Origin of the sequence: Victivallis lenta (assembly GCF_009695545.1) — a bacterium.
In the GTDB taxonomy this organism is placed as follows: Bacteria; Verrucomicrobiota; Lentisphaeria; order Victivallales; family Victivallaceae; genus Victivallis; species Victivallis lenta.
Genome location: NZ_VUNS01000004.1, coordinates 113,309 through 297,420, shown reverse-complemented (window position 1 = coordinate 297,420; position 184,112 = coordinate 113,309). Strand labels below are relative to the sequence as shown.

The 184,112-nt window shown below is 61.8% G+C and carries 150 protein-coding genes, 2 tRNA genes and 1 pseudogene (1 of these 153 cut by a window edge); 90 read left to right on the top strand and 63 right to left on the bottom strand.

Going from position 1 to position 184,112, the window contains the following annotated elements:
* Positions 1 to 471, top strand: a 471-nt coding sequence (locus tag FYJ85_RS06395; RefSeq protein ID WP_206212999.1) for a transposase, incomplete at its 5' end; no start/stop codon positions are given.
* 342 nt (positions 472 to 813) lie between these two features.
* A complete protein-coding gene (locus FYJ85_RS06390; RefSeq protein ID WP_154417356.1) occupies positions 814 to 3,027 on the top strand; it encodes a hypothetical protein in 2,214 nt (737 codons plus the stop codon).
* A 188-nt stretch (positions 3,028 to 3,215) separates the two neighbouring features.
* Here the strand turns inward: FYJ85_RS06390 and FYJ85_RS24000 are convergent, their stop codons facing one another.
* The 3 genes from FYJ85_RS24000 to FYJ85_RS06380 all read right to left on the bottom strand — a co-directional run bounded on the left by FYJ85_RS24000 (position 3,216) and on the right by FYJ85_RS06380 (position 4,256).
* Positions 3,216 to 3,341: a hypothetical protein gene (locus FYJ85_RS24000; RefSeq protein WP_268878719.1), complete on the bottom strand. Its 126-nt coding sequence runs from the start codon at positions 3,339 to 3,341 to the stop codon at positions 3,216 to 3,218.
* A gap of 190 nt (positions 3,342 to 3,531) precedes the next feature.
* Complete coding sequence (locus tag FYJ85_RS23995; protein WP_154417354.1) at positions 3,532 to 4,077, bottom strand: integrase core domain-containing protein; 546 nt, start codon at positions 4,075 to 4,077, stop codon at positions 3,532 to 3,534.
* Positions 3,969 to 4,256: a transposase domain-containing protein gene (locus FYJ85_RS06380; RefSeq protein ID WP_154417352.1), complete on the bottom strand. Its 288-nt coding sequence runs from the start codon at positions 4,254 to 4,256 to the stop codon at positions 3,969 to 3,971. Before FYJ85_RS06380 ends, FYJ85_RS23995 begins: the two co-directional genes overlap by 109 nt.
* 387 nt (positions 4,257 to 4,643) lie before the next feature.
* Here FYJ85_RS06380 and FYJ85_RS06375 point away from each other — a divergent pair, with 387 nt between their 5' ends.
* From FYJ85_RS06375 to FYJ85_RS24375, 5 genes and pseudogenes are all read left to right on the top strand, one after another.
* Positions 4,644 to 5,660 (top strand): IS110 family RNA-guided transposase, encoded by a 1,017-nt coding sequence (locus tag FYJ85_RS06375; protein WP_154417372.1) that lies wholly within the window; start codon positions 4,644 to 4,646, stop codon positions 5,658 to 5,660.
* Positions 5,661 to 5,681: 21 nt separating this feature from the next.
* Complete coding sequence (glmS, locus tag FYJ85_RS06370; protein ID WP_154417350.1) at positions 5,682 to 7,028, top strand: glutamine--fructose-6-phosphate transaminase (isomerizing); 1,347 nt, start codon at positions 5,682 to 5,684, stop codon at positions 7,026 to 7,028.
* Between the two features lie 143 nt (positions 7,029 to 7,171).
* Positions 7,172 to 8,518 (top strand): phosphoglucosamine mutase, encoded by a 1,347-nt coding sequence (gene glmM / locus FYJ85_RS06365; RefSeq protein ID WP_154417348.1) that lies wholly within the window; start codon positions 7,172 to 7,174, stop codon positions 8,516 to 8,518.
* A 73-nt stretch (positions 8,519 to 8,591) separates the two neighbouring features.
* On the top strand, positions 8,592 to 10,481 hold the full coding sequence (locus tag FYJ85_RS06360) for a hypothetical protein (RefSeq protein WP_154417346.1): 1,890 nt from the start codon (positions 8,592 to 8,594) through the stop codon (positions 10,479 to 10,481).
* Positions 10,482 to 10,765: 284 nt separating this feature from the next.
* Positions 10,766 to 11,113, top strand: a pseudogene (locus FYJ85_RS24375) (DUF4432 family protein); the annotation flags it as partial.
* A gap of 530 nt (positions 11,114 to 11,643) precedes the next feature.
* Here FYJ85_RS24375 and FYJ85_RS06350 read toward each other — a convergent pair.
* The 6 genes from FYJ85_RS06350 to FYJ85_RS06325 form a co-directional block, all read right to left on the bottom strand.
* The gene (locus tag FYJ85_RS06350; RefSeq protein WP_206212996.1) at positions 11,644 to 12,927 is read right to left on the bottom strand and encodes a tyrosine-type recombinase/integrase; all 1,284 of its coding nucleotides are present in this window, start codon (positions 12,925 to 12,927) and stop codon (positions 11,644 to 11,646) included.
* 125 nt (positions 12,928 to 13,052) lie between these two features.
* A tRNA-Leu gene (locus FYJ85_RS06345) sits at positions 13,053 to 13,136 on the bottom strand.
* Between the two features lie 90 nt (positions 13,137 to 13,226).
* Positions 13,227 to 15,341, bottom strand: coding sequence for a heavy metal translocating P-type ATPase (locus tag FYJ85_RS06340; protein ID WP_154417340.1), 2,115 nt, complete (start codon positions 15,339 to 15,341; stop codon positions 13,227 to 13,229).
* Positions 15,338 to 15,700, bottom strand: a complete 363-nt coding sequence (locus tag FYJ85_RS06335; protein WP_106054409.1) for an ArsR/SmtB family transcription factor — start codon at positions 15,698 to 15,700, stop codon at positions 15,338 to 15,340. The genes FYJ85_RS06340 and FYJ85_RS06335 overlap by 4 nt, the downstream gene beginning before the upstream one ends.
* A gap of 109 nt (positions 15,701 to 15,809) precedes the next feature.
* Positions 15,810 to 17,051 carry a Gfo/Idh/MocA family oxidoreductase gene (locus FYJ85_RS06330; protein WP_206212995.1) on the bottom strand — a complete coding sequence of 414 codons (1,242 nt, stop codon included), beginning with the start codon at positions 17,049 to 17,051 and terminating at the stop codon, positions 15,810 to 15,812.
* A gap of 17 nt (positions 17,052 to 17,068) precedes the next feature.
* Entirely contained in the window at positions 17,069 to 17,947 is an 879-nt protein-coding gene (locus FYJ85_RS06325) for a hypothetical protein (RefSeq protein WP_154417336.1), read from the bottom strand.
* 109 nt (positions 17,948 to 18,056) lie between these two features.
* Here FYJ85_RS06325 and FYJ85_RS06320 point away from each other — a divergent pair, with 109 nt between their 5' ends.
* Positions 18,057 to 18,875 carry a helix-turn-helix transcriptional regulator gene (locus FYJ85_RS06320; RefSeq protein ID WP_106054412.1) on the top strand — a complete coding sequence of 273 codons (819 nt, stop codon included), beginning with the start codon at positions 18,057 to 18,059 and terminating at the stop codon, positions 18,873 to 18,875.
* Positions 18,876 to 18,901: 26 nt separating this feature from the next.
* Here FYJ85_RS06320 and FYJ85_RS06315 read toward each other — a convergent pair whose 3' ends face one another.
* From FYJ85_RS06315 to FYJ85_RS06295, 5 genes are all read right to left on the bottom strand, one after another.
* Entirely contained in the window at positions 18,902 to 19,936 is a 1,035-nt protein-coding gene (locus FYJ85_RS06315) for a glycoside hydrolase family 43 protein (protein WP_154417334.1), read from the bottom strand.
* Positions 19,937 to 19,952: 16 nt separating this feature from the next.
* Complete coding sequence (locus tag FYJ85_RS06310; RefSeq protein ID WP_106054414.1) at positions 19,953 to 20,711, bottom strand: sulfite exporter TauE/SafE family protein; 759 nt, start codon at positions 20,709 to 20,711, stop codon at positions 19,953 to 19,955.
* A 69-nt stretch (positions 20,712 to 20,780) separates the two neighbouring features.
* A complete protein-coding gene (locus tag FYJ85_RS06305; RefSeq protein WP_106054415.1) occupies positions 20,781 to 21,677 on the bottom strand; it encodes a phosphoribosylaminoimidazolesuccinocarboxamide synthase in 897 nt (298 codons plus the stop codon).
* A 19-nt stretch (positions 21,678 to 21,696) separates the two neighbouring features.
* A complete protein-coding gene (rplU, locus tag FYJ85_RS06300) occupies positions 21,697 to 22,011 on the bottom strand; it encodes a 50S ribosomal protein L21 (RefSeq protein WP_106054416.1) in 315 nt (104 codons plus the stop codon).
* 76 nt (positions 22,012 to 22,087) lie between these two features.
* Positions 22,088 to 22,813 (bottom strand): glycosyltransferase family 2 protein, encoded by a 726-nt coding sequence (locus tag FYJ85_RS06295; RefSeq protein ID WP_154417332.1) that lies wholly within the window; start codon positions 22,811 to 22,813, stop codon positions 22,088 to 22,090.
* A 183-nt stretch (positions 22,814 to 22,996) separates the two neighbouring features.
* On the opposite strand from FYJ85_RS06295, the gene FYJ85_RS06290 reads away from it, so the two are divergent.
* The 5 genes from FYJ85_RS06290 to FYJ85_RS06270 all read left to right on the top strand — a co-directional run bounded on the left by FYJ85_RS06290 (position 22,997) and on the right by FYJ85_RS06270 (position 29,056).
* Positions 22,997 to 23,521: a carbohydrate binding domain-containing protein gene (locus tag FYJ85_RS06290; RefSeq protein ID WP_154417330.1), complete on the top strand. Its 525-nt coding sequence runs from the start codon at positions 22,997 to 22,999 to the stop codon at positions 23,519 to 23,521.
* A gap of 36 nt (positions 23,522 to 23,557) precedes the next feature.
* Positions 23,558 to 24,079, top strand: coding sequence for a hypothetical protein (locus FYJ85_RS06285; RefSeq protein ID WP_154417328.1), 522 nt, complete (start codon positions 23,558 to 23,560; stop codon positions 24,077 to 24,079).
* A 456-nt stretch (positions 24,080 to 24,535) separates the two neighbouring features.
* A complete protein-coding gene (locus FYJ85_RS06280) occupies positions 24,536 to 26,611 on the top strand; it encodes a cellulase family glycosylhydrolase (protein WP_106054420.1) in 2,076 nt (691 codons plus the stop codon).
* Between the two features lie 127 nt (positions 26,612 to 26,738).
* Positions 26,739 to 27,746 carry a Gfo/Idh/MocA family protein gene (locus tag FYJ85_RS06275; RefSeq protein WP_158704159.1) on the top strand — a complete coding sequence of 336 codons (1,008 nt, stop codon included), beginning with the start codon at positions 26,739 to 26,741 and terminating at the stop codon, positions 27,744 to 27,746.
* Between the two features lie 101 nt (positions 27,747 to 27,847).
* Positions 27,848 to 29,056 (top strand): glycoside hydrolase family protein, encoded by a 1,209-nt coding sequence (locus FYJ85_RS06270; protein WP_106054422.1) that lies wholly within the window; start codon positions 27,848 to 27,850, stop codon positions 29,054 to 29,056.
* Between the two features lie 7 nt (positions 29,057 to 29,063).
* Here the strand turns inward: FYJ85_RS06270 and FYJ85_RS06265 are convergent, their stop codons facing one another.
* A complete protein-coding gene (locus FYJ85_RS06265) occupies positions 29,064 to 30,281 on the bottom strand; it encodes an FAD-dependent oxidoreductase (protein ID WP_106054423.1) in 1,218 nt (405 codons plus the stop codon).
* An 82-nt stretch (positions 30,282 to 30,363) separates the two neighbouring features.
* On the opposite strand from FYJ85_RS06265, the gene FYJ85_RS06260 reads away from it, so the two are divergent.
* On the top strand, positions 30,364 to 31,266 hold the full coding sequence (locus FYJ85_RS06260) for a helix-turn-helix transcriptional regulator (RefSeq protein WP_106054424.1): 903 nt from the start codon (positions 30,364 to 30,366) through the stop codon (positions 31,264 to 31,266).
* Here the strand turns inward: FYJ85_RS06260 and FYJ85_RS06255 are convergent.
* The 7 genes from FYJ85_RS06255 to nifS form a co-directional block, all read right to left on the bottom strand.
* On the bottom strand, positions 31,259 to 32,425 hold the full coding sequence (locus FYJ85_RS06255; protein WP_106054425.1) for a type III PLP-dependent enzyme: 1,167 nt from the start codon (positions 32,423 to 32,425) through the stop codon (positions 31,259 to 31,261). The genes FYJ85_RS06260 and FYJ85_RS06255 overlap by 8 nt on opposite strands.
* Positions 32,426 to 32,838: 413 nt before the next feature.
* Complete coding sequence (locus FYJ85_RS06250) at positions 32,839 to 32,997, bottom strand: hypothetical protein (RefSeq protein ID WP_154417327.1); 159 nt, start codon at positions 32,995 to 32,997, stop codon at positions 32,839 to 32,841.
* The gene (locus FYJ85_RS23990) at positions 32,994 to 33,122 is read right to left on the bottom strand and encodes a hypothetical protein (RefSeq protein ID WP_268878717.1); all 129 of its coding nucleotides are present in this window, start codon (positions 33,120 to 33,122) and stop codon (positions 32,994 to 32,996) included. Before FYJ85_RS23990 ends, FYJ85_RS06250 begins: the two co-directional genes overlap by 4 nt.
* A 20-nt stretch (positions 33,123 to 33,142) precedes the next feature.
* A complete protein-coding gene (locus FYJ85_RS06245; RefSeq protein ID WP_106054426.1) occupies positions 33,143 to 34,348 on the bottom strand; it encodes a hypothetical protein in 1,206 nt (401 codons plus the stop codon).
* Positions 34,349 to 34,546: 198 nt separating this feature from the next.
* The gene (locus FYJ85_RS22975; protein WP_158704160.1) at positions 34,547 to 34,828 is read right to left on the bottom strand and encodes a DUF493 domain-containing protein; all 282 of its coding nucleotides are present in this window, start codon (positions 34,826 to 34,828) and stop codon (positions 34,547 to 34,549) included.
* Positions 34,825 to 34,947, bottom strand: a complete 123-nt coding sequence (locus FYJ85_RS23985; RefSeq protein WP_268878716.1) for a hypothetical protein — start codon at positions 34,945 to 34,947, stop codon at positions 34,825 to 34,827. Before FYJ85_RS23985 ends, FYJ85_RS22975 begins: the two co-directional genes overlap by 4 nt.
* The gene (nifS, locus tag FYJ85_RS06235) at positions 34,944 to 36,140 is read right to left on the bottom strand and encodes a cysteine desulfurase NifS (protein WP_106055763.1); all 1,197 of its coding nucleotides are present in this window, start codon (positions 36,138 to 36,140) and stop codon (positions 34,944 to 34,946) included. Before nifS ends, FYJ85_RS23985 begins: the two co-directional genes overlap by 4 nt.
* A gap of 159 nt (positions 36,141 to 36,299) precedes the next feature.
* On the opposite strand from nifS, the gene FYJ85_RS06230 reads away from it, so the two are divergent.
* From FYJ85_RS06230 to FYJ85_RS06210, 5 genes are all read left to right on the top strand, one after another.
* Positions 36,300 to 37,397, top strand: a complete 1,098-nt coding sequence (locus FYJ85_RS06230; protein WP_154417326.1) for a cysteine desulfurase family protein — start codon at positions 36,300 to 36,302, stop codon at positions 37,395 to 37,397.
* Positions 37,398 to 37,461: 64 nt separating this feature from the next.
* Positions 37,462 to 38,664, top strand: a complete 1,203-nt coding sequence (locus FYJ85_RS06225) for a TolB family protein (protein WP_154417325.1) — start codon at positions 37,462 to 37,464, stop codon at positions 38,662 to 38,664.
* A 1-nt stretch (position 38,665) separates the two neighbouring features.
* A complete protein-coding gene (locus FYJ85_RS06220) occupies positions 38,666 to 39,970 on the top strand; it encodes a bifunctional folylpolyglutamate synthase/dihydrofolate synthase (protein ID WP_177995123.1) in 1,305 nt (434 codons plus the stop codon).
* Positions 39,971 to 39,990: 20 nt separating this feature from the next.
* The gene (lon, locus tag FYJ85_RS06215; protein WP_154417323.1) at positions 39,991 to 42,459 is read left to right on the top strand and encodes an endopeptidase La; all 2,469 of its coding nucleotides are present in this window, start codon (positions 39,991 to 39,993) and stop codon (positions 42,457 to 42,459) included.
* Positions 42,456 to 43,172: a LolA-like protein gene (locus FYJ85_RS06210; RefSeq protein ID WP_154417322.1), complete on the top strand. Its 717-nt coding sequence runs from the start codon at positions 42,456 to 42,458 to the stop codon at positions 43,170 to 43,172. The genes lon and FYJ85_RS06210 overlap by 4 nt, the downstream gene beginning before the upstream one ends.
* A gap of 13 nt (positions 43,173 to 43,185) precedes the next feature.
* On the opposite strand, the gene FYJ85_RS06205 is transcribed toward FYJ85_RS06210, so the two are convergent.
* A complete protein-coding gene (locus FYJ85_RS06205; RefSeq protein ID WP_154417321.1) occupies positions 43,186 to 43,944 on the bottom strand; it encodes an HD domain-containing protein in 759 nt (252 codons plus the stop codon).
* A gap of 120 nt (positions 43,945 to 44,064) precedes the next feature.
* Between FYJ85_RS06205 and lpxK the strand changes: the two genes are divergently transcribed.
* Genes lpxK through trpS form a run of 4 tightly spaced genes read left to right on the top strand, consistent with a single transcriptional unit; the run spans position 44,065 to position 47,917 of the window.
* On the top strand, positions 44,065 to 45,243 hold the full coding sequence (lpxK, locus tag FYJ85_RS06200) for a tetraacyldisaccharide 4'-kinase (RefSeq protein WP_106054434.1): 1,179 nt from the start codon (positions 44,065 to 44,067) through the stop codon (positions 45,241 to 45,243).
* Positions 45,244 to 45,260: 17 nt separating this feature from the next.
* A complete protein-coding gene (galK, locus tag FYJ85_RS06195; RefSeq protein ID WP_154417320.1) occupies positions 45,261 to 46,415 on the top strand; it encodes a galactokinase in 1,155 nt (384 codons plus the stop codon).
* Positions 46,416 to 46,456: 41 nt separating this feature from the next.
* Positions 46,457 to 46,900: a hypothetical protein gene (locus tag FYJ85_RS06190; RefSeq protein WP_106054436.1), complete on the top strand. Its 444-nt coding sequence runs from the start codon at positions 46,457 to 46,459 to the stop codon at positions 46,898 to 46,900.
* Positions 46,901 to 46,951: 51 nt separating this feature from the next.
* Positions 46,952 to 47,917, top strand: a complete 966-nt coding sequence (trpS, locus tag FYJ85_RS06185) for a tryptophan--tRNA ligase (protein WP_106054437.1) — start codon at positions 46,952 to 46,954, stop codon at positions 47,915 to 47,917.
* Between the two features lie 113 nt (positions 47,918 to 48,030).
* Here trpS and FYJ85_RS06180 read toward each other — a convergent pair whose 3' ends face one another.
* Entirely contained in the window at positions 48,031 to 48,954 is a 924-nt protein-coding gene (locus FYJ85_RS06180; protein WP_154417319.1) for a PTS sugar transporter subunit IIA, read from the bottom strand.
* An 18-nt stretch (positions 48,955 to 48,972) separates the two neighbouring features.
* Entirely contained in the window at positions 48,973 to 50,265 is a 1,293-nt protein-coding gene (gene mtaB, locus FYJ85_RS06175) for a tRNA (N(6)-L-threonylcarbamoyladenosine(37)-C(2))-methylthiotransferase MtaB (protein WP_154417318.1), read from the bottom strand.
* 149 nt (positions 50,266 to 50,414) lie between these two features.
* Between mtaB and FYJ85_RS06170 the strand changes: the two genes are divergently transcribed.
* From FYJ85_RS06170 to FYJ85_RS06155, 4 genes are read left to right on the top strand one after another with little or no spacing between them, the layout of a single operon-like run.
* Positions 50,415 to 50,981: a hypothetical protein gene (locus FYJ85_RS06170; RefSeq protein WP_154417316.1), complete on the top strand. Its 567-nt coding sequence runs from the start codon at positions 50,415 to 50,417 to the stop codon at positions 50,979 to 50,981.
* A 15-nt stretch (positions 50,982 to 50,996) separates the two neighbouring features.
* Positions 50,997 to 51,800, top strand: a complete 804-nt coding sequence (locus tag FYJ85_RS06165) for a metallophosphoesterase family protein (protein ID WP_154417314.1) — start codon at positions 50,997 to 50,999, stop codon at positions 51,798 to 51,800.
* Between the two features lie 14 nt (positions 51,801 to 51,814).
* Positions 51,815 to 52,783, top strand: coding sequence for a LacI family DNA-binding transcriptional regulator (locus tag FYJ85_RS06160; protein ID WP_106054442.1), 969 nt, complete (start codon positions 51,815 to 51,817; stop codon positions 52,781 to 52,783).
* Positions 52,784 to 52,838: 55 nt separating this feature from the next.
* Positions 52,839 to 53,819, top strand: a complete 981-nt coding sequence (locus FYJ85_RS06155) for a LacI family DNA-binding transcriptional regulator (protein ID WP_154417312.1) — start codon at positions 52,839 to 52,841, stop codon at positions 53,817 to 53,819.
* Positions 53,820 to 53,845: 26 nt separating this feature from the next.
* Here FYJ85_RS06155 and FYJ85_RS06150 read toward each other — a convergent pair whose 3' ends face one another.
* On the bottom strand, positions 53,846 to 54,676 hold the full coding sequence (locus FYJ85_RS06150; protein WP_154417310.1) for a helix-turn-helix transcriptional regulator: 831 nt from the start codon (positions 54,674 to 54,676) through the stop codon (positions 53,846 to 53,848).
* A 92-nt stretch (positions 54,677 to 54,768) separates the two neighbouring features.
* Here FYJ85_RS06150 and FYJ85_RS06145 point away from each other — a divergent pair, with 92 nt between their 5' ends.
* On the top strand, positions 54,769 to 57,918 hold the full coding sequence (locus FYJ85_RS06145) for a glycoside hydrolase family 2 TIM barrel-domain containing protein (protein ID WP_206212994.1): 3,150 nt from the start codon (positions 54,769 to 54,771) through the stop codon (positions 57,916 to 57,918).
* Positions 57,919 to 58,046: 128 nt separating this feature from the next.
* Here FYJ85_RS06145 and FYJ85_RS06140 read toward each other — a convergent pair whose 3' ends face one another.
* Complete coding sequence (locus tag FYJ85_RS06140; protein WP_106054446.1) at positions 58,047 to 59,351, bottom strand: citrate synthase; 1,305 nt, start codon at positions 59,349 to 59,351, stop codon at positions 58,047 to 58,049.
* Positions 59,352 to 59,651: 300 nt separating this feature from the next.
* Here FYJ85_RS06140 and FYJ85_RS06135 point away from each other — a divergent pair, with 300 nt between their 5' ends.
* The 3 genes from FYJ85_RS06135 to FYJ85_RS06125 all read left to right on the top strand — a co-directional run bounded on the left by FYJ85_RS06135 (position 59,652) and on the right by FYJ85_RS06125 (position 63,368).
* A complete protein-coding gene (locus FYJ85_RS06135; protein WP_106054447.1) occupies positions 59,652 to 61,418 on the top strand; it encodes an alkaline phosphatase in 1,767 nt (588 codons plus the stop codon).
* Between the two features lie 12 nt (positions 61,419 to 61,430).
* A complete protein-coding gene (locus FYJ85_RS06130; RefSeq protein ID WP_106054448.1) occupies positions 61,431 to 62,429 on the top strand; it encodes a DNA/RNA non-specific endonuclease in 999 nt (332 codons plus the stop codon).
* A gap of 69 nt (positions 62,430 to 62,498) precedes the next feature.
* Positions 62,499 to 63,368, top strand: a complete 870-nt coding sequence (locus FYJ85_RS06125; RefSeq protein ID WP_154417306.1) for a hypothetical protein — start codon at positions 62,499 to 62,501, stop codon at positions 63,366 to 63,368.
* 10 nt (positions 63,369 to 63,378) lie between these two features.
* On the opposite strand, the gene FYJ85_RS06120 is transcribed toward FYJ85_RS06125, so the two are convergent.
* Complete coding sequence (locus FYJ85_RS06120; protein ID WP_106054450.1) at positions 63,379 to 64,308, bottom strand: helix-turn-helix transcriptional regulator; 930 nt, start codon at positions 64,306 to 64,308, stop codon at positions 63,379 to 63,381.
* A gap of 116 nt (positions 64,309 to 64,424) precedes the next feature.
* On the opposite strand from FYJ85_RS06120, the gene FYJ85_RS06115 reads away from it, so the two are divergent.
* The 5 genes from FYJ85_RS06115 to FYJ85_RS06095 are packed head-to-tail and all read left to right on the top strand — an operon-like array spanning position 64,425 to position 69,350.
* Positions 64,425 to 65,510, top strand: coding sequence for a uroporphyrinogen decarboxylase family protein (locus FYJ85_RS06115; protein ID WP_154417304.1), 1,086 nt, complete (start codon positions 64,425 to 64,427; stop codon positions 65,508 to 65,510).
* A 21-nt stretch (positions 65,511 to 65,531) separates the two neighbouring features.
* Positions 65,532 to 66,152: a cobalamin B12-binding domain-containing protein gene (locus FYJ85_RS06110; protein WP_154417302.1), complete on the top strand. Its 621-nt coding sequence runs from the start codon at positions 65,532 to 65,534 to the stop codon at positions 66,150 to 66,152.
* The gene (locus tag FYJ85_RS06105; RefSeq protein ID WP_154417300.1) at positions 66,152 to 67,576 is read left to right on the top strand and encodes an ASKHA domain-containing protein; all 1,425 of its coding nucleotides are present in this window, start codon (positions 66,152 to 66,154) and stop codon (positions 67,574 to 67,576) included. Before FYJ85_RS06110 ends, FYJ85_RS06105 begins: the two co-directional genes overlap by 1 nt.
* Complete coding sequence (locus FYJ85_RS06100; protein WP_154417298.1) at positions 67,573 to 68,304, top strand: DUF1638 domain-containing protein; 732 nt, start codon at positions 67,573 to 67,575, stop codon at positions 68,302 to 68,304. Before FYJ85_RS06105 ends, FYJ85_RS06100 begins: the two co-directional genes overlap by 4 nt.
* Positions 68,301 to 69,350: a uroporphyrinogen decarboxylase/cobalamine-independent methonine synthase family protein gene (locus tag FYJ85_RS06095; RefSeq protein WP_154417296.1), complete on the top strand. Its 1,050-nt coding sequence runs from the start codon at positions 68,301 to 68,303 to the stop codon at positions 69,348 to 69,350. Before FYJ85_RS06100 ends, FYJ85_RS06095 begins: the two co-directional genes overlap by 4 nt.
* A 7-nt stretch (positions 69,351 to 69,357) precedes the next feature.
* Here the strand turns inward: FYJ85_RS06095 and FYJ85_RS06090 are convergent, their stop codons facing one another.
* Both FYJ85_RS06090 and hydF read right to left on the bottom strand, forming a co-directional pair.
* Positions 69,358 to 70,350: an acyltransferase family protein gene (locus FYJ85_RS06090; RefSeq protein WP_206212993.1), complete on the bottom strand. Its 993-nt coding sequence runs from the start codon at positions 70,348 to 70,350 to the stop codon at positions 69,358 to 69,360.
* Positions 70,347 to 71,600: a [FeFe] hydrogenase H-cluster maturation GTPase HydF gene (hydF, locus tag FYJ85_RS06085; protein ID WP_154417292.1), complete on the bottom strand. Its 1,254-nt coding sequence runs from the start codon at positions 71,598 to 71,600 to the stop codon at positions 70,347 to 70,349. Before hydF ends, FYJ85_RS06090 begins: the two co-directional genes overlap by 4 nt.
* A gap of 156 nt (positions 71,601 to 71,756) precedes the next feature.
* Here hydF and FYJ85_RS06080 point away from each other — a divergent pair, with 156 nt between their 5' ends.
* The 5 genes from FYJ85_RS06080 (at position 71,757) to FYJ85_RS06060 (ending at position 75,436) form a co-directional block, all read left to right on the top strand.
* Positions 71,757 to 72,290, top strand: coding sequence for a DUF2062 domain-containing protein (locus FYJ85_RS06080; RefSeq protein ID WP_106054458.1), 534 nt, complete (start codon positions 71,757 to 71,759; stop codon positions 72,288 to 72,290).
* A 73-nt stretch (positions 72,291 to 72,363) separates the two neighbouring features.
* Positions 72,364 to 73,062 (top strand): phosphatidylserine decarboxylase, encoded by a 699-nt coding sequence (locus FYJ85_RS06075; protein ID WP_154417290.1) that lies wholly within the window; start codon positions 72,364 to 72,366, stop codon positions 73,060 to 73,062.
* Positions 73,059 to 73,892, top strand: a complete 834-nt coding sequence (locus FYJ85_RS06070; protein ID WP_106054460.1) for a CDP-alcohol phosphatidyltransferase family protein — start codon at positions 73,059 to 73,061, stop codon at positions 73,890 to 73,892. Before FYJ85_RS06075 ends, FYJ85_RS06070 begins: the two co-directional genes overlap by 4 nt.
* Positions 73,893 to 73,898: 6 nt before the next feature.
* A complete protein-coding gene (locus FYJ85_RS06065) occupies positions 73,899 to 74,864 on the top strand; it encodes an NAD-dependent epimerase/dehydratase family protein (protein ID WP_154417288.1) in 966 nt (321 codons plus the stop codon).
* Positions 74,864 to 75,436: a hypothetical protein gene (locus FYJ85_RS06060; RefSeq protein ID WP_106054462.1), complete on the top strand. Its 573-nt coding sequence runs from the start codon at positions 74,864 to 74,866 to the stop codon at positions 75,434 to 75,436. The genes FYJ85_RS06065 and FYJ85_RS06060 overlap by 1 nt, the downstream gene beginning before the upstream one ends.
* A 1,037-nt stretch (positions 75,437 to 76,473) precedes the next feature.
* Here FYJ85_RS06060 and FYJ85_RS06055 read toward each other — a convergent pair.
* Entirely contained in the window at positions 76,474 to 77,505 is a 1,032-nt protein-coding gene (locus tag FYJ85_RS06055) for a lysophospholipid acyltransferase family protein (protein ID WP_158704166.1), read from the bottom strand.
* 132 nt (positions 77,506 to 77,637) lie between these two features.
* On the bottom strand, positions 77,638 to 78,306 hold the full coding sequence (locus FYJ85_RS06050; protein ID WP_206212992.1) for a type II secretion system protein: 669 nt from the start codon (positions 78,304 to 78,306) through the stop codon (positions 77,638 to 77,640).
* A gap of 216 nt (positions 78,307 to 78,522) precedes the next feature.
* Between FYJ85_RS06050 and FYJ85_RS06045 the strand changes: the two genes are divergently transcribed.
* From FYJ85_RS06045 to rpsO, 3 genes are all read left to right on the top strand, one after another.
* Entirely contained in the window at positions 78,523 to 79,230 is a 708-nt protein-coding gene (locus FYJ85_RS06045) for a prepilin-type N-terminal cleavage/methylation domain-containing protein (RefSeq protein ID WP_154417282.1), read from the top strand.
* A gap of 35 nt (positions 79,231 to 79,265) precedes the next feature.
* Entirely contained in the window at positions 79,266 to 79,643 is a 378-nt protein-coding gene (locus FYJ85_RS06040) for a carboxymuconolactone decarboxylase family protein (protein ID WP_154417280.1), read from the top strand.
* A 192-nt stretch (positions 79,644 to 79,835) separates the two neighbouring features.
* Complete coding sequence (rpsO, locus tag FYJ85_RS23980; RefSeq protein ID WP_106055764.1) at positions 79,836 to 80,105, top strand: 30S ribosomal protein S15; 270 nt, start codon at positions 79,836 to 79,838, stop codon at positions 80,103 to 80,105.
* Positions 80,106 to 80,372: 267 nt separating this feature from the next.
* Here rpsO and FYJ85_RS06030 read toward each other — a convergent pair whose 3' ends face one another.
* Complete coding sequence (locus FYJ85_RS06030) at positions 80,373 to 81,644, bottom strand: MGH1-like glycoside hydrolase domain-containing protein (protein ID WP_206212991.1); 1,272 nt, start codon at positions 81,642 to 81,644, stop codon at positions 80,373 to 80,375.
* Between the two features lie 840 nt (positions 81,645 to 82,484).
* Here FYJ85_RS06030 and FYJ85_RS06025 point away from each other — a divergent pair.
* Together FYJ85_RS06025 and FYJ85_RS06020 are read left to right on the top strand one after the other, a co-directional pair.
* Entirely contained in the window at positions 82,485 to 82,691 is a 207-nt protein-coding gene (locus FYJ85_RS06025; RefSeq protein WP_154417277.1) for a hypothetical protein, read from the top strand.
* Positions 82,692 to 82,696: 5 nt separating this feature from the next.
* Entirely contained in the window at positions 82,697 to 83,677 is a 981-nt protein-coding gene (locus FYJ85_RS06020; protein WP_154417276.1) for a hypothetical protein, read from the top strand.
* A gap of 177 nt (positions 83,678 to 83,854) precedes the next feature.
* On the opposite strand, the gene FYJ85_RS06015 is transcribed toward FYJ85_RS06020, so the two are convergent.
* From FYJ85_RS06015 to FYJ85_RS06005, 3 genes are read right to left on the bottom strand one after another with little or no spacing between them, the layout of a single operon-like run.
* Positions 83,855 to 86,995: a hypothetical protein gene (locus tag FYJ85_RS06015; RefSeq protein ID WP_154417275.1), complete on the bottom strand. Its 3,141-nt coding sequence runs from the start codon at positions 86,993 to 86,995 to the stop codon at positions 83,855 to 83,857.
* A 10-nt stretch (positions 86,996 to 87,005) separates the two neighbouring features.
* Complete coding sequence (locus FYJ85_RS22970) at positions 87,006 to 87,713, bottom strand: type II secretion system protein (protein ID WP_206212990.1); 708 nt, start codon at positions 87,711 to 87,713, stop codon at positions 87,006 to 87,008.
* Positions 87,710 to 88,759 carry a LacI family DNA-binding transcriptional regulator gene (locus FYJ85_RS06005; protein WP_154417274.1) on the bottom strand — a complete coding sequence of 350 codons (1,050 nt, stop codon included), beginning with the start codon at positions 88,757 to 88,759 and terminating at the stop codon, positions 87,710 to 87,712. Before FYJ85_RS06005 ends, FYJ85_RS22970 begins: the two co-directional genes overlap by 4 nt.
* Positions 88,760 to 89,012: 253 nt before the next feature.
* On the opposite strand from FYJ85_RS06005, the gene FYJ85_RS06000 reads away from it, so the two are divergent.
* The 7 genes from FYJ85_RS06000 to FYJ85_RS05970 all read left to right on the top strand — a co-directional run bounded on the left by FYJ85_RS06000 (position 89,013) and on the right by FYJ85_RS05970 (position 99,407).
* Entirely contained in the window at positions 89,013 to 89,348 is a 336-nt protein-coding gene (locus tag FYJ85_RS06000; protein ID WP_154417273.1) for a hypothetical protein, read from the top strand.
* A gap of 28 nt (positions 89,349 to 89,376) precedes the next feature.
* Complete coding sequence (locus tag FYJ85_RS05995; RefSeq protein WP_154417272.1) at positions 89,377 to 91,917, top strand: DUF2339 domain-containing protein; 2,541 nt, start codon at positions 89,377 to 89,379, stop codon at positions 91,915 to 91,917.
* Complete coding sequence (locus FYJ85_RS05990; RefSeq protein WP_154417271.1) at positions 91,907 to 93,274, top strand: hypothetical protein; 1,368 nt, start codon at positions 91,907 to 91,909, stop codon at positions 93,272 to 93,274. The genes FYJ85_RS05995 and FYJ85_RS05990 overlap by 11 nt, the downstream gene beginning before the upstream one ends.
* Positions 93,275 to 93,504: 230 nt before the next feature.
* The gene (locus FYJ85_RS05985; RefSeq protein ID WP_106054477.1) at positions 93,505 to 94,512 is read left to right on the top strand and encodes a LacI family DNA-binding transcriptional regulator; all 1,008 of its coding nucleotides are present in this window, start codon (positions 93,505 to 93,507) and stop codon (positions 94,510 to 94,512) included.
* Positions 94,513 to 94,563: 51 nt separating this feature from the next.
* Entirely contained in the window at positions 94,564 to 95,232 is a 669-nt protein-coding gene (locus tag FYJ85_RS05980; RefSeq protein ID WP_154417370.1) for a type II secretion system protein, read from the top strand.
* A 27-nt stretch (positions 95,233 to 95,259) separates the two neighbouring features.
* On the top strand, positions 95,260 to 97,434 hold the full coding sequence (locus FYJ85_RS05975; protein ID WP_154417270.1) for a hypothetical protein: 2,175 nt from the start codon (positions 95,260 to 95,262) through the stop codon (positions 97,432 to 97,434).
* On the top strand, positions 97,431 to 99,407 hold the full coding sequence (locus tag FYJ85_RS05970; RefSeq protein WP_154417269.1) for a hypothetical protein: 1,977 nt from the start codon (positions 97,431 to 97,433) through the stop codon (positions 99,405 to 99,407). The genes FYJ85_RS05975 and FYJ85_RS05970 overlap by 4 nt, the downstream gene beginning before the upstream one ends.
* 20 nt (positions 99,408 to 99,427) lie before the next feature.
* On the opposite strand, the gene FYJ85_RS05965 is transcribed toward FYJ85_RS05970, so the two are convergent.
* Complete coding sequence (locus FYJ85_RS05965; protein ID WP_106054481.1) at positions 99,428 to 100,498, bottom strand: uroporphyrinogen decarboxylase family protein; 1,071 nt, start codon at positions 100,496 to 100,498, stop codon at positions 99,428 to 99,430.
* A gap of 218 nt (positions 100,499 to 100,716) precedes the next feature.
* Between FYJ85_RS05965 and FYJ85_RS05960 the strand changes: the two genes are divergently transcribed.
* The 5 genes from FYJ85_RS05960 (at position 100,717) to FYJ85_RS05940 (ending at position 106,478) form a co-directional block, all read left to right on the top strand.
* The gene (locus FYJ85_RS05960; RefSeq protein WP_106054482.1) at positions 100,717 to 101,790 is read left to right on the top strand and encodes a M42 family metallopeptidase; all 1,074 of its coding nucleotides are present in this window, start codon (positions 100,717 to 100,719) and stop codon (positions 101,788 to 101,790) included.
* Between the two features lie 13 nt (positions 101,791 to 101,803).
* Positions 101,804 to 102,019, top strand: a complete 216-nt coding sequence (locus tag FYJ85_RS05955) for a hypothetical protein (protein WP_106054483.1) — start codon at positions 101,804 to 101,806, stop codon at positions 102,017 to 102,019.
* 195 nt (positions 102,020 to 102,214) lie between these two features.
* Entirely contained in the window at positions 102,215 to 103,270 is a 1,056-nt protein-coding gene (locus FYJ85_RS05950) for a substrate-binding domain-containing protein (protein WP_154417268.1), read from the top strand.
* Between the two features lie 42 nt (positions 103,271 to 103,312).
* Positions 103,313 to 105,778, top strand: a complete 2,466-nt coding sequence (locus FYJ85_RS05945; protein WP_154417267.1) for a sugar-binding protein — start codon at positions 103,313 to 103,315, stop codon at positions 105,776 to 105,778.
* Positions 105,779 to 105,791: 13 nt separating this feature from the next.
* Positions 105,792 to 106,478 (top strand): type II secretion system protein, encoded by a 687-nt coding sequence (locus tag FYJ85_RS05940; RefSeq protein ID WP_106054486.1) that lies wholly within the window; start codon positions 105,792 to 105,794, stop codon positions 106,476 to 106,478.
* Positions 106,479 to 106,509: 31 nt separating this feature from the next.
* Here the strand turns inward: FYJ85_RS05940 and FYJ85_RS05935 are convergent, their stop codons facing one another.
* The 8 genes from FYJ85_RS05935 to FYJ85_RS05900 all read right to left on the bottom strand — a co-directional run bounded on the left by FYJ85_RS05935 (position 106,510) and on the right by FYJ85_RS05900 (position 117,835).
* Positions 106,510 to 107,517 carry a LacI family DNA-binding transcriptional regulator gene (locus tag FYJ85_RS05935; protein ID WP_106054487.1) on the bottom strand — a complete coding sequence of 336 codons (1,008 nt, stop codon included), beginning with the start codon at positions 107,515 to 107,517 and terminating at the stop codon, positions 106,510 to 106,512.
* Positions 107,514 to 109,451 (bottom strand): glycoside hydrolase family 36 protein, encoded by a 1,938-nt coding sequence (locus tag FYJ85_RS05930; RefSeq protein WP_154417266.1) that lies wholly within the window; start codon positions 109,449 to 109,451, stop codon positions 107,514 to 107,516. Before FYJ85_RS05930 ends, FYJ85_RS05935 begins: the two co-directional genes overlap by 4 nt.
* Positions 109,452 to 109,467: 16 nt before the next feature.
* Positions 109,468 to 110,850 carry a glycoside hydrolase family 38 N-terminal domain-containing protein gene (locus FYJ85_RS05925; RefSeq protein WP_154417265.1) on the bottom strand — a complete coding sequence of 461 codons (1,383 nt, stop codon included), beginning with the start codon at positions 110,848 to 110,850 and terminating at the stop codon, positions 109,468 to 109,470.
* 20 nt (positions 110,851 to 110,870) lie between these two features.
* Complete coding sequence (locus FYJ85_RS05920) at positions 110,871 to 111,701, bottom strand: sugar phosphate isomerase/epimerase family protein (protein ID WP_154417264.1); 831 nt, start codon at positions 111,699 to 111,701, stop codon at positions 110,871 to 110,873.
* The gene (locus tag FYJ85_RS05915; protein WP_106054491.1) at positions 111,701 to 112,747 is read right to left on the bottom strand and encodes a zinc-binding dehydrogenase; all 1,047 of its coding nucleotides are present in this window, start codon (positions 112,745 to 112,747) and stop codon (positions 111,701 to 111,703) included. The genes FYJ85_RS05920 and FYJ85_RS05915 overlap by 1 nt, the downstream gene beginning before the upstream one ends.
* Before the next feature lie 108 nt (positions 112,748 to 112,855).
* Complete coding sequence (locus FYJ85_RS05910) at positions 112,856 to 116,014, bottom strand: beta-galactosidase (RefSeq protein ID WP_154417263.1); 3,159 nt, start codon at positions 116,012 to 116,014, stop codon at positions 112,856 to 112,858.
* Positions 116,015 to 116,031: 17 nt separating this feature from the next.
* Entirely contained in the window at positions 116,032 to 116,649 is a 618-nt protein-coding gene (locus FYJ85_RS05905) for a prepilin-type N-terminal cleavage/methylation domain-containing protein (protein ID WP_106054493.1), read from the bottom strand.
* A 46-nt stretch (positions 116,650 to 116,695) separates the two neighbouring features.
* Positions 116,696 to 117,835 (bottom strand): substrate-binding domain-containing protein, encoded by a 1,140-nt coding sequence (locus FYJ85_RS05900; RefSeq protein WP_106054494.1) that lies wholly within the window; start codon positions 117,833 to 117,835, stop codon positions 116,696 to 116,698.
* Between the two features lie 253 nt (positions 117,836 to 118,088).
* Here FYJ85_RS05900 and FYJ85_RS05895 point away from each other — a divergent pair, with 253 nt between their 5' ends.
* From FYJ85_RS05895 to FYJ85_RS05865, 7 genes are all read left to right on the top strand, one after another.
* Positions 118,089 to 118,520 (top strand): MarR family winged helix-turn-helix transcriptional regulator, encoded by a 432-nt coding sequence (locus FYJ85_RS05895; protein ID WP_106054495.1) that lies wholly within the window; start codon positions 118,089 to 118,091, stop codon positions 118,518 to 118,520.
* A 118-nt stretch (positions 118,521 to 118,638) separates the two neighbouring features.
* Positions 118,639 to 119,754: an efflux RND transporter periplasmic adaptor subunit gene (locus FYJ85_RS05890; protein WP_106054496.1), complete on the top strand. Its 1,116-nt coding sequence runs from the start codon at positions 118,639 to 118,641 to the stop codon at positions 119,752 to 119,754.
* A 12-nt stretch (positions 119,755 to 119,766) separates the two neighbouring features.
* Positions 119,767 to 122,877 carry an efflux RND transporter permease subunit gene (locus tag FYJ85_RS05885; RefSeq protein ID WP_106054497.1) on the top strand — a complete coding sequence of 1,037 codons (3,111 nt, stop codon included), beginning with the start codon at positions 119,767 to 119,769 and terminating at the stop codon, positions 122,875 to 122,877.
* A gap of 335 nt (positions 122,878 to 123,212) precedes the next feature.
* Complete coding sequence (locus tag FYJ85_RS05880; protein WP_106054498.1) at positions 123,213 to 124,271, top strand: substrate-binding domain-containing protein; 1,059 nt, start codon at positions 123,213 to 123,215, stop codon at positions 124,269 to 124,271.
* Positions 124,268 to 124,945, top strand: coding sequence for a DUF1559 family PulG-like putative transporter (locus tag FYJ85_RS05875; protein WP_106054499.1), 678 nt, complete (start codon positions 124,268 to 124,270; stop codon positions 124,943 to 124,945). Before FYJ85_RS05880 ends, FYJ85_RS05875 begins: the two co-directional genes overlap by 4 nt.
* The gene (locus FYJ85_RS05870; protein ID WP_154417262.1) at positions 124,942 to 128,391 is read left to right on the top strand and encodes a hypothetical protein; all 3,450 of its coding nucleotides are present in this window, start codon (positions 124,942 to 124,944) and stop codon (positions 128,389 to 128,391) included. Before FYJ85_RS05875 ends, FYJ85_RS05870 begins: the two co-directional genes overlap by 4 nt.
* Positions 128,392 to 128,491: 100 nt before the next feature.
* Positions 128,492 to 129,679, top strand: a complete 1,188-nt coding sequence (locus tag FYJ85_RS05865; RefSeq protein ID WP_158704171.1) for a polysaccharide pyruvyl transferase family protein — start codon at positions 128,492 to 128,494, stop codon at positions 129,677 to 129,679.
* A gap of 16 nt (positions 129,680 to 129,695) precedes the next feature.
* Here FYJ85_RS05865 and FYJ85_RS05860 read toward each other — a convergent pair whose 3' ends face one another.
* Positions 129,696 to 130,535 (bottom strand): helix-turn-helix domain-containing protein, encoded by an 840-nt coding sequence (locus FYJ85_RS05860; RefSeq protein WP_154417261.1) that lies wholly within the window; start codon positions 130,533 to 130,535, stop codon positions 129,696 to 129,698.
* A 151-nt stretch (positions 130,536 to 130,686) separates the two neighbouring features.
* Between FYJ85_RS05860 and FYJ85_RS05855 the strand changes: the two genes are divergently transcribed.
* Together FYJ85_RS05855 and FYJ85_RS05850 are read left to right on the top strand one after the other, a co-directional pair.
* Entirely contained in the window at positions 130,687 to 131,451 is a 765-nt protein-coding gene (locus FYJ85_RS05855; RefSeq protein ID WP_154417368.1) for a DUF1559 family PulG-like putative transporter, read from the top strand.
* Positions 131,452 to 131,469: 18 nt separating this feature from the next.
* Positions 131,470 to 134,370 (top strand): glycosyl hydrolase, encoded by a 2,901-nt coding sequence (locus FYJ85_RS05850; protein ID WP_154417260.1) that lies wholly within the window; start codon positions 131,470 to 131,472, stop codon positions 134,368 to 134,370.
* 36 nt (positions 134,371 to 134,406) lie between these two features.
* Here FYJ85_RS05850 and FYJ85_RS05845 read toward each other — a convergent pair whose 3' ends face one another.
* Positions 134,407 to 135,177 carry a type II secretion system protein gene (locus FYJ85_RS05845; protein WP_206212989.1) on the bottom strand — a complete coding sequence of 257 codons (771 nt, stop codon included), beginning with the start codon at positions 135,175 to 135,177 and terminating at the stop codon, positions 134,407 to 134,409.
* Positions 135,178 to 135,430: 253 nt separating this feature from the next.
* Between FYJ85_RS05845 and fabD the strand changes: the two genes are divergently transcribed.
* The 9 genes from fabD to FYJ85_RS05800 all read left to right on the top strand — a co-directional run bounded on the left by fabD (position 135,431) and on the right by FYJ85_RS05800 (position 144,450).
* Positions 135,431 to 136,345, top strand: a complete 915-nt coding sequence (gene fabD / locus FYJ85_RS05840) for an ACP S-malonyltransferase (RefSeq protein WP_154417258.1) — start codon at positions 135,431 to 135,433, stop codon at positions 136,343 to 136,345.
* A gap of 87 nt (positions 136,346 to 136,432) precedes the next feature.
* A complete protein-coding gene (fabG, locus tag FYJ85_RS05835) occupies positions 136,433 to 137,185 on the top strand; it encodes a 3-oxoacyl-[acyl-carrier-protein] reductase (RefSeq protein WP_154417257.1) in 753 nt (250 codons plus the stop codon).
* Positions 137,186 to 137,367: 182 nt separating this feature from the next.
* Positions 137,368 to 137,607 (top strand): acyl carrier protein, encoded by a 240-nt coding sequence (locus tag FYJ85_RS05830; protein ID WP_106054508.1) that lies wholly within the window; start codon positions 137,368 to 137,370, stop codon positions 137,605 to 137,607.
* Between the two features lie 176 nt (positions 137,608 to 137,783).
* The gene (fabF, locus tag FYJ85_RS05825; RefSeq protein WP_106054509.1) at positions 137,784 to 139,037 is read left to right on the top strand and encodes a beta-ketoacyl-ACP synthase II; all 1,254 of its coding nucleotides are present in this window, start codon (positions 137,784 to 137,786) and stop codon (positions 139,035 to 139,037) included.
* Positions 139,038 to 139,246: 209 nt separating this feature from the next.
* Positions 139,247 to 139,849: a LysM peptidoglycan-binding domain-containing protein gene (locus FYJ85_RS22965; protein WP_206212988.1), complete on the top strand. Its 603-nt coding sequence runs from the start codon at positions 139,247 to 139,249 to the stop codon at positions 139,847 to 139,849.
* A gap of 96 nt (positions 139,850 to 139,945) precedes the next feature.
* On the top strand, positions 139,946 to 140,908 hold the full coding sequence (locus FYJ85_RS05815) for a PhoH family protein (protein ID WP_106054510.1): 963 nt from the start codon (positions 139,946 to 139,948) through the stop codon (positions 140,906 to 140,908).
* Between the two features lie 3 nt (positions 140,909 to 140,911).
* Positions 140,912 to 143,320 carry an HD family phosphohydrolase gene (locus tag FYJ85_RS05810; RefSeq protein ID WP_106054511.1) on the top strand — a complete coding sequence of 803 codons (2,409 nt, stop codon included), beginning with the start codon at positions 140,912 to 140,914 and terminating at the stop codon, positions 143,318 to 143,320.
* Positions 143,244 to 143,729, top strand: a complete 486-nt coding sequence (gene ybeY / locus FYJ85_RS05805) for an rRNA maturation RNase YbeY (RefSeq protein WP_154417256.1) — start codon at positions 143,244 to 143,246, stop codon at positions 143,727 to 143,729. Before FYJ85_RS05810 ends, ybeY begins: the two co-directional genes overlap by 77 nt.
* 298 nt (positions 143,730 to 144,027) lie before the next feature.
* Positions 144,028 to 144,450, top strand: coding sequence for an LURP-one-related/scramblase family protein (locus FYJ85_RS05800; protein ID WP_154417255.1), 423 nt, complete (start codon positions 144,028 to 144,030; stop codon positions 144,448 to 144,450).
* 24 nt (positions 144,451 to 144,474) lie between these two features.
* Here the strand turns inward: FYJ85_RS05800 and FYJ85_RS05795 are convergent, their stop codons facing one another.
* The 9 genes from FYJ85_RS05795 to gltX all read right to left on the bottom strand — a co-directional run bounded on the left by FYJ85_RS05795 (position 144,475) and on the right by gltX (position 155,584).
* Positions 144,475 to 145,380, bottom strand: coding sequence for a sugar phosphate isomerase/epimerase family protein (locus FYJ85_RS05795; protein WP_154417254.1), 906 nt, complete (start codon positions 145,378 to 145,380; stop codon positions 144,475 to 144,477).
* Positions 145,381 to 145,534: 154 nt separating this feature from the next.
* Positions 145,535 to 146,296, bottom strand: coding sequence for a tyrosine-protein phosphatase (locus FYJ85_RS05790; RefSeq protein ID WP_158704173.1), 762 nt, complete (start codon positions 146,294 to 146,296; stop codon positions 145,535 to 145,537).
* A 98-nt stretch (positions 146,297 to 146,394) separates the two neighbouring features.
* A complete protein-coding gene (locus FYJ85_RS05785) occupies positions 146,395 to 146,814 on the bottom strand; it encodes a pyridoxamine 5'-phosphate oxidase family protein (RefSeq protein WP_154417366.1) in 420 nt (139 codons plus the stop codon).
* Complete coding sequence (locus FYJ85_RS05780) at positions 146,814 to 147,098, bottom strand: hypothetical protein (protein WP_154417253.1); 285 nt, start codon at positions 147,096 to 147,098, stop codon at positions 146,814 to 146,816. The genes FYJ85_RS05785 and FYJ85_RS05780 overlap by 1 nt, the downstream gene beginning before the upstream one ends.
* Before the next feature lie 16 nt (positions 147,099 to 147,114).
* The gene (priA, locus tag FYJ85_RS05775) at positions 147,115 to 149,343 is read right to left on the bottom strand and encodes a replication restart helicase PriA (RefSeq protein WP_158704174.1); all 2,229 of its coding nucleotides are present in this window, start codon (positions 149,341 to 149,343) and stop codon (positions 147,115 to 147,117) included.
* A 125-nt stretch (positions 149,344 to 149,468) separates the two neighbouring features.
* On the bottom strand, positions 149,469 to 149,849 hold the full coding sequence (locus tag FYJ85_RS05770) for a hypothetical protein (protein ID WP_106054519.1): 381 nt from the start codon (positions 149,847 to 149,849) through the stop codon (positions 149,469 to 149,471).
* Between the two features lie 45 nt (positions 149,850 to 149,894).
* Entirely contained in the window at positions 149,895 to 150,296 is a 402-nt protein-coding gene (locus tag FYJ85_RS05765) for a hypothetical protein (RefSeq protein WP_106054520.1), read from the bottom strand.
* Positions 150,297 to 150,482: 186 nt separating this feature from the next.
* On the bottom strand, positions 150,483 to 153,347 hold the full coding sequence (gene uvrA / locus FYJ85_RS05760) for an excinuclease ABC subunit UvrA (RefSeq protein WP_106054522.1): 2,865 nt from the start codon (positions 153,345 to 153,347) through the stop codon (positions 150,483 to 150,485).
* A gap of 782 nt (positions 153,348 to 154,129) precedes the next feature.
* The gene (gene gltX, locus FYJ85_RS05755) at positions 154,130 to 155,584 is read right to left on the bottom strand and encodes a glutamate--tRNA ligase (RefSeq protein WP_106055767.1); all 1,455 of its coding nucleotides are present in this window, start codon (positions 155,582 to 155,584) and stop codon (positions 154,130 to 154,132) included.
* Positions 155,585 to 155,791: 207 nt separating this feature from the next.
* On the opposite strand from gltX, the gene FYJ85_RS05750 reads away from it, so the two are divergent.
* Positions 155,792 to 155,867: transfer RNA gene (locus FYJ85_RS05750), tRNA-Glu, on the top strand.
* Positions 155,868 to 156,111: 244 nt separating this feature from the next.
* On the opposite strand, the gene FYJ85_RS05745 is transcribed toward FYJ85_RS05750, so the two are convergent.
* Complete coding sequence (locus FYJ85_RS05745) at positions 156,112 to 156,990, bottom strand: AraC family transcriptional regulator (protein WP_154417252.1); 879 nt, start codon at positions 156,988 to 156,990, stop codon at positions 156,112 to 156,114.
* A 177-nt stretch (positions 156,991 to 157,167) separates the two neighbouring features.
* Here FYJ85_RS05745 and FYJ85_RS05740 point away from each other — a divergent pair, with 177 nt between their 5' ends.
* Entirely contained in the window at positions 157,168 to 157,947 is a 780-nt protein-coding gene (locus FYJ85_RS05740; protein ID WP_106054524.1) for a ThuA domain-containing protein, read from the top strand.
* A gap of 24 nt (positions 157,948 to 157,971) precedes the next feature.
* Complete coding sequence (locus FYJ85_RS05735; protein ID WP_106054525.1) at positions 157,972 to 159,039, top strand: Gfo/Idh/MocA family protein; 1,068 nt, start codon at positions 157,972 to 157,974, stop codon at positions 159,037 to 159,039.
* Between the two features lie 335 nt (positions 159,040 to 159,374).
* Here the strand turns inward: FYJ85_RS05735 and larE are convergent, their stop codons facing one another.
* From larE to FYJ85_RS05720, 3 genes are read right to left on the bottom strand one after another with little or no spacing between them, the layout of a single operon-like run.
* On the bottom strand, positions 159,375 to 160,166 hold the full coding sequence (larE, locus tag FYJ85_RS05730) for an ATP-dependent sacrificial sulfur transferase LarE (RefSeq protein WP_106054526.1): 792 nt from the start codon (positions 160,164 to 160,166) through the stop codon (positions 159,375 to 159,377).
* Positions 160,135 to 161,316, bottom strand: a complete 1,182-nt coding sequence (locus tag FYJ85_RS05725) for a glycosyltransferase family 4 protein (protein ID WP_154417251.1) — start codon at positions 161,314 to 161,316, stop codon at positions 160,135 to 160,137. Before FYJ85_RS05725 ends, larE begins: the two co-directional genes overlap by 32 nt.
* Entirely contained in the window at positions 161,303 to 163,519 is a 2,217-nt protein-coding gene (locus FYJ85_RS05720) for a ComEC/Rec2 family competence protein (protein WP_154417250.1), read from the bottom strand. The genes FYJ85_RS05725 and FYJ85_RS05720 overlap by 14 nt, the downstream gene beginning before the upstream one ends.
* Before the next feature lie 204 nt (positions 163,520 to 163,723).
* Between FYJ85_RS05720 and FYJ85_RS05715 the strand changes: the two genes are divergently transcribed.
* Positions 163,724 to 165,277, top strand: coding sequence for a hypothetical protein (locus FYJ85_RS05715; protein ID WP_154417249.1), 1,554 nt, complete (start codon positions 163,724 to 163,726; stop codon positions 165,275 to 165,277).
* Between the two features lie 59 nt (positions 165,278 to 165,336).
* Here FYJ85_RS05715 and FYJ85_RS05710 read toward each other — a convergent pair whose 3' ends face one another.
* The gene (locus tag FYJ85_RS05710) at positions 165,337 to 166,290 is read right to left on the bottom strand and encodes a LacI family DNA-binding transcriptional regulator (RefSeq protein WP_158704175.1); all 954 of its coding nucleotides are present in this window, start codon (positions 166,288 to 166,290) and stop codon (positions 165,337 to 165,339) included.
* Between the two features lie 167 nt (positions 166,291 to 166,457).
* On the opposite strand from FYJ85_RS05710, the gene FYJ85_RS05705 reads away from it, so the two are divergent.
* Genes FYJ85_RS05705 through FYJ85_RS05695 form a run of 3 tightly spaced genes read left to right on the top strand, consistent with a single transcriptional unit; the run spans position 166,458 to position 170,485 of the window.
* Positions 166,458 to 167,000 (top strand): hypothetical protein, encoded by a 543-nt coding sequence (locus tag FYJ85_RS05705; RefSeq protein ID WP_154417248.1) that lies wholly within the window; start codon positions 166,458 to 166,460, stop codon positions 166,998 to 167,000.
* Complete coding sequence (locus FYJ85_RS05700; RefSeq protein ID WP_154417247.1) at positions 166,997 to 169,768, top strand: hypothetical protein; 2,772 nt, start codon at positions 166,997 to 166,999, stop codon at positions 169,766 to 169,768. Before FYJ85_RS05705 ends, FYJ85_RS05700 begins: the two co-directional genes overlap by 4 nt.
* Positions 169,769 to 169,792: 24 nt before the next feature.
* Positions 169,793 to 170,485, top strand: coding sequence for a DUF1559 family PulG-like putative transporter (locus FYJ85_RS05695; protein ID WP_106054533.1), 693 nt, complete (start codon positions 169,793 to 169,795; stop codon positions 170,483 to 170,485).
* Positions 170,486 to 170,677: 192 nt separating this feature from the next.
* Here FYJ85_RS05695 and FYJ85_RS05690 read toward each other — a convergent pair whose 3' ends face one another.
* Positions 170,678 to 171,952 (bottom strand): FAD-dependent oxidoreductase, encoded by a 1,275-nt coding sequence (locus tag FYJ85_RS05690; protein WP_158704177.1) that lies wholly within the window; start codon positions 171,950 to 171,952, stop codon positions 170,678 to 170,680.
* Positions 171,953 to 172,112: 160 nt separating this feature from the next.
* Here FYJ85_RS05690 and FYJ85_RS05685 point away from each other — a divergent pair, with 160 nt between their 5' ends.
* The 4 genes from FYJ85_RS05685 to FYJ85_RS05670 all read left to right on the top strand — a co-directional run bounded on the left by FYJ85_RS05685 (position 172,113) and on the right by FYJ85_RS05670 (position 180,559).
* Positions 172,113 to 173,471, top strand: a complete 1,359-nt coding sequence (locus FYJ85_RS05685) for a trypsin-like peptidase domain-containing protein (protein WP_154417245.1) — start codon at positions 172,113 to 172,115, stop codon at positions 173,469 to 173,471.
* Positions 173,472 to 173,475: 4 nt separating this feature from the next.
* On the top strand, positions 173,476 to 175,650 hold the full coding sequence (locus FYJ85_RS05680) for a Do family serine endopeptidase (protein ID WP_154417244.1): 2,175 nt from the start codon (positions 173,476 to 173,478) through the stop codon (positions 175,648 to 175,650).
* Positions 175,651 to 176,268: 618 nt separating this feature from the next.
* Positions 176,269 to 176,991, top strand: a complete 723-nt coding sequence (locus FYJ85_RS05675; protein ID WP_154417243.1) for a type II secretion system protein — start codon at positions 176,269 to 176,271, stop codon at positions 176,989 to 176,991.
* Positions 176,992 to 177,010: 19 nt separating this feature from the next.
* Positions 177,011 to 180,559 (top strand): GH39 family glycosyl hydrolase, encoded by a 3,549-nt coding sequence (locus FYJ85_RS05670; protein ID WP_177994767.1) that lies wholly within the window; start codon positions 177,011 to 177,013, stop codon positions 180,557 to 180,559.
* 79 nt (positions 180,560 to 180,638) lie between these two features.
* Here FYJ85_RS05670 and FYJ85_RS05665 read toward each other — a convergent pair whose 3' ends face one another.
* A complete protein-coding gene (locus FYJ85_RS05665; RefSeq protein ID WP_106054537.1) occupies positions 180,639 to 181,532 on the bottom strand; it encodes a LysR family transcriptional regulator in 894 nt (297 codons plus the stop codon).
* 135 nt (positions 181,533 to 181,667) lie between these two features.
* Between FYJ85_RS05665 and FYJ85_RS05660 the strand changes: the two genes are divergently transcribed.
* The 3 genes from FYJ85_RS05660 to FYJ85_RS05650 all read left to right on the top strand — a co-directional run.
* On the top strand, positions 181,668 to 182,681 hold the full coding sequence (locus FYJ85_RS05660; protein ID WP_206212986.1) for a YeiH family protein: 1,014 nt from the start codon (positions 181,668 to 181,670) through the stop codon (positions 182,679 to 182,681).
* A gap of 353 nt (positions 182,682 to 183,034) precedes the next feature.
* Positions 183,035 to 184,093, top strand: a complete 1,059-nt coding sequence (locus FYJ85_RS05655) for a Gfo/Idh/MocA family protein (RefSeq protein ID WP_106054538.1) — start codon at positions 183,035 to 183,037, stop codon at positions 184,091 to 184,093.
* 18 nt (positions 184,094 to 184,111) lie between these two features.
* Position 184,112, top strand: a 1-nt sliver of a protein-coding gene (locus FYJ85_RS05650) for a sugar phosphate isomerase/epimerase family protein (protein ID WP_106054539.1). It continues 785 nt past the right edge of the window; just 1 of its 786 coding nucleotides falls inside the window; its start codon straddles the right edge of the window (only 1 of its three bases is visible, at position 184,112); its stop codon lies beyond the right edge, outside the window.

The window sequence follows — 184,112 nt, the reverse complement described above, 5'->3', positions numbered from 1 at the left end:
GTCAAGCAATATCCCGGAACCGTTTTGAGCGATGAAGTCATTTTTCTGCGTGGTTCGCAAGACAAATATCCGGAACGTCTCCGCAAAGTGGTCGTCTGCGATGTGGAAAACCATCGGACATTGACCTTGCTAACCAACAATTTTGAGCTGGACGCACAAACGATCGGCGACATCTATAAGGCTCGCTGGCAAATCGAAAGCTTTTTCAAGATGCTCAAGCAGAACTTCAAGATCAAAACGTTTATCGGCACCAGCGAAAACGCTGTCCGGATTCAAGTTTGGACAGCGCTTATCGCTATTTTGCTGACAAAGTATCTGAAGTTTTTATCGAAGGCCAAGTGGCATTTCTCCACGCTGGTGACATTTCTGAAGTGGAATCTTTTCGTCTATCGGGATTTACAGCAATGGTTGGATCAACCATTCACAAAACCGCCGGAGCCGGATTTATTTCAACCAGAGTTCGCTTTTTAGGACAGCTGATTTACAACAAAGGGGGGCTACTTTTGAGAATTGGTGTGAAATAGATGAAAATGAGGGGGCGTAATCAGAAAATTACGCCATTTTGAAAATTGTTAGGACAGGTGTGACAAACACTCTGAAAAATGGTTTTTTAGAGGTAGCCTGAATATCGAGAACATCCCGCGTTGACAGGAAAGGAGGGAAACGGCCCAAAATTTGATTTTTCGTGGCTTTTTGTGAAAAAGTCGGAGTTGGTGCGCCAAAACGGTTTTGACGCACGAAAAAACGAGTCATCAACAAGGATGAGCCAATACTTTTGAAATTGGCTCGTCAGACTTACAAAGGAAGATTCAGATGTTAAAATGCAGATGGAGTAAAATACTCACCGCAACCGCGCTGCTTCTCGGCGCCGTCGCGGCGGAGGCGAAAGTGGAAGTCGCTCCGGTCTTTTCCGACAACGCGGTACTTCAGCGCCGGATGGCCGTTCCCGTGTGGGGCAAGGCCGATCCGGGCGAAAAAGTCACCGTGAAGTTCGCGGATCAAACCAGGGAAACCACCGCCGGGAACGACGGCAAATGGTTCATAACTCTCGATCCCATGGAAGCGAGCAAAGAGAACCGCGTTCTCACCGTCTCAGGCCCGGCCAATTCCGTCGCCGTCAACAACATTCTTGTCGGCGAAGTGTGGCTCGCCAGCGGCCAATCCAATATGCAGCAGCCGCTCTGGACCGGCGGACGGTTCTGTCATCGCAACGCGAACGCGACCGGCAAGGAAGTCGCCGACAAGACCGACATCCCCACGCTCCGCTTCGTTAAAATGCCGAACCGCTGGAGCGAAACCCCATCCGATAACGAAAAGGTGGTCTGGCACGTCGCCAAACCCGGCGCCGCCCTGGAACGCGCCAGCGCGGTCGCCTTCTTCTTCGGCCGCGAACTTGCCCTCCAACTCGACGTGCCGGTCGGGATTCTCGGGGCTTACTGGAGCGGCACCCGCATCGAACCGTGGATCCCCCCCGAAGGCTTCAACTCGGTTCCCCAGGTTGCGGACATCGCCCGGCGCGTCAACTCCAAAATCGGCGGCACCAAAGAGAACAAGGAGATCAGCGAAAAGGTGATCTCCGAATATTCCGCCTGGCTGGAACGCTACAAGCAAGCTCTCGCCAAAGGCGAACCGCCCCCGGTTCCGCCGGAATTTCCGAGCGAACAGCTGCCCTACCGCGACCATCAGCAGCCGACCGTGCTCTACAACAAAATGCTCCGCGCCTTCGTTCCCTACGCGATGCGCGGCGGCATCTGGTATCAGGGCGAAAGCAACCGCGGCGAAGGCATGCTCTACCGCTATAAGATGCAGGCCCTCCTGAACGGGTGGAAAGACGTTTTCCGCAACCCCGCATTCAAACTTTATTTCGTCCAGCTCGCTCCCTACAACTATGGGAACAACCCCTCCGCGCTCGCAGAAATCCAGGAGGCGCAGCAGGTGTTCGCCGACAATGAAAAAGACGCCGGCATGGCCGTCATCAACGACGTCGGCGACGTGAGGGATATCCACCCCGGCGATAAGGAAACCGTCGGCAAACGGCTCGCTTACCTCGCACTCAACCGCGACTACGGCAAAACCGATATCAAAGCGGATTCGCCGAAACTCAAATCCCGCAGGAAGGAGGGCAAGGCCTTCATTCTCGACTTCGATCACCTGGAAAGCTGGAAGGTGATCGGCGGCAACGACATCCCGCACTTTGAAGTCGCCGGCGCCGAACAGGAATTTTTCCCCGCCAAAGTTGAAATCAAGGGAACGCAACTCGTCGTCTCCTCCGACAAAGTCGAGAAACCGGAACATCTCCGCTATCTGTGGAACCATGTCAACGAAGGCAAGCTCGCCAACGAAGCCGGTCTGATGCTCGGCGCTTTCCGTTTCGGCGAAGCGCCGACCCGGGAAAAATTGTTCGACGCCCTCAAAACCAACCACAAACTCGTCTACGAATACAACCTGAAAAGCGGTTACGGTTCCGTCGACAAGACCCGGGTCAACTACGTCATCGACAACAGTGACGGCATTACCGGCAACATCTCCCGCGTGACTTACTTCGTCGTGCTGGAGAAGCTGGATGGATCCATCCAGTTCGTTTCCGCCGCCATGGACCCCTTCACCCAAAACGCGAAACAGCTCGGCGTGCCGGTGAAATCCACCGGAGCAACCTTCCAGCAGCGCGTCAAAAACCTCCACGTCCTCAGCAACGTCGATGGCGTCAGCAACGGAAACTTCACCGAGGGAAATATCGAATTCTGGCCGAACAACTATGGCAAACGCAACGCGGCGAACGTTCCGGGCGCCGATGACGGCAAATATGATTTCGGCGATGAAAAGAGCGCTCCCGAAATCGGTTACGGCTGTATGCAGATCCATAACTTCCAACAAAAACAGACTGTCTTCGCCTACAATTGCTTCGGAGCGAACGCCAACGCCGACATCGGCATCGGCAACAACGCCGACGGCAACCCCGACTGGACCTTCAGCAATTCCGGCAAAAACCTCAAAAAAGCGACACTCTACGTCTTTGTAAAAGAATAGGCATGGGGAAGCAGGGGAGTGTTGCGGGGGCCGGGCCTATGCAAAGATTTCCGGATGCAGCAACGCGCCACTGCCACTTTTGCTGATTGGATGGTAAAGTACGCCGGGGGAGCGACCAGCGGTTTCGCCGCTGGACCGCGACCCCACTGTAGTGGGGATTTTAACCGCTTCGCGGCTTTTTTTCTTTTTTAAAGAATCGGCGTGAAAAGCGCGAAGATATTTTCGCCCAGCTTTCTTACAAACCCCTTCGCCAGCTCGCCCTCCGGGGTCGCCTGGTCAGACTTCTCCAACTCCTCCTCAAACTGCTTTCGCATCACTTCCGAAAATTTGCTGGAGGGTTCTTTTTAAACCTGAAAGTCGTCTATTTTTGTTTTAGCCTCAATTTTTTATGTCCGCAGTTTCCGCGATTCAATATTCCTGCGGGAAACAGCTATTTTCGGGAGTACCGACACGGACATAGAAACATCGCGGCATACGGAGGGTGTTTTAATTCCTTTTTGCCCATCATGCCGCCAAAGCCTCTCGCTTGTAGCCGTGAAGCAAGCCGCCGAGGAATGATACTTCGACAAGGTTGCCGCCGGGATTCTGCGGATAGGGCTGAATCATTTTTCCTCCGAGTCCTTCGTGCGGACGGTAATGATTCCAATACTCCAGAAATTCTGTAACGGCAAGCCGAATCTGCTTCCGCGTCCTGAATATGATTTTGTCCATACATTCCGTTTTCAAGGCGCGAATGAAGTTCTCGCAGCGGCTGTTCATCATCGGGCAGAACGGCGGCAAGCGCTTGGTAAGCCAACAGTCACCCCCATGGGATAGGTGTGGAGAGCAAAATTTTTGGTCGTGATTTTTTGCCTTTGAATGCGTCAGGATGGATTTTTCGTCTTGACCGGCAGAGATGCGGGATTCCAGTTGAAATTGCTCAGAGGCGCGTTCGTGTGGCTTTAACGGGATATTTCGGAGATGGGTTGAGGTTCCCAGTTTTGAGGAAGCAAAGAGTCGATCTGCGATGCGGGAGTGGTATTGATACGGATCAGAACGTCTTCCAGCCATTGACGGTAGTTGACGGCGTTGGCCTTGCAGGTCGCCGCGAAGGAAAACAGGATGGCCAGATTCTGTCCGCCGGTCTCGCTTCCGGTGAAAAGCCAGTTACGTCTTCCGATTGAAATTCTCCTCATTTGAATCTCAGCGGGATATTCTAATGTTAGAATATCCGGCTTTATCCTCATCATCTGGCTACTCTCAGGATTTGGCGATTCCTGCTTAATTTATCTGTTTTTCATGCCAAATCCTGAGGATAATGTTTTTGTGTGGTATAGTAAATCACCTAATTTTACAGGAGATGGTATGATAAATGACTGACGTTCGCGGTTTCTGCTTGCGGCGTGTAATTTATGGCGATTAACTTACACGTATGGAAGCGGACAGGTTGCAGACTGAATTTTTCAATGAGGCGCCTCGGAGACGAGAATGACCCCGGACAGGAGATTAGTCAGATCTGTAAACCAGAGCGCCACCGTAGAGAGCGATGTAGAATCGACTACTCTGTATAGGAGGATGGTGAGGCCGTGACAGCAGTTCCGCTTCGATTCGTGAAAAACGAATGGAGGCAAATTATGATGACAAGTTTTGTGGGAGTGGATTTGCACCGGAACAACTTCACCTATTGTATCCGGGAAAACGGCGAAGAGAAGAAAATCGGCAAGTGCGAAATCAGTGATCTGAAAGGTTTTGCTTCACTGCTCGGAAAGAATACGGTCATGGCGGTGGAGGCGACCGGCAACACGTTTATGTTTTGCCGTTTCCTGAAAGCTCATGTGGGACGGCTTGTAGTGGTGAATCCGTCGCAGTTTAAAGTGATCAGCATGTCCACGAAAAAAACGGACAGGCACGACGCGAAAGTGTTGGCGGAGTTTCTGGAAAAGGATATGCTTCCGGAGGTAAGAATGAAAGACGATTTACAGGCGAAGATTTCAAGTCTGACGCAGACCAGGGAAAAGCTGGTTCAGTTGCGTACCGTCTTGAAAAACAAGGTCAACAATCTGCTGGCCGCCAATTTCATTGTTTTGAAGCGAGAGGAGTTATCCACGGAGACCGGGCTTCGGAAAGCTCTGAGCTTTCACTTTGACCCGATCACCGATACGGAAATGTTCGTGGTCGTCGAACAAATTCGCAGTTTGAATCAAAGCATTGAAAAATTGGATAAGGCGATTGAGGATCATGGCAGTAAGATGGACGGGTTCAAGAACCTGAAATCCATTAAAGGAATCGGATCGAAAGGCGCGGCGACTTTGCTCTCGACAATCGGCAATATCCATGACTTCCGTTCTTCGAAGCAGCTTGCGGCTTATATCGGAATCGTCCCGAGAGTAAGCAATTCAAATGATACGGTCTGTCATGGACGAATCACGAAGAACGGCAGCAAAATCGCCCGGACTACATTGGTTCAATGTGCGCTGATCGCAAAACGGTACAGCCCGTATCTCCATGCCTTTCATGAATCTGTTAAAAGTCGGCGGGGAGGAGCGAAAGCCAATATCGCCTTGGCTCGCAAATTCCTCGATATCGTGTATCGAACATTAAAAAACAATTGGATGTTTGAGGATTTTACTCAATTCAAACTCGTAAAAAATTGAGTTTTTCTCGGCATCGAAGTGGTGTCGGATCGGCATCCGGGGCTGATTGTCGCGGTCAGGAAAGGCAGTCCGATCGTCGTCGGGATCGGAGAAGGGGAGAACTTTGTTGCGAGCGATATTGCCGCGCTTCTGGCTCATACCCGACAGGTGATCTATCTGAATGACGGCGATATCGCTGCCATTACCCCGGAAAAAATTGAGTTGCGTGATATTCGAAATGTGCCGATCGAACGTGAAATTGCGAAAATCGACTGGGAGACGGGAGCGGCTGAGAAGGGAAATTATCCGCATTTCATGCTCAAGGAGATTTTCGAGCAGCCGGAGACAGTCGAAAATGCAATTCGCGGTCGGCTTGATCACGAAATGGCTTCCGCCATTCTCTCCGGCATTGGATTATCGCCGCGTGAGCTGCTGCAGATCGGTCATATCGTCATCGCCGGCTGCGGGAGCAGCATGCACGCGGGACTGGTGGGAGAATACTATTTCGAGGACCTCGCTGGTATTTCGACCTCAGTTGAGCAGGCGGCGGAGTTCCGTTACCGCAATCCGATCATTGAGCCGAATACGCTGGTGATTCCGATCAGCCAGTCGGGGGAGACTGCCGATACGATCGCGGCGGTGCGGGAAGCGGCTGCCAAAGGTGCGATCGTCACGGCGCTCTGCAACGTGGTCGGTTCGACTATCGCCCGTGAGGCCGGGCGCGGTATTTACCTGCATGCCGGACCCGAAATCAGCGTGGCGTCGACCAAAGCGTTTTTGAGTCAGGTGGTGGTTCTGCTGCTGTTTGCACTGCTGCTCGGCCGCAATCGGCGGCTCAGCCGCAGTCGGGGAGCGGAGCTTGTTGCGGAAATCGAACAGATTCCGGATCTGATCCGGGAGGTGTTGGAACAGGCGCTGGAGATTAAAAAAATCGCTTCCCGCTACGCGCATGTCGATGATTTCTTTTTTATTGGGCGCGGCTGCCTCTATCCGACGGCGCTGGAGGGCGCGCTCAAGCTCAAAGAGATCAGTTACATCCATGCTGAAGGATACCATGCCGCTGAACTCAAGCACGGACCGATTTCGCTGCTTGACGAGAAGCATCCGGTCATGGCGCTGGCGAATGACATTCCTGGCCGGGACAAGATACTTGGCAATATTCAGGAGTGTCGTGCACGCAAGGCGCCGGTTGTGGCGATTGCCACCCGCGGCGACCGGGCGATCCGCGACCTGACACAGGATGTCATCGAAATTCCGCCGTGCAGTCGCTTTGTCGCGCCGTTGCCGACGGCGGTTGCACTGCAACTTTTTGCATATTACATCGCCGCGGAACGTGGATGTGAAATCGACCAGCCGCGCAATCTGGCCAAGAGTGTGACTGTGGAGTAAAGACGTGAAAAGCATGGATTCGAGTAAGGGGCACATGGTCGGGAGGAAACCGCAAATCATCCTTGATGAAGGAATTGAGCGGACTGTTCGGGATATATGATTTTGAATTTGTCATGATGTATTTTGACGGGAGAATGTAAGCTATGAAAAAGAAACTGTTTGGTACCGACGGAATTCGAGGGGAAGCGAACCGTTATCCGATCACCGCCGATGTGGCGTTGCAGGTCGGTCAGGCGGTTGCCCGCGTTCTCGGAACAGCCCGTTCTAGGCGTGGCAGAGCCGTACTTGGCAAAGATACCCGGATTTCGGGTTATATGCTTGAACACGCTATTACGAGCGGACTGCTTAGTATGGGAATGGATGTGCTTGAGGTCGGGCCGATGCCGACACCGGCGGTCGCTCATCTGACACGATCGATGGGTGCCGACTGCGGCATCATGATTACCGCGAGTCACAATCCCGCCGGCGATAACGGGATCAAGATTTTTGCCGCCGACGGCTTCAAACTGCCGGACGAGGTGGAGCTTGCAATCGAAGCGGCCATAACTGCCGGGGGAGATGGAGTCACGGTCGACCGGATCGGCAAAGCGTATCGCCTGGACGATGCCCGCGGTCGTTATATTGAGTTTGCAAAAGGCTCCATCGGCAACCATGCGCTTCGCGGGCTTCGGGTGGTGGTCGACTGCGCCAACGGCGCCGCTTATTCGATTGCTCCGCTGATCCTGCGTGAACTCGGAGCGGAGGTTATTGAAAGCGGTGTTGCTCCCGACGGACTCAACATCAATGAAAATTGCGGAGCGATGCATCCGGCGAATATCGGCCGTCTGGTTCGGGAACATCACGCCGATGCCGGTATCGCCCTCGACGGCGATGCCGACCGCGTCATCTTTTGCGATGCCGACGGCTGCGAAGTCAACGGCGACCGCATTATTGGCATGGTTGCGCTGGATTTCAAAAACAGAGGTCGGCTTGCCGGTGATACGGTCGTCGTTACCGGTATGAGCAATCTGGGATTGCATCGTGCGATGAAGCAGCATGGAATCCGGATCGAAGTTACCGATGTCGGTGATCGTTATGTCATCGAACGTATGCGTGAAGGAGGCTTCAACGTCGGCGGCGAACAGTCCGGACACATCATCTTCATGGATTATGCCACCACCGGCGACGGGCTCATTTCCGCGCTGCATGTGCTGCAATTGATGGTTCGGACCGGCAAAACTCTTGCGGAACTTGCAGCCTTTATGGATGTTTTTCCGCAGGAAATTCGTTCGCTTCCGGTGGCGCGCAAAATCCCGTTGGCACAGCTTGAGGCACTGCCGGCCGCCATTGAGGCATGCCATGCCGAGCTTGGAGAGTCCGGCCGCACGATTGTCCGTTATTCCGGAACGGAAAACAAAATCCGGATTCTGGTCGAAGCGGAGGAACAGCTTCGTGTCAATCACTGGATCGACACGCTCTGTACAACCGCAAGCCGAGAATTGAACGGTTAACCGTTCTGCGCTTTTGTCTGAAATACCGTTGAAAAAACTTCATTGATACAGATGTGAAGGAAAAGACGTATTGATGACTATGTCGTTTGATTTTTTCTCTTCTCACGGGGGATTCGTGTTGTATCCGCTGTTCGGCTGCTGCCTGTCGGTGCTGCTGACGCGGGTCTGCATTCGTGTGCTGCCGCGCCTGGGCTATGTGGACAAGCCGGGCGGACGGCACATTCATGAGCATGCGGTCCCGCGCGGCGGGGGCATTGCGGTGATTCTGGCGTTTTTCACGGCGCTCGGCTTCTATGCGCTTCATTCTCCGTTGCCGGAATCCCGGGAGCTTCTGGCGCGGCTGCTGGTTCCGGCGGCACTGCTCGGTGCGCTCGGCATTGTGGACGACCGCCGCGAACTGAAGTCGAAACTGAAGCTCGCGGTTCAGATCGTCGTGGCATTGATCGTCTGGTTCAACATGGATTGCGACTACACGATTCTCGGCTGGCCGGTCCCGTGGTTTCTTTCGCTGGCGCTGACGGTCGGCTGGGTGATCGTCATCCTGAACGCGTTCAACCTGATCGACGGACTCGACGGGCTCGCTTCCGGACTCGCGATCGTGTCGGCGGGATGCATGGCGATCTGGTTCCTGCCGGCGGGCGGACACGCGCCGGAGGCGATGAGCATGCAGATTCTGGCCGGCACATGTTTCGGCTTCCTGCGCTACAACTTCCATCCTGCGCGGATTTTCCTCGGGGACACCGGCAGTACGTTCCTCGGGCTGATCTTTGCGATTACCGGGCTTTCGACCATCGACCGTGCGGTGACGGCGACCTCGCTGCTGCTGCCGCTGCTGGCGATCGGGGTTCCGCTCTTCGACGTGGTTCTCGCCATCTGGCGGCGCAGCGCCCGGAAACTGCTTGATCCGCATTCCGGCGGCATCATGGACGGCGACCAGGACCATCTGCACCACCGGCTGCTGCGCGAAACGCGCAAGCAGACCACGACCGCCCTTCTGATGTATCTGATCGGCTGCGGATTCGCGGCCGCGGCGCTGCTTTTGCTCTTTCTGCGCCATTCGACTCTGGCGATCGGCTATATCCTGCTGCTGCTCGGCGTCCTGATCGCGATCCGGCAGCTGGCCGGGGTCGAACTGTACGCTTCGGCCCGGCTGATCCGGAACGGGCTGATCAAGCCGCGGCGCGGACTGCTGATCAACCTCGTACATCCGTTCATTGACTTTTTTCTGATCGGCGTGTCGTTCGTGACGGCCTGCTGGACGACCTGCGGAACGGCCGGCAATCTGCGGATTTTCCTCTGCACGTTCGGACCGCTCGCGCTGCTGCTCTGCCTCTCCGGCACTTACCGGGTCTACTGGCTGCGGGCCGGAATCAACGACTACTGCCGGCTGAAAATGCTGCTGCTTCTCGGTTCGGTCCTGGCCTGTTCGCTGCTGTTTCTGCTCGAATATCGGAATATGGCGCAGCTGTACAGCATTGATCTGCGGCAGTTTATCGGCGGATCGATCGTTTTTTCGGCACTGAGCGTGCTGCTGATCGTCGGGGAACGGCTGCTGATTCACTATGCGGAGTGGTTCTGGTTCCGGAAGCTCGATCTGCAGCATCAGGCGCCGGACCGTCTGCGGTTGCTGATTTACGGCGGCGGACTCAACTGCCGGGTTTTCATCAGCACGCTGTATTGCGCGCAGAAATCCGGCGACAGGGAGCAGATCGTCGGAATCATCGACGACGACCCGGTGCTGGCCGGACTGCACGTCTACGGTTTTCCTGTGTTCGGCGGCAGCCGACAGCTCGGGGAGGTCTATGAGAAGCAGCCGTTCGACAAGCTGCTGGTCACCACCCGCGGCGACGATCCGGAGAAGATGCGGCAGCTTGCGGAATTCTGCTGCCGCCGCCGCGTCATCCTGAGCAAACTGGTCATCGGCGAAGAAACGGTATCGGAGAGCGATCGGCAAATCGCCTGACAAATGCGGTACGGAAAATTCCTGCTATTGAATCAGGAAAAAAGTCGCATTCCGGAAACAGGCGACCGGGTGAGGCGTGATAAAATCCTGATGTTCCGCTCAAACGGGAAAGCGTAAAATGAATCTGGAGTTTGAAACGGCACGCCCCTATCTGGCCCATCCAGACCAGCTTTGCTACGTACGCCTCTCCCGTCCAGAAGAAGGAAGCGGCCGGAGACAACACATTGTCGATGTCTGTAGCGGTAGCGGATTGAAATTTCCGGCATTTTGCGCAAAGGCATCTTTTCAGCTCCAATCTTTCATTGGGACGTTCTATTCACACCGCCTATGGCGACAACCGGATTTACATCGCAGACCGCGTAACCAATCATGGCGAAGCGGCCGAGTTTACCGAAATACTTCATCACTGCAACTTAGGTTATCCGCTCATCAGTCCCGTCTTGGAATTTGAAGCCCCTCCCCATCGGATTGAACCGCGTAACGCCTACGCCACAGCCGGAATTGCAGAGTGGAACCCTTATCCGCCGCCGCTGATTGGCTTCGTGGAATATTGTTTTCGGCACAAGTTGCCTCCGATGCAGCCGGATGGGCACAGATGCGTATTCTCAACCGGCCTCTCGGGATTGCCGTAATAGTCCGTTATGATACAGCGGTCCTACCGTATCTGGTACATATGGAAAAGGCCTTCACGCAACGCTTACGTTCTCGGTTTGGAACCGACCAATGCCTCGTTGAATGGTTGCGACTCCGACCGTAACAATCAATCAATTCGGCAAACTGCTGGCTCCCGGAGAAACAATCTGTTATCAGATGGGGTTGCTTTTCGATACTCTGGTCCATCCTCTTGAGAAATAATCAGAAGCGGGGTAAATTTATAGATATTCGCCATTGTTGCCATCATCTGTTATTGCACTTTTGACCTGGGGCTTTGCTTGAGTCACCGTTGAACTGAACGAAAAAGGATATGCGAATGAAACTGGATTTCCGGATAGATTGGGGATATAAATATCTGTTGAGATTTTACGCTCAAAATCTCAAAATCGTTGTTTCAAATTCTCCGCTTACAGACTCATTTCAAGGGTGAAACGTTTCAAAAAGCAAGCCCCCCAGTTTCATTTTCTGGAGGCTCAGTTTCAACTAATAAGCTATCGTAAATAAGCATTTATGCTTTCAGTACGTGCCGGACACGGTTCAAAATTTCCTCGGTAGGGATATCGGGAGTATCGAGCAACTTCAATGCTTCTTCGATCCGCTGGCGATCGGATTTGGTCGTGATGGACGCGACAGCGGCAATCGCTTCCATTTGGGCCTCCTCTCCAATATGAATATAGTATTTATCAGCTATATCAGAATCGGTGCCGAGGATTGAAAGCAATACGGCTTTCGGGACACCAGCTTCAGCACAATGACTGGCAAAGCTGTGGCGCAGGGAATGAAAGCCGTAGACCGTTGCCTTCTTCTTGCGGCCCGGCACCTCCACGGATGGCTCCAACCCGATCCAGCGGATCACCCGGAGGATATCCAAGCCGACTTTATTGCATCCGACATCTTTGCCGTTGGCGTCTTTCTGCTTATATCGAGCCGCACAGTTCGGACAGATATATTCATCTCGTTTCCATGCCAATGCTTCCTGAAGCACCGTCAATAGCTGATCAGCAATTGGAATCGTGACTTCTTTTCCGGTCTTGAATTGCTTGACCCAGATGCGCCGCCGTTCAAGATCAACCTTATGCCATTGCAGCAGAACGCAGTCTTTCAGCCGTTGGCCAGTAAACATCCCCAAATGATAGATGACCCGGATTTCCGGTTTGTTCTTCACCTTGTGCGTAGAATCGGCCAGTACGTCCAGCAATGCCTGTTCCTGTTCGCGAGTAAAGGCGAGACGACGTGTATTGTGTTCCTGCTCCTCGCGGTCTTTACGCCAGAGTACAGAAGAATGAAAGGGATTACCATCGGGACAATACTCGGTAAGCGTAGAGAAGATTTTCCGCAGCCGTTTGATCTTGCGGTTGTGCGTATCAACGGCCAGTTGACGTTCCCGGAGCTTTTGTGCGTAGGCTTCGGCCAGTTCCGGCGTCACTTCGTGGAGATATTGACAGCCTTTCGGAAGAGACTTCAAAAAATCTCTCCAGTCTGCTTCGTAGGCGAGACGTTCGTTAACAGTCGCAGGAGTGGCACGGTTCGGGTGTTTTGAGTAAACATTCCACGTTTCGGTAAGCAACAATACATTTACAGGCTCAATCAGATTGCGCGCGTGAGCGACGTGCGCCGAAACGACTTCCATGCTGGTCGCTTTCAGAACCGGAAGCAGCTCTTTGACTTTCCGCTTCGCTTCTTCCTGATTTTTAGTTTTCAGGCTGATCGACTTGCGTTCACCGTTGATCTGATAACGGTAATGATATGTCCCGTTCGGTTTTTGGTAGATGGTACCGACTTCCTGCTTCATGACTTTCCTCGCCATTGCCCTGTTTCCTCATAACTATCCTCGTGAGCTAAAATACCACTGATTTCGAGGATTGAAAGGCAAGAGTGGCACAAAACGGCACAAAATCTTACATTCTGAGGTTAAAATGGTACCCGGGACGGGACTCGAACCCGTAAAGGTTTCCCTAACTGATTTTAAGTCAGTTGCGTTTGCCATTTCGCCACCCGGGCTGAGGGGAGGCGTTCATAAAATAGCCTCCCATCGGTCAAAAATCCAGTCGGCTTCGGAAAAAAACACATCTTCTCCGGGCGGCCGGCGTTTCAGCGGGATTTTACGCCGCCCAGCGCGCGGAGGGCGTTCAGGATCGCCAGCAGCGTTACACCCACGTCCGCGAAAACCGCTCCCCACATCGAAACGAAGCCGAACGCCCCGGCCAGCAGCACCGCGCCTTTGATTCCAAGCGCGAGCGCAATGTTGCCGCGCACGATTCCAAGCGTCCGGCGCGCAATCCGGATCGCCGGTGCGATGCGCGACGGTTCGTCCGTCATCAGCACCACGTCGGCCGATTCGACCGCGGCGTCCGAGCCGAGCCCTCCCATCGCAATGCCGACGTCGGCCCGGGACAGCACCGGCGCATCGTTGATTCCGTCCCCGACGAAAGCGAGCTTTTCATCCGGCTTCAGGTGTTTCATGATCTCTTCCAGACAGGCGACTTTTCCGGTCGGGAGCAGTTCGGCGCGGACTTCGTCGATTCCAAGTTGCCGGGCCACCCGTTCCGCCGTTTCGCGATTGTCGCCGGTCAGCAGAATCAACCGGTCGACGCCGCACCGGCGCAGCTCCTTCATGGCGGAAACCGCGTCCGGCTTCAGCGCGTCGGCGATCGCCACGCAGCCGAGGTAACGTGTGCCTTCAGCCAGGTAGATAAGCGTCCCCTCCGCACGGATTTCCGGAACCGCGATTCCGGCTTCCTCGAGCAGCAGACGGCTGCCGGCCCGGATTTCAGAACCGTCCACAGTCGCCCGGATTCCTCGCCCGGCGATCTCCTCGGCCGCACCGACGCGGCCGGGATCGACCGCTCCCGGCCAGGCTTTGCGCAGCGAGGGCGCGATCGGATGGCTCGAGCTGAGCTCCGCATGCGCAGCGAGCTCAAGCAGCCGGTCCGGATCGGCCCCTGCCGCCGGGAACACTTCGCGCACTTCGAACCGGCCCTGCGTCAGCGTGCCGGTTTTATCGAACGCAATCGCTTTGACGCTGGCCAGCGTCTCGAGGTAGTTGCCGCCTTTGAACAGGATGCCGCGGCGCGACGCCCCGCCGATTCCGGCGAAGAACGAAAGCGGCACCGAGATCACCAGCGCGCACGGGCAGGAGATCACGAGAAAGACCAGCGCGCGGTAAATCCAGACACCCCACGCCGCACCGGCGAGAAGCGGAGGAAGCACGGCGAGCAGAATCGCCGCGCCGAAAACCGCCGGTGTGTAGATTCTGGCGAAACGGGTGATGAAGTTTTCGCTCTTCGACTTGCGGTTTGCGGCATTTTCGACTTCGGCCAGAATCCGGCTGACCGTCGAATCGGCACTGCGGGCGGTCACTTCGATTTCCAGCACGCCGGAGAGGTTGATCGTCCCGCTCAGGACCGCATCTCCGGCATTGATGCGGCGCGGCTTCGATTCGCCGGTCAGCGCCGCCGTGTCGAGCTGCGAGGAGCCGGAGCGGACCACGCCGTCAAGCGGCACACGCTCCCCGGGGCGGACGAGAATCCGGTCGCCGGGCTCGACTGCTTCCGGCGCGACCACATTGACCGTGCCGTCTTTCAGCAGATTGGCGAAATCGGGACGGATATCCATCAGTTCCGCAATCGACCGCCGCGAGCGTTCGACCGCCAGCGCCTGAAAATATTCTCCGATGTGGAAGAAAAGCATGACGGCCGCCGCTTCGGCGGATTCGCCGACCGCCCACGCGCCGAACGTGGCCAGTGTCATCAGCAGATTCTCGTCGAAGAGATCGCGTGTGAACAGATGGCGGAACGCGGTCAGCAGCACCCGCCAGCCGGAGAGCAGGTAGACGGCGACGAACAATCCGGTCGACACCGGTTTCGGGAGGTCGTATGCCGAGCAGATCCAGCCTGCCGCGAACGCCGCCGCCGAGATGCCGATCACGATCAGGGGCAGTATCCCGGACGGATGCGCATGGTCGTGAGCATGAGCGTGCTCCTCCGCATCGTGCAGTTCGGCATCGGGCTCGATCTGCCGGACCAGCCGGGCCAGCCCGTCCCGCACCTTCCGTTCGGCGGAGCGGTCGTCGAGTTCAAGCGCAATCCGGCCGGAAGCGAAGTTCAGCCGGGCGCTGCGGACCCCCGGAAGCCGATGGGCTCCGGCCTCGATCTTGCCGGCGCACTCCGCACAGGCAAGGTTGCGAATGTAGAAAACCTGCTTCATTCTTCCCTCACATGAGTCTGGCACTGGTCGAAAAGCATGCCGACATGCCCGTCGCACAGCGAATAATAAACCACTTTTCCCACCTTGCGGCATTTCACCAGGCGGGTCTGCCGCAGAATTTTCAGATGATGCGCCACGGCAGGCTGGCTCATCCGCATGATCGCCGCGATGTCGCAGGCGCAGAGCTCCGAGAGCAAAAGCGCGTTGATGATTCCCAGCCGGGTCGCATCCCCCAGCACCTTGAACATTTCCGCCATGCGCGCGAGCATCAGCTCCGAATCGAGCTGTTTTTTTACCGCTTGAACTGCATCCTCATGAATTACGGTACAGCTGCATACGGGTGTTTCCTGCATTGCCATCGGCCTCTCCCTGATTCAACGATTAAACAATTGTTTATATGTTTAAATATAAAATAACCGGCTTTCCGGAAAAGTCAAGCCGGTTATGACGGAAAAATCGGGAGGAAAATCAGAATTCGGGTGCGAATCCCCAGTCCTGAACCGGAGTCAGTTCGCCGTCGCGGCGGGCGGAACGGTTGGCGGCCATGCCCATCGCCATATAGTGGCCGGCCTCCCATGCGTTCACGAGCGGCTGGCGGCGCTCGTAAACGCTTGTGACGAACTCATGGACGAGGTACGGGTGCGAGCCGCCGTGACCCTGCGGCACGAAGTCGCGGTTCTGCAGATCGCCGGACGAACGGTTCTGGACGGTGAGAAACGCTTCGCGCACCTCCGGCGGGAGCGGGTCGAAAAGCTCCGCATCGGTGTAGCGGGTCCTCTGCTCCGGGCGGATTGCATCGGTCTCGTCCGTGCGTCCGTTGTAATACCAGACGTTTTCGGAGAACGATCCGCGCGTGCCGATGATCCGGAACGTCTCGTTTTCGAGCGGACTGATCTGCCCGGCAAGTTCGCGCATCTCGGCCACACGCATCGAAGCGCCGTTCGCAAGCTCGAAGAGCGCGGTCACATTGCTGAATTCGTCATGGCGGAAATACGAATCGCCGGTACGGTTCCGCCAGCCGAACGCCGCGACCTTCCGCGCCCGTGTTCCCATGCAGAAGACCGGCCCGCTGACGGAGTGGGTCGGGTAATTCATCGGCGTCGACAGCTTGCCGCTGCGCGCGTACTGCTCCTCCTTCGCCGGCCACTCGCTGCCGATCCGGCCGGCGGTGCGGCGGCGCATCACCTCGCGCAGGCTGCATGCGCTGTCGACGTCGTGCATATACTCGCCCTCGGCATAGACGAAGTCGCCGAACTCCCCGGCCAGCGCCTTCCGGCGGCAGAACATCGCCTGCGGGCGGAAGCAGGTGGTTTCGCCGAGCATATAGTGTCTGCCGGTCCGCTTCGATGTCTCGATGATCCGGCCGCACCAGTCGAGCACTTCGTCCGAGTCCGGCAGGCAGGTCAGCGGTACCGCGCTGTAAACCTCCTTCCCGGACTCCATCGCCTGAATGCACTGAGGCGCATGGAGCCACGGCTGCGTGATGACGACGAGCGCATCGAGGTCGCTTGCGCAGATTTCGTCGAGCGACCCGTAAGCGTCGCGCGGATTGAATTTGTCGGCGAAGAACGGATCTTCGGCGAACTTCCTGATCCGTTCCGGCTCGCAGTCGCAGAACGCGACCCGGTCCACCAGCGGATGCGCCTTGAACAGCTGCGCGAACGCACTGCCGAAACTGCCGAGGCCGACAAGCCCGATACTGATACCCATAACCGTATTCCTTTCCTTTAACATGCCAGCAGCAGAATGCCGAGCACGGCAAGCAGAATTCCGGCAGTCCCCGTGACCCCGGTCTTCTCCCCGCGAATCCATTTTGCATAGAGAAAGAACAGCGCAATGCAGCCGCCGATCGCAACCGGATAAGCGACTCCCGCCGCACCGGCGTGGCTCAGCAGGTCGATCGCCCGGAACATCGTCCACTGACCGGCCGCCACCAGGACGCCGTACAGCAGCGCGAGCGGCAGGACGCTCCGGAAACCGAACTCTCGACGGCGGATTACGACGACGATCCAGATAAGTCCGCCGAGGCTCAACAGCGGAATCCGCCAGCTGAGCGCCGCGGGGCCGAGTCCGGGCAGCCGGTTCGGCACGAGCGTCAGCGTCTGCTGCGCGCCGAGCAGCAGAAAGGCGAGAAACGCGAACAGCAGAAAGATCCGGTGCGCCCGCCCGGCCGCGCGCTTTGTGCAGGAGGGCCAGCCGAGCGGCACGAGGCTGCCGAGCAGAATCGCCATGCCGGCGAGCCGCCAGGGCGTCGCGGCTTCCCCGAACAGCAGGATTCCGGCCGCAAACGGGCAGAGCATGGCCGACTGCGCAATCCCCCAGCTGACGCCGTGGCTGCCGCGACGCATCGCTCCGCAGAGCGCGAGAAATCCGAACTGGCTCAGGAGCCCGGCAGGAATCATCAGTGCGGCAACCGTCAGAAGCTCCCGGAGCGGAGCCGCTCCGGGCCTTTCGGCCCCCCAGCTCGTCAGCAGGAAGCAGAGTGCGCTCAGAAGGAGAAACAGATGGAAGCCCTCTTTTTTCTCCGCCGCCCGGCTGTACGCCACACCGACGCCGCACCAGATCGCACCGGTGACCAGCGCAACAAGAATTCCCTGCCAGAACATATGAAACACCTTTCTTTTTCAGAAAGTATACTTGAAAAGTTATAAATCTGCAACTATCTTTTCAGCATCATTATTACAGATACGGCATCATTATTATAAAATTCGAATCATGCAGCTCGAAATTGTCCATCCGGGGCGGTATACCGCTCCGGAGACCTTTGTCCAGACGACGCTGTTCGTCCATGTCGGGCTTTGCCTCGGCGGGCTCGACTATATGAATATCGCGCCCCCCGGCGGCGGGGAGCAGCTGAAGCTGACCGGCGCGGCGGCGCCGTTCCTGACCATGATTCCGCCCGGCGCCCGCGTCGACTTCCGGTTCGGGCGCAAACGTGAAAACTGGGTGATTCAGTGCCGCATGCCGGAGTTGATTCCGGTCGCCGGAGCATGCCGGCAGCAGCTGGAGCAGGACGGCTCCCTGTTGTGCTTCCCGTACATGCGCCGGATCAAGGCCGGGCATGCCCTGCCGCTGCGGGAACGGTTCGCGCTGGTCGTCTCCCTCTGGCAGAGCGGCACACCGGCGAACCGGATCGCCGCCGAGTGGATGACCGTCGGAATCTGCGGAGAAATGTTTGCCGAAGAGGAACCGCCGGACCGGGAAGGCACGACTCCGGCCGCCCGCCTGCGCCTCGCCATTGATGCGGATCGCGGATTCCGCAAGACCCTCGCGGAATTGAGCCGCGAAGCCGGCGCAAGCGCCGGATTCCTGAGAAAATGTTTCCGCCGGGCCTATCAGCTCGAGCCCGCCGAATACCGCGCCCGGCGCCGTCTCGGCCGGATTATGGAGCTGATCGACCGGAACGAGCTGAGTCTGAAGGAGATCGCAGAGGAGGTCGGCATGCGGCACGTGACCCATTTGCACGCTTTCGTCCGTGAACGCTGCGGCGTCACTCCCGGCGAGCTCCAGAAACAGCGCGGCAGGAGCTCCTGAGTGTATCGCGGGGGACAGGACCGGGGTCAGCCGAACTGAATCTCGTCCGTCCAGTCGATGCGGTAGCCGCCGTCGGAGAGAAAACGGATTTCCAGCCAGACGTAGGTACTGCGGTCGAAGCTGGCCGGATTCCAGCGGTCGAACATTGCAATCCAGCGTTCTCCGGCCCGGAATACCGCGCTGCTCTGGCAGCCGAAAGTCGTTTCGGCGCCGGGGCCGCGGCACGGGTTGCCGCCGGGAGTCCAGGGGCCGAACACGCCCGGAGCGCTCGCCGACCGCGCCGCATTCGGCTCCCAGCTCGTGCAGCCGGACATCAGCAGGTGACAGGCGTCTCCCCGCCGGAACAGCGCCATCCCCTCGTTCCAGCCGCACGGCAGCACGCGGACGTAGCGGCCGCTCCAGCCGAGGCAGTCCGGCGTCAGTTCGGCGATGTGGATTGTGCTGTTGTGTTCCGAGGAATAGATGTGATAGGCCGTCCCGTCCTCATCGACGAAGAGGTTCATGTCTCGCGCCATCTGTCCGGCGGCAAGGTCGCGGCGGAAAATCGGGTAGCGTTTCACCTCGTCGTTCTCCCCGTTCGGCAGCTGCGGCTCCGGCGGAATCGTTCCGGCCGGGAACGCGGCCTCTTCCGCACTCATGTTAAGCGGTGCAAAACCGGCGTTGACGCGGGCGGCGCCGAGAAAGACGAACGGTCCCTCCGGAGAATCCGCCGCAGCCAGGCCGCGCTTTGCGATGGTGTGGTTCTCATCGGTCGAATGGAAATACATGACGAACTTTCCGGTCGTCCGGCAGTAAATCACTTTCGGACGCTCGATCCGGCAGCCGCGGACGATCGGGCTGGCCGGATCGTCCGAGACCGGCAGGACGATGCCGCAGTCGCGCCAATCCGTCAGGTTTGCTGACTCGTAGCAGTGAACGCCGTGGAACGCGAGCCGCCCGGCCCACCCTTCCGTCTTGTGTTCGCCGTACCAGTAGAAGCGGCCGCCGTATTCGAGCATGCCTCCGCCGTGGGCGTTGATCGGCTTCCCCGCCGTATCGAACCAGAATTCACGGTTGTTCATGCTTCTCCCCGGGTCGTCAGAAAAAGAGGTAGACGGCGCAGAGCACGACGATCACCTGGATGATGTTCTCGAACAGCTTCTGCGGCATCTTTGACAGGATCAGGATGCCGAGCGCGCCGCCGATCAGCAGGAACGGTATCATGGCGAGGTCGACCTTCAGCGCCTCGAATGTGACCCGCCCGTCCGCGATGAAGAGCGGCATCTTCGTCCAGTTGATGATCAGGAAGAACCAGGCGTTGCATCCCATGTACTTGTCCTTCGGGAGCTTCATGGCCAGGAAATAGATCGCGGCGACCGGCCCGGCCGCATTGGCGAGATGGGTCGTGAAGCCGAGCAGAGTGCCGTAGAAGCCGGCCGCGACTTTGCCGGCCGGAATCCGGTCCGGCGCAATGCGCGAGCGGATGAAGTTAAGCAGTGCGAGACCGAGGACGATTCCGCCGATCAGCATCCGCATGAGCCGGTCGTTCCCCTCCGGCAGCAGCCAGAGCACAAGCGCTCCGACCGCCAGCCCGGTCCACGCCCACGGCAGCAGCCGCCAGATGATTTTCCAGTCCGCCTTCCTCCGGTACCAGGCGACCGCCATGAGGTCGGCCATGACCAGCATGATCAGCTGCAGCCCGGTCGAGAGCCTGCCTTCGAACGCCATCGTCAGCATGATGACCGGCAGCACGCCGATTCCCGGAATCGCCGTTTTGTTGATGCCGATCAGGATCGCGCTCACGATCAGCACCGCAAGCTGCGTTACATCCATGCCGGCGAAAATATCCGCAAACATCGTTCCTTCTCCCGTAAATGAAAAGAGGCGGCATCGAGCCGCCCCTTTTTCTTCGCTCCGGCACTCTCGTTACAGGGATCTGCCGGTCAGCATCCGATAAGCTTCGAGATACTTCTCGGAGGTCTTCTTCACCACGTCGGCCGGGAGTTCCGGGCCGGGCGCGGTCTTGTTCCAGTCGAGCGTCTCGAGGTAATCGCGCACATACTGCTTGTCGAGGCTGACCGGGCTTGTTCCGACCTTGTACTGGTCGGCGGGCCAGAACCGGCTCGAATCCGGGGTCAGGACCTCGTCAACCAGAATGATTTTGCCGTCGAGTTCGCCGAATTCGAATTTCGTGTCTGCGACGATGATGCCGCGCTTTTCGGCATAATCCCGGGCCGTCGTATAGATTTTGAGCGAAAGGTCACGCAGCGCGGCCGCCTTGCCGGCGCCGATCAGCTTCGAGACCTCCTCGAAAGAGATCGCTTCGTCATGGGCGCCGATTTCGGCTTTGGTGGACGGAGTGAACAGCGGCTCGTCGAGCTTCGACGCCTGCTGATAACCGTCGCGCAGCCTGAGGCCGGAGACGGTGCCGCTTTTCTGATAGTCCTTCCAGCCGCTGCCGACCAGGTAGCCCCGCACGATGCATTCGACCGGCATGACCTTCGCTTTGCGGACGATCATCGACCGCCCCTGCAGGTCCTTCGCGTACGCCGCCAGCTCCGGACGCGTCGTGACGTCGGCCGAAATCAGGTGGTTCGGAATGTCGCGCATCAGGTCGAACCAGAAGAGCGAAATCTGCGTCAGAACCTCGCCCTTGCGCGGCACACCGCAGGGCATGACCACGTCGAAGGCGCTGATCCGGTCGGTCGCAACGAAGAGCAGCGCGTCGCCGAGGTCGTAGACATCGCGCACCTTGCCGCGGTTGACGAGCTTCACGCCCGGAATTTCGGTCGTGAGCAGCGCTCCGTTCGCATCGTACTGCATGGCGCCCTTCTTTCCGCTGTTACGCTTTGATCTCGCCGATTTCGACGCGGGTCAGGCTCTGCCGGTGACCCTGGGTGCGGCGATAGCCTTTGCGGCGCTTCATCTTGAAAACGACGATCTTCTTGGCGCGGAACTGGTCCTTGACTTCGGCCGCGACGGTCGCTCCCTCGAGCATCGGGGTGCCGACGTTCAGCTTGCCGCCCTCTTCGCCGACCGCGAGGACCTCGCTGAAGGTGACTTTGCCGCCGACTTCCACGTCGAGCTTCTCGACTTCCACAATGTCGCCGGTTTTGACTTTCAACTGCTTGCCGCCGGTCTTGATAATCGCGTACATTTTATTCTGCTCCTTATCGTTGTCAGTAAGTTCACTCATTCAATCACATACATCCGGTTAATATATCCGCGTTTCATCATTTTGCAAGCAGGATTCGCGGCAGATTCTTGATTAACTTCAGAAAATATTCGGTTTTCGCCTTGGCCGGGTTCTGTCCGTAACGGAGTTTTACCTTCAGTTCGTCGCGCAGGCAGCCGGCGATGTGGCGGTCGGAACAGCCGCCCTCGCGGTAGAAGGCCACCGGCTCCGGAACGTAGATGACGTCGAGCTTGTGCACGTTGACCGCCCGGTACATGAAGTCGTAGTCGCCGAGGTAGCGCATCGAGGAGTCGTAGACGCCGATCCGCTCGTAGACCCGGCGCGGCACGAACATCGACGGGTGCGGGGCAAACGCGCCGCGGAACAGGTTGTGCGGACGGAAGCCGCGCACGAGTCCCTGCTTTTCGTAGATCACGTCGCCCCAGAAGATCGAATGGTCGAGCTCGCGTCCGCGAAAGCTTTTTTCGACCAGTGCCAGAGCGCCGGGGCGGTAGGAGTCCCCCGCGTTGATGAGGCCGATCACGTCGCCGGTTGCCCGGGCGATGCCTTTGTTCATCGCGTCGTAGATGCCGCCGTCCGGCTCGCTCACGAAGGCGGCGAGACGGTCGCCGTACGCTTCGATTTCCCGGACCGTGCCGTCGGTGGAGGCGCCGTCGATGACGATGTATTCAAGATCGGGGAATCCCTGATTCAGCACGGAATCCATGGTCTCCCGGATCTGGGACGCATTGTTGCGGACAATGGTGACGATCGATATTTTCACTGGCGCATCTCCTGAAACTGAACTTGCAAAGGCAGGAACATACACGCCGGAACCACGTTTTTCAAACCCGATGCGCGCTTTCCCGCCGGAAAATCGATGCGGGACGGGAAAACCGATTTGACTTTTTGCGGAAATGCGGTTAGCTTAATGTTACCTGAGAAACCAACAGAGGAGGGAATCAGTATGAAATTTTTCAGAACCGCAGTACTCGGCGCCATGCTGTTCGGCGCGTTCGCCGTCAGCGCGGACGACATCTACGACAACATGATCGACACCGAGGCCGCCCTCAAGCAGTGGAGCAACGCCGCCGCCATGACTTTCCTGCCGAACGGCGGGCCGGAGAGCGACGAGAGCGCGGTCAGAATCACTGCGACCGATGCGGCCAAGCCGGTCATGGCTTTCTTCAAGGTGGATATCGACAAAGTCCGGGGCAAGACCGTCAAGCTCTCCGCCAAAGTCAAGGGGGAAAACATCTCGAAGCCCGACAAGCCGTATCTCGGCATTAAGATGATGATGACCGTGACCATGGCCGACGGCAGGATCGACTATCCGGATACGACCCGTCTGACCGGGGATTTCGGCTGGCGCGAGCTCAAAACCGTCACGACCGTGCCGCCCGATGCGAAGTCCGTCACCATCCAGATCGGTTTGCAGGGCTCGACCGGAACCATCTACTTCTCGGACCTCGAGCTCGACGAAGAGGACTGACCTGCAGGGTGACGCTTCAACGGAAAGGGTGAACGCATGAAACGCAAGTTCCTGACATTTGCGGCCGCCGCGCTCGCTTTCGGAACGCTCTCCGCGGGCGAGGTGCTTTTCGAGGAGACCTTCGCCGATGCCGAAAGCACGGCGAAGAACTGGGGGCAGGCCGGCGCGGCCGCCTTCTCCGCCGACGGCTTTGAAAACGGCGGGCTCAGGATTGCAAATGACAATCCGAAAGGCGCCAGGCTGCTGCCGATCAGAATCGACGCCGCCAAAGTCCGCGGTAAAAAACTCAAGGTAACCTCGATGGTCCGGGGCGAAAACGTCTCGAAGCCGGAGAAGCCGTACCTCGGAGTCAAAGCGATGATCTACTACAAAGCCGCTTCCGGCGACCGGCAGTGGATCGAGCACAAGCCGAAAAAAGACGGTACGTTCGGCTGGGAGGAGGTCGTGACCCAGGCGGATATTCCCGCCGATGCGGAAGACGTGAGCTTCCAGGTCGGCCTTCAGGAATCCTCCGGAACCGTCTGGTTCGACGACATCAAAGCTGAAATCGTCGAATAGTCTTATCCCGTCTTCCCGCCGCCATCCGGCGGGAAGGCGGTTTTTCCCGAAAAATTATTTTTCAGATTACCGGTATAAGTTAACATATTAACTAAATGGAGATGGTATGTCAATGCCATCGAAATATCAACAATGCCTTTCTCTGAGGTGTGAGTACGGCGGAGCCGCACGGAACACCGAAGAGCGGGGCCCCCGAAAAGTATCATCCGTCGCGCAGGCGCTGTGGATGACAAGCCCGACTTGTCCTCCGCAGCCTCGGCGAAGGAGGAAGGGTGGCAACTTTTTGGAAAAATATCAACAATGCCTTTCTCGAAGGTGTGAGTACGGCGGAGCCGCACGGAACACCGAAGAGCGGGGCCCCCGAAAAGTACCCGAAGCTTTTGGGCATTCGGCCCAAAAGACCCGAGGCCCGTGGCCGAAGGGTGGCAACTTTTTGGGGAACATAGGAGATTTGCCATGAAACACCTGTCCCGTACCCTGACTGCGGCCGCTCTGGCCGCGGCGCCGGCGCTGTTTGCGGCCGGTCCGGCCGTCATCACCGTCGATGCCTCAAAGGTGGTGGCTCCGGTCAACGAGCTCGGCTTCGGCAACAATATCGAGGCGGCGGACGGCCGCGGCATCTTCAGCGAGCCGGCTGATGCCAAAACTTTCAATGTGAACGGCGTCAAATACGGGCAGGGCTTCTGGGACCCGGACAAAAACGCGCCGAATCCGGTCACGACCGGCCTGGCGAAGACGCTCAGAATGGGCATGATGCGTTATCCGGGCGGCTGTCTTGCGCACAACTACAACTGGACGCACGCCGTCGGGCCGCTCTCCGAACGCTCCGACTGGAAATTCGGCATCGACCAGTTCATGGAGCTCTGCAGAAAGATGAACTGGGAACCGCTCTTCACGCTGACCGACTACGCGCTCCCGGCCGAGGAGCTGCCGCAGCACCTCGCGAACCTCGTCGAATACCTGAACGCTCCGGCTACGCCCGAACATCCGTGGGCGATGAAGCGTGCCGAGTGGGGTCATAAGGAGCCGTACGGCGTCAAGTACTTCGAGCTCGGCAACGAGACCGATCACGGCAGCCATAAGACCAATCCGCGCCGCTCCTACACGCCGGAACAGTACATCAAGTATGCGACCGATTCCATCAAGGCGATCCGCAAGGTCGATCCGACCGTGAAGCTCGGGCTCGTCACCGTGCCCGGCAACGGCACCGACTGGAACTGCGACTGGAACCGCAAGGTCATCGCCGGCGCCGGCGCGCTGACCGACTTTCTCGTGATCCACTTTTACGGCCCGGGCATCGGCGGGCAGGATGCGGATACCGCGCTGCGCCGCGTGCTCGCCTATCCGGATCAGCTCACGCTGCGCATGAAACAGTACCGTGATCTCACGAAAGAACTCGCCGGAAAGGAGCTGCCGCTTGCGATCACCGAATACAACATCGGCGGCTCCGGCAACGATCCGTTCCCGGTCCGCTTCACCTATCTGGCCGGGCTTATGAACGCGGACCTCATGCGCCTCTGGCAGCAGCCGGAGAACAAGGTTGAGTTTGCGAACTACTGGCACATCCTGAACGGCTGGTGGGGAGCCTACCGCTCCAACGATGCGGACGGCAAGATCACCGAGCGGAAGGCGACGCTGCCGTTCTTCGAGGTCTGGGGCAAATACCGCGGCACTGAAATCGTCGCCTCGAGCGTAGCCGGAAATCCGCGCGTGACCGCGGCCGCCGGTCCCGGACTCATGCCGTCGATCGGGGACGTCTACTCCGCCGGCACGAAAATCGGCGAGCAGACCAGCTTCAAGTTCAACTTCACCGGCTTCAACCGCAGCGATATCGTTCCGCGCAGCACGGGCCGCAACAGCCTCGAATTCACGCTGAACAACGCGAAGGGCAACTGCTACACTATTTTCAGCAGGATCAACCGGCCGAAAAACCTGCCGAACGGGGAATCGCTTGCGATCACGCTGTCGTTCGAAATGCGTTTCGTGCCGGATAAGAAGGGCGAAGTTCCGCAAGCCACGATGGGCCTCGGCCTCTGCGACCCGCGCGGCTGGGACAAAACCATGTCCGCCGCCGCCTTCACCCACGCTTCGCTCTCCGATCAGTGGACAAAGGTAAGCAAGAGCTTCACGACGCTCTCCGACGCGGACGGCTCCGATATGCTGCTCCGCTTCGAGGAGGCGAAAGCCCCGGTCTCCGGCAAGCTTGAATTCCGCGACATCAAGGCGGAGCTCGGCGGCGGCGAGAAGTTCCCGGCTTATCCGGCCATCGCGACCTTCGCGACGAAGTCGGCCGACGGCAAGAGCCTCTATCTGCTCGTTTTCAACAAGGACCCCGACAACGCGGTCAATGCCGAAATCGAGCTGAAGAACTTCAAGACCGCTTCCGGCGAGTCGATCCAGCTCTATCAGGAGAAGGTCGAGGCGACCGATTACTTCAGCGGCCTGGCCGGAACGGTCACCGTGAAGGACGGCAAATTCAGCGCGACTTATCCGAAACACTCGCTGACCGCTTACGAGTTCAAGCTCCAGTAAGCCGGAGAAACGTTCCGAATTCCCGCCCCGGTGCGCCGCGGGCGGGAATTTTTGTGCCGTTTTCCCGGCTTGACTTCTCCCGAAACGGGGGTATTGTATGAAACAGGATTACAGAGGAGAGGCTTTCATGATCAATTGGGGAATCGTCGGTACCGGCCGGATTGCGGCAACCTTCATCCGGGCGCTTTATGCCGGGCAGAGCGGGCGGCCGCTGGTGGTCGCCGGACGCGATCCGGCCCGGACAGACCGGTTCGCCGCCGATAACCGCGTGCCGGAATCCGTGGTCAATCCCGGTGCGGTGTTCGCCGATCCGCGCATCGACGCGGTCTATATCGCCACGCCGCACATCACGCATGCGGAACTTTCGATCGCGGCGCTCGAGGCGGGCAAGCCGGTCCTCTGCGAAAAGCCGATGGCGATCGATCCGGAGTCGCTTGCGGCCGTCCTCGCTGCCGCGAAACGGTGCGGCAGCCTCTTTCTGGAAGGGTATATGTACCGCTGGCATCCGCAGACGGCGAAGCTGCTTGAACTCCTGCGCAGGAATGTCGTCGGCGAAATCAACCTTATCGAAAGCGCCATGGGCTTTGCGGCGAAATACAATCCGGCCGACCGGCTGTTCAATCCGGCGCTCGGCGGCGGCGCGGTCTGGGATATCGGCGGCTATCCGCTTTCGATGGCGATGCTGGTTGCCGGAGCGGCGCTCGGAACCGATCCGGCTCCGCCTGACTGCTTCACCTGCGGCGGCGTGACCGCCCCCGGGAACATCGACCTCTCCTCCTGCGCAATAGCGGTCTGGAAGGACCGGATCGTGGCGCAGCTTGCCTGTTCGTGCGGCGCGACCCTGGACCCCGCGCTTCGCATCCACGGTTCTGCCGGACGCATCGTCGTTCCGAATCCGTGGGTCTGCAACCGGACCGAACCCGAGAACGGGCTGATCCGCATTGAGCGCGAATCCGGCGTCGAGGAGATCCGCGTTCCGGCCGACCGGACCAGCTTCGGCTATGAGGCCGACGGGTTTGCGCGCCTGCTCGCTTCCGGCGCCCGCGAAGCGGCTGCCGCGCCGTTCACGAATGCCGAGAGCCTTTCGCTGAACCGGCTGCTCTGCCGCTGGCGCGAAACGGTGACTGCCGGCTGATTCATTGCTTTAATCACTTCTTTCGTTTGCATTCCGCCCGCTTTCCTGCTATATTGTACGGAACGATATTGCGTCAGAACAGTTACGGCGGAGGATGAATCATGACAGAGACGGCATTTCCCGGCGGCGGCTCCCCGGACCCGAATTCCTATCCCGGTACGGACAGCGAGCGGATCGAACAGGCGGCGCGGGCCGCTTTCGCCGCCGGGCGGCCGCTGCGGATTCCGGCCCGCCGCCCTGATGCGGTTTCGCCGCGCAGCTTCTGGCTGATCGACGCGGCCATCCTGCTGCCGGGAAACGCGACGCTGATTCTGGACAACTGCACCATCCGGCTGTCGGACCGCTGCCGCGACAACTTCATCCGCAGCGCGAATTGCGGGCCCGGCATCGACCCCGTTCCGCCGCTGGACAATATCCGCATCCTCGGCGTCGGCAGCGCCGTGCTGGAAGGGGCTGTACATCCGCGTTCGACCGGGGACTCCGCCAAAACGCTCGGGGAACGGACCTTCGGGACCGATGCCGGGAAGCCGGGCGAATCGCAGACCGGCGACTGGCGCAATATCGGCATCCTGCTGGCGAACGTGCACCGCTTTTCGATTGCGAATCTCACGATCCGCGATTCGCATGCCTGGGCGGTGTCGCTCGAATATTGCACGGAGGGCGATATCCGGCGCCTCGCATTCGATTCGTCCGGCTGCCGGGAGATCGACGGCGAACGGCGGATTGTCCTGAATCAGGATGGTTTGGACCTGCGGCGCGGCTGCCGGAACATCACGATCGACACGATCAACGGAACCACCGGCGACGACCTCATCGCGCTGACCGCGATCGGCGGCGCTCCCCGGCCGTGCGGAATTTTGGGACGCACCGAAGTCTGTTCGCCGCGGATGGGGGGATTGGACGAAGACGTGAACGGCATTGTGATCCGCAATGTCGTCGGCCATTCGGCGGGCGGCCATCACATCGTCCGCTTTCTGAACACCGGCGGCATCCGGATGCGGAACATTTTGCTTGACGGCGTTGTCGACACCTCGCCGGACGGTTTCCGCGACCATGCGGCGGTCCGTATCGGCGACTCGAATCCGGCCTGGGGCGGCGTGACGCCGCTCGGGGAGACTGCGGCTTTTCAGATCGTCAATATCCAGTCGCGCGCGAAGGCTGCCATCCTGATTGCGGGGTCGCTCGCCGATTCGATCATTGCGAATGTCCTGAACGGCAACCCCGGAACGGAACCGGTCGTCTGCACTTCCGGTCCCGGAAACACCGCCAATCTGGAGATCCGCTCCGCGCTGACGCTGCCGGAGTGCTGAACGGCGATCACCCGATCAGGGAGCGGACGCTGCACTTCCTGCGGACGGCCCTGGCTGCCGCCCGTCCGGCCGCTTCGCCCATCGCCAGGCAGTCCCCCGTGACCCGGTAGGCCGCGTGTGCCGCAAAGCTGCCCGAAATGCACCGTCCGGCTGTCAGCAGGTTTTCGACCTTGAGCGGAACCAGCGACCGGTACGGAATATCGAAGCCCGGGTGCTGCCAGCAGTTCTGCTCCGGCTTCTCCGGTTCGTGGATATCGACGCCGAATTGGACCCGGCAGACCGCGTCGGGCTGCTTCCGGCCGCTTTTCACGTCGTCGTCGGAGATGACGTACTCCCCGGTGATCCGCCGCGTCTCCCGGACGCCGATCATCGACGGGAGGTCCAGCAGATACACATCGCCGAGCTGCTCCTTTACGAGCTTGAAGCATTCGAGCGCCCGGCGCACCTGCCGGCGCCCCTCCAGCGTCGCCGCAGTCAGTTCGTCGGCGACCGTGCCGAGCGAGCGTTTGACGTGCGTCCACTGAATCAGCGCCTCTCCCTTGCGCGGCAGCGTGATGAGCGCCGGATTGTTGTACGGGATGTCGGCCAGGATTTCAGCCTCCGGCAGCTTCTGAATCAGTACGTCATACCAGCTGCGCAGGTCGTCCCGGCCGTAGTCGGGACGGAGGCCGCCGATTTTGAACATCATGGTCATAGGCTGGAACACCCCGTCGCTTTCGCGTCCGATTTCAAAGGGCGCGCCGGAGCGTGCCGCGATATCGCCGTCCCCCGTGCAGTCGATGACCACGTCGGCCAGAACCGCCTGCGTGCCCGATTTATTCTGGATGTAAATCCCTTTCAGCACGCTGTCCTCGACGATCGGCTCGCTCCCCATGGTATAGAGCAGCAGGTCGATGCCGCATTTCGAAACATATTCGTCGAGCAGCAGCGCCATTTCGCACTGATCGAACGAGATGTCCCAGAGTCCGCCCCATGCGTCGCGCGCCCTGAGCGCTTCGCGCAGCTCGCGGTTCAGGCCATCCTTGTTCTGATTGTCGAAAAACGGACTCAGCAGCCCGAGCGTCCACATGCCGCCCAGCAATCCGCCCTGTTCGACCAGGGTCACCTTCGCCCCGGCCCGCGCGGCCGAAACCGCCGCGCCGAAACCGGCCGGCCCGGCTCCGACCACCAGCACCTCCGTCCGGTTCCGCACCGGAATCTCACACGCCTTGCGCACAATATTCATACCATCTCCTTTGTATTTTCCATAGTATACCGCGGAACCGGCAGTTTGACAATGGAGCGTTCTGCTGTATATTTACATTATCATGCTGAAAACGGTATTTCTGGATAAATTTGACCCGGGCAGCCCCGGAAGTTATCTGGCGGAGGCGATCTATGCGGCGGAACGGCTGTTCGGCGTCACGATCACCATTCACGACCACCGTGCGCTGCTGTTCGATGCGGACGGCAAGCCGCTCCTCCCTGGACGCGACCATCACACGCATCCGTATTGCCGGGCCGGACGCTACGCCGTTCCCGAGTGGAATCGCTCCTGCCTGGCGGAGTGCGCGTTTCAGGCCGAATCGGCCGCCCTCTGCGAACTGCGTCCGTTTCTGCATCATTGCTGGAAGGGGGTGACGGAGCTTGTCGTGCCGGTCGAACGCGGCCGCACGCCGGTGCTGATCTTCTACGCCGGTGCATTTCGCGGACCCGGCGCACCGCCTGCCGGCTTCGAGGCTGCCCATGCCGCTCTGCCGCCGGCGGATGAAAAGAGTGTCTCCGACCTTGCCCGGTTGCTGACGCTGGTCGGGCAGGGGATTCTCAGGGCTCTTGAGAGTTCGCGGGAGTCCGAACGGCGGCAGCCGCCGTCCCGCAAGCAGCAGATCCGGAAGTTTCTCGACGAGCACGCCCATGAACCGGCCGCGTTGTCCGACCTTGCCCGGGCGCTGCATGTTTCGCCCTCCCGGGCAGGCCATCTGGTGACCGCGGCCTTCGGCTGCCCGTTTCAGGAGCTGCTGCTTGCCGAGCGCATGACCCGGGCGCGGAACCTCCTGCTTTCGACCGATTACCCGCAGAAGGAGATCGCGCGCTGCTGCGGCTTCGGAACCGTCCACTATTTCAGCCGGATGTTCCGCCGTTTCTACGGCATGCCCCCCGGCCGCTGCCGGGACGCGAAAAAAAACGGGGTCCCCGGCCGGGATCCCCGCAAGAGAACGGAATTTATTTGATGATGTAGACCGGCAGCGGCGGAAAGCCGTTGAACTCCACCGAGCAGTAACTCGAGGTGTATGCCCCCGTGCTGAGCCAGTAGACCCGGTCGCCCGGCTTGATGTAGGCCGGCAGCGGATTCCGGAAATATTCGTACATGACGTCCTGACTGTCGCAGGTCGGCCCGGCGATGATGAAATCCTCGCACGGTTCACCGCGCGCTTCGCAGTAGAGCGGATACTTGATCGATTCATCCCAGGTCTCGATCAGCCCGTTGAATTTACCGGTGTCGAGATAGAGCCATTTGTCGACGCCCATCGAGGACTTCTGGCTGATCAGCACGACCTCGCTGACCAGGATGCCGGATTCGGCGGCGAGCGAACGGCCGGGCTCGAGAATGATTTCCGGAGCGTCTTCGCCGAAGTCCTCTTCCAGATACCGCGTGATCTCTTCGGAGTAGACCGTCATCTCGTTCGTCTTGGAGATGTAATTGGCCGGAAAGCCGCCGCCCATGTTGATCAGATTGAGCTTGAGCCCTTCGCCTTCGAGATAGTCGAAAATATAGCGGACTTTGGCAATCGCCGAGTCCCAGGTGCCGATATCGCGCTGCTGGGAGCCGACGTGGAAACTGATTCCGCACGGCTTGAGCCCGATCTCGCGGGCCAGCAACACCAGATCGATCGCCATGTCCGGGTGGCAGCCGAACTTGCGCGACAGCGGCCAGTCGGCCGTCTCGCTGCCTTCGGTCAGAATCCGGCAGAAGACCCGGGCGCCCGGCGCCTCCTTCGCAATGTTGCGCAGGTCCGCTTCGCTGTCGGTTGCGAAAAGGGAGACGCCCTTTTCATGGAAGTAACGGATATCCGCGGCCTTCTTGATCGTATTTCCGTAGCTGATGCGGTCCGGGGAAATTCCGAGAGACAGCACCCGGTCCAGCTCGTAGCGCGACGCGATATCGAAATGGGAACCCAGGTCGCGCAGCAGCTCGAGCACCTCAATTGCCGGATTCGCTTTCACCGCATAATAGATTTTGGCGAACGGAAAATGCGCCAGCAGCTCTTCGTAATTCCGCTTGATAATATTGAGGTTCACCACCAGAAACGGAGTGGGATGGCGGTCGGCCTCCTGTTTCATGAGGAGCCAGTCTTCTTTGGTGTAATAGTCCAGAACGTCAATCCGCATTGTTTCTTCGACCTTTCATAATCACAAACGTTCTTGTTCTCCGGAGCCGCCGCTTTTATGCGGGGGCGGCCCTGCTCGCCCGGGGCCAACCGGGACCCGGGTCAAACGAAAACCGGGGAGGCCGTCAGCGCTCCCCGATTTTTGACAATCATAAAAAGTAGCCCCATTCTCGGGTATTTCAACGCTGAAACCAAAAAAACAACCGATTTTTATATTCGTTGGAGATGAAAATTTTAAAAAATGCGAAATTGATTTTTCTGAGCGGATTTCCTGCTGTTTCCTGACGACCGGTGCGAACATCGGACAGGAAAAACAACCGGGAAGTTCCGGAAATCGCGTCCGGCAGGTTTCTGCCGGAACGGGCATGGCGTAAAAAACAGCTTCAGCGTAAAAGGGCTGAAGCTGCCGGAGAGTCAATTGCGCACCGGGCCGTAGGGCTGGAGTTCCCACGACGGCGGTGTGTTATGCGGAATCGAACTGAATCCCAGCCGCTCCTGCTCGGTGCAGCCGGAAAGCAGACAGAAAAAGGCCGCCGCAGCAAGTACGGCGGCGGCGGTCAGAAGAGTTCTCATTTTCCGGAGAACATCGTGCTGAACAGGTTGTACTCGTTCATCTCGAGCACCTGGAAGGCCACGGTGGCGGCCATCGCCAGGAAGCTCACAATGATGACGCCGGTGAAAAACTTGGAATTGAACACTTTCGCGTCCTCCTTCACTCTCAGTTGATGTCGAACCAGACCTTGTCGCCGACCTGAACCGTATCCTTCTGCTCGCCGATCGGTTCCGCGATCGAGCAGTTCTTGTCAACCTTGGTCAGCTTGACCTTCGTGACGAAATCCGAAGTCGGGACGGCGAGATCTCCGCGGGAGACGACCATTTCGAGGCCCGGAGTCAGGTTCACGTTGATTTCGCCGACCTTATTGCCGAGTTCCTGCTGAACAGTGGATTCGGTGCCGAGGTCGATCGCGATGTAGCCGTACTTCGAGCTGACGTCGGCGACATGGCCGACGATGCGCTTGCGGGCCTCGGGCGAACCCGGCTTCCACGGCATCGGCAGCACGTCATTCTTGTCGAGGCCGAGCGCTCCCCGGAGGCCGTCGAGCTGGTAGATCTTGTCGTCGAGCGATTTCTTCAGGGTAGCGATCTCGTTGTTTTTGCCGTTGAGCTCGTTCTTCTGGCGCTGGATCTCCTGGTTGCGGGCGCCGATGGTGCGGTTGGCTTCGTCGAGCTTGCCCTTCAGGCCGTTCACCGCCTGGCGGGCCTGATCAAGCGCGCCCTTGAAGTTGTTGCCGGAGAAGTTGAGGCTGCTGCCGCCCGCCTGGCGGACGATTTCATTGAGGGTGTTCTCGAAATCGCGGCGTTCATTGCCGAACTGGGTCAGGCGCTGCGAGAACTGGTTCAGCGCGGCCTGGTCGGCGGCGCGAAGCTTGTTGGCGTCGATCGTGAGCTGGAGATTCCGGCGGACCGCTTCGACCACGCTCTGCACGATCTTGTTGCGGCGGTCGATCAGGGCGCCGACGCCCTGCACGACGTCGTCCTTGCTGGTCGAGTAGGTCGCCATGTTCTTGAATGCGTCGGAGGAGCCGACGTTGTTCATCTCGGCCACGGTGCCGATGCTGCGCAGCGTTTCGGCCAGCTCGTCGCGCTGCTTGATCAGCTGCCGGCTCTGCGTCGTCAGCTTCGCCAGCTTCGCGTCGAGATCCGCGTAGTTTTCGTGGGAGAGCGCGGCAACGGTCAACTCGCCGCCGACTTTGGTGCCGCTCCCCTTGTCCATCTCGGTCGCGCTCTGGTTGATCGTAGTTGCCATCTTCTTCCAGCCTTCGACCAGCTGACTGCGTTTGTCAAACAGGAAATAAGAGAAGACTGCGCTTGCGATTGCAAGCAGAAGAATCAGGATACTCAATACGACGTTGACTACTTTCATCGGGGCTCTCCCACTCTGATTGGTTGATAATTTGTCGTTATATATTGCTAAACCCAAATTGACACACTTACGTCCGGCATGACGTTATTGAACATTAGCACCACAAAAATATATTGTCAAATGCCGAAAAGCGGAGAACCGGCAAATAAATCAATTTTTTTTGAAAAATTCCGCCTCTCCCCCGCAGCCCCCGCTTTTTCAGAGCAGGAACTTCACCCCGTCCACCGCCGCCAGGGCCGCGCTCAAGGCATTCATCATCTCGCGGCCGGTCAGGACGACCGGCGCCTTGAGCGTACGGTAGCGGCCGCCCTCCGAGCGCAGACCCTCGTGGACCGCGGCGGAGACCCCGTGTTCGCGCAGGCACTGCCCGATCGCGGCGCGTGCCGCCTCGAGCTTGTCGGCTTCGACGATGATCCGATACTCCCAGTCAACCGGAAACTTCAGCTCCTGCCCGTTGATTTTTTTGTTTGCACTGCTCATTTTCCGCAAGAGGTCCTTCCGCCTTTGGAGTGATGGTGCGCCTGGCAGGCGGCGCAGTCGCCGTGACGCGCGCACCCCGCATTCGAGCACGGGCAGCTCCCGTTCTTTTCGCCGTTCATTTGTTCCGTTCCTCCCAGTAGGGAGAAATTTCCCGCAGCCGCTCGATGATCGGCGGCAGGGACTCCGCCACGAAATCGATCTCATCTTCCGTGTTGTATTTCGACAGACTGAAGCGGATCGTTCCGTGGGCGGCTGTGTAGGGCAGGTTCATCGCCCGGAGCACATGCGACGGTTCGAGGCTCCCCGTCGTGCAGGCGGAGCCGCTCGAGGCGCAGATGTTCAGCATGTCGAGGAGCATCAGGATCGATTCCCCTTCGATGTATTCGAAGCTGACCGACGAGGTGTTCGGCAGCCGGTTCGCCAGGTCGCCGTTGATGCGGATGTGACTGATCCTCTCGCGGATTCCGGCCTCGAGCCGGTCGCGCAGGCGCGTCAGCTGCACGCTTTCGACCGCGAGGTTGCGGGCAGCCAGCTCGCACGCTTTGCCGAGGCCGATGATCGAGGCGACGTTTTCGGTGCCGCCCCGTCTGCCCTTCTCCTGATGGCCGCCGAAGATCAGCGGCTTGAACCGGGTCCCGCGGCGGACGAACAGAGCCCCGACGCCCTTCGGCGCGTGGAGCTTATGGCCGGAAATGGTCAGGAAATCGATTTCGCTCGAATCGAGGCGGATCGGCACTTTGCCGGCGGCCTGCACCGCGTCGGAATGAAACAGCGCGCCTTTCGCATGCGCCATTCCGGCGACGGTTTCGACCGGAAAAATCGTGCCGGTTTCGTTGTTCGCCCACATGACGGAGACTACGGCCGTCGCTTCGTCGATCGCCCGTTCGGCATAAGCGAGGTCGAGCCGGCCGCGCTCGTCGACCGGGATGTATTCGATCTCGAAGCCGCGGCGCGAAAGCTCCTTGCAGTAGGCCAGCACGCCGGGGTGTTCGACGATGGTGGTCACGATCTTGTTCCGACCGGGGCGGGCGTAAACCGCCGCGTTGATCGCGGCGTTGTCGCCCTCGCTGCCGCAGCTCGTGAAGATGATTTCGGAGGCGTTTCCGTCGCTGTCGCGGAAACTCGAGCCGAGCAGATCGGCCACCCGGCGCCGCGCCTCCTCGATCTCGGCGGCGACGCTGCCGCCGAAACGGTGGATGCTCGAAGGATTGCCGTAACGTTCGCAGAAAAACGGACGCATCGCCTCGAACACCTCCGGGTCGACGGCGGTCGTGGCGTTGTTGTCCAGGTAAATGACTTTATTTTTATTCATGGAAACCGGAGCCCTCCCGTACTGAAAAACATGATTTGCCTTTATAAAATAAACCATATTTTTCCGAAAAGTCAATCCGCTCCGGTTGAATAATGGCCGGAAGTTGCGTAGATTAGGATGCCGGACGGGTGAAACCGGCGAAAGGATGCAAATACGGCGATGATCTATCTGGACCATGCGGCGGCGGCGCGGCCGCCGCGCGAAATACTCGATTTTTACCGGGCGTGTCTCGAGGAATCCTATGCGAACCAGGAGGCGGCGCACCGGCTCGGTTACGACGCGCGGCGGCGGCTCGATGCGGCCGCGGAACAGCTTTCGACCGCCCTCGCCGGCGGCCGCCGGTACGACGTCGTCTGGGGGATGAGCGGGACCGAACTTTTCAATCTGATCGCCGACTCCCCGTTCGCCGCGGGGAAGCGGGTGGTCTCCTCCCGGCTCGAGCACCCGGCGCTCACGGCGAACCTGCGCCGGACCGCCGGAGCCCTGACGCTGCTGCCGGCCGGGCGGGACGGCGGCATTTCCGCCGGGAGCGTTCCGGCCGACTTCACGGCTTTCCATCTCGTGCAGAGCGAGCTCGGCCGGATTCAGGACGTCGCAGCCCTCGCCGGAATCGCTCCGGGGGCAGTCCGCATGCTCGATGCGATCCAGGCGGCGGGGCGGTTCCCGATTCCGGCCGGAACGGCGGAGCTTATCGTCGTTTCGGGGCATAAATTCGGTTCGCCGGGAGGTGCGGCGATTCTTGTCGACCCGGCGGCGAAGTGCGCCCGGCCGTTTCAGAAATTCGCGCGCCGCTACCGGCATGAGGACTACCGCATCGGCCGGCCCGAGGCGCCGGTTCTTCTCGCCATGGCTTATGCGGCGGAGCTGCGCTGCCGGGAGCTCGAACGGAATGCCGCAAAGGCGCGCGGACTGAACCGGCTGCTCCGCTCCGGTCTTTCGGGGCTGCTTCTGCCGGGCGGGAAGCGGAGTTTCTGCACGATCCCCGAAGAGGTCGCTTCGCCGTGGATTCTGCATGTGACGCTGCCCGGAGTCGAAACCGGCGTTCTCGTCCGCATGCTGTCGGAGGCCGGAATCATGGCGGCCGCCGGGAGCGCCTGTTCCTCCGAAAGCCGGGAGCCGTCGCCGGCGCTGCTCGCCATCGGCTTCCGCCGCGCCGACGCCTGGTCCGGGCTCCGCGTCAGCCTCGGGCCGGACTCCTCCGGCGGCGATGCGGAAAAGTTGATCAAAGCAGTTCGGAACGTGTTGAAAAACTGGTAAATACGGGGTATGTTACCTTATCACGGTTGTTTATTCATTTTTTACGGATAAGGAGTCTTTTTTCATGTACAAAACTCTCTCACTTGCCGCCGCCGCGCTGTTTGCGTTTGCTCCGGCCGCCATGCTCACCGCCGCTCCGGAGCCGATCGTGGTCACCAAGACCGTCCGCACGAATCCGACGCTTTACTTTCAAGGGGTTCCCAGCGACGGGGAACTGACCCGGCAGATGCGTTCGTTCCTCGGCGCCTGCGGCTGGTTCGACCTCTCCGGCGACCCGAAGGCCGAATATGTGCTCTCCGGCCGCCGGGAGAGCGGCCGCGCCGTATTCACGCTGACGACCGGCGGCGCTCCGGCCGGTTCCTGGGGGATCCCGCTTACCGGCAACAGCCGCCGGATGGCCCAGCAGATGGTCGACGCGATCATCCAGAATACCTTCAAGGAGCTGAAAGTCAAAGGTTTCTGTTCGACGAAGATCGCGTTCTGCGCCGAGACCGCCTCCGGCGTCAAGAACATTTACGCCTGCGACATCGACGGCGGCAACGTCGAACAGATCACGAATTACAACGCGCTCTGCGTCGAACCCTGCTGGTTCCCGGACGGGAAGGCGATCGGCTACTCCAAGTACAACCGGACCGGCATTGACGTGATCGAAACCCGGCTGAATCCGAAGCGCAGCCGCGTGCTGACCGCCTTCCGCGGCATCAACACCGGTGCGGCGATCAGCCCGGACGGGCGGAATCTGGCCGTCATCCTGAGCCCGGACCACAAGGTCGACCTCTATGTCATGCCGATCGGCGGCCGGACGCCGCGGCGGCTGACCAACAGCATCGCGGTCGAAGCGTCGCCGTGCTGGAGCCCCGACGGCCGCGAGATCGCTTTCGTGAGCGATGAGACCGGAGTTCCCAAGATCAATATCATCTCGGCTGACGGCCGGAACCGCCGCGTTCTGAAGTCGGTCGGCTCCGACGCCGTGACGCCGGACTGGTCCGGCGACGGCAAGATCGTCTATGCGACCCGGGTTGAAGGGGTCTACACCATCGCGGTCTACGACCTCAAAACCGGCGAGAATACCCGGATCACGCAGGAGCCCGGCGTCTGGGAGTCTCCGGCCTGGGCGGCGGACAACCGGCAGGTCGTCTGCAAACGTTCCGACGGCCGCCGTTCGGCGCTCTACGTCATCGACAGCTGGACCGGCAAGACCCGGCTGCTCGTGTCGACCCCCTACAACCTCTCCATGCCGGCCTGGTCGCGTGCCGGGAGCCGCTGACATGACCGGCGGAAAGGCCGGGGGCGGCTACCTCGATTCGCTGTCGATGTTCGGAATCAAGCCGGGGCTCGAAGCGACCGCCGAACTCATGCGGCGGGTCGGGAATCCGGAGAAGGAGCTCTCCTTTCTCCATATTGCCGGAACCAACGGGAAAGGCTCCACCGGCGCCATGCTCGAATGCATGCTGCGCGGCGCGGGGTTCACGACCGGATTCTACACTTCCCCGCATCTGGTCGACATCCGGGAGCGTTTCCGGGTCAACGGCATCGCGGTTTCGGAAGAGGATTACGCGGCGTTTTCCGCCGAGCTTGCGGCGGCGGCGCGGGCCGAAACCGGACGCGACTTCACTTTCACCTATTTCGAGTTCACGACCGTGCTGGCGGCGATGATTTTCGCCCGCGCCGGAGTCGACGTCGTCGTCTGGGAGACCGGCATGGGCGGCCGGCTCGATTCCACGAACGTGGTCCGTCCGCTCGCGTCGGTCATCACGAACATCGCGCTCGACCATCAGGCTTACCTCGGCGACACCATCGAAAAGATCGCGGCGGAAAAGGCCGGGATCGTGAAGCCGGGCGTCCCGGTCTTCACCGGCGTCATGCCGGAGGAGGCGCGCAGGGTCATCGCCGAAAAGGCGAGGGCGGAAAAAAGCCCGTGCTTCGGGCCTCCCCCGGAAATCGCCGGGCCGGTTCATTACCGTCTTGACGGCGGCCGGACCGTGCAGGAGTTCGAATACGGCGGGAGGCTGATCCGTCTGCCGCTGCCCGGCGCCATGCAGCGGCGGAACTTCCGTCTCGCGGCGCAGGTCCTGACCGAACTTGCTCCGAAACTCGGGCTCGATTCCGGCCGGGCGTTCCGCGCCGTCGCCGGTTGCCGCTGGCCGGGGCGCTGTCAGCAGGTCAATTCGCGTTTGATCGTCGACGGCGGACACAATCCGGACGGGCTTGCGGCGCTTGCCGAATCGCTGGAAGAGGCGTTTCCGGGAGAGACGTTCTCGGTGGTCTTCGCCGGTTTCAAGGATAAGAACGTGGCCGGCAGTCTGCACATGCTCGACAAGCTCGCCGCGCGTTTTATCTTCGCTCCGCTTTCGGAGTCGGACCGGCCGAGCTACACCGGCGCCGAGCTTTGCGGCCTTGCCCGGCGCGAAGGTCTCTCCGCTGAAACGGCTGCGGCCGGAAGCGCGCGGGAGGCGCTCGAACTCGCTTCGCAGGATCAGGCGCACAAAACGCTGGTCGCCGGTTCGCTCTATCTGGCCGGGGAGGTCCTGTCGCTCACCATGGACAAACCGGCGATCCTGAACCTCGATTAATCACATGCATAGGATAACACATGGCTGAATCTTCGAATATTTCCGTCACCGGCATCGGGCCGGTCAAGCCCGAACAGGCCGCGCCGCTCTTCCTGATGCGCGACCCGGTGATCTTTCCGTACAGTCTGACGCCGCTCCTGGTCGACGAGGAGAATCTGGCGGCCCTGCGGCAGACGATGGAGCGCGACCGGCTCCTCGCCATCTTCCCGGAACTTCCGGGTGACGAGGAGCTTGGCGTCCTGCCGCTCCAGGTCACGCTGAAGCTGTTCAATTACCGTGAGAAGCGGCGCAGCGGCGTCGGCATTCTGGTCCGGGTGGTCAAGGAGCTGAATTTTCCGGACGGCTCGGTGCGGATTCTGGTCCGCGGGCTCAAACGCATTTTCTGCCATGCGATCGAAACCGCCGGCGGCGTGCCGTCCGCCCGGTATGTGATCTGCAATGAGTCTGCGTCCGAAAACGAGGATACCGAAAACAAGGCGCGCCAGAAATCGGCGGTGGCCGCGTTCCAGGAGCTGGCCGGGGCGATGCCCGGCATCCCTGAAGAGCTGCAGGTCGCGGTGCTGAATGCGGAGTCTCCGGGCCGCCTGGCGGACCTGATCTCCGATGCGCTCAATTTGAATTACGCCGAAAAAATTCTCCTGCTCTCCATGACCGACGTGCGCAGGCGGTTCGAGGTGCTGGCCATCCTCATGAACCGCGAGCTCGAAGTGCTGAAGCTCGGCATGAAGATTCAGAGCGAGGTGCATCAGGCGATGAGCCAGCAGCAGCGGGAGTTCTTTCTGCGCGAACAGCTCCGCACGATCCAGCAGGAGCTCGGCGAGGACAGCCGCAATCCGGACATCATCGAAATCGAAGAGCGGCTCGAAAGCACCGAGCTGCCGCCGCATGTGCTCGAGGTCGTGCGCAAGGAGCTCTCCCGGCTCGAGGTGATTCCGCAGGCCGCCCCCGAATACCATATCGCCTACACCTACATCAACTGGCTGCTGGACCTGCCGTGGTGCATCTTCACCGAGGACCGGCTCGACTGCGCCGAGGCCGAAAAGGTGCTTGATGCCGATCATTACGGGCTCGAGGACGTCAAGCAGCGGATTCTTGAATTTCTTGCGGTGCTGCAGCTGAAGCCGGACGACGAGCGGCGGGCGCCGATCCTCTGTCTCGTCGGGCCTCCGGGCGTCGGCAAAACCTCGCTCGGGCAGTCCATCGCGCGGGCGATGAACCGGAATTTCATCCGGGTTTCGCTCGGCGGCGTGCGGGACGAGGCCGAAATCCGCGGGCACCGCCGCACCTATGTCGGGGCGCTGCCCGGCCGCATCATCCAGAATTTGAAAAAGGCCGGCAGCGGAAACCCGGTCTTCATGCTTGACGAGATCGACAAGCTCGCCAGCGATTTCCGTGGAGATCCCGCTTCGGCGCTGCTCGAGGTGCTTGATCCGGCCCAGAACAATTCGTTCAACGACCACTATCTCGAGGTCGATTACGATCTGTCGAAGGTCTTCTTCATCGCGACGGCGAATCTGCTCGAAACGATTCCGGGGCCGCTGCAGGACCGCATGGAGATCATCCGGCTGCCCGGCTACACATCGTTCGAAAAACGCGAGATCGCACGCCGTTATCTGGTCGGCCGGCAGGTGAAAGCCAACGGCCTCAAGGCGAAGCAGGTGCGTTTTCAGCTCGGCGCAGTCGACGAACTCATCGACCATTATACGCGCGAGGCCGGCGTCCGCGAGCTCGAACGCTGCATCGGGCAGGTCTGCCGCCGGATTGCGCGGCGCATCGTCGAAGGAAAAATCGCGCCGGACGAAACCGTCTCCGTCACGCCGGCGCTCGTGCAGGAGCTCCTCGGCGCGCGCAAATTCCTGATGGACGAAGCCGACGCCAAACTCGGTCCCGGCTGCGCCACCGGCATGGCCTGGACCAGCTGCGGCGGCGTGATCCTGCCCGTCGAAGTCATTTCGCTGCCCGGCAAGGGCGGCCTCAAGCTGACCGGCTCGCTCGGCAAGGTCATGCAGGAGTCGGCGGAGGCCGCCTTCAGCCTGGTCCGCGCCCACGCCGCCGGCTGGGGGATCGGACCGGAGTTTTTTGCCGAACACGATTTCCACATCCATGTGCCGGACGGGGCGACGCCGAAAGACGGCCCGTCAGCGGGCGTCACCATCACGATGGCGCTTGTTTCGCACCTGAAAAACGAAGCGCTGCGTCCGCGTCTCGCCATGACCGGGGAGATCACGCTGCGCGGCCGGGTCACGGCCGTCGGCGGCATCCGGGAGAAGGTCATCGCCGCGCTGCGGGCCGGTATTGACACCGTCATGCTGCCGGAAGAGAACCGCAAGGATGCGCTCGAATTGCCGGAGGAGGTGAAGTCGAAGCTCGAATTCCACTTCGTCTCCGACTTTGCTGAAGCCGCGAAGGTCGCCTTCTCCCCGGCCCGGAAACGCGCGAAAGCCAAAGCTCCGGCTCCCGGAGCGAACCGGAAGGAGAAAAAAAGATGAAGCGGATTCTGATTTTGTTCGCGCTGCTCTCGGCGGTTCTGCTGCCGGCGGCGGAAAAGCTCCCGCTCGACGAATTCATGCAGCGGGTGCGCCACCCGAATCCGATGGCGACCTACGCCGCCCTCGACGGCCGCATCCAGCACCGCCGCAGCGGGGAAGCCGCGAAGTCGGAGACGCTCTATTTCGCCGTGATTCTTCAGCCGGAGCGCATGACCGGGCAGATCATCATCGGCGGCCGCGAGGGCTACCTGATCGGCCAGACCCGGAAGACCGGCGATTCCGAAACCAGCGTCATTCCGATGCGCGGGACGGCGGAGGAGAACAAGCTGCTCGGCTATATGGGTGTCCGCCCCTCGGATCTCACCATGAGCTTTCTGTTCTATCCGGTTCTGAAGGAGCTCGACTCCGCCACGGTCAAGGGGGCCGGCTGCCGCGTCGTTCTGCTCGAAGCTCCCGACAAGAGCGAGCAGGCGAAGGTCTACATCGCAAGCCGGTACTGCTTCCCGCTCAAGGCCGAGTTCTTCAAAGCGGGGGAAAAAGAGCCGTACCGGACGCTCGAGGTCAACAGCTTCCGCCAGTCCAACGATCTGTACTACACCGACGAGATCAGTCTTTACGGTCCCGGCTGGCGCACCCGCATCAATTTCGACAAATCGGCCGACGTCGGGCCGTACGATGCTGCGAAACCGCCGGCGATCATCCGCAAGCTCTGACCGCCGGCGCGCTTTACGGCTGCGGCTGCAGCGCGTTCCGGGCGTTGTCGTAAATCTGCCGGATGAGCGGCGTATCCGGCAGGAAGCTCCGGATCGATTCGAGGTAGCCGCGTTTGCGGAACTCGTCGCGGCTCCAGTTGAAATTCAGGTCGTGCGCCCAGAGCAGCTTGCAGCTGACGAAGTCGCAGACGGTCCGCATGTCGCGGTGGCGCGGGCATTCGCCGCGCAGCATCGTGTCGCGGACGACCGGAGAAAGCTCCGGCGTGGAATCAAGTCCGAAGACGATCGATTTGTTTTCGGGGTCCTTCAGGTAGCCGATCAGGATCGGCAGGATGTCGAGCTTGTCGGCGTCGCGGACCGCCCGGGCCAGCTTCCCGGCGCGCAGCGTCAGCCCCGGCGGCACCGCGACCTTGTTGTGGACGCGGATTGCCGCAAGCACATCGTCCTGCTCCGGCTGCGTCAGGTCGTCCAGGCAGCGGCGGGAGACGGCCAGCTCGGCCGAGCGGTCGCCGTGGTCGAAGCTCTCGGCGTCGTTGAAGCTGCGGAAGCGGCTGAATTGTTCGAACCGGCTCAGGTCGTGCAGCAGCGCCGCGCGGACGGCGAGCCGGGCCTGCTCCGGCGGAAACGCCTCGGCCGCCGCGAGGGCCGTCGTTTCGTCGCGTACCCGGAAGGTGTGGGCGAGCTTCAGCCGCAGATTCCGGTTCAGTTGTTCGTCGTCGGTATAAAAGCTCTCCGCGTAGGCGACGAGCTCTTTTTCGAGTGTGGATAACATTGTTCCCTCATCGGTTTCCGGTCAATTTGATTAATATAATCCAAGAAAGTAAGAGCGCCAGCTTGAAGGAACGGCAAAACGGCATTAATTTATAGGCTGTAACCGTTTTCTGGAGTTTACATGCATTCTCGATTCAAATTCAAGGGGGAGGACTTCGAACAGTACTTCCTCGAGCTCATGGACGGGCGCCGCAAGGAGTGGTACGACCGGATTCTGATCGATATTCTGTTCGTCGCCTCGCGCTTCTACCGCATGGCGATACAGTTCCGGATCTGGATGTACGACAAGCGGGTGATCCGGAACCATGCGCTCGGCTGCCTGGTGGTCAGCATCGGCAACCTCTCCTGCGGCGGCACCGGCAAGACGCCGGTCGTCGAGGTGTTTGCGCGGACCCTCAGCGAAAAGGGGCGCAAGGTCGCGATCCTGTCGCGCGGTTACCGCAGCAAGAAGCGTTCGTTCCTCTTCCGGCTCATGCAGCGTTTCCGTTCGCAGAAGATCGAGCTGCCGCCGAAGGTTGTTTCGGACGGGCACAACCTCCTGCTCGAATCCGACTACGCCGGCGACGAGCCGTATATGCTGGCTTCGAATCTGCGCAAGGTTGCGGTGCTGGTCGACAAGGACCGGGTCAAATCCGGTCTCTACGCGGTCGAACAGTATCAGAGCGATGTCATCATCCTCGACGACGGCTTCCAGTACCTGATGCTCAAGCCGCATATCAATATCGTTCTGGTCGATTCGACCGATCCGTTCGGCAACGGCAACACGCTGCCGCGCGGCATCCTGCGCGAGCCGATCAAGAACATCCGGCGCGCCGACTACATCTTTCTGACCAAGTCGGACGGCAGCCATAAGCTCCGGCACCTGAAGAACTTCCTGCGCCGCCATACGCGCCGCGCCGAGATCATCGAGTGCTGCCACAAGCCGAAGCACCTCGTCAAGATGTTCTCGAGCGGCGAAGTGGAGCCGCTTGAAAAGCTGAAGGGGGCGAAGGTCGCCGCGCTTTCAGCCATCGCGAAACCGGAGAGTTTCGAGCGCTTCCTCGTGCAGCTCGGCGCCGAGCTTGTGCTGAAGGACCACTATGCCGACCATCACCGCTACACGCAGCAGGAGATCATCGACTTCATCAATCAGGCGAAGGCGGCGGGCGCGGAGTTCATCGTCACCACCGAGAAGGACGGCGTTCGCATCCCGAAGGTGGACCGCTGCGACGTTCCGCTCTATTATCTGCGGATTGAGATCGACATCCTGAGCGGCCGGGAGAGTTTCGACCAGTGTATTTCAAGAATCTGTTTTTTATAACATAAGGGAGTTGAGACATGCAGAAGCTGATTGAGAAGTTCGAAAAGTTCTACGGGAAGAAACCGACGGTAGCGGCGCAGGCGCCGGGGCGGCTCGAAATCCTCGGCAACCACACCGACTACAACCAGGGTTTCGTGCTTTCGTGCGCGGTCGAGCAGAACACGAAGTTCGCGCTGGCCCCCGTGGACGGCAAACACTGCCGGATCAAGGATTTCCGGGACAACAGCGTGCGCGAGTTCGATCTCGGCAACATCGCGACCGCGATTCCGCGGGACTGGAGCAACTACATCAAGGGCGTGATCGTCGAACTTGAAAAGCGCGGCATCCGGGTCGGCGCCTTCGATGCCGGGATGGAGAGCACGGTTCCGCTGTCGGCCGGCATGTCGAGCTCGGCGGCGCTCGAAACCGCGGCCGGTTTCGCGTTCGCCGAAGCGTTCGGCATCGAACTGCCGAAGGCCGACTGGGCGCGGGTCGGGCAGGGAGTCGAAAACAACTATATGGGGCTCAAGAGCGGGCTTCTCGACCAGTTCAGCTCGATTTTCGGCAAGAAAGATTCGATGATTCTGTCGGACTTCCGTTCGGTCGAAGTGCTCCGCACGGTGGCGCTGCCGGCCGGATATTCGATCGTGGTGGTCAATTCGATGGCGAAGCACAACCTCGTCGACTCGGAGTACAACGTCCGCCGCCAGGATTGCGAATCGGCCGCGCACAAGCTGGCCGGGATGTATCCGGACGTCAGAACCCTGCGCGACGTGTCGCTTGAACAGCTCGAAGTCGCCAGGCCGGTCCTGACCGAACGCGAGTACCGCCGCGCGCTGCATGTGGTCGGCGAGTGCACCCGGGTCATGGAGGCGGTCCGGCTGCTCGAAGCGAACGACGTGGCCGGGTTCGGCCGCCTCTGGTTCGAGTCTCACGAGTCGAGCCGGGTCAACTTTGAAAACAGCACCGAAGAGCTGGACTACCTCGTCGAGCTTGCGAAGTCGGTTCCGGGCGGCCTCGGCGCGCGCCTCTCCGGCGGCGGCTTCGGCGGGATCACGATCCATCTCGTGAAGAGCGAGGGGGCCGAAGAGTACGCGAAGCGCGTGCTCGCCGGCTACAAGGCCCGCACCGGCGTCGATGCCGAATTCATCATCTGCGCGATCGGCGACGGTGCGAGCGCTCAGAAACTGTAACGTGGAAAGACAAAAACGCGGAAACACGAAAGGAGCAGGAGATGAAAGAAGTTGATTTCAACGCTGTTGTATTCAAAGTCGCGATTCTCCTGCTCTTCCTCCTGCTTCCCGACAGCCTGATGTGGCTGAGGAATGAGGAGTGGGGGGGCATAGGCTGGATCTCGTTCGCGCTGGTGGTGCTGATGTTTCCGGTCTGCTGCTTCTTCGCGGTGCGGAAGACGCCGGAGACAGAGGAGACCCGGAGATTTTCGGAGTTTCTTTTCCGGCTGTTCGGCCTCTATCGGACGATCATCGCGCTGGGGACCCTCCCGTGGACCATCAAGTTCCTGACCTGTCCCCCTGAGGAATTTGTGTGGCAGCATATGTTTCCGCCGGAGTTGGGATGGTACGTTCTCCATCTGCTGTTCGCTGTGACACTGCTGGTACTTCCGAACTTGTGGAATCGTTTGATCGTGCTGGTCGGCCGGCTGTTGCGGAGGTATTGAACAGGAGCGATGGAATTTTGAATTGATTGCTATGGAAAAGTGAGTGAAACAATGAGAATCTTAACGGGAATCCAGCCTTCGGGCACGCCGCATATCGGCAACTATTTCGGCGCGATGCGCCAGATCATCAATATCCAGGAGAAGGGCGAAACCTTCGTGTTTCTCGCCGATTACCACTCGCTGACCACTTCGCCGGAGCCGGAGCAGTTGCGGAAGAACGTGTTCGAGCTCGCGCTGAACTTCCTCTCGTGCGGCGTGAACACCGAAAAAAACACTGTGCTTTTCCGGCAGTCCGATGTTCCGGAAGTCTGCGAGCTGACCTGGATATTGAACAATGTGACGCCGGTCGGCCTCCTCGAACGCGCCCACAGCTACAAGGATAAGATCGCGAAAGGGTTTGCGCCGAACAACGGGCTGTTTTCATACCCGGTGCTGATGGCTTCGGACATCCTGCTTTATCAGAGCAACCTCGTTCCGGTCGGCAAGGATCAGAAGCAGCATCTCGAGATCACCCGCGATATTGCGATCAAGTTCAACAACCAGTACGGCGACGTGTTCACGATTCCGGAGGAGCTGATTCCGGAGGAGGTTGCGATCGTGCCCGGAACCGACGGGCAGAAGATGTCGAAGAGCTACAACAATACGATCCCGATCTTCGGCAAGGAGAAGGAGATCAGGAAGGCGATCATGAATGTGGTCACCGACTGCAAACAGCTCGAGGAGCCCAAGGACCCCGAAAACTGCAACGTGGTGGCGCTCTATAAACTTGTGGCGACGCCGGAGGAGCTTGAGGAGATGAAAGCGAAGTATCGCGCCGGCGGCTACGGTTACGGACACGCGAAACTCGCGCTTTTCGACAAGCTCTGGGCCTACTTCGAGCCGATGCGGAAGCGCCGGGCGGAGCTTGAGCGGAATCCCGATTTTGTCTGGGAAGTGTTGCGCAACGGCGCGGAAAAGGCGCGGATCGAAGCGCGGAAAACCATGGCGAAGGTCCGCGAAGCGGTCGGTCTCCGCTGAAAAAACACCGGGCCGGATGCGATATCCGGAGGAATATGCCGCAGGAGCCGCAGGAAGGCGAAGTGCCCTCTCCTCCGGCTCCCGCGATACTGCTTCCGGGCTGTGCGCCGGGATTATTCCCAGAACAGCCGCGCCGCGAATTTCCTGAGCTGGACGATCCCGGCGAGCCGTCCGGCCGAATCGACGACGATGAGCTGGCCGATCTGATTGACCAGAAACAATTTGGCGATCTGAACCGCCGGTACCGATTCGCTGACGCTGGTGAATTCGGTGCGCATGACATCCGCGACCTTCGTGTCATTGGCGCCTTTGAGCACCTCCGAAAACGGCTGGAAACGGTACATCGGCGTCAGATCCTCAAGCCAGAGCACATGCTCCGGCATGCTGAATTTCAACAGTTCAAGCAGCGACACGACGCCGCGCAGGTCGCCGTCGTCGTCGAGAACCGGCATTTCGCTCTCTCCGGTCACCGCGAAGAGTTCGATCGCGCGCTGCAGCGTATCCTGCTCGAGCACGGTCGTCACCTTGCGCGTCATGACGTCGCGCACGCGCAGATAGTCCGGGATGGTGAGGTCCGACCCGTTGAAGTGGGCCATGACGGCGCCGGCGTCCGGCAGATTCGCTACTTTGTCGATCTCGCCGGGTGTGCTGAAGTCTTTGGCCAATGCCGACAGGAGCTGCAGGTGAAGCCCGGGGTCGTCGCCCGGCGTCAGCAGCATGAGGACGACTTTGACCGGACCCGTCTCCGGCGCCTGGAAATCGATTCCGTCCCGGCTGGAGGCCAGCGCGACGAGCGGCTTGTCGAGCTCGGCCAGCCGTGCGTGCGGCACGGCGAGGCCCGGCGCGATGACGGTCGGAAAGACCGCTTCGCGGGCCAGTACTTCGCTGACGATGCTTTCGGCGGAGAGCCCCGCGTTGTTGCGCGCCAGCAGCCGGGCCAGTTCGCTGACGACCTCCGCTCCGGTTCGCGCCTTGCATCGGCAGATGATGTTTCCCTCGGCGAGATAGCTGTAGAAATGGGTCGCGTTGTCGGTCATGGGGCTCCTCCCGTATGGTTAGGTTTCGAGATTCGATGCCGTGTTTTCCGCCGTCGCTTCGACGGGGACGATCCGGTTCAGCGGGACCGTTCCTGCCGGAACGCGCAGCTCCAGGTAGTTGTCGCTCCAGCCCCGTGCGAAGCCGCCGGAGTCGACGCGTTCGAAGATCACCGGCAGGAACGCGCCGCACTGGCTCTCGACGAAACGCCGCTTCGATTCCGCCGCGGTCGCGGCCAGACGGCGGTAACGGCTTTTCGCTTCGGCGGCCGGGACCCGGCCCGGGAACGAAGCCGCCGGCGTCCCGCTCCGCGGAGAATAGGTGAAAATGTGCAGATTGGCGAAAGCCATCGCTTCGACGAACCGGCGGCTCTCCTCGAAGTCCGCTTCGGTTTCGCCGGGAAAGCCGACGATGAGATCGCTGCCGAGATGGATTCCCGGGATTTTTTCGCGGGCGGCTTCGACGAAGGCGGCGTATTCGTCCGTCGTATAGTGACGGTTCATCAGCTTCAGAATCCGGTTGCTGCCGTGCTGCAGCGCGAGATGCAGAAAGCGGCAGACCTTCGGCTCGGAGGCCATGACGTCGAGCAGCCCCCGGTTGTCGGGCGCCGGTTCGGTCGAGCTGAGCCGGATGCGGAAATCTCCGTCGATTCCGGCCACGGCATGGACCAGCTCACCGAGGCCCCGCCCGGCGTCGGAGTAGGCGCAGGTGTTGACGCCGGTCAGCACGAGTTCGGGGAATCCGTCCGCGACCGCCCTGCGGCAGTCGGCCAGGACTTCGTCGAACGCGCGCGACCGCTCCGGCCCGCGCGCATACGGGACGATGCAGTAACTGCAGAAATTGTTGCACCCCTCCTGAATTTTCAGAAACGCCCGGCTGCGGAACGGAAAACTGCCGAACGCCCTTTCCCGGAAAGGCGTTATCGGCTCCTCGCTGCTGCGGGCCGCGCCGCCGGGATCGGTCCGGCCGGCCAGGTATTCGAGCACGAGCTCCGGCAGGGACCGTTTTTCGGGGTTCGACAGCACGACATCGGCCGCGCCGTCGGTCAGGAACGCATCGCGGTCGAGCTCCGCGCTGCAGCCGGTGACGACGATGACCGCCTCGGGATGGGTCGCGCGGAGCTTCCGCACCGCCTGTCGGCTCTTGCGGGCGGCTTCGGCGGTCACAGTACAGCTGTTGACCACTGCCAGCGCGGCTTTTTCGGCCGATTCGGCCACCTCGTACCCGGCTTCGGCCAGGCGGGAGACCAGCAATGCGCTGTCGGCGGTGTTGAGCCGGCAGCCGAGCGTGAGAACGATCGCTTTACGATTCAAGATTACCCTTCCTTTCCTGCGGGTAACATAGAGCTGTTTTGCGTTTTTTGCAACTCGAAGCGGGTGAATTTCTTGCACAATCCGGAGTTGGGGGGTATATTACCGGACTGGATACGGCGAACGCAATACAGACGCGGGGAGGGCGCAGCATGCCGAAAAACGATTTTATCAGCGACAATCTGGTCCATATGCGCGACCGGCTCAAGGAGAATGCGGCGAAGGCGGCGGTTTCCGGAGCCGTTCCGCCCGCCGTCCGCGAACCGGAGCCGGAGAAGCCGAGGCTCTCCGCCCGGCAGCCGATGCGTTCCGCCTCCGGCGGCGATGACGATTTCCTGCGGCAGAAGCGCGAATTTGAGGGGTATCTCGAACGCGACCGCGCCGCCGCCGCCGCCTCGCTGGAAGTCGAAACGCGCCGGCTCGAAGAGCTTCAGCGGTTCGCCGCCGCGCTGGAGGAGCTCGACCGGGCGTTCCGGCAGCTCGGCCCGGCCGAGTCCGCCGAGACCCGGCGCGAGCTCGAAAAGCTTCGCTTTGCGCACTATCGCGCCGCCGGAAGGGCTTCGGCGTTTCTGCGGGAAAAATCCGGCGGCCCGCTGCCGGGGGCGGCCGCGGCGGAGAAGCCGTTCCGCCGCAGTGTGTCGGAGTCGCTCCCGCTCGCGGCGGCGGTCGTCGTGTCGGCGCTGATCGTCGCGTCGGCGTTGTTCATTCTGTTTCACTGAGTTGGAGGGACACCGATGAAAATCCTCCATTTTTCCGATCCGCACGCCGGAGGTCCCGCCGAGGACTGGATGGCCTATATCGACAAACGCTGGGTCGGCGTGTTCAACTACCGCTTCCGGCGGCAGTTCCGGCACGATCTGACCAAGCTCGCCCGTGCGGTCGAATATATCCTTGACGCGAAGCCGGATCTGGCCGTCTGTACCGGCGACCTGACCAGCTCCGGCCAGCCCGGCGAATTCGAAAAGGTCCGTCCGATTCTCGCGCCGCTGCGCGATTCGAAGATTCCGCTGCTGTATCTGCCCGGCAACCACGACTGTTATGTGAAGCGCCCGAAGTGCGTGGCGGCGGTGCGGGAGATGACCGAATATCTGTCGCGCGGCGACTACCGCTTCACGGATCTGCCGCTGACGCGGGTTTACGGCGGGCTTGAATTCCTGCTGCTCAACACGAGCCGTCCGTCGAACCTGCTCTGTTCGTGGGGATTCGTCTCCCGGCAGGATTCGGCGTGGGTTGAGAAGGTCTGCTCGGAACCGAAGACGATGCCGCGCATTCTGGTATCGCACTATCCGATGATCGAGGAGCATCCGCTCCTGCGGACGCGTCATCGGCTGTTCGGGCAGAAGAAGATCCTCGAACTCATGAAATCGCGCGAGATCGACCTGTCGCTCTGCGGGCACGTCCACAAGCCGTATCTGAAGGTCGATCCGACCGGCCGCGGCGAGTGCTGCGCCGGCTCGGTCACCCGGAACGGCAGCATGGTCGAGATCGATTATTCTCCCGAAAGCCGGAATTTCACATTTCACACCATCAATCTTTAAAAGGGTACAGGGGCATGGCGAGCGACATCAATCAGCTTGCGAAGAAGTGCGGGGTCTCCAAAGCGACGATTTCGCGCGTGTTCACCGGGCGCGCCCGGGTCAGCGAGGCGATCCGGACGAAGGTGCTGGCCGCCGCGCGTGAGCTGAATTACCGGCCGCAGCAGGTCATGGCGCGCGACTGCGTGGCGATCATCGTGGCCGATGCGCCGAGCCCGCAGCGGCGCACGAGCTTTTCGGAGCGGCTGCTGACCTCCGCGGTCTTCGAGATCACGCGGCGCAATCTCCTGACCGAGGTGATTCCGGTGAAGGAGCTGCCGAAGCTTTATGACAGTTACACGAAGGCGGTCCTGCTGCTGCTTTCGGAGCCGGAGATCGAGGAGCACCGCGGGGAGTTCGAACGCCTCTCGATGCCGATCGTCACGGTCAACAAGCAGTATGCTTTCAGCAGCTCGGTCAACACCGACCACGGGCAGGGGGTCACGCTGGCGCTCGAGCATCTTTATTCGTACGGGCACCGCCGGATCGGGCTGACGGTCGACCGGGTCGAAAATCAGGCCGGGCGCGAGCGCATCGGCGCTTACCGGGCCTTTGCGGCGGCGCGTGTTCTGCCCGAGCTGCCGATCGGGCATTTCCGCGACCTCGACGTCGAGGACTCCTGCCGGGAGCTCGACCGGGTCCTGGCGGAGAAGCCGACCGCGCTGGTCGTCTGCGGCGAGAGCGTGGCGCTCCAGGCCGCCTATGAGCTGAAGAAGCGCAACTACCGGATTCCGGAGGATATTTCGCTGATCACTTCGGAATTGACTGACATCTGCTGCTGGATGACGCCGGAGCTGACCACGATCAATCAGAATCTCGATGCGCTGGCGGCGGAGACGGTCGCCCAGCTTCTGGCCCGGATCCGGGCGCCGCACTCCCCGCGGGCCAACAGCTGGCTGCCGACTGCGCTGATCGTCCGGAACAGCGTCGGCAGGTGGAATGGATAACGCCGGACGATTGCGGAACCGGCCGTATTGAGGAACACAGGAACAGGAGGTCGCCGTGGAACCGGAAGGAAAACGGGCGTCGTTGTCCGATATTGCAAAGGAGGCCGGGGTCGATGCCTCGACCGTGTCGCTGGTGCTGAACCGGAAGCCGCTGGCCGAACGCCTGCGGCCGGAGACCCGGCGGCGGATCATCGAAATCGCCGAAAAGCTGCGTTACCGCCCGTCTGCGGCGGCACGGAGTCTGCGCACGGGGCGCAGCGGCATGATCGGCATGGTTGTCGGTGACATCGCTTCGCTTTTTTACTCCGAACTGACCGCGACGGCCCTGGCGAACGCCGAAAGGAACGGCAGGCGGCTCATCGTCTCCGCGACCGAGTGGTCGAAGGAGAAGGAGCTCAAGGCGCTCGAGAACCTGCTCGCGGCCGGAGTTGACGGCATCATCTTCCTGCCGGGCAGCCTTTCGGAAGAGCATCCGCTGTTCCGGACGATCCGGAGCGAACGGATTCCGCTCGTCACCTTCGACCGCAAACTGCCCGGAACTCCCGCCGTGCATTGCGATTACCGCCGCGGCTTCGCGGAGGCCGTGGCGCGGCTGGCCGCCCGCCATCGCCGCATCGGCTACCTCGGCGCGCGGGGCGAGATTTCGAACAAAATCCCGTCCTTCCGCGAGGCGTGTTCCGCCTGCGGCTGCGAGGGGATCGTCTGTGAGTTCGAGGGAGACGATTTTTCGAATTTCAAGCTGGAGCCGGCGCTTTTTCTGGGGGACGGCGCGCCGAAGGCGTGGCTGGTCGGCGCAGGGGAGGCGTCGATTTATCTGCTGAACCATCTGCTGCGGCAGGGGATCGGAATCCCCGGGGAGATCGAGCTGGTCGGGACGAGCGTTCCGCGGATCGGGGAGCTCTGCACTCCCTCCGTCAGCCATGTCGAGCTGGACTGTTCCGCCCTCATGCGCGCGGCGTTCGAATTGCTCGGCGGCGGCGAAGAGCGCGAAATCTTCGTGCCGACCGGTTTCCGGCCGCTCGGAAGCTGCCGGTAGCCGGCCGGACCGCCGCCGCTCCTTATTTACTGGCGGTAACCGGAGGGCGGGCAGCCCATATAGCGTTTGAACTGGGCGGAGAATTCATACTGCGACGCGTAGCCGAGCCGTTCGGCGATCTCGCCGATCGACAGCTCCGGCCGGATCAGAAGCGCGCAGGCCGCATCGAGCCTGCGCCGGATCCGGTAACGGTGCGGCGAGATGCCGAGTTCCGCTTTGAACCGTTTGCGGAAGTTCTCGTAGCCGCAGCCGTTTCGGCGGCAGAACTCCCCGAGGTCGACCGGTCGGCGGAAGTCGCGGCCGAGCAGCGCGCAGGCCGCCGCGATCAGTTCGCGCGGAATGCCGCGCGGCGCCGGCTCCTCCTTTCCCCCGAGACAGAGCATGGCCAGCTCCACGATCGACGGCAGCTGCCGCAGCAGCTCCGCGTCGGAGGCGGTCCGGAACGACTCACCGAGCCCGGTGAAGCGGTCGACGAGCGAGGATACCGGTGAAATGCGCCGTACCGGTTCGGCCGGATCGGCCAGGGCGTAATTGGCCAGCAGCGCCGCCACCGACTCCCCGAGTTCGATGAAGCACTCGAGCCAGTTGCTCGACGGATCGACCTCGGTCGTGTGCGGCACGCCCCGGAAGCGCTGGAATACCGAGCCGGGTTCCAGCGCGAATGCGTCTCCCTCCGCCGTGCGGTAGACGCCGCGCCCGCGGAGCAGCAGCACGAGCACGTAGCCGGGATGGGCCCGGTTGGTGTAGTCGCTGCTCAGCCCGGACTTGTCCATGACGCCGACGCCGAACCGTTCGCCGGCCGGGGCGCCGATGGTACGGAAGACGATGAACGGCTCCGGGAAATTACCGGAAAACATATCCAACTTCCCCAAAGATCATATTTCATTCCTCAGAAAGCGTGTTATCTTAATAGATAAACGCACACAAATCAAATATGGGGAAATATACCATGAAATTGTTCGATTGCAAATCGGTCCGGCTCTGGGAGAAGCCGCTCGCCACGAGCATCAACCGTCTGCGCAGCCGCTCCACGCTGTTTCCGTTCCCGGACGAGCAGCAGGCGAAAAAGGTGTCGTTCGAGCCGTTCGACTGTCCGCAGATCATGAATCTGAACGGCGAATGGAAGTTCCGCTGTCTGGCCTGTCCCGAGCAGGTCGAGGAGGCGTTCACCGGCGAGCGTTTCGACGACTCCGGCTGGGACGGGATCACCGTTCCCGGCAACTGGACCATGCAGGGGTATGACAAGCCGCATTATACGAACGTTCAGATGCCGTGGCCGCACCAGCCTCCCTTCGTCCCGAAGGAGAATCCGACCGGTGTCTACCGGCGCACGTTCGAGGTTGACGCATCGCTCGCCGGACGCCGTTTCGTGCTGCATTTCAGCGGTGTCGAAAGCTGCTTCTTCGTCTATGTGAACGGCGTCGAGGTCGGCATGTCGAAGGATTCGCGCACCTGCGCCGAATTCGACGTTACCCCGTTCGTCCGCACCGGCGAAAACTCGCTCGCCGTCATCGTGATCCGCTGGTCCGACGGCAGCGTCCTCGAGGATCAGGACCACTGGTGGATGGCCGGCATCTACCGGGACGTCTATCTGTATCACACCGCGCCGCAGTACATCGCCGACGTGTTCGCCAGGACGAAGCTCGTGAACGATTACACCGACGGCGTTCTCGAGCTTCAGGTCGATGCCGGTTTTTCCTGCGAGATCCACCCCGAGGGCTACACCGCGGTTGTCCGCCTCTACGATTCGGCCGGGAACATGGTGTTCGACGAGCCCGAGACCGTCGAATTCGTCGTGAACAAGGGGATTCCGGTCGGGTTCCGGAAAATCGCCGTTCCGGCCCCGGCCCTCTGGTCCGCCGAAACGCCGAATCTGTACCGGCTGACCGTGACGCTGCTTGATCCGGAAAAGAGAGTCGTCGAAGCGACCGGGTGCGACATCGGCTTCAAGTCGGTCGAGCTTAAGGGCGGCAACATCCTCGTGAACGGGCAGCCGGTCAAATTCTTCGGCGTGAACCGGCACGACTTCGACCCGGTTCACGGCAAAACCGTTCCGTTCGAGCTGATGCGCCGCGACGTCGAGCTGATGAAATCCTTCAATTTCAACGCCGTGCGCACCTGCCACTACCCGAACGACCCGCGTTTCTGCTCGCTCTGCGACCACTACGGACTCTATGTCATCGACGAGACGAACATCGAGTGCCACGCCTTCTACGACTTCATCACCGACGACCCCGAATGGCTGCCGGCCATGATGGAGCGGGTGACGCGCATGGTCGTCCGCGACAAGAACCATCCGTGCGTTTTCGAGTGGTCGCTCGGCAACGAATCCGGCATGGGGGCTAACTTCGGCGCGATGGCCGGCTGGATTCGCCGCTACGACCCGACCCGCCTCGTTCACTATGAAGGCGCCATGCGCAGGCATATCTGGGAGCGCGAAGGAGAAGAGTGGGGCGCGTGGGCGACGCTCGAAGGGCTCAACGCCGAAATCAGCGACTCGATCTGCCCGATGTATGCGTCGTTCGATTCGATCGACCAGTATCTGGCCCACAACGATCCGCGCCCGTTCATCATGTGCGAATACACGCATGCGATGGGCAACAGCAACGGGTCGCTCGTCCACTATTTCGAGTTGTTCCGCCGCGAGCGCCGCATGCAGGGGGGCTTCATCTGGGACTGGGTCGACCAGGGCATCGAAAAGAGCGATGCGAAGGGGCGGAAATTCTACGCCTACGGCGGCGATTTCGGCGATTTTCCGAACGACTTCGATTTCTGCTGCAACGGCATGATCTGGCCGGACCGCGTGCCGCACCCGTCGATGTTCGAATTCAAATATCTCGCCAAGCCGTTCACGATCCGCGCCGCGGAGCTGTCGGCCGGAGTGTTCGAGCTGGTGAACTATCACTATTTCAAGACGCTGGACGAACTCGCCTTCTCGTACCGCATCGAGGTGGACGGCGAGGTCGTCGACCGGGGGACGCTCGAACTGCCGTCCGTTATGCCGCAGTCGCAGGCCCGCTTCACGGTGCCGTGGCATCTGCCGGAGCTCGGCCGCAACCAGGAGGCGTTCATCATCTTCACTGCCGCGCAGAAATCGGCTGCGCCCTGGGCGGAGGCCGGTTTCGAGGTCGGGCATGAGCAGTTCAAGCTCGAGCTGCCGCCTCCGGCAGGAGCGGCTTCGGCTCTGCCGGCTGCGAAGCTCGAACGCTCCGGCGATACGGTCGCCGTCGGCGATTCGGTTCTCGTTTTCGGCGCCGCCGGCGTTCCCGAGTCATGGAAGTTCCGCGGCGTTGAACTGCTGGCGGCCGCGCCGGCCGAGCAGTTCCTGCGCGGCGCGACCGACAACGACGCGATCCGCTGCTTCATCCATACCGATGAGCGCAAGGTCGGCTTCCGCTGGCTTGAGGTCTACGGGCTTGACGGACTCGAAGCGGAGTCCTCCCCTGCGGAATTCCGGATGGAGAACGGCGTCTTTACGGCCGAATCCGCCGCCGTCTATACCGCGAAGAACAAGGCGAAACTGACCGTGAAGCGTTCGCTCGCGCTGCTCGAGACCGGAGCGCTCGCCGTCAATCTCGAATTCGATGTGCCGCCCGAACTCGACGACCTGCCGCGCCTCGGCTGGAGCATCGCCCTGCCGGCCGGTTTCGAGAACTTCACGTTTTTCGGCAACGGTCCGCACGAAAACTACTGCGACCGCCGTGCCGGAAGCCTCGTGTCGCTCTACAGACAGACCGTGACGGAACAGTATGTGCCGTATATTCTGCCGCAGGAGTGCGGCAATCACACCGCCGTTCGCTTTGCGGCCGTCGACAACGGCGTCGCCGGACTGCTCGCCGTCGCGCCGCAGGGGATGGAGTGCTCGGCACTTCATTTCACTCCGGCGGACTTCCTGGCGGCGAACCATACGAACGAGCTCGAAGCGCGGCCCGAAACCTGCTTCAACCTCGATCTCGGTCAGCGCGGACTCGGCACTCACAGCTGCGGTGAAGACACCCGGCCCCGTTACCGGATTCACTCCGGCACGCACCGGTTCGGCTTCTGCCTGATGCCCTTTGCCGTTCAGGAACGGGTGGAGAAGCTGGCCCGCCAGCTCTGACCCGCATCGCCTCCCGGCCGGATGGCCGGGAGGCCCGTTTCCGGCCGTGCCGGAAGACGATAAAAAACCGGAGGAAGCATTTCGCCCCCTCCGGTTATTTTTATCGGGTTTGTCTGGCGCGGCGCGGATCAGTTCAGCAGTTCGCGCCGGGCCAGGACTTCGGCGGTCTCCGCCGGGGTCTTGCCGATATAGACCTGGCGCGGCCGCACGATTTTCGTCGTTCCGCCGATCATCTCCTTCCAGTGCGCGACCCAGCCCGGCAGGCGGGCGAGGGCGAACATCACCGTGAACATGTTCTCGGGGATGCCGAGAGCCCGATAGAGGATTCCGGTGTAGAAATCGACGTTCGGGTAGAGGTTCCGCTCGATGAAATACGGATCGGTCAGAGCGACCTCTTCGACCTGGCGCGCCACATCGAGCAGCGGATCGCTGTAATTCGTCTTTTCGAGGTAGGCATGGCACTCCTTCTTGATGATCGCGGCGCGCGGATCGTAGGTTTTGTAGACCCGGTGCCCGAAGCCCATCAGCCGGAACGGGTTGTTGCGGTCTTTCGCCATGTCGATGAATTTGCGGACGTTGCCGTCGGCCTGGATCAGCTTCAGCATTTCGATGACTTCCTGGTTCGCGCCGCCGTGCAGCGGACCGGAAAGCGCCGAAATACCGGCCGAGATCGTTGCGTACAAGTTCACCTGCGCGCTGCCGACCGTGCGGACGGTCGTCGTCGAACAGTTCTGTTCGTGATCGGCGTGCAGGATGAAGAGAATGTTCAGAATCCGCACCGCTTCGGGGTGGATCTGGTACGGCTTCACCGGCGAGTCGAACATCATGTTCAGGAAGTTCGCGCAGTACGAAAGGTCGTGCCGCGGGTAGACCACCGGGTCGCCGATCGACTTCTTGTAGGCGAACGCCGCCATGGTGCGGACGATCGAGATCAGCCGCGCGGTCGACACGTCGATGTCGTCGGCCATCGATTTGAGGTCCACGTTCGGATAGAAGGCCGCCAGGGCGTTGATCATCGTCGAGAGGATGTGCATCGGGTGCGCTCCGGCCGGAAAGTGGTCGAAGAAATGGCGCATATCCTCGTGCAGCATCGAATTCACGTTCAGGAGTTCGGAGAATTTCTGACGTTCATCCTCGGTCGGCAGTTCCCCGTGAACGAGCAGGTACGCGACCTCGACGAACATGGTTTTCTTGACCAGATCCTCGATCGGAATGCCGCGATAGCGCAGAATGCCTTTTTCCCCGTCGATATACGTGATCTGGCTGTAGCAGGCCGCTGTGTTCATAAAACTCGGGTCGAGTGTGACATAACCGGTTTCCCGGCGCAGATTCGCGATGTCGATCGCCTTTTCGCCCTCGGAGCCGACCACGACCGGCAGCCGCACCATTTTGTCTTCGATCTGAAGCGTCACAAATTCGGGACTCTCGTTCATGTGGGAATCCTCCTTCTCAATAATCGATTACCGTTGCAAACCTCCCGCGGGAACGCACCGTCCCTGCCTCCGGTTTTTTCTTTTATGTAAACTTAAACTTTATAATATGCCACAAAAACGGCCGTATTTCAAGCGGGGAATGCGGGAAAACGTTCTGAATCGGACCGGCAAAGAGCATTCCGGCGCTTTTTATGAAATTTTCCGGAGAAAAATTCCGGGAACGGATTGGATTTTGAAATGGACCTGTGTTATACTTTCCCAATGCACTTGTAAAAACAGTAAACAGGAAGAAGGTTCGACATGCGCATTTTTACACTCGTTCTCTTCGCCGCCCTGCTGGCCGGAAGGCTCCCCGCGGCGGACATCCGGCCGCTCGATCTCTCGTCGGGCGCCAATTCCGCATTTGCCGATGAGACGGCCGACGACCGCAGAGGCGGCTGGACCGACCAGGGGGCCAATGACCTGCGGCTGCTGAAATCCGGCGTGCAGACGCTGGGCGGCGTTCCGTTCTCCATTCTCGACGACGGCAGGAGCGGCGGAAAATCCTGCATCGTGCTTGCCGCCGCCGAAAACCGGAACTACCTGCCGAAGCAGGCGCGGGTCGAACTTTCCGAGCCGCTCTCCGGCAGGAAGCTTTATCTGCTGCATGCCGGGGCCTGGCTGAACCCGAAGAAGAATCTGGTCGGCCGGCTGACCGTCGAGTATGCGGACGGCAGGACGAAAGAGTTCCGCATCCGCGCCGGCCGCGACGTCGCCGACTGGTGGAGCAACGCCGGCGAAAAAAACGCGGTCCGGATCTGGAGCGTCTACAACAACAACTCCCAGGTTTCGCTGTACGGCTCGCGGTTCGACCTCGATGAAAAGCCGGTGAAAGCGGTCCGGTTCGATGCCGGGGAAGACGCGGTCTGGATGGTCGCGGCCGCCTCGATCGGCGATGCGGTCTCCCTGAAGCCGATCTACGTGAAGAAAGAGCTGCGCGGCACCTATCCGGCGCCGGAGCCGGTCGATGCGGCCGAACTTGCGGAATATCCGCGCACCGGCACGCCGAAGAACATCATCTTCATCATCGGCGACGGCATGGGGCAGGGGGCGGTCAAGTTCGCCGGGCTCCACGCCCACGCCAGACCGCAGTCGCTGGTCATGGAGCAGCTGCCGGTGAACGGCATGGCGCTGACTTATTCCGCCAACAGCCCGGTGACCGACTCGGCCGCGAGCGGAACCGCGCTTTCGAGCGGATACAAAACCAACAACGGCTTTGTCGGCATGACGCCGGAGAAGGAGGCGCTCCGTTCCATCGCGGAAGAGGCGCGCGACTCCGGCCGTTCGGTCGGCATCATCACGACCGATTCGCTGACCGGTGCGACTCCGGCTGCTTTTTCCGCCCACGTCCCGAGCCGCGGCATGGCGTCCGAAATCGCTGCCGACCAGCTCGGCACGAACTATCAGCTTCTGATCGGGAACGGCATCAGGGCGTATCTGCCCGAGGCTGAAAAGGGCAGCCGCAAGGACGGGCGCAGCATCGTCGACGAGTTCATCGGGAAGGGATATATCCGGATCGACAGCCTCGACAGCTTCCGCAATGCGGAGAAGCTTCCGGTTTTCGGCTTCATCGACGGCTGGCAGCAGGATACGAAGCTGCTTTCGCAGATTGCCGCCGAGGCGTTCGAACGGCTTTCGGCCAACCCGAAGGGATTCTTCATCATGATCGAGGGGCATTTTCCGGACTACGGCGGCCACGGCAACAACCCCGAGCTCAGTGCGAACGGTCCCCTCATGGTCGATTTCACGGTCAGGGCCGCGCTCGATTTCGCAAAGCGGAACAGCGACACGCTGATTGTGGTGACGGCCGACCATGAGACCGGCGGCCTTTACTGCGCCCCGAATTACCGCGACCCGCAGCGGCCGTTCATCCACTACACGACGCAGAGCCACACCGGGGCCCCTGTGCCGGTTTTCGCCTTCGGTCCCGGTTCCGACCGGTTCTCGGGCGTCATCGAGAACATCGCGATCCCGAGCACGATGGCCGAACTCTGGAAGCTGCCGCTGCATCGTCCCGTCGTGAAGTAAGGGACCGGCGGCATGGCGACACGAAAACGCGCGGCGGCCGGGAAATCCGGCGCCGCGCCGCGAAAGAAGGCCGCTTCGGCCGGAAAAAAGGCGCCGAAGCGGAAGCATCCGCTGCTGAAGCTGTTCAGCTTTCTGGCCTTCCTGACGGCCGCGACCGGTGCCGGTCTCTGGCAGATCGGGGAGAAGTACGCCGACAGCCTGCCGTACTACCAGCAGCTCCGGGCGCAGGCGTATTTCCTGAAGGACCGGCTCCTGATGGTGCCGGACCCGACCATTTCGATCAGAACGCCGGAGGATGCGCTCAACTCCCCGTACGATAATCTGTCGCTCGGCGTGCCGGGTATGACCGACGCCGTCATCGACCGGCGAGGCTATGCGCTCGGCTACTCCGAGCAGTATGAGCAGCCGCTCTGGGTCGCCTACACGCTGACTGCGGAGGAAGTGCTCGAGAAAACCGTTTCCCGGACCGACGACTTTCGGGTCGATCCCTACATTTCGACCGGCTCGGCCCGGGCCGAGGATTATGCGAAGAGCGGCTTCGACCGCGGCCATCTCGCCCCCGCCGCCGATATGGGCTGGGCGCGGAAGGCGATGTCGGAGAGCTTTTACTACTCGAATATGTCCCCGCAGCAGCCCGAATTCAACCGCGGCATCTGGAAGAAGCTCGAAGAGAAGGTGCGCGACTGGGCGGTCGATCACGGTGAAATCCATGTCGTCACCGGGCCGGTGTTCGCCCGTTCAAACAAGGTGATCGGGCGCAATAACGTCGCGGTGCCGCAGGCCTGCTACAAGGTCGTCTACGCGCCGAAGGCGAAGCCGCCGGCCATGATCGGCTTCATTCTCCCGAACGCCGGAAGCGACCGGAAGCTGTACGAGTTCGCGGTTTCGGTCGATACGGTGGAATCGGTCACCGGGCTCAGCTTCTTCACCGCCGTCGACGGCAATCTGCGCAGGCGGCTCGCCTCCGGTTACGATATCGATGCGTGGAAATGGACGCCGAACCGGCAGTGACGGTTTGCAACGGCCCCTTTCTTGTGGTATATTGTCCCAAACGATCATTGTCCAGCGAGGAGGTTTGCCATGTCCGTTGAAATTATTCCCGTCAAAGTTCCCGGCCTCTGGCCGATCACGCGCGAAGCCGGTTCGATCAAGGTGGCCGGGAAGCTGGTGCGCGACCTGATTCTGGAGCGTTTCCCCGAGCTCCCGGCTGACCGGAAGCTGACCTGCCGGGCCGATTTTCTGCCGTCCCCGGCGTTTGCGGCGCTCGTCGCGCTCGGCTCCGGCAACTGCGCGGTCGTCGACCCCTCCGACGGCGCGACGGTCATGGAGCTCTGCATCCCCGGCGTATCGGGAGCGCCGGGGCAGATTCCGATCGACGCCGATTCGTTCCGGATTCGCCACCCATGGGACCTGCTCGCACTGAATGAGCAGCTGGTCGGGGCGCTGACCGGGAACCGCATCGAGGGAACCGTCCGCGCCGGTGCGACGTTCGACGGCTTTGTGCATCTCGGTCGCGGCAGCGTGATTCTGCCGGGCGTCTACATCGAGGGCAACGTCGTCATCGGCGAGGACTGCAAGATCGGGCCGAACTGCTACATCCGCGGCAACACCTCGGTCGGCGACCGCTGTCATATCGGCCAGGCGGTCGAAATCAAGAATTCGCTGCTCGGCGACAAGGTCAGCGTCGGGCATTTGAGCTATGCGGGCGATTCGGTCATCTGCGACCGGGTCAACTTCGGGGCCGGGACGATCATCTCGAACCTGCGCCACGACGGCCGCAACCACCGCTGGCTGGAGAACCAGGCGTTCGTGGACACCGGCCGCCGGAAGTTCGGCGCGATCATCGGTGAAAACGTCCACACCGGAATTCACACCGCGATCTATCCGGGCCGCAGCCTCTCCGAGAACAGCATGACCGTTCCGGGCGAGGTCGTCTCGCATTCGAAATAGGCTGCTGCCTTCAGAGCAGGCGTTTCGCCGACAGCGCCCGCCTCCGGTATTCGGCCGGGGTGCAGGCGTACTGTTTCCGGAACAGGTGGTAGAACCGGCTCAGGCTCTGGAAGTTGAGCCGGTACGAGATCGAAGCGATCGGTTCGTCCGTGTCGGCCAGCAGCCGGGCGGCGTGGTTGATCCGCAGTTCGTTCACATATTCGGTCGGCGATTTGTCGAGATACTTCCGGAACACCTTGCAGAGATGCTCCGGCGTGTAGCCGGAGAGCTGCTGCATGCGGTGCAGTCCCGGAATGAAGTTTTCCGGCTTCCGCATAAGTTCGCAGAGCGTGTCGAGCCACTCCGGCGCCCGCGACGCATGTTCCGCATTGTCCGGCGCGAGAAAGAAGCGCGTGAACAGCTCGACCAGAATCACCTTGAAGCGGATCTTCCGCACCGCCGGGGTCGAGTTCCGGCTGTTCAGGTTCAGCAGCTGGAGCGACAGCTCGTTCATCCGGCTCTCCGGCAGCCGGAACACGGCGGGCAGGACCCCTTCGGTATAGCGGTGCAGAAAGCCGTCGTCCTCGAGGTAGCGGCTGATCGTTACGAAAAATTCGAGGTGAAACGAGAGCAAAAGAAGCTCGCAGTTCGGGGCGTCCGGCGCCGGCAGGAAGCCGTGGCGGTCGTCCGGCCGCACGAAGGCGATCGAGTTCGCTTCGAGCAGCTGCCGTTCGCCGTTGACCCGGTGGACGATCGATCCGGAGAGGATCAGGATCAGCTCGCCGAACTCGTGGGAGTGCTCCACCGTCCCTCCCGACGGCAGCGAGTGATAGTGCAGATTGCCGCCGCTCGGGATCGAAGACTGTTTCCGCCCCGCATTCCACGAAATCGAGTGGAACGAAACTTCGGCCCCCACCGCCGGATTGATGAAATTGTCGAGTTCGAGTGTGATTGGTCTCATGATAGATTAATATAGAGCAAAAGTTTTCAAAAGAAAAGAAGAATAAGCCATTATTTCAGGGTAAAATATAAGAAAGCGTTTTTCAGGCGCCGTAAACAACCGGGAACAGGAAAGCCATGGAACCATTGACCGGAAAGGAACGGGTGTGCCGCCAGCTGCGGCATTTGCCCGTGGACCGCATTGCGGTGATGGAGCAGTTCTGGAACTTCACGATTCGCAACTGGGTCGAAGCCGGGAAAATGCCGGCGGGAGTTTCCGCATCCGAACACTTCAATCTCGACATCGACCTCTCCTGGAGCTTCAACCTCAAGGTGGAGCCGCATAAACGGGACGAGCTCGTCGCGGAGGACGAAGACACCTGCACGTATCTCGACGGCAACGGCGCGACCCTGCGGCGGTACAAGACGCACGACAGCACACCCGAACACATCGGCTACCGCGTCGCGGATCGCGCCGGCTGGGAGGAGTTCGCCAAACCGTTTCTGACCCCGTCGCCGGACCGCATCGATTTCGAGGGCTACCGGCGCACCCGCCGGATCTGCGAGGAGCAGGGGCGCTTCTTCTGCTGGGCCGGCGTCAACATCTTCGAATCGATCCACCCGCTTTGCGGGCACGAAAACTACCTGATGGGCATGGCGCTCGATCCGGAGTGGGTGCTCGATATGGGCAGAACCTATGCCGACATGTGCATCGGCATGTGGGAGATATTGTTCGAACGCGAGGGGCTGCCGGACGGAGTCTGGTTTTTCGAGGACATGGGGTTCAAGAACCGTCCGTTCATGTCGCCTGAGATGTACCGCGAACTGGTCATGCCGTTCCACAGGAGGACCATCGATTTCGCGCACGCGCACGGCCTGCCGGTCATCATGCACTCATGCGGTTTTGTCGAGCCGCTGCTGCCGGGCATGGTCGAAGCCGGCATCGACTGCCTGCAGGCGATGGAGGTCAAGGCCGGCATGGACCTGCTGCGGATCAGCCGCGACTACGGCGAAAAGATCGCCCTGATGGGCGGGCTCGACGTGCGCCCGGTGGCTGCCAACGACCGTGACGGCATCCGGCGCGAGCTCGAAAGCAAGATACCGGCCGTCATGCGGAACAACGGCTTTATTCTTCATTCGGACCACTCCATCCCGGAATCGGCCGAATACGATACCTACCGCTATTTCCAGGATGTCGGATTGAAACTCGGAACATACCGATAACAACATACAGGAGAATTCACCATGACTGACTTCGAAGCATTGAAGGCGGCGGTCATCAAGGGCGACCGCAACAAGGTCACCGCGATGGTCCAGGCCGCGATCGACGGGAAAGAGGACATCAATGCGATCCTCGACCGGGGGATGATTCCGGCCATGCGCGAAATCGGCGACAAGTTCTCGCGCAACGAGGCGTATGTGCCGGAGCTGCTGATCGCCGCCCGCGCCATGCAGGCCGGGCTCGCGCTCCTCGAGCCGCTCATCGCCGCCAGCGGCCGCAAGTCGCTCGGCAAGGTCGCGATCGGCACGGTCAAGGGCGACTTGCACGATATCGGCAAGAACCTCGTCGGCATCATGCTGAAGGGGGCCGGTTACGAGGTGATGGATCTCGGCGTCAACTGCGATATCGCGAAGTACGAGGACGCGGTCGGCAAGGGCGCCCAGATCATCGGCTGCAGCTCGCTGCTGACCACGACCATGCCTTATATGAAGGATGTCGTCGAGCACTTCAAAGGCAAGGGCGTGAAGGTCATCATCGGCGGTGCGCCGGTGACGCAGGCCTACGCCGACGAAATCGGCGCCGACGGTTACAGCGACGACGCGAACGGCGCCGTGAAGCTGGTCGATTCCCTGATGGCCTGCTGATGAAGGTGACGGTCCGCCGCGGCGGGGAGGGCCGCTTGACCTCCCTTCTCGCCGCCGCCGGTTTCCCGCTCGACCTGCGCTGCGGCGGCAAAGGGACCTGCGGCCGATGCCGGGTGCTGCTGACCGCCGGTTCCTGGCTGGTCAACGGAAAGACGGTCGATATCGCCGGTGAGCCGATGGCGGTCAACGCATGCCGGACAACGCTGGCGGGAGAGACGGGCGAGGTCGAAGTCCCGGAACTCTCGCTCGCGCGCGGCGACGCGAAGAGCACGGTCGAATGGAGCGCATCTCCGCTGCCGGTCCGCGCCGAAACCGTGATCGGCATCGATCTCGGCACCACGACGGTCGCGGCGGTGAAAATCCGGAACGGCGAAGTCGTCGCGCGCTCCGGCTGCTTCAACAGCCAGAACCGGTTCGGCGACAATGTCGTGACCCGGATCAACCATGCGGGCACCGCGGAGGGAGTGCGGGAGCTGCAGGCCGCCGCCGTCGCCGACATCAACGTCCTGCTCGGCGAACTCGGCTGCGACGGCGTGAGCCGCATCGCCGTATCGGGCAATACGGTTATGAGTCTGCTGCTGCACGGAATCGACCCGACGCCGATCGGCATCATGCCGTTCACGCCGCCGCAGCGCATTTTTCCGGTCTGCGATGCGCGGGAGCTCGGCATTGAATGCGATGCCGGTCTGCTGACCGTTCCGGCCATTGCCGGTTATGTCGGCGGCGACCTGACATCCGGTATCGCCGAAGTCGGGCTCAAGCCCGGCGAGATGCTCGTCGATATCGGCACGAACTGCGAAATCATCTTTCGCACGCGGGAGAAATTGTACTCCACGGCCGCCGCGGCCGGTCCGGCTTTTGAAGGGGCCGGCATCGAGTGCGGCTGCCGCGCCGCGCCCGGTGCGATCGACCACTGGTTTGCGGACGGGAGCTGGTCCGTGCTCGGCGGAGTCGATCCGGTCGGGCTCTGCGGCTCTGCGCTCATCGATTTTCTGGCGGTCATGCGCGAAGGCGGCAGGCTCAATGAGTTCGGCAGGCTCGAACCGGCCGCGAAATCGTTCCCGGTTGCGCCGGGGCTGGCGATCCACGAGTGGGAAATCGCCCAGCTGCTGAAGGCCAAGGCCGCCGTATTCGCCGGAATCCAGACGCTGGCGGAGCATTGCGGGGAACCGGTCGGCCGGATCTGGCTGGCCGGCGGCTTTGCGCGGTACATCGATCTCGGGCACGCCGTCCGCATCGGCATGCTGCCGGAGTGCGAATACACGGTAGTCGGCAATACGAGCCTGGCCGGGGCCGCGCGGCTGGCGGCTGCGCCGGAGCGGCTGGCGCAGCTCGAGCGCCTGATCGACGAGCCGGAGGACATTCCGCTTAATCTGCTGCCGGAATTCGAGGACAATTTTATCGGGGCTTTGTTATTGCCATGAAATTCAAGCTGATCTCCTGCAATGTGTTCAAGCGCGAAATCGAGTACGCCGCCGCTCGGACGAAACACGAATGCGAAATCGAGTTTCTCGAGCTCGGCGAGCACGCCCGCCCGTCGAAGCTGCGCGAAATGCTTCAGCAGCGGATCGATGCGGCGGAAGGATGCGATGCGGTCCTGCTCGGCTACGGGCTCTGCGGCCGCGCAACCGACGGGCTGGCGGCCCGGAACCGCCCGGTTGTCCTGCCGCGCAGCCACGACTGCTGCGGCATCCTGCTCGGCAGCCGGAAACGGTTCGAGGAGCTGTTCCGCGACATGCCGAGCACGCCGTTCAGCTCGGTCGGCTATATCGAACACGGGGAATACTACTTTGCGGACGGCGAAATGATGTTCGGCGACAGCTATGCCGCTTTGGTCGAGCAGTACGGCGAGGACAACGCCCGCTATATCTACGAGGCGATGCACCCGAAGCTCGACGGGGAGTACCAGCCGGTCTGCTTTATTTCGATGCCGGAAATTCCCTGCGCCGAAGCGCTCGGGAAGTGCCGCGCCAGGGCGGAGGAGGAGGGGCGGCCGTTCCGCCGGCTCGACGGCGATATCCGGCTGATCCGCATGTTGCTCGACGGCGACTGGCCCGCCGGCGAATTCCTCGTGCTGCGGCCCGGGGAAACCAGCCGCCAGACCGGCGACTGGGATGAGATCCTGAAGGCTGTGCCCGGAGGGCAGTCATGATCGAACCCTTTCTCGAAGAGCTGGAGAACCGGCTTGACCCGCAGACGGAAGAGGCGCTCGAAGCGGAGTGGAATCGCTTTCTCGACCGCCGGTTCGACGGAGGAATTTTTCGTCCGCGGCGGCGTGCGGCCGCGCCCGCCCGCCTGGAGTGGCCCTCCATCCTCATCAACCATGCGCTGAGAGACCCGGAACTGCTTCTGCTGCGCGAACTCAGGTCCGTATCGGATACGCTCGCCGCCGGCAGCGGCAATCTCCTGAACATCCGCTGCAATTACGGCACGAGCATTCTGCCGTCGCTCTTCGGCGTCGAACCGTTTTATCTCGACGACGACTGCGATACGCTGCCGACCTCCATGCCGCTCGCCGACGGGAGAGACGGAATCCGCCGGCTTGTCGATGCCGGTGTTCCGCCGCTCGACCGCGGGCTGGCGCCGAAGGTGTTCGACACGGCCGCCTTTTTCCGGGCGCGGCTCGAGCCGTATCCGAAACTGCGGGAGTATGTCCGGCTCTACCACCCCGATCTGCAGGGGACGGCGGATGTCGCGGAGGTGGTCTGGGGCAGCGGTATTTTTATGGAATTCTATGACGATCCCGCCCTGATCCGGGCGTTTTTCGAGCTGATTACCGCAGCTTACCGCGAGTTCATGGATCGCTGGGAGCGTGAATTCCCGCCGCTGTCGGACCGCTTCCGCTGCCACTGGGGCTGGGGGCACTGCGGCAAAATCGTGTTGCGCGACGATTCGGCGATGAATCTCTCTCCCGACATGTATGCGGAATTCGTTCTTCCCTTCGACCGCGCGCTGCTGGAGCGGTACGGCGGCGGCGTGGTCCACTTCTGCGGCCGGGGGGACCACTACATCGACCTTCTCGCCGGGGTGCCGGAGCTGACCGGCATTCAGCTTTCGCAGCCTGAGTGCAACGATATGGAGAAGATCTATCGGCATACGGTCGACCGCGGCATTCCGCTCTTCGGGCTGCCGCTTGAAGCGGCTGAACAGGCGCTCGCCTGCGGCCGGCCGCTTCACGGGCTCGTCCACTGCTGCTGAGCCCAGGTCAGAGACCGATGATTTTCCGCACTCCCGGCACGCGGCTGATGCCGAACGCCGCCGCCAGCGACAGGAGCAGGACCGGTCCGGCATACCAGAGCGGAGCGGTTTTCCAGCACTGTTTCAGGAGCCAGATCAGGAACGGGTGTATCAGGTAAACCCCGAAGCTGAGCTGGCCGAGCAGGCGAAAACCGCGCGTCAGTCCGAGCCGTCGCGCCGCGGGAAGCAGGAGCACCGCACTGAAAAACGCGGTCGACTCGAGCAGGACCAGCGGGCTGGCCGGAGTCTGCCAGAGCGCATAACTGCCGAATCCGGTTGTGCTCCGGCATGCCGCGGCCAGCGGCGGGTATGCCGCGACGCATATCGCGCCGGCCAGCCAGAACGGCGCGGAACTGCGGGTGCGCGGCAGGGCGTCGTACAACACTTTGCCGATCAGCGCATAGCCGATGAACGGAATGGTTTTGAGCGGGAAGAACAGCACCGGGAAACGGTGGAACACCAGGAGATTGTACGCGTAACTCAGGAATGTCGAGCCGATCAGTCCCAGAGACAGCAGGACGAGCCATCCCCGGTTCATCGAACGGTACGCTGCTGAAACTGCCGGCAGCACGAAATAGAGGCAGAGCAGCATATAGAGATACCAGAGGTGCGGGTAGGGCGTTCCGCCGTAAATGGTTGCGACGATGCGGCCGGAGAGCCCCCTGGTCGAAATGAGCTGATAGAACAGCATCCAGAATATGAGCGGGACCAGAATGCGGGAGGCCCGGCGGCGGTAAAACGCCGCGAGGTTCTCCGTCTCCGGCCCGATCAGGAGCGCCCCCGAAATCATGACGAAGAGCGGCACCGCCGAACGCGTGAATGCCTGCAGCAGCGCGGTTCCCCACCACTCCGGCCCGAATTCGGCAAGCGGCCGGAGCGAGCCGGAACAGTGCAGCAGCACGACGAGGACGGCGGCCCCGGCCCGCAGGACGTCGAGCGAACCGTCCCACGGCCGCTTCACTCGGCGACGCCCCCGTCCCGGAATGCGGCCAGCGCTTCGGGAAACGGGGAGAGCACCCGTTCGAGCACGCCGTGACAGGCCGAAATCGCCATGCCGTAATTGGTGATCGGAACTCCGGCCCGGCGGGCGAGTTCGATGCGGCGCAGCGTTTCGCGCCGGTTCAGCATGCAGCTGCCGCAGTGGACCACCAGTTTGTAGCTCGACAGGTCCTGCGGGTAATCGCGTCCGGCGCCGACCGTGACGTCGAGCGCGCCTCCGGCCGTATTCGCGAGCCAGCGCGGAATCTTGACCCGCCCGATGTCATCCTCGCTTGAATGGTGCGTGCAGGCTTCGGCGATAAAGACCCGGTCGCCCGGCTTCAGGAAGCGGATCGCTCCGGCGCCGCCGGCCAGCAGCGGCATATCGCCCTTCAGCCGCGCGAAGAGGATCGAGAACGTCGTGCAGGCGATATCCGGCGGCGTTTCGCGCACCATGAGATCGACGACCTGCGAGTCGCAGACGACGAGCGCCGGTTTTTCGCGCAGGTTGCCGAGCGCACGCCTGTAGTCGCTTTCCTTGACGACGTAACAGAGCGCGTCGGAGTCGAGTGCGTCGCGGACCGCCTGCACCTGCGGCAGGATCAGCCGCCCCTTCGGAGCCTGGATATCGACCGGAACGATCAGGATGACCGTGTTCCCGGGCTTCACGAGGTCGCCGAGCAGCGGCGGCGGTTCGAGGAAGTCGTCGGGGCACCCTGCCAGCAGCGCGTCCTTGAGCTGCGGCAGGATGCGTTCGCGCTCGGCGTCGCCGCCGGCAGCCGATACGCGGAGCGGTTCGAAGCCGGTCGCCTCCCGGAGCTTTGCGATGAATTCCGGAGAGGGTTCGGCGAGATCGGTTTTGTTGATGACCGGAATCAGGCTGACTTTGCGGTCGCGGGCGGCCTCGAGCAACCGTTCTTCGGGCTCGCCCCATACGCCGGCTTCGGTCACGAGCAGGATCACGTCGGCGCGGTCGAAGGCGCGCCCGGAACGCTCGACCCGGCGGTCTCCGAGGACGGTCCGGTCGTCGATTCCCGCCGTGTCGAGAAAGAGGACCGGCCCGAGCGGGCGCAGCTCCATCGCCTTCTCGACGACGTCGGTGGTGGTTCCGGGGACCGGGGACGTGATCGCCACATCCTGCCCGGAGATCAGGTTCAGGAAACTGGATTTGCCGGAATTCGTGCGTCCGGCCACAACAATCTGAAGCCGCAGGGAGCGGGGTGCTGTTTCCATCGTGAATTTCCTCCTCTGCCGCGCAAACGGCGGTAACGGTTTTGCATAAAATACCACAAGAAAGCTGAAAAGTAAAGCCGTGGAACGGTTGCATTTTTCCGAATTCGCCGTTATAGTGTACAGGTTTGGTTATTTTGAATCCCGGGAATAGTGACAGTGACGGAGACACAGCGGAAATCCGGCTGGCTGAATCGAAGCCGCCGGATCGTGAAATACTACTATCTGAAGGTGATGCGCAACAGCGGGTCGCCGGAATATATTGCGCGCGGAGCCGCGCTCGGCATTTTTATCGGATTCGCCATCCCGATCGGTTTCCAGATCGCGGCGGCGGTGCCGCTTGCGTTCCTGCTGAAGGGGGCGAAAATTCCGGCGGTCGTGCTGACTTTCATCAGCAACTATGCGACGGTGCTGGTGATCTATCCGCTGCAGTGCTACATCGGCGGTTTTCTGATCTTCCGGCCGTTCCGCTGGGCGGTGCTGGTCGAGAAGCTCCACGGGCTGCTTGAAGAGAGGACGCTTGCGTCGCTGATGGAGCTTGGGACGCCGATCATCCTGTCGTTTTTCGCCGGCGGGCTCCTGTTCGGCATCCTGACGGCGGTTCCGGGTTATTATCTGACCCTTCGCCTTGTGGCCGGTTTCCGCCGCCGCCGGGCCGAAAGACGCGCAAAAGAGGCGCCCGGAAAGTTGTAAATCGCTTTCGGGCCGACTATATTATAGAATGTGGAAAACGTAACATTATTTGGGAAACGGAGCCGGTGACGATATGATGACATTGACGAAATACGGAATCAGGGAGTGGGGCGTCGGCCTAGTTGCGGCGGTCGTGCTGCTGGCCGGCTGCTGCTGGCTCGGCGCGGCGGGGCATCCGGGCTGGGGCGCGGGTGTCGGCGTGGTGGTCGTTGTCCTTTTTCTGGCGCTCGCCGCCTTCTTCCGCAATCCGTCCCGCCGGCTTCCGGAGGACCCGCGGCAGCTCGCCAGCCCTGCGGACGGCGTTGTGCGCGACATCGGCGAGGTGGAGGATTTCAACTTCCCGCCGTTCAACGGCAGGGCGGTCCGCATCGGCATCTTCCTGTCGGTGCTGAACGTCCATGTGAACCGGACGCCGGCCGAGCTTGAGGTCGAGAGCAAATATTACCGGGAAGGCGAATTCCTCGACGCGCGCCATCCGGAGTGCGCCGTCCGCAACGAGGCGATGACCATCGCCGGAACCGCGAAGGCCGGGGACGTGCGTTTCCCGCTGGCGATCCGGCAGATCTCCGGCAAGATCGCCCGCAAGATCGTCTGCCCGGTCGATCCGGGCCGCACGCTCAGGCGCGGCGAAGTCTACGGCATGATCAAATTCGGTTCGCGGACCGAGCTCTATCTCCCGGTCGACCGGTTCGATATCAAGGTCGGCATCGGCGACAAGGTCCGCGGCGGCGAAACGGTCGTCGCCGCAATCCGGCAGGAGAGTGCGAAATGAAAAGGCGTTTCCGGGATATGCTCCAGGCCAACAAGTGGCTCAAGTACGTGCCGAACTCACTGACGCTGTGCAACTCCCTCTGCGGTTTCCTCGCGATCCTCATCACGCTGCGCGCCTATGAAGCGCGCACGGTGGAGGATTCGCTGACCGTGTTCTTTTCGTGCGCGGTCATCATCTGCTGTGCGATGATCTTCGACTCGCTCGACGGCCTCGCCGCCCGGATTTTCAATGCGGCGAGCATGCACGGAGTTCAGATGGATTCGCTGGCCGACATGGTCACCTTCGGCGTTGCTCCGGCAACGCTCGTCGCGATCATGACCCACTCGCTGCGGGCGCCGAGCAACATCGGGCGCACCGAGGAGGTGCTGATCTACCTGCTCTGCTCGGTCTACCTCGGCTGCGCCGCGCTGCGGCTCGCCACCTACAACGTCCATGCGATCCTCGAGAAGAAGTCCAGCGAGAAGTTCAGCGGACTGCCCTCTCCCGGCGCCGCGGCCGGCATCTGCGTCGTGGTCGCCTACGCCTGGAAGTGCGACTTCGACCTGACGAAATACGCATTTTTCCTGCCCGCCTATGCGGCCGTGCTCGGGCTGCTGATGGTCAGCCCGATTCCCTACACGCACGCCGGAAAGTGGCTTCTCTCGGTGCGGCGCAACCGGAAGCGGATGGCGGTTTTTGCGGCAATGCTGTTTATCGTCGGCTTTTTCCGGATTCCCGGCATTGCCGCGCTCGTCACGCTTTATATTCTCGCCGGTCCGGCGCTCGCAGTCTGGCGCGGGGTGCGCAAGCTCTTTGCCGCTCCGGCCGGCCCGAAACCGGCGGAAAGGTAGGTTATCATGCATTATCTCATCACCGGCGGCGCCGGTTTCATCGGCGGTCACCTGACGGAGGCGCTGCTCGCCTCCGGCCATCGGGTTACGGTCATCGACAACTATTCGACCGGTTCGCCGGAGAATCTCGCCCGGGTGGCGGATCATCCGGGACTGACTCTGATCGAGGCGGATATTCTCGACTGTGCGGAGACGCTCGAAAACTGCATCGCCGCCTGCGACGTGGTCTTTCACCTCGCCGCCGCGGTCGGCGTCGAGCTGGTGGTCAGGGACCCGGTCCGCACGATCACCACGAACGTCCACGGCACCGAGAACGTCCTGAAGCTGACGGCGAAATACAACCGGCGGGTCATCGTCGCCTCGACCAGCGAGGTGTACGGCAAGTCGACCAATCCGCTGTTTTCGGAGACGGACGATCTCCTGATCGGTTCGCCGTTCCATTCGCGCTGGTCCTATGCCTGCAGCAAGCTGCTTGACGAGTTTTACGTCATGGCGTTCCACCGGTCGACCGGCATGCCCGGAACCGTGGTTCGCTTCTTCAACACGGTCGGGCCGCGCCAGACCGGCATGTACGGCATGGTCATCCCGCGCTTTGTCGGGCGGGCGTTGCGCGGGGAGCCGCTTCAGGTCTACGGCGACGGGACGCAGTCCCGCTGCTTCTGCCATGTGGCGGATGTGGTGCGGGCGCTGCAGCTGCTGGTCGGCCGCACCGAGTCCTGCGGGCAGATCTACAACATCGGCAGCCAGCGGCTGATCACGATCGAGGAGCTCGCACACCTTGTCATTGAACGCACCGGCAGCAGATCGGCCATTGAGTTCGTTCCGTATGAAAAAGCCTATGCGAAAGGCTTCGAGGACATGCAGCGCCGCATGCCGGATACCGCGGCGATTCACGCCTTGACCGGCTGGAAGCCGGAGCGGTCGCTCGAAGAGGTCATCGACGATGTGCGGGACAGCCTGAAAGGGCGTTGATGGATACGCTTGCGCATGCGGCGATCGGCGGGCTTTTCTTCAGCAGGTCCGGGGTACGTGCGGTAAAGCACCCGACCGGAAAACCGTTCTGGAGGGACTGGACATTCTGGGCCGCCGCCGGTTTCGGCAGCATGCCGGATCTGGCCAGTTTCGGGGTGCACTTCTGCGGCATGCTGTTTTCGGGGGAGCTCCGGGAGATGCTGCGGCGCTTTCTGGCGGGCGACGTCATGGCGGCGGCGCCGCCGGTGGAGATGCTGCCGCACTACGTCATCCTGAATTATCAGCTGACCCACAGTCTGGTGATTGCGCTGGCGGCGGGAGTGCTGGTCCGGCTTTTCTGGAAACCGGGTTTCCTGCCGTATCTGGCATGGCCGGTTCATATTCTCTGCGACATTCCGGTGCACGGCAGGAGCTATTTTGCGACGCCGGTTTTCTGGCCGTTGTCGGACTGGAGCTTCGACGGCTGGAGTTTCGGGAAGAACCTCTGGATCGTGGCAGGATACTGGGGCGTGATCCTCGCAGTGCTCGCCTGGCGTATAAAAAAGAGAAAAAGCGGCGTGGCCAGGACATGAAAGTAAAGGCGGCGTAAGCCGCCGTCGGCACCGGCACCCTGTCGGTCGGGTTCCAAGGGCGAAGCGCCTTGGCCGCCGGAGGCCTCTGTACGCGGAGCGGGAGAGCTACACCAGCAAAATGAAATTTTGCCGCGTAGCGTACACGGTCTGTTGCGCCGGAGGCGCATAAAGACCACGTCTGCCCCAAAGGGGCGGACATCTCCGGAATATATCACAAAGACAGCTCGCATTTTAACATCGTTTGCGGCTCCGGTCTACCATTGTTTGCCGGAGTCACCGTGGCGATAGGCCTTTTGGGTCGCTTCGCAGCCTTTGGCCGCTTTCGCTCACACCGGTCGAAGCGCCGCAACTTCGTTGCGGTCTTCTGAGCTGGAGCTTCGCCCGGGTCAGCTTGAGGCTTTGCCTCAAACTCCACCAAAGGCCTTCGCGGCCTTTGGAATCCCGCCAGGGCCGAATGGCCCTGAACCCGGTCGCGCAGGCGCTCCCTGCCGGCGTGTTGTGGCATCAGGGGTTCGCATTCAAACAATGTCTGCGATTCCGGTCAATCGTTGTTGACCGGAACTGCAAGGCGGCAGAGCCGCCGTCGGCACCGGCACCCTGCCGGTCTGGGGTTCGGGGGCGAAGCGCCCCGGCCGCCGGAGGCAACCTGCGTGCGTACCGACCAGCTCACAAACCGAATCGAAGATTCGGACGGGGAGCCCGCACGGTCTGTTGCGCGGATGCGCAAAAAGACCGCGCCCCGGAAGGGGCGCGCATCCCCCTGTCTACAACCTTGATAGCTCGCATTTTAACAATGTTTGCGGCTCCGATCAACCCTTGTTTGTCGGAATTGCAAGGCGGCAGACCCTTTGACCGCTCCACGGCGTTCGCCGCGTCGCTCACACCGGTCGAAGCGCCGCAACTTTGTTGCGGTCTTCTGAGCTGGAGCTTCGCCCGGGTCAGCTTGAGGCTTTGCCTCAAACTCCACCAAAGGCCTTCGCGGCCTTTGGAATCCCGCCAGGGCCGAATGGCCCTGAACCCGGTCGCTTCGCTCCCCCTTACGGCTGGCGGCGTTCCGCTTTCTCGGCTTTGATATCGCGGCTCGTCTTGCGGTAGAAGTGCGGCCCCACCACCTTCGAATAATAAGGATACCGCTTTTTGAGCTCTTCCGGGCAGGTCGGCTCGATGTTCTGAAAACGGCGGTAGAACCACAGATACTGGTCAGGGTAGCGCCGGATGTACTCCTCGGAGATGTTCATCAGGTCCTGAAGCACTTCCGTCTCGTCGCCGTACTCGGAGAACGGCTTCGGCAGATAGGCGGAGTGGGCATGGACCCGGCCGTCCTCGTGCCGCACGCTCGTGCCGTAGATGATGACGGCCGGAATTTCGTGGGCGATGCAGTATTTCATCAGGTGGGCCGGGGCGGTGCTGCTCGATACCGGCAGCCCGAAAAAGTTCACGAAGCTGCCGCCGTCCCGGACCCGGGTGTTCTGGTCGATCAGGGTGCCGACGCCGCGGCCGTCGCGCAGCGCTTTCGTCGCCGCCCGGATCGCTCCGCTCGAAAAAATGATTTCAAGCCCCCGGACCTTTTCCCGGTTGCCGCTGTTGATCATTTTGTTCAGATACGGGTTGCGGACCGGCTTCGCGATGGCGACCATATCGACTCCCGCATAATACGGGGCCATGACGCCGGACGCCTCCCAGCTGCCGAGGTGCGGATTCACGAAGATGATGCGCTCCTTCCGGGCGACGTGTCCCTTCAGCCGCTCCGTCACGTCGGGGGGCAGGAAATAACAGCGCTCGATCCGGTCCGGCCGGCCGTTGAGCCAGATGAATTCGGCCATGTTCAGCGCGAGGTTGTAGAGCGAGCGGCTGCCGACCCGTGCAACCTCCGTTTCGGAATATTCCGGGAAGGCGGTCCGGATGTTGGCCCGCACCAGGTTGCGGATCGACGGAATCAGGTTCATGGTTCCGCCGCAGAGCCGCGCCATGCCTTTGACGACCGGATACGGCATAAGCCGGATCGCCTGATAGGGGATCAGCACCGCCAGATAAACCAGAAAATCACGCGATCTGCCGAATGAACTCATGCCCTGCTCCTTGTGTACATGTCCTCTTTCTTGTGTGGGGAATATACACGCAAAACACATTTTTTCCAGTTTCCCGGACAAAAAAACGGCGCGGAATCAACTCCGCGCCGTCCATGTTCCGATTCGGAACAATTACTTCCAGCTGACGATATCGTCTTGTCTGTCGGTACCAGTGCCTTCCGACGCATTGGCTCCATCGTCGTTTGTTCCATTCGGTCCCAGCGAATAAATCGCAAGCTTGGTGGCCAGTTTTTGGCTGGTTTTATACGGAACTTCGATCTGGTCGTTGAATTCCACATCTATCAGGAACACATAGCGATTTCCCCAGGGATCGCGCCAGAGAAACGGCAGGTTGGCGGCATCGTCGCCGTCCTGAGTCGGGTCGTAGCCGGACTTTGGTTCAAGGAATTGAATTCGGCGCTTATTGATATTAAGCTTATCGGGATCTTTGAAAATCTGATTCTTCGGGTCGGAAAGCTCTACGATGTATTTATCATATTCGCTTGTGTTGAAATCTGTTCCACCGATTTTGATATAATTTTTACTTCCCGATGGTTTGGACATATAAGCCTTGCCGTTTTTGACCATCTGCTGATAAGTCCCTTCCATCGATTTGATGGCGGTTTCCAGTGTTTTCATATCCGCCTTGGCTTGCGTGATGCGTCCGCGCTGCTGGCCGAGAATCACGGCTGGGATCAGCAACCCGGCAAGAATGGCGATGATGGCGATGACGACCAGAAGTTCGGTCAAAGTAAATGAATGTCGCGTTTTCATAATCTTAAAGATTCCCGTATTTTTCATGATTGTTGCCGGATATCAAAATCGAAACATACGTTCCTATATGATATAGTAAGTTACTTTCGACGATTTTTCAAATGACAATCGTTTTTTTTTGCGAAAAATAGCTCTGATGACCGGAAAAGGCTTGACAAATTCTCCTTGACCTATTAGGTTAATCATCGGAGAGCCATGTGAATCCATGTTCAAATACGTATTGTCATTCAGAAGGGACGAAATATGAAACAGAAGCGTTTGAACTTCACGCTTACGGAGCTTTTGGCGGTCATTGCGATCATTGCGATTCTTGCCGGGTTACTGATCCCCGCGATCAATGGTGCGAGAGAGCGCGCCAAAGCTGCAAAATGCCTCAATAATCAGAAACAGACGACGGCATTCATCAGTGCCTATATGAATGAATCCGACCAGCATCTCATATCAGCGGATACCACCGGTAACCAGTATATCTGGGGAATTGCGCTTTATTGGCGCAAGCTGAATCAGGACCCGAACGTTCTGCGTTGCCCCTCCGTCGTCAATTACAGCAACTCCAATTCGACAAACGACGAGACCCGGATCACTTCCGACCTAAAGCAGACCTATGGTATGGTTTTTGCTTCGGCCACTGATTTGAAGGGGTTTGATTTCCGAGGAACCCGGCATCTTTATGCGGACAATTTTCAGGTGTCGCCGTCAGCTCTGGTTATGGGAGGTTGTTCTGTCACCGGCACGGATACCAAAACGGCATCGCATTTGTTGGACCTTGCTGACGGTAGTGGCGGCAAGCCGTTCTTGATTCATGGAAAGGGTACGAATTTCTTCTTCCTTGACGGGCATACGGAAACGTTGTCGGAAGGAGATTTGACCAATCAGAAGAGATATTATCCAAAGCAGAACGGCAAGGATGCCGAAAAGATCGATTCGTCTTATAAATTTGCGACGGAATAGAGGTTGTTCCGTATTTGAAAGAGGAGGAAGAGAAAATGGCGGGTGTGAAACTTTACAACAAGACCGGCGATGCGAAAGCGGTCAAGATTCAGGAAGGCATCGAGAAGAAGTTCGGGTTCGTCCCCGAAGTGTTTCAGGCGATGGGGCGGAACGGCGACTTTCTCGATCTGGCCATGCGGATCGCCGAGGCGGCCGGCAAGGGGCTCGATCCGAAAACCAAGGAGCTCATCATCATCGCGGTCAGCGCGGTCAACGGCTGTGAATACTGCCTCGACGCGCACCGTTCCGCCGCTCTTGCGGCCGGCGTGACCGACGAGGAGATTTCCGCTGCGATCGAAGTCGCCGCGTCGATCAGTCTCTACAACAACTTCAACAAGGCCATCAGCCTGAACTCCGACCTGAAGTCGAAGTAAGCGCCGGTTTTGAGAACGACGCATCCGGAAGAAACTCCGGATGCGTTTTTTCTTTTCGATTTCTGCGGTTCCGCGCTTGAAAAATGGGGCGCGGCGGGATATTTTAACAGAATCATCAACGGTTCAGGTGGTCTTTCGCTCTTTGTCCGGGCGGAACGGCTGCCGGACGCGCAACAGCGAAAGGGGATTCTTATGGACAAGGCGAAAAGAAGCGAAATCATCAGCAAGTACGGCCGCAAGGAAGGCGACACCGGTTCGCCGGAAGTTCAGATCGCGCTGCTCTCGGCTCGCATCCTCGAGCTCACCGAGCACCTGAAGGCCAATAAGAAGGATCACAGCACCCGCCGCGGCCTGCTGGCCATGGTCAGCCTGCGCAAGAAGCTGCTGGCGTTCCTGATGCGCGAAAATCTCGCGAAGTACATCGAGCTTACCGACGCGCTCGGCATCCGCCGCGCCAAATAACGGTTCGATTTCAGAAAGCTCCCGGACGTTGAAGCGCCGGGAGCTTTTTTTATTCTCTTCAGGGCCGTCCGGTTCGGAGCCGGGCAGTATATTCGGCTGACCGGATTTGACGTATAATCCGGTTGCTGCATGGAAACGCGAAAAAGCAGAAAGGATTGCAAATACCGCAGACGGTGACGAAAAGCTGCCGGCGAGGATTTTGCCATTTCTTTCAGCTCATATGAAATTCCGTTCCCGCCCGGCGGCGTGAATCGGGATGACGCATTTTCACTGCAGAAATTCGCGGGCGATCGTCACGGGAACCAGCGCTCCCCAGCCGCAGAAATCCGGCGCGGACACCTTTTTCGGACAATCATACTGTTCCGGTGAAATATTCTCCCAGATGGTGCCTGTGGAACGGTAAAGTTCCGCATATGCGGCATAGTATCTTTGCGCGTACTTTTTCGCCGCCGCTTCCCGGCCGATGTTTCGCAGGCCGCACAGCGCCACATAGTTGGTGCAGGGCCAGACGGAACCGCGCCAGTACTCCGTCTCCGGGCGGAATGCGGGGTCATCCGCCGCGAGAGCCGGGAAAGGCACCTTCCGGTTGAATTTTGCCGGGTCGGCAAGCGCCGCCGCCACAATTTCCGCCCGTTCCGGGGGGACGATTCCGGCAAACATCGGCCAGAATCCTCCGGCATGAAAACGCGGAATCACGGAACCCTGATAAAAATCGAAATAGAAACCAAGTTTTTCATCGAAACACTTTTCGTTGATGATTTCTCCGAGTTCCCTGTGCTCTTCCAGCCAGGCGGCTTCGCTTTTGCGGTCCTCGAGGGCTGCTGCGATCCGGCTCAGATTCAGAGCGTCGAAGGCCATCTGGGAACTCATGTCGACCCAGCCCATCTGGCGGTTCCATTGATAAAGCGGGTTGTCGCGGATCAGGGAAAAGTACTCCTGTCCTTTTCGGCAGACCATGGAACTTTCCAGCTTGATCCCGTCTGTGATATCGTACCGGGCATTGACCGGAAAACGCGGTAAATCGTCCATTCCGCAACCGAGTGCGTCCCCGAAGTACAGACCGTCGGGACGCCGCCAGTTCCGGCGATTGAATTCATGCAGCTTTTTCAGGGAAGGATATACCTTCCTCAACCGTTCCGTTCCGGTCAGCCCGTTTTCGTGGAGCGAAACCTCCGCCCAGCTCAGGAGCGGAGGCGCAAAGGAGACCGGATGTTTTTTCGACCAGAATGCCTCTCCGTCGCTTGTATACTCCCGGCAGATGAAACCGTCCTCTTCCTGCAGGTCATAAAAATTGTCGAGGGAATCCGTAACGGGAAAGCGTTCCATGGCATATTTCGCCCATTGGACGCAGAAAGCGGTATCCCACAGAAAGAGACCGGTAAAGTTGCCGCCCGTCGGCAGATGTTTTTTCAACTTTCCGGAAGGGGACTGGCCGCTGCGGCTGTATTCGAGCTGTTTCTGTTTTTTCTCGGCGATGCGGAACGCGGCTTCTTCAAACTCTTTCTGGAATTCGCGGGAAAAGTAATCTGCGTTTGTCATCTGAAATCTTTCCAAACTGAAATAGGTGGCCGCCATTTTGACGTTTGGATAATATAGCACGTATTCTCGATGACGCAATCCGGCTCGCGGGCTTGAACTGTCGTTATGGAAACAGGCATTCGGGGGGGCAGGCCCGCTCGCTCCTGGCGGGATTTCAGAGGGGGCGGGACCGGGCGGCCGCTGCGGGCGGAACGGTGCGGGGACACGAAACGGGGAAAATAGCCGGAAGCGATTTGCAAATGGCAAGTTCAGCAGTTAAATTATTGAAAAGCATGATTCAAGACCGGGAGGCATTATCGACAGCAAGTAAATTTTGATCTGAAAACCGTATATTTTTTTCTTGTTCATTTTCTGTCCTCGAAATCCGGCAAAATTTCCTATGTCATGTGAAGTGAACAAGGGTGTCCTTTGGGGCACCCTTGTGCATATCATGACAGGGCGCTTGCCGGTGCCTCGAGGACTATGCAGGAGGGTTGCCCCTCTTTTTATTCTCGGAGGTACAGCGGAACCATGTTGACTGTTTTTTACGGATTGATCGCCGCCCGGCGCGTAAATATATTGCGCCGCGAGAGCTGCCGTGTCTCCTGCGGGCGCATTCACCCCTGCTTTATGATTCGCCCCCCCGGAATCGAAACGGCGGTGCAGACGCCGATCCGGAACGAACCCCATATTGAGCAGCGAAAGAGAAAATGACGTTTTCGGGTTGAAATCATGAACCGGTCGGAGCTGAAGTATTTACACGTGCGAATGATCTGCGGACCCGCAGCACAAAATCGATCGACCGATGAAACATTCCACGGAGAGATCGAAAAAACGCTCGTTTCCGTCAAAGAGTCCGGCATGATCGACGCACTTCGCAGCATGATCGACACCATGCAGCGGCAGGGGGAATTCTTCGTCGCCGCGCTGGTGGTGGTCCAGATCGAGGGCGACCCGGATACGGACCTGAGGCAATTTGACTACCGCGCCGGAAACTATACCGGGCTTGTCACCGGCTCTGGCCGGTATCAGGCCGCAAACCATATCATCGAACTGTTGAGGATCTGAACCGCATGAAAAAGCTCTGTCGCATCGCACTGTCGGCAATTACCGCCACGCTCGCCGTCACCACAATCATGTATGCAAACAAGCTCGCGAAAAGGACATTCGGGGGCGAGGAGATCGTCAGGGAAGATCTGCAATACGACGTGTTCCGGCAGATCGTCAGCCAGAGCGACGATTATGACACTCTGCGGGTGGACGCCGCCGGGGCGATTACCGGCATGGATTCCGTTTTCATCGTTTCCATGGTTGAGGATGCGGACGAAGAGACCGCGATCGTCCGCTCCGAGGCCGGCCCGGAGGGATTCGCGGTTGAAAAGGCGGCGCTCCGGGCCCTGCTGCCGATGCAGGCGGATGCAGAAGAGCTGTACATCCTGTATCCGTACCGGGTCAACGGATGGTTTTTATCCGAAGAGGAGCTTGCCGGGACCTGTCCGCTGCTGTATGCTTATCTGCTGGAGCACAAGGACAGGCTCGCTGCCCGCAGCAATGTCAGGGCGTGGTATGCCTGGTATAATGTGCTCGGCACATCTGTCCCGACCATCCCGGCGGAGATCCGGGAGATATCCGACATCCGGGCGGCGATGGATGAACTCACCTGCCAGAAGGATGTGGAGCACTGGTTCGCAAACGTGTATACGGGCCGCCGCCGGCTGGATGCCGGCACCGAGCGCCGGGTCGAAACCGGATGCGGCACTATGGACATCACGGAAGCGTATATCGAAGGGAATTACGCGCGATACACGATACGCCTGCGCTGCGACATGGGGCAGCTTGTCGGCAACACCTGCGAAAAGCTCGAATACGAAGCATCGCGTATCGCCGCCGCCTGCGTCCGCCGGCAGTGGAACGGTGACCGGGACGGCGCGCTCGCCGCCCGCCGGCAGCTCTGCGGAGTGATGCAGGAGCTGCTCGCATTCGGCTACGAGTGCCGCAACCGGCCCTCGTGGGTCACGTCGGAGATCATCATACAGAACGAGCAGGGATTATGAATTTCCCCCGGACGATTCCTTTGATGTCCCCGCCGGGCCGGTCAAGCCATCGGCAATGCCGGTGATCCGGCAAACGATTTTCAGAACCAGTACATCCTTCGTTGTATTCCGGGAAGCAAAAACGGAGGACCCGCCTCCGGGAAACTCGGAAGCGGGTCCGGCTGAGGCGGCCTGCGGTTAAAACGTCCAGCGGAGCGTATGGCGGCCGGGCGGCAGAACCTGTCCGCTCCCGGGGCCGCTGCGCGGTTTCGCAGTCAGCTCGAAGGCGGGCGTAAACGGTTCCGCCGATTCGAATTCCGCTTCCACCGTTCTGGCCGCTTCGTCCCAGTCGAACCGGAGCAGCTTTGCCCGGCCCTGGTCCGAGAGCCGGACCGGGGAGGTGCCGCCGAAGTACAGCGCATAGAATCCGGCATTCTCGGCCGCCATGCGCGGATCGGGGGCCAGCATCTTCTGGGCTTCGAGCTCCCGGCGGACCGTTTCCGGCTTCTCCCCGAGCAGCAGCCGCAGGTAGAGGTGCGGCGCGATGTTCGCGTCGTGCCAGTTGCGGTGGCCCGGGTGCCGCTTGCGCCAGTTGTCGAGCTTTTGTTCGACATAGGTGTATTCGAAGAAACGCCAGAACTCCTCGCCGTTGCCCGCCAGCAGCATCGCGTAGAAACACGGATAACTGCCGATCCAGGCCAGAGACAGCGCGATTTCGCTGTTGATGTGGTTCGGGTTGCCGCCGCGGGCGCTCATGACCTCGAACCCGAAGTGTTCCGAAAAGCCGATGCCGATGCTCCGGTACTCCTCCCTCGGCACTCCGGGGCGGCGGTAGCCGGGCGCCTTCCACTTCTGGGTGTCGGCCAGCGCATAGCGGGCGAGCAGCATCGCGGCGGCGGCCTCGTCGTCGCCCTTCCCGAGCGTTTTCGCCATGCGGAGGAGTCCGGCGACGCCCTCGTAGGAGATGACATCCATATCGATCGCCGAGGCGGCGGTGTGCTCGCGGCAGCCGGACTGCATCATCGTCCAGTCGTGCGACAGGTAGAAGAAGAGCGGAAAGCGGCGGATCGTCTCCCAGTTCTCGTCGATCGTCCGCCAGTCCCCCGTGAAACGGGCGTAGTTCGCCAGCCCCGAGAGCGCCCCGCCGATGCCGGAATTCGGGTCGCCGAGGATCTCGTTCGCCCGGTCGGTCCACGCGAACGAGACCGGGTAGCGCCGGCTGCTGAACGGCTCGGTCCTGGCATACCACGGCCGCGGGCCGAGCACGAATCCGACGTCGTGTTTCCAGGCGGCGGCGATCGCGTCGCGCTGCTCCGGCGTAAAGAGGCTCTGCGCGAGACTGCTGGAGGCGTACATCCACCAGCAGGAGAGCGAATCGCCTTTTCCGCGCGGCTTCGGCTCGCCGCCGATGTGCCGGGCGACGGCCTCCGCGACCCGCGCCGCCTCCGCATTGCCGGCCGGGCGCGGGTAGAGCGTGTTGTCGGCCGGCGGCAGCGGCAGGGCATAGCGCCCGCGCTTCTGCTTCGAAAGCCTCCAGACCCGGTACGGGCCGTATTTCGTATCGAGTCCGAACGGTTCCGGCTCCCCGGCCGGGAACGTGACCGGATATCCCTCGTCCGCTCCGAAGGCGGCCAGCGGCGGGCAGGGCAGGAACGGTTCGCCGCTCTCCCCCCATGCGTTGCTCCAGGCCAGATGGCGGAACGATTCGGCGAAATCGACCCGGTCGCCGTCAACCCGGAATTTCATCTCGCTCTGGAGCGGATAGCAGCGCAGCAGAGACGCGAGCCGCCGCGAAACGGTCGCAAGGCGACGGGTTTCGGCGTCGCCGGCGCCGGGTTTCCCGGTGAACGGACGGTAACCGGCGGGCGTACCGAAGCCGACCCAGCCGCGCGGCCGGCCGAACAGGAAGCCGAGCGTGCCGCCGTCGGCGACGGCCTTCTGCGGCTTCTCCTCGAAGGCCAGCAGAACCGGCAGTTCCGGACGTTTTTCGAAACTGACGACGGCCCACCCCTCCGAAAGCGCGGTGAGATCGGCTTCGGCCGCTTTGCTCCAGACCATCGCGCCGTTCCTGCCGGGGAACAGCAGATACGGGGCGCCGAGGTCCGATTCCGGCTTCAGGGTCAGGACCGCATCCTGCGAATGGATCAGGAAGCCCGGCGCGAGAATGCTCGCCACATAGCGCTCCGGCAGGCGGCTCGCGTCGAACTCCCCGAATGCGCGGCTAGCGACCTTGTTCTCCTTCACGCCGGGGAACCTTTTGAGCTGCGTGACGACCATGTGGTCGCTGCCGACATCGACCCGGCGCCACGCGGTCCGCTGCGCGCCGCCGTTGCCGACGGCGAGTTTCAGGTGAGCGCCGTCGGAGGTCTGGTAGAAGAAGGCGTCGTTTTCGAGATTGACGGTCAGCAGCCCGTTGCCGGCGTGGTAGCCGAAGCGGCCGAAGCCGTCGGCCGGGATGCCGTTCCGCCAGCCGTCCGGCCCGGCCGAAAAATCCGGCATCGGGAAGCGTTCCGCGAATCCGGCAGCGCGCCTGGCCGGAAGCGGCGCGCACTTCAGCGATACGCCGCCGGCCGGGGGATGTGGAAATGAGAGTTCAAGCAGATGGAGATTTTCCGGCGCAAGCGGTGTCTGGGGTTCCTCCGGGCAGCTGAATTCGCTCCAGAGGAGCTCGACCCGGTTGACCCCCGCCGCGAGTTTCGGCAGCGGCCGGGTCCAGACGATATCGCTGCGGAAGCGGTAGGCCGTTGCCGCCAGTTCCGCACCTTCGACCTCGGCCGGAACGGTGATTTCGATTGCGGCTCCGACCGAATCGGTCCACTCCTCCCCGAGTGGGCAGGAGAGGACGGCGCGGCCCGGAACCGCCAGCTTGATTGCGCCGTGCCGGTTGACGCGGGTTTCGATCGAGGCGACCTTGAATTCGAGCGATTTCACCGGGTCGCTGCCGAGGATGAGCAGATCGGCCGGGACGGACGGCGCTTTGCCGTTCGGCGCGATCCGGGCCGCCCTGAGTTCGAGCGTCCGTGCCGGGCCGCCGTTTACTTTGTATTCGACGGTTTTCGGCAGCGCCCAGTCGCCCCAGCCGACGCGCGGGATTGCGAGCCTCGGCAGCCGGACCGGTTCCGGAAAGTCGATGCGGAAGTGAAACTTTTCCACCGCGCCGACAGAGAGGTCGCCGATCTGCGGCGAGACGATCCGATCCGGCTCTTTGATTCCGGAACCGAGGTCGGTGACGGCCGCCTCCGGCAGCGGATGAAGCGAATAAAGCAGCTCCGGCGCGGCGGCGGGCGCGGCGAGCGCAAGGAAAAGGAGCGCGAAGGAGAGGGAAAACGGGATGTTCATGACTTTCCTTTCAGTTCCAGACGGTTGCATTGGCCGAATCGTAGCGCCACGGTTCCCCGGTGGCGCGGTATTCGAAGAGAAGCCGCCCCGGCACCGACTGCACGTGTCCGTCCAGGAACGTCGCGTTGACCCGGTCGCTGTGGCGCGGGTCGGCGGCATTTTTGCTGGCCGGGTCGATGCCGTGGCTGAACAGGAAGTCGAGCCCCCACCAGTCGCCCTTGTTGCCGTCGAGGATATGAAGCCTTGCGGAAGGAACCGGGATGCCGCCCGCCTTGAACGCCTTCTCCGTCCAGCCGGAACCTGTGAAGAAGTTGTTGTGGTGCAGCGCATAGCTGAGTCCCTGCTTTTCGCCGTTTGCGGGCGGCACCCGGTTGGCCGGGCAGAGGAAAATCTTGTGCTTGAACCAGTCCTCGTCGGTGAATGCGCCGTTGATGCCGAGGTACCGCTTGATGAAATTCGGCCAGAAACGTGTGCAGTCCTGCCAGTTCGGACGGGATTGCGTCCAGTTCGTATGGCGCGAACGGAGCAGAAAGTCATTGTTGTCGCCCGCGTACATGGCTGCGGCGTGGGCGATCTGCTTCAGGTTGCCGGCGCATCCCGAACTGTGCGCCCGCGCCCGCGCCTGGTTCAGCGCCGGCAGCAGCATGGAGGCCAGAATGGCAATGATCGCGATGACGACGAGAAGTTCGATCAGAGTGAAGGCAGCGGATTTTCTCATTTGGTTTCCTCCCTGACAGGCTTTGCATGGATGTGGCATGGACCGGTACTTTCACGGATATTCAGCGCGTAATCGAGCTGAAGCTGCCGCTCCGCGGGCTGTCCGCGCAGCAGCCGGAACAGGAGCTCGACCGCCTTGAATCCCATCTGGCGGGTCGGCTGGGCGATCACGGTGACCGGCGTCGGCAGGTATTGCAGCTCATTGCTCTCTTCGAAGGAGATGATCGAAAAATCACCGGGCGGCCGCAGCCCGAGCCGATGGAGCTCCGCCAGCAGCTTCTGGGTCATGAAGCTGTTGGTCGAGAAGAGGGCGGTCGGCCGCTCCGGGAGACGGGCGAATTCGAGCGCGGCCAGTGTGGCGGAGTCGCCGAGGTCGCGGAACTCCTTTGTCCAGATCCGTTCGGGGCGGCCGCCGGCTTCGCGGATGGCCTCCGAAAATCCGGTCAGGCGCTGGCGCTGGCTGATGTCGTAGTGGGACATGCCGATAAAACCGAACCGGCGGTGGCCGAGGCTCCAGAGGTAGGTCGCCGCGTCGCGCCCGGCGGCCGGGTCGTCGACGAAAATGCAGCAGCGCGACTCGCTGCCGTTCAGATTCCCGATCGAGACGATCGGAATGCCGAAGCTGTTGAGTTCTCGCGACACCCGGTAGGAGGTGTCGAACTCCGGGATGATCAGCCCTTTCAGGCGGTAGGCGCGGATGCAGTTGCGGAAAAAATCGGCGTTCATCTGCTCCGGTTTGCGGGTGATGAGCTGCGCGACGAATCCCTCCGTAGTCAGCGACTCCATGATCGCCGTCAGGAGTGTGCTGTTGTAGCTGGTATTCAGAAAGTCGGTGTAGGAGGCCATTGCGATGCCGATGCACTCCGGCGCGCGGACCGCGGCGGCCGCCTGCGAAGCTTCGCGGTCGATCTCGGAGACGATGCGGCGCACCGATTCGACCGTCGCGGCGCGGTGGCCGCTTTTTCCGTTCAGGATTCGTGAAACGGTCGCCGTGCTGACCTTGGCGCGTTCGGCGACCTGCCGGATGGTTGCGTTTGTCAAAACCATGGATCTCTCCGTTGTTGCGTTTGTTATTATTATGATCGAAATGGAACGGGAAAGCAATTTCGCCGTTAAAAAAAGATACAGAAAAATGATTCCGGGAGTGGTCAAGTTTGATTAAATTGTTACTCGCGAACAGATTGTGGATTGTATACTTTTGTAACTCCGGAAAAGGCGGATTTCCGGCTTGATTTTCGCCGGGAACCGTGGTACGTTCTTATCGGAACGAACCGGGAGGACGGGGCGATGAAAATCAGAATTGCGGAACTGCTGCGGCCGTCCGGCGCCGGAGTACCAGAAAGCCGTTCTGCCGCTGCTCGAAGCCGAATTCGACCTGTTTCCGAATCTGAAGGCGGTCATGCTGATGGAGGATGTCGTGAAGAAAATGTTCAACCGGATCGCTAAGAAACGGAGCGGCCGGAACGTCATACCCTCCGGATCGACTTATAAACTGCGCGGCGGCGCTTTTTATTTCGGAGATGTCCGGGTGTTCCCGTCCTGCATCATGACCGGCGGGAATCTGCTGATCGAAAGGTCGAAGTTCGAAATGGCATCCGCGGATATCGCCCGGATGCCGGCACTGCTCAAGGCGTAATGCGGCATGTACGCGGAAAGGCGGAAAAATGGAGATCATGATCCTGATTGCGGTCCTGTGCTTCCTCTGCGTTTTTATTCTTCTGATTGCGAATCTGGCCGCGCTGGCCAACTGCTGCGGCAAGCTGAGAAGCCTGAATCGACGGCTGGACCGGTTTGAACTGCAGTGGCTGCTTCACCCGCCCCCGCCCGCCCCGCCGCCGGAACGGCGGCAGCCGGAGCCGGGAGTGCAGAAACCGTCCGCCGGTCCGCCGCTGTCCCTTTCGGAGCCTGCCGGGCCGGTTGCGGCGATGAATCCGGACACGGCTCCTGCGCCGGAACTGCCGCCGGCCGTTCCGGAGACGCCCGCGGCCGGGCGGGCCGGAAAGTTCGCCGCCGCGCTGGCGGCCGAATCGGCGCCGAAGCCGTTTCCCGCCGCCCCGGTTCCGTCGCCTCGGCCGATGCCTTCGCCGTTGTTCTCCGCAAAAGAGGAGCCGGTGCCGCCGCTGCCCGAATTCGATCGGAAGGCGCAGGAGGCGCTGCAGAAGATCTGGAACTGGATCAGCGTCGGCGAGGAGTACCGGCCGGGCAAGGTCGCGGTCGAATACGCGGTCGCAACGGTCTGGCTCGTCCGCAGCGCCGTGCTGCTGCTGCTGATCGGCATCGGTTTCTTCGTCAAATATTCGCACGACAACAACCTGTTCCCGCCCCAGTTGCGCATCGCGGGCGTCATCCTGCTCGGGCTGGCGGTCATCGCGGCGGGCTGCCGGCTCTCCCGGAATCCCCGCTACCGGCTGCTCGGCTTCGGGCTGGCCGGGATCGGCGTCGTCACGCTCTACTTTTCGATTTTCGCTTCGGCTTCGATTTACCGGTTCCTGCCGAACACGGCGGCGTTTCCGCTCATGATCCTGATCACCGTGGCCGGGGCGCTGCTCTCGCTGCGGCTGAACTCGCTCTTTGTGGCGCTTGCGGCAGTGCTTGGCGGCTACGCGACGCCGGTCCTGCTCTCGACCGGGGCGAAACAGCTGCCGGAACTCTTCGGCTATCTGCTGATGATCGGGGCGGGTTCGCTGTTCCTCGCCTTCTACCGCAACTGGAGACTGCTGAATTTCGTCGCATTTGCTTCGAACGGCGCGCTCTTCTGCGGAGCGGTCTGGAAATTCTACGATCCGCAGCTCCCCGCCGACTGGCGGGCCGTCGTCGGCTTCGGCAGCGGGTTCTTCGTCCTCTTCAGCGTGCTGCCGTTGCTCTACTCGCTGCTGCACCGCCTGAAGATCACGCTTCTTGAAACCCTGCTGCTGGCGGTCAACACGGCAGGTTTCCTGTGGATTGCGGTCCGGTCGACGCAGCAGGCGTTCCCGGGGATGCGTTACGAGGCGGGCGTCACGGTTTTCGCGGCGCTCGTCTTCGCGGCCGAATTCCTGATCTGTGTGCGTTGCCGGGTGCGTGACCGCAATCTGTATTTGAGTTTGCTGACCTTCTCGTCTCTCGCGGTCGCGCTGACCGTGCCGCTGCTTTTCTCCGCTAGCTGGATCACGGCGGCATGGGCGATTCAGGCAGCGCTGATGCTCTATCTCGGAGTCCGTTCCGGCAGCCGCTTCCTGCAGCTGTTGGCGTCGGTTCTCTATGTGGTGGCGGGGGGCTACGCGGCAGCGCTGCTCGGGGGAGGCGGCGCATATGTCTCCTATCTGGCCGGCCTGACCGACCGCCTTGTTTCGCTCGGCACTTTTTCGCTCTCGCTCGTCGCCGGCTGTTTCGTCATGAGGCGGGGCTCCGGCAGCCCGCCGTCGGAGGCGGTGACGGCGAACGAACCGTCCGTGTTCGGAGAATGGAAGAGCACGGCCTTCGCCTGCCTCTTTTTCTGGGGGGCGGCCGTCTCCGTCTTCCTGCTCTGCCGGATCGAGATCGGGAAGCTTCCGGACGTGGTTCCGACGCTGCGGCTGCTGCTCTGCGCCGTGCTCTACCTCGGCACGCTTGCATTCCTGCTTCGGCAGGACCGGTTCTGCGCCACCTCCGCCATACGCCGCATCATGGCCGTGGCGATGATCGCTTCCGGCTGCGACCTCGCGCGCCTCGCCCTGACCGCCCGGTATGCGGACTACCCGGCGCTGGCCGGGTTCCGGCTGGCCGGATTCCTGATCTTCAGCGCCGGTGCGGCGGCTGTCGCCCTCGTGCTGCGGAACCGTCACTCCCGGGAGAGCATGGCCGAGCTGTTCGGCAGCTTCGCCGGGGCGGTCTGGTTCGTTTACAGCAGCGCCGAGCTTTACCGGGCGTTGAATCTGTATCTGCCGGAGTTCGCGACGGGCGGGCTCTCGGTGCTTTGGGCGGTCTATGCGCTGGCGCTGCTGGCCGGCGGCATCCGTTACCGGAAAAAGCCGCTGCGGATGACCGGGCTCGCACTCTTCGGCGTGGTGGCGGCCAAGGCGATTTTTCTCGACCTCGCCCGGCTGCCGTCGCTTTACCGGGTGCTCGCCTTCCTGGCGATGGGGCTGTTGTTTTTCATCGGCGCTTTCGCCTATATGCGCGTGGAACAGTTGTTCCGGCCGCACGACGGGGAGCCGGAGAGGGGAGGCGGCGGTCATGAAGCGTAGCATTTGGTCGGCGGTGCTCTCGGCGGCGCTGTTTCCGGCATTGTTTCCGGCGCTGCCGCTGACGGCGGCGGAGCCGGAGGATTTCCGGTATTTCGAGGAACTCGTGCCGCCGGCTACGATCTCTCCGGAGCGGTTGAACTCGGTCCGGCTGAATGCGGACGTTCTTTCGGCGATTGCGTCGCCCGACGACCTGCGGCTCTTCTCCGCGGACGGGCGGGAACTGCCGTTCAAGCGCGAGCCGGTGTTCACTTCGCGGGAGCTTTTCCGGTCGAATCCGGTCCGGAGCCGGGTCGAATCGTTCGATGTGGAGAGCGGCCGGGCGGTCCTCGTCGTCGAGGTCGGCGTGCCGGGGGAGAACGGGGCGGTCCTGAACCATGTGGCGATCCGCACAGGGGAGCAGAACTTCGAGAAACGGGTTTCGATCAGCGGCCTGGACGATATCAGCTGGAGGCCGCTGGCCGATCATCTGCCGTTCTTCGACCGGAACCCGCGGTTTGCGATCGGCAGGAAAGAGTTCTCCATTCCCGAGGGACGTTACCGGAAGCTCAGAATCGAAATCGACAATTACGGCGAGGATTATGTCTCCCCCCTGCGGAAGCTCACGGCCGGGGATGATCCGGCCGTCCGCCGGGAAGAGCGGGAGGTCCTGTTCCGCGAATTGAAGATCGACGGCGTGGAGCTGAGCCGCTCGGTTTTCGACCGGGTGTCCGTTTCGCCCGTGCTGGCGCGGTATACGCCTGAAATCCGCAGTGTCGTGGTCGACCGCGGCAGAAAGACGACCGTGATCGAATTCGACTGCGGCAACCTGCCGCTGGCCTCCCTCACGCTGACGACCCGGAGCACGAATTTCAGCCGGAAGGCGGTGCTGACCGAGGAGGATGAGAATTACACGCGCCCGTGTCAGTTCGAAGATGTTTCGCTGCCCGGGTTCCGATGGAGCGCCATGAGTGTTCCGCTCGACGGCGGGCGGCGGCTCGGCATCTGCAGACTGACCATCCGGGACGGCGACAATGCGCCGCTTGAGCAGCCGGCGCTGACGGCGGAGTACCTGGTCTACCGGTTGATGACCTGGCCGAAGGATATTCCGGCCCGGCTTTGTTTCGGCGGCGACGGCGTCCCTCCCGGGGAGTACGATCTGCCGGCCACCCTTGCGTCGATCGATTCGGCCAGGCTGGGCTTCAACGAGTTCCGGGCCGGAATCCGGAAGACGAATCCCGACTGTCGCGCCGGGGGATTTCCGGACCGGCTGGATCTGCGCTGGATTTTTTTCAGCGTGATCGGCATCCTCGTCCTGACGCTCGTGATCTTCATCGCCAGGAATTTTTCGAAGATCGGGGAGGAGGGGCCGGACGAGTAGGCCGTGCGCGCCTGTGTTTGTCCGCCGGCGGCCGAACCGTATCCGTCCCGTCTGTCCTGTCCGCCAAGTCCATTTGATTCGTCAGATCGATGGCATTCATTTTCAACGGCTTATTATTTACGTAAATAAAAGTTGGAAAATTTTCCGTTTCCCTCTTGACAAACGTTGGAAAGTTTGTCATAATTATTTACGAAAATAAAGATCGCAACGAAAACGGAAGGGATCATCCGATGCGGAGAAGCCAGGGAGTCAACATCACACGGATCGCAAGGGAAGCGGGACTTTCGATTGCGAGCGTGTCGCGGGCGATGAACGGCCGCAACGGCGTGAGCGAGGACGTCCGCCGCCGCGTCAACGAGCTTCTGCGCAAGCACAATTACATCGGGAACAACCACCTGAACCGGGAGAAGCGCATTGCGATCCTGCAGAACAGTTGCAGCTTCGGCGGCTACCAGACCGAGCTCTACTACGGCTTCACGGACGCCGCGGCCGAGCACGGCATCGACTTCTGCTCCGTGATCCGGGCATGCAATGACAGGCGCACGCTGCTTGAGGAGATCCGCGAGCTTCAGTGTTCCGGCGTGATCGTCATTCTGCCGGCCCAGTTCGAGAGCGATTTACCCTCTCTCATCGATTCCGAACTCAAGGTGATCCTGATCGACAGCACTCCTTCGCCGCTCGAGGGCGAGGTCGGGTTCGTCGATCACGACGCGTACGCGGGTTCGCTCGAAGCGGTGCGCCATCTGACCGGTCTCGGCCACCGCGCGATCGGCTACGTGCGCCACCCGTCCCGGACGCTGAACCATCTTCAGCGTTACAAGGCCTACGAGGACGGGCTCCGCGAGGTGGGAATCGTGCCGGAGCCGGGCTGGGTCATCCAGCCCGGCGGTTCCTGCGAGAAGATCCGCGGCGCGACGAAGGAGCTGCTCTCGTCGCATCCGGAGCTGACCGCGCTGATGGTTACGAGCGACGAGGTTGCCCCCGGCGCCATGCGGGCCGCCTGGGAACTCGGGAAGCGGATTCCGGACGACCTGTCGCTCGTCGGCTTCGACGATCTGCCGCAGAGCTGCTGCTTCGTCCCGTCCCTGACCACGGTACGCCACCCGATCTACGACATCGCCTCGAAGGCGATCCGGGAGCTCGACCTGTGCCTGAAGGATCCCGGGCGGCCGCTGCCGCGCGAGGTGTTCCCGGCGCCGCTCGTCGTCCGGGAAAGCACGGGCAAAGCGCCCCGGTAGCCGTCTCTCCGAATAAACCGTAAAATCGACAAACCCAGGAGAATTGTGCCCATGAAACGCCCTTTTACACTGATTGAACTTCTGGTCGTGATCGCGATCATCACGATTCTGGCTTCGATGCTGCTGCCGGCCCTGAACCGGGCGCGCGAAAGCGCGAAAAAGACCGGCTGTCTGAATACGCTCAAGCAGCTCGGCTTCGTCTGCCAGACTTATGCGGAAAACAACCGCGACCTGCTGCCGTGCGCCCGTCAGTGGGACGGCGCGACCATGCCGTCCGACCCCGATTACAATGCGACGAACTACGCGGCCAGCCGCATGGGCAGGGAGTTCCAGGCGCTCGGCGGCTCGTACTGGGTCTGGAAGCAGTACGGCGGAACCGACGGCTGGTACAACTCGAAGCTGTTGAACTGCCCCTCGCACATCGCCGGAAAAACCGGTTTCTTCAACAGCTATCACCGCAGCGACTATCAGTTCAACTACCGCTTTTCGGAGGCGAAAATTGCCGGAACCATGCGCGAGACTTACGACCGGGGCTCCTGGGGCTACGGCCGTCCTCTGCCGGGGTCGCAGGTGTTCCTGTTCCGCGACTTCCATTTCGGCGACCGGACCTTCGGACACCATAACCGGACCGGGAACGTCGTTTTCGCCGACGGCCACGCCGAAAATCTGAAAACCCTCCCGGCGCGTTACCGCAACGACATCGCCGAAAGCTACTGGTAAAACCAACAGAAAGGTGCATTTCCAGCCATGAAACAGAAGCTGAAGATCCGACTTATGAGTATGCTTGCCGTCCTCGCCGCGGCCGCCGGGAGCGGCCTCTCCTGCGCCTCTCCCCGGGATGGTGCCGGCGACATTCTGCCGTCCGGCAGCCTGGTCCGCAACGGCGACTTTGAAAACGGCCTCGAAGCGTTCACGCCGCACCTGCTGCCCGGGGCCCGGGGCGGCATCGCGCCGGAAGGGTTCGAATCCGCCTCGCTCCTGACCGTGTCAGTCCCCGCGGCGCTGTGTGAAACCGAAAACTACTATGCGCAGACGGTTCCGGCCGATCCGGCCGAGCCGTGCCGCAGCTACCGGCTGACCTACTGGCTGCGTTACAAGGTCCTCGGCGGCGAAGGCGGCGGCGCCGGCATCCTGGTCACGTTCCTCGATGCGGAGGGCCGGGCCGTCGGCCGGACCCCCGGCAGCCACCTGCGGCGCACCGAGGACGCGAAAAACCAGTGGCAGGCGATCGACCGGATCAAGGACGGCTGGTGGGACAACTACGAGCTTGAGTTCACGCTGCCGCCCGAAGCTGCCGCATTCCGCATCGAATGCGGACTCTTCCGCGCCGCCGGAACCGCCGATTTCGACCGGATCATCCTCGAGCTGCGGCCGCCCGTCGCGGAGGCGCTCGCCGAAGCGAGTCCGATCCGGGCGAAGGTCGGTGCGAAGATCGTCAAGCCGCGGCTGTCGGAGCTGCTGTTCGGTGTCAACGCCGAATTCCGCTACCCCGGCATCACGCGCGGAACGCTGCCGGCGCATGACCCTCGGAGCTTGAACCGCGAATTCGCTTCGGCGCTGCACGAAGCCGGAGTCCGGGTGCTGCGCTTTCCGGGCGGCATGCCGACCCACCAGTATTTCACCGAGGGACCGGAGGCGCAGGCGAAGCTGTTCCGGCTTTTTCCGGCGCAGTCGTACTATTACCGCGGCATGGGCTATCCGCGCTTTCCTGACGTGCTCGATTTCTGCCGCCGGAACGGATTCGAACTGCTGTTCGAGGTCAATACGATGTTCTTTGCGGACGAAAACGGCGACGTCTGGCCGGTTTCGGAGAACAGATATAAAGAACAGCGTCCCGAACTCTATGCGGAAAGCCGCATCGGGGAGGCGGCCGCCGCGCTCGGACGCTTCATCGACACGCTGCCTGCCCCGGATGCGATCCGCTACTGGGAGATCGGCAATGAGGAGTTCGCGCTGATGCCGCTCAGGGAGTATGCCGCGATCGTGACCGCCTTTACCCGGGTCATCAAAGCGAAGAATCCCGGCGCGGTCATCACGGTCACCGGCAACACCTGGCCTGCGGCTCTCTGCGAGGCGCTCGACCGGAGCGGCGCACTCGACCGCGTCGATTACCTCTCCGCCCATTATCCGTGGGGCGATCACTTCCGCCCCGAGCCGGGCGGAGAGAAGGACCTCGAACGCTTCGTCTGCGGCACGCTGCACTGGGGCGTCAACACAAAGGCCCACCTCAAGATGCTGCGCGACGCCGGATTCGACCGCATCCGGATGGCCGGCAACGAGACCAGCGTATTCAAGTTTCACACCTGGGATGCGCACCGGGTCATCTACACGCCCGCGCACGGTCTCCTTTTCGCGGCGAACTGGATGGAGGCGATGAAGATCGACGACATGGACGTGCTGACTTTCCATGACCTCGAATCCCCGTTTTTCGGCATGATTCTCTCCGGGCAGTATTTCAATCCTGCAACCGGCCGCTTCGAGCTGCTGAAGCCGGATATGACGGCCTGTCCCGCCGGTGTGCCGCCGGAATACTTTTTGCGGGACCGCTGCCTCGTGCTCCCCTCCGGGCACGCCATGAAGCAGCTTTCACGCCACTGCGGACTCGGCGTCCTTGAGGATACGGTGGAGACTCCGGCTCCGAAGCGTGTGCTCTTCGACCTGCTTGCCTCTCCGGTCGGCGAAGGGCTGCTCGTCAGCTGCGTGAACCGGGGAGCGGAGGAACGCCGGCTTACGCTCGATGTGTCGGAACACTTCGCCTCCGGCCGCGCGGAGCTCGGCGGCATCCGCTGGCCCGGCCTCGACGGCCTGCCGCAGCCGCCCCTCGCCGTCGGCGGAGCCGCCCCGGTGCGGAACGGTCTCGTCACCGTCACGCTGCCGCCCTTTTCAATCACCCGGCTCGAGATAAAGGATGGTGCCAGATGATGAAAATAACCGGATTTCTCCTCGTTCTTCTTCTTGCCGCTCCCGGTTTTGCGGCTTTCGAACGCCGCTGGAACGCAGCGGAAATCGCCGGATGGCCGGGCGCCGTTCCCGAAGCTCTCCGCCGCGACGGAAATGCGTTGCGGGCCCGGAAACCGGTCCTGCTCGAAACGAAGGTCCACTTCGGCCGGGGACAATACCGGCTGCTCCGGCTGACCGTGCGGACGGCGGAATCCGCTCCGGTCGCGCCGTTCACCGTGATCGCGCTCTTTCAGGGCGGCCGCGAGGCCGGCAACCACTACTGGAACAGCGTCGTCAGAGCCGGAATCACGCCCGGAAGCGACTGCTACGACAGTTTTCTCACCGTTCCGGCCGACGCGACCGAGCTCGGCATCAAGCTCCGGCTCGGCGATCGCGGCGGCACGGCCGGAATCACAGATGTCACGCTCGCCGAAGTGACGCCGGAACAGCTGACCGGGTCTGAGGTGACGGTCAGCGTCGATCCGTCGAAGCGCCTGGCTTCCCCGACCGCATTCCACTTCGGCGCGAACGTGGTCGGCAACTTCCCCGGCATTCTGGCCGGAACCCGCCCCGCTTCGGAGCCGGGCTCGCGGAGAAGCGATTTCATCCGCTTCGTACAGTCGACCGGGCTGCGCGCGGCCCGTTATCCGGGCGGCACCGAGAGCCACTGGTTTCTTCCCGAGAGCGTCGGGGCGACCCGGCGGCTCTTCCGCCTGACCGAGCGCCGCGACCCGGCCTGCCCGGTCGGCTGGCAGGAGTTCAAATCGACCATGAAGGAGGCCGGGATCAAGATCATCTATCAGCTCAACACGAGTTTTTACCTCGACGACGGCAACGAAATCCGCCCGATTGACGACACGTATTTTCCGCGCAAAGCCGGTTTCAGGGAAAGTCCGCCGCGTTACGCCGAAGCCGCCGCCGCGCTTGAGCGGAATTTCCGGAACGGCGTATTCGTTCCGGGCGATGTAGACTACTGGGAGATCGGCAACGAGGAGTTCGCATATATGGATTCCGGGCGCTACGCGAAAGTCTGCGCCGCCTTCATTCCGGTCATCGCCAGATACGACCCCGGCAGGCCGATCTGCGTGACCGGGATGAAGGAGCTGCCGGAGAAGCTCAAGGCGCTCGGCGTCTGGGATCAGGTTACCGGAGTCACGACGCACTACCCGTATGCGGCCTGGCCCCGGCCGACTCCCGGCTACCTGACCGCCGACTACCGCAGCTTCGCGAATGCCGACGTTCGCTTTTCGAAGAACCTCGCCCATTCCGCCGGGAGCGAAAAGAACATTTCGGTCAGCGAAAGCAGCGTCTACAACCTCTTCACTTACGACTTCAACCGGATGCAGCCCTCCTTCGCGCTCGGGCTTGCCCTTGCCGGGAACTGGCCCGAGCTGCTTAAAAACGGCAAGGTCGATATGGCCGTCTTTCACGATTTCGAGTCGAACTACTTCGGGCTGACCCGCTACGACGCCGGTTTCGACGAGGTCGGCCGCCGTTTTCATTCGCTGGACGGAAAGACGCCGCCGCCCCGGCAGGAGGGGAGTGACGGCAACTGGTTCGTGAATCCGGCCAAGTCGAATTCGGTCCGCTGCTACCCGAAGGAGTATGTGCCTTCCCCCGGCTCCGAAGTCATGGCCATGCTGTCGGCCTTTGCGGGCGGGAGCGTCTGCGCCGCCGGGACGGAGTCAGCGTTCGGCTTTCCCGGCACGGTCCTCGCCGGAACCGGCGCCGGCGGCCGGCCGCTGCTGTTCGTTTCGAATCCGCTGGAAATTCCGGTTCTCGTCCGGCTGCGCTGGCCGGGGTTCCCTGCCGAATGCGCGCTCCGGCGGATCGATGCGGACAGCTTCGCGGCGGCGGCCCCCGGCGAATACCGCCGCCGGAACGCCGATATCACGCTCTCCGGCGGCCGGTTCATCCTGCCGGCCCGCTCCGTCACGCTGCTCGCCGGAAAGTAGAGCGGTATTCCCGGCCGCGGTCAGGCGAGGCGGAATTCGCGGCAGGCTTCGACGTAGGCTTCGATATTCTCCCACGGAACTTCGGGTTCCAGCAGGTGGGTCGGGGTGCAGAGCAGCCCGCCGGCTTCTCCGGCGATCTCGAGGTTGCGCCGGACGACGGCCTTGACCTCGTCCGGCGTTCCGAACGGCATTGTGCTCTGGGTGCCGACGGTACCCCAGAACGAGAGCTTTTTTCCGTACTCGGCGTGGATTTCGGCGAAATCCATGCACTCGGGCTGGACCGGGTTCAACACCTCGACGCCGGCCTCCATCAGGTCGGTGATGAACGGCGTGACGTACCCGCAGGAGTGGTAGGTGATGACCATATCCGGCTTGGCCGCTTTGGCCGCCTGCACCACGCGGGCGAGACGCGGTTTCAGGTGTTTCCGGTAAAGCTCATGCGACATCATGATCGTCTGCTGCATGCCGATATCGTCGCCGAGATGCAGCAGGTCGGCGCCGCAGGACGCAAAGGCGGCGGCTCGCTGTTCAGCCAGGACGGTGATGCGTTCGAAATGCCGTTCGGTCAGCGGGTCGTCGGTCATCATGCCGACCATCATCTCCTCCATGCTGCGCATGTACCAGGCGGTCTCCCAGATCGTGCAGTTCAGCGGAACCATGGCGGCAATTCCGCGTGCATGGAGCGCCTCGACCTCCCGGCGGCACTCCTCCGCCTGCGACGGGTCGAATTCGGGGTAAGGGTACGAGGCGAACTCCTCCTCCGTCGTAAAATTCTGCATCGGGTGGTACATCCGGCTCATATGCATCGACTCCGGCGTCGGCTCGTGCGCCACGCCCCAGATCGAGAAGCTCGTGCCGGGCAGGAACTCCCGGCCGGAGTAGCAGCGCTCGTTCCAGTCGCGGAACTCCTGGCGCAGGAACCCGGTCCGGAGGTTGCGGAACGGGAATTCGAACACGTCCCGGTAATCGGCCTCCTCGCCGTAAACCTCGTGGAATTTTCGCTCAAGCGCCGGGCAGAGATCGAAATGCACCGGCTGAAATTCGAACCCTTCGCGCCGCCACAGCTTCAAGATATTTTCCCGCTGATCCATCGTATTGCCTCCGCATATGCCGATTGTTGACCTGATTCCGGTAAACATAGCATCGGCCGGAACGGATTTCAACCCGGAATTTGCGGGCGGCCGGTGTTCCGGCGAAGAAAATAATCCACGATTTTGTGGTCTGCCCGTCTGGAAATTCAGGGAATACGCATTATGTTGTATAAATAATAAGATTGAGCGGCATTCACGTTTTTGCGAGGAGTTTTTCCATGCTTACCAGGGAAAGTCTGAAGTTTTTGAGTGATTTCATGAATGCGTCGAGCCCCTCCGGCTTCGAGGAGGAGGCGGCCGGCGTGTTCCGTTCCTATGTATCCGGCTTCTGTGCGGAGGTCCGGACCGACGTGCTCGGCAATACGATGGGCATTCTGAATCCGGGCGCGCCGCTGCGGGTCATGCTGGCCGGCCATTACGATGAGATCGGCTTCCAGATCGTCTACATTTCCGACGAGGGGCTGCTTTATTTCCGTCCGAACGGCGGAATCGACAAGCTGAACGTCCCGTCCACCGAGGTCGAAGTCCTGACCGCGAACGGCCGGGTTCACGGTGTGATCGGCAAGAAGCCGATCCATCTGCTGAAGGCCTCCGAGCGCGACGTTCCGCCCGAGCTCTCCGACATGTGGATCGATATCGGCGCGGCCGACCGGAAGGAGGCCGAGAGCCTCGTTTCGATCGGCGACCCGGTCGCGGTCTGCCCGAATTTCCGGATGCTGAACGAGCATCGTTTCATCTCGAAGGGGACGGACGACAAGGTCGGCGCCTTCGTCGTCGCCGAAACGCTGCGCGAGCTCTCGAAACGGAAGCTGAATGTCGCGGTCTACGGTGTCGGCACGGTGCAGGAGGAGGTCGGCCTGCGCGGCGCGCACACGAGCTGCTTCGGCATTGACCCGCAGGTCGGCTTCGCCGTCGACGTCGGCTTTGCGACCGATCTGCCGGATATTCCGAAGAAGCTGCTCGGCGAGATCAAGCTCGGCGGCGGCCCCGAACTGAACCGGAGCTGCGACAACAACCCGGTGCTCGGCCGCCTGATCCGGCAGGTCGCCCGGAAACATAAGATCGCTTATCAGGAGACGGCGGCGCACCGCGCGTCGGGCGGGACCGACACGGCCCAGATGCAGATGACCCGCGCCGGGGTGGCGACCGCACTGGTCAGCATCCCGAACCGGTATATGCACTCTCCGGTCGAGATGTGCGACCTGCGCGACGTCGAGGGGGCGGTCAGGCTGCTGGTTGAGTCGATCGCGGCGCTGAAGGGCGACGAGAGCTTCATCCCCGGAATCGATTGAAGGGAGGAACCCGATGACCCAGTCGGAGCTTTCCGCCGCCCTGCAGAGGCGGCAGCATACGAAAAAGAACCTGAAGCGTTATATGCATACCCGCAGTTTCAACCAGCTCGCGGGCAAACGTACGGCGCCGGGCAGCGAGCGTGTGGACAGTCACATCTTCGCCCGGGTCGTGCTCGGCATTTTCACGCTTGGTTTTCTGCTGACCGGCCTCTACTTCGTCCTGTTCTGACGCATTCCGCCGCCGCCTCCATACCGGGCGCGGCGGTATACTATCCCGTACGGTATTTGTCGTAGCGACTGCCCGTTCTTTTTTTGGGAAACGGAATTTTTACGATTATTTTCATCCCGCTCTTGACAAAGCGCATTTTTTTTGTCATAATATATAGCAAAATTGATATAGTTCAAATTTGCTATAGGTGATTTCATGGATGCAAAATATCTCCAGATCACGGAGTCGATCAAGCGGCAGATCCGGAATGGTGACTACCTGATCGAGAAGGTGCCTTCCGAGCGGAAGCTCGCGGACTCGTTCGGGGTCAGCTACATGACCGCCCGGCGCGCCGTGCAGCAGTTGATCGAGGATCGTTTCTTCCTGCGCTGCGAAAACGGCCGGCTGGCGATCGGCCCGGCCGCCGTGGAAAACGCCGGGCGCCTGAACGTTGTCCTGGTTCTGCCGAACTGGCCGATTCCGTCTCTGGACAAATGGCGGAAGGCGCTGTACGAACTGGTGCGGGAACGGAACGGCGTGCTGAAAACAGTCTATTTCGACCATGAGGACGACAACGTCATTCAGGAGGCGCTGACGGGAGACTTCTCCCGCGTATTCCTCGAACTGCCGGTCATTCCGGAGCTGACCCGGCAGCGGCTCTGCGGAATGAGAGACAAAGTGGTTTTGCTGCAGCATGACCTGACCGACTTCGGGCTGACCTGCCTCGACGCTGCTTCGCCGGAAAACATGGGGCTTCTGGTCGATCACCTGCATATGCTCGGACACCGGAAGATTGCGCTGCTCAATACGCAGCCGCTCAACGAAGTCATCACCGGGCGCATCGAGGTGTTTCGCCGCAGGAGTGCTGAACTGGGGCTCGAGCATCAGTTCTTCAATGCTCCCGTCAATACTTTCGAGCGCGCCGACCATAAAGCATACGAGCTTGCCGGCGGGATCATCCGCCGGAACTGCTTCTCCGGAACAGGCATTGTCACGACTACGATCGAAGCGGCGATCGGCACGCTCCGCGCGGTTCACGACAACGGGATGCGGCCGGGAAAGGAGATATCGGTCTGCGCGTATGGCGGGCTGGAGAGCGCCCGGCTTTCGATTCCGTCCATCACGGTCATCTGTGCGACGGATATCGAACGGCAGTGCCGCAATCTGCTGTGCGACATCCTCGACAGGAGAACACCGGAGCGGCTGCTCTATTCCTGGGAGAAGATGAGCATCTGGCAGGGGGAATCCTCCGGGCCGGTCCTGCCGCGGTAGAAAAGCCGGATTTATGCAGCAATCAAGATTCAGGGAGACGTCATGATCCGTTCGACATTCATCGTGCTTATTCTCGCCGCCGGTTTTCAGCTGGGGGCCGCGCTGCTGCCGGTCGACCCGAACGCATTCTTCACCGTTCCGGGCAAGCCGTTGCGGCTTAAATTCAAAGGAAGTGCCGGAAACGCCGCACCGCAGGTCGGGCTGACTGCCTTTTCCGGGCAGAAATACGGCACCGTCCGCCTTGTCCCTCTCGGGGGAGAGTTTGTTTTCGAACGGAAAGAGGGACTTCCGGCCGGTTATTACACGCTCACCGTTGACGGAGCAAAGTTCGGGCTGCTCGTCCAGGAGGCGTATCCGGGTGAGCCGGATTTCTTCTTCGGCATCGACTGCTTTTTTTCGTGGAACGAAATCACCCATTCGGAAATGTATGAAGCGCTGAAGCTGCTGCGGCGCTATGGCGTTGCGGCGGTCCGCGACCGTTTCGAGTGGAGTGCGATCCAGAAAGATCCCAGGGTTTACCTGTTCCGCAATCGTTATGACGAAAACCGGCGGCTGTATCCGCGTACCGGGGTCCGGCTGCTGGACGTTCATCACGGCGCGCCGGACTGGGCGCACCCGAATCTTCCGCGTTTTCCGGAGCAGCTTCAGGCCGCATCCGTTTTCTGGATGACGCTCGGGGCGAACTGGAGCAGCTGCTGGAACGCCGTCGAAACCTGGAACGAACCCGAAGGCGGATTCGGCGCGAATCTTCCGGCCGATCAGATGATGCCGGGCGCCAAGGCAATGCGGTACGGGCTTTATCATGCGGCTCCCGCCGTCAAACTCGGCGCGGCGGGTTTCACTTCGATCGCTCCCTCCGGCAACTACCACCGGACTGCGGCGAAGAACGGCCTTCTGGACAATGCCGATTTTGTGAGTTTTCACACCTACGGCGATGCGGAGTCGCTCATTACCCTCACCCGGCAATACCGTGAATGGCTTGCCGCCAACGGAAAAAGCGGCATGCCGCTGCGCCTCACCGAGGTTTCGCGCGTCGCCTGGGATAATTTCCGGACCGGTGAGGAGTCCTTGAAAATCGCGGCGGAACTTGCGATGCAGGCTGCTGTCGGACGCGCCGTCGGGCTCGAGCAGCTCTATTTCTTCGCCTACTATGAACTGAAAGAGGGGAACAAGACGTTCGGATTTCTGGCGCCGGACCGGACGCCGCGCCTTTCGTTCGCCGCGTTCCTGCAGAGCGTCCGTCGTCTCGGCCACACCCGGTACGCCGGCAAGCTCCGGACCGGGAACCGGATGATCCGTTCCGCCCGTGTCTACACGGGGGACCGCGGCTGTGTGACCGTTCTCGAAACCGCCGGCGGCGGGACATTCGCGCCGCCGTATCCCGTTTGCAGGGTCGAGGGATTGGACGGCAGGGTCATCGCAGGAAACGCCGACGGTTCCGTCCCGCTGCCGGACCCGGTTGTCTATCTGCTTTCCGACACGGTTCCGGAAGAGCTGCTTGACACCGGCACGCCGGAAAACCGCCTGGCCGCGCTTGCCGGACTGCCTGCGCCGGACCGGACGCCGCCTTCCCCGCTCGTGCTCTTTCCGCATCCTGATTTTCAGGCGATCAGCCGTTACAGTTCCGCCGGCGGCTATACGATTGCGGCGGGAACTCCGGTCCCGGTCGGTCTCGACATCTGGAATCTCTCCGCCGAGGCGCAGGAGGCGGAGCTCTCCGTCGACACCGGGCTTATGCTGGTTGCGGGGGAAGCCGCACAATCCGTCATCGTGCCGCCCTGCGGCAAAAAGCGGCTGGATTTCACGGTCATGATGCCGGAAGGGGCAGCCGCTCCGCTCGATCTGGATTTCACGGTCGAATCCGCGGCGGGAACGGACCGCGCTTCCCTCGCGTTCCGGCCGCTCGGCGCGGTGCAGAGGCTTGAGGTTCCGCGCGGTGGAATGGCACAGGTCGGATTCGGAGGTTTGGAGAACTGGCAGATCCGCATCAAGGATCAGCCGTGGAACAGCCGCGCTGATCTCGACGCCGCATTCCGCCTGAGTTATACGGATGAAGCCCTCACACTGACCGTGGAGGTTGAGGACGACCGCCATTTCTGCAGTTTTCCGCCTGCGGAAATGTGGAAGGGGGATTCCGTTCAGATCGGCCTTCAGGCCGGAAAACCGAAGAGCCTGGCCGAGCGGGCGAAGTTCACCGAGTACACCATCGGGCTTACACCGGAAGGGGGGAAAGCCTGGCGGACCGGCGGCCGCTCCGGCAACAACCCCGAACAGAATCTGCGTGATGTCCCGCTTCAGATTGTTCGCCGGGGAACCCTTACGCGCTACACCCTCACGCTGACCGCGCATGAACTCGGGCTCAGGGCGTTCCGGCCGGGAGACTCGATGCGTCTCGCGCTCGTGGTCAACGACAACGACGGTGCCGGCCGCAAAGGCTACCTTCACTGGGCGGACGGGATCGGCGTCAATAAGAATCCCGAAGAATTCAACACCATTGTTCTGAAATAGAAAGGACCCGACCATGAAAAAGCGTTTCACCCTGATCGAATTGCTCGTCGTGATTGCGATCATCACCATTCTTGCGGCCATGCTGATGCCGGCGCTGAACAAAGCACGTCTGGCCGCGAAAATGTCGAACTGCGTGAACAACCTGAAGCAGAACGGGCTCTTCCTGCACATGTATGCGGCGGACAACAAAGGAATTTATCCGAACAGCAATCAGGAGTATTATCCGTTCGACGGCTACTGGAATTACGAGTACGTATGCTATCAGCAGAATCCGGCCGCTTTTTTGCGGATGATCAAGCCGTATACTCAGACCTGGAAAACTCTGTTCTGTCCCGTCGACCGGATTTCCACGCGCACGCCGGTGATCAATAACTGGGATGTGCTCAGCAACAGCGTCAACATGACGCAGCAGAGGGGGATCAGCTACAACTACTACGGGACCCTGACGCCGGAAAGCAATCTCTGGTGGGCCAGGCCGGCGCCTCCGAGAATTGCCGGGAAATTTTCCAATGCCCTGATGAGCGACAGCGCTCTCTGGGATTCCGCGGCCGGAGGGTGGGCGTTCCGCCATATGCCGTATGAGTTCAACTACCTGATGGATGACGGCCGCGTCGTCATGCGGATCAGGGTCGGTTCCGGCATGGACAGCGCCAGTCGCAATAACGTTCTGGTTTTCGCCCAGAGGGAGACGCTGCCGTAACCGCCGCGCATTGCGGAGGCGGAGCGCGCACTCAGCAGACGAAGCGGGAGGGCAGGACCGTCTGCTCGGGCGTGATGCCGCCGCGCAGCCGGGCGACCAGCATCCGCGCGGCCGCTTCTCCGGCGGCGCGGCGCGGCAGCGCCACGGTCGGCCAGGCCGCGAAAGAGAGGCCGTCGCAGCCGACGACCGGAAGGCGCATCCCCTTTCCCTTCAGGACCTTTTCAATATACGGAACCTGATGGTCGCCCGCGACGAAAATCGCGTCGGGCATTGTGCGCGCGAGCAGGAGCCGCAAGGCATTTCCGGCCGCCTCCGGCAGCGGGCGCGTGTGCTCCGTCAGTTCCGGATCGTACAGCCCGAGCGACTCCAGCGAACGGCGGTAGGCGTGAAATTTGTTGAGCAGCATCGGGTTGTAGCTGTCCTTCACTTCGCCGAGAAATGCGATTCGCCGGCAGCCGCGCCCGGAGAGGAACTGCATCGCCTCCCGAATGCCGGGCTCGTAATCGAAATAGACCTGCGGAAACTCGGGGTCGGCGATGCGGTCCCCTGCACTGACGACCGGAACGCCCTGTTCCTGAATCAGTTCCAGGAAGCGGGGCTGGGTGATGCCGAGCAGGATTTTCCCCTCCGTCCGGCTGAAGCGGAAATCGTCGAGCAGAAGCTCGCCGGTTCCGTCGTCGGCGTGAAGCTGGGTCAGCACGGGGCGATAGCCGGAGTCGAGCAGCTGCGTGATGCAGCCGTTCCAGATTTCTCCCCAGAACGGGTGCTCGAAAAGGGCCGAATAACCTTCGAACAGCACCTCTATCTGGTGTTCTCCCGCACTGCGCGACAGCACGAAGGTGCCGACGCCGCGCTTGCGGGCCAGCCGTCCGGCTTCGACCAGCTGGTTGATCGCCTTGTTGATCGTTTTGATGTTGACGCCGAACTCGGCGGCGAGATCCGCTCCGACCGGAAAGCCGGACGTGTAGATTCCGGCATCGAGCCGGCGCTCGAGCTCCGCGACGATATCGCCCTGTTTGTAGACCGCTCCTTTGCTCATGGCGTCACACCGAAAAACAGCCGGCAGCCGTGGGGCGGCACTTCCGCTTCGATCCGGCCGGAATCGGCTTCCAGCAGCTGCCCGCTCCAATGCTCTTTGAATGCCGTTTCCGGGCCGTCGTGCCGGATTGCGAACCGGCGCGGCTCTTCGCCGAAATTGAAGAATCCGTAGACCGGCGCGCCGGTTTCGGCGAAACGGCCGAACCAGACGGAGGGCACGGTGCTGTCGCGGAAATCGAGCGGACGCACGTCGCGGAACGCATCGGTCCGGCGCAGCAGCAGTTTCGAAAGCTCCGCCCGCTCCGGCGCCAGCGATTCGAACCGGTCGCACAGCAGCAGCAGGCCGCCGGCCAGCCAGAGCGCGGAACTCCAGAGCTGGACCTCCTCCTCCGAAAGGCGATTGTTGTCGAGCCGGGCGATATGGACGTCTGGATCGTTGATCCACAACGCCTTGTGCATATATCTCCGGTTGATGACGTTCCGGCAGACATTCGGGACGGTCGGCGCTTCGGCGAAATCCTCGCGGTTGTCCGGGCGCCAGTACGGCGTGATGTCGGTGCTGATCCGCTCGGCATCGACCAGTCCGGCCGAGGCGCCGAGCACGGTCGTGCAGCCGAGGATGAAGCGGTCGTCGCCGAATCCCTCGCGGATCGCGGCAAGCCCGCGCCGCAGCGCCTGCACCCGTGTCGCGCCGGGATCGTGAAAACGGCCGTCCTTCGCTGCGCAGGCGTACATCATGAAGTCGAGTTTCACATATTCGAAGCCGATCTCCGCCAGTGACCGGAAGAGCGTCCGCAGATACGCCTGCGCTCCCGGATGGGTGCCGTCGAGAACCGCGACCCGGCTGCCGCGCCACTCAGTCGTCCAGGCGATGTCTCCTCGGGAATCGTGCACGACATAGTCGGGGTGTTCGACGAGTAAACTCGAACGCTCTTCGACCATGAACGGCGCGAGCCAGAGCCCGGGTTTGATTCCCGCCGCGCGGATCTGTTCCGCCAGAAACCTGAGCCCGTGCGGGAACTTTTCGTTCGTGACCAGCCAGTCGCCGAGCGCAGCCTGGTAACCGTCGTCGATCTGGAGGTATTCGAGCGGCCACTCCGCGCGATGTTCCTTCATGTACGCAAGGTTTTCGAGCACGTCCGCTTCGGTCACCTTCGAGAAGTAGTAATACCAGCTGCACCAGCCGGTCGGCGTGTGGTCCCGGCGGCGCAGCTGCATGCGGTCGCCCCAGATTCCGGCGTATTTCCGCAGCAGCGCCCAGGCGTCGGGACCGGGCAGCAGGAGCAGCTCTTCCGCCCGGAACGTCTCGCCCGGCAGCAGGCGGGCGCGGTCGCCGCACGAAACGGCGTCGAAGCCGGCCGGCGCTGTTTCGCCGAGCTCGATCTCGAACCGGCAGACCCGGTCGGCGGTCGTGACGAAGCCGGCCAGCAGGGAGTCGCCCTCGTCCGGCAGCAGGACGGTCACATACTCCGAGGTGAAGCGATTCGGCTTCGGCGGCTCGAAACGCTCCGGAACCGAAACCGCAAACGGCAGGTAATCGGGGTTGCAGCGGAAATCCGTCTCGCCCCAGCCGACTGTTCCGCAGGCGCTGGCCATGGTCCACCCTTCGCGGTAGACGCGCAGGCGGGGACCCGGGACGGCGAGCGAATCCCGCTCCGGCGACCGCGACCAGCGGAGAAAATCGACTTCGACCGGCGAACCGGTTTCGTTGGTGAATTCCGACTTCAGGAAAAGCCCGCCGTCGTCCGGAGATACGCCGGCCCGGAAGCGGATGCCGCCGTTTTCCGCCTCGAACCGGTCCGGCCCGCAGCTGCGCCAGTTTTTCGCTTCAACTTTTCGCCCGTTGAATCCGGCTGTGAGCCGGAGTTCGGCAATCAGCGGAACGCCGCCGCCGTTTTCGATCCGGAACCCGTCTTTTTCCGCCGTTATTCTCATGCCCGCCCCCGTTGTTTCATACTTCGCCGAAATACTTGCGGCTCATCAGATTCTCCTCGATGCAGCGGATCTGGGTCCGCATAAGTTCCGGAGAATATAGCGCGCGGAGCTCCCGAATGCCGGCCTTCTCCATCGCTTTTTCGAGAAATCCGTTCGCCCGGTACAGGTCGTCGAGCGTTTCGCGGACGTTGAAGCGGCCCGGGGAGGTCGGCAGCGGCGGCCAGCGCGAATCCGACACCCACGCGCTGGTCAGCGCCTTCAGCGCGTCGTCAAGCTCTTTCCGGCCGCCGGTCCGCTTTTTCAGGAGCGCGATGCCGTCGAAGATCGAACGGCAGACCGGGTCGAGCAGCCGCGAATATTCGGTGTTCGCCCACGCCTTCGCCGTGCCGCCGTGCCAGGCGACGCCGTTTTCGATCTGCTCGATGAGATCGTTCTCGATCGGGGGGCCGGCATTCTCGATGACCTCGGAGGGAGTGGAGAGCTCGTAGCCGAGCGATGTCGCCGTGTCGAGCAGCTCGCGGAAGCGCGCCACGCTGGACGGCTCCGGCTCGAAGAAGCGCGCCTGGTTGAACTGCTTGACGTAGAAGTAGGCGGAAGTTCCGATATACTCGGCATCCTCGGCGTACGGCATGATGAAGCTGCCGGAAGCTGCGATGCGCGATTTCCAGTTTTCGAGCATGGCGCGGATTTCGCCGGACGAAACCGGTTCGCTGCGCATCCCCTCGGTCGCTCCCATCAGGTACCAGAGCATCGGGTTGGCCATGCAGTCGGAACGGAAGATCATGTTGAGCCCGTTCGGGGCGGCCGACGGATTCGTCAGGTAGCGCAGGAATTCCGGCTTGTCCCTGATGTACTCCTCGATCTTGAACAGGTGATTCTTGTTGCTGTGCCCCTGCACGTCGTACGAAAGCCCGGTCGCTTCGCGGATCTCGGGGAACGACAGGAAGAAGCTGTCCGCATCCATCACGAGCGATTGGAAACCGGCCTCGCGGTAGAGCTCGGGCAGGAACGACGCCCAGCCGCACTCCGGGTTCCATCCGGCGGCCGGGCGCACGCCGGTGTATTTCTCCCACGCATCGAGGCCGTGCCGGAGCGTGTCGAGCCCGATTTCCGGCGGGATGTTGGCCAGCATGACGTGGATGAAGGGAGAGCCGACCGGCTCGATCCGCCCGGACTGGACGAGTTCGCGCAGCAGGGCGAGCACTTCCGGCGCCTCCTGCGCCATGACCTCGAGCGTGCGGCCGGAGGCTTCGAACGCGATCCGGTATCCGCCGTCGCGCACGAGTTCGAACAGCGGACGGTAGGAGTGCTCGCACACCCACCGCCGCCGCGCCGGGTCGAGCTGGGAGTACTGGATGTTCGCGTGCGGCATAAAGATGATCCGCGGTTTCTTCGGCATGGTTTAACTCCTTGATCCTGTTATTGATTCTGTTTGAGGAAACGCAGCGAGCGCCGCAGCCCGTCCTCCACGTCGGCCGGCAGTTCGTATTCGATCAGCGCGGGGCCGTCGTACTCTTTCAGGACGGCCGGCAGCGCCTTCCAGTCGAGCCGTCCTTCGCCGCAGCCGGCCGGGACGATGCCGCCGGGCACGTCCCGGAAATCCTTCAGGTGAACGAGGACGATCCGGTCCCGGAAGAGCCCGAACCACCGTTCCGGAGCGGCGTCGCCGACCGCCGCGAGGTTGGCCGGGTCGTAGTTCATGCCGATTTCGGCGGCGGGGAGCGATTCGAGCAGTTTCCGCATCGTGTCGATCCGGGTCGTGACGGTGGCGGAGTGGTGGAGCACATCTCCGGTTGCCGCCACGCCGCCGTGCGTCTCGATCGCGAGCCGGACGCCGGTGCCGCGCACGTGTTCCGCCGCGAGCTGCAGCGCCTCAAGCGCGCGGTCGAACCGTTCGCCGTAAACGAGGCTGTCGGACGTGAAGCCGGCGAAGATGCGCAGCACCTTCACTCCCAGCGCGGCCGCGATATCGGCCGCCCGTTTCACGCGGTCGAGCGATTCCCGCACATCCGCTGCCGAACCGGCGGTGAAATCATTGCCGGTCGCGCCGCAGTCCGGACGCACATCGTATTGCGCGAAAAGCGCTTTGACCTGCCGGATCTGCTCCGCCGATGCGTCAGGCTGCAGCACATCCCGGTGATAGTTCGCAATCGACAGCTCGAGCAGATGCAGCCCCATCGCCTGCGTGAGTTTCAGCTGTTCCTCCAGCGGGAGCTCGCGCAGCCCCCATGCCGCGTTTCCGTACTCCATTATTTCACCTCGCGCCAGTCGAGCAGGATTTTGAACACGTTGTAACCCTTCCGGTTCTGGTATTCGAACGCCTCCTTCACCTTCTGCACCGGCCAGATTTCGCAGGGCAGGTGCGACGTGTCGAACTTCCCTTCCGCCATGTACTTCAGAATCTCCGCCTTGCCGCGCGCCTTGATTGCGCAGCTCATGGTGATCGTGCAGTTTTTCGTGAACCAGCGGTGATAGTGGTCGAAAAGCAGCTTTTCGGGGTAGTCGCCCTGCAGGTGGATGTGTCCGGGCTCGTCGTCGTCGCCCCAGCCGCCGTCCTTGAGGTAGCGGTGCAGGATGCCCGGCACCGCCGGGTTGCCGCTGCACTCCATGATCTTGTCGGCTTTTTTTCCGCCGGTCAGGTCGAGCAGCTTCCGCTCGGTCGTGTCGTCGTGCGGCAGGACCACGTCGGCGTAGTGCTGCGCGATCTCGCGGCGGAAACCGTTCTTCTCGATCGCGATGACCCGGATTCCGGGACATTTGATCTTCAGCAGCTGCATGGCCGATATGCCGACCATGCCCGCCCCGACCACGACGACCGTGTCGGTCGGGCGCAGGTCGAATTTCTCGAGTCCCTTGAGCGGCACGCAGGCGAGATAGGCCAGGACGGCGTCCGTATCCGAAACGTTGTCCGGAACCTTGCACATCGGGTCGCCGGCTCCTCCGGCGTTGTCCGAATCCTTGTGAACGAGGCGGGTTCCTCCGCCCCAGGCTGCGCAGACGTCGCCGTATTTGCGGCATTCGTTGATCATGACCCGGTCGCCGGCCTTCAGGTCCGGCGCATACGATCCTTCTTCGAGGATCACGCCCATGTTTTCGTAGCCCGGCACGAGCGGGTAGTAGCACTGTTCGGGGTGCTGTTCCCCGCGGTAGGTCTTCATGTCCGTGCCGGTCGAAATCGCGCTCCACAGCGTTTGGGCGACCACTGTGTCGGCACGTTTCGGGGTCAGAGCGACGGGACGGAACGCCGCTTCAAACGGCCGCTCGATCACCACGGCGGGGGTTCTGATCAGATCCATGGAAAAACCTCTCTTCTGTTGACAGGTGAATGGCTTTACTATGGTTATTTTACGAAAAGACCATACCGGATGCAAGCGCGAAATGGAAAAAAATGCGAATTTTTCCGGTTACGGAGCGCTCAGCCCTTCCGGATTGGCGTGGACACGGGCGAAGGCGCGGGCGTCGCCGTCGTAGGTGATCCAGACGTACCACGGCAGGCGTTCGCCGCGTTTGTCGCGCAGCAGGGCGGCGTCGAAACCGCGGTCCGGCTCCAGCTCGAAGCATTTCTCCTCCCCCGGGGAGAGCGTAAACGCGAGCGGTTCCGACAGCGGTGCCGGAATTCCGTCCACCCGGAGCTGCAGCGTTCCCGCCGCCTGTTCCGGCAGGAAGTTCATGACCCGGACCGCGACCGGTTTGCCTTCGCCGGGCTGCGAAGCGACGGCCAGCAGCGGTCCGGCATTCCGCATCGCGATCAGCACCAGGCTTTTGTCGAGCTGCGGCAGCGTCGTCGACAGCACTCCTTTTTCACAGCGGAACGGAAGTTCTTTGAGCGTTTCGCGGACCGTGTCCATTACAAAGAGCCGCCGGATTTCAAACGGGACATCCGCTTCGAATGCAACCGCATGCCGCTCGTGCGGCCCCCAGTTGGCGATGCCGAAGAGAATGCACTCCGCATTGCCGAAGCGGGAGAGGATCTGGAATGGCGAATCGTCCGTTTCGACATCGTCGGAACCGAGCGCCGGCCGCATCGGCGGACGCACTTCGCAGCGGTCGAGGAATGCGCGGAGCAGCCGGCGGTACGCCGGGTCTCCGACGTTGATGATCTCGTTTCCGCGCGTCGCCGGATTCGGCAGCGTGTTCAGCGTGTAGAAGTAATTCCGGTACGAATTGAAGAAGGTCGCGGCAAAGTAGAGCACCCGCCCTCTGCCGGCCGTCCGTTCGATCGCCGCCGGGGAGCCGTCCGGGAAGCGGGCCGGTATTTCCGCATCGGCGGCGGCGGCGATTCTTTCGGCCCGGTCGATCGGCTCGACGTTCGGGCGGTGCCGCCAGCCGAACGGCGTCTCCTTCGTGATCGGCGCGTAAAGCCTGATCCCTTTGTCATCTCCGGCGTCGAAGCTCTTGAACGCATCGGTCGTGCCGAGCGATTTTCCGCCCAGCAGCCCGCGGAGGGAATCCGTTTCGCGGTGGAACTGGTCGAAGCGCCCGGCCTGGTATTCGGCGATCAGGATTCCGCCGGCCCGGACGAATTCCGCGATTCTCTGCGCCGTCTCCGGCCGCAGGTGGCGGGAGAGCGGCAGCAGCAGGACCCGATACCGGGTCAGCTCTCCGGCCGCAATATTGTGATGGCTGATGATATCGGTCGGGTAGTGAAGCTGGGTCATGAGCTTGTAGGCCCCGCGCATGGCCGATATCGGCGCGACGTTCGGCGTCTGAGAGATCTCCTCCCACGGAAAATAGACTGCCGCCGTCGCCGGCGGAACCCGGCCGGTCATCAGGACCGGGGCGAGCGTCTGGGCGGCCTTCGCAACCTGCGCCGCGCCGCGTCCCTGCGGCGTCAGCACTCCGTCCGGTCCGCACAGCCAGAAGCCGCGGTGATTCTGCGTCCACGCCTGATGCCAGCAGTAGAAATAGACCCCTTTGAGCCCGCGCAGGAAGGCGGGCATATACAGCAGGTGCATATCCGCCGAACTCTTCTCCGTCTGGTTCACGCGGCGGAACTCAAAATTCGATTCCAGAAATTTCAGCGGCCGTTCCCCGACCTGCGTGCGGTGAAAATCCAGGCTCATCGCCGGATCGAGATATCCTTCGCGCTGAAAAGGATAGATGTCGTATCCATAGACATCGCACGCATCGCGCAGCAGCCACGGGTCGGCGGCTGTGCTGACGGCGTAATAATCGAAATTGATCGGCTTGGGCATAATCGGCGTATCCGGCAGGTGCGGCTTGATCAGGCTGTAGGCCTCCCGGAAATATTGTGCGACGCTGTAACGCCGGAACTCCATCCAGTCGAACCAGGCGGCGGACGGGCCCGTGAATTTGCGCGGCGGTTCGATCCCGGAGAAATCGCGGCAGTTTGTGCCGTAGAGCCGGTTCAGGGCAGAGATGTCCCGGTAACGCTCTTTCAGCCAGTCGCGGTAGAGCCGCAGCGTGTGTTTGCTGTAATCGGCCAATCCTCTGACGTGCCAGGTGTGATAGCCGTGTTCGTTGTAGTAGACGATCTCCTCCAGGCCGGGGTGGCCGTTCAGCTCATCGAACACCCCGGCGGTTTCGGCGCCGAGGCGCCGCGGCACATGCATGGCGATGTTCTTCAGCGTCTCGCCGTCGGCGTTGACCATGTAACGGCCGTCTTCGGCGGTTTCGAAGGTCACGCCGCAGTTGCTGCGGCTGAGCGACTGCTCCCGGACGATCGAACTCAGCACCCGGTCCGAGAGCCCGGACGCATCGCTCCAGTCGTGGCGGACGGTGAAGCCGAGCGCGGCCGACTGCGCCGAGCCGTGGGCGGTTCCGACCGACATGCGGTATCGGCTGCGCTTCGGCAGAATCCGGAGCTCACCCGTGGAGTGCGCCGCCAGTTTCGCATCCGATTCGAAGCGCGGAGTCAGGCGGAACGTTTCCGGCTTGGCCGCCGGGAACGACCAGACTCTTTCGCTTTCTCCGGGCGGAACGGCCAGTGCGCTCTCCCATACGCAGGTTTCCCCCGCGAACAGCTTCAGTCTGCCGGAAACGGGGGAAGGAAACGGGTTGTTCAGCTTCACCGTCCCGGAGACTGTTCCGCCGGCCCGGAAAAGCGTCCGTTCCGGCCGGATTTCCGCCTGCAGCCGGCCGGCGAAAACGACGTTCAGCTCCGAGAGCTCCATATGGAGGAAGCCGTGCGGACGGCGCAGCGAGAGCCGGTACTCGGAGAACCCCTCGGCACCGGGATTCAGCTTGATTGCAAACACCTTCGGCGTGTCGTCTTCACCGCGCACGAACCACGGCTTCGCGGCCAGTTTCACGGTTTTCCCGTCCCGCACCCCTTCGAGCGTGACGCCGGAAATCACCCACCACCGGTTGATCGAGCGCGATTTGAGCGCGATCTCCGACAGCGGCTCTCCGCCCGGAATCCGGATCGTCAGCATTACTGTGGAAGGTCTGCCTTCTCCGCCTTTCCAGATGGCCGGCAGCTCCGAAACCGTCCCCGTATCCGGCGCCGGAAGTGCCGACACGCCGATGTTTTCATCCCCGCCGCGGAGCAGCGGCGCGGCGGCCAGCGCCGCCAGGACAAGCCAGTGTTTCAACAGGGTCATCGGTCCGTCCTTTCCTTTCAGAGTCCGAGATAGGGCCAGATCCGGGTGAAGTTCTCGTGCTTCTTGATTTCACCGGCCCGGAGTCCCTCGACATGGCCGTCCAGAAACACCATGTTTGCGATGCCGGAGTGGCGGAAGATCACCCGCTGGGGATCATCCCAGCCCGGATTGATGCAGACATACGGAGCCTGATCCGTGCTCCGGCCGCCCTTCGAGCTGTCCGCCACCAGGAAGACGGTCGATGCGGAGCGTTTCTCCTGCTTCATATTGTACCAGTCCTTCGAACGGAATCCGTAGATTTCGAACGGTTTGTCGTAGGTTCCCGGACGGTAGGCGGCTGCCGGGCAGCGATAGACGACCTGGTCGGAGTTCCTGCCGCTGAAGAGTCTGGCGTCGAGCAGATAGCGGTGCCAGTTCTTCGCATAGTCCGGCCCCATGCCGTCCGGCATCCAGCCGTCGGAGAAATCCGCATAGAGCAGCAGCGCCGTTCCGCACTGCTTGAGGTTCGAGACGCAGCGGCTCGATTTCGCCCGCGCCCGCGCCTGGTTCAGCGCGGGCAGCAGCATCGAGGCGAGGATCGCGATAATCGCAATGACGACTAATAATTCGATCAGCGTAAAATGTTTCCGGGCCATGAGATTATCTCCTTCTTAATGAAAACGGTGAAATACGCGGACAGGGTTACAGCGAATATTCGCAGGGACGGTCGGCGAGCGGACGGAACGGTGCTTCGACCGCGACATCGGGAAGGTGACGGACGCTTTCGCCGGGTTTGAAAACCGGCGGCACCACGGTCTGGTAGCCGCCGGACGGAAGTTCTCCCCCGAGAATTGCGAACGCCCGGTCCAGAATCTCCGGCAGCGGCTGCCGGATTGCGGTCAGTTTCGGGTCGAGTCCGTCCAGAAACGGCAGGCCGTCGAAGCTGATCAGGCTGACGTCCTCCGGAATTCGTCTGCCGGCGTCCTTCAGCGCGTCGAGGGCGCCCCAGCCGCTGTAGTCCGAAACGGCGAAGAGAGCGGTGATGTCGAGTCCCCGGCGCAGTTCCCGCTCCACGGCGCGGTAGGCGCAGTCGTAGCGGTTGGCGTCGCGGTCCACTTCCGCATCGATGATCACCGGCGCAATGCCGGCCAGTTCCAGCATCTCCGAAAATCCGATGGCGCGCTCCACGCACGGCCGGACCCGGGGTTCGCCGAACAGCAGGCCGATCCGGCGGTGGTTCCGCGACAGCAGGAGACTGGCCGCCATCGCGCCGCCGCGGCGGTTGTCGATGGTGACGCTGTGGACCGTGGTATTCAGATAGTCGTTGAACAGGACGAACGGTTTGCCCCGCAGCATCCGCAGCGCCGCGATCTGGTCGAGCGTGAACGGTTCGCTGACCGGAGCGTAGGCGACGGCGTCGCAGCATCCGCCCATCGAGCGCGCGGCGGCGAGAAACTCGTCGTGCGAGGTGACGGTCACGCTCGTGACTTTCCAGCCGCGGCGCGCCGCCTCCGCCTCGAGCCCCGCGGCCAGATACTCGCTGAAGCTGTTGCTCGGCGTACCGAAGTGCGGGCTGCGGAAATAGAGCAGCTTCCGGGCCAGGAACGGCTCCGCCAGCTCTCCGGCCCGTTCCGAAATATAGGTGCCGGAGCCCTGCCGCTGGCGGACGAAGCCCTCCTTTTCCAGCTCCGCCATGACCAGCCGCATCGTGCCGTAGCTGCAGCCGGCCAGCTCCGCGAGCCGCCGCGCGGTCGGGAGTTTCCGCTCCGCCGTTCCGAGTTCCTGCGCGATTCGGCCGACGACGTATCGCTTTGCCGACTCAAACAATTCTTTCCGGTTCATAAGATCCTGATTTTGTCAATAGTGCTAATGCGGATTTGCTCTTTAGCATTAATTATGACAAACTTCATGGGGAATGTCAAGCCTTCTGCTGCAAAAAAAGGGAAATTTATCAGGATGCCGCAGCCGGAAGAACGGAAATCATGATTTACAAAAAATGCGAATTTTTCGGAAACCCTGATTGAAAAACGTCCGTTCTCCATTATATTATTGATCGGAGTAACAGTTCGGAAATCGATATGAATCAGGGAAGCAGATGAGAAATCCGGAATTTGCGCTGATCGGCACCATCAATGCGCTGGGGAAGAAGATCCGCCGCTTCTGCGACCGCAACGCGGCCCGGCTCGGGCTGACCGGCACGCAGGGGCATGTGCTCTGCTTCATCTTCATCGTTTCCCAATGGCAGGATATTTATCAGAGAGACATCGAGGAGGAATTTGAAATCCGCCGTTCGACGGCAACCGGCATTTTGAAGCTGCTCGAGCGGGACGGCTTTATCGAGCGGGTCAGCGTGCCGGCCGACGCGCGGCTCAAGAAGATCGTCCTGACCCCCAAGGCGAAGGAGCTTCAGCCGCTGGTGATCCGGGAGGCGATGGCGGCGAATCAACTGCTCAGAAGCCGGTTGACGGATGAGGAGACGGCGACTTACATCCGCTTGAGCGAGCGGATCTGCGATACGATCACTTAGTCTGCAATCCCAAACCATCGACATTGAAAAGGAGCGGAAACGGAGAATTTGTATTTTCAGAGATATTGTTAGGTTTCTAGCATTCAGGAATCCATAAATAAAACCGAGGTATATTCAAATGAATCTCAGTGTAAGGAAAGCATTGACCGGGATTTTGTTCGGGGCGGCGCTTCTGCCGGCCTCCGGAACGCTCTCCGCCGCCGCGCCGCAGGCGCAGGCGCCGTCGGTCCGGGTTGAGGAAGTGACCATGATCGACCGGAGCGAACCGAAAACCTATGTCGGAACCGTCGCCGCCGCCGATACGGTGAACATTGTGGCCCGGGTCTCCGGCACGATGGAGAAAGCGCCGTTCAAAGAGGGCAGCATGGTCAGGAAAGGCGACCTGCTTTTCGAGATCGAAGATACGATCTATGCGGCCAACGTCCGCTCCGCCAAATCGGTCCTGGCCCAGATGGAGGCCGAATATGCGTTCGCCCAGAAGGAGTACGAACGTTACCAGAAGCTGATCGAGACGCAGGCGACCGCCCAGACGACTTACGACAGCTCGCTGCGCACGCTGAAATCCTACGAGGCGAAAATCGAGGAGGCGAAAGCGGATCTGATCCGCGCGGAAAACGATCTTTCCTATACGAAGATCTACTCGCCGCTCGACGGCCGGATCGGTTCGAACATCTACAGCGAAGGCAATTACATCACGCCGGAAACGGGGACGCTGGCGACGATCGTCCGCTACGATCCGGTGAAGATCAAGTTCTCGATGAGCGAGGCCGACTTCTTCCGCCATTTCGGCAACGGCAACCAGAGCAAATCGGAACTTCAGATCTCCCGCGCCGACGGGCAGCCGTTCAAGCACGAGGCCAGGCTCGACTTCATCGACAACCGGGTCGATTCGAATACCGGCACGCTGATGCTTCAGTTCGAGGCTCCGAATCCGGAGATGGAGCTGATTCCCGGCGGTTACGTCACGGTGAAATTCACCGAGAAGTTCGAGAAGCCGCTCCCGTCGGTCAACGTCGCGGCCCTGATGACCGACGGCAAGGATCATTTCGTCTATGTCGTCGGCAAGGATAACAAGGTCGAAAAGCGCAAGATCGTCACCGGCAGCCAGATCTACGACCGGCAGGCCGTTCTTTCCGGCCTCGCGGCCGGCGAGCGGGTCATCACGGGCGGGCTTCACAAGGCCGCGCCGGGACAGACGGTCAGCCCGGTCGGCTTGGCCGAACCCGGCAAGTAAAGGGGGCACTCCATGTTTTCAGCACTTTTCATCAAACGCCCGAAGTTCGCGATCGTCATTTCGCTGTTCTTCGTGCTGGCCGGATCGGTCTGCATGTTCCGGCTGCCGATTGCGGAGTATCCCGAAGTGTCGCCGCCGACCATCGTGGTCATGGCCACTTATCCCGGCGCGAGCGCGCAGGTCATCGCCGACACGGTCGCGGCGCCGCTGGAAGCCGAAGTCAACGGCATCGAGGATCTGGTCTACTACTCGTCGACCTCGGATAACTCCGGCAACTACTCGCTGACGCTGACCTTCAAGTCGGAGGCCGACGACGATATGGCGTACGTCAACGTCAACAACGCCGTCAAGCGCGCCGAGCACTCGCTGCCGACCGAGGTGGTCAACAACGGATTGACCGTCTACAAACGGTCGAGCGACATCCTCGGCATGGTGGCGGTCACCAGCACGAACCCGGAGCACACGCCGCTCTTCATCAGCAACTACGTCGCAATCCACATGCGCGACCCGATTTCGCGCATCGACGGCGTCGGCCAGGCGATCGTGTTCACCGACATGACGTACAGCATGCGCATCTGGCTGAACCCGAATAAAATGCGTGCGCTCGGAATCACCAATGCCGATATTTCGGAGGCGGTTTCAAGCCAGAACGTGCAGGCCGCGACCGGTTCTGTCGGAACCGAGTTCGCCAGCGACTACATGCAGTTCAAGATCGACACGAAGGGGCGGCTTCAGGAGCCGGCCGAATTCGAGAACATCATCATCAAGACCGGCGATGACGGCCGGATCGTCCGGCTGAAGGACGTGGCCCGGGTCGAGCTCGGCTCCGAGAACTACACCGGCATCGCCCACTTCGACGACAGGCCGACCGTGCCGCTCGCCATCTTCAAGCTCAGCGACGCGAACGCGCTCGAAGTGCTTTCGGCCGTCAAGGCGGAGCTGGAAAACCTCGAGAAGAACTTCCCGGAAGGGATGGAATGGACGCTCGGCTACGACTCGACCAACTTCGTCCGGGTCACGATGGAGGAGATCGTCATGACTCTGGTCATGACCTTCATCCTCGTGGTTGCGATCACCTGGCTCTTTCTGCAGGACTGGCGCGCGACGATCGTGCCTTCGGTCACCATTCCGGTTTCGCTGATCGGCACCTTCATCTTCCTTGACCTGCTCGGCATGAGCATCAACACGTTGTCGATGTTCGCGCTGATCCTGGTCATCGGGTCGGTGGTGGACGATGCGATCTGCGTGACCGAAAGCTGTGTGCGGATGATTCAGGAGGAGCATCTCTCCCCGTTCGACGCTGCGATGAAAACCATGCAGCAGCTCACCGGCGCGCTGATTGCAACCACGCTCGTGGTCGTGGCGGTTTATGCGCCGATCGCATTTTACGGCGGAATGGTCGGCAAGATCTACATGCAGTTCGCGGTCACGATGTGCATCGCGCTGATCCTTTCGACGGTGAACGCCCTGACGCTTTCCCCCGCCCTCTGCGCGCTCGTGCTGCGGCCGCAGAAAGAGCCGCGCGGCCTCTACCGCTGGTTCAACATCGGGCTGAACTGGACCCGGAACGGCTATCTCGGCTTCGCCAAACTGATGGTTCGCCGCATGGCCCTGACGCTCGTGCTCTTCGCGGCGATTCTGTCGGCGAACTACTTCGTCTACCGGGAACTCCCCGGCGCGTTCCTGCCGGATGAGGACAAGGGCGCGCTCTTCTGCGAGGTCGTTCTTCCGCCCGGCGCGTCGCTGCCGCGGACCGAAGCGGCGCTCAGCGAAGTCGCCGAAATCGCCAGGCAGCTGCCGGGCGTGGACCATGTGCTCTCCGTCCCGGGCCGCAGCATGACCGCGGGTCAGGGCGAAAACCTCGGCATGGCGATCGTCACGCTGAAGGATTGGAGCGAACGGAAGGAACCTGCGCTTCAGATCAAGGCGATCCAGAGCGAGCTGACCAAACGCTGCGCGGTGCTGCCCGATGCGCAGGTCACCGCCTTTGCGCCGCCCGCGATCCCGGGGCTCGGCGCCACCGGCGGCGTCTCGTTCGCTTTCCAGGCGACCGGCGACCAGAACTCGCAGGAGCTGTCGCAGGCGACGCAGAATCTGCTCGGCAAAATCATGCAGAGCGGCAAGGCGATCTACGCTTTCACCTCGTTCGATGCGAATACGCCGATGCTGCACCTCGACATCGATCGTGACAAGGCCGAAGCGATGAAGGTTCCGATCAGCGCGATTTTCTCGACGCTGCAGAGCCAGCTCGGTTCGATCTACATCAACGACTTCAACAAATACGGCAAGACCTACAAGGTTAAGATGCAGTCCTCCGAGGATTTCCGCCGGAATTTGAACATCGTGAGCCAGCTCTACGTGCCGAGCTCGACCGGAGCGCTTGTGCCGCTCGACGCACTGGCGACGGTGCGCTGGACGCTCGGACCGCGCCAGACGGAGCGTTTCAACATGTTCCCGTCCGCCAGCGTGAACACGCAGGGTGTGCCGTTCTTCAGTTCCGGGCAGATGATGAACCTCGTGCAGAATATCGTGGATACGGAGTTCTCGCACGACTATCAGCTCAGCTGGACCGATATGAGTTATCAGGAGAGCCAGAACGAGGGTATGATCCTCTATCTGATGGTGCTGGCGCTCACCTTCGCCTATCTGTTCCTCGTGGCGCAGTACGAGAGCTGGACGATGCCGATTTCGGTGATTCTGTCGGTCGGCACGGCGACGCTCGGCGGGCTGCTCGCCCTGTGGATCTTCCAGATGAGCTTCAACATCTACTGCCAGCTCGGGCTCCTGATGCTGATCGGGCTGACCGCCAAGACCGCGATCCTGATGGTCGAATATTCGAAGCAGGAGCGCGACGCCGGGCAGTCGGTCAGCGATGCCGCCCTGAACGGCATGCGGCTCCGGTTCCGTTCGGTCATGATGACCGCGCTTTCGTTCGTGATCGGCGTGTTCCCGATGGTTTTCGCCTCGGGCGCCGGGGCGGGCAGCCGGCAGGCGATCGGTATTACGACCTTCTGGGGCATGCTGGTGGCGACGATCGTCGGCATGATGTTCATCCCGGGCCTCTACGCTGCATTCCAGCGTATTGCGGAGGCAACCGTCCGTTTCTTCGGCAAAAAAGCCTGACGCAGCCGTTTTGACGTGATGCGTCACCAGGCTCGGAGGGGGCATTTCGCCCTTCTCCGGGCCTTCTTTTTTCTCCCGGAAAATGGTCCGCCGCGCTTTTGCGGGAGAAAGGGGGCGTTTTTTTCCGGCGGCCGCCGCGCTTTCTGCGGGGAGGGAGGTGCGTTGTGCTCTTTGCCGGTTTTTTTGTGTGCGCACAGCCGGGAGCGTTTTTTTTGCTGGATTTTCATTTAAATCATGATATACTCTTCCTGTTGTGATAAATCTGTGTGCGGTATTTCGTGAATCTGTGCACATCCGGTATACTATTGGCAGAACGACAGGAAAGCGGCATTGAAATGAAAACTCTGGAACAATCGGAAGAGCTGTACCGCAGGCTGTGCGCCGAGGTGCGGCGTTTTACGCCGGGTGCGCGGTTTCATACCGTCCGGCATATCATCGACAGTTTCGACACGAGCCGGCGTGTCGTAGACGCGGCGCTTGAGCGCATGGAGCGCAAGGGGATCGTCGAACGGCGTTCGCGCAGCGGAATCTTCGTGCGCTCCGGCAGTTCCTGCCGGAAAATCGTCCACTTCTATCCGGACTGGCCGAGCGAGGAGTGCAAGGGGCGTACCGAGCGGTTTCGCGCCGTCTTCGAAAAGCTCGACAACTATGAATTTGCGGGGCTTCCGTTCAATTACCAGCACGAGCTGCTGCCGATCCTGAAAAGGGCCGATGCCGACGCGGTTCTCGTTGACTGGCCGGCGCGTCCGATCCGGCCGGATGAAATCGCGGAGCTCGCGATGTTCCGCAACCTTGTCGTCGTCATGGGGCGCGACCTGCGCGACGCATCGATCAACTGCGTTTTCAGTGATACCGGATACTCGGCGCTGCTCACCGTCAACTGCTTCGTCCGCAACGGACACCGCAAGCTTGCAATGCTTCAGGCCGAGCCGTCGGTCGGCGGCAACGCCTATTATCGTCAGAATCTGCTGCTCTATGCGAAGCTGTGCGGCTGCGAAATCATCGACATCGACTGCCATGCCGTCGACGGCGATTACGCGCCGGAGCAGGCGTATTCGGTTCTTACCGGTTATCTCGACCGGAACGGCTGCCCGTTCACCGGTCTTGTCGTAAACAGCGGCCTGGCCGCGAAGGGGGCGCTTCTGGCTCTGGCCGAGCACGGAATCGACGTCCCCGGAGAGGTCAGCGTCATCGGTGTCGGCAGCGGAGAGGCGGCCAGGCTCTTCAATCCGCCGGTGACGGTGGTGCAGGGATTGCAGGAGGAGAATCGGATTGCGGCGGGAGTGGACCGTCATTTCCGCGACCCGCAGTCCGGCCTCATCGCGATTCCTTCACGCGCCGTTCTCGAACTCCGGAAATCCGTCAGAAACATCAACCGAGAGGAACTCTCATGAAAAGGACATCTTTCTTCACCCTGATCGAACTCCTGGTCGTGATCGCGATCATCGCGATCCTCGCCGCCATGCTGCTGCCCGCGCTGAACCAGGCGCGCGAGCGAGGCCGTTCAGCCTCCTGCATGAACAACCTCAAGCAGATGCACTTCGGCTACGTCATTTACGCCGAAACCTACAACGACCTCATACCGGCGATCCTGACCGGACGAGGCACTTCGGGAGAACGTTACTGGGACAAGGTCATGGCGCCGATTCTCGAACAGGTCGCCGAGGAGGATTACGATTACCACACGCTGAAACGCCGTTACAACTGCCCGTCTGCCGTCCGCAACGCCGACACGATGGGCGGCACGCTCGTACAGGTCAACGTGCCGGGCAATGCGGACCGGTACTGGAAGTACGGCCGGCTGCGCCGCCCGTCGATCCAGCCGCAGAACGGAGACTCGATGGCGCTTCAGGAGGGCAACGTCTGGTATTCGCGCTTTATCTGCACGATCGACAAGCAGGTCCCGGAAGGGCGGCACAACGGCGGAGCGAACATTCTGTTCGCGGACGGCCACACTGATTTCGGCCGCTGCGTCGACGTGCAGACCACCTGGAACGGCACGAGCCTCGGCTGGCCGCGTTTCCGCGAAGTCTCCTGGTACACCGGCGAAGCGGGAGTCGCGCGGTGATCCGGGCCGGGCGTTTTCTTGCGGCGGCGGCCGCATTCTGCGCGCTTTCGCTCTCCGCTTTCGAATGGGAACTGCCGGGCCGGGCGTGGACGAAGGTCGATCCGCCCGGCGTCTGGAGCTTCTGCTCCGCGCCGCGCGGGAAGAGTCCGGCGGAGTGGCGGACGCTTGAACAGAAGGATGTCAATACGTTCGAAAACCGGCTTATGTTTTCCGAAGCGGACGGCGATGCGTGGGGCGTTCCCGCCGTGCGCGTGCAGAAATTCCAGTTGCCGGGCGAGCAGATTCTCGAGCTTCTGACCGGACCGTCATCCGATCCGGCGGTCGTCTACGAGTGCATGGCCGCCGGGGAGCTTGCCTATGAAGTGGCGGTCACCGACCCGGCGCCGGTTCCGGGGCCGGGAGCGGACGGCAACGCGATGTTCCGGGTCTCCCGGATCGACGCCGCCGGAAGGGAGGCCGTGCTTGATGAGTTCACATTTCGCGGCAGCTCCGGCCTGATCCGCTCCGGCGCGCTTGCCGTCCGGCCGGGCGACCGGATCGCGTTCCGCAAGACCGCGACGCTGGCCGACGACTTCGGGCGCCGGGTCTGCCGTGCGGCGGTCCGGGTGGCGTTGAATGGCGTGCCGGGCCGTTCCGGGCTTTGGGGCGCGGCCGTTCCGGCCGGGCGGGTCCTGCTTGAAGAGTACGTCCCGGTCCCGGAGCGGGAGGAAGAGGGGGCGTTCCGCTTCGATTTCGGGCGGACGAAGGAAAAGGCGCTTCCTGCCGCGACGGTCCGGCGGGCGGGCGAGGGGATTTATGAGATCACTGCCCGCGCCGAAAAGAACGGTTCCTGCGCTTACGGTTCCGGGGATATCGTGCTGCTTTATCCGGTCCCCGCCGCCGGGAATTACCGGGTGGCGGTCGAGGCCGCGAACGCCGGACTCGATGTGAAGGGCGGCGACGGCGGCAGCTTGAGCGTTTCGATCCTGCCGCCCGGAGCCGGTTCCGACGCGGCGGCCGTGTTCCGGCTCGCCGTTCCGGCCAGCCGGGAGGGGGAACCGCCGCGCGTTGCGGGGGAACGGATTCTGAAGCTGAAGGCGGACGACCGGGTCGCGCTCCGGCTGAACGCCCGTGTCGACGGTTACGCCGATTTGTTCCGCATCCGGTTCTCGGTCGAACCTGCCGGGGAAGAGGGGGAGGAGCCTCCTGCCGCAACGCCGGAATCGGTGCTGCCGCAGCTGACCGCGGAACGGTGCGCTCCGGGCGTGCCGATGCGGAAGGGGCTGTTCTGGCTCGGCGCGGACGGCGCGTGGGTGGCCGGACCGCACACGAAGGAGGCGATCGACCTTATCTCGAAGTTCATTCCGGAACTTGCGGTGATCGGCGTCACCTCGCGCCCGGACCTGCTGCCGGAGCCGTCGTTTTTCCGGGAACGCGGCATTCCGGCGCTGGTTCAGAATTTCGGCGTCGGCTACGAACCGTACTGGCGGTACATGGGCGCCTTCGAGTGGGACTACAACGGGCGCTGCCATGCGGAAAAAAGCTTTGTCGCTCTCTCCGGAATGGCGCATGCCGCCGCGCTGCCGCATCCGGCGGTGCGGGAGGCGTTCGACCGGCTGGTGCGCGCAAGCGTCCGGCGCGGCTACACCGGCTGCGGTTTCAACGACATGGTCTGGCACTGGGGGCCGGGGCGCGGCGCGAGCGGCTACAATCCGGAGACGCTCCGGGCATTCCGGCAGAGCCTGAAAGGGGAGGACGAGGGATTTCTGCTCGGCTGGGGGAACCGTGCTCCGCGCCGCTGGTTCTTCCGCGACTATGTCCGCTACTATCTCGGCGCCGAGCCCCGGCCGGAGAATTTCGGCTTCAAAAGCTGGGACGGATACCGCCCGCTCCTGAAGCCCGAGGCCGATGCGCGGCGGAAGGCCGGGAAGGATGTCACCGCCGAAGGCATGCTGCTCGATCTGCTGGTTCATTACGAGTGGCTGAAGGCGGCCGACCGGCTCGGGCGCGCCGCGAAGGAGGAGGGCGGCTTCTTCCAGGTGCTGCCGAATCCGGAGGATCTGGCGAACGGCAACGATTTCCTGTTTCTCGCCGGGCTGGCGAATGTCGGCGGGCGGACCGAGGAGTATTTTCAAAGCCCGCTTTTCATGAACGGCGCCTACTTCCGTTTCCCTTATTTCCGTGACCGTACCTCCGGCGATACCGAGACCGGCGTTGTGCTCGAGGCCGGGGCCGGCGGCAACGGCGCGCCGTACTATACCGCCGAAATGAGCCTGAAACTCGCGTATGAAATTACGCTGGCGACCCGCGCCGACCACCTGGAGGGAGATTTCTGGTGGGGGTTCGACCGTTCTCCGGCCGAGTGTGCGCAGGAGGAGCTGGTCCGCAACCGCTACGGCGCGATTCTCGCCTACGGGCTCGGTTTCCGCTATGCGCGGGAGGATGGCCGCTTCGAACGGCTCGCGCCGGATTTCGTTTCGATCACTTCGCGGCGGCTCTTTCGTCCGTGGGGGACAAGGTACTGCCCGTGGAACTGGCGGCTCGATACGGAGTTTTCTCCGGACCGGAGTCTGGCCCGGCTCGGCTACGTGTTTTCCGGGCAGGGAGAGGAGAGTTTGCAGGAGCCGGAATTCCGGGCCGGAACCGTGTTTTTCTCCGCTTCTCCCGCAACGGAGTCGGGGTGGCGGAACTTCATGGCGCTGCTGGAGTCCGGACGCATTGCGAACGGCGTCGTCATGGCCGGGGCGCTGCGGCGCAGGATCGGCGGCTCCATGCGTCCGGAGCCGTTTCTGGAGCTCCGGGAGGTCGGCGCCGCTTCGGGCGCGCTGAAGGATGCGGCCGGCGTGGTGCTGGCGGAGAACGTATCGGTCCGGAAGCTTTATGAACCGCCCGCCGGATATGAGACGGAATTCTCCGTCGGCGGCCGTCCGGTCGTGGTGAGCCGCCGGGCCGGAAAGGGGAAGCTCTGGATGCTGCTGTTCACGCCGGTTCCTGAAACGGCGGAGGGCCGGAGCGGGGACGCGGCGGCGGGCGATGCGGTTTACCGGGCGCTTCCGGCGAAGCTCGGCGTGTCGCCGCACTGGGAGAGCCGGGACCCGGTTGAGGCGCGGCTTTACCGCGCTCCCGATGGAACGCTGCTGGTCTCGGCCATGCGGCACGACCGGTTGGCGGAGACGGCGGACGGCGGCGTCTATCCGGCGGATGCGCCCGGCGGCGCATCGCTGCGGCTCCGGCTCGAACCGGGGCGCGAGTACGGCTTCGTGACCTTCCCGGAGCTTCGGCGCGGCGTCGTGAAGGCCGGAGCGGACGGTATGACCCGGCTCGACCTCGGCCGTTCGTCCTATGAATTGTTCTACGTCGTATCGGCGGAAGGGGCCGATGCGCTGGCGGAAAAATGTGCCGCCCGCGCCGCGGAGTTCCGCCGGGCGATGACGCTCGACGGACAACTGGAAATTCCGGCGCGATGAACCGGCTTTCGGCGGAGTCCGGCTTGAAATCGGTTCCGGTTATGATATACTATAAACCGGAATCGATGCAATGGTCACCGGAATGCAGGGAAGGGCCGAGATGCCGGAACTGAAAATTCTGCTGGGCGGGATTCCGCTCGGCTGCGACAACATCGGCGACGAGGCGATCCTCGGCTGTTTCACCTCACTCGTGAGGCGGCTGGCCCCCCGCGCCGAAATCACCGTCTGCACGGCGGCGGAGGAAGATACCGCCGCGCTGCTCGGCGTGAAGACCGCTCCGCTCTACGGGTTCACCCGCGAGCACCCGGTTTCGTCGTTCGGCCGCTTCGTGCGTAAATTCGACCGTTACATCTGGTGCGGCGCGACCGGACTTTCCGACTATCCCGCCGTGGGAGCCGGGCTGCTCGAGGCGGCGCAGAAACAGCGCGTCGAATGCGTGGTCTGGGGCGTGGGCATGAATTCGGAGCTGAATCCGGCCTTTTTCTCCATTGCCGGAATGCGGCGGAAGCTGCTGCGTGCGGCCGAGCTCCTGACGTTCGGCCGGGTGCCGTTCATCGACCGCTGCGAAGCGCGGCTGGACAGTCGCATGCGGCAGCGTCTCGCCGCGGCCCTGAAGGGATGTTCTCTCGTGGTGGTGCGCGATCCCCAGACTGCGGAGGAACTCCGGCGCAGCGGGTTCGATTCCGCCGTGGTCGGGGCCGATTCGGCGATCCTGCAGCGGACCGGCAAAATTCCGCTGGTGGACAGGGAACAGGTGCGGATCGGCTTTTGCGTTTCGGCGCAGCGCAGCATCGGGCAGCGCGCCGAACTGCTGGCGCTCTGGAACCGGTTGACCGGGCGCGAAAATTACCGGCTGGTGCTGATCCCGATGAATCCGAAGACCGATTCCGCGCTTATGCGCGGCCTCGCTTCCGGTCTTGAACACCCGGAGCGGGCGATCCTGCTCAATGTGACGCGCCCGGCCGAGGCGCAGGCCGCGGCGGCGAGCTGCCGGGTCGTCGTCAGCAGCCGGCTGCATCTGCTGATTCTGGCGGCCAATGTCGGGACGCCGATCATCGGCATCGACCGGGGCAGCAAGATCGCGAATTTCCTCGCGGCATTCGGCCTCGCCCCGGCCGGCAGTGTGGACGACTGCGATTTTTCGGCGGTGGAGCGGGGCGTCGAAGCGTATCTGGCCGACGGCGGCGACGCGTTCCGCCGCGCGGCGGAAGCGGCTCGCGACCGGATGCTGGCCCGGCTTGCCGCCGCCGAGCAGCTTCTTGAGGCGAATCTGACCGGCGGAGCGTGACGCTCCGGCCCGGGGTTCAGGCGATGATCGAATTCGAACCGGCGCGGCGTGGCGGCGCCGCCCCGTCCGGACTGCCGCCCGGTTCGTACACCTGCAGCCGGTCGGCGGTTTCGGAGGGAGAGGCGCGGTATTCGCCCGGCGTCACGCCGTGAAACAGCCGGAAGGCGCGCGTAAAATAATTCGCTTCGCGGAAACCGGTCCTCGCCGCCACCTCCGAGATATTGAAATACGGATTCAGCAGCAGGAGCCGGGCCTGGCGCATCCGCACAGCCGTCAGGTAGTTCAGGGGGCCGACTCCGAAGCTGCGGCGGAACAGGCTGTTCAGGTGGCTCTGGCTGACGCCGGAACGTTCGGCAAGTTCCGACACGGCAATCGGTTCCATATAATGCTTCTCGATATGGGCGACCGCGGCCCGGACGCCGGGGTGGAGAGTGCGCCGGTTGTCGCTCTGCTGCTCAAGCAGCGTCAGCCGGGCCCAGATCGCGGCGAGCAGAGCCGAACCCTGCTCGGCGGAGTACGGAATGTTGAGCTCCAGCAGGTTTGCGAACCACTGCCGGATCAGCGCGTCGTTCCCGGTTTCGACCGTGCGCAGTTCCGTGCTGAATTCGCTGCCGGCCATCTCCATGACGGCGTAAAACGTTTCGCACTCCGGCGAATTGCTCTGCTGATGGGCAAGTTCGGGCGGCGTGACCAGGACGGTTCCGGGGCCGCCCTTCAGCGTGACGCCGTTGTCGAACGCGGTTTCGCAGGAGCCCGCCGTCACCAGCACAAGCTCGGCTCCCCGATGCGAATGGTGCGGATTCGGCAAATTGTCGTGATAGTGCCCGGCATAGGAAAAAACAATTTCGCCATTCATGCTTCCGATTCCCTGCTGCTGATTATGAATCGTCGTTTTGTGCTACTATATCATCATTTTCTTTCGGTGTCAAGGGTTGACTTTTCATTGAATATTCACTATACTTTAAAACAGGCAGCAACCTGAAACGATACAACTTTCGAGGCGGAAAATGAAAGTACGGTACCATTTTTTCACATTGATCGAACTTCTGGTCGTTATTGCGATCATCGCGATTCTGGCGTCGATGCTGATGCCGGCTTTGAACAAGGCGCGTTCCGCCGCACGCAAGACGACCTGTACCGGAAATCTGAAACAGATTTTCACGGGACTGGCGATGTATGCGTCCGACTACACGATGTATCCGGCCGCATGCCCGACGAAACATGCGCAGAGTGCGAACCAGCATTTCTGGTATTTCAAGGTCGCACCGTATGTCGGGGACAGCCGGAAGGTCAGCGGGGAAGACTGGAACATGGCGGCGGCGATCCGCCAGCACGGTGTATTCAACTGCCCGGAGGTCAGGCGGGCGACGATGGATGACAACTCCTATGCCATGAACAACTTCGGGCCGCCGGTCCGGGTGCTGGGCATGAACGGCTTCGTTCTCGGCAGCGGTGTGGATTCGGATACCTCCTGTTACTACGTCCGCCCCGAGTCGCGTTGCTCGCGTGGCGTGGCGGATCAGCCGGCGCCGACCAACTCCCGCATCGCTTTCGTCGCCGAGCTCGGATTTTCGGAGGATTCACCGACACGGATCGTCCGGCAGCCCAACTTCCGTTCCGGTTATGACCTGAACTCCACGGCCGCATGCAATGGCGAGGAGGGGGTCACCGCTGCTTTCCGTCATTCGATGCGGAAGAATGTCCTCTGGCTTGACGGCCATGTGGAAGACGTCGGCCGCGGCCAGATCAACTGGTACACCGTGAACCCGTAAAGGCGAGGAGAGTGAAGAATGAAGCTGACGATCTCAATCCTGCTGCTGGCAGCCTTCGCCGTCCTGCTGCGGGCGGATTCTCCGGCGGTCCAGCCGTGGTCGGCCGGGCTGAACCGGGCCGGCCGGTTCCGCCCGAACACGTCCGGCCGGATGAGCGTGGAGTACGACCGGGAGGCGAAGGCGGTCCGCTGTTCCGCCGAACGGAACGGCGCGGCCGATTTCTGGGTCTACCCGCAGATCGACCTGAAGGCATCCGAATCGTTCGCCCATGCCGGAAAGCTGCGGTTTGAGATTCAGGCGGATGCGGCGACCGTGCGGGACGGAATCAATTGCGCGTTCGTGCAGATCTCCCCGGGGGCCGAGATCCCGTTCCCTGTTCCGGGCACGGAGTGGAGAACGGTCGAAGTCGACTTGTCCGGGCGGACGCTCGATAAAGCGAAGGTGCTGCGGATCGGCATCAACCCGAAAGGCGATCGCGCCGTGTTCCGGCTGCGGAATATCCAGGTCGAGGTTCCGGCCGCGTTTGCGGCGAAAATCGCGGCGTCTCCGGTTCCGGTCGCCTCCGCCGTGGAGGCGGCGGCGCCCGGTACGGTGTTCCATGTCGGCCAGCCGGTCGAGCTTCGGCTGAAGGAGGGTGTTTGCCTTCCGGAAACCTACGAGATCACCTCGATCGACGGTGAAACCGTCGCTTCCGGCAGCTGGCCGGAGAGCGGCGCACTGACCTTGCCGAACCCCGGCATCGGCTATTATGCGCTGACGCTGGCCGGGAACGGAGTCGACTGGCAGGGGCGGCGCACGTTCGCCGTCGTCGCCGATCCGGCCTCATACCGGCGGAATCCGCAGAGCTTCTTTTCGGTGGACAGCGCGCAGAGCTGGCTGGCCGCGCCCGATTATACCGGTCCGCTGCTTTCGGGCGACGCATATGAGACGGTGAGCGAGCTTTGCCGGCTCGGCGGTTTCGGCAGCGTCCGCGAACGGATCTCGTGGGGACAGTGCGAACCGCGTCCCGGCGAGTACGCCTGGGGCAAATATGCGGTCAACGCGAAGCTTCTGGCGGAACGCGGAATCGGCATCGCAAGCACGTTCCACGATGCGCCGGCGCGGACGCGGACGGTTTCGCGGAAACTGCCGGACGATCTTCTGGCGCTCTACCGCTTCTCCGAGGCGCTGGCCCGGGAGTTCGAGGGGAAAATCGGCGCCTGGGAGTTCTGGAACGAGCCGGACGGCGGTTTCGCCTCCGAATCGGCCTGGGATTTCGCGGCCGCCCAGAAGGCGGCTTATCTCGGGTTCAAGGCCGGGGCTCCGTCGGTCAAGGTCATGCAGGGCGGTTTCTGCCTGCATCCGCTGATTCCGTATTACCAGACCTTTTTCGACAACGATGCGGCGGGGTATTTCGACATCCTGAGCTTTCACACCTACCGGCCGGTGGCGAATTACCCGGTCATGGTGCGCGACATCCGAGATATGCTGGCCCGGAACGGAGCCGCCGGGAAACCGCTCTGGTTCACGGAGAGCGGCACCGATTCGGAGGGGAACGGCGAAGAGGCTTCTCCGGTTCCGGGGCTTCGGGCCCATTCGCCGCAGCAGGAGCTGATGGTGGCCGAGTTCATTCCGAAGTCGGCGCTCACGCTGCAGGCCGCCGGGGTGGACCGCAACTTCTTTTTTGTCCTGCCGCCGGTCAACGAGCGCGGCGGCGCGAAGGTGTGGGGGCTGCTGCGCCGCGATTATACGGTGGAGCCGGGATTCCTTGCGATAGCCGCCCTGAATCGTGTGCTCGGGAACGCGGTCTGCCTCGGTTCACTCGATCCGGCTCCGTCGGTCCGCGGCGTCCTGTACCGCCGGCCGGACGGGGAAAAGACATTGGCTTTCTGGGCGGTGTCTCCCCGCGACGGCGAAGCGAAGGCCGCGACTCCGCCCGGAACCATATCGATTCCGGTCCGTTCCGGCAGCTGCACGGTGACCGATATCTGGGGGAGATCGAAGCAGCAGGAGAGCCGGGACGGCCGCCTGGAACTGCCGGTTTCGGCGATGACGGCCTATGTGACCGGCGATCTGGCATTGGAACCGTCCGTTCCCGTGCCGCCGAAAGGGGAATCCTCCGCCGCGTTTGCGGAGCGGGAGCTCGCCGTCGTCCTCAAGGCGGACCTTTCGAACGATTTCCGGCTGCTGCCCGGGAAAAACGCGGCCGACCTGCCCGGAAAGAGCGGCAGGCTGACGTTGCATGTGTTCAATTTGAGCGGCAGGACGAAAAACGGCCGCATCGCCGTGAAGGGCGGAACGCTGACCGGGCTCCCGGAGAGGGTGGAGATTCCGCCCTTCGCATCGGTCTCCTTCGAGGCGGAATATACGCCGGCTTATTCCGACGGCGCCTTCGAATCGGCGCTCGAATTCGGCGGCGTGTTCGACGGCCGGGAGATCACGCGCCTGACTGTTCCGCTGATCTGCAGTTCCCGGCTGGCGGAGGTCGGCGTCGAGCTTGAAATACCGACCGATCCGGCGCGGTGGCGGAGCAACGCCGGCGGTGCGATGACGATCGGTTACGACCGTGCCGAACGCGCCGTGGAGTTCAAAGTCCGCTTTGAACCGCAGGACGGGCGCTGGATCTACCCGGAGCTGCCGCTCGAACTGCCGAGGGAGTCGCTGGCGGGCGCGGCCGGCATCTCGTATGAGATCTGCGCCGTTGCGGACAAGCCCGGTTACGACCTCTCGTACCTGATGGCGGTTACGGAGGATGAGGCGGGCCGGAAGAACGACGTCCATCTGCGCACCGAGCCGCCGGCGGAGAAGTGGGGGACGCGCTTTGTGCCGCTTGACGGCGTTGCGCTCGAGCGGGTCCGCACGCTGCGGATCGGCTTCAACCCGAAGGGGGCGGAAGTCACTTACTGGATTCGCAACGTGAAGATCGTCCGCCGCCCCTGAGCGCTGCGGAGAAACGAGTTGTCGCGTCCGCCCTCTTTACGGCACTTCGGCGAGGGTCTCCGCATGGTCGGGCCAGAGGCAGTTGAAAAGCCTCGGGCTCTCCGCCGGGTCTCCGAAACTGCCGTAGAGGTTCGCTTCGTCTCCCGCAGCGAACTGCTCGGCGGCGACATGGCCGTCCGCGCGGGAGACGTTTGCTTTCCGCGCGTGGCGGAAGCCGACGGTTCCGTAGGTGTTTCCCATGCCTTCGCCGTGCGGACAGAGCTGCGGGCCGGTCGCATTTCTGCTGATCTGGCTGTCGCCGAACATGACCGCCTGCGACGGATTCCGGATCGAACCGGGCCGGGTGATGCCGTTGCTGATCTGCCCGAGGTAATATTTCGCGGTCGAATATCTGCGGCTGGCGTAGCCGTACCCGCCGGAGGAGGCCATGCGCGACAGGTCGCCGGTGTCGAGCCCGGCGGTCAGAGCGAGGGTCGGGCAGATGATGGCGCGCGCGGCCCGGCCGTAATAGGGGTAGAGCGGCCCGGCCGTGTAGTCGTATTTCCTGGCGCCGGGGTCCATTCCGCCCGAGACGTTCGCCCCGTACCAGTAGATGGTCGACGCTTTGTCCGCCCGGATTTTGACGAAAACGCCGAAGTCATTGCTGTACAGTATATTCGCGGCCGTCAATTGCCGGAGGCCGCCGGCGCACGTGGCGGTCCTGCCGCTTTCCCGCGCCCGCGAAAGTGCCGGCAGCAGCATACCGGCCAGGATCGCGATGACCGCGATCGTGACAAGCAGTTCGATGAGTGTGAAAGACCTTTTCATGGAGCGGCAGCAGCTTCCGTACGGTTTTGAAGCAGATAACATACCGCGGAAAGCGGGATTTTTCAAGGCGGATGCGGGAAGAGGAGGGCGGAGACGGCATTTTTCCCGCCGTAGCCGCTTCTTCGGCGCGGTTCTCCGCCGCATGCTTCGGGCCGCTCCGGTATTTTCCGGCGGAGAAACTTGAAAAAAGCCGGATCGGTGTTACTTTAGAAAAGTTGTTTTTGGTTTGGAAACAGGGAAGAAAGGGGTGCCGATGAAGCCGTTTTTCGTATTTTCGGGGCAGGGGGCGCAAGCCGTCGGAATGGGCAAGGACCTGGTGGAAGCATTTCCCGCGGCGAAAGCCCGGTTCGAGGAGGCGGACGCTGTGCTCGGCTATGACCAGAGCTCGATCATCTTCGACGGTCCGGCCGAAAAGCTGACCGAGAGCCGTTACTGCCAGCCCGCGATCTATACGATGAGCTGTGCGGCGCTGGATGCGTTCCGGGAGAAGTTCCCGGAGGTGAAGCCGGTCGCCTGCGCCGGGCTCAGTCTCGGTGAATACGGCGCCCTTTATGCGGGCGGCGCCTTCCGTTTCGCTGAAGGGCTGAAGCTGCTCGCGCAGCGCGCCGAGCTCATGGACCGCGCCTGCCGCTCGACCTCGGGCGGAATGGCCTCGGTGCTCTCCGGCGATCCGGAGGTCATCCGGGAGGTCTGCGCCGCCTGCGGCATCGACGTGGCGAACTTCAACAGCCCCGGCCAGATCGTGATTTCGGGCGAAAAGGAGAAGCTTGCGGAGGCGGTCGAGGAACTGAAGAACCGCGGCATGCGCAAGGTGATCGTCCTCAATGTGGCCGGCGCGTTCCACTCCCGGCTCATGGCTCCGGCCGGCGAGGCGCTGAAACCGGTTCTCGAGGCGGCGCCGATGACGGTTCCGGCTGTTCCGGTCTACCACAATTATACGGCCGCTCCGGCGAAGGACGTCGCGGAGCTCAGGGCGAACCTGGCTGCGCAGGTCGCGGGCTCGGTGCGCTGGGAGGAGTGCGTGCGCGCCATGGTCGCGGCGGGCGGAGACGCCATGATCGAATTCGGCCCCGGCAACGTGCTGACCGGGCTGCTGCGCCGGACGCTGCCCGATGTGCCGTACTTCAATGTCAACAGCGTGGAGTCGCTCGACTCGCTCGCTCTCTGAGGGAACCGGGCCGCGGCGGGCGAACGGCCGCCGCGCGCCTGCGGGAGAATAAATTCAGGCATCAATCCAAAGGAAAGGGATTCATCGATGAGTTGTGAAAAGCGTTTGGAGGGCAAGGTCGCCCTGGTTACCGGCGGTGCCCGCGGCATCGGCAAAGCGATTTCGGCCCGTCTCGCGGCGGAAGGCGCGAAACTGGCGATTGTCGATATCATGCTCGACGTGGCGCAGGCCACGGCCGACGAGTTCAGCGCGCAGGGGATCGAGGCCCGCGCCTATGCGGCGAACGTCGCGAAATTCGAGGACGCTGAAAACACGGTCGCGGCGGTGGTCAGGGACTTCGGCCGCCTCGATATCCTGGTCAACAACGCCGGCATCACGAAGGATACGCTGATGCTGAAGATGACCGAAGATATGTGGGACGCCGTCATCGCGGTGAATTTGAAGGGAACCTTCAATTTCACGAAGGCGGCAGTCCGCCCGATGATGAAGCAGCGCGCCGGCAAGATCGTGAACATCGCGTCGGTTGTCGGTCGCATGGGCAACGTCGGGCAGGCGAACTACTCGGCTTCGAAGGCGGGCGTCATTGCGCTGGCCAAGACCACGGCGAAGGAGTTCGCGACCCGGAACATCCAGGTCAACGCGGTCGCGCCGGGCTTCATCGAAACCGCGATGACCGAGAAGCTTCCGCAGGAGGCGCGCGATGCGTTCCTGACGGTGATCCCGGCCAGGCGCGGCGGCCGGCCGGAGGATGTGGCGAACGTGGTCTACTTCCTCTGCTCGCCCGACTCGGATTACGTGACCGGGCAGGTCATCAATGTCGACGGCGGCATGTTGATGTGATTTTGAGCTGTTTCCCCGCTCTTTTTCGGGTGGGGAAATGCAAAAAATCTGAAATATTTCAAGAATTGAATTTGACATTTGCCGTGCCCGGGGGCATATTAAGCCAATGATATGCTGAGACGAAAATGAATAAACGGCATTGCACGGTAAAGAGAATAACCTAACGAAAAAGGGGATTGAAAATGTCTTCTGTTGCTGACAAAGTGAAGAAAATCGTCGTCGAACAGCTCGGGGTTTCCGAGGATCAGGTTACGCCGGAAGCGAAGTTCATCGAAGACCTCGGCGCCGACTCCCTCGATCAGGTCGAGCTCGTGATGGCGCTGGAAGAAGAATTCGGCTCCGAGATTCCGGATGAAGATGCCGAGAAGCTGACCACCGTCGGCGATGCGATCAAGTACGTCGAAGGCAAGAGCCAGGAGTAAATCCTCTTTGCCCGCACGGTTCCTGAGCTGGAAAGGCCTGGCCGGTGCGTAAGACAGTGCGCAGGCACTCGAAAAACGGGCCACTTTTCGTAATCCATACGCAAGGTGGTCCTGTTTTCTGTTAAGAACATCCGGCGGCCAGATTCCGCGGTGAGTGAAGGAGTAGCAAGGACGATATGAACAACAGACGTGTTGTAGTTACCGGATACGGCGTGATTTCGTGCGTCGGCAACAACGTTCCGGATTTCTGGGACGCTTTGATCAACGGCCGGTGCGGGATCGGGAAGATCACCCGGTTCGACGCCTCGGAATACCGGACGCAGATCGCCGGGGAGGTCAAGGATTTCGATTTCAGCGGATACATGAATCCGAAGGACGCGAAGCGTCTCGACCTCTTCTGCCAGTATGCGATCGCCGCCTCCGACGAAGCCATGGCGACCGCCGGGCTGCCGAAAGACCTGCGGGGCAGCGAAATCGATCCGAACCGCGTCGGCGTGATCGTGTCGAGCGGGATCGGCGGCCTTGCGACCATGAGCGATCAGGACCGGGTGCTGCTCGAACGCGGCCCGGGCCGCATCTCTCCGTTCCTGATTCCGATGATGATCGGCGACATCGCTTCGGGCAACATTTCGATGCGTTACGGCGCGGGCGGCCCGAATATGGGGCTGGTCACCGCCTGCTCGACGGGCACCCATTCGATCGGGGAATCGTTCTGGGCGATCAAGCGTGACGACGCGGACATCATGATCTGCGGCGGAACCGAAGCGACGATCGTTCCGCTCGGCGTGGCCGGGTTCTGCGCGCTGAAGGCGCTGAGCACCCGCAACGACGACCCGCAGCACGCGAGCCGTCCGTTCGACCTGAACCGCGACGGATTCGTCATGAGCGAGGGTGCGGGGGTCATGATCCTCGAAGAGTACGAGCACGCGAAGAAGCGCGGCGCGACGATCCTGGCCGAGCTGGTCGGCTACGGCGCGACCGGCGATGCGCATCATATCACCGCGCCGCATCCGGAAGGCGAGGGCATGGCCCGCGCGCTGCAGGTTGCGCTGCGTCATGCCGGGCTGAATCCGGAGGATATCGATTACATCAACGCCCACGGCACCAGCACCGAGCTGAACGACAAGTTCGAGACGATGGCGCTGAAGTCGGTGCTGAAGGAACATGCCGGCAAGGTGTCGGTCAGCAGCACGAAGGGAGCGACCGGCCACGGCCTCGGCGCGGCCGGCGGCCTCGAGTCGATCGTCTGCGTGAAGACGATCGAGACCGGAATCATCGCCCCGACGATCAATTACGAGACGCCGGACCCGGCCTGCGATCTGGACGTCACACCGAACAAGGCGAAGGAACGCAACGTGAAGGTCGCGGTGAACCAGAACCTCGGGTTCGGCGGCCACAACGGAGTGCTGATCTTCCGCAAATTCGAATAGTCGGCAGCTTCGCAGAAGCAGAAAGCCGTTTCCGCCGGTCCGGCGGGGCGGCTTTTTCCGTTTTTTTTGCGGAAACACTTCCGGCCAGGTTGTTTTTGAGAAAAAATGGGATATATTTTAGAAAAGTGTCTGAAGGCGGTGCCGGCCGGAGAAACGGCAATTGCCGGATCAATGTTTTATACTCGTTTTTTTTGATAGGAGGCGGAGTTATGAAAGCTTTTGCAGTCGGTTTGAGTGGCGCGGTTCTGCTGGCCCTGGCCGCCGGTTGTCAGCCGCAGCTGGCCGAAGTCGAGCTGGGTGATGCGGAAGTGCAGTGGAATGCGATCGTCAGCGAAAGTTATCCGGGGTTCCGTCCGCCCCGCACCGCCCCGCCGGCGATCAAGGACAAGAATACCCCGCTGCAGTCGGTGGTCCCGGTTGTGGAGCAGCCGGCGTCTCCCGCCGTTGAAGAGACGGTCGAGGCGGAAGAGGTGGTGACGGAGATTCCGGCTGCGGGAGAAGCGGCCGAGGACCCGGCCGCCGTCGAAACGGTGAACGACGGGCTCGTGCTTGAACCGGCCGCGGAGGATGCGGAAGGCGCTGTCGCCGTTCCGGCCGCGGACAAAGGCGCCGCACCGGCAAAGACGCCTGCCGCTCCTGCGGTCAAATATACGGAATATGTGGTGAAGCCCGGAGATTCGCTCTCCGTCATCGCGAAGAAATTCTACAAGGACGGACGGCTTTTCGATCGGATCTACGAGGCGAACAAGGACGTGATCAAGAATCCGAACCGGTTGCCGCTGGGGCTGAAAATCCGGATTCCCCAGCTGTAATTGATTCGACAACAGGAAGGGCAGCCTGGCCCTCCGGAACGGCGCGGCCCGGGTACGGTTCCCGTGGCCGCGTTTTTCTGAATAACACGGTTATCGATGGTGGAGAGCAAATATTATTTCGACAATGGTCTCTCCTGGCATGTCGCCTGTGCCGGGGATGAGGTGAAGTCGCTGCGCACGCTCGAAAAGCTGTTCGGGGTGCATCTTGTCGCGCGCGAAAACTGGGTTCAGATCAGCGGGGAGGAGGACGCGGTTGCGCGGGCTTCCGCTTTCTTCGACGAGCTTTCGCATTTTTACCAGATTCGCCGGAAGCAGCTGGAAACGCGTGATTTCGAATTCCTCTGCCGGTCGTTTCGCGACCGCAGCGAGGGGGACATCCGGGAGCTCATGAAGGAGCGGATCGATGTCAGCCCGAAAAAGCGCGAAGTGCTGCCGCGTTCGCGGCGCCAGCTTGAATATGTCCGGGCGATCCGCCGGCTCGATGTCGTGTTCGGCATCGGTCCGGCCGGTACCGGCAAAACCTATCTGGCGATGGCGCTGGCCGTCTCGGAATTCCTGAAAGGCAATGTGAGCCGGATCGTGCTGACGCGGCCGGCGCGTGAGTCGGGCGAGAACCTCGGGTTCCTGCCCGGCAGCCTCGAGGAGAAGATCATGCCGTATCTGCGGCCGCTTTATGACGCGCTTTACGACATGATGAGTTTCGACGAGGTGTCGGCTCTGATCGAGCGCGGCGTGATCGAAGTCGCTCCGCTGGCGTTCATGCGCGGGCGGACGCTGAACAATGCGTTCATCATTCTCGATGAGGCGCAGAACACGACGGTTGAGCAGATGCTGATGTTCCTGACCCGCATGGGGTTCAATTCGCGCTGCGTGATCACCGGCGACCCGTCGCAGTCGGACCTGACCGGGCGGGAGCGCTCCGGGCTGCTTCATGCGATCGACACGCTGCGGAGCGTGGAGGAGATCGGTTTCGTCTTTTTCGATACCCGCGACGTCGTGCGGCATGCGCTGCTCGAAAAGATCATCCTCGCCTACAACGGCACGGGACAGGAGAGCTGACGGATGTTCAAGACCCTGCGTGACTTCTGGGACCGGGTCAGCACCCGGCGCAAGCTTCAGCGCAAGGGACTGGTCGTCTCGCGCCGCAGATTCGATTCGGAGAAGCTGCTCGGCGCGCTGGAGGGTTCTCCCGCGCCCGGCATTTTCATGCTGGTCATGATCTGGACGGTCTCCGCCGTGGTGCTGACCATTTCCGCGCAGCAGCATATCGAGGGCGTGCTGAATCTCGTCGTCGGCCAGCAGGCGCCGCGCACGATTATCGCGACGCTGGATTTTTCGTATCAGGACGCCGAGGGGACCGAGCTGGAGGTCCGGCAGGCGATGGAGAAGATTCCGCTCTATTTCCGGATCGACGCGAAGAGCAACAACACGATCCGGCGCAATTTCAGCACGCTGTTCGAAGCGGTCGGGCGGCGGCTGGCGGATGAGAAGGCGGGGAAGAAGTTCATCCCCGCCGCCGGCAGTCTGCCGGATCAGCTGGCGGCCGAGGCATCGCCGCAGCTGGTGACCGCGCTCGGGGATTTCATGCGCTCCCCGAACGACTACAAGGAGTTCAACACGCACCTGAGCCGGATTCTGGCCCGCGGCATTCTGAACCGGAGCCGCCGGGATGCGCTGAAGGTGAGCCAGACGCTGCGGGTCATCGACCAGGAGCAGCGCAAGTGGCCCGCGAAGAACGTGACCGAGCAGGACGACCCGCATGCGGTGGCCGACAAGCTCGCCGCCGAAATCCTGCATACTTACGGCGGCGGCGCCCGGGAACAGCTCGATGCGGCGCTGGTGAAGATGCTGCTCGCGCTGATCGGCGAAGAGGGCAATCTCGTTGCCGACGAGAAACTTTATCAGGAGGAGCGGCGGCTCGCCGCCGACGAGGTCAAACCGGTGATGGTGGCCGTTTCGAAGGGGGATCTCCTGGTGCGGCGCGATCAGGAGGTCACGCCGGAGGTCAGCGTCAAGCTCAAGGCGTACGAGGCTGCCGACCGCGACAACATGAAGGTCGACAAGGAGATCGCCGCACTGATCCACAATGCGCTCTGGAGTCTGGTGCTGGTCATTTTCGCCGCGTTCTATCTGTATCACCTGCACCCGGAGGTGGTCCGGGTGAACAAGCGGGTCATGCTGCTCGGGCTGGTGGTGATTCTTTCGATGCTGGCGAATTTCGTCGGGTTCCACTTCTTCAATTCGCTGGCGAGCCGGTCGATCGACCTGCCGAACGAACTGGTCGCCGAGGCGATTCCGATCGCGCTCGGCGCGGTTCTGCTGGCGGTGACCATGGGATATCGCGTCGCGCTGTGCGCGGGGTTCTTCATCGCGTCGATCGCGGCGATGATGCTGCTGCCGGAGCGTTCCTTCGATCTCGCGGTCAAGGGAATGGTGATCTGTTCGCTGGCGGCGCTGGCGGTGCGGTCGGCGACGAATTACCGGTCGTATTTCATCCGGATTCTGCTGTCGGTGTTCCCGCTGGTCTGGGTGTTGAATTTGAACCTGCTGAACTACCATTCGCCGAATTTCATCATGCTGCTCGGGCAGTCGGCGGTGATCGCATTTGCGAATGCGGCGGCGACGGCGATTCTGGCGCTGATCCTGATTTTCACATTCGAGATCGTCCTCAACGTCAGCACGAACATGTCGCTGATGGTGCTCTGCGATTACAACCACCCGCTGCTTGAACGGCTGAAGCGCGAGGCTCCCGGGACCTTCTTCCACAGCCTCATGGTCGCCACGCTGGTCGAGGACGCGGCGCGGGCGATCGGGGCGAATCCGCTGAAGGCGAAGGCCGGCGCGCTCTTTCACGATATCGGCAAGCTGTCGATGCCGCAATACTTCACCGAGAACAATCTCGACAGCGCGAACCAGCATCTCGACCTGAATCCGCAGATGAGCAGCATCATCATCCGCGACCATGTGAAAGAGGGGCTGGCGCTGGCCCGGCAGTATCGGATGTGCCGCACCGTGCGCGACGCGATCCGGCAGCACCACGGCAACGACCTGGTGAAATTCTTCTACAACAAGGCGCTCGAGGAGCAGAAGGGGGGCAACAGTGCTCCGGTGCTCGAGTCGCAGTTCCGTTATGACGGGATTCCGCCGCAGGACAAGGAGATGGCGATCATCAGCCTTGCGGATGCGTGCGAAGCGGCCTGCCGGTCGCTTGACAAGCCGTCCGCCTCCAAGATCGAGGCGGTGGTCGACGACATTTTCCGCGGTCGCTTTGAGGGCAGGCAGCTGAACAATGCGAACATCACGCTTGCCGAGCTGGACAAGGTGCGGCAGAGCTTCATCAACACGCTCGTCAGCATGAAGCACGGGCGGATCGCCTATCATCAGGAGAGAAAACGTGATCACAACGAACAGCGCATGGGAGGTTCGCCGCCTTCCCCGTCCCCGGAAAAAGCTTCTAGACCGGCTCGTTGAACGGGCGGCGGCGCTCGCCGGGCTCCCGGCCGATTTCGACTGGGAGCTGGATGTCCGCTTTGTCGGCGACCGCGCCATGGCGCGGGCGAACGCCGAATTCGTCGGGCATGAAGGGACGACCGACGTGATCACCTTCAGTTACTTCGACGATCCGGACTCGCTGTTTCCGGGTGAGGCGGCGGTCGAGCTGATCATCTGCATCGACGCCGCGCTGCGCGAGGGTGCGGCGCGGGAGGATTCGAGCTATTCGCGCGAAATGGTGCTCTATCTTGTGCACGGGCTGCTGCACAGCGCGGGAGAGGACGATCTCTCGCCGGGTCCGCGGCGCCGCATGCGCCGCCGCGAGCGCGAGGTGCTGGCCGGGCTCGAGAAGGAGTTCGACTTCGCGGCGGTTTTCCCGGGAGCCTGACCGGAAGCGGGGAGGGCGATTTCATCCGGCAATGTTCCGAGCCGGGGCGATGTTCCGGCCCTGCGGGGGCGCATGCTTGAGAAGTACGACTTTGCCCGGAGATGCTGCGAACGGCGGGAGATCACCGGTCCGATCGTCGTTTCTCCGGAAGAACCGTTCTTCTTCGGACGAATCGTTGTAAAGTGACCGGAGAAAACGGGTGTTCCCCCTTTTTTCGCCGGGAACTGGAATTCTCCGGATGGCCGGGATATATTCCGGTAACAGGGCTTCAATATTTCAACGAATGGGGGACTATGCCATGAAAATGCTGTTCAGGCAGCGCCTGTTTTCCTGGCTCGACAGTTATGATGTCTACGGCGAGGACGGCTCCGTGCTTTTCGTCGTCAAGGGGGCCCTGGGCTGGAAGCACTGCCTGAAAATCTTCACTCCGGACGGGCGGGAGGCCGGTATGGTCCGGGAGCGCTGGACGTGGTGGAAGCCCCGGTTCGACCTGACTGCCGGCGGCCGGGCGGCCGGCTGCATCACGAAGGAGATCACCTTTCTCCGCCCGCGTTTCACACTCGATTTCCGTCACTGGGAGATTACCGGCGACTGGCTCGGGTGGAACTGCCGCATCATGGACGGCAGCGCTTGCGTTGCCGTCATCACGAAGCGGCTGTGGAAACTGACCGACACCTGGAGATCGATGTCGTCAACCCGGATGACGTGCCGGGAACGCTGATGGGCGTCCTCGCCATCAACGCGGTCAAGTGTTCGCAGCGGCAGTGACGTCCCGGTTCCGGCACCGTTTTTTCTCCGCCAGTTCCGCGAAACGTTCGCAGCAGAGCATTGCATTGCCGAGGAAGGCGCGGATCGCTTCGGGTGTCTGCTCCTGCCGCCCCTTGTCGAAATACGGGGTGTTGCGCATGGCCAGTTCAAAGCTCAATTCGCGCGGATAGGGGGAAGCTGCGAGAATTTCCGCCAGCCGTTCCCAGTCCACCGTCCCGTAAAACGGCGGCTGATGGAGGTCGCTGCTGCCGTCGTTGTCGTGCAGATGCAGCGCGGTGAGCCGTTCCCGGGCCGCATTGAGAAGCTCAAGCTGCCTGAGGCAGTCGGAGTTTCCGTGGCCGGAGTCGTAGGTGATGCCGACCCGTTCGGGCGGATAGGCGTCGAGCAGCGCGTTCAGGAGCTTCCAGTCGTCCCCCCACATATTTTCGAGGGCGAGCGGGACCTGGGCCCGTTCGAGTTCAGGCATCAGTTCGTCGAGCGAGCGGCGCAGCGCGTCGAATTGCAGGAGAACGCGTTGGCGCGCCGCTTCGTCCTGGCCGCATTGAAAGCACGGCACATGCATCATGACCGCCCCGGTGCCGCCGAGCGCCGTGAACATGCCGACACGGTTGGCGACGAGCTCGACGCCGGCCCGGCGCTGGTACTCGACCGTCGAAAACCAGCACTTTTCAACGCCGGCGCTGCCGTGGATGTCGAGCAGCGTCAGCCCGAGTCCGCGGAGCAGGCGGCCGATGGCGTCGATTTCGGCCTTCCCGTAAAGGAAGTCGGTGCACCACTGATGGCACCAGTGGACGTGGGTGAAACCCGCCTCGGCGAGATACCGCAGCGGCATCTCCGGTGAGCCGGTTCCGGAATAGTAATCCGTGTTGAGCGCGATTTTCATGACTGGCAGCCCTCCTTTTCCGTCTACTATACCGGGGGATCGGCCGTTTTCAAGGGCGGGGCGCCGGTAAACGGATGTCGCTTTGTTACGACATGGACGCGACAAAACGTCCGTTGACGGCGGCCGGAACCGGGATTTTGCGGATATGCATTTGTCAGTCGGTGTAGAGGGCACGCATCCGGGCGAGATCCACGCCGAGACGGCGGACCAGAAAGCTGTGAACGCCGCCGAACTCCCGCCCGATCACCTCGAAGGCCGCTTCCAGATACTCGCGGCGCACCGTGAATACGGGACCGTAGCGGGAGTCCGCTTCTACGGCGCTGCGGTATTTCGCCTCCACAAACACGGCGGAGAGCAGATAGTCGTCGAAGATCTCTTCGCGCGAAACACCGAGGGAAGCCAGGAACAGCGCGGCGGCAAAGCCGGTACGGTCCTTGCCGGCGGAGCAGTGAAACAGCAGCGGCGCGTTGCCGGGGTTGGAAAGCAGCCGGAAGAATTCCCAGTACATCTCCTGCGCCGTCCGCGCCAGGGCGCGGTAGAGCTCGCACATGAGCGCCGGCCCGCTCTCGCAGGTCAGGTCCGCCAGCGCAAGGATGCTGCCGGGCTCGATCGGCAGGCGGATCTGCCGGGTTACGGTGGCGGGGAGCCGGTTCGGGGCGAGTTCGACCTCTTCGCCGCCGCGAAAATCAACGACGGTACGGATTCCGCATTCCGCCAGCGCTGCCAGTCCGTCGGGAGCGAGTCCGCTCAGGTCATCCGAACGGAAAACCAGATTCCGCCTGACCCGGCGGCCGTCCTCCGTCTCAAAACCGCCGAGATCGCGAACATTGAATGCTCCCTCCGCCGGAATGCAGCGCCCTGCCGCCTCGGGGCGGACGCTGCGGACCATATTCAGAACCGAAACCGCATCCGACATTCCATCCTCCTGATTACTCATGAAGAGAACCTAACATCGAAACCGACGTTTGTCAAATCCGAACACTTGCAAATGCCGAAATAAAGCGGCCGGGGCGGTCAGGAGACGGAAAACGTTTCGGACCTGAAGTTGCTGTAATACCTGCCGTCGCCGGCGGTAAAACGCAGCACGCAATAATCCGGATCGGTGACGCCCGCCGGATAGTATTGCTCGTCTCCATCCCGCCAGACGAGTTCGCGGCTTTCTGCATCGGTCAGGATTTCCATCCGGCCTCGCAGCATGACGCCGCGGAAAAAGCGGCGGTCGCAGAAATAGACGCCCGCTTTCGGCTCCGCCCGGAACTGCGCGACGCGGAGCGACGAAAGATTCGTCGTGAAATAGAGCTCGCGGATGCCGTTTCTGTGACGCGGCGCGTACATCGCCTTCACATTCGGGAACCCGTCCCCATCGACCGACCCGACCATCGCAATGCCGCAACGGTCGATCAGATTGCCGATTGTGTTCTCCGGATTGCGCATCATCGTTCCGCTCCGTTCCTGAATGCGTTTTCGAACTTGTCCGGAATCGAACAGAGAGTCCCGGCTTCCCGTCCGCCGAGCCGCATGAAAGAAACATGGTGACAGGCGGCAAAAAACGGGCTGATCGCGCCCCGGAGCCAGCTGTCCGGCCGCCGCGCCAGAACAAAAATCAGGATCGGGGCCAGCTGCGTGACATACCGGAGAACGGTATCTTCCTTCCGCGCCGGCGTTCTGGCCTGTACCGGATAACGCTCTTCCTGTTCGGTAAATTCCGGACGTTTCATCGTCCCCCCTTTCGTATTAAAGCATCGACTGCGCGTCGACGTCCACATAGACGTCGATCCCTTTCGGAATCGGGCGGTGCAGCGCGAGAATGCGCAGAGCCTGCTTCATGAGCTTCAGCTTGCGTCCGCGGATCACGAGCATGTAGCGGAACTTCCCCTTGATCCGTTCGATCGGCGCCGGAGACGGCCCGGCCACCTTGATTTCGTCGTGAATGTACGCCTGGATTCCGTTCGTGAACTCCGTGGCGTAGGCGACGAGCTTCGATTCGTCCTCGCCGCGGAAGAACACCGTGATCAGGTGCGTATACGGCGGATAATCGAGCAGTTCCCGGAATTCGAGGTCGAATTTCGAGAAGCCGTCGTAATCCTGGTTCGCCGCGTAGAGGATCGTCTCGTTCTCGGGATTGTGGGTCTGGATGATGACTTCGCCGCGGATGTCGCCGCGCCCGGCGCGGCCGGCGACCTGCGTGATCAGCTGGAACGTCCGCTCGCTGGCCCGGAAGTCCGGCATGGTGAGCCCGAGGTCCGCATTGATGATGCCGACCAGCGTGACGTTTGGAAAGTGCAGCCCCTTCGCGATCATCTGGGTCCCGATCAGGATATCGAGCTCGCCGCGCCGGAACCGCTCGAGAACCACCTCGTAGTCGTCCGCGCCGCGCATCGTGTCGGAATCCATGCGGGCGATCCGGGCCGGGTGGAACACGGCGCCCGCGACCGCCTCGATCTTCTCGGTGCCGAGTCCGGCGTAGCGGATCTTCGGCGAACCGCACTCCGGGCAGGCCGCGTAGGCGGGAATCACGCCGCCGCACAGGTGGCAGCTCAGGACCTCATGCAGCTTCGAATAGGTGTAGGTCACCGAACAATCCGGACAGCGCGCCTCGAAGCCGCACTCCTCGCAGATCATGACCCGCGCATAGCCGCGCCGGTTCAGGAAGAGGATGCTCTGCTCGCCGCGGTTCATCCGGTCCCGCACCGCCTCGACCAGCATCGGGGAGAAAAACGTGCTTTTGCCCGGCTCCGGCGGCCCGTCCCGCCGCTGGTCGACGATGCGGATATGCGGCGGCAGCTTGTTGTCCACCTGCGCCGCCATGCGGGCCAGCAGAAATTTGCCGGTCTCGGCGTTGTATGCGCTCTCGGCGGACGGAGTCGCGGAGCCGAGGATCACGGCCGCTCCCTCGAACTTGCCGCGCATGACCGCCACGTCCCGCGCCGAGTAGCGAGGCGCCTCCGACTGCTTGTAGCTCGACTCGTGCTCCTCGTCGACGATGATGAGCCCGAGGTTCCGGAACGGCGCGAAGAGCGCCGACCGCGCCCCTACCGCGATCTTCACCTCGCCGTCGTTGATCCGGTTCCACTCGTCGAACCGTTCCCCGTCCGACAGGCGGCTGTGCAGGATGCTGAGTTCGTCGCCGAACCGGGCCCGGAAGCGGCGCACGGTCTGCGGCGTCAGCGAAATCTCCGGCACCAGCACGATCGCGGACTTCCCGAGTGCAAGCGCCATCGCGATGGCCTGAAGGTACACCTCGGTTTTGCCGGAGTTGGTCACGCCGAGCAGCAGCAGGACGTGGCTCGGCGTTTCGCCGCGCAGCATTTTGGCGATGAGTTCGAGCGCCTTCTTCTGATCCTTCGACGGTTCGAGCGGTTTGCTCGGAATGACCTTGCTGTCGCCGAAGACATCGCGCCGGACCAGCTCCTCGATTGTTCCGACCATTCCCTTGCGGACCAGCGTCTGCAGTGACGAGTTCGAAAACGCCGGCACCGACGCCTTCAGCGATTCGATCGGCTGCGCGCCGTCGGAGAGCAGTACTTTCAGCAGATCGACCCGCAGCGCGGCGGCGGGCTTCTGCGCGTTGACCGCGACATAGGCCGAAGCCGCCTCGCGGTCGGCGATGCGGTAAAGCTTGCGTTTTTTCGGTTTGACCTTGCCGCTCCGCACGGCGGCGGGCAGCAGCGTCCGGATCGCCTGCTCCTGCGTGCAGCAGTAGTAATCGGCCATCCAGCGGCCGAGCGCCACCAGGTGCTCCGGCACATGGGCGCGGTCGCCGCAGATGCCGAGGATCGGCTTGACCGTCCCGGCGAAGCTGCTTGTTTCGGCGAGGCTCAGAACATACCCCTCGCGCCGCGATTTGCCGAACGGCACACTGACCATTGTGCCGACCTTGACGCGCTCCGCCAGCTCCTCCGGAATCTCATAGTCGAACTCCTTGTCGAGGGCAAGGTCGACGATCACCTTTGCAACAGCCATGCGTATCCTTTCATCCATCACGCCGGATAATATACCGGGGGACACAGCCGAATGCAATACGCCGCCCGGCAAAAAAAAGCCGTTCCCCGGAGGAAACGGCTTTTTTCCGGCAAATGCCCGAAGCGTTACTTCACTGCGTTCGCGGAGATGTTGATCGAGCGGGAGTAGAAAATGAATCCGCCGACCGAATACTGCGACGCGAGGTCGAGCGTCTGGCTCGCCTTGAGTTCCTTGCTCTTCGCGGTGATGACCGGAATCATCGAGTCGACGTTCACGGTGTCCTGCAGCACGGCGATGCTGCCGACTGCATCGGTCGAACCGGTCAGGAGCGGAATCGAGAAGAGGTAGATGCCCCAGTTCTGGGCGTTCAGGTGCGCGACCGGCGTGCCGGAGAGCGAAATGTTCTCGCCGTTCAGGTTCGGGTTCTGGACGGCCTCAACGCTGGCGCATCCGGCGAAAAGCAGCCCGACGGCAGCGACGGAAAGAAGAAACATAATCTTTTTCATGTCAATAAATTCCTGTGTTTAAAGATGATCCGTACCGATGCCGGCTCAGTTGGCCGCATTGCCCGAAACCGTGACCGACTTCCAGTTGAAGATGAACGGAATCGGAACCGGAATGTTGAAGCTGCTGCTGCTGGAGACGAGGTCGACCGTCTTGGCGGCTTTCATCTCTTTGCTCTTGCCGGTGACCATCTTCGTCACGGCAGTGACGTTGCAGGAATCTTCGCCGAAGGTGATGGCGCCCGGGTTCTCGGTCGAACCGACGATCAGCGGAATCCACAGGAGGTAGAGGCCGCTGCTGTAGCCGGAGATGTGCGCCACGCCGTTGCCGGAGGCGGTGATTTTCTGGCCGTTGAACTTCGAGGTCCCGGCAGTCTGCAGCGAGGAGCAGCCCGCGAACAGGAGTGCCGCGCCGGTCAGGGCGAACAGAAACGCGATTTTTTTCTTCATTTCATCGATCCTTATGTTGATTATTTTGAACCGGGAAATGCGTTCGCCGGAGATTCGCACGAAACTGCGCCGAAAGCAATTTCCCCCTCTTCATTCCTGCTGGGAATTCGTTTTTTTAAATATAACATCCCCTCAAAAGAATGCAAGCCGCCTCCGGCGTAAATTTCGGAGAAACGGAGTTCTTGCTCATTTTCCCGCATTCAGATATTTCTTCAGGTATTGTCCGGTATGCGACTTTTTCACCTTCGCCACCTCCTCCGGCGTGCCGCTGGCGATGACCCGGCCGCCGTTGTCGCCGCCTTCGGGACCCATGTCGATGATATGGTCCGCCGTCTTGATCACGTCGAGGTTGTGTTCGATCACGATCACGGTGTTGCCCATGTCGCGCAGCCGGTAGAGCACCCGCAGCAGCTGGTCGATGTCCGCGAGGTGCAGCCCGGTGGTCGGCTCGTCGAGAATGTAGACCGTGTGCCCGCGCGGAATCCGCGCAAGCTCGGCAGCCAGCTTGACCCGCTGCGCCTCGCCGCCCGACAGCGTCGTGGCCGGCTGTCCGAGCGTGATGTATCCGAGCCCGACATCCTGCAGCGTCTTGAACTTGCGCGCCAGCGACGGAATCGCGCTGAAGAAGTCCACCGCCTGGTTCACGGTCATGTCGAGCACGTCGGCGATGTTTTTCTTCTTGTAGGAAACGCCGAGCGTCTCCTTGTTGAACCGCCGGCCGCCGCAGGCCGAGCATTCGACATAGACGTCGGAGAGGAACTGCATCTCGATCTTCTTGATGCCGTCCCCTTTGCACTCCTCGCAGCGGCCGCCCTTCACATTGAAGCTGAACCGGCCGGGGCCGTAGCCGCGCACCTTCGATTCCGGCAGTTCCGAAAAGAGCTTGCGGATGCCGCCGAACGCGTCGGTGTAGGTCGCCGGGTTCGAACGCGGCGTGCGCCCGATCGGGCTCTGGTCGATCACGATCGCCTTGTCCACGTGCTCGAGCCCCTCGATTGCCGTATGCTTCCCGGGGGGCAGGTCCTGAATGCCCTGCTTCGCATTCAGCGCGCGGACCAGAATGCCGTTGATGAGCGAACTTTTGCCGGAGCCGGAGACGCCGGTCACGCAGGTGAAAGTCCCGAGCGGAATTTCGACATCGGCTTTTTTGAGGTTGTTCAGCGCGGCGCCGCGGATTTTCAGCGATTTCCCGTTGCCGGGATTGCGCTTCTCCGGCAGCGCGATTTTCCGGCGCCCGGCCAGATAGTCGCCGGTCAGCGAACGCGGAAAGGACGGAATTTCGGGCGGCGTGCCGTATGCGACGAGTTCGCCGCCGCGCACGCCGGCTCCGGGGCCGAGGTCGAGCACATAGTCCGCCCGCAGGATCGTATCGAGGTCGTGTTCGACCACAAGCACGGTGTTGCCGATGTCGCGCAGCTTTTCCAGCGTGTCGAGCAGCCGGTCGTTGTCGCGCTGGTGCAGTCCGATCGACGGTTCGTCGAGAATGTACAGGACGCCGACCAGCCCGCAGCCGAGCTGGGTCGCCAGCCGGATCCGCTGCGCCTCGCCGCCCGAAAGCGTGCTCGACACCCGGTTCAGCGTCAGATAGTTCAACCCGACGTCGCTCAGAAAGGTCAGGCGGCTCCGGATCTCCTTCAGGATGTCTCCGGCGATCACCGCGTGTTCGCCTTCGAGCTTCAGACCGCAGACGAACTCCTTCGCGGCTTCGACCGAAAGCGCGTTGAATTTGTCGAGGCCGAGACCGCCGACCGTCACCGCGAGGCTGACCGGATTCAGCCGCGCGCCATGGCAGACCGGGCACTCCTGCGGACTCAGGTATTCGCTCAGCCGCTCGCGCACGGAGTCGGATTCGGTCTCTTCCATGCGGCGGCGCAGGTTGTCGAGCACGCCTTCGAACGGCTTGCTCCAGCGGTACTTTTTACCGTGCATCCGGTATTCAAATTCGAGCGGTTCGCTGCCGCTGCCGTACAGGATGGTGCGGCGCACCTTCTCCGGCAGCTTTTCGAACGGCATGGTCAGCATGTCCGGCTCCTTCAGCCACTCGGCCAGCTTGCGCAGCAGCAGATTGTAGTAGATGATCAGATGGCGCGGACCGCGTCGCCAGCCCGGAATCGCCCCGTTTTTGATCGACAGCGACGGGTCGGGCACGACCTTCGCGGGGTCCATGACCTGCTGGATGCCGAGCCCGTTGCAGTGCGGACACGCCCCGTACGGCGAATTGAATGAGAAATTGCGCGGCAGAAGTTCGCCGTAGGAGACGCCGCAGTGGACGCAGGCGAGATTTTCGCTGAACGACTCCTCGCGGAATTCGGGTTCTTCCCCCTCCGGCGCATCGAGCAGGACGGTCAATGTGCCGCTGCCGTGGCGCAGGGCGAGCTCGACCGAATCGGTCAGGCGCGACGGTTCGAGCTTTCCGGTGATCAGGCGGTCCACCACCGCTTCCACGGTATGCCGCTTCGTCTTTTCGAGCACCGGCAAATCTTCTCCGTCGAGCGGGACGATCTTCCCGTCGATGCGGGCGCGGACGAATCCTTCGTTGCGGATCGTATCGAGCACGTCGCGGTGCTCGCCCTTTTTGCCGCTGACGAACGGGGACAGGATCACCATCTTCCTTCCCGGCTTCAGGGCGAGCAGCTGCTTCGCGATCGCCTCGGCCGACTGCGACTCGAGCTTCCGCCCGCAGTGCGGACAGTGCGGAATCCCGACATGCGCATACAGCAGGCGCAGATAATCATAAATTTCGGTCACGGTGGCGACCGTCGACCGCGGCGTGCCGCCGGCCGTTCGCTGTTCGATCGCGATTGCCGGCGAGAGGCCCTCGATATGTTCGACCTTCGGCTTCTGCATCCGGTCGAGGAACTGCCGGGCGTAGGCGGAGAGGCTTTCGACGTAACGCCGCTGTCCTTCCGCATAAAGCGTGTCGAACGCGAGCGACGATTTCCCGGAGCCCGAGAGCCCGGTGACGACGACGAACTGATTGCGGGGAATCGTCACATCGACGTTTTTCAGATTATGCTGCGACGCCCCGCGTATCTGTATCTTTTCAAACATTGAACTGCAATCCTTTCTTCAATCTCATTAATATATAATGAAATCGGAAAAAATATACTCGGGTTTCGAAAAAAATACGCGAAGGCGCGATTGCCGCATGGGGCGTATCTGCCCGGCCGGGGGCAGGGCCTTCCTGTCCTGGCGCGGAGGGGGCGAAGCGCCCCGGCCGCCGGAGGCAGCCTGCGTGCGTACCGACCAGCTCACAAATCCGGTCAATCGTTGTTGACCGGAACTGCAAGGCGGCAGAGCCGCCGTCGGCACCGGCACCCTGCCGGTCTGGGGTTCGGGGGCGAAGCGCCCCGGCCGCCGGAGGCAGCCTGCGTGCGTACCGACCAGCTCACAAACCGAATCGGAGATTCGGACGGGGAGCCCGCACGGTCTGTTGCGCGGATGCGCAAAAAGACCGCGCCCCGGAAGGGGCGCGCATCCCCCTGTCTACAACCTTGACAGCTCGCATTCAAGCAATGTTTGCGGCTCCGGTCGATCGTAGTTGACCGGATTTGCAACGCGGCAGACCCTTTGACCGCTCCGCGGCGTTCGCCGCGTCGCTCACACCGTGCAAAGCACCGCAACTTTGTTGCGGATTTTTGCGCAGGGGCTTTGCCCGGGGCAGCTTGAGGCGCTGCCTCAAACTCCGCCAAGGGGCTCCGCGCCCCTTGGAACCTCGCCAGGGCCGAATGGCCCTGAACCCGGTCGCGCAAGCGCTCCCAACCGGCGTGTTGTGGCATCAAGGGTCTGCACCCTGCCGGTCAGGGTGCATGGAACGGCTGCACGGCATCCGGTTATTTCTGCCGGGCGAGCTGCAGCCGGCGCAGGGATTCCTCCCTGCCGAGAATGGTCATGATTTCGGAGGGGCCTCCCGGAGTGACGGCCAGCCCCGACACTCCGATCCGGATCGCCCACATCGGCTGGCCGATCTTCACCCCCTGCGCTTCGGCGTAACGGGTCATGACTGCATTCAGAGACTCGACGTCCCAGGCCTCAAGCGCTTCAAATTCGGGGATGAGCGCCTCCAGCGCCGCTTTTGCGGTTTCAGGCGTGGCTTTGCTTTTCTTGTTGCGGAAAAGCTCGGCGGAATAGTCCGGCTGTTCCGACAGGAACCCGATCTTCTCCGGAATATCGGTCAGCTTCTCGACTCTCTGCTGCAGGAGCGGCGCAATGAGCGGCCATTTCTCCTCAAGAGCCGTTCCCGCCAGCTTCGAAAACGGGAACGCCAGCGCGGCGAACGCCTCCGGCGAAAGCGCCTTGATGTATTCGCCGTTCATCCAGGTCAGCTTGTCGTAGTCGAACACGGCGGCGGATTTATTGAGGCCGTTCACATTGAAGATCTGTTCGAGTTCGGCGAGCGAGAAAATTTCGCGGTCGTTCTTCGGCGACCAGCCGAGCAGCGCGATATAATTGATGACCGCTGCCGGCAGATAACCTTCGGCGACGAGCCCTTCGAAGCTCACGGAACCGTGCCGCTTTGACAGCTTCGAGACATTTCCCTCCGCGTCGCGGCCCATGATGAGCGGCAGGTGCACATATTCCGGAACCTCCCAGCCGAAGGCCCGGTAGAGCAGATTATACTTCGGCGTGCTCGAAAGATACTCGCAGCCACGCACGACGTGGGTGATGCCCATGGTGTGGTCGTCGATCACATTTGCGAAGTTATAGGTCGGCATGCCGTCCCGCTTGATCAGGATCTGGTCGTCGAGAACCTTGTTCTCGATGGTGATTTCGCCGTAAACAGCGTCGTGATAGGTTGAAACGCCGTCCTTGTCGATCTTCTGCCGGATCACATACGGTTTCCCGGCGGCCAGGTTCGCGGCGACGGTCTCCGGGTCGAGATTCCGGCAGCGGCCGTCATAGCCGGAGACGGCCGGGTCGCCCTCCGGGGCGGGATCGGCGGCCTCCTGCTTGTCGCAGAAGCAGTAATAGGCGGCGCCCTTTTTCACGAGCTCCTCGGCATAGGGGAGATAGAGTTTCTTGCGTTCACTCTGGATATACGGTCCGAAATCGCCGCCGACGTCAGGCCCTTCGTCATGGGTGATCCCGGCGGATTCGAGCGTCTTGTAGATCACATCGACCGCTCCCTCCACATAGCGTGCCTGATCGGTATCTTCGATGCGGAGGATGAATTTTCCGTTCTGCGAACGCGCGAGCAGAAACGCATAGAGCGCGGTCCGAAGGTTGCCGACATGCATGAATCCGGTCGGACTCGGAGCAAATCTGGTTCTGACTGTTTTACCGGGCATTTTCATTTACTCTGGGTTGCTGCGGAACCGTGGCCGTCCGCATGGTTAACTGCCGATACGATCTGATTAATGTACAGCGAAATCGCCCGGATTACAACTCCGGCCCTCTCTCAAACCGCTTTTCTCCCGGTAAAAAACAGATTTTTTTTGCAATCCGGTTTGACATTTCTCCCGGGCCGGTTATATTAAATGATGTCTCAAGGGCATGTCTCCATCGTCTAGTGGCCTAGGACACCGGGTTCTCATCCCGGCAACATGGGTTCGACTCCCATTGGAGATGCCATTCCTGTCCTTTGGCTGTCAAATAGTTACATTTGCCGATGATGATAACGCTGATTTCCTTGCCGGCTCTCAAATTCCTGTCTTCTATATGTAATCCTGTATGTAACATTCTTCTTCCTCATGAGAAAAAGAATTCCCGGAGTTGATACCGGGGGCGGTGTTTTATCGCCGGTAGGGGCGGCGGCCGGGGCGGAGCCGCGCAAAGAAGCGGCGTGACCGGACGGAAAACTCCCGCAGCGCGCCCGTCAGATATCGGGGCGGAAGCCGTTGTCGCGCAGCGCCTCGGGAGACCAGCCGAGACGGCGCTTGAAGGTCCGGTAAAAGATCGAGTATTCGGAGAAGCCGCAGCGCGCGGCGATCTCCTTTGCGGTCAGCCGGGTCTGCAGGAGCAGGTCGACCGCCATCCGGAGACGGATTCGCGTGACGTAGTCGTGGAGTGTGCTGCCGGTCTGTTCGCGGAAGGTGCGCGACAGATGTTCGCGGGAGATGCGGAACCGCCTGGCAAGCGACTCCGCATCGAGCCGTTCGGCGGTTTCGGCGGCGATGACGGTCTGCACGTCGCGGATCAGAGAGCTGCGCGGCGATTCGCGCAGCTCGCTCTCTTTCGAAGCGCACAGCATGCCGATCGCATCGAGCGCGAGCGTCCCGGCTTCGAGCGGGGAAAGCACCTGGATTTCGTTCTGGTAATTCTTGAACGACATGAGTTTCGCAACCAGCGGGGAATTCAGCGGCACGTCGAAGAGATAGCCGTATTTGCGGTTGATTTCCGCAATCAGCGTCTTCACATAGTCGCCGTCGAAAGCCATCCAGAGAAAGTTCCACACTTCGGTTCCGTCCGACGGATAGTAATAGCAGACGTCGCGGTCGCCGTGGTTGTGCAGGAACGCCCGGCCCGGCGTCAGCGGGTGATCGACTCCGGCGATGCGGATGCCGCCGCGGCCGCCGAGCGTGATCGAAAGCTGCCCGCCGGAATCACCGCGCAGCCGGCCGTCCAGCCGGTAAAGGGGCGAAGAGCGCTCTTCCTCGACGACGATGTCGGGCAGCGGCAGCGTGGCGAACGGCCGGTGCACTTCAAACTGCACCTGCCATTTGCGCACTTTCGCGTAATCGTTCATCTCCGGCATTGGTCCGCATCTCCGTTTCCGTTATATAGTACCCTCTTCCGGCATTTTTTCAAGCAGAACTCACAAAAGGTTTTTGAATATCACAAAATGCAATCACATGGCGACTTGTTTTTTGCGGAAAAAACGGCTATACTTATAGCAAAGTCGAATCCCTTAACAGAAATCAAGGAGTTTGCGATGAGCAAGATCAATGTCACAATCTGGAATGAATTCCGTCACGAAAAGCAGAATGAAGGAATCAAGGCGATTTACCCCGAAGGGCTTCATGCCGCCATCGCCAGGGGCATCGCGGCCGATGACCTCAACATCCGGCTCGCCTCGCTCGACGAACCGGAGCACGGCCTCACCGACGAAGTCATTCAGTCCACCGACGTGCTGATCTGGTGGGGCCATTGCGCCCACGCCGAGGTGCGCGACGACATCGTGGCGAAAGTCCTGAAACGCATTCACGAGGGGATGGGCCTCATCGTGCTGCATTCGGGCCATTTCTCGAAGATTTTCAAGGCGGTCACCGGCTGCTCCGGCTCGCTCAAGTGGCGTGAGGCCGGCGAGAAGGAGCGTCTCTGGAACATCGCGCCGTGGCACCCGATCACGCAGGGAATCGGCGAATACTTCGAGCTGGCGCACGAGGAGATGTACGGCGAGCGCTTCGACATTCCGCGCGATGCCGAGATCATCTTCCTCTCCTGGTTCGAGGGCGGCAACGTCATGCGCAGCGGCTTCACGCTCGAACGCGGCTACGGCAAGGTTTTCTACTTCCAGCCCGGCCATGAATCGTACCCGAATTTCTATGACGAAAACGTCCTCAGGGTCATCGGCAACGCGGTCCGCTGGGCGAAGCCGGTCTTCTTCCGCGAAATGTGCGCGCCCTGTTATCCGGCCCTCGAGGAGATCCGCTCGGTTGATACCGCGCCGAAGGCGGCCGTTCTGCAGAACGCCGACGGAACCAACAAGTAATCCGGACAGAAGAAAGACTATCGTATGGCAAAGCTGAAAGCAGGCGTTATCGGTCTCGGCATGGGGTGGGGGCATCTCGCCGGCTACATGGAACACCCCGATGTCGAGGTCGTCGCCGTCGCCGACCGCATCGAGGCGAAGCGGGAAAACGCGAAGAAGGAGTTCAATCTCCCGAAAGTCTATGCCGAGGGCATCGACATGATCCGGAACGAAAAGCTCGACATCCTGTCGGTCGCCGTACCGAACAACCAGCACAGGGAACTGACCATCGCCGGGCTCGAAGCCGGGGCGAACGTCCTCTGCGAAAAGCCGATGGCGATGAATACCGCCGAGGCGCAGGAGATGCTCGACACGGCCGCACGGCTCGGCCTGAAGCTCGGCATCGACTTCAGTTACCGCTTCAACCCGCAGTCCCGCGCCATGAAGGATCTGGTCGATGCGGGCCGTCTCGGCGAGATCTACTATGGACGCAGCGTCTGGCTGCGCCGTCGCGGCGTGCCGGGCCTCGGCTCCGGTTTCAACACCAAGGGCGGCGGCGCCGGAAGCTGGTTTTTCGACAAGAGCCAGTCGGGCGGCGGCCCGCTGATCGACCTCGGCGTGCATCGGCTCGACCTTGCGCTCTGGCTCATGGGCTACCCCGAACCGGCCTGGGTCATGGGCAGCACCTACTGCAAGATCGCCGGAAAGCTCGCGGCTGAACGCGGACTCGACTACACGGTCGAAGACCTCGCCTGCGCGATGATCAAGTTCAAGAACGGCGCCACGCTCGAACTCGACGCGGCCTGGGCTTCGAACATCAAAGAGAACGAACAGATGTCGACCCGCATTCTCGGCGACAAGGGCGGGCTCTACCAGTATAACCTGAATGAAGGCTATACCTGGGATGCCGAATATTATCAGGATATGGAAGGCAGGCAGTTCGACAGCAAACTCCATTCGTCGCCGGAAGTCCGCAACGCATTCTGGCTTTTCGCCGACGCAGTGCGGGACGACACTCCGTTCCTCGTCCAGCCAGAGGAAGGCGTGGTCGTCATGCGTCTGCTCGACGCGATCTACGAGTCGGCCCGGACCGGCGAGCCGGTCAAGTTCTGACGGCAAACGCAGGGGGAACGCCGGGCGGAGCCAGAGGCAGAACCTCAAGTCGGCCCGCGCGAAGCTCCCTGCGCCAGGGGCCGCGGCGGAGTCGCGGCGTTCCGCCCGGTGTGAACGCCGCGGTCGAAGAGACTGTCCGACAAGCTGTTGACTGGCCGGAGCCGCCGGCGTGGTTAAAATGCGGGGCCGTATTGTTGCCGGTGAGTTTGCGCGCCCTTTCCGGGGTCTCGCGCAACAGGCCGTGCAGGGTCTCCGCCGGAATTTCCGATTCGGCTTGTGAACCGGGAGGTGTCCGAATGCAGGCTGCCCGGCGGCCGGATACGTCCCGGCCGTCTTTATGCCCCGGATGCGCGGTTCATCGAGCCGGTACGGTACAGCGCGATCTCAACGGTTTCAAAGCCGAGCGGGGCAAGCAGCGTTTCGAGGCTCCCGCGTTCGGCCTCCGCCCGTTCCAGATCGTCCGCCCGGAACTCGAGCCGGGCCGTTTCCGGCCCGATCCTGCGTACCCGGAAGCCGGTGTATCCCCGTGCCGCGACCGCGTTCTCCCCGGCTTCGACCGTCGCAAGCGCTTCCCGGTCCAGCGGCGTTCCGGCCGGAATCCTGCTTGCGAGACAGGCCGCCGCCGGGAGGTTCCAGACCGGCAGCTTCCACTCCCGCGCCAGATCACGGATCGCCTGCTTCGGCAGTTCCCGGAGCGGATGTGCCACGCCGAGCTCATCGGCCGCCTTCGCGCCGGGCCGGTAATCCCCCCGGTCGTCGAAATTCGCTCCGTCTGCAAGTACCGCAAAACCGAGGCTGCGCGCCCGTTCGCCGAGCGCGGTGAAAATCCGCTTCTTGCAGTAATAGCAGCGCAGCGGACCGTTAGCCCGCACGGCCTCGTCCGCCAGCGGGTCCAGCGGAACGGTTTCGAGCCGGAGTCCTGCCGCCGCCGCCAGCGTCCGCGCCTGTTCTGCCTCGCGGCGCGGCAGCAGAACCGAGTCGGCCAGCAGCAGAAGCACATTGCCGCCGCCGAGCACACGCCGCGCCGCCTCGGCCAGCAACGTGCTGTCGCAGCCGCCCGAGAAGGCGACGGCAAGCTTTCCGTACGGCCGGAGCTCAGCTTCGAGTTTTGTGCGCCAGAAGCTCACGGTATTCCCTTTTCAGAATATCGGCCATGCGCGGCCAGTCGAATTGTTCGATGACGCGTTTCCGCCCGGTCTCCCCCATCCGGCGGGCGAGAGCGGGATCGTTCCAGATCTTCCGGGTCGCTTCGATGACTTCGCCGACCTGCTGCGGCGCGACGCAGTAGCCGGTTTCCCCGTCGCGGATCACCTCCGGGGTGCCGTCGAGGCGGTAGCCGATCGCCGGGATGCCGGTCGCCAGCGCCTGCACCACCGAGCGCGGCAGCCCTTCGCGCAGCGACAAATGCCAGAGCAGGTCGGCCTGCGCGAGATAGCGATGTACTTGGGCCGGAGGCACGAGTCCGGCAAAGTGGAAGTGGTCCGTCAGTCCGAGCGCGGCGATCTGCGCATCGAGTTCGTCGCGCATCGGCCCGTCGCCGATCAGGAGCAGGTGCGTATCCGGATACTCCCGGATCAGCTCGGCCGCCGCCGGGACGACGTATTCGTAACCTTTCATCGGAAAGAGCCGGGCGAGGGTTGCGATGACCCGCGCCTTTTCCGGAAGTCCAAGCTCGTTCCGCAGCTCCGGTTCCCGCACCGCGTTCGCAAACGCGGACGTCTCCATGCCGCTGTAAACGACCATGTATTTTTCGCGCGGGGCGATGCGGGCCTCGACGCACTGATCGATCATGGCTTGGGCGACGGCGTAGATTTTGTCGCAGTAACGGGCGGCGATCCGTTCCGACTCCTTGTAGAGCGCATTTTTCCAGCCGGTTTCGTAAGGATGGAACGCCTGACCGTGGACGGTGTGAACCACGACCGGCACGCCGGCGCGCCGGGCCGCGATCCGGCCGATGACGCCGGCCTTCGAGCTGTGGGTGTGGACGATGTCGAATTTCCGCTCCCGGAAGAACTTTTTCAGAGCGAAATACGCCTTCAGGTCGTTGGCCGGGTCGAGCTCGCGGACCAGGCTCGGCAGCTCGACCGTTTCGAACGGCGGAAAATCGACGTTCTGCAGCAGTTTCCCCTCCCGCCCCGGTGACGGGCCGGTGACCAGGACGACCTCGTGCCCCCTGCGCAGATGGCCGAGAATCGTGTACAGCGTGTTCTCCTGCGCGCCGCCGACGATCATGCGGGTGATGACGTGGCAGATCTTCATTTTTTTACCGGAACTCATGTTCCCAAACCTCCGGGACGCTGCTGTTCGGTATAAGTGTGCCCGTCGCCTCCCGTCCCGGCTGCCGCAGCGTGATGGCACAGCCGGAATCGGTCGTAACAAGCGAAAGGCGCCATTCAAAGGCGGCGGAAGGATCCGAATAAGCCAATTCGAATCCGTTCTCGTTCGGGGTGACCGCAAGCGGTCCGTAGCTGCCGCCGTCGGCCGGGGTGGTCAGGCGGCAGCCGGGCAGCGTCTCCGCGAGTTTTGCGGTGAACACGCGGGAATAACGGTCGAGCTCCGGCACCGAAAGCTCCGAAACCGGCAGCCGGGTGACGAGCAGCGGCAGCGCCGACAGGTTCCCGGTCCGCGCCGCCGAAAAGGCGAGGCGGTCGATGTGCGTCGCGCCGCGTTTCAGGAGAAAATCAGCCGCTGCCGGCACGGTGCCGTAGCCGTCGGCATTGACGGCGGCCGTATACGCCGTGCCGGGATGATGAAAGACGACCATCGGCGTCGAGCCGCCGCCGGCGACGACGAGGAGCGACGGCTTCCGGAATTCAGCCCGGAACAGCCAGGCGGACGGCAGCAGGACAAGCAGGGCCGCCGCCGGAAACAGCACCGCCCGCCGCCGTCCCGCGATCAACAGAAAGAGCGCTGCGTAAAAAAGGACGATCTCCGGCAGGGACGGCCGGACCGCGGGCAGCCGCTCGAGCCCGGTCGCGGCGATTCGCGTAACCGTCTCCATGAAACCGAAGCAGAACTCGAGCAGCCGGGCGCCGAACCAGTCGAACCCGCTCCAGAAGAGTCCGCCGCCGAGCTTGAAAAAGAGGATCGGGAACAACAGTCCCACCACCGGCATGAGCGCGAGGTTCGCGAGCACCGACCCCGGCAGCAGCAGCCCCTGCGTGTGAAGCGAGATGCCTGCGCCGCCGAGAAATGCCGCAAAGCATGCGCCTGCCGCGAACAGCAGCGCCCAGCCGCGCCGGAGCCGTTTTTCACGCCGCCGTTTGAAGCGCGAATTCGGCATGCAGCGGAACTCTTCGCCGAGCAGCTCCGCCGCCCGGTCGAACCGGCCGCTCGCCAGAATCAGGATCGCGGTGATCAGGAACGAATACTGGAACCCCATGTCGAGCATGAGTCCCGGTGAAACGAGAATCAGGATTCCCCCCGCCAGCAGCAGCGCGTGAAACGGCGGGATGTAGAGCAGTGAAGCGCGGAGCACGCACCAGAGTCCGATCATGTAAAAGGCGCGCATCGCCGGGGCGTTCGCGCCGGTCGAAAGAACGTAGAGCAGCACAAGCGCCGCGAGCGTCAGGTAGCGGCTCCGGAACGGCAGCGGGCGCAGCAGCCAGAGCAGAACCGCCGCGAGCATCGCGACATGCATGCCGGAGACCGAATAGAGGTGGATCGTGCCGGATTCGATGAGCCGCAGCCGGTTGGCCGGGTCGACTCCGCCCGAGGTTCCGAAAAAGAGCGCCGCGGCCAAATTGCGGATGCGCGCGGAGCCGATCCCGCTGACGGCCCGTTCGAGCAGCCGGTCGCGGACGAGGCAGATCCGGCCGAGCATGCCCGGACTCCGGCCGGTGACCGCCGCTTCGCGGGCCCGGAAGGTCCGGCTTGCGCCGCGCCCGGCCAGATAAGTCGAGAAATCGCGCATCGGCGTGATCCGGGTCGCGGTCCCGCCATGCTCCCGCCGGAATACGCCGCCGGGTTCCGGCAGCACGAAGACTCCCTCGGCGGTCAGCAGATCTCCGCAGCGGACCGCCGGCGGTGATTCGGCCGGGAGTTTCAGATAAATCACTCCCGATGCGTTCCGGAAGCCGGTTTCTCCGGTGAGGCGGATGCGCCGGACCTGCGCGCGGATCAGCGACGGCGGCGTGATGCCCGGCACCGACGAGACGCGCGGGTCGGCGATCCGGAGCTCGGCCGTCCCTCCGCAGCTGCGCGGCGGCAGCAGGGTTTCATACGCTCCGGGCCGCTGCTCCCACAGCGCATGCAGCCCGATGCTCGCTGTTCCCAGCCCGATTCCGGCGAGCGCGACCGCGGCGCAGCGGCGTTCGAGCAGGAGAAGGGCCGCCGCTGCCGCCGCAACGGCGACGACCGCGCCCCACGGCAGGAACCGGCCGTCCAGCGTCGCCGGGAGCGCTCCGGCGAGAATGCCCGGAAAAAGCGCGCCCGGCGCCGTCAGGCGGCAGCGGATTCGGCGGAACGGTACGTGCATCATTGGATTGACGGAGCTCTTTTCTGATCTATACCCGTTTCAGTGGAAAACTTTAAATCCGCGCCGGGAGCCGGTTCCGCATCTTTTCAAGTTTTCGCTGTCTTATGTGTATAATGTAGATGAAAACAGCGCGATTTGCAATCATTTCGATTTGATATTCCGGAATTCCGGCGTATAGTTATCTTAGAATTACTTAGGAGGTCTGAAATGAAACATTATTTGCCTCTGTTGCTGTGCTGGTGCCTGGGCGGTTTTCTGCCGCTGGGCGCCGAAGAGCCGCCGCGGGCTCCGAATTCCGAGCCTGCCGTTGAAGAGGCGGCGGCTCCCGTGCCGGAGGCGGAAGCCGCCGGGGAGGAGGCGGGCGGCGGGGAAGAACCGGTCATGGACATCAGGACCGCCGGCGGGAAGGTCTACAAGGATGCGACCGTCGAACGGGTTACGCCGAGCGGCATCGACATCGGCTACCTGCGTGAAGACGGCAGTTATGCAATGATCGGCGTGCCGCTGGCCCAGCTCACGCCGGAATTGCAGAAGCATTTCGGCTACGATCCCGAACAGGCGAAGAAGTTTGAAGAGCAATTGCAGGCCGCCGGAAAGCGCACGCTTGAGGAGACCGCCGAGAGTGAGGCCGACCGCATGGCCCGCGTGACCCGCGAGATCAAGGCGCGGCTTTCGGGCGACGAAGTGAAGATCAAGCCGGCCGACCTGCGGTTCGCGATTTACGCGCGCCGCCGCCCGGTGGCGGTGGTTCCGGTCGAACGGGTGCGTTCCGGCACGGTGGTCGCGGTCATCGACGACACGAGCGAACTGCCGCAGCTGCCGACGCTTGTTCTGATCGACGGACTTGAGCTGCCTGAGGGAACCGGCCGCTGGAGCGGTTTTCTGTATCCGACCGGTATGCACGCGCGCTACCGCGATATCGAACGGATTCCGGTTTTTTCGGATTCGCTCGACGAGGCCCAGCTGCTGCTTGAGCGCTATCTCGACATTTACAGCGAGTTCGCCGCCGCGCAGAAGGAGAATGCCGAAACCGCCGCTCCGCCCGAAACGCAGGACGCTCCCCCGGATCAGGCCGAAGTCGCCGGGCTGGACAACAAAGGCGGCAGCGTCTCGAACAACAGCCGGAACGACAACCTCGGCACGGAACGTTACTATTATTATCCGTATTATATCGGCAGCACCTACTGGCCGGTGATCTGGTGGTCGAACAACTGCTGGAACGACTGGCCGCGCCCGCGCCCGCCCCGTCCGTGGCCGGGACCGGGACCGCGCCCGCCTCGCCCGCCCAGGCCCGATCCGGGACCGCATCCGCCGCGGCCGCCGCGGCCGCCGAAGCCCGACCCGGGGCCGAAGCCGCCGACCGACAATCTGCGTCCGCTGCCGGGAGCGGACCGGCCGCTCGTGCCGCGTCCCGACCGCCCGAGCCGGCCGAATCCCGACGCGAACCGCCCGGCGCCCGGAAAGAACAATGTCGTTCCGTCGCTTTCCGGCGCTGACAAGCTGCCGGTTCGTCCGTCCGGAACCGGTTCCGGCATCAGCGGCCCGGCGGTGAACCGGCCCGGCCGAGGTTATCAGATGGAACGGAACGGCGGATTCCGGCGAGTCGTCCCGAGCCCGGCGCCGGCCCGGCCGTCGACTTCACCCGGCACGAATGTCCGCCCGTCCGGAATCCGGCCGACGCCGGCGCGCCCCGCGACGTGGTCCGGTCCCTCGACGCCGTTCAACCCGCCCCGCCCGGCCGGAGGACACGGCCGCCGCTGAGCGGAACTGAAAAGAAGCGGCGATCCGGCCCGGAGAAACGGTTTCTCCGGGCCGGCCGTTTACAGGGACCCGACGCTCTCGCGTTCGATGAGGCTGTACGGAACGGTGATGTCTCCGGCCGGAGTCTCCCCCCGGATCAGCTGTTCGAGCAGCTCAAGGGCGTGAAACGCGAGTTCGCTGTAGTTCTGGACCAGGGTGGTCTGGGCCGGCAGCAGCGCCTGCGAGATTCGGACGTACTCCATGCCGAGCAGTGAAAAATCCTCCGGGATGCGCAGTTTCTGCAGGTGAATGCCGCGGGCGACGAAAACGCCGGTCATCTCTCCGGCGCAGACGAACGCGGTGATCCCCTGTTTTTTGAGCGCGACGAAATCCGGCAGCTCATGCCAGGCGAAGAAATGCATGAACCGGTGCGGGTCGGACCAGCCGAGCCGCCGCATGGCGGCGATGAAGCCGTCGTACCGGCGCGAGCAGAGCCTCCGGTCGCGCTCTTCGGCCACGTCGGACAGATAGGCGATGCGCCGGTGTCCGCGGGCGGCCAGATATTCGACGGCGAGATCCATCGCCTGAATTCCGTCCGAGCGCACGCAGTAGATCCGGTTCAGGTGGTTGCCGGTCTGGTTTACCTTCACGAGCGGCAGGGTTTTCAGTTCCTCCCACGCCTCCTGATCGTTGTCGATGGCCAGCGAAATTCCGCCGGAGATGACCCGGTCGTTCAGAATGTCGATGTCGGAGGGGGAGACCAGTTCGGTATGGTAGCCGCGGCTGCTGATCTCGGCCCGGATCTGCATGAGCATATGTCCCATGTAGCCGCCCGCGACCGCGTTCGGCAGGATCAGGGCGATCGTCTTGCGGCCGCCGCCGCTTTCGAGCCGGTAGCCGAGCTGCTGGGCCGCCCGGATCACCGCAAGCCGGGTGGACGGGTGGACGCGCGGGTCGTTGTTCAATACCCGCGAAACGGTTGCATGCGACACTCCCGCCGCCGCTCCGACCATTCTGACTGTCACTTTTTTCATCCCGCGCTCTCCTTCCCGCATTACCATACATGCCCGGGAACGGTTTTACAAGGCTCTGGTACATTTTGTTACACGGGAAATTTCGCAAAATCGTTGCTTTCCAGTTTTTTTTGCTTATAATATTTAAGGAAGAATGCGACGAATTCTTTTTGGGGAAAGGAACAGCGGTGAGAATCAAAGGGTATCTGGCAATGGCTGCATTGCTTTCCGGCCTGCTTGCGCCGGGGGCGGAGCTGGTGTGGAACTATTCCGGGACGGAATCCATGCCGAAGGAACAGAACGGCGCTTTTGCGCGGCTGAGCGACGTGAAAACGCCGGACGGCAAAAACGCGCTGCGCGTCTGGGCGAAGTATGACTCGGAGGAGCTCAAATACCAGCCGGTCATCACTTTCATGGCTCCGGCCGGCGTTCTTGAAAATGCGGAGACGGTGGAAATCAGTTTTTACTGCCGCGCCGACTTTGACGGAACGCTTGAGCTCAGAAGCACACCGCGCAGCAATACCGCGTTTCACCTGACCGATACGGTTCCGGTGAAATTCGGCACCCGGTGGAAGCGGCTGACCTGCACGTTGAAGGTGCGGCCCGCCCGGGGCGGGGAGCCGGTGATCCAGCTGCCGCGCATCCTGCTTTCGACCGTGAAGGCGAATCAGATGATCTATTTCGGCCCGATTACGGTTACGGTTCCGGCAGGGAAGGAGGGCGCAGAATGAAATTGCTGAAACGGTTCGTCCCTGTCTTGTTCTGCGGCGTTCTGTTTGCGGCGGCTGCCGCGGAGACGGAGCTGAAGCTCTGGAGCTTCGGCAAAACCGATCCGGAGGTGACGCTCCGCAACGGCGGAACGCTCGCCTTCGATCCGCTGCGCGATTCGTCCGGCAATCCGGTGCTCGAAATCGCGTTGCCGGAGAAGCCGGGGAATTATCCGGTCGTTGCGGCATTCCGCTCGAAAACGGTTCCGGCGCGGAAGCAGAAGCTCGCCGTCGAGTTCGAAGTCCGCGGCTCCGTGCCGTGCCGTGCCGAAATCCTGATTGCGAACGGCGAAGCGCCCTACAACTATCTTTCGGCGGTGCAGAGCTTCGATATTCCGGCGAGCTGGAAGCGCCACCGCATCGTGCTCGCCGTCACCGCCGATGCCGGCGGAATCGGGACGGCGGCGCTGCCGCAGTTCATTTTCCGGAACGCTCCGGCCGGGGCGAAGATCGATTTCGGGCCGATCCGGGTCACGGATGCAACCTCGGCCGCTGCCGTTCCGGCAATCCGCGAAATCCGGGAGGGGAAAGAGTGGAAGGCGGTCGATCTCTCCGACCTCGTCGTCCGGGCTGGTTCGGCGCTCGATCTCTCCGGCATCACCGACCGTGCGCCGGCCGGGACCTACGGGCGGGTGACCGTCAACGCCGCCGGACAGCTGGTTTTCGAGAAACGGCCGGATGAGGAGCTGCGCTTCTTCTCGCTGCAGCTTCTGCCCGGGCAGGCCGGCATGCAGTACATGAGCAAGGCCGAACTCGAGGCATACGTCGATACGATCGTCCGGCAGGGGTACAACATGGTGCGCATCCACGGTCCCGGCCGTTTCCTGGTCGGCCCGAACCGCGGCGCGGTGTTGAAGAATCAGGAGCGGTTCGAGCTGCCGCAGACTCCGGACGAGCTTGAGTTCGATCCGGAGATTCAGGACCGGTTCGACTACTTCATCTATCTGCTGAAAAAGAACGGCGTTTACGTCAATCTGGACGGACTGGTCTCCTTCGTCGGATTTTCCAGCGACCTCAATCTGTCGATTGCGCCGCGCCATCCGAACAGCTCGAAGGTGCAGATGTTCGTCAATCCGGCCCGGCGGCGGAACTGGGTCGCCGGCGTGTCGAAGATCCTGACTCATGTGAATCCGTACACGAAAACCGCTCTGCGGGATGACCCGGTGCTCGCGCTGTTCCAGTACTACAACGAGCAGGATATCCGGCTCGACCTGCGCGAATATTCGAAGGCGTTCCAGCCGCTCTGGGTCGCGTTCCTGAAGAACCGCTACGGCAGTTACGGAAAGCTTTACGCCGCATGGGGCGGCAAATGCGGCGACGTGCTTCTGCCGGAGAACGGCACATTCGAACAGGTTCCCGAAATCAGCTTCAAGGTAGCCCGCACCGATACGCCGGCCGGAATCGACATGGCGCTCTTCCAGTCCGAACGCGAAGTCGAAATGACGAAGTTCTACGAGGAGGAAACGGCGAAGATCGGTTACCGCGGGCTCACGACGCAGTGGGATATGATCACCCGCCTCGTGCATTTGCCGGCCCGGGAGCGGATGCCGGTCATCACCATGCACGGCTATCACGCGCATCCGTCCGGTTACGGCGGCTCGAAGGGCATCACGCTGAACCAGAAGAGCCCGCTGGCCGAAAACGGCAGCGCGGTCAAGCGCCAGAGCACGGCGCGCTGGCTCGACCGCCCCTACCTGATCACGGAGTTCGGCTTCGTCTTCTGGAACCGGTTCCGTCACGAGCAGGGGCTGGTCTACGCCGCCTGCGCCGCGCTGCAGAACTGGAACGGCGTCGCCTGCCACTGCAATCAGGCCGTCCTGTACGGCGACCCGCTGGCGAGCTTCATGGTCGGGGTCGATCCGGTCGGCCGGGCTTCGGAACTGGTGACCGCGATGGGCTTCCTGCGGCGCGACATCGAAACGTCGCCGCACACGATTGAGATTCCGGTATCGCGGAAGTTCGCGTTCGACGGCCGGGCGATGGGGGCGATTCCGGACGAGATTTCACGCATGTGGATCTGGAGCAAGGTCGGCATCAGCTTCGACGGCCGCCGCCGCGCTCCGGTCAGGGCCGATCTCACGGTATCGCCGGACGGCGTCGCTCAATCCGGCGGCGGCGACATGTTTGAAGAGATTCTGGCGACCGGCGAAACCTCCAGACTTGAGCGGATCTGCGCGATCCTGAAGAAGAAGGGCATACTCGGACGGGAGAACCGCAGCGATCCGGCCCGCGGAATTTTCGAGAGCGACACGGCGCAGGTCTATATGGATGTCAGCCGGGCCGAAATGACCGTGAAGACTCCGCGGCTCGAGGGGGCGGTCGTCAAACAGGACCGGCCGGTTGTGCTCGGCGCGCTCTCGGTGCTCGGCTGTTCGGTTCCGGCTTCGGTTACGGTCGTGTCGCTGGAAAAGGAGGCGACGCTGGCGACGGCGAAGCGGCTGCTTGCGGTCATCGCAACCGACGCGCGCAACAGCGGCATGAAGTTCTCCGATGCGAATGAAACGGTGCTCGAGGAGATCGGCAGTCTGCCGGCCCTGGTGCGCACGGGAAAGTTCCGGCTTGCGATCGCCCGTCCGGACGGAGAACGCTTCAGGGCGTATGCGCTGAAGCTGAACGGCGAACGCGCGTCGGAGCTGCCGGTGAAAAACGAAGCGGGCCGGCTCGTCCTCGACATCGACACGGCTGCGCTGCCGGACGGACCGGCCGTCTTTTTTGAACTCATTCACCAATAACATAACCCGAAGGAGGATTGTTCCATGAAAAAAACATTTACCCTGATCGAGCTCCTGGTCGTCATCGCCATCATCGCGATTCTGGCTTCGATGCTGCTGCCGGCGCTGAACCAGGCGCGCGGCCGGGCACATACGGCAACCTGTTCGGGCAATTTGAAGCAGCTCGGCAGCGGTGCCGCGCAGTATGCGGCCGATTACGATGATTTTCTGGTGGCCGACTTCACCGACGACACGACTGACCTCTATGCGTGGCAGACCAACCTCGCTCCGTATGTCGGGCTGTCGGGTACGCGGGAGGAGATGAAGTTCCGGATCCGTGATTATACCAGTGTGTTCACCTGCCCGACGCATTTCGGCGAGCACCGTTCGAATATGGCCCACCGGACCTACGCCAAGTCGGCTTACGCGGGGGAGATCACGAAGAATAACCGCAGCAGCAATTACCGGAAGAAGCTTTCGACGATCAGCCGCCCGAGCGGCATGATGCATTTCATGGACGGGCTCTGGGTGGAGTCGCTCTCCGGCTTCAACAAAGTGCTTGCCTATACGCAGATGCCGGACAATGTGCATAACAACAACGTGAACATCTGCTGGATTGACGGCCATGTGGCGCTGCACAACCGCAATGCGATTCCGGGTTCCGTCGGAGAGAACGCGCAGAAGGGCGGCGTTTACGGCCGCACCTTCTGGTTCGGTAAAGCGCCCTCCGGCGAATAAAGACCTCTCGGCGGAAAGAGTGCGGGCAACCGCACTTCTTTGCGGAGAGCAGGGCGCGGAACTTCCTGCGGCGTGAGAGCCGCGCCCCCCGCCGGGAACAGCGGGAGCGAGGCGATGGACGGCGCAGTGCGGACCGGAGGCTGCCGCATTGTCCCCGGCAGAATTGTCGCGCGGGCCGGCGTGCTGCGGTTTCTACGGAACGATCGCCCGATTCGCTTCAAGCAGCCTGCGCAGTTCCGGCATCGGAATTTCTTCGGCGGGAACTCCGAGCCGGACCGAGAGCGCCGCGAGCGCTCCCGCCGCCTGCCCGGTCGCCATACATGTGGCCTGCACCCGCAGCGCCGAATTCGCCAGCCGGTCGCTGGACAGAATCCGCCCGGCTGCAAGCAGATGGCGCGTATTGCGCGGAATCAGCGCACCGCGCGGCACCGTCGGAACAATTCCGGGCGCCAGATTCCGCTTATCCAGACCGACCTTCGCATCGTGGAGGTCGATCGGGTAGAATGCATGCGAAACCGCGTCTTTGTACTTCTTCCCCGCCGCATACTCCTCCGCCGTGACGGTCTCAAGCCCGACGATGGTGCGCGTCTCGCGCACGCCGCACTCGGCGGCGTTGAGCTTGAATTCGAGCTTCTCAAGCCCCGGCTGCTTTTTCAGGAAGCGGTAAAGCCGCAGCAGCGATGCGCGGCCCGCAATTTCGATCCGGGTCCGGCCGGCCGAATCGGCCGCGTTGATCCCGGAGATGTGGTTCGAATTGTTTCCGCGCGAAAAGAGGAAATGCGGGTTGAAGCCGTTGCTCCAGCCCGTATCCTCGCAGCTGACCTCGCCGCGCGCGGCAGCTTCCTCGAACGCCGTGCGGAGCGCATCGATATCGAGCTTCTCCGGGTCGTAGCCGGTCGCATACACGCAGAGCGTGCCGGGCTGACAGGGGTCGGAGGTGCGGAGCTCGGCGCCGAGCAGCTTCGAAAGATTCGCGTCCCCGGTGCAGTCGATCACCCGCCGGGCGAAAACCGGATAAAGACCGTCCTTGCCGCAGAGCGTCAGCCCGACACCGTCCGCGGCCGTCTCCGCCGCGCCGATCATCGTATGGTATTTGACCGTCACTCCGGCCTTTTCAAACTCTTCGTCGCAGAGGGCCGCGAAGATGACCGGATCGATCTGAACCTGGTACCGCCAATGCTCGTTGAGATTCGTGTCGCAGAGATTCGGCAGCGGATCGCGGCTCTCCTGCCGGGTGCGCTCCACAAGCTCCCAGCCGATGCCGGCGATGACCTGCTTCCCCCAGGCGTGGAAGATGCCGGGGTAGGCGATTCCCGCGGCCGTGATGGTTCCGCCCGGGATCCCGTTTTTTTCGACCAGACAGACCGAAGCTCCCGCCCGCGCGGCCTGGATCGCCGCGCAGACGCCGGCGGTTCCGGCCCCGGCGACCAGGATATCGAAACTCTCTTTTGATGCGGTTTGGCTCATTTTCGTCATCTCCGATAAGATTTCAGTGATTCGGATCGTCTCAAGAAACAAAGCCGGATGAACGATTCCGGATTTATTTTTTGGGTCCGGACTTGCATTCCGGCGTTTTTTAATATAACTTGCATGAAGGAATAAACAACCCTTAATTGCAGAGGATTTTATGATTCAACGTATCTTTTTGCCCGGTCTCGCGGCCGGCGCGCTGCTGTTCGCCGGCTGCGCCGCTCAGAACGCAGCTCCGGCGCCGGGGTTCCAGCAGATTGTGTCGGAGGCGGGCGGCAAGGTGTTCCCGGCCGTCGTCTACATTCAGGTCGTGACCGGCAATCTCAAAAGCGGCCGGGCCCAGAACGATGTGGTTTCCGGTTCCGGCGTCCTCATCACGCCGGACGGGGAGCTGCTTTCGAACTGGCATGTGGTCGACAAGGCGCAGAGCATCCGCTGCCTGCTGAATGACGGCCGGGCATTCACGGCTAAAGTGGTCGGGCTCGACAAGGACCTCGACCTGTCGCTGCTGAAACTCGATCTGCCGGAAGGCACGCCGCCGCTGCCGTATGCCGCGATCGATTACGAAGACCGTCTGACCGAAGGGGACTTCGTTATGGCGATGGGAGCGCCGTGGGGGCTCAACCGTTCGGTTTCGATCGGCATCGTTTCGTGCGCCTCGCGCTATCTGCCGGAGGGAACCTACAGCCTCTGGTATCAGACCGACGCTTCGATTTCGCCCGGCAATTCCGGCGGTCCGCTGGTCAACACCGACGGAAAGGTGGTCGGCATCAACACGCTCGGCATGCTGATGGGCGGCACGGTCGGTTTCTCGATTCCGGCGCCGACCATCCGCGACGCTCTGCCCCGGCTGCGCGAATACGGCAAGGTCAACTGGGCCTGGCTCGGTTTTCAGCTTCAGCCGCTGCGCGATTTCAACCGGGACATTTACTTCGATTTTCCGGACGGCGTCATCGTTTCCGGCACCGAACCCGGCAGCCCGGCCCGGAAGGCCGGTTTTCTGCCGAACGACCGCATCGTGGCGATCGACGGCAAGCCGGTCACGGTCGGCACCAACGAGGAGATGCCGGGATTCCGCCGCATGCTCGGTCTCCTGCCGTTCGGCAAGCCGGTCGCCTTCACCGTCGTCCGCGAGGGGGAAACGGTTGTGATCGACGCCGCCCCGGTCGCCAAAGGCGAGGTTGAAGGCGAAGAGGTCTCCTGCCCGCGCTGGGGATTCACCGCCAAGGCGATCAACCGTTTCGACACGCCGAATCTCCATTACTACCGTAATTCCGGCGTCTATATCTACGGCGTTTCGGATTTCGGCAATGCGGCGCAGGCCGAGCTGCGGCCGAACGACATTCTCGTTTCGATCGACGGGGAACCGGTCAATACCCCCGCCGAACTCGAAACGCTCTACAGGAAAGCGATGGAGCGGCTCGATACGAATCCGAAGGCGACGTTCGCCGTGCTTCGCAACGGACGCATGATCCAGCGCGTCATGGACTTTTCCAACGATTACGAGAAGGAGTGAGGAAATGAAAAAAAGCCGAAATGTGTTCCTGGCGATCCTGCTTTCCGGCGCATTCGCCGCCGCCGCCGCCGAAACGGAAAAAGCTCCCGACGCGGCGGAGCTGCGGGAGCTGAGCGTAAAACTGCTCGACAAGCTCTCTGCGTCCCTGGTCGACGTGGAATATTTCTTCCGGCCGGACGAGAACGGCAAACGACCTGAATTCACGGTCCAATACTATTGTCCGGGCTGCCGGAGCATGCACTCCGGTTCGGCCGACAGCCTGATCGAAGACCAGCGGCCGTTCAAGGTGCCGGGTTACGCCGTCGCGCCGGACGAGTTCATCTCGTCGGATATCGGCGCGCTCCCCGAATGGATCGAGTCGCTCGACCTCGTATTCGGCGGCAAGCGTTATCCGGCGAAGGTCGTCGCCTACTATCCGGCTCAGAAGAGCGTACTGCTGAAAACGGCATCGCCGGTTCCGGGCGTCGTTCCGCTGGCGTTCAACCCGAAAGCGGAAGGGAAACGGTTCGGCTTCTCCCGCAGCGAAGAGTCCGGAGTCGAGCATGCGTTTACCGCTCCGTGGGCTCCGGCGACGGTCGTCCGCAACCTCGGGAACGGAGAAACTTACGTCAAAACGGCTGCCAACGTGCTCGTCGTCAACGAGAAGGGCGAAGTCGCCGCGCTGTCGATGAATGACAGGCTCGATGTCGGAACCGCTCCGGCCGAGGCGGTTCCGTCGGCCTGGAAGCAGGTCTCCGCCGCCGAACACGGCAGAAAGCTGGCGGAATTCAAAGCCATGCTGGAGAAGAACCTCTACCCGGTCCGCATCCGGCTCAAGCCGCAGAAGCCGCTGACCGGATTCGCCGCACATTATCAGAGAAGGAGCGAGAACCGCAATGAGGCGGACGGCATCGCAATCCGCATGAAAGACGGCAAGGTGCTGATCGCCGCTTCGCTTTCCCCGGCGGAAACGGCCCGGCTGTCGCGCATCGTGCTGACGGTGGACGGCAAGGAGATTCCGGCCCGGTTCGTCGGTTCGCTGCAGTTTTTCGGCGCCCTCGTCGCGGAACCCGAACAGCCGCTGCCGGGCGGCGGCATCGCGTTTTACCGGGGAGACGCCGGGAAGCTCAGCGGAGCGTCGGTCTACGACGCGCAGTTGAAAAGTTTCGGCGACAAACTCGAACTGCGTGTGTTTCCCCAGAAGCTCGAGAGCTTCGACGTCGGCTTCCGCGGCATGATCGTTCCGGCCGGCCGGCTGCTGCGGCAGGGATACGTATTCACCGAGAACGGCGAGCTTGTGTCGCTGCCGCTCGAAAGGCGCAAGCTCGACCGCGATTACGCCTCGACCGAGGCGGTCGCCGCATCGATGGTGCTGGCGCTTGCCGGAAACTTCGACCCCGCCAACGTGCCGCAGGAGGGAGAGGAAAAGATCGCCTGGCTCGGCATTGAATTCCAGCAGCTCGGCCCCGAGCTCGCCCGGGCGAACAAAGCCGCCGAATTCACCGAAGACGGCAAGAATGGACTGCTCGTCACTTACGTCTATCCGGATTCTCCTGCCGCGCGGCTCGGCATCAAGACCGGTGATATCCTGCTGTCGGTCACGCCGGACGGCAGCGCCGCCCCGGTCAAATTCGAAGGCTATCAGTTCGGCTCGGAAATGGATCAATTCCCGTGGGACCGCTACGATCAGGTTCCGCCCCAGTACTATGACCAGATTCCGGCTCCGTGGGGCACTACCCGGAACGCCCTCAACAGGCTGCTCGGCGGCATCGGCATCGGCGGCAAAGCAAAGCTGGCGGTCGTATCGGACGGCAGGATCCATGAGTATCCGTTCACGGTGACCGCCGCGCCGGAAAGTTTCGAAACCGCTGAGAAATTCAATGACTCCAAGCTCGGCATGAGCGTCTGCGACCTGACCTACGAGGTCCGCAACTACTTCCAGCTCAAGCCGGAGGATACCGGCGTCCTGGTTGCGAAGGTCAAGGCGGGCGGCCGTGCCGCCGTGGCCGGCATCAAGCCGTATGAGATCGTCACCACTGTTGACGGCGAACCCGTGAAGAACCTCGAAAGTTTCAGGAAACTGGTCGAAGGCAGAAGTGAATTGCGGATCGGCGTGCGCCGTCTCGCCGTAACCCGCATCGTCACCATCGCCGCTCCGGTCGGTCCGGTTGCCTCTGCCGCTCCGGCGGAAGAAGAGTGACCCTCTTCCCGCTGCCGTGCCGCGGGGGTGAGGGAGGGTGAAGCGTCCGGAAGCGCTGAAGCCGAAGACGCCGTGTGCAGGTTTCCGTAATCGCGGACGGTTTGCCGTCCGCGATCTTCAGGGGCTTCGGCTTGGAAACTTGTTGAGGCGTAATACCACCTTTCCTGAATCTCCGGGCCGGATACGGAACTCGCCGAAACGCGAGGCTCCGCCTCGCACTCCGCGTATGGAATGGGGAGCCGCACGCATCCGGCCGTTCCGCCGGAAAATCGATGATTTTTCTCATGCTCTCTTGACAAATCGAATTTTTTACACCATAATATTTTTTATGGAAATGAAACATTTGGTCTTCTGACGATTTCCCGGTTGAATTTTATCGAAGCGATGAGTTGTTCAGATATTTCCGGGCGGATATGAGGAATGCGAATTCCGATCACAAAGGAGATGGTATGTTAATACCATCGAAATATTAACCGTGCCTTTCTCTTCAAAGAGCGGGGCCCCCGGGAAGTACCATCCGCCGCGCAAGCGTTGTGGATGATAAGCCCGACTTGTCCTCCGCAGCCTCGGCGAAGGAGGAAGGACGGCAACTTTTTTGGGAACACAGGAGGCTGAAAAATGGACGGGGTGAGAAGGTTTACCTTGGTGGAACTGCTGGTGGTGATTGCGATCATCGCGATTCTGGCTTCGATGCTGTTGCCGGCGCTGAACCAGGCGCGTGCCAGGGCGCAGGCTTCCAGCTGCGTCAACAATCTCAAGCAGATCGGCAGCGCATTCGCCCTTTATGCAAACGATTATCAGGACATGGTGCCGCCCGCCCTGCCGAATTACACAACGCCGCTCTGGACGGATGCTCTGCTGGGGACGACCCGGAATACGGGCCGGCCGGACAAAGCACAGGGCGGTTACCTCACCGTTGCCCAATTCCGCTGTCCTTCACAGCCGGAAGCCAATACCTCCATCAACTGGTGGGAGTATACACCGCATTACGGCATCAATAATCATTGCGTCTCCGATCTGGGCGGCCTCAAGCTGACCAGGCTGAAAAAGGCTTCCACCAAAATCGCGGTCGTGGATACCTGGGGAACGGACACCGGCAAAAAGCAGCCCGATATCACCAAGGGTTTTTTCCGCTTCGCCCCCCACTCTGTCTACAACGGCAATTACACGAATAAAGATTACGGCTGTCCCGCCGGCCGGCACAATCTCACGGTCAACACGCTTTGGTTCGACTGGCATGTTTCGGGGTTGAAAGTCCGTTCGGACCTGATGCCGCATACGACCTGCCCCGAGTTCGATGCCTCCACCGGTTATGGTTGGGAACATCTCTCCAAAGATTGACCGTCGAAGGGAATGTTATATGAAATACCTTCTGCTCCTTTTGCTTACGGCGTCTGCAACGGTAATTTGCGCCCCGGTCTGGCAGCTCGGCGTGGAAGACGGTTCCAGCCGGGAGTTTCTTCCTTATTCCAGCCTGGAGTTTCAGACCTCCCGACAGTTATTGAATTCACCCGGCTACAAGGACGGCTGTTTCACCTGCCGCATCTCCGGCGGGGGAAAGCAGGACGCCTCCGCCATTCCTCCGGGCCTCACAGGGGGAACCGCGGGAAACCGGACGCCGATACGTAAGCTGCGGCTGCTCTGGACCGAGAAGGAGGCCGGATTCCGGGAGTTTGAATTTCGCATCCTTTACGCCGCCGACCGCGATTACAGATCACATCGAATCACCCCGAATGAGAATATGGATCTGGACTCGACGGACTGGGCTCCCTGCGGCGTCAGGATCGCGGCTCCGGGCAGGCGGATGGCGTTCCAATACGTCCCCTATGATGTGGAACGTTACCTCGAAAAAAACAATGGACCGCTGGTCGTAAAAATCGCCTTCCCGGTAAAAGCGGGAGAGAACTCCATTGAGCTGTCCGAAACGAGCGGCAATTCCTACGGGCGTGTGTTTCATTTCGATTATCTGAAGCTGACGGCGCTCGACTCCGACCGCCGTCCGGTTCCCTATGCTGAGTTCGGAGGCCACCGGAATTTTGCTGCTCCCGCAGTCTACCGGGTGGGAGACCGGGCGAAGGCCGGAGTCGCATTCCACAATCTGGAACCGGGCCGCCCCGTGAAAGCGAGGGTTGACTTCATCGATTATCTCGGGAAAACCGTGCTGTCGCGTCCTCTGGAGCTGCATCCGGACCGGGACGGATTCGCCCGGACCGAGGTCGATGTGCCGGAAAACCGGAGCGGCCATTTCCGTTTGCGCGCCTTTCTGGAAGAGCGGAAAGAGAAACTGGCGGAGACCCGCATAGCCGGAATCCGGGAGATTGCCCCGTTGAACGACCGGGAGGTGGAACAGAGCTTCATCGGCCTCTCCGGCATAGATCCGTCTTCCCTCTTCGAACCGGAAAACACGGAAAAATTCGAGAGATACGCCCGTTTGCAGAAGCTTCTCCAGTTCCGCCACGAACGGATTCACTCTCTCCCCTGGCAGTTCGTCGAGCCCGCCGAGCATCAGTACCATTGGGAAACCTGGGACCGGATGATCGAACTCCTGAAAGAGAATGACATCCATATCCAGCTGACGCTGCTGGGCACCCCTCGCTGGCTGCTGGACCGCCACTTTCCCGGTAAAGAGTACCGGCACCTTTACGACAGCATTTTCGCCCCTGTGCCGGATATGGAGAAATGGCGCGAATATTGCACTCTGGTGGCCCGGCGCTACGGGGATTCGGTCAAGGAGTTCGAAATATGGAACGAAGTATCGGAACAATCCATTTTCTGGCCGGAAGGCAATGCAGAACAGTTTTTCGAGCTGGTGAAAAACGCATCGGAGGCGATCAAGGCGGTGCATCCCGAAGCGAAAATCGTGGCGGAAACCCTGTGGCCGCGGCAGAATGACTTCATCCACGAGATTTTCCGGCTCGGAATCGCCGGATACGTCGATATTCACGCCGACCACTATATGAATGACCTGCGCATTGCCCAATCCAGGGAAATGCTGGAGAAATATGTACCCGGCGGCATCCTGATCGACAATGAAACCCATACGGAAGCCGCCGGCAATCCGCTCGGCCAGGTGGATGACGCCTCGCGCATCCGGGCGGCGCAGATGATGGTGCGCAACTATTTTCACCACAATGCACAGGGGGTCAGGCGCATCTACAACTTCCTGCTTTTCGGCGCCACCTGGCGGAAGTGGGGGCTGATGGGGCCGGACGAAACGCCGAAATTCACCTTCTCCGTATTCAAAACGCTGATCAACCGCACCGCCGGGGCGGAATTCGACTCTTACAGCCGCCTTTCCGGAAGCCTGGAGCTCTTCCTCTACCGCTACACTTCTCCGGAACGGGCCCGGACGAACGGCGGCGAGTATCTGGCCATCCTCTGCAGCAGCGGCGCGGAATCGGAGACGCTGATGCTCCCCTCGCTTGCGGAAAGCTGTCGCCGGATCGACATCATGGACAACGAAATGAGCCTCGCGGCTCCCGGACGCATCGTCACGGTCGATGTCGGCGCGGAGCCGGTGATGCTGGCCGGAATCGACCGCGCGGCGCTTGCGGCGCTTTCAAAGCTGAAAATCTCGGGCGGCAAAGGCTCGCTGCGTCCCGGGGAAGCCATTGAGGTGGAACTCTCTTTGCCGGAAGAGGCGGCGGAGGGCCGTTTCACCCTGAACTGCTCCGACGGCCGGGAGGAAAGCGTGCGCCTTGCCGGCGGCGAGCGGCACACTGTCCGGATGCCGGTGGGACGGGAGCTGTCGCACTCCGTCGTCACGCTGAAAATTTCGGGAGAGATCGAGACCGGCGAACGCAAACTCCCGGTTACCCGATTCTGTGAATACGTTGTGGAGGAGAAGGCTCCCGGCAGCAACCTCCTTGCTCCGTTCCATGTGCAGAACTGGATGCATTGGGGAAAAGGCAATGCGAGTTATCCGGAAGGGCGTGCCGTGGTAAGCATCGACTCCGCCGAAGGTGCAGGAGCGATCACCACCCGGAATCCCGTCGATGTGATTCCCGGTTGCCGTTATCTGCTTGATTTCAGCGCCAGAGGTTCCGGAACTCTCCGGGTGATGCTGGTCGGCACGGACCGTGCCGGGAAGCCGCGGGAGCTGACGCACAATCTGCTTTCCGAAAAGCTGTCGGCAGGCTTTAAAACGTTCCGGCGTGAATGGGTTTGTCCCGACGACATCGTTAAGCTGGGATTTCATTTCTATGAATTCAACACAATCGGAAACTTTGAGATTCTCAACAGCTCCTTTCTCCGGCTGCACAACGATTTGCCTCTGAACCGGCAGCTCTGCAAGGTGGAAGCATCGGCGGGGAAACCGGTATTTGACGGCGAGTTGACCGGTTTCCGGAAAGAGCTGTACCGTGACGTGATCGACCGGACCATGCTTTCCGGGCCGGAGGAGCTGCGGGCCTCCTTCGCGGTAGCGGCTGACCCGGGAACCATTTACATCGGCGTGAAAGTTCACGATCCCATCCATGCCGGAGGAAACCCGGATGAGCTTTACACGGGAGACAGCATCCAGGTCGATTTTGATCTGGGAGACGGTACCGTGAAGAGCCCCACTGCGCAATTCGGTTTCGCTCTGATCGACGGCAAGGCGATCACCTTTCGCCATTCGGTGATTCCGGCGGCGGATATCGTCAGTACCTACAAACTCGGGCCATCCCCGGCGGGCGTAAGCTGCAAGATCACCCGGAAGGGGGAAGAGACGATCTATGAAGCTGCCATTCCGGTCGAAACGATTCATCCGCAGTTGATTCTGAAACCGGGAATGAAACTCGGCTTTTCGCTCCTGGTCAATCAGAACAGCGGCAGCGGCCGTCAGGGGTTCCTGCAATGGAGTTCGGGAATCGGCCGCGAACGTGATTCCACCCAGTTCGGGGAATTGACCTTGCCGGACCCTTTGTAAACCGGCATTGGCCGCTGAGCCGGCTCTGCCGCACTGCAAACTGATTGCCCGTGTGGCGCTGCCGGCGATTCCATCGCTTTTATGCGTGTGCGGGCGTGTTCGCTTTGCAGTAGGCGATGAACGTTTCCGCGAACTTGAGTTCCCCGCCCGGCAGGTAGATGAAATTCATCCGGCGGACAATTTCCCCTTCCGTGAATCTCCCTGTCGCCAACGTTCCCGCCGCGAGCTCGTCCCCGATCGCCAGCTTCGAGATGACCGTGATGCCGAGTCCCTGCCGGACGAACCGTTTCAAGGCATCGAAGCTGTTCACTTCCAGTATATTGCGCGGGGGTGGCTCCGGCAGTTTGCGCGTTTGCAGAAAACGGTCGAAGTAGTACCTGGTCCCCGAGCCGCGCTCCCGCAGGATCAGCCGTCCCCCGCATCGAATGTACTCCTCCAGTGAAAACGCCTCCGCGCAATGCCCCGGGGCGAACGCCGGAAGCAGTTCGTCGGGAATGAACGGTTCCGACAGGAAGTATTTCTGTTCGAACGGTCCTTCGACCAGAGCCACATCGAGCTTCCGCGCCGAAATCATCTCCTCGATTCCATTTGTATTGGCCACTTTCAGCTCCAGAATCCGGTCCGGATGGCGCTTCATATAGGAGCCCGCCAGGTCCGGCAGCAGATATCCCCCGGCCGTCAGGGTCCCGCCGATATGAAAAACCTTCATCTCTGCGGCGGCGCACTGCACCGAACGGACGATCCGCGCCGAATCTGCGAAAAGCCGGCCGCACTCCGCTTCAAGTGCCTTCCCCGCCGCCGTCAGGACGACCCGCCGTCCGTCGCGGAGGAACAGCCGCACTCCGAGCTCCTCCTCGAGCCGGGCGAGCTGGTGCGTCACGTTCGGCTGGGTCATGCCGAGCGCGGCGGCGGTTTCCGTGAAGTTCCGCAGCGCCGCCGCCGTGCGGAAAATCGTCAGTTTCCGGTCGATCATGTTTTGCTTCCTTCCCGGAGTGTTGGGATATGGTTATAATTATAATTTATCAATCGATAATCTACAATAATTTTTATTTTATTCAAGCCGGATTTATATTAATCCAGCTTTTCAACAACCGAAAGGGAATGGAATATGGAACTGAATCCGACCGTCGAAGCCGCTCCGGCCATCGGGACAATGCGTGTGAAACAGGTGATTTTTCTTGTGCTCGCCGCCGCGTTTTTTCTGCTGCCGTGGATTTTTCCGGCAGTGCGCAACCACGCGCCGGGAGTTGCTGTGCTCTGCGGCGTCGCGTTTGCGGTTCTCTGGGGGAATCCGTATGAGGCGGTGACGGCGAAGCTGACTTCCCCGCTGCTCGGCGCGGCGATCGTCGGCATGGGGTTCGGCATGAACCTCGCCGAAGTGCTGCGGGCCGGCGCGCACGGCATGATCTATACGCTGGCCGGAATCTCGCTCGGCCTCGGGCTCGGCATCGTTCTCGGCAGACGGCTCGGACTTCAGAAGAATACGATGTACCTGATCAGCATCGGCACCTCGATCTGCGGCGGCAGTGCGATTGCGGCCGCGGCGCCGGTCCTGAAAGCGAAGGCGCACGATATTGCGATCGCTTCGGCGGTGGTGTTCACGCTGAACGCGGTTGCGCTGCTGGTTTTTCCGGCGGTCGGCCACGCGCTCGGCATGAGCCAGTACCAGTTCGGTTACTGGTCGGCGCTCGGCATTCACGACACGAGCTCCGTGGTCGGTGCGACAATGGCCTTCGGGCCGGAGGCGCTTGAGGTCGGGACGACCGTGAAGCTGGCCCGCGCGCTCTGGATTGTGCCGGTCACGCTGTTTCTGTCGATGTGCGTGGCTCCGGCCGGGGAGGGGGAAAAGCGGAAAATCCGGTTCCGGATTCCGTGGTTCATTCCGGGATTCCTGGCGGCTTCGGCGCTGGTCACCTGGGTGCCGGTGACGGCGGAACCGGGTTCCTTCCTGAAAGAGCTCTCGAAATACCTGATGATCGTGACGCTGTTCCTGATCGGAGCGAACCTGAACCGGGGCAAGCTGAAGGAGCTCGGCGTGAAGCCGGTGGTCCACGGGGTGATCCTCTGGGTGATCCTGGCCGGAATCTGGTGCGGGGCGATCCACTTCGGCATCGTCCGCTGAAAGGAGGCCGGAGTCTCTGCACGTGCGTAACAGCGGCGGAATTGCCGCCGGTGCCGTCCTCCCTGCCGGTTCGGGGAAAGGAACGCCGGCCGGAAAAAAGAGCGCGGGAACTCCGCAAAGCAGGAGCGGGCGGGAACCGTGAAGTGGTTCTTCCGGTGACGGGCTGCCGGACCTCTGTCCCGGTCTCCGTATAACCGCAGCGGCCGAAAATCCCTGCATCCGCCCGGCCGGGGCGGGAGAGGCAAAATCGGGTTATTTTCGGCGGACGAATTGCAATCGGAACGGAGGAACGATATATTATATGCAATGTTGTGAAACCGTTTCTTTTCTAACGCGATAGTGAGGGATTGTCAATGGCAGGGAAAATTCGGGTCGGAATCTGGGGGCTCGGCCGCGCCGGGAATGGCATGCACATTCATGAGCTCGGGCTGTATCCGGACATGTTTGAAATCGTCGCCGGCTGCGACTGGGATCCGGCGCGGCGGGAAGCCGCGGCGAAGAAGCTGCCGGGCCGGCCGGTTTATGAAAAGGGCGAGGAGCTGCTGAAGGATCCGAACGTCGAGCTCGTTTCGGTTGCGACCCGCTCCCCCGACCATGTGAAGCATGCGATCCAGGCGGTCGAAGCCGGCAAGATGGTCATGGTCGAAAAGCCGATGGCCTGCCGCATCGAGGATGCGCTCGAGCTGCAGAAGGTCGCCGACGCGAATCCCGGCCGGGTTTTCGTGCGCCACAACCGCCGTTTTGAGGCGGCCTTCTCGCATATCCGCGAAATCATCAGGTCCGGCAAGCTCGGCCACATTTTCGAAATCAAGCTCTGCCGTCACAATTACCAGTGGCGCGCTGACTGGCAGACCATCCTCGACTGCGGCGGCGGCCAGCTGCTGAACTGGGGGCCGCACCTTGTCGACCATGCGCTGCAGTTTCTCGAATGCCCGGTTAAGGAGCTCTGGAGCGACCTGGCGATCGTCGCTTCCCGCGGCGATGCCGAAGACCATGTCAAGATCGTGTTCAAAGGTGAAAACGGCCGGGTGGTGGATGTTGAAATTTCCGGCGGCGCTTCGCTCGGCGACCCGGTCTATGCGGTCCGCGGCAGCCGCGGCACGCTGATGAGCTGGGATGAGAAGCGGCTGAAGCTCAAGTATCTCGCACCGGGCTATCCGGAGTGCGACACTCCCGCTTCGCCCGGCAACCCGCCGCTCGAAGGCGGATTCGGCGGCCAGGTCAGCCCGGTCTGGGTCGAAGACGATCTCGGCGTCGCCCCGTCGAACGGCGACCAGCCGGAGAAGATCTGGAAATATCTGTACAAGGCGATCCGCTGCGGTGAACCGTATCCGATCACGATGGCCGAGGCCGTCGAAGTGGTCCGGGTCATCGACCGGGTCAAAAAGACGCCGATTCGCGACGTCCGTTAACGATAAGGAAACAGAACCA

Coding starts and splice junctions, on each gene's coding strand:
- FYJ85_RS06390 (WP_154417356.1), top strand. CDS start 814: ATGTTAAAATGCAGATGGAGTAAAATACTCACCGCAACCGCGCTGCTT.
- FYJ85_RS24000 (WP_268878719.1), bottom strand. CDS start 3,341: ATGCGAAAGCAGTTTGAGGAGGAGTTGGAGAAGTCTGACCAGGCGACC.
- FYJ85_RS23995 (WP_154417354.1), bottom strand. CDS start 4,077: ATGGCTGGAAGACGTTCTGATCCGTATCAATACCACTCCCGCATCGCA.
- FYJ85_RS06380 (WP_154417352.1), bottom strand. CDS start 4,256: ATGATGAGGATAAAGCCGGATATTCTAACATTAGAATATCCCGCTGAG.
- FYJ85_RS06375 (WP_154417372.1), top strand. CDS start 4,644: ATGACAAGTTTTGTGGGAGTGGATTTGCACCGGAACAACTTCACCTAT.
- glmM (WP_154417348.1), top strand. CDS start 7,172: ATGAAAAAGAAACTGTTTGGTACCGACGGAATTCGAGGGGAAGCGAAC.
- FYJ85_RS06360 (WP_154417346.1), top strand. CDS start 8,592: ATGACTATGTCGTTTGATTTTTTCTCTTCTCACGGGGGATTCGTGTTG.
- FYJ85_RS06350 (WP_206212996.1), bottom strand. CDS start 12,927: ATGAAGCAGGAAGTCGGTACCATCTACCAAAAACCGAACGGGACATAT.
- FYJ85_RS06340 (WP_154417340.1), bottom strand. CDS start 15,341: ATGAAGCAGGTTTTCTACATTCGCAACCTTGCCTGTGCGGAGTGCGCC.
- FYJ85_RS06335 (WP_106054409.1), bottom strand. CDS start 15,700: ATGGCAATGCAGGAAACACCCGTATGCAGCTGTACCGTAATTCATGAG.
- FYJ85_RS06330 (WP_206212995.1), bottom strand. CDS start 17,051: ATGGGTATCAGTATCGGGCTTGTCGGCCTCGGCAGTTTCGGCAGTGCG.
- FYJ85_RS06325 (WP_154417336.1), bottom strand. CDS start 17,947: ATGTTCTGGCAGGGAATTCTTGTTGCGCTGGTCACCGGTGCGATCTGG.
- FYJ85_RS06320 (WP_106054412.1), top strand. CDS start 18,057: ATGCAGCTCGAAATTGTCCATCCGGGGCGGTATACCGCTCCGGAGACC.
- FYJ85_RS06315 (WP_154417334.1), bottom strand. CDS start 19,936: ATGAACAACCGTGAATTCTGGTTCGATACGGCGGGGAAGCCGATCAAC.
- FYJ85_RS06310 (WP_106054414.1), bottom strand. CDS start 20,711: ATGTTTGCGGATATTTTCGCCGGCATGGATGTAACGCAGCTTGCGGTG.
- FYJ85_RS06305 (WP_106054415.1), bottom strand. CDS start 21,677: ATGCAGTACGATGCGAACGGAGCGCTGCTCACGACCGAAATTCCGGGC.
- rplU (WP_106054416.1), bottom strand. CDS start 22,011: ATGTACGCGATTATCAAGACCGGCGGCAAGCAGTTGAAAGTCAAAACC.
- FYJ85_RS06290 (WP_154417330.1), top strand. CDS start 22,997: ATGAAATTTTTCAGAACCGCAGTACTCGGCGCCATGCTGTTCGGCGCG.
- FYJ85_RS06285 (WP_154417328.1), top strand. CDS start 23,558: ATGAAACGCAAGTTCCTGACATTTGCGGCCGCCGCGCTCGCTTTCGGA.
- FYJ85_RS06280 (WP_106054420.1), top strand. CDS start 24,536: ATGAAACACCTGTCCCGTACCCTGACTGCGGCCGCTCTGGCCGCGGCG.
- FYJ85_RS06275 (WP_158704159.1), top strand. CDS start 26,739: ATGATCAATTGGGGAATCGTCGGTACCGGCCGGATTGCGGCAACCTTC.
- FYJ85_RS06270 (WP_106054422.1), top strand. CDS start 27,848: ATGACAGAGACGGCATTTCCCGGCGGCGGCTCCCCGGACCCGAATTCC.
- FYJ85_RS06265 (WP_106054423.1), bottom strand. CDS start 30,281: ATGAATATTGTGCGCAAGGCGTGTGAGATTCCGGTGCGGAACCGGACG.
- FYJ85_RS06260 (WP_106054424.1), top strand. CDS start 30,364: ATGCTGAAAACGGTATTTCTGGATAAATTTGACCCGGGCAGCCCCGGA.
- FYJ85_RS06255 (WP_106054425.1), bottom strand. CDS start 32,425: ATGCGGATTGACGTTCTGGACTATTACACCAAAGAAGACTGGCTCCTC.
- FYJ85_RS06250 (WP_154417327.1), bottom strand. CDS start 32,997: ATGAGAACTCTTCTGACCGCCGCCGCCGTACTTGCTGCGGCGGCCTTT.
- FYJ85_RS06245 (WP_106054426.1), bottom strand. CDS start 34,348: ATGAAAGTAGTCAACGTCGTATTGAGTATCCTGATTCTTCTGCTTGCA.
- FYJ85_RS22975 (WP_158704160.1), bottom strand. CDS start 34,828: ATGAGCAGTGCAAACAAAAAAATCAACGGGCAGGAGCTGAAGTTTCCG.
- FYJ85_RS23985 (WP_268878716.1), bottom strand. CDS start 34,947: ATGAACGGCGAAAAGAACGGGAGCTGCCCGTGCTCGAATGCGGGGTGC.
- nifS (WP_106055763.1), bottom strand. CDS start 36,140: ATGAATAAAAATAAAGTCATTTACCTGGACAACAACGCCACGACCGCC.
- FYJ85_RS06230 (WP_154417326.1), top strand. CDS start 36,300: ATGATCTATCTGGACCATGCGGCGGCGGCGCGGCCGCCGCGCGAAATA.
- FYJ85_RS06225 (WP_154417325.1), top strand. CDS start 37,462: ATGTACAAAACTCTCTCACTTGCCGCCGCCGCGCTGTTTGCGTTTGCT.
- FYJ85_RS06220 (WP_177995123.1), top strand. CDS start 38,666: ATGACCGGCGGAAAGGCCGGGGGCGGCTACCTCGATTCGCTGTCGATG.
- lon (WP_154417323.1), top strand. CDS start 39,991: ATGGCTGAATCTTCGAATATTTCCGTCACCGGCATCGGGCCGGTCAAG.
- FYJ85_RS06210 (WP_154417322.1), top strand. CDS start 42,456: ATGAAGCGGATTCTGATTTTGTTCGCGCTGCTCTCGGCGGTTCTGCTG.
- FYJ85_RS06205 (WP_154417321.1), bottom strand. CDS start 43,944: ATGTTATCCACACTCGAAAAAGAGCTCGTCGCCTACGCGGAGAGCTTT.
- lpxK (WP_106054434.1), top strand. CDS start 44,065: ATGCATTCTCGATTCAAATTCAAGGGGGAGGACTTCGAACAGTACTTC.
- galK (WP_154417320.1), top strand. CDS start 45,261: ATGCAGAAGCTGATTGAGAAGTTCGAAAAGTTCTACGGGAAGAAACCG.
- FYJ85_RS06190 (WP_106054436.1), top strand. CDS start 46,457: ATGAAAGAAGTTGATTTCAACGCTGTTGTATTCAAAGTCGCGATTCTC.
- trpS (WP_106054437.1), top strand. CDS start 46,952: ATGAGAATCTTAACGGGAATCCAGCCTTCGGGCACGCCGCATATCGGC.
- FYJ85_RS06180 (WP_154417319.1), bottom strand. CDS start 48,954: ATGACCGACAACGCGACCCATTTCTACAGCTATCTCGCCGAGGGAAAC.
- FYJ85_RS06170 (WP_154417316.1), top strand. CDS start 50,415: ATGCCGAAAAACGATTTTATCAGCGACAATCTGGTCCATATGCGCGAC.
- FYJ85_RS06165 (WP_154417314.1), top strand. CDS start 50,997: ATGAAAATCCTCCATTTTTCCGATCCGCACGCCGGAGGTCCCGCCGAG.
- FYJ85_RS06160 (WP_106054442.1), top strand. CDS start 51,815: ATGGCGAGCGACATCAATCAGCTTGCGAAGAAGTGCGGGGTCTCCAAA.
- FYJ85_RS06150 (WP_154417310.1), bottom strand. CDS start 54,676: ATGTTTTCCGGTAATTTCCCGGAGCCGTTCATCGTCTTCCGTACCATC.
- FYJ85_RS06145 (WP_206212994.1), top strand. CDS start 54,769: ATGAAATTGTTCGATTGCAAATCGGTCCGGCTCTGGGAGAAGCCGCTC.
- FYJ85_RS06140 (WP_106054446.1), bottom strand. CDS start 59,351: ATGAACGAGAGTCCCGAATTTGTGACGCTTCAGATCGAAGACAAAATG.
- FYJ85_RS06135 (WP_106054447.1), top strand. CDS start 59,652: ATGCGCATTTTTACACTCGTTCTCTTCGCCGCCCTGCTGGCCGGAAGG.
- FYJ85_RS06130 (WP_106054448.1), top strand. CDS start 61,431: ATGGCGACACGAAAACGCGCGGCGGCCGGGAAATCCGGCGCCGCGCCG.
- FYJ85_RS06125 (WP_154417306.1), top strand. CDS start 62,499: ATGTCCGTTGAAATTATTCCCGTCAAAGTTCCCGGCCTCTGGCCGATC.
- FYJ85_RS06120 (WP_106054450.1), bottom strand. CDS start 64,308: ATGAGACCAATCACACTCGAACTCGACAATTTCATCAATCCGGCGGTG.
- FYJ85_RS06115 (WP_154417304.1), top strand. CDS start 64,425: ATGGAACCATTGACCGGAAAGGAACGGGTGTGCCGCCAGCTGCGGCAT.
- FYJ85_RS06110 (WP_154417302.1), top strand. CDS start 65,532: ATGACTGACTTCGAAGCATTGAAGGCGGCGGTCATCAAGGGCGACCGC.
- FYJ85_RS06105 (WP_154417300.1), top strand. CDS start 66,152: ATGAAGGTGACGGTCCGCCGCGGCGGGGAGGGCCGCTTGACCTCCCTT.
- FYJ85_RS06100 (WP_154417298.1), top strand. CDS start 67,573: ATGAAATTCAAGCTGATCTCCTGCAATGTGTTCAAGCGCGAAATCGAG.
- FYJ85_RS06095 (WP_154417296.1), top strand. CDS start 68,301: ATGATCGAACCCTTTCTCGAAGAGCTGGAGAACCGGCTTGACCCGCAG.
- hydF (WP_154417292.1), bottom strand. CDS start 71,600: ATGGAAACAGCACCCCGCTCCCTGCGGCTTCAGATTGTTGTGGCCGGA.
- FYJ85_RS06075 (WP_154417290.1), top strand. CDS start 72,364: ATGATGACATTGACGAAATACGGAATCAGGGAGTGGGGCGTCGGCCTA.
- FYJ85_RS06070 (WP_106054460.1), top strand. CDS start 73,059: ATGAAAAGGCGTTTCCGGGATATGCTCCAGGCCAACAAGTGGCTCAAG.
- FYJ85_RS06065 (WP_154417288.1), top strand. CDS start 73,899: ATGCATTATCTCATCACCGGCGGCGCCGGTTTCATCGGCGGTCACCTG.
- FYJ85_RS06060 (WP_106054462.1), top strand. CDS start 74,864: ATGGATACGCTTGCGCATGCGGCGATCGGCGGGCTTTTCTTCAGCAGG.
- FYJ85_RS06055 (WP_158704166.1), bottom strand. CDS start 77,505: ATGAGTTCATTCGGCAGATCGCGTGATTTTCTGGTTTATCTGGCGGTG.
- FYJ85_RS06050 (WP_206212992.1), bottom strand. CDS start 78,306: ATGAAAAATACGGGAATCTTTAAGATTATGAAAACGCGACATTCATTT.
- FYJ85_RS06045 (WP_154417282.1), top strand. CDS start 78,523: ATGAAACAGAAGCGTTTGAACTTCACGCTTACGGAGCTTTTGGCGGTC.
- FYJ85_RS06040 (WP_154417280.1), top strand. CDS start 79,266: ATGGCGGGTGTGAAACTTTACAACAAGACCGGCGATGCGAAAGCGGTC.
- rpsO (WP_106055764.1), top strand. CDS start 79,836: ATGGACAAGGCGAAAAGAAGCGAAATCATCAGCAAGTACGGCCGCAAG.
- FYJ85_RS06030 (WP_206212991.1), bottom strand. CDS start 81,644: ATGACAAACGCAGATTACTTTTCCCGCGAATTCCAGAAAGAGTTTGAA.
- FYJ85_RS06025 (WP_154417277.1), top strand. CDS start 82,485: ATGATCGACGCACTTCGCAGCATGATCGACACCATGCAGCGGCAGGGG.
- FYJ85_RS06020 (WP_154417276.1), top strand. CDS start 82,697: ATGAAAAAGCTCTGTCGCATCGCACTGTCGGCAATTACCGCCACGCTC.
- FYJ85_RS06015 (WP_154417275.1), bottom strand. CDS start 86,995: ATGAACATCCCGTTTTCCCTCTCCTTCGCGCTCCTTTTCCTTGCGCTC.
- FYJ85_RS22970 (WP_206212990.1), bottom strand. CDS start 87,713: ATGAGAAAATCCGCTGCCTTCACTCTGATCGAACTTCTCGTCGTCATC.
- FYJ85_RS06005 (WP_154417274.1), bottom strand. CDS start 88,759: ATGGTTTTGACAAACGCAACCATCCGGCAGGTCGCCGAACGCGCCAAG.
- FYJ85_RS05995 (WP_154417272.1), top strand. CDS start 89,377: ATGGAGATCATGATCCTGATTGCGGTCCTGTGCTTCCTCTGCGTTTTT.
- FYJ85_RS05990 (WP_154417271.1), top strand. CDS start 91,907: ATGAAGCGTAGCATTTGGTCGGCGGTGCTCTCGGCGGCGCTGTTTCCG.
- FYJ85_RS05985 (WP_106054477.1), top strand. CDS start 93,505: ATGCGGAGAAGCCAGGGAGTCAACATCACACGGATCGCAAGGGAAGCG.
- FYJ85_RS05980 (WP_154417370.1), top strand. CDS start 94,564: ATGAAACGCCCTTTTACACTGATTGAACTTCTGGTCGTGATCGCGATC.
- FYJ85_RS05975 (WP_154417270.1), top strand. CDS start 95,260: ATGAAACAGAAGCTGAAGATCCGACTTATGAGTATGCTTGCCGTCCTC.
- FYJ85_RS05970 (WP_154417269.1), top strand. CDS start 97,431: ATGATGAAAATAACCGGATTTCTCCTCGTTCTTCTTCTTGCCGCTCCC.
- FYJ85_RS05965 (WP_106054481.1), bottom strand. CDS start 100,498: ATGGATCAGCGGGAAAATATCTTGAAGCTGTGGCGGCGCGAAGGGTTC.
- FYJ85_RS05960 (WP_106054482.1), top strand. CDS start 100,717: ATGCTTACCAGGGAAAGTCTGAAGTTTTTGAGTGATTTCATGAATGCG.
- FYJ85_RS05955 (WP_106054483.1), top strand. CDS start 101,804: ATGACCCAGTCGGAGCTTTCCGCCGCCCTGCAGAGGCGGCAGCATACG.
- FYJ85_RS05950 (WP_154417268.1), top strand. CDS start 102,215: ATGGATGCAAAATATCTCCAGATCACGGAGTCGATCAAGCGGCAGATC.
- FYJ85_RS05945 (WP_154417267.1), top strand. CDS start 103,313: ATGATCCGTTCGACATTCATCGTGCTTATTCTCGCCGCCGGTTTTCAG.
- FYJ85_RS05940 (WP_106054486.1), top strand. CDS start 105,792: ATGAAAAAGCGTTTCACCCTGATCGAATTGCTCGTCGTGATTGCGATC.
- FYJ85_RS05935 (WP_106054487.1), bottom strand. CDS start 107,517: ATGAGCAAAGGAGCGGTCTACAAACAGGGCGATATCGTCGCGGAGCTC.
- FYJ85_RS05930 (WP_154417266.1), bottom strand. CDS start 109,451: ATGAGAATAACGGCGGAAAAAGACGGGTTCCGGATCGAAAACGGCGGC.
- FYJ85_RS05925 (WP_154417265.1), bottom strand. CDS start 110,850: ATGCCGAAGAAACCGCGGATCATCTTTATGCCGCACGCGAACATCCAG.
- FYJ85_RS05920 (WP_154417264.1), bottom strand. CDS start 111,701: ATGGAGTACGGAAACGCGGCATGGGGGCTGCGCGAGCTCCCGCTGGAG.
- FYJ85_RS05915 (WP_106054491.1), bottom strand. CDS start 112,747: ATGGATCTGATCAGAACCCCCGCCGTGGTGATCGAGCGGCCGTTTGAA.
- FYJ85_RS05910 (WP_154417263.1), bottom strand. CDS start 116,014: ATGACCCTGTTGAAACACTGGCTTGTCCTGGCGGCGCTGGCCGCCGCG.
- FYJ85_RS05905 (WP_106054493.1), bottom strand. CDS start 116,649: ATGGCCCGGAAACATTTTACGCTGATCGAATTATTAGTCGTCATTGCG.
- FYJ85_RS05900 (WP_106054494.1), bottom strand. CDS start 117,835: ATGAACCGGAAAGAATTGTTTGAGTCGGCAAAGCGATACGTCGTCGGC.
- FYJ85_RS05895 (WP_106054495.1), top strand. CDS start 118,089: ATGAGAAATCCGGAATTTGCGCTGATCGGCACCATCAATGCGCTGGGG.
- FYJ85_RS05890 (WP_106054496.1), top strand. CDS start 118,639: ATGAATCTCAGTGTAAGGAAAGCATTGACCGGGATTTTGTTCGGGGCG.
- FYJ85_RS05885 (WP_106054497.1), top strand. CDS start 119,767: ATGTTTTCAGCACTTTTCATCAAACGCCCGAAGTTCGCGATCGTCATT.
- FYJ85_RS05880 (WP_106054498.1), top strand. CDS start 123,213: ATGAAAACTCTGGAACAATCGGAAGAGCTGTACCGCAGGCTGTGCGCC.
- FYJ85_RS05875 (WP_106054499.1), top strand. CDS start 124,268: ATGAAAAGGACATCTTTCTTCACCCTGATCGAACTCCTGGTCGTGATC.
- FYJ85_RS05865 (WP_158704171.1), top strand. CDS start 128,492: ATGCCGGAACTGAAAATTCTGCTGGGCGGGATTCCGCTCGGCTGCGAC.
- FYJ85_RS05860 (WP_154417261.1), bottom strand. CDS start 130,535: ATGAATGGCGAAATTGTTTTTTCCTATGCCGGGCACTATCACGACAAT.
- FYJ85_RS05855 (WP_154417368.1), top strand. CDS start 130,687: ATGAAAGTACGGTACCATTTTTTCACATTGATCGAACTTCTGGTCGTT.
- FYJ85_RS05850 (WP_154417260.1), top strand. CDS start 131,470: ATGAAGCTGACGATCTCAATCCTGCTGCTGGCAGCCTTCGCCGTCCTG.
- FYJ85_RS05845 (WP_206212989.1), bottom strand. CDS start 135,177: ATGAAAAGGTCTTTCACACTCATCGAACTGCTTGTCACGATCGCGGTC.
- fabD (WP_154417258.1), top strand. CDS start 135,431: ATGAAGCCGTTTTTCGTATTTTCGGGGCAGGGGGCGCAAGCCGTCGGA.
- fabG (WP_154417257.1), top strand. CDS start 136,433: ATGAGTTGTGAAAAGCGTTTGGAGGGCAAGGTCGCCCTGGTTACCGGC.
- FYJ85_RS05830 (WP_106054508.1), top strand. CDS start 137,368: ATGTCTTCTGTTGCTGACAAAGTGAAGAAAATCGTCGTCGAACAGCTC.
- fabF (WP_106054509.1), top strand. CDS start 137,784: ATGAACAACAGACGTGTTGTAGTTACCGGATACGGCGTGATTTCGTGC.
- FYJ85_RS22965 (WP_206212988.1), top strand. CDS start 139,247: ATGAAAGCTTTTGCAGTCGGTTTGAGTGGCGCGGTTCTGCTGGCCCTG.
- FYJ85_RS05815 (WP_106054510.1), top strand. CDS start 139,946: ATGGTGGAGAGCAAATATTATTTCGACAATGGTCTCTCCTGGCATGTC.
- FYJ85_RS05810 (WP_106054511.1), top strand. CDS start 140,912: ATGTTCAAGACCCTGCGTGACTTCTGGGACCGGGTCAGCACCCGGCGC.
- FYJ85_RS05800 (WP_154417255.1), top strand. CDS start 144,028: ATGAAAATGCTGTTCAGGCAGCGCCTGTTTTCCTGGCTCGACAGTTAT.
- FYJ85_RS05795 (WP_154417254.1), bottom strand. CDS start 145,380: ATGAAAATCGCGCTCAACACGGATTACTATTCCGGAACCGGCTCACCG.
- FYJ85_RS05790 (WP_158704173.1), bottom strand. CDS start 146,296: ATGTCGGATGCGGTTTCGGTTCTGAATATGGTCCGCAGCGTCCGCCCC.
- FYJ85_RS05785 (WP_154417366.1), bottom strand. CDS start 146,814: ATGCGCAATCCGGAGAACACAATCGGCAATCTGATCGACCGTTGCGGC.
- FYJ85_RS05780 (WP_154417253.1), bottom strand. CDS start 147,098: ATGAAACGTCCGGAATTTACCGAACAGGAAGAGCGTTATCCGGTACAG.
- priA (WP_158704174.1), bottom strand. CDS start 149,343: ATGGCTGTTGCAAAGGTGATCGTCGACCTTGCCCTCGACAAGGAGTTC.
- FYJ85_RS05770 (WP_106054519.1), bottom strand. CDS start 149,849: ATGAAAAAGATTATGTTTCTTCTTTCCGTCGCTGCCGTCGGGCTGCTT.
- FYJ85_RS05765 (WP_106054520.1), bottom strand. CDS start 150,296: ATGAAGAAAAAAATCGCGTTTCTGTTCGCCCTGACCGGCGCGGCACTC.
- uvrA (WP_106054522.1), bottom strand. CDS start 153,347: ATGTTTGAAAAGATACAGATACGCGGGGCGTCGCAGCATAATCTGAAA.
- gltX (WP_106055767.1), bottom strand. CDS start 155,584: ATGCCCGGTAAAACAGTCAGAACCAGATTTGCTCCGAGTCCGACCGGA.
- FYJ85_RS05745 (WP_154417252.1), bottom strand. CDS start 156,990: ATGCCGGAGATGAACGATTACGCGAAAGTGCGCAAATGGCAGGTGCAG.
- FYJ85_RS05740 (WP_106054524.1), top strand. CDS start 157,168: ATGAGCAAGATCAATGTCACAATCTGGAATGAATTCCGTCACGAAAAG.
- FYJ85_RS05735 (WP_106054525.1), top strand. CDS start 157,972: ATGGCAAAGCTGAAAGCAGGCGTTATCGGTCTCGGCATGGGGTGGGGG.
- FYJ85_RS05725 (WP_154417251.1), bottom strand. CDS start 161,316: ATGAGTTCCGGTAAAAAAATGAAGATCTGCCACGTCATCACCCGCATG.
- FYJ85_RS05720 (WP_154417250.1), bottom strand. CDS start 163,519: ATGATGCACGTACCGTTCCGCCGAATCCGCTGCCGCCTGACGGCGCCG.
- FYJ85_RS05715 (WP_154417249.1), top strand. CDS start 163,724: ATGAAACATTATTTGCCTCTGTTGCTGTGCTGGTGCCTGGGCGGTTTT.
- FYJ85_RS05710 (WP_158704175.1), bottom strand. CDS start 166,290: ATGAAAAAAGTGACAGTCAGAATGGTCGGAGCGGCGGCGGGAGTGTCG.
- FYJ85_RS05700 (WP_154417247.1), top strand. CDS start 166,997: ATGAAATTGCTGAAACGGTTCGTCCCTGTCTTGTTCTGCGGCGTTCTG.
- FYJ85_RS05695 (WP_106054533.1), top strand. CDS start 169,793: ATGAAAAAAACATTTACCCTGATCGAGCTCCTGGTCGTCATCGCCATC.
- FYJ85_RS05690 (WP_158704177.1), bottom strand. CDS start 171,952: ATGAGCCAAACCGCATCAAAAGAGAGTTTCGATATCCTGGTCGCCGGG.
- FYJ85_RS05685 (WP_154417245.1), top strand. CDS start 172,113: ATGATTCAACGTATCTTTTTGCCCGGTCTCGCGGCCGGCGCGCTGCTG.
- FYJ85_RS05680 (WP_154417244.1), top strand. CDS start 173,476: ATGAAAAAAAGCCGAAATGTGTTCCTGGCGATCCTGCTTTCCGGCGCA.
- FYJ85_RS05675 (WP_154417243.1), top strand. CDS start 176,269: ATGGACGGGGTGAGAAGGTTTACCTTGGTGGAACTGCTGGTGGTGATT.
- FYJ85_RS05670 (WP_177994767.1), top strand. CDS start 177,011: ATGAAATACCTTCTGCTCCTTTTGCTTACGGCGTCTGCAACGGTAATT.
- FYJ85_RS05665 (WP_106054537.1), bottom strand. CDS start 181,532: ATGATCGACCGGAAACTGACGATTTTCCGCACGGCGGCGGCGCTGCGG.
- FYJ85_RS05660 (WP_206212986.1), top strand. CDS start 181,668: ATGGAACTGAATCCGACCGTCGAAGCCGCTCCGGCCATCGGGACAATG.
- FYJ85_RS05655 (WP_106054538.1), top strand. CDS start 183,035: ATGGCAGGGAAAATTCGGGTCGGAATCTGGGGGCTCGGCCGCGCCGGG.